The sequence below is a fragment of the Pseudomonas sp. W5-01 genome, from assembly GCF_046540435.1.
GTDB classification, from domain to species: Bacteria; Pseudomonadota; Gammaproteobacteria; order Pseudomonadales; family Pseudomonadaceae; genus Aquipseudomonas; species Aquipseudomonas graminis_B.
The window spans coordinates 110482-336965 of the sequence record NZ_JAXCIP010000005.1 but is presented as its reverse complement, the minus strand read 5'-3'; the positions used below and the strand labels follow the sequence as shown (position 1 = coordinate 336965).

216 protein-coding genes, 1 other RNA gene and 3 pseudogenes (2 of these 220 only partly in view) are annotated in these 226484 nt (G+C 60.8%); 113 read left to right on the top strand and 107 right to left on the bottom strand.

Annotated elements, in window-relative coordinates:
* Positions 1 to 1626, top strand: partial view of a cation:proton antiporter gene (locus SLW75_RS18320; protein ID WP_410935099.1) — the 3' portion only. It extends 129 nt beyond the left edge of the window; the window shows 1626 of its 1755 coding nt (coding positions 130-1755); the start codon falls outside the window, past its left edge; its stop codon occupies positions 1624 to 1626.
* 60 nt (positions 1627 to 1686) lie between these two features.
* Here SLW75_RS18320 and SLW75_RS18315 read toward each other — a convergent pair whose 3' ends face one another.
* From SLW75_RS18315 to uvrD, 3 genes are all read right to left on the bottom strand, one after another.
* A complete protein-coding gene (locus tag SLW75_RS18315) occupies positions 1687 to 2094 on the bottom strand; it encodes an SMI1/KNR4 family protein (protein ID WP_065988140.1) in 408 nt (135 codons plus the stop codon).
* Between the two features lie 127 nt (positions 2095 to 2221).
* A complete protein-coding gene (locus SLW75_RS18310; protein WP_192130620.1) occupies positions 2222 to 3076 on the bottom strand; it encodes a Tim44 domain-containing protein in 855 nt (284 codons plus the stop codon).
* A gap of 206 nt (positions 3077 to 3282) precedes the next feature.
* A complete protein-coding gene (gene uvrD, locus SLW75_RS18305) occupies positions 3283 to 5466 on the bottom strand; it encodes a DNA helicase II (RefSeq protein WP_065988144.1) in 2184 nt (727 codons plus the stop codon).
* Positions 5467 to 5906: 440 nt separating this feature from the next.
* On the opposite strand from uvrD, the gene SLW75_RS18300 reads away from it, so the two are divergent.
* The 3 genes from SLW75_RS18300 to SLW75_RS18290 all read left to right on the top strand — a co-directional run bounded on the left by SLW75_RS18300 (position 5907) and on the right by SLW75_RS18290 (position 9027).
* Positions 5907 to 7703, top strand: coding sequence for a putative bifunctional diguanylate cyclase/phosphodiesterase (locus SLW75_RS18300; protein WP_410928360.1), 1797 nt, complete (start codon positions 5907 to 5909; stop codon positions 7701 to 7703).
* Positions 7704 to 7820: 117 nt separating this feature from the next.
* Positions 7821 to 8687, top strand: coding sequence for a transcriptional regulator HexR (gene hexR, locus SLW75_RS18295; protein ID WP_065988147.1), 867 nt, complete (start codon positions 7821 to 7823; stop codon positions 8685 to 8687).
* A gap of 109 nt (positions 8688 to 8796) precedes the next feature.
* Complete coding sequence (locus tag SLW75_RS18290) at positions 8797 to 9027, top strand: PA3496 family putative envelope integrity protein (RefSeq protein WP_065988149.1); 231 nt, start codon at positions 8797 to 8799, stop codon at positions 9025 to 9027.
* Here SLW75_RS18290 and SLW75_RS18285 read toward each other — a convergent pair.
* Entirely contained in the window at positions 8981 to 9931 is a 951-nt protein-coding gene (locus tag SLW75_RS18285; protein ID WP_065988153.1) for a LysR family transcriptional regulator, read from the bottom strand. The two genes, SLW75_RS18290 and SLW75_RS18285, sit on opposite strands and share 47 nt — an antisense overlap.
* Positions 9932 to 10126: 195 nt before the next feature.
* Here SLW75_RS18285 and SLW75_RS18280 point away from each other — a divergent pair, with 195 nt between their 5' ends.
* Positions 10127 to 11542, top strand: a complete 1416-nt coding sequence (locus tag SLW75_RS18280) for an acetyl-CoA carboxylase biotin carboxylase subunit (RefSeq protein WP_410935098.1) — start codon at positions 10127 to 10129, stop codon at positions 11540 to 11542.
* A gap of 102 nt (positions 11543 to 11644) precedes the next feature.
* The gene (oadA, locus tag SLW75_RS18275; RefSeq protein ID WP_410935097.1) at positions 11645 to 13453 is read left to right on the top strand and encodes a sodium-extruding oxaloacetate decarboxylase subunit alpha; all 1809 of its coding nucleotides are present in this window, start codon (positions 11645 to 11647) and stop codon (positions 13451 to 13453) included.
* 133 nt (positions 13454 to 13586) lie between these two features.
* Here oadA and SLW75_RS18270 read toward each other — a convergent pair whose 3' ends face one another.
* Genes SLW75_RS18270 through SLW75_RS18260 form a run of 3 tightly spaced genes read right to left on the bottom strand, consistent with a single transcriptional unit; the run spans position 13587 to position 15356 of the window.
* A complete protein-coding gene (locus SLW75_RS18270; RefSeq protein WP_410935096.1) occupies positions 13587 to 14258 on the bottom strand; it encodes a GNAT family N-acetyltransferase in 672 nt (223 codons plus the stop codon).
* Between the two features lie 17 nt (positions 14259 to 14275).
* On the bottom strand, positions 14276 to 14722 hold the full coding sequence (locus tag SLW75_RS18265) for a GNAT family N-acetyltransferase (protein WP_410935095.1): 447 nt from the start codon (positions 14720 to 14722) through the stop codon (positions 14276 to 14278).
* Positions 14715 to 15356, bottom strand: coding sequence for an FMN-binding negative transcriptional regulator (locus SLW75_RS18260; protein WP_410935094.1), 642 nt, complete (start codon positions 15354 to 15356; stop codon positions 14715 to 14717). Before SLW75_RS18260 ends, SLW75_RS18265 begins: the two co-directional genes overlap by 8 nt.
* A gap of 89 nt (positions 15357 to 15445) precedes the next feature.
* Between SLW75_RS18260 and SLW75_RS18255 the strand changes: the two genes are divergently transcribed.
* Together SLW75_RS18255 and SLW75_RS18250 are read left to right on the top strand one after the other, a co-directional pair.
* On the top strand, positions 15446 to 16993 hold the full coding sequence (locus SLW75_RS18255; protein WP_410935093.1) for a PLP-dependent aminotransferase family protein: 1548 nt from the start codon (positions 15446 to 15448) through the stop codon (positions 16991 to 16993).
* Between the two features lie 91 nt (positions 16994 to 17084).
* A complete protein-coding gene (locus SLW75_RS18250) occupies positions 17085 to 18296 on the top strand; it encodes a YeeE/YedE family protein (protein WP_410935092.1) in 1212 nt (403 codons plus the stop codon).
* Positions 18297 to 18360: 64 nt separating this feature from the next.
* Here the strand turns inward: SLW75_RS18250 and tkt are convergent, their stop codons facing one another.
* The gene (tkt, locus tag SLW75_RS18245; protein WP_410935091.1) at positions 18361 to 20472 is read right to left on the bottom strand and encodes a transketolase; all 2112 of its coding nucleotides are present in this window, start codon (positions 20470 to 20472) and stop codon (positions 18361 to 18363) included.
* Positions 20473 to 20741: 269 nt separating this feature from the next.
* Here tkt and SLW75_RS18240 point away from each other — a divergent pair, with 269 nt between their 5' ends.
* The 3 genes from SLW75_RS18240 to SLW75_RS18230 all read left to right on the top strand — a co-directional run bounded on the left by SLW75_RS18240 (position 20742) and on the right by SLW75_RS18230 (position 22529).
* Entirely contained in the window at positions 20742 to 21608 is an 867-nt protein-coding gene (locus SLW75_RS18240) for a bestrophin family protein (protein WP_410928314.1), read from the top strand.
* 251 nt (positions 21609 to 21859) lie between these two features.
* Positions 21860 to 22234 (top strand): type II toxin-antitoxin system RelE/ParE family toxin, encoded by a 375-nt coding sequence (locus SLW75_RS18235; RefSeq protein WP_410935090.1) that lies wholly within the window; start codon positions 21860 to 21862, stop codon positions 22232 to 22234.
* Entirely contained in the window at positions 22224 to 22529 is a 306-nt protein-coding gene (locus SLW75_RS18230) for a helix-turn-helix domain-containing protein (protein ID WP_065988170.1), read from the top strand. Before SLW75_RS18235 ends, SLW75_RS18230 begins: the two co-directional genes overlap by 11 nt.
* 14 nt (positions 22530 to 22543) lie before the next feature.
* Here SLW75_RS18230 and SLW75_RS18225 read toward each other — a convergent pair whose 3' ends face one another.
* The 3 genes from SLW75_RS18225 to SLW75_RS18215 all read right to left on the bottom strand — a co-directional run bounded on the left by SLW75_RS18225 (position 22544) and on the right by SLW75_RS18215 (position 26657).
* Positions 22544 to 23548, bottom strand: a complete 1005-nt coding sequence (locus SLW75_RS18225) for an asparaginase (protein ID WP_410935089.1) — start codon at positions 23546 to 23548, stop codon at positions 22544 to 22546.
* A gap of 30 nt (positions 23549 to 23578) precedes the next feature.
* Entirely contained in the window at positions 23579 to 25033 is a 1455-nt protein-coding gene (locus SLW75_RS18220; RefSeq protein ID WP_065988174.1) for an alanine/glycine:cation symporter family protein, read from the bottom strand.
* 199 nt (positions 25034 to 25232) lie between these two features.
* Positions 25233 to 26657, bottom strand: a complete 1425-nt coding sequence (locus SLW75_RS18215) for an aspartate ammonia-lyase (protein WP_410935088.1) — start codon at positions 26655 to 26657, stop codon at positions 25233 to 25235.
* Positions 26658 to 26870: 213 nt separating this feature from the next.
* Here SLW75_RS18215 and SLW75_RS18210 point away from each other — a divergent pair, with 213 nt between their 5' ends.
* The 5 genes from SLW75_RS18210 (at position 26871) to SLW75_RS18190 (ending at position 30553) form a co-directional block, all read left to right on the top strand.
* Positions 26871 to 27782, top strand: a complete 912-nt coding sequence (locus tag SLW75_RS18210; RefSeq protein WP_133773913.1) for a LysR substrate-binding domain-containing protein — start codon at positions 26871 to 26873, stop codon at positions 27780 to 27782.
* A 211-nt stretch (positions 27783 to 27993) separates the two neighbouring features.
* A complete protein-coding gene (gene purE / locus SLW75_RS18205) occupies positions 27994 to 28485 on the top strand; it encodes a 5-(carboxyamino)imidazole ribonucleotide mutase (RefSeq protein ID WP_065988179.1) in 492 nt (163 codons plus the stop codon).
* Positions 28486 to 28492: 7 nt separating this feature from the next.
* Positions 28493 to 29575 (top strand): 5-(carboxyamino)imidazole ribonucleotide synthase, encoded by a 1083-nt coding sequence (locus SLW75_RS18200; RefSeq protein WP_065988180.1) that lies wholly within the window; start codon positions 28493 to 28495, stop codon positions 29573 to 29575.
* Between the two features lie 116 nt (positions 29576 to 29691).
* Complete coding sequence (locus tag SLW75_RS18195; protein WP_037016790.1) at positions 29692 to 29937, top strand: GlsB/YeaQ/YmgE family stress response membrane protein; 246 nt, start codon at positions 29692 to 29694, stop codon at positions 29935 to 29937.
* 79 nt (positions 29938 to 30016) lie between these two features.
* Positions 30017 to 30553 carry a DUF3299 domain-containing protein gene (locus SLW75_RS18190; protein WP_065988181.1) on the top strand — a complete coding sequence of 179 codons (537 nt, stop codon included), beginning with the start codon at positions 30017 to 30019 and terminating at the stop codon, positions 30551 to 30553.
* A 184-nt stretch (positions 30554 to 30737) separates the two neighbouring features.
* Here SLW75_RS18190 and SLW75_RS18185 read toward each other — a convergent pair whose 3' ends face one another.
* Together SLW75_RS18185 and SLW75_RS18180 are read right to left on the bottom strand one after the other, a co-directional pair.
* Entirely contained in the window at positions 30738 to 31649 is a 912-nt protein-coding gene (locus SLW75_RS18185; protein ID WP_192130639.1) for a D-hexose-6-phosphate mutarotase, read from the bottom strand.
* Between the two features lie 106 nt (positions 31650 to 31755).
* Entirely contained in the window at positions 31756 to 32157 is a 402-nt protein-coding gene (locus SLW75_RS18180) for an acyl-CoA thioesterase (RefSeq protein WP_037016781.1), read from the bottom strand.
* 380 nt (positions 32158 to 32537) lie between these two features.
* On the opposite strand from SLW75_RS18180, the gene SLW75_RS18175 reads away from it, so the two are divergent.
* The 8 genes from SLW75_RS18175 to SLW75_RS18140 all read left to right on the top strand — a co-directional run bounded on the left by SLW75_RS18175 (position 32538) and on the right by SLW75_RS18140 (position 43175).
* Positions 32538 to 33836, top strand: coding sequence for an MFS transporter (locus SLW75_RS18175; RefSeq protein ID WP_065988186.1), 1299 nt, complete (start codon positions 32538 to 32540; stop codon positions 33834 to 33836).
* A 151-nt stretch (positions 33837 to 33987) separates the two neighbouring features.
* Complete coding sequence (locus SLW75_RS18170; RefSeq protein WP_410935087.1) at positions 33988 to 34968, top strand: phosphate ABC transporter substrate-binding protein PstS family protein; 981 nt, start codon at positions 33988 to 33990, stop codon at positions 34966 to 34968.
* A gap of 185 nt (positions 34969 to 35153) precedes the next feature.
* Positions 35154 to 37439 (top strand): ABC transporter permease subunit, encoded by a 2286-nt coding sequence (locus SLW75_RS18165; protein WP_410935086.1) that lies wholly within the window; start codon positions 35154 to 35156, stop codon positions 37437 to 37439.
* A 15-nt stretch (positions 37440 to 37454) separates the two neighbouring features.
* The gene (gene pstA / locus SLW75_RS18160) at positions 37455 to 39125 is read left to right on the top strand and encodes a phosphate ABC transporter permease PstA (protein ID WP_410928306.1); all 1671 of its coding nucleotides are present in this window, start codon (positions 37455 to 37457) and stop codon (positions 39123 to 39125) included.
* A gap of 111 nt (positions 39126 to 39236) precedes the next feature.
* The gene (pstB, locus tag SLW75_RS18155) at positions 39237 to 40070 is read left to right on the top strand and encodes a phosphate ABC transporter ATP-binding protein PstB (RefSeq protein ID WP_065988194.1); all 834 of its coding nucleotides are present in this window, start codon (positions 39237 to 39239) and stop codon (positions 40068 to 40070) included.
* 51 nt (positions 40071 to 40121) lie between these two features.
* A complete protein-coding gene (gene phoU / locus SLW75_RS18150; protein WP_037016764.1) occupies positions 40122 to 40880 on the top strand; it encodes a phosphate signaling complex protein PhoU in 759 nt (252 codons plus the stop codon).
* 173 nt (positions 40881 to 41053) lie between these two features.
* Positions 41054 to 41959 carry a response regulator gene (locus SLW75_RS18145; protein WP_065988197.1) on the top strand — a complete coding sequence of 302 codons (906 nt, stop codon included), beginning with the start codon at positions 41054 to 41056 and terminating at the stop codon, positions 41957 to 41959.
* A 307-nt stretch (positions 41960 to 42266) separates the two neighbouring features.
* Positions 42267 to 43175 carry a peptidoglycan DD-metalloendopeptidase family protein gene (locus SLW75_RS18140; protein WP_410935085.1) on the top strand — a complete coding sequence of 303 codons (909 nt, stop codon included), beginning with the start codon at positions 42267 to 42269 and terminating at the stop codon, positions 43173 to 43175.
* Positions 43176 to 43196: 21 nt separating this feature from the next.
* On the opposite strand, the gene SLW75_RS18135 is transcribed toward SLW75_RS18140, so the two are convergent.
* The 3 genes from SLW75_RS18135 to phoB form a co-directional block, all read right to left on the bottom strand.
* Positions 43197 to 44537, bottom strand: a complete 1341-nt coding sequence (locus SLW75_RS18135; RefSeq protein WP_065988202.1) for a hemolysin family protein — start codon at positions 44535 to 44537, stop codon at positions 43197 to 43199.
* A 100-nt stretch (positions 44538 to 44637) separates the two neighbouring features.
* Positions 44638 to 45897 carry a phosphate regulon sensor histidine kinase PhoR gene (gene phoR, locus SLW75_RS18130; RefSeq protein ID WP_410935186.1) on the bottom strand — a complete coding sequence of 420 codons (1260 nt, stop codon included), beginning with the start codon at positions 45895 to 45897 and terminating at the stop codon, positions 44638 to 44640.
* A gap of 90 nt (positions 45898 to 45987) precedes the next feature.
* Positions 45988 to 46677, bottom strand: a complete 690-nt coding sequence (gene phoB, locus SLW75_RS18125) for a phosphate regulon transcriptional regulator PhoB (protein WP_065988205.1) — start codon at positions 46675 to 46677, stop codon at positions 45988 to 45990.
* Positions 46678 to 46847: 170 nt separating this feature from the next.
* Between phoB and SLW75_RS18120 the strand changes: the two genes are divergently transcribed.
* A complete protein-coding gene (locus SLW75_RS18120) occupies positions 46848 to 47228 on the top strand; it encodes a hypothetical protein (RefSeq protein WP_065988207.1) in 381 nt (126 codons plus the stop codon).
* A gap of 36 nt (positions 47229 to 47264) precedes the next feature.
* Here the strand turns inward: SLW75_RS18120 and ubiA are convergent, their stop codons facing one another.
* Complete coding sequence (gene ubiA, locus SLW75_RS18115; protein ID WP_410935084.1) at positions 47265 to 48155, bottom strand: 4-hydroxybenzoate octaprenyltransferase; 891 nt, start codon at positions 48153 to 48155, stop codon at positions 47265 to 47267.
* Positions 48155 to 48691 (bottom strand): chorismate--pyruvate lyase family protein, encoded by a 537-nt coding sequence (locus tag SLW75_RS18110; RefSeq protein WP_410928303.1) that lies wholly within the window; start codon positions 48689 to 48691, stop codon positions 48155 to 48157. Before SLW75_RS18110 ends, ubiA begins: the two co-directional genes overlap by 1 nt.
* Before the next feature lie 647 nt (positions 48692 to 49338).
* Here SLW75_RS18110 and SLW75_RS18105 point away from each other — a divergent pair.
* The 4 genes and pseudogenes from SLW75_RS18105 (at position 49339) to SLW75_RS18090 (ending at position 51851) form a co-directional block, all read left to right on the top strand.
* Positions 49339 to 49506 (top strand): rubredoxin, encoded by a 168-nt coding sequence (locus SLW75_RS18105; RefSeq protein ID WP_032856748.1) that lies wholly within the window; start codon positions 49339 to 49341, stop codon positions 49504 to 49506.
* Between the two features lie 34 nt (positions 49507 to 49540).
* Positions 49541 to 50689, top strand: a complete 1149-nt coding sequence (locus tag SLW75_RS18100) for an NAD(P)/FAD-dependent oxidoreductase (protein ID WP_410935083.1) — start codon at positions 49541 to 49543, stop codon at positions 50687 to 50689.
* A 188-nt stretch (positions 50690 to 50877) separates the two neighbouring features.
* Positions 50878 to 51147: pseudogene (locus tag SLW75_RS18095) on the top strand (HU family DNA-binding protein); the annotation flags it as partial.
* A 329-nt stretch (positions 51148 to 51476) separates the two neighbouring features.
* Positions 51477 to 51851, top strand: a complete 375-nt coding sequence (locus SLW75_RS18090) for an SCP2 sterol-binding domain-containing protein (protein ID WP_410935082.1) — start codon at positions 51477 to 51479, stop codon at positions 51849 to 51851.
* A 21-nt stretch (positions 51852 to 51872) separates the two neighbouring features.
* Here SLW75_RS18090 and SLW75_RS18085 read toward each other — a convergent pair whose 3' ends face one another.
* The 6 genes from SLW75_RS18085 to exbB all read right to left on the bottom strand — a co-directional run bounded on the left by SLW75_RS18085 (position 51873) and on the right by exbB (position 58606).
* Complete coding sequence (locus SLW75_RS18085) at positions 51873 to 53267, bottom strand: aminoacyl-tRNA deacylase and HDOD domain-containing protein (protein WP_065988214.1); 1395 nt, start codon at positions 53265 to 53267, stop codon at positions 51873 to 51875.
* Between the two features lie 87 nt (positions 53268 to 53354).
* Entirely contained in the window at positions 53355 to 55430 is a 2076-nt protein-coding gene (recG, locus tag SLW75_RS18080) for an ATP-dependent DNA helicase RecG (protein ID WP_410935081.1), read from the bottom strand.
* An 8-nt stretch (positions 55431 to 55438) separates the two neighbouring features.
* Complete coding sequence (locus SLW75_RS18075) at positions 55439 to 56368, bottom strand: hydrogen peroxide-inducible genes activator (RefSeq protein WP_065988216.1); 930 nt, start codon at positions 56366 to 56368, stop codon at positions 55439 to 55441.
* Between the two features lie 91 nt (positions 56369 to 56459).
* The gene (locus SLW75_RS18070; RefSeq protein WP_065988217.1) at positions 56460 to 57203 is read right to left on the bottom strand and encodes an energy transducer TonB; all 744 of its coding nucleotides are present in this window, start codon (positions 57201 to 57203) and stop codon (positions 56460 to 56462) included.
* A complete protein-coding gene (exbD, locus tag SLW75_RS18065) occupies positions 57200 to 57625 on the bottom strand; it encodes a TonB system transport protein ExbD (RefSeq protein ID WP_410935080.1) in 426 nt (141 codons plus the stop codon). Before exbD ends, SLW75_RS18070 begins: the two co-directional genes overlap by 4 nt.
* A gap of 3 nt (positions 57626 to 57628) precedes the next feature.
* Positions 57629 to 58606 carry a tonB-system energizer ExbB gene (gene exbB, locus SLW75_RS18060; RefSeq protein WP_410935079.1) on the bottom strand — a complete coding sequence of 326 codons (978 nt, stop codon included), beginning with the start codon at positions 58604 to 58606 and terminating at the stop codon, positions 57629 to 57631.
* A gap of 211 nt (positions 58607 to 58817) precedes the next feature.
* On the opposite strand from exbB, the gene SLW75_RS18055 reads away from it, so the two are divergent.
* Positions 58818 to 59678, top strand: coding sequence for an SDR family oxidoreductase (locus SLW75_RS18055; protein ID WP_410935078.1), 861 nt, complete (start codon positions 58818 to 58820; stop codon positions 59676 to 59678).
* A gap of 129 nt (positions 59679 to 59807) precedes the next feature.
* Here the strand turns inward: SLW75_RS18055 and SLW75_RS18050 are convergent, their stop codons facing one another.
* The 6 genes from SLW75_RS18050 to SLW75_RS18025 all read right to left on the bottom strand — a co-directional run bounded on the left by SLW75_RS18050 (position 59808) and on the right by SLW75_RS18025 (position 65068).
* Positions 59808 to 60545 carry a hypothetical protein gene (locus tag SLW75_RS18050; protein WP_192130654.1) on the bottom strand — a complete coding sequence of 246 codons (738 nt, stop codon included), beginning with the start codon at positions 60543 to 60545 and terminating at the stop codon, positions 59808 to 59810.
* A gap of 57 nt (positions 60546 to 60602) precedes the next feature.
* Positions 60603 to 60983, bottom strand: a complete 381-nt coding sequence (locus SLW75_RS18045; protein ID WP_065988223.1) for a RidA family protein — start codon at positions 60981 to 60983, stop codon at positions 60603 to 60605.
* Between the two features lie 24 nt (positions 60984 to 61007).
* A complete protein-coding gene (gene spoT / locus SLW75_RS18040; protein WP_065988224.1) occupies positions 61008 to 63116 on the bottom strand; it encodes a bifunctional GTP diphosphokinase/guanosine-3',5'-bis pyrophosphate 3'-pyrophosphohydrolase in 2109 nt (702 codons plus the stop codon).
* 60 nt (positions 63117 to 63176) lie between these two features.
* Positions 63177 to 63440 carry a DNA-directed RNA polymerase subunit omega gene (gene rpoZ, locus SLW75_RS18035; RefSeq protein ID WP_025257879.1) on the bottom strand — a complete coding sequence of 88 codons (264 nt, stop codon included), beginning with the start codon at positions 63438 to 63440 and terminating at the stop codon, positions 63177 to 63179.
* 130 nt (positions 63441 to 63570) lie between these two features.
* Positions 63571 to 64191 carry a guanylate kinase gene (gene gmk, locus SLW75_RS18030; RefSeq protein WP_065988225.1) on the bottom strand — a complete coding sequence of 207 codons (621 nt, stop codon included), beginning with the start codon at positions 64189 to 64191 and terminating at the stop codon, positions 63571 to 63573.
* A gap of 13 nt (positions 64192 to 64204) precedes the next feature.
* On the bottom strand, positions 64205 to 65068 hold the full coding sequence (locus SLW75_RS18025; protein WP_410928298.1) for a YicC family protein: 864 nt from the start codon (positions 65066 to 65068) through the stop codon (positions 64205 to 64207).
* Positions 65069 to 65357: 289 nt separating this feature from the next.
* On the opposite strand from SLW75_RS18025, the gene rph reads away from it, so the two are divergent.
* Positions 65358 to 66080 (top strand): ribonuclease PH, encoded by a 723-nt coding sequence (gene rph, locus SLW75_RS18020; protein ID WP_065988227.1) that lies wholly within the window; start codon positions 65358 to 65360, stop codon positions 66078 to 66080.
* A 47-nt stretch (positions 66081 to 66127) separates the two neighbouring features.
* Complete coding sequence (locus SLW75_RS18015; protein WP_074885839.1) at positions 66128 to 66496, top strand: DUF4870 domain-containing protein; 369 nt, start codon at positions 66128 to 66130, stop codon at positions 66494 to 66496.
* A gap of 83 nt (positions 66497 to 66579) precedes the next feature.
* On the opposite strand, the gene SLW75_RS18010 is transcribed toward SLW75_RS18015, so the two are convergent.
* Positions 66580 to 67359 carry an exodeoxyribonuclease III gene (locus SLW75_RS18010; RefSeq protein WP_065988229.1) on the bottom strand — a complete coding sequence of 260 codons (780 nt, stop codon included), beginning with the start codon at positions 67357 to 67359 and terminating at the stop codon, positions 66580 to 66582.
* A gap of 82 nt (positions 67360 to 67441) precedes the next feature.
* Between SLW75_RS18010 and pyrE the strand changes: the two genes are divergently transcribed.
* Positions 67442 to 68083: an orotate phosphoribosyltransferase gene (pyrE, locus tag SLW75_RS18005; RefSeq protein ID WP_192130656.1), complete on the top strand. Its 642-nt coding sequence runs from the start codon at positions 67442 to 67444 to the stop codon at positions 68081 to 68083.
* Between the two features lie 20 nt (positions 68084 to 68103).
* Positions 68104 to 68706 carry a DUF4124 domain-containing protein gene (locus SLW75_RS18000; protein WP_244656895.1) on the top strand — a complete coding sequence of 201 codons (603 nt, stop codon included), beginning with the start codon at positions 68104 to 68106 and terminating at the stop codon, positions 68704 to 68706.
* Between the two features lie 84 nt (positions 68707 to 68790).
* On the opposite strand, the gene argB is transcribed toward SLW75_RS18000, so the two are convergent.
* The 4 genes from argB to coaBC all read right to left on the bottom strand — a co-directional run bounded on the left by argB (position 68791) and on the right by coaBC (position 74088).
* On the bottom strand, positions 68791 to 69696 hold the full coding sequence (gene argB, locus SLW75_RS17995) for an acetylglutamate kinase (protein ID WP_065988232.1): 906 nt from the start codon (positions 69694 to 69696) through the stop codon (positions 68791 to 68793).
* A gap of 22 nt (positions 69697 to 69718) precedes the next feature.
* Positions 69719 to 72307 (bottom strand): phosphomannomutase/phosphoglucomutase, encoded by a 2589-nt coding sequence (locus SLW75_RS17990; RefSeq protein ID WP_410935077.1) that lies wholly within the window; start codon positions 72305 to 72307, stop codon positions 69719 to 69721.
* Between the two features lie 110 nt (positions 72308 to 72417).
* Positions 72418 to 72873 (bottom strand): dUTP diphosphatase, encoded by a 456-nt coding sequence (gene dut, locus SLW75_RS17985; RefSeq protein WP_192130657.1) that lies wholly within the window; start codon positions 72871 to 72873, stop codon positions 72418 to 72420.
* 6 nt (positions 72874 to 72879) lie between these two features.
* Positions 72880 to 74088 (bottom strand): bifunctional phosphopantothenoylcysteine decarboxylase/phosphopantothenate--cysteine ligase CoaBC, encoded by a 1209-nt coding sequence (coaBC, locus tag SLW75_RS17980; protein ID WP_065988235.1) that lies wholly within the window; start codon positions 74086 to 74088, stop codon positions 72880 to 72882.
* Between the two features lie 131 nt (positions 74089 to 74219).
* Here coaBC and radC point away from each other — a divergent pair, with 131 nt between their 5' ends.
* Positions 74220 to 74894 carry a RadC family protein gene (gene radC, locus SLW75_RS17975; RefSeq protein WP_065988236.1) on the top strand — a complete coding sequence of 225 codons (675 nt, stop codon included), beginning with the start codon at positions 74220 to 74222 and terminating at the stop codon, positions 74892 to 74894.
* A gap of 322 nt (positions 74895 to 75216) precedes the next feature.
* Here the strand turns inward: radC and SLW75_RS17970 are convergent, their stop codons facing one another.
* Positions 75217 to 76806 carry an ABC transporter substrate-binding protein gene (locus SLW75_RS17970; RefSeq protein WP_410935076.1) on the bottom strand — a complete coding sequence of 530 codons (1590 nt, stop codon included), beginning with the start codon at positions 76804 to 76806 and terminating at the stop codon, positions 75217 to 75219.
* Positions 76807 to 77168: 362 nt separating this feature from the next.
* On the opposite strand from SLW75_RS17970, the gene rpmB reads away from it, so the two are divergent.
* Together rpmB and rpmG are read left to right on the top strand one after the other, a co-directional pair.
* The gene (gene rpmB / locus SLW75_RS17965) at positions 77169 to 77405 is read left to right on the top strand and encodes a 50S ribosomal protein L28 (RefSeq protein ID WP_037016669.1); all 237 of its coding nucleotides are present in this window, start codon (positions 77169 to 77171) and stop codon (positions 77403 to 77405) included.
* Positions 77406 to 77416: 11 nt separating this feature from the next.
* Complete coding sequence (gene rpmG, locus SLW75_RS17960) at positions 77417 to 77572, top strand: 50S ribosomal protein L33 (protein WP_010225867.1); 156 nt, start codon at positions 77417 to 77419, stop codon at positions 77570 to 77572.
* A 78-nt stretch (positions 77573 to 77650) separates the two neighbouring features.
* On the opposite strand, the gene SLW75_RS17955 is transcribed toward rpmG, so the two are convergent.
* Positions 77651 to 78013, bottom strand: coding sequence for a cupin domain-containing protein (locus SLW75_RS17955; protein ID WP_065988238.1), 363 nt, complete (start codon positions 78011 to 78013; stop codon positions 77651 to 77653).
* Between the two features lie 259 nt (positions 78014 to 78272).
* On the opposite strand from SLW75_RS17955, the gene SLW75_RS17950 reads away from it, so the two are divergent.
* Together SLW75_RS17950 and SLW75_RS17945 are read left to right on the top strand one after the other, a co-directional pair.
* On the top strand, positions 78273 to 79766 hold the full coding sequence (locus SLW75_RS17950) for an aldehyde dehydrogenase (protein WP_410935075.1): 1494 nt from the start codon (positions 78273 to 78275) through the stop codon (positions 79764 to 79766).
* Between the two features lie 107 nt (positions 79767 to 79873).
* Complete coding sequence (locus SLW75_RS17945; RefSeq protein ID WP_410935074.1) at positions 79874 to 81019, top strand: MFS transporter; 1146 nt, start codon at positions 79874 to 79876, stop codon at positions 81017 to 81019.
* Here SLW75_RS17945 and SLW75_RS17940 read toward each other — a convergent pair.
* Together SLW75_RS17940 and SLW75_RS17935 are read right to left on the bottom strand one after the other, a co-directional pair.
* Complete coding sequence (locus SLW75_RS17940) at positions 81016 to 82620, bottom strand: phospholipase D family protein (protein ID WP_410935073.1); 1605 nt, start codon at positions 82618 to 82620, stop codon at positions 81016 to 81018. The genes SLW75_RS17945 and SLW75_RS17940 overlap by 4 nt on opposite strands.
* Positions 82621 to 82666: 46 nt before the next feature.
* Entirely contained in the window at positions 82667 to 84094 is a 1428-nt protein-coding gene (locus SLW75_RS17935) for a PLP-dependent aminotransferase family protein (protein WP_410935072.1), read from the bottom strand.
* 177 nt (positions 84095 to 84271) lie between these two features.
* Between SLW75_RS17935 and SLW75_RS17930 the strand changes: the two genes are divergently transcribed.
* Entirely contained in the window at positions 84272 to 84505 is a 234-nt protein-coding gene (locus SLW75_RS17930; RefSeq protein WP_410935071.1) for a DUF1127 domain-containing protein, read from the top strand.
* A gap of 38 nt (positions 84506 to 84543) precedes the next feature.
* On the opposite strand, the gene SLW75_RS17925 is transcribed toward SLW75_RS17930, so the two are convergent.
* Entirely contained in the window at positions 84544 to 85854 is a 1311-nt protein-coding gene (locus SLW75_RS17925) for an NAD(P)/FAD-dependent oxidoreductase (RefSeq protein ID WP_410935070.1), read from the bottom strand.
* Between the two features lie 153 nt (positions 85855 to 86007).
* Between SLW75_RS17925 and SLW75_RS17920 the strand changes: the two genes are divergently transcribed.
* The gene (locus SLW75_RS17920; protein ID WP_265387651.1) at positions 86008 to 86361 is read left to right on the top strand and encodes a YkgJ family cysteine cluster protein; all 354 of its coding nucleotides are present in this window, start codon (positions 86008 to 86010) and stop codon (positions 86359 to 86361) included.
* 34 nt (positions 86362 to 86395) lie between these two features.
* On the opposite strand, the gene dadR is transcribed toward SLW75_RS17920, so the two are convergent.
* A complete protein-coding gene (gene dadR, locus SLW75_RS17915; protein ID WP_065988245.1) occupies positions 86396 to 86884 on the bottom strand; it encodes a transcriptional regulator DadR in 489 nt (162 codons plus the stop codon).
* 153 nt (positions 86885 to 87037) lie between these two features.
* On the opposite strand from dadR, the gene dadA reads away from it, so the two are divergent.
* The 6 genes from dadA to SLW75_RS17885 all read left to right on the top strand — a co-directional run bounded on the left by dadA (position 87038) and on the right by SLW75_RS17885 (position 92831).
* A complete protein-coding gene (gene dadA, locus SLW75_RS17910) occupies positions 87038 to 88339 on the top strand; it encodes a D-amino acid dehydrogenase (RefSeq protein ID WP_410935069.1) in 1302 nt (433 codons plus the stop codon).
* The gene (locus SLW75_RS17905; protein ID WP_065988247.1) at positions 88311 to 88664 is read left to right on the top strand and encodes a RidA family protein; all 354 of its coding nucleotides are present in this window, start codon (positions 88311 to 88313) and stop codon (positions 88662 to 88664) included. Before dadA ends, SLW75_RS17905 begins: the two co-directional genes overlap by 29 nt.
* Before the next feature lie 44 nt (positions 88665 to 88708).
* A complete protein-coding gene (gene alr / locus SLW75_RS17900; protein ID WP_410935068.1) occupies positions 88709 to 89782 on the top strand; it encodes an alanine racemase in 1074 nt (357 codons plus the stop codon).
* Between the two features lie 160 nt (positions 89783 to 89942).
* Positions 89943 to 90491 carry a cupin domain-containing protein gene (locus SLW75_RS17895; protein ID WP_065988249.1) on the top strand — a complete coding sequence of 183 codons (549 nt, stop codon included), beginning with the start codon at positions 89943 to 89945 and terminating at the stop codon, positions 90489 to 90491.
* A 47-nt stretch (positions 90492 to 90538) separates the two neighbouring features.
* Positions 90539 to 90802, top strand: a complete 264-nt coding sequence (locus tag SLW75_RS17890; protein ID WP_410935067.1) for a DUF2845 domain-containing protein — start codon at positions 90539 to 90541, stop codon at positions 90800 to 90802.
* A 106-nt stretch (positions 90803 to 90908) separates the two neighbouring features.
* On the top strand, positions 90909 to 92831 hold the full coding sequence (locus SLW75_RS17885) for an acetyl-CoA hydrolase/transferase C-terminal domain-containing protein (protein WP_410935066.1): 1923 nt from the start codon (positions 90909 to 90911) through the stop codon (positions 92829 to 92831).
* Between the two features lie 34 nt (positions 92832 to 92865).
* On the opposite strand, the gene SLW75_RS17880 is transcribed toward SLW75_RS17885, so the two are convergent.
* The 4 genes from SLW75_RS17880 to rep all read right to left on the bottom strand — a co-directional run bounded on the left by SLW75_RS17880 (position 92866) and on the right by rep (position 97310).
* Complete coding sequence (locus tag SLW75_RS17880; protein WP_065988252.1) at positions 92866 to 93681, bottom strand: sulfite exporter TauE/SafE family protein; 816 nt, start codon at positions 93679 to 93681, stop codon at positions 92866 to 92868.
* 82 nt (positions 93682 to 93763) lie between these two features.
* Entirely contained in the window at positions 93764 to 94648 is an 885-nt protein-coding gene (locus SLW75_RS17875; RefSeq protein ID WP_410935065.1) for an MBL fold metallo-hydrolase, read from the bottom strand.
* 43 nt (positions 94649 to 94691) lie between these two features.
* Positions 94692 to 95261 (bottom strand): xanthine phosphoribosyltransferase, encoded by a 570-nt coding sequence (locus SLW75_RS17870; protein WP_410935064.1) that lies wholly within the window; start codon positions 95259 to 95261, stop codon positions 94692 to 94694.
* A gap of 39 nt (positions 95262 to 95300) precedes the next feature.
* On the bottom strand, positions 95301 to 97310 hold the full coding sequence (gene rep, locus SLW75_RS17865; RefSeq protein ID WP_074892658.1) for a DNA helicase Rep: 2010 nt from the start codon (positions 97308 to 97310) through the stop codon (positions 95301 to 95303).
* Positions 97311 to 97511: 201 nt separating this feature from the next.
* On the opposite strand from rep, the gene SLW75_RS17860 reads away from it, so the two are divergent.
* Entirely contained in the window at positions 97512 to 99182 is a 1671-nt protein-coding gene (locus tag SLW75_RS17860) for a putative bifunctional diguanylate cyclase/phosphodiesterase (protein WP_065988256.1), read from the top strand.
* 34 nt (positions 99183 to 99216) lie between these two features.
* Here SLW75_RS17860 and SLW75_RS17855 read toward each other — a convergent pair whose 3' ends face one another.
* Positions 99217 to 100599 carry a NorM family multidrug efflux MATE transporter gene (locus SLW75_RS17855; RefSeq protein ID WP_065988257.1) on the bottom strand — a complete coding sequence of 461 codons (1383 nt, stop codon included), beginning with the start codon at positions 100597 to 100599 and terminating at the stop codon, positions 99217 to 99219.
* A 164-nt stretch (positions 100600 to 100763) separates the two neighbouring features.
* Here SLW75_RS17855 and SLW75_RS17850 point away from each other — a divergent pair, with 164 nt between their 5' ends.
* From SLW75_RS17850 to SLW75_RS17840, 3 genes and pseudogenes are all read left to right on the top strand, one after another.
* Entirely contained in the window at positions 100764 to 101684 is a 921-nt protein-coding gene (locus SLW75_RS17850) for a LysR substrate-binding domain-containing protein (protein WP_410928282.1), read from the top strand.
* 219 nt (positions 101685 to 101903) lie between these two features.
* A pseudogene (locus tag SLW75_RS17845) lies at positions 101904 to 103025 on the top strand (Cache 3/Cache 2 fusion domain-containing protein); the annotation flags it as partial.
* On the top strand, positions 103020 to 103880 hold the full coding sequence (locus SLW75_RS17840; protein WP_410935185.1) for a methyl-accepting chemotaxis protein: 861 nt from the start codon (positions 103020 to 103022) through the stop codon (positions 103878 to 103880). The pseudogene SLW75_RS17845 and the gene SLW75_RS17840, both read left to right, overlap by 6 nt.
* A gap of 55 nt (positions 103881 to 103935) precedes the next feature.
* On the opposite strand, the gene SLW75_RS17835 is transcribed toward SLW75_RS17840, so the two are convergent.
* Positions 103936 to 104235: a type II toxin-antitoxin system RelB/DinJ family antitoxin gene (locus SLW75_RS17835; protein WP_410928281.1), complete on the bottom strand. Its 300-nt coding sequence runs from the start codon at positions 104233 to 104235 to the stop codon at positions 103936 to 103938.
* A 61-nt stretch (positions 104236 to 104296) separates the two neighbouring features.
* Positions 104297 to 105790 (bottom strand): YifB family Mg chelatase-like AAA ATPase, encoded by a 1494-nt coding sequence (locus tag SLW75_RS17830; RefSeq protein ID WP_192130675.1) that lies wholly within the window; start codon positions 105788 to 105790, stop codon positions 104297 to 104299.
* 257 nt (positions 105791 to 106047) lie between these two features.
* On the opposite strand from SLW75_RS17830, the gene SLW75_RS17825 reads away from it, so the two are divergent.
* Both SLW75_RS17825 and SLW75_RS17820 read left to right on the top strand, forming a co-directional pair.
* Complete coding sequence (locus tag SLW75_RS17825; protein WP_244160320.1) at positions 106048 to 106440, top strand: GNAT family N-acetyltransferase; 393 nt, start codon at positions 106048 to 106050, stop codon at positions 106438 to 106440.
* A gap of 17 nt (positions 106441 to 106457) precedes the next feature.
* Positions 106458 to 106610 (top strand): annotated as a pseudogene (locus tag SLW75_RS17820) (addiction module antidote protein, HigA family); the annotation flags it as partial.
* A 20-nt stretch (positions 106611 to 106630) separates the two neighbouring features.
* On the opposite strand, the gene SLW75_RS17815 reads toward SLW75_RS17820, so the two are convergent.
* Entirely contained in the window at positions 106631 to 106915 is a 285-nt protein-coding gene (locus SLW75_RS17815; RefSeq protein WP_410935063.1) for an accessory factor UbiK family protein, read from the bottom strand.
* Between the two features lie 414 nt (positions 106916 to 107329).
* On the opposite strand from SLW75_RS17815, the gene glnK reads away from it, so the two are divergent.
* The 4 genes from glnK to SLW75_RS17795 all read left to right on the top strand — a co-directional run bounded on the left by glnK (position 107330) and on the right by SLW75_RS17795 (position 110144).
* Positions 107330 to 107668, top strand: a complete 339-nt coding sequence (gene glnK / locus SLW75_RS17810; protein ID WP_002555808.1) for a P-II family nitrogen regulator — start codon at positions 107330 to 107332, stop codon at positions 107666 to 107668.
* 34 nt (positions 107669 to 107702) lie between these two features.
* A complete protein-coding gene (locus SLW75_RS17805) occupies positions 107703 to 109040 on the top strand; it encodes an ammonium transporter (protein ID WP_065987505.1) in 1338 nt (445 codons plus the stop codon).
* A gap of 249 nt (positions 109041 to 109289) precedes the next feature.
* Positions 109290 to 109721: a secondary thiamine-phosphate synthase enzyme YjbQ gene (locus SLW75_RS17800; protein WP_065987504.1), complete on the top strand. Its 432-nt coding sequence runs from the start codon at positions 109290 to 109292 to the stop codon at positions 109719 to 109721.
* Positions 109722 to 109814: 93 nt separating this feature from the next.
* Positions 109815 to 110144, top strand: a complete 330-nt coding sequence (locus SLW75_RS17795; RefSeq protein WP_065987503.1) for a hypothetical protein — start codon at positions 109815 to 109817, stop codon at positions 110142 to 110144.
* 111 nt (positions 110145 to 110255) lie between these two features.
* On the opposite strand, the gene SLW75_RS17790 is transcribed toward SLW75_RS17795, so the two are convergent.
* From SLW75_RS17790 to lptM, 6 genes are read right to left on the bottom strand one after another with little or no spacing between them, the layout of a single operon-like run.
* Entirely contained in the window at positions 110256 to 110951 is a 696-nt protein-coding gene (locus SLW75_RS17790; RefSeq protein ID WP_410935062.1) for an HAD family hydrolase, read from the bottom strand.
* The gene (xerC, locus tag SLW75_RS17785; protein ID WP_065987501.1) at positions 110941 to 111846 is read right to left on the bottom strand and encodes a tyrosine recombinase XerC; all 906 of its coding nucleotides are present in this window, start codon (positions 111844 to 111846) and stop codon (positions 110941 to 110943) included. The genes SLW75_RS17790 and xerC overlap by 11 nt, the downstream gene beginning before the upstream one ends.
* A 2-nt stretch (positions 111847 to 111848) precedes the next feature.
* Positions 111849 to 112586, bottom strand: a complete 738-nt coding sequence (locus tag SLW75_RS17780) for a DUF484 family protein (protein WP_192130681.1) — start codon at positions 112584 to 112586, stop codon at positions 111849 to 111851.
* 13 nt (positions 112587 to 112599) lie between these two features.
* Entirely contained in the window at positions 112600 to 113430 is an 831-nt protein-coding gene (dapF, locus tag SLW75_RS17775; protein WP_410935060.1) for a diaminopimelate epimerase, read from the bottom strand.
* 4 nt (positions 113431 to 113434) lie between these two features.
* Complete coding sequence (lysA, locus tag SLW75_RS17770; protein WP_410935059.1) at positions 113435 to 114682, bottom strand: diaminopimelate decarboxylase family protein; 1248 nt, start codon at positions 114680 to 114682, stop codon at positions 113435 to 113437.
* Positions 114683 to 114691: 9 nt separating this feature from the next.
* Positions 114692 to 114853, bottom strand: a complete 162-nt coding sequence (gene lptM / locus SLW75_RS17765) for an LPS translocon maturation chaperone LptM (protein ID WP_083233039.1) — start codon at positions 114851 to 114853, stop codon at positions 114692 to 114694.
* A gap of 288 nt (positions 114854 to 115141) precedes the next feature.
* Here lptM and cyaY point away from each other — a divergent pair, with 288 nt between their 5' ends.
* Positions 115142 to 115498, top strand: coding sequence for an iron donor protein CyaY (cyaY, locus tag SLW75_RS17760; RefSeq protein ID WP_065987497.1), 357 nt, complete (start codon positions 115142 to 115144; stop codon positions 115496 to 115498).
* A 2-nt stretch (positions 115499 to 115500) separates the two neighbouring features.
* Positions 115501 to 115728 (top strand): DUF1289 domain-containing protein, encoded by a 228-nt coding sequence (locus tag SLW75_RS17755; RefSeq protein WP_296309251.1) that lies wholly within the window; start codon positions 115501 to 115503, stop codon positions 115726 to 115728.
* Between the two features lie 25 nt (positions 115729 to 115753).
* Here SLW75_RS17755 and SLW75_RS17750 read toward each other — a convergent pair whose 3' ends face one another.
* The 4 genes from SLW75_RS17750 to argH all read right to left on the bottom strand — a co-directional run bounded on the left by SLW75_RS17750 (position 115754) and on the right by argH (position 120974).
* On the bottom strand, positions 115754 to 118603 hold the full coding sequence (locus tag SLW75_RS17750; protein ID WP_410935058.1) for a class I adenylate cyclase: 2850 nt from the start codon (positions 118601 to 118603) through the stop codon (positions 115754 to 115756).
* A gap of 197 nt (positions 118604 to 118800) precedes the next feature.
* On the bottom strand, positions 118801 to 119052 hold the full coding sequence (locus SLW75_RS17745; protein WP_065987495.1) for a TIGR02647 family protein: 252 nt from the start codon (positions 119050 to 119052) through the stop codon (positions 118801 to 118803).
* 170 nt (positions 119053 to 119222) lie between these two features.
* Positions 119223 to 119516 (bottom strand): hypothetical protein, encoded by a 294-nt coding sequence (locus SLW75_RS17740; protein WP_065987520.1) that lies wholly within the window; start codon positions 119514 to 119516, stop codon positions 119223 to 119225.
* Positions 119517 to 119579: 63 nt separating this feature from the next.
* Positions 119580 to 120974 (bottom strand): argininosuccinate lyase, encoded by a 1395-nt coding sequence (argH, locus tag SLW75_RS17735; protein WP_192130685.1) that lies wholly within the window; start codon positions 120972 to 120974, stop codon positions 119580 to 119582.
* Positions 120975 to 121120: 146 nt separating this feature from the next.
* Here argH and SLW75_RS17730 point away from each other — a divergent pair, with 146 nt between their 5' ends.
* The 8 genes from SLW75_RS17730 to rsd all read left to right on the top strand — a co-directional run bounded on the left by SLW75_RS17730 (position 121121) and on the right by rsd (position 128674).
* Positions 121121 to 122203, top strand: a complete 1083-nt coding sequence (locus tag SLW75_RS17730) for a sensor histidine kinase (RefSeq protein WP_065987493.1) — start codon at positions 121121 to 121123, stop codon at positions 122201 to 122203.
* Positions 122200 to 122946, top strand: a complete 747-nt coding sequence (locus SLW75_RS17725) for a LytR/AlgR family response regulator transcription factor (RefSeq protein WP_065987492.1) — start codon at positions 122200 to 122202, stop codon at positions 122944 to 122946. Before SLW75_RS17730 ends, SLW75_RS17725 begins: the two co-directional genes overlap by 4 nt.
* 160 nt (positions 122947 to 123106) lie before the next feature.
* Positions 123107 to 124048 (top strand): hydroxymethylbilane synthase, encoded by a 942-nt coding sequence (hemC, locus tag SLW75_RS17720; protein ID WP_065987491.1) that lies wholly within the window; start codon positions 123107 to 123109, stop codon positions 124046 to 124048.
* On the top strand, positions 124045 to 124818 hold the full coding sequence (locus tag SLW75_RS17715; RefSeq protein ID WP_065987490.1) for a uroporphyrinogen-III synthase: 774 nt from the start codon (positions 124045 to 124047) through the stop codon (positions 124816 to 124818). Before hemC ends, SLW75_RS17715 begins: the two co-directional genes overlap by 4 nt.
* A gap of 49 nt (positions 124819 to 124867) precedes the next feature.
* Positions 124868 to 126010: a uroporphyrinogen-III C-methyltransferase gene (locus SLW75_RS17710; RefSeq protein WP_192130686.1), complete on the top strand. Its 1143-nt coding sequence runs from the start codon at positions 124868 to 124870 to the stop codon at positions 126008 to 126010.
* The gene (locus tag SLW75_RS17705; protein ID WP_410928272.1) at positions 126007 to 127254 is read left to right on the top strand and encodes a heme biosynthesis protein HemY; all 1248 of its coding nucleotides are present in this window, start codon (positions 126007 to 126009) and stop codon (positions 127252 to 127254) included. The genes SLW75_RS17710 and SLW75_RS17705 overlap by 4 nt, the downstream gene beginning before the upstream one ends.
* Positions 127255 to 127505: 251 nt before the next feature.
* The gene (locus SLW75_RS17700; protein WP_410928271.1) at positions 127506 to 128033 is read left to right on the top strand and encodes a disulfide bond formation protein B; all 528 of its coding nucleotides are present in this window, start codon (positions 127506 to 127508) and stop codon (positions 128031 to 128033) included.
* Positions 128034 to 128215: 182 nt separating this feature from the next.
* Positions 128216 to 128674: a sigma D regulator gene (rsd, locus tag SLW75_RS17695; RefSeq protein WP_369318256.1), complete on the top strand. Its 459-nt coding sequence runs from the start codon at positions 128216 to 128218 to the stop codon at positions 128672 to 128674.
* A gap of 81 nt (positions 128675 to 128755) precedes the next feature.
* Here the strand turns inward: rsd and SLW75_RS17690 are convergent, their stop codons facing one another.
* Positions 128756 to 129433 carry an FKBP-type peptidyl-prolyl cis-trans isomerase gene (locus SLW75_RS17690; protein WP_065987485.1) on the bottom strand — a complete coding sequence of 226 codons (678 nt, stop codon included), beginning with the start codon at positions 129431 to 129433 and terminating at the stop codon, positions 128756 to 128758.
* 179 nt (positions 129434 to 129612) lie between these two features.
* On the opposite strand from SLW75_RS17690, the gene SLW75_RS17685 reads away from it, so the two are divergent.
* Positions 129613 to 130593: an AlgP family protein gene (locus SLW75_RS17685; RefSeq protein WP_410935057.1), complete on the top strand. Its 981-nt coding sequence runs from the start codon at positions 129613 to 129615 to the stop codon at positions 130591 to 130593.
* Here the strand turns inward: SLW75_RS17685 and SLW75_RS17680 are convergent.
* Positions 130590 to 131057, bottom strand: coding sequence for a TIGR02444 family protein (locus SLW75_RS17680; RefSeq protein WP_065987483.1), 468 nt, complete (start codon positions 131055 to 131057; stop codon positions 130590 to 130592). The two genes, SLW75_RS17685 and SLW75_RS17680, sit on opposite strands and share 4 nt — an antisense overlap.
* 46 nt (positions 131058 to 131103) lie before the next feature.
* Between SLW75_RS17680 and SLW75_RS17675 the strand changes: the two genes are divergently transcribed.
* From SLW75_RS17675 to SLW75_RS17660, 4 genes are all read left to right on the top strand, one after another.
* Positions 131104 to 133014, top strand: a complete 1911-nt coding sequence (locus SLW75_RS17675) for an ATP-binding cassette domain-containing protein (protein WP_410935056.1) — start codon at positions 131104 to 131106, stop codon at positions 133012 to 133014.
* A 139-nt stretch (positions 133015 to 133153) separates the two neighbouring features.
* Positions 133154 to 133780, top strand: a complete 627-nt coding sequence (locus SLW75_RS17670) for a LysE family transporter (protein WP_065987482.1) — start codon at positions 133154 to 133156, stop codon at positions 133778 to 133780.
* Positions 133781 to 134008: 228 nt separating this feature from the next.
* Positions 134009 to 135901, top strand: coding sequence for an FTR1 family protein (locus SLW75_RS17665; RefSeq protein WP_410935055.1), 1893 nt, complete (start codon positions 134009 to 134011; stop codon positions 135899 to 135901).
* A gap of 27 nt (positions 135902 to 135928) precedes the next feature.
* On the top strand, positions 135929 to 136411 hold the full coding sequence (locus tag SLW75_RS17660) for a YaiI/YqxD family protein (RefSeq protein ID WP_410935054.1): 483 nt from the start codon (positions 135929 to 135931) through the stop codon (positions 136409 to 136411).
* A 42-nt stretch (positions 136412 to 136453) separates the two neighbouring features.
* Here SLW75_RS17660 and elbB read toward each other — a convergent pair whose 3' ends face one another.
* Together elbB and SLW75_RS17650 are read right to left on the bottom strand one after the other, a co-directional pair.
* Positions 136454 to 137134: an isoprenoid biosynthesis glyoxalase ElbB gene (gene elbB, locus SLW75_RS17655; protein ID WP_065987479.1), complete on the bottom strand. Its 681-nt coding sequence runs from the start codon at positions 137132 to 137134 to the stop codon at positions 136454 to 136456.
* A 135-nt stretch (positions 137135 to 137269) separates the two neighbouring features.
* Positions 137270 to 137899: a DedA family protein gene (locus tag SLW75_RS17650; RefSeq protein ID WP_244160318.1), complete on the bottom strand. Its 630-nt coding sequence runs from the start codon at positions 137897 to 137899 to the stop codon at positions 137270 to 137272.
* 517 nt (positions 137900 to 138416) lie between these two features.
* Between SLW75_RS17650 and ppk1 the strand changes: the two genes are divergently transcribed.
* Positions 138417 to 140639, top strand: a complete 2223-nt coding sequence (gene ppk1, locus SLW75_RS17645; RefSeq protein WP_065987478.1) for a polyphosphate kinase 1 — start codon at positions 138417 to 138419, stop codon at positions 140637 to 140639.
* Here ppk1 and ppx read toward each other — a convergent pair.
* The 5 genes from ppx to SLW75_RS17620 all read right to left on the bottom strand — a co-directional run bounded on the left by ppx (position 140626) and on the right by SLW75_RS17620 (position 145203).
* The gene (ppx, locus tag SLW75_RS17640) at positions 140626 to 142128 is read right to left on the bottom strand and encodes an exopolyphosphatase (RefSeq protein WP_065987477.1); all 1503 of its coding nucleotides are present in this window, start codon (positions 142126 to 142128) and stop codon (positions 140626 to 140628) included. The two genes, ppk1 and ppx, sit on opposite strands and share 14 nt — an antisense overlap.
* A gap of 233 nt (positions 142129 to 142361) precedes the next feature.
* Positions 142362 to 143096, bottom strand: a complete 735-nt coding sequence (locus tag SLW75_RS17635; RefSeq protein WP_065987476.1) for an amino acid ABC transporter ATP-binding protein — start codon at positions 143094 to 143096, stop codon at positions 142362 to 142364.
* Positions 143083 to 143733 (bottom strand): amino acid ABC transporter permease, encoded by a 651-nt coding sequence (locus SLW75_RS17630; RefSeq protein WP_065987517.1) that lies wholly within the window; start codon positions 143731 to 143733, stop codon positions 143083 to 143085. Before SLW75_RS17630 ends, SLW75_RS17635 begins: the two co-directional genes overlap by 14 nt.
* Positions 143730 to 144395, bottom strand: coding sequence for an amino acid ABC transporter permease (locus SLW75_RS17625; RefSeq protein WP_065987475.1), 666 nt, complete (start codon positions 144393 to 144395; stop codon positions 143730 to 143732). The genes SLW75_RS17630 and SLW75_RS17625 overlap by 4 nt, the downstream gene beginning before the upstream one ends.
* A 22-nt stretch (positions 144396 to 144417) precedes the next feature.
* Complete coding sequence (locus tag SLW75_RS17620; protein ID WP_065987474.1) at positions 144418 to 145203, bottom strand: transporter substrate-binding domain-containing protein; 786 nt, start codon at positions 145201 to 145203, stop codon at positions 144418 to 144420.
* Between the two features lie 266 nt (positions 145204 to 145469).
* On the opposite strand from SLW75_RS17620, the gene SLW75_RS17615 reads away from it, so the two are divergent.
* The 7 genes from SLW75_RS17615 to SLW75_RS17585 all read left to right on the top strand — a co-directional run bounded on the left by SLW75_RS17615 (position 145470) and on the right by SLW75_RS17585 (position 153561).
* Positions 145470 to 146174 carry a FadR/GntR family transcriptional regulator gene (locus tag SLW75_RS17615; protein WP_410935184.1) on the top strand — a complete coding sequence of 235 codons (705 nt, stop codon included), beginning with the start codon at positions 145470 to 145472 and terminating at the stop codon, positions 146172 to 146174.
* 123 nt (positions 146175 to 146297) lie between these two features.
* Positions 146298 to 146627, top strand: coding sequence for a thioredoxin TrxA (gene trxA / locus SLW75_RS17610; RefSeq protein ID WP_296305960.1), 330 nt, complete (start codon positions 146298 to 146300; stop codon positions 146625 to 146627).
* A gap of 228 nt (positions 146628 to 146855) precedes the next feature.
* On the top strand, positions 146856 to 148115 hold the full coding sequence (rho, locus tag SLW75_RS17605) for a transcription termination factor Rho (RefSeq protein ID WP_037016529.1): 1260 nt from the start codon (positions 146856 to 146858) through the stop codon (positions 148113 to 148115).
* 96 nt (positions 148116 to 148211) lie between these two features.
* Positions 148212 to 150170, top strand: a complete 1959-nt coding sequence (locus tag SLW75_RS17600) for an acyltransferase family protein (protein ID WP_410935053.1) — start codon at positions 148212 to 148214, stop codon at positions 150168 to 150170.
* A 70-nt stretch (positions 150171 to 150240) separates the two neighbouring features.
* Positions 150241 to 151707 (top strand): 4-hydroxy-3-polyprenylbenzoate decarboxylase, encoded by a 1467-nt coding sequence (gene ubiD / locus SLW75_RS17595; RefSeq protein WP_410935052.1) that lies wholly within the window; start codon positions 150241 to 150243, stop codon positions 151705 to 151707.
* Positions 151707 to 152675: a CDP-6-deoxy-delta-3,4-glucoseen reductase gene (locus SLW75_RS17590; RefSeq protein WP_410935051.1), complete on the top strand. Its 969-nt coding sequence runs from the start codon at positions 151707 to 151709 to the stop codon at positions 152673 to 152675. The genes ubiD and SLW75_RS17590 overlap by 1 nt, the downstream gene beginning before the upstream one ends.
* Positions 152676 to 152886: 211 nt before the next feature.
* Positions 152887 to 153561, top strand: a complete 675-nt coding sequence (locus SLW75_RS17585) for a gamma-glutamylcyclotransferase (RefSeq protein WP_192131015.1) — start codon at positions 152887 to 152889, stop codon at positions 153559 to 153561.
* A gap of 57 nt (positions 153562 to 153618) precedes the next feature.
* Here the strand turns inward: SLW75_RS17585 and glpT are convergent, their stop codons facing one another.
* On the bottom strand, positions 153619 to 154968 hold the full coding sequence (gene glpT / locus SLW75_RS17580; RefSeq protein ID WP_192130697.1) for a glycerol-3-phosphate transporter: 1350 nt from the start codon (positions 154966 to 154968) through the stop codon (positions 153619 to 153621).
* A gap of 217 nt (positions 154969 to 155185) precedes the next feature.
* Between glpT and SLW75_RS17575 the strand changes: the two genes are divergently transcribed.
* The gene (locus SLW75_RS17575) at positions 155186 to 156175 is read left to right on the top strand and encodes a hypothetical protein (RefSeq protein ID WP_410935050.1); all 990 of its coding nucleotides are present in this window, start codon (positions 155186 to 155188) and stop codon (positions 156173 to 156175) included.
* Here SLW75_RS17575 and SLW75_RS17570 read toward each other — a convergent pair.
* A complete protein-coding gene (locus tag SLW75_RS17570; RefSeq protein ID WP_410935049.1) occupies positions 156172 to 157314 on the bottom strand; it encodes an acyltransferase family protein in 1143 nt (380 codons plus the stop codon). The two genes, SLW75_RS17575 and SLW75_RS17570, sit on opposite strands and share 4 nt — an antisense overlap.
* Positions 157315 to 157557: 243 nt before the next feature.
* Here SLW75_RS17570 and SLW75_RS17565 point away from each other — a divergent pair, with 243 nt between their 5' ends.
* The gene (locus tag SLW75_RS17565) at positions 157558 to 158205 is read left to right on the top strand and encodes an energy transducer TonB (protein ID WP_410935048.1); all 648 of its coding nucleotides are present in this window, start codon (positions 157558 to 157560) and stop codon (positions 158203 to 158205) included.
* 44 nt (positions 158206 to 158249) lie between these two features.
* Here the strand turns inward: SLW75_RS17565 and SLW75_RS17560 are convergent, their stop codons facing one another.
* Positions 158250 to 159227 carry an NADPH:quinone oxidoreductase family protein gene (locus SLW75_RS17560; protein ID WP_410935047.1) on the bottom strand — a complete coding sequence of 326 codons (978 nt, stop codon included), beginning with the start codon at positions 159225 to 159227 and terminating at the stop codon, positions 158250 to 158252.
* Positions 159228 to 159362: 135 nt separating this feature from the next.
* Here SLW75_RS17560 and SLW75_RS17555 point away from each other — a divergent pair, with 135 nt between their 5' ends.
* Positions 159363 to 159773, top strand: coding sequence for a flagellar basal body-associated protein FliL (locus tag SLW75_RS17555; protein WP_410935046.1), 411 nt, complete (start codon positions 159363 to 159365; stop codon positions 159771 to 159773).
* Between the two features lie 15 nt (positions 159774 to 159788).
* Here the strand turns inward: SLW75_RS17555 and SLW75_RS17550 are convergent, their stop codons facing one another.
* On the bottom strand, positions 159789 to 160238 hold the full coding sequence (locus SLW75_RS17550) for an EVE domain-containing protein (protein WP_410935045.1): 450 nt from the start codon (positions 160236 to 160238) through the stop codon (positions 159789 to 159791).
* 194 nt (positions 160239 to 160432) lie between these two features.
* On the opposite strand from SLW75_RS17550, the gene SLW75_RS17545 reads away from it, so the two are divergent.
* On the top strand, positions 160433 to 160582 hold the full coding sequence (locus tag SLW75_RS17545; RefSeq protein WP_122534092.1) for a hypothetical protein: 150 nt from the start codon (positions 160433 to 160435) through the stop codon (positions 160580 to 160582).
* A gap of 52 nt (positions 160583 to 160634) precedes the next feature.
* Here SLW75_RS17545 and SLW75_RS17540 read toward each other — a convergent pair whose 3' ends face one another.
* The 4 genes from SLW75_RS17540 to SLW75_RS17525 form a co-directional block, all read right to left on the bottom strand.
* Positions 160635 to 161264 carry a 5-formyltetrahydrofolate cyclo-ligase gene (locus tag SLW75_RS17540; RefSeq protein ID WP_192130703.1) on the bottom strand — a complete coding sequence of 210 codons (630 nt, stop codon included), beginning with the start codon at positions 161262 to 161264 and terminating at the stop codon, positions 160635 to 160637.
* Positions 161265 to 161365: 101 nt separating this feature from the next.
* A non-coding RNA gene (gene ssrS, locus SLW75_RS17535) (6S RNA) lies at positions 161366 to 161544 on the bottom strand.
* A 31-nt stretch (positions 161545 to 161575) separates the two neighbouring features.
* Positions 161576 to 161899 (bottom strand): cell division protein ZapA, encoded by a 324-nt coding sequence (locus SLW75_RS17530; protein WP_065987460.1) that lies wholly within the window; start codon positions 161897 to 161899, stop codon positions 161576 to 161578.
* Positions 161896 to 162105, bottom strand: coding sequence for a TIGR02449 family protein (locus SLW75_RS17525; RefSeq protein WP_037016503.1), 210 nt, complete (start codon positions 162103 to 162105; stop codon positions 161896 to 161898). Before SLW75_RS17525 ends, SLW75_RS17530 begins: the two co-directional genes overlap by 4 nt.
* Before the next feature lie 149 nt (positions 162106 to 162254).
* Between SLW75_RS17525 and SLW75_RS17520 the strand changes: the two genes are divergently transcribed.
* From SLW75_RS17520 to gcvH, 8 genes are all read left to right on the top strand, one after another.
* Positions 162255 to 162812, top strand: a complete 558-nt coding sequence (locus SLW75_RS17520) for a YecA family protein (protein WP_192130705.1) — start codon at positions 162255 to 162257, stop codon at positions 162810 to 162812.
* A gap of 81 nt (positions 162813 to 162893) precedes the next feature.
* A complete protein-coding gene (gene pepP / locus SLW75_RS17515) occupies positions 162894 to 164228 on the top strand; it encodes a Xaa-Pro aminopeptidase (protein ID WP_065987458.1) in 1335 nt (444 codons plus the stop codon).
* Positions 164225 to 165412, top strand: a complete 1188-nt coding sequence (gene ubiH / locus SLW75_RS17510; protein ID WP_410935044.1) for a 2-octaprenyl-6-methoxyphenyl hydroxylase — start codon at positions 164225 to 164227, stop codon at positions 165410 to 165412. The genes pepP and ubiH overlap by 4 nt, the downstream gene beginning before the upstream one ends.
* A gap of 49 nt (positions 165413 to 165461) precedes the next feature.
* A complete protein-coding gene (locus SLW75_RS17505; RefSeq protein ID WP_065987456.1) occupies positions 165462 to 166682 on the top strand; it encodes a 2-octaprenyl-3-methyl-6-methoxy-1,4-benzoquinol hydroxylase in 1221 nt (406 codons plus the stop codon).
* 280 nt (positions 166683 to 166962) lie between these two features.
* Positions 166963 to 167964: an extracellular solute-binding protein gene (locus SLW75_RS17500; protein ID WP_296308179.1), complete on the top strand. Its 1002-nt coding sequence runs from the start codon at positions 166963 to 166965 to the stop codon at positions 167962 to 167964.
* Positions 167965 to 168088: 124 nt separating this feature from the next.
* Positions 168089 to 169705: an ABC transporter permease gene (locus tag SLW75_RS17495; RefSeq protein ID WP_410935043.1), complete on the top strand. Its 1617-nt coding sequence runs from the start codon at positions 168089 to 168091 to the stop codon at positions 169703 to 169705.
* A gap of 154 nt (positions 169706 to 169859) precedes the next feature.
* Entirely contained in the window at positions 169860 to 170942 is a 1083-nt protein-coding gene (gene gcvT / locus SLW75_RS17490; protein WP_410928253.1) for a glycine cleavage system aminomethyltransferase GcvT, read from the top strand.
* 65 nt (positions 170943 to 171007) lie between these two features.
* Positions 171008 to 171391, top strand: coding sequence for a glycine cleavage system protein GcvH (gene gcvH, locus SLW75_RS17485; protein WP_296308176.1), 384 nt, complete (start codon positions 171008 to 171010; stop codon positions 171389 to 171391).
* Between the two features lie 96 nt (positions 171392 to 171487).
* Here the strand turns inward: gcvH and SLW75_RS17480 are convergent, their stop codons facing one another.
* A complete protein-coding gene (locus SLW75_RS17480) occupies positions 171488 to 171805 on the bottom strand; it encodes a DUF2388 domain-containing protein (RefSeq protein ID WP_065987516.1) in 318 nt (105 codons plus the stop codon).
* Between the two features lie 276 nt (positions 171806 to 172081).
* On the opposite strand from SLW75_RS17480, the gene SLW75_RS17475 reads away from it, so the two are divergent.
* Positions 172082 to 172852, top strand: a complete 771-nt coding sequence (locus SLW75_RS17475; protein ID WP_410928252.1) for a glucose 1-dehydrogenase — start codon at positions 172082 to 172084, stop codon at positions 172850 to 172852.
* Positions 172853 to 172866: 14 nt separating this feature from the next.
* Positions 172867 to 173916, top strand: a complete 1050-nt coding sequence (locus SLW75_RS17470; RefSeq protein WP_410935042.1) for an L-idonate 5-dehydrogenase — start codon at positions 172867 to 172869, stop codon at positions 173914 to 173916.
* Here SLW75_RS17470 and SLW75_RS17465 read toward each other — a convergent pair whose 3' ends face one another.
* Together SLW75_RS17465 and SLW75_RS17460 are read right to left on the bottom strand one after the other, a co-directional pair.
* Positions 173917 to 175701 (bottom strand): GspE/PulE family protein, encoded by a 1785-nt coding sequence (locus SLW75_RS17465; RefSeq protein WP_065987449.1) that lies wholly within the window; start codon positions 175699 to 175701, stop codon positions 173917 to 173919.
* Positions 175702 to 175813: 112 nt separating this feature from the next.
* Positions 175814 to 176161, bottom strand: coding sequence for a hypothetical protein (locus SLW75_RS17460; protein WP_192130714.1), 348 nt, complete (start codon positions 176159 to 176161; stop codon positions 175814 to 175816).
* A 147-nt stretch (positions 176162 to 176308) separates the two neighbouring features.
* Between SLW75_RS17460 and SLW75_RS17455 the strand changes: the two genes are divergently transcribed.
* The gene (locus SLW75_RS17455) at positions 176309 to 176779 is read left to right on the top strand and encodes an Lrp/AsnC family transcriptional regulator (RefSeq protein WP_410935041.1); all 471 of its coding nucleotides are present in this window, start codon (positions 176309 to 176311) and stop codon (positions 176777 to 176779) included.
* Positions 176780 to 176956: 177 nt separating this feature from the next.
* Here SLW75_RS17455 and SLW75_RS17450 read toward each other — a convergent pair whose 3' ends face one another.
* On the bottom strand, positions 176957 to 178324 hold the full coding sequence (locus tag SLW75_RS17450) for an inorganic triphosphatase (RefSeq protein WP_065987446.1): 1368 nt from the start codon (positions 178322 to 178324) through the stop codon (positions 176957 to 176959).
* A 165-nt stretch (positions 178325 to 178489) separates the two neighbouring features.
* On the opposite strand from SLW75_RS17450, the gene argE reads away from it, so the two are divergent.
* Complete coding sequence (argE, locus tag SLW75_RS17445; protein ID WP_410935040.1) at positions 178490 to 179638, top strand: acetylornithine deacetylase; 1149 nt, start codon at positions 178490 to 178492, stop codon at positions 179636 to 179638.
* Between the two features lie 160 nt (positions 179639 to 179798).
* A complete protein-coding gene (gene argA / locus SLW75_RS17440) occupies positions 179799 to 181097 on the top strand; it encodes an amino-acid N-acetyltransferase (RefSeq protein WP_410935039.1) in 1299 nt (432 codons plus the stop codon).
* 180 nt (positions 181098 to 181277) lie between these two features.
* Here argA and gshA read toward each other — a convergent pair whose 3' ends face one another.
* The 3 genes from gshA to SLW75_RS17425 all read right to left on the bottom strand — a co-directional run bounded on the left by gshA (position 181278) and on the right by SLW75_RS17425 (position 185769).
* A complete protein-coding gene (gene gshA / locus SLW75_RS17435) occupies positions 181278 to 182864 on the bottom strand; it encodes a glutamate--cysteine ligase (protein WP_410935038.1) in 1587 nt (528 codons plus the stop codon).
* Positions 182865 to 183061: 197 nt separating this feature from the next.
* On the bottom strand, positions 183062 to 183445 hold the full coding sequence (locus SLW75_RS17430; protein ID WP_065987442.1) for a PaaI family thioesterase: 384 nt from the start codon (positions 183443 to 183445) through the stop codon (positions 183062 to 183064).
* Entirely contained in the window at positions 183445 to 185769 is a 2325-nt protein-coding gene (locus SLW75_RS17425; RefSeq protein WP_410935037.1) for a Tex family protein, read from the bottom strand. Before SLW75_RS17425 ends, SLW75_RS17430 begins: the two co-directional genes overlap by 1 nt.
* Positions 185770 to 186049: 280 nt before the next feature.
* Here SLW75_RS17425 and ompR point away from each other — a divergent pair, with 280 nt between their 5' ends.
* Both ompR and SLW75_RS17415 read left to right on the top strand, forming a co-directional pair.
* Positions 186050 to 186790, top strand: coding sequence for a two-component system response regulator OmpR (gene ompR, locus SLW75_RS17420; protein WP_065987440.1), 741 nt, complete (start codon positions 186050 to 186052; stop codon positions 186788 to 186790).
* A gap of 166 nt (positions 186791 to 186956) precedes the next feature.
* Positions 186957 to 188270 (top strand): ATP-binding protein, encoded by a 1314-nt coding sequence (locus tag SLW75_RS17415; RefSeq protein WP_065987439.1) that lies wholly within the window; start codon positions 186957 to 186959, stop codon positions 188268 to 188270.
* A gap of 81 nt (positions 188271 to 188351) precedes the next feature.
* On the opposite strand, the gene rimK is transcribed toward SLW75_RS17415, so the two are convergent.
* The 3 genes from rimK to SLW75_RS17400 are packed head-to-tail and all read right to left on the bottom strand — an operon-like array spanning position 188352 to position 190525.
* Complete coding sequence (gene rimK / locus SLW75_RS17410) at positions 188352 to 189257, bottom strand: 30S ribosomal protein S6--L-glutamate ligase (RefSeq protein WP_065987438.1); 906 nt, start codon at positions 189255 to 189257, stop codon at positions 188352 to 188354.
* On the bottom strand, positions 189254 to 189703 hold the full coding sequence (locus SLW75_RS17405) for an ATP-dependent zinc protease (RefSeq protein WP_192131017.1): 450 nt from the start codon (positions 189701 to 189703) through the stop codon (positions 189254 to 189256). Before SLW75_RS17405 ends, rimK begins: the two co-directional genes overlap by 4 nt.
* Positions 189704 to 189751: 48 nt before the next feature.
* Positions 189752 to 190525 carry an EAL domain-containing protein gene (locus SLW75_RS17400; RefSeq protein WP_410935035.1) on the bottom strand — a complete coding sequence of 258 codons (774 nt, stop codon included), beginning with the start codon at positions 190523 to 190525 and terminating at the stop codon, positions 189752 to 189754.
* Between the two features lie 117 nt (positions 190526 to 190642).
* On the opposite strand from SLW75_RS17400, the gene SLW75_RS17395 reads away from it, so the two are divergent.
* Positions 190643 to 191044, top strand: coding sequence for an RNA-binding S4 domain-containing protein (locus tag SLW75_RS17395; protein WP_065987435.1), 402 nt, complete (start codon positions 190643 to 190645; stop codon positions 191042 to 191044).
* A 65-nt stretch (positions 191045 to 191109) separates the two neighbouring features.
* Here SLW75_RS17395 and SLW75_RS17390 read toward each other — a convergent pair whose 3' ends face one another.
* Positions 191110 to 191919 (bottom strand): phosphatase PAP2 family protein, encoded by an 810-nt coding sequence (locus SLW75_RS17390; protein WP_065987434.1) that lies wholly within the window; start codon positions 191917 to 191919, stop codon positions 191110 to 191112.
* Positions 191920 to 192017: 98 nt separating this feature from the next.
* Here SLW75_RS17390 and hslO point away from each other — a divergent pair, with 98 nt between their 5' ends.
* Complete coding sequence (gene hslO / locus SLW75_RS17385; RefSeq protein ID WP_065987433.1) at positions 192018 to 192920, top strand: Hsp33 family molecular chaperone HslO; 903 nt, start codon at positions 192018 to 192020, stop codon at positions 192918 to 192920.
* A gap of 191 nt (positions 192921 to 193111) precedes the next feature.
* The gene (locus SLW75_RS17380) at positions 193112 to 194653 is read left to right on the top strand and encodes a phosphoenolpyruvate carboxykinase (RefSeq protein ID WP_410935034.1); all 1542 of its coding nucleotides are present in this window, start codon (positions 193112 to 193114) and stop codon (positions 194651 to 194653) included.
* Between the two features lie 62 nt (positions 194654 to 194715).
* Here the strand turns inward: SLW75_RS17380 and SLW75_RS17375 are convergent, their stop codons facing one another.
* The 3 genes from SLW75_RS17375 to SLW75_RS17365 all read right to left on the bottom strand — a co-directional run bounded on the left by SLW75_RS17375 (position 194716) and on the right by SLW75_RS17365 (position 197748).
* The gene (locus SLW75_RS17375; RefSeq protein ID WP_410935033.1) at positions 194716 to 195450 is read right to left on the bottom strand and encodes a hypothetical protein; all 735 of its coding nucleotides are present in this window, start codon (positions 195448 to 195450) and stop codon (positions 194716 to 194718) included.
* A 238-nt stretch (positions 195451 to 195688) separates the two neighbouring features.
* The gene (locus SLW75_RS17370; RefSeq protein WP_410935032.1) at positions 195689 to 196816 is read right to left on the bottom strand and encodes a hypothetical protein; all 1128 of its coding nucleotides are present in this window, start codon (positions 196814 to 196816) and stop codon (positions 195689 to 195691) included.
* A gap of 128 nt (positions 196817 to 196944) precedes the next feature.
* Complete coding sequence (locus tag SLW75_RS17365) at positions 196945 to 197748, bottom strand: hypothetical protein (RefSeq protein WP_296307749.1); 804 nt, start codon at positions 197746 to 197748, stop codon at positions 196945 to 196947.
* 242 nt (positions 197749 to 197990) lie between these two features.
* Here SLW75_RS17365 and SLW75_RS17360 point away from each other — a divergent pair, with 242 nt between their 5' ends.
* Both SLW75_RS17360 and SLW75_RS17355 read left to right on the top strand, forming a co-directional pair.
* Positions 197991 to 199922, top strand: a complete 1932-nt coding sequence (locus SLW75_RS17360) for an ATP-dependent DNA helicase RecQ (protein ID WP_410935030.1) — start codon at positions 197991 to 197993, stop codon at positions 199920 to 199922.
* Between the two features lie 54 nt (positions 199923 to 199976).
* Positions 199977 to 200405, top strand: coding sequence for an acyl-CoA thioesterase (locus SLW75_RS17355; RefSeq protein WP_410935029.1), 429 nt, complete (start codon positions 199977 to 199979; stop codon positions 200403 to 200405).
* A gap of 70 nt (positions 200406 to 200475) precedes the next feature.
* On the opposite strand, the gene SLW75_RS17350 is transcribed toward SLW75_RS17355, so the two are convergent.
* From SLW75_RS17350 to SLW75_RS17335, 4 genes are all read right to left on the bottom strand, one after another.
* Positions 200476 to 200937 carry a glycine zipper domain-containing protein gene (locus SLW75_RS17350; RefSeq protein WP_410935028.1) on the bottom strand — a complete coding sequence of 154 codons (462 nt, stop codon included), beginning with the start codon at positions 200935 to 200937 and terminating at the stop codon, positions 200476 to 200478.
* A 336-nt stretch (positions 200938 to 201273) separates the two neighbouring features.
* Entirely contained in the window at positions 201274 to 203604 is a 2331-nt protein-coding gene (locus SLW75_RS17345) for an FdhF/YdeP family oxidoreductase (protein ID WP_410935183.1), read from the bottom strand.
* A 2-nt stretch (positions 203605 to 203606) separates the two neighbouring features.
* Positions 203607 to 204446, bottom strand: coding sequence for a formate dehydrogenase accessory sulfurtransferase FdhD (fdhD, locus tag SLW75_RS17340; RefSeq protein WP_410935027.1), 840 nt, complete (start codon positions 204444 to 204446; stop codon positions 203607 to 203609).
* Between the two features lie 94 nt (positions 204447 to 204540).
* Complete coding sequence (locus SLW75_RS17335) at positions 204541 to 205428, bottom strand: LysR family transcriptional regulator (protein ID WP_296313504.1); 888 nt, start codon at positions 205426 to 205428, stop codon at positions 204541 to 204543.
* A 171-nt stretch (positions 205429 to 205599) separates the two neighbouring features.
* Between SLW75_RS17335 and lysM the strand changes: the two genes are divergently transcribed.
* Positions 205600 to 206046 (top strand): peptidoglycan-binding protein LysM, encoded by a 447-nt coding sequence (gene lysM, locus SLW75_RS17330; protein ID WP_192130727.1) that lies wholly within the window; start codon positions 205600 to 205602, stop codon positions 206044 to 206046.
* A gap of 132 nt (positions 206047 to 206178) precedes the next feature.
* On the opposite strand, the gene yrfG is transcribed toward lysM, so the two are convergent.
* A complete protein-coding gene (gene yrfG / locus SLW75_RS17325; protein ID WP_065987421.1) occupies positions 206179 to 206841 on the bottom strand; it encodes a GMP/IMP nucleotidase in 663 nt (220 codons plus the stop codon).
* Positions 206842 to 206937: 96 nt separating this feature from the next.
* On the opposite strand from yrfG, the gene nudE reads away from it, so the two are divergent.
* Positions 206938 to 207504: an ADP compounds hydrolase NudE gene (gene nudE / locus SLW75_RS17320; protein ID WP_410935026.1), complete on the top strand. Its 567-nt coding sequence runs from the start codon at positions 206938 to 206940 to the stop codon at positions 207502 to 207504.
* Positions 207501 to 208343 carry a 3'(2'),5'-bisphosphate nucleotidase CysQ gene (gene cysQ / locus SLW75_RS17315; RefSeq protein WP_410935025.1) on the top strand — a complete coding sequence of 281 codons (843 nt, stop codon included), beginning with the start codon at positions 207501 to 207503 and terminating at the stop codon, positions 208341 to 208343. Before nudE ends, cysQ begins: the two co-directional genes overlap by 4 nt.
* A 164-nt stretch (positions 208344 to 208507) precedes the next feature.
* Here cysQ and SLW75_RS17310 read toward each other — a convergent pair whose 3' ends face one another.
* The 7 genes from SLW75_RS17310 to rfbB all read right to left on the bottom strand — a co-directional run bounded on the left by SLW75_RS17310 (position 208508) and on the right by rfbB (position 215616).
* Entirely contained in the window at positions 208508 to 208975 is a 468-nt protein-coding gene (locus SLW75_RS17310; protein WP_065987418.1) for a YiiD C-terminal domain-containing protein, read from the bottom strand.
* The gene (locus SLW75_RS17305) at positions 208968 to 210344 is read right to left on the bottom strand and encodes a sigma-54-dependent transcriptional regulator (RefSeq protein ID WP_065987417.1); all 1377 of its coding nucleotides are present in this window, start codon (positions 210342 to 210344) and stop codon (positions 208968 to 208970) included. Before SLW75_RS17305 ends, SLW75_RS17310 begins: the two co-directional genes overlap by 8 nt.
* On the bottom strand, positions 210341 to 212155 hold the full coding sequence (locus SLW75_RS17300; RefSeq protein WP_192130731.1) for an ATP-binding protein: 1815 nt from the start codon (positions 212153 to 212155) through the stop codon (positions 210341 to 210343). The genes SLW75_RS17305 and SLW75_RS17300 overlap by 4 nt, the downstream gene beginning before the upstream one ends.
* Positions 212156 to 212244: 89 nt before the next feature.
* Positions 212245 to 213126 carry a dTDP-4-dehydrorhamnose reductase gene (gene rfbD / locus SLW75_RS17295; RefSeq protein WP_065987416.1) on the bottom strand — a complete coding sequence of 294 codons (882 nt, stop codon included), beginning with the start codon at positions 213124 to 213126 and terminating at the stop codon, positions 212245 to 212247.
* A complete protein-coding gene (gene rfbC, locus SLW75_RS17290; protein WP_065987415.1) occupies positions 213123 to 213668 on the bottom strand; it encodes a dTDP-4-dehydrorhamnose 3,5-epimerase in 546 nt (181 codons plus the stop codon). The genes rfbD and rfbC overlap by 4 nt, the downstream gene beginning before the upstream one ends.
* Positions 213665 to 214540, bottom strand: a complete 876-nt coding sequence (gene rfbA, locus SLW75_RS17285; protein ID WP_065987414.1) for a glucose-1-phosphate thymidylyltransferase RfbA — start codon at positions 214538 to 214540, stop codon at positions 213665 to 213667. Before rfbA ends, rfbC begins: the two co-directional genes overlap by 4 nt.
* Entirely contained in the window at positions 214537 to 215616 is a 1080-nt protein-coding gene (gene rfbB, locus SLW75_RS17280; RefSeq protein WP_410935024.1) for a dTDP-glucose 4,6-dehydratase, read from the bottom strand. Before rfbB ends, rfbA begins: the two co-directional genes overlap by 4 nt.
* A 296-nt stretch (positions 215617 to 215912) precedes the next feature.
* On the opposite strand from rfbB, the gene SLW75_RS17275 reads away from it, so the two are divergent.
* The 6 genes from SLW75_RS17275 to SLW75_RS17250 all read left to right on the top strand — a co-directional run bounded on the left by SLW75_RS17275 (position 215913) and on the right by SLW75_RS17250 (position 224130).
* Positions 215913 to 218828: an aminotransferase gene (locus tag SLW75_RS17275; protein ID WP_410935023.1), complete on the top strand. Its 2916-nt coding sequence runs from the start codon at positions 215913 to 215915 to the stop codon at positions 218826 to 218828.
* Positions 218829 to 218998: 170 nt separating this feature from the next.
* Positions 218999 to 220105, top strand: coding sequence for an agmatine deiminase (aguA, locus tag SLW75_RS17270; RefSeq protein WP_410935022.1), 1107 nt, complete (start codon positions 218999 to 219001; stop codon positions 220103 to 220105).
* A gap of 180 nt (positions 220106 to 220285) precedes the next feature.
* Positions 220286 to 220516, top strand: a complete 231-nt coding sequence (locus tag SLW75_RS17265; RefSeq protein ID WP_083233037.1) for a hypothetical protein — start codon at positions 220286 to 220288, stop codon at positions 220514 to 220516.
* Between the two features lie 242 nt (positions 220517 to 220758).
* Positions 220759 to 222027 (top strand): OprD family porin, encoded by a 1269-nt coding sequence (locus SLW75_RS17260; protein WP_065987410.1) that lies wholly within the window; start codon positions 220759 to 220761, stop codon positions 222025 to 222027.
* A gap of 143 nt (positions 222028 to 222170) precedes the next feature.
* Positions 222171 to 222947 carry an AraC family transcriptional regulator gene (locus SLW75_RS17255; protein ID WP_410935021.1) on the top strand — a complete coding sequence of 259 codons (777 nt, stop codon included), beginning with the start codon at positions 222171 to 222173 and terminating at the stop codon, positions 222945 to 222947.
* A 223-nt stretch (positions 222948 to 223170) separates the two neighbouring features.
* Positions 223171 to 224130, top strand: coding sequence for a quinone oxidoreductase family protein (locus SLW75_RS17250; RefSeq protein ID WP_410935020.1), 960 nt, complete (start codon positions 223171 to 223173; stop codon positions 224128 to 224130).
* Positions 224131 to 224165: 35 nt separating this feature from the next.
* On the opposite strand, the gene SLW75_RS17245 is transcribed toward SLW75_RS17250, so the two are convergent.
* The 5 genes from SLW75_RS17245 to SLW75_RS17225 all read right to left on the bottom strand — a co-directional run.
* Positions 224166 to 224915 carry a substrate-binding periplasmic protein gene (locus SLW75_RS17245; RefSeq protein ID WP_410935019.1) on the bottom strand — a complete coding sequence of 250 codons (750 nt, stop codon included), beginning with the start codon at positions 224913 to 224915 and terminating at the stop codon, positions 224166 to 224168.
* A gap of 142 nt (positions 224916 to 225057) precedes the next feature.
* Positions 225058 to 225378: a hypothetical protein gene (locus SLW75_RS17240; RefSeq protein ID WP_065987406.1), complete on the bottom strand. Its 321-nt coding sequence runs from the start codon at positions 225376 to 225378 to the stop codon at positions 225058 to 225060.
* 213 nt (positions 225379 to 225591) lie between these two features.
* On the bottom strand, positions 225592 to 226056 hold the full coding sequence (locus SLW75_RS17235; RefSeq protein WP_410935182.1) for an AAA family ATPase: 465 nt from the start codon (positions 226054 to 226056) through the stop codon (positions 225592 to 225594).
* A complete protein-coding gene (locus SLW75_RS17230) occupies positions 226056 to 226370 on the bottom strand; it encodes a hypothetical protein (protein ID WP_410935181.1) in 315 nt (104 codons plus the stop codon). Before SLW75_RS17230 ends, SLW75_RS17235 begins: the two co-directional genes overlap by 1 nt.
* 90 nt (positions 226371 to 226460) lie before the next feature.
* Positions 226461 to 226484, bottom strand: the final stretch of a protein-coding gene (locus SLW75_RS17225) for a hypothetical protein (protein ID WP_410935018.1). It continues 2814 nt past the right edge of the window; the window shows 24 of its 2838 coding nt (coding positions 2815-2838); its start codon lies beyond the right edge, outside the window; it ends in the stop codon at positions 226461 to 226463.

The window sequence follows — 226484 nt, the reverse complement described above, 5'->3', positions numbered from 1 at the left end:
CCGCACACCCCGCCTTTTGGCCTCATCCACGACGAAGACACCATCAAGACCCTCGCCGAACTCGGCGTAATCTTTCTGATGTTTTGTCTTGGCCTGGAATTCAGCCTGCGCAAACTGTTCAAGGTGGGTGCGACGGCGTTTATCGCCGCGTTTCTCGAAATCATGCTGATGATCTGGATCGGTTACGAAATCGGCCAGTTCTTCGCCTGGAATACCATGGATTCTCTGTTCCTCGGTGCCATTCTGGCGATCTCGTCCACCACCATCATCGTCAAAGCGCTCAACGACCTAAAGATGAAAAACCGGCGCTTCGCCCAGCTGATCTTCGGCGTGCTCATCGTCGAAGACATCCTCGGCATTGGCATCATCGCGCTGTTATCGGGCATCGCCGTGAGCGGCACGGTAAGCTCCGGCGAGGTATTTTCAACGGTCGGCAAACTGTCGCTGTTCATGATAGTCGCGCTGGTCATCGGCATTCTGGTTGTGCCGCGATTGCTGGCTTATGTGGCGAAATTCGACAGCGACGAGATGCTGCTGATCACGGTGCTGGGCTTGTGCTTCGGGTTTTGCCTGCTGGTGGTCAAACTCGAATACAGCATGGTGCTGGGGGCGTTTCTCATCGGCGCGATCATGGCTGAATCCAGGCAACTGGCGAAAATCGAGCACCTGGTCGAGCCCATCCGTGACATGTTCAGCGCGATCTTTTTCGTCGCAATCGGCTTGATGATCGATCCGAAAATCCTGCTCGATTACGCCTGGCCCATCGCCGTGATCACCGTTGCCGTGGTGCTGGGCAAGATGATTTCCTGCGGGCTGGGTGCTTTTATCGCGGGCAATGATGGCAAGACCTCGCTGCGGGTGGGCATGGGGCTGTCACAGATTGGCGAATTTTCCTTCATCATCGCAGCGCTGGGGATGACGCTGCAGGTTACCAGCGATTTTCTCTACCCGGTCGCCGTGGCGGTGTCTGCCATAACGACGCTCTTGACGCCTTACCTCATCCGGGCAGCAGACCCGTTGTCCCACACACTGGGCGCTATTGTTCCTGCACGCATGGCGCGGGTGTTTGGCCTATACGGAGAGTGGTTGCGCAGCATTCAGCCGCAGGGGCAAGGCGCCGTGCTGGCAGCGATGATCCGCAAGATCCTCTTGCAAGTCGGGATCAATCTGGCTTTGGTGATCGCCATCTTCTTCACCGGCGCATTCTTCGCGGAGCGTATTGGCGTCTATTTCAGCGATTGGGTCAGCGATGTCGGGCAGCAAAAAGCCTGGATCTGGGGTGGGTGCTTGCTGCTTTCCCTGCCGTTCCTGATCGCGGCTTATCGCAAGCTCAAGGCGCTGTCCATGCTGCTGGCAGAGATGAGCGTGAAGCCGGAGATGGCGGGCAGGCACACCGCGCGTGTGCGTCGGGTGATCGCCGAAGTGATCCCGCTGCTGTCATTGATGGTGATTTTTCTGCTGATCGCATTGCTGTCATCCAGCATGCTGCCGACGCGCGAATGGCTGATGCTGATTGTGGTCGTGGCGGCCGTGGTGGCTGCCGTGCTGTGGCGCTGGTTCATCCGGGTGCATACGCGCATGCAGATCGCGTTGCTTGAAACCTTGGGCAATCACCCTGAGTCATGAGCGCTGAATCAGCCTTGAGGTTCGTGCCTCAAGGCTGATTGAGGAGGGCGGCTGTGCTTCTCAGCTTTCCAGCCAGACGTCGCGCGCCCAGTGCCAGACGGATTCCCAGCTTTCTTCGGTGACCAGTTCTTCTTCGCCAGACCACAGCACCACAGTGCCGTCTTCTTCAACGCAGTAGTAATCCTCGCCGTCCTGACAGATCGGGATCAGCTCGCGCGGCACGCCGATGTCCCACGCGGTCGCCGCCACTTCCGGCAGGTACGTGTGCGAGCCCGGGTCAGTGACGGTGACGGGCTCAAGGCTGCCGTAGACCACGTCGCTGACGGTCAGCAAGAACTCTTTGAAGACGAAGGGGATATTGATGAACAGTTGCTCCTCAACCTCGACCAGTTGATCTTCATCAGGCAGCTCAAGCGGGACAGGGACCGGTTCATTGGCTTCACGGAGTTGTTCAATGACTTCTTCCACGACGTGGATCCTCTAACGATTTGCGCGGGTTATACAGTAGCTCAAAGGCATCGCCAAATTAACTTGGCTTCTCTAAAAACAGAACCCCGGAACAAGTCCGGGGTTCATTTGAAGCAGCTCAGCGGTATTAGCCGTTCTGGCGGATACCTGCCACCAGCCAAGGCTGGTTGTCACCCTGAGCGCGTTCCATGTTCCAGCTTTCGCTGAAGACCTCGCCCTGGTCGAAGCGCGACGTTTTCGACACACCATTGAACGTCAGCGTGGCAATCGTCTTGTCGGCACGATCGTCCAGACCGTCAAGTTGCACGTTGAGGTTGTCGATGAACGTGGACTGGAAACCGTCGCCCAGATCGGCGCGTTCCTTCTTCAGGAACTGCAGCATCTGCGGGGTCACGAACTCGGAGATTTTGTCCATCTCGTTCGCGTCCCAGTGCTGTTGCAGCGACTGGAAGTGGCTGCGCGCAGCCTCGATGAAGCGTTCTTCGTTGAACCAGGCCGGTGCGTTGATCACCGGACGGGCTGCCGCTGCTGGAGCGGAACCGCCGAAGATCGAATTCTGGGCCGGTTGTGGCTGTTCGAAGGTTTCACGCTGGTAAGGAGCACCGGCGGGAGCCATCTGTGGCTGCTGTTTGCGTCGACGCGCCGCGATGAAGCGGAAGATCACGAAGGCGATGATCGCCATGATCAGAATGTCGAAGAACTGCATGCCCTGGAAGCCACCGCCCATGAACATGGAGGCCAGAAGACCACCGGCGGCGAGACCGGCCAATGGGCCCAGCCATTTGGAAGCACCGCCCGCAGCAGGCGCAGGACGGCCGGCGGCATTAGGTGCTGCGGCAGGAGTAGAAGGAGCTGTTTGACGCGCCTGGTGACTTGGCGCCGAGCCCATGCTCTTGCCACCACCGAAACGCGCAGCGTTGACATCGAGGCTCATGGTGAGCCCGATAATCATTGCCAGAGCGATGCTAAGAAAACGTTGCATAAGGGAATTCCCGTTTGTGGATTGCACGCGCGCCATGTTGCACAGGACACATGGGGATGACCAGCGGCCATATGTTTCCGGCTTTTGCGTGGATCCTCACCAGCCTGTCCCACTTGGGTTGTAGGCAGGTGAAGAAAGTTCTGTAGGAAAGATGGGGGGTGGATGTGGGAATGCAAGTGGAGCATCAACGCATCGGCAGTTGCCGATCACACCGGCTCGAGCTTCGCGTACCCCAGCATCAGCCACTTGCTGCCTTCCGAGAAATTCACCTGGACCCGTGCCTGAGCGCCTGAACCCTCGAAGTTGAGGATCACGCCTTCACCAAACACCGCGTGCTGGACGTGCTGACCCAGGGAGAACTGGCTCTGCGGAATGGCTTCGCCATCGAACAAGCGGCTCGGGGCCATGGTTTTGGAACCGCCGAACGGCCGGGTCACGCTGTTGGACAACCGCACTTCCTGAATCAGATTGGCCGGCACCTCCCGGACGAAGCGCGAGACCTTGTTGTAGGTTTCGCTTCCGTACAAGCGTCGGGTTTCTGCGTAGGTCATCACCAGATGCTGCATGGCGCGGGTGATGCCCACGTAAGCCAGGCGACGCTCTTCTTCCAGACGCCCCGGCTCTTCCAGGCTCATCTTGTGTGGAAACAGGCCTTCTTCCATTCCCACCAGGAACACGTACGGAAACTCCAGACCTTTGGCGCTGTGCAGCGTCATCAGCTGAATGCTGTCTTCGTGCTCGTCCGCCTGCGTATCGCCGGCCTCCAGCGAGGCATGGCCGAGGAAGGCAGCCAGTGGCGTCAGGTCTTCCTCTTCGTCGCTGTTCTCGAAGGCGCGCGCGGCGCTGACCAGTTCCTCAAGGTTTTCCACCCGGGCCTGGCCTTTCTCGCCTTTCTCTTCCTTGTGGTACGTGATCAGGCCGGACTGCTCGATCACCGTTTGGGTCATCAGATGCAGCGGCATGTCCGCAGCCTTGGCGGCGAGGTTTTCGATCAGTTCGATGAACGCGCCCAGCGCGCCCGCTGCACGACCGGTCAAGCCTTTGTTGGCGACCAGCAGGCGCATGGCTTCCCACATGGAAACGTCGGCATGGCGCGCATGCTCGCGAATCGCTTCGACGGTTTTCTCGCCAATACCGCGGGGCGGGACGTTGATGACCCGCTCCAGCGCCGAATCATTACCACGCCCGTCCAGCAGACGCATATACGCCATGGCGTTCTTGATTTCGGCGCGCTCGAAGAATCGCTGGCCGCCGTAGATACGGTACGGGATGCGCTCGCGCAGCAAGGCCTCTTCGAGGACCCGCGACTGGGCGTTGGAGCGATACAGAATGGCGATATCGCTGCGCGCCAGACCGGTCTTGATTGCGCTTTCGATGGTCTCGACCACGTAGCGCGCTTCGTCGTGTTCGTTGAACGCGGCATAGAGATTGATCAGCTCGCCATCACCGACGTCCGTCCACAGCTCTTTGCCCAGACGCCCTGTGTTGTTGACGATCAAGCCGTTGGCGGCCTTGAGGATGCTCGCGGTGGAGCGGTAGTTCTGCTCCAGGCGAATGGTCTCGGTGTCGGGGAAATCTTCGGAATACTGATGAATATTCTCGATCTTCGCCCCGCGCCAGCCATAGATGGACTGGTCGTCGTCGCCGACCACCATCAGGCTGTCGCCACCCTGGGCGAGCAGGCGCAACCAGGCGTATTGAACGGCGTTGGTGTCCTGGAATTCGTCCACCAGCACGTGACGGAAACGGCGCTGATAGTGCGCAAGCAGGCTCGGGTTATCGCGCCACAGGTCCAGCGCGCGAAGCAGCAGCTCGGAGAAGTCGATAACGCCGGCGCGCTGACAGGCCGCTTCATAGGCCTCGTAGACCGACTTCATGGTCGTCAGAAAGAGATCGCCCGAGGCTTGAATATGTTTGGGACGCAGCCCTTCGTCCTTCTGCCCGTTGATGAACCACTGCGCCTGCCGTGCCGGCCAGCGCTGCTCATCCAGATTCAGCTCGCGCATGACGCGCTTGACCAGTCGTTGCTGGTCATCGCTGTCGAGGATCTGGAAGCTCTGGTTCAGACCCGCTTCCTGCCAGTGCGCCCGCAGCAGACGGTGCGCCAGGCCGTGGAAGGTGCCCACCCACATGCCGGCCGGGTTGATACCCATCAGTTGCTCGATGCGATGGCGCATCTCGGCAGCGGCCTTGTTGGTGAACGTCACCGACAGGATCGAGTGCGGCGAGGCGTTCTCGACCTGGATCAACCAGGCGATACGGTGCACCAGCACACGGGTTTTGCCGGAACCAGCGCCGGCCAGGACCAACTGACGACCCACGGAGGCAGCTACGGCCTGGCGTTGGGCATCGTTGAGGGAGTTAAGCAGAAGGGAGAGGTCATCGCGCATCGGGGCATTCTAGGGTGCCGTGAGGGCATGGGCAAACCCTAACGCTGGCCGGTCGTGATGTTGTCGGTCGCATTTTGCCGTCTGTAGATTTTAATTGATGACTGTTTGGTCTCGACGGTCCCTTGTGTATCCTCCGCGAACGTTCAAGGCCACCAATTATAAGAAACGCCATGACCTTAAGCTCCGAAGCCCCGGCCGACTCCGTGGCGACACGCCGTGTCATCTGCAAGCAGTTCGCGACCCAGCTTGCCGCCGAGCGTACCCGCCTTCTCTATCAGGGATCGCTCCTGCCGACCCTGTTCATGTTCATCAATGGTTTGCTCTGCGCATGGCTGCTCTGGAGCCCCGAGCGTTACGTGCTGGTTGGCGTCTGGCTGGGATGGCTGTCAGCGCTGGTCAGTCTGCGCGTGCTGCAGGTCGCAGCGTTCAGGTCGGCATCAATGGATCGTCGTTCACAGCCAATCTGGAATCGCATGTTTCTGGCCGGCGCCTGTGTCAGCGGTTTCACGTTGTCCAGCGCCGCGCTGGTGCTGATGCCCGCGCAAAGCCTCTCGCAACAGGCCTGGGTGTTCGGCCTGATCGGCGCCGCGACGCTGTCTGCCAGTGTGGCCTATGCGGTGAGCATTCCGGCATTCCTCACCTTCACGCTGCCGTGCCTGCTGCCGCCCATCTTCTATCTGTTCTGGACCGGCGACCCACAATGCCATGGCTGGGGCTGGCTCGGCCTGATTCTGCTGCTGGCGCTGATCGTGGTGGCCGCGCAGGTCAACCGTTTGATCGAGCGGGGCCTAATCCGGCGGTTTCAGAACGTGGCGCTCATCGAGCACCTTCAACAGGCCCAAGCCAAAAGTGACGAGCTGAATCGCGAGCTGACGCGCCAGTACGAAGAGCGTACGCGCTATCTGACCCATTACGATGAGCTGACCGGCCTGGCCAATCGGGCGTTGTTCAACGAGCGGCTGCGCGAGGCCAATCAGCGTGCGCGTCATGGCGGGCGAACGCTGGCCCTGCTGCACATCAACCTTGATCGCTTCAAATTGCTCAATGACAGCTTGGGTCACGACATCGCTGACCAGTTGCTGCGCCTCGTCGCGCGCCGGCTGAACGCCCACGTAGCGGACGCCGATACCGTCGCGCGTTTGTCGGCGGACGAGTTTGCCGTGCTATTCGACAGCCACGGCAACCTGACCACAATGGCGCGGATCACGACGCGTCTGCTGGCCAAGCTGCGCTCGCCGATATCGGTGTCCGGCCATGAGCTGGTGGTCAGTGCCTCTATCGGCATCGCGTTGCTGCCGGGTTCCGCTCGAGACATCGCCGCGCTGGTCAGCCAGGCGAACATGGCCATGCAGCATGCCAAGCACCTGGGCGGCGACAATTTTCAGTTCTACACCGAAAGCCTTGAGGCGGGCACGCCCGGTCGTTTGCAGCTGGAAATCCAACTGCGTCGCGCGATCGCAGAAGGGCAGCTGGAAGTGTTTTATCAGCCGAAGCTGGAGCTGGAAAGCGGGCGCCTGAACTCGGCAGAAGCACTGGTGCGCTGGCGTCATCCCGAGCGCGGTCTGATTTCGCCCGGCGAGTTCATCGGACTGGCGGAGGAGACCGGTCTGATCGCCAACATCGGGGAGTTCGTGCTGCGCAAAGCCTGCCATCAGGCCTGTGAATGGCAGCGGGAGGGGCTCGCGCCGATCAGAGTGTCAGTCAATCTCTCGGTGCACCAGATGCGCCAGGGCAAGCTGGTCAGCCTCGTGCGGCAAGTGCTGGAAGAAACCGGGCTCAAGCCGGAATACCTGGAGCTTGAGCTCACCGAGAGTCAGTTGCTGGAGAGCGTCGAGCACATCATCACCACGTTCCAGCAACTGCGCGCACTCGGCGTGAAATTGGCCATCGACGATTTCGGCACCGGCTATTCATCGTTGAGCTATCTGAAGCGATTTCCAGTGCATTGCGTGAAGATCGACCAGGCCTTCATCCGCGGCTTGAACGAAGGGGCGGAAGACGCGGCGATTACACGGGCAATCATTGCGATGGCCCACAGTCTTGACCTCAGGGTTGTGGCCGAGGGCGTGGAAGATTGCGAGCAACTGGAGTTTCTCAGGGCTCATGGTTGCGACGAGGTTCAAGGCTACTTGATCAGTCGCCCGGTGGAGGCCAGCGTCATGGGCGGCATCCTGCGCAGTTGTCTGGCTGAAGCCTGGAGTCCTGTACGAAAAGCCCTACACTACAAAGCGACCTGACCCTCAACACCGATCGGTTGACCACGGGAAGATCGTTTAACTGTGCGGTTTGCAGGTCATGTAGTATAACTACAAGAAAGCTACAGCCCGGCCCATCCTTCACTTGAGTCCTGTCCTTTGAATCTGTTGCAGCACATCGCCCAGTCACGCCATCTCTTGCGCAAGTCGGAGCTGAAAGTAGCCGATCACGTGCTGCTCGATCCGGCGGCCGTGATGCACAGCTCCATGGCCGACCTGGCGCATGCGGTCGGGATCAGTGAGCCAACCATCGTGCGTTTCTGCCGCGCCATTGGCTGCACCGGGTTTCAGGATCTGAAACTCAAGCTGGCGCAAAGCCTCGCCGCCGGCGCGAGCTTTGGGCAGTTCGCTATCCACGAAGACGATTCCGTCGCCGATTACAGCCTGAAGATTTTCGACACCACGCTGCACACGCTGATAGAAGTGCGCGAAAAGCTCGACCCCCATGCCTTGCAGGCAGCGGTGACGGTCATGGCGGCGGCGCATCGGGTCGAGTTCTACGGCTTCGGCGCATCGGGTGCGGTTGCGGCTGACGCCCAGCACAAATTCTTCCGTCTGTTACTGACGGCAGCGTCGTACTCCGATCCGCACATGCAGGCGATGTCGGCTGTGACGCTCAAGCCCACTGACGTCGCGGTGTGTATCTCGCAGTCCGGTCGCTCCAAGGACCTGCTGATCACGGCCAACCTGGTGCGCGAAAGCGGCGCCAACCTGATCACCCTGTGCCCGAGTCAGACGCCATTGGCCGAGCTGTCCACGGTCAATCTCGCCATTGACGTGCACGAAGACACCGAAATCTACACGCCGTTGACCTCACGTATCGCGCACTTGGTGGTCATCGATGTCCTGGCGATGGGCGTCGCGATGGCGCGCGGTCCGAGCCTGGTCAATCACTTGAAGAGCGTGAAGCGCAGCTTGCGCAGCCTGCGTTTGTCGCCGAAGTCGATCAAATCGTCCGAAGATTGAGCTGAACCGCCGCAATGCTGAAACCTTCACCAAGCTGTAACGCTTCCGACGTCTGATCGTCACCGCATCCCGCCACTCTGTACTCCCGCACACGAATGGGAGACAGGATATGCCTCGGCACTACGATGACTCGCAGCAGCACAGCACCTCCAGCACCAAGACCCGCCGTCAGCAGGAAGACCAGCGCCGCATGGCGTTCCGGCGTGCGATCGAAAGCCATTCCGAAGAGCGTCGCCTGAACCAGGAACTCTCGAGCTACCTGGACAGCGCCAGCGCCCACTTCTGGCAGAGCGCTAGCGCTTCGGAAGGTGGCCATCAAAGCGCGCGACCAGCTCGCTGATCTGCGTACGCTCTGTCCGAATGAATGACAGGAACGCGTGAGCCACCGGCGACAGACGTTTGTCCCGTGCCTGTACGACGCACCAGCTTCGGTACAGCGGCAATTCGGCCACTGGCAGCTCAATCAGCGTGCCAGTGGCAAGTTCCAGGCTCAGTGCATGGCGCGTCAGCAGTGCGACGCCGAGCCCCGCCACCACGCATTCACGCTGCGCTTCCGCCGAGGACACCTCCAGCGTGTGCTCGAAGTGAACGCGTTTCTCCTTGAAATACTCCTCGCAGGCCTTGCGCGTCCCCGAGCCCTGTTCGCGGACCACCAGCGTTGCCGCCTCCAGGTCCTTCAGCGTCGGATTGGCGAGCAAGGTCAACGGATGATCCGGCGGCGCGACGGCCACAATCGGGTTATTCAGAAAGGGCAAGAACTCCAGCCCCATGTCCTGGGGGACCATCGACATCACCACCAGATCATCGCGGTTATCCGAGAGTCGCCGAATCACCTGCGCCCGATTGACGACCGTGAGGTTGAGCATCACCTCCGGGTATTTGCGCTTGAAGGCTGCGAACAGGTGGGGGACGAAATACTTGGCACTGGATTCGATCGCCAGTTTGAGCTGCCCCTGCAGCGAGCCCTGCATGTCGGACAGCTGCATGTCGAGGTTCTCCAGCCGACCGAAAATGTCGCGACTGGCGAGCTGCAGCGCCTCCGCGGCCTCCGTGAGATAGAGCTTTTTACCCACGTATTCGAACAGCGGCTGGCCGACCAACTCTTCCAGTTGACGAATCTGCAGGCTCACCGCCGGCTGGGTCAGTGACATTTCCTCAGCCGCTCGACTGTAAGAACGCAAATCACAGACCTCGTTGAAGATGCGTAATTGACGCAATGTCATGCGCATCAGTGACTTACGCATCCTTCTGCCCCTAATCGGCTAACTGATACTGGCAACTATAAGGTTTTACTTATGGTTCACCCAATATTTACTCATTTTTGTTAATTGCTGATTCGTCATAGGGTGGCTTCACCTGCGAGCAACATGCAGTTACGGAATGTCGCGCGGTATTGGCCAGTCATCTGGTCCGTCTGCTAATCGGTCGAGGAGATACCAGTGATAAGAAAAATCCTGATCGCCAACCGTGGGGAAATTGCTGTCCGAATCGTGCGCGCCTGCGCCGAAATGGGCATCCGCTCGGTGGCGATCTATTCCGATGCGGACCGTCACGCGCTGCACGTCAAGCGTGCCGACGAAGCCTACGGCATCGGCTCGGAGCCCCTCGAAGGCTATCTGAACCCGCGCAAGCTGGTGAATCTCGCCGTTGAAACCGGCTGCGACGCACTGCATCCCGGTTACGGGTTTCTGTCGGAAAACGCAGAGCTGGCGGATATCTCTGCCGAACGGGGTATCAAGTTCATCGGCCCGTCCGCTGAAGTGATCCGCCGCATGGGCGACAAAACCGAGGCCCGCCGCAGCATGATCAAGGCCGGCGTACCAGTAACGCCCGGCACGGAGGGCAATGTGGCCGACATCGCCGAGGCGCTGGTTGAAGGCGATCGCATCGGTTACCCCGTCATGCTCAAGGCCACTTCCGGCGGCGGCGGTCGCGGCATTCGTCGCTGCAACAGCCGGGATGAACTGGAGCAGGCGTTCCCCCGGGTCATTTCCGAGGCCACCAAGGCCTTCGGCAAGGCTGAAGTTTTTCTCGAAAAGTGCATCGTCAATCCCAAGCACATCGAAGCGCAGATACTCGGCGACAGCTTTGGCAACGTCGTTCACCTGTTCGAGCGTGATTGCTCGATCCAGCGCCGCAACCAGAAGCTCATCGAAATCGCCCCCAGCCCGCAACTGACGCCGGAGCAGCGCGCCTACATCGGCGACTTGTCCGTGCGGGCCGCCAAGGCCGTGGGCTACGAGAACGCCGGCACCGTGGAGTTCTTGCTCGCCGAGGGCGAGGTGTACTTCATGGAAATGAACACCCGCGTACAGGTCGAGCACACGATTACCGAGGAAATCACCGGGATCGACATCGTGCGCGAGCAGATCCGCATTGCGTCGGGGCTGCCACTGTCGGTCAAGCAGGAAGACATCATCCATCGCGGTTTCGCGTTGCAGTTCCGCATCAACGCGGAAGACCCGAAGAACAACTTTCTGCCGAGCTTCGGCAAAATCACCCGTTATTACGCGCCCGGCGGCCCCGGCGTGCGCACCGACACGGCGATCTACACCGGCTACACCATTCCGCCGTATTACGACTCCATGTGCCTGAAGCTGATCGTCTGGGCGCTGACCTGGGAAGAAGCAATGGACCGCGGCCTGCGTGCGCTGGATGACATGCGTCTGCAGGGGGTAAAGACCACGGCCGCGTATTACCAGGAAATCCTGCGCAACCCGGAATTCCGCAGCGGCCAGTTCAATACCAGCTTCGTTGAGAGCCACCCCGAGCTGACCAATTACTCGATCAAGCGCAAACCCGAAGAGCTGGCCCTGGCCATCGCCGCCGCCATCGCTGCCCATGCGGGCTTATGAACACGTTAGCTGCAAGCCACAAGCGGCAAGCTGCAAGAAAGAGCGCGATCGGCTTTTGCTTGAGGCTTGCAGCTTGGCGCTTGCAGCGCTGAGGAGATAAAAATGACCAAGAAGATCCATGTCACCGACACCATTTTGCGCGACGCCCACCAGTCCCTGCTGGCGACCCGCATGCGCACCGAGGACATGCTGCCGATCTGCGACAGGCTCGATAAAGTCGGCTACTGGTCGCTGGAAGTGTGGGGCGGTGCGACCTTCGACGCCTGCGTGCGTTTTCTGAAGGAAGACCCGTGGGAGCGCCTTCGCCAACTGCGCGCGGCGCTGCCCAACACGCGTCTGCAGATGCTGCTTCGCGGTCAGAACCTGCTGGGCTATCGACACTACAGCGATGACGTGGTCAAGGCATTCGTCGCCAAGGCAGCGGACAACGGTATCGACGTGTTCCGGATCTTCGATGCCATGAACGACGTGCGTAATCTGCGCGTCGCGGTCGAAGCGGTGAAGGCTGCCGGGAAGCATGCTCAAGGCACCATTGCGTACACCACCAGCCCGGTGCACACCATTGGCGCGTTTGTGGCGCAAGCCAAAGAAATGGAAGCGATGGGCTGTGATTCCGTCGCGATCAAGGACATGGCCGGTCTGCTGACCCCCTATGCCACGGGCGAGCTGGTCAAGGCGCTGAAGGCCGAGCAATCGCTGCCGGTGTTCATTCACTCCCACGACACCGCGGGCCTGGCCGCGATGTGCCAGCTCAAGGCCATCGAAAACGGTGCCGACCATATCGACACCGCGATCTCCAGCTTCGCCTGGGGCACCAGCCATCCGGGTACCGAATCGATGGTCGCGGCCCTGAAAGGCAGCGAATTCGACACCGGCCTGGACTTGGAGCTGCTGCAGGAAATCGGTCTGTATTTCTACGCGGTGCGTAAGAAGTATCACCAGTTTGAGAGCGAATTCACGGCGGTCGATACCCGTGTGCAGGTCAACCAGGTCCCGGGCGGCATGATCTCCAACCTCGCCAACCAGCTCAAAGAGCAGGGCGCGTTGAACCGCATGGGCGAAGTGCTGGCCGAGATTCCGCGGGTGCGCAAAGACTTGGGCTATCCGCCGTTGGTGACTCCCACTTCACAGATCGTCGGCACCCAGGCTTTTTTCAACGTGCTGGCCGGTGAGCGCTACAAAACCATCACCAACGAAGTGAAGCTTTACCTGACTGGCGGCTACGGCAAGGCGCCAGGGCAAGTGGACGAGACCTTGCGCCGTCAAGCCATCGGCAGTGAAGAGCTGATCGATGTGCGTCCGGCCGACCTGCTCAAGCCTGAAATGACCAAGCTGCGCGGCGAAATCGGCGCGTTGGCCACCACCGAAGAGGACGTGCTGACCTATGCCATGTTCCCGGACATCGGCCGCAAGTTTCTCGAAGAACGTGCGGCGGGCACGCTGGCGCCAGAGCCTTTGCTGCCGATTCCAGAGCCGGGCGCAGTCGCTAAAGCAGGCGGCGAGGGCGTTCCGACCGAATTCGTGATCGATGTTCACGGCGAAAGCTACCGCGTCGATATCACTGGCGTGGGCGTCAAGGCCGAGGGTAAGCGCCACTTCTATCTGTCCATCGACGGCATGCCGGAAGAAGTGGTGTTCGAGCCGCTCAATGAGTTCGTTGGCAGCGGCATCGGCAAGCGTGCGCAAGCCAGCAAGCCGGGCCATGTCAGTACTTCCATGCCGGGCAATATCGTCGATGTGCTGGTGAAGGAGGGCGATGACGTTCGCGCCGGTCAGGCGGTGCTGATCACCGAAGCGATGAAGATGGAGACCGAAGTTCAGGCGGCAGTGGCCGGCAAGGTCGCAGCCATCCATGTCGCGAAAGGCGATCGCGTCAACCCGGGCGAGATTTTGATCGAAATCGAGGGCTGACACAGCCGCTGCAAGATTGACGGCCTGCCGCGCACAGACGCGGCAGGCTGAACGATTACCTCTGGGGGAGCTCTCGTGGCTCCTCTTTTTTTGCCTGAAGCTGGGCGCTTTAGGCTGTTTCGTTTCAACGCGCTCACTTGCCGCGCAGTTGCTCCAGCGTCCTGATTTGCTGGCCATCCTTGAAGTTATCCACAGCCAGCCATGCTTCGAACGCCTCCCGTAGTGCCGGCCACTCGGTGTCGATGATCGAGTACCAGGCGGTGTCCCGGTTTTGCCCCTTGAACACCGCGTGTTGGCGGAATGTGCCTTCGAAGCTGAACCCGAAGCGTTCGGCCGCGCGCTTGGAGCGGGAATTGTTGGCGTTGCATTTCCATTCCAGGCGGCGATTGCCCAGCGAGAAAGATTCCTTCGCCAGGAGATAAACCGCCTCTGTTGCCTTGGGCGTGCGTTGCATCGACGCGCCGAAGGTCACATGGCCAATTTCGATGCGGCCCGCGCTCGGGAAGATGGACATCAAGCCCAGAAAGCCGTCGATGGCGCCGGTCTGTTGATCAATGACGGTGTAGAACCACGGATCGGTCGAGCCTTCCAGGCCTGCGAGATAGTCATCGAATGCGCCGCGCTCTGGAAACGGGCCGACAAACAGGTAATCCCACAATTTTCGGTCAGCGGCCGGGCCTTCCAGTGCCTCCCACAGACCATCGCCATGCTGGGCGGCGTTGAGTTTTTCCAGACGGATGAAGCGTCCTTGCAGTGTGCGCGTGTCCGGCAGCCTGGCCGGTTGCCACTGAGTGAGATCCGACATATCGAGAGTTCCTGGTCTTAGAGCGGTTTGCGAAATTGAATAAGGCCCGGGCGCTCAGCGATGCGCTCGTAGAGCTGAATGGCGGTTGCGTTGGTCTCGTGGGTGAGCCAATGGACTTTGTCGGCGCCGTCCCGTTTGGCGGTCGCGTAAACGTACTCGATCAGTTGGCGGCCAACGCCCGTGCCGCGCTGTTCCGGCACCACCAGCAAATCCTGCAGGTAGCAGGCATTGCCGATGCTCCAGTTGGATCGGTGATAAATGAAATGCACCATGCCCACCGCCTTGCCGTCCTGCCAGGCGAGGGCGGCGTTGGTGGGCTCGCTGCTGTCCAGAAACCGTTGCCAAGTGCTCTGTGTGACCGCGTCAGCCAGTGTGGTTTTGTAGAAGCTCAGATAGGCATGCCATAACGGCAACCAGGCTTCTTGGTCTTCGGCGGTGACGGGACGGATGTGGAGGTCAGACACGCGGTGCTCCCTGGTTCATCAATTGAGCGATTTTCTGATCGGATGGGTCCTGGCTGAGTGCCAGGCCTTTGCTTACCCCCGCGATGTCTGCGGCGCTGCGGTTCTGGTTAAGCTTGCGCTTGCCTTCCAGCCGCTCGACGGGGATCGCGAAGCCGACGATGCCGTTGAGCATCTTCTCGATGTAATCGGCGGGTGCGTCGCTGACCGCCCAGGGCTCGGCGCGGCTGGCTTCGTGCTTGTCGGTCAGGCCGTTGACAATCCGCAACAGTCGCGCGGGATCAGTGAACACATCGGCGCGGCCGTATGCGTGCACCGCCAGGTAATTCCACGTGGGCACCACTTTGCCGTGCTCGGCCTTGGCGGCATAAAAAGAAGGGCTGATGTAGGCGTCCGCACCTTGGAAAATCAGCAGTGCTTCGGCGCCCGTATCGAGGGCTTTCCACTGCGGATTGGCCTTGGCCAAATGCCCGTACATCGTGCCTTGCGGGCCCTGAGTCGGTTCCAGCAGCAATGGGATATGACTCGCCTGCAAACCGGTCTCGTCAAACGTGACCAGTGTTGCCAGGCGTGTGGCGTCAATCTGCCCATGCAAACTGGCAAGGTCTTCATCTTTGAAATAGCTGGGCGTGTACATGAGATTTTCCTTGGCGGCTGAGCCAATCCTAGGCAGCCTATTGGTTCGTTGTAAGAGCCATTTATGGTCAATCTCATAGGGCCAATCCCATGCACGTACCCACGCCGGCGCTGACCTTCGATTTCGCCGGCATCGCGCTGAACCGCCGCCATGGCCTCAGCCGCCAGCTCTATCAGACCCTGCGCGAGCGCATCCTCGACGGTCGCGTACCGGGAGGCACGCGCTTGCCGGCGAGCCGGGATCTGGCCTTGTCCCTTGGCATTTCTCGCAACAGCGTCATGCGTGCCTATGACCAGCTCTACGCGGAAGGCTTTACCGAAAGCCGTGTTGGCGATGGCACGTACGTCGCCTTGTTGAGGGAGCAACCGTCCGCTGCGAAAAAACTATCCACACAGCTGTCCACAGGGTTATCACCAAGCTTATCAACAGGTTTATCCACAAAGTGGCCGACAGTAGCGGCCGAATTGCCAAGCAATCTTATCCACAGCACGGCGATGAACACCCTGGAACAGCATCATTTACGACCCCCGAAAAGCGGCCTGCCTAAGGCGTTTCGAACAGGGGTTCCGGCATTCGATCTGTTCCCTTTTGACACGTGGGGCAAGCTGCACGCGGCTTTCTGGCGTAAGCCGGGCTTGCAACATCTGGGCTATGGCGACCCGGCCGGCGAATGGCGTTTGCGGGAGCTGATCGCGGCTTATTTGAGGACGTCCCGCGATCTTCGCTGCGCACCTGAGCAAATTGTGATCACCAATGGCGCGCAGCAGGCGATAACCCTTTGTGCACAGCTGCTGCTGGAGCCGGGCGACGTGGTGGCCATCGAAAATCCGGGGTACCGCGCGGCCGGTCATGCCTTCGGAGTGGCTGGCGCCCAGTTGCAGGGCATGGCGGTTGACGCCGAGGGCATGCGCAGTCCGGGGCGCGATGACTCAGGCTGCAAGTTGGCGTACGTGACGCCCTCTCATCAATACCCGATGGGCGTGACCATGAGTCTGGCGCGGCGGCTGGAACTGCTTGCGTGGGCCGAGCGCAATCAGGGCTGGATCGTCGAAGACGACTACGACGGCGAATACCGCTACAGCGGTGCCCCGCTGGCGCCGTTGGCAGCGCTGGATCGTAGCGGTCGCGTGCTGTATGTCGGGACCTTCGGCAAGGTCGCGTTTCCGGCCCTGCGTCTGGGTTATCTGGTGTTGCCGCGCAACCTGGTAGAGCCGTTCAGTCGGCGACGGGCCGTGGACATGCGTCATTCCGAGATCGGCACGCAAATGGTCATGGCCGAGTTCATCGCGGCGGGTCACTTTCAGCGGCACATCCGTCGCATGCGCCGGGCTGCCTTGAGTCGACGTGACGCATTACTGGCCGACTGGCCCCATGAACTTGCGGGTTGCAGCCCGATGATCAAGCCGGTTGCAGGGCTGCGTGTCACGGTCGCGGTGGACACGTTAGAGCGTGAGACGGAGCTGGTGACCAAAGCGGAAAGTGTCGGGGTCGAGGTCGCGCCGTTGAGTGAGTACTGGCTGCCGGAGTCAGAGACGCCGATGGATGATCGGGCCGGGCTGGTGTTGGGATTTGCGGCGGTGCCTGAGGCCGACATCGCCTCGGCGCTGGCGCGGTTGCGAAGCGTCTGGCGGGTTTGAGGGGGCTGAAGCCGGTGGCGGCGTCGGCGCGTCATCCAGCAGACACCGGCGTATACTCGCGCCCATCGCAATCCTTCTCCGAGATACGCCCATGAGTCTTCTTCTCTCTGCGGCGCCGCAGCGCAAGCTTGGCGCGCCGCTGACCGCCTTCCTCTTGTTGGTGGTCGGCGCTCTTTTCCTGCAATCGGCCGTTGGCGGCAGGCAAGTGCTATTACTGATCGTTGGCGCCGCGCTGGGCCTGACGCTCTATCACGCTGCGTTCGGCTTCACCTCGGCCTGGCGGGTATTTATCAACGAGCGACGCGGTGCCGGTTTACGCGCGCAAATGGTGATGCTGGCCGTCGCGGTGGTGCTGTTTTTCCCCGCGCTGGGTGCCGGTACGCTGTTCGGCACGCCGGTCACCGGCCTCGTGGCCCCGGCCGGTGTGTCCGTAGTCTTCGGCGCCTTCATCTTCGGCATCGGCATGCAAATGGGCGGCGGCTGTGCGTCTGGCACGCTGTTCACCGTCGGCGGCGGCAATGCGAGGATGCTCGTGACCCTGCTGTTCTTCATCATTGGCTCGCTGATCGCCACCCATCACGTCGATTGGTGGTTCTCGCTGCCGTCGTTTCCTGCCACCTCCATCGTCAAAAGCTTCGGTGTGATGCCCGCGCTGCTCACGAGCCTGGCCCTGTTCGCGGTCATCGCCCTTGTGACCGTCAAGCTGGAAAAGCGTCGGCATGGGGAGCTGGAAGCGGCCGTCACCAGTGAGCACGTTGGCTTGCGCCGTTTCCTCCGTGGCCCTTGGCCGCTGGTGTGGGGCGCGGTAGGGTTGGCGCTGCTCAATTACGCCACGCTGGCATTGGCAGGTCGTCCCTGGGGTATCACCTCGGCTTTCGCGCTGTGGGGCGCAAAGGTCGCCGGTGGTTTGGGCGTGGATGTGGGCAGCTGGCCGTTCTGGCAGATGCCAGCAAACGCCAAGGCGTTGGCCGCACCGGTGTGGGAGGACATCACCACCGTCATGGACATCGGCATCATGCTGGGTGCGGCAGTGGCGGCGGGTCTTGCAGGACGATTCGCCCCGAGTCTGAAAATCCCGACGCGCTCGTTGATCGCGGCAGTGATTGGTGGGCTCTTGCTGGGGTACGGTTCGCGCCTGGCGTACGGCTGCAACATCGGCGCTTACTTCAGCGGCATCGCTTCAGGCAGCGTGCACGGCTGGCTTTGGCTGGTCGCTGCCTTTGCAGGCAACGCAGTGGGCGTGAGGATTCGGCCGTTCTTCTTTGCGGGTGAGCGTCGGTCCGCTGTATTGACCGGATGCTGATCGAGTGATCTAAAGGAAGGAGGGCGCTTGCCCGCGATTGCGGGCAAGCGCTCTTAAGCAGGATTTAACCGGCGATTTGCTCTTTCGCCCGCTTGGCGATGTTTTCCGCCGTGAATCCGTATTTGGCCTGCAGTTTGTCAATGGGAGCCGACGCACCGAAGGTGTTCATCACGATCTTCGCGCCGGTCTGACCGACATACCGATCCCAGCCCACGGGCCCTGCCTGCTCTACCACCACCCGGGCTTTAACGTCCGGCGGCAGCACGCCGTCGCGATAGGCCTTGTCCTGATCCTCGAACAGTTCCCAGCTCGGCATCGACACCACTCGCGCCGCGACCCCCTCGGCTTTGAGCTTCTCGAACGCCTCGACGGTCATGCCGACCTCGCTGCCGGTGGCGATCAGGATGAGGTCCACTTTGCCTTCCACCGCATCGGCCAGCACATAAGCGCCTTTGGTTAAGCCCTCGGCGCTCGCGTATTTCGAGCGATCAAGGGTTGGCAGCGGCTGACGCGACAGCACCAGGCACGACGGCCTGCTGGTTTGCGCCAGTGCAATTTTCCAGGCTTGGGCCGTTTCGTTGGCATCGCCCGGACGAATCGTCAGCACACCCGGTGTCGCACGCAGCTGAGTCAGTTGCTCGATAGGCTGGTGGGTCGGGCCGTCCTCGCCGACGCCAATGGAGTCATGGGTAAATACGAAGATAACCGGCAATTCCATGATCGACGCCAGACGGATCGGTGGCTTCATGTAATCGCTGAACACCAGAAAGGTCGAGGTATACGGGCGGATGTATGACAGAGCCAGACCGTTGGCAATGGAACCCATGGCATGTTCGCGGATACCGAAGTGTAGGTTTCGACCGCCGTAATTGCCTGCTTCGAAGCTGCCTGCCCCATCAAACGTCAGGTTGGTTTTGGTCGACGGCGAAAGGTCGGCCGAGCCACCGATCAGCCAAGGGATTTGCTCGGCAAATGCATTCAGCACCTTGCCACCGGAAGCGCGCGAGGCGATGCCTTTGGCGTCCGCTTCAAAACGCATCTCCTTGTCCTGCCAGCCTTCGGGCATTTCACCGGCACGCATGCGCTTGAGCTGATCAGCGAGGTCGGGCTGGTCCTTTTCAAACTGGTTGAAGGTCGCCAGCCAGGCGTCGTAATCGCTGCCGCCGCGCTCCAGCAATGCATCACGCAGGCAATGGCGGGCATCTTCCGGCACCAGGAAGCTGCTGTTTTCATCCCAGCCGTAGGCTTTTTTCGTCAGCTTGATTTCGTCATCGCCCAGCGGTTCGCCGTGGGCGGCAGACGTGTTGTGCTTATTGGGAGAACCGAAGCCAATGATGCTGTCGACCACGATCAAGGTCGGTGCATCGCTGGTTTGCTGAAAGGTCTGCAGCGCTTTTGCCAGGGCGTTGGCGTCGTTGGCGTCTTTGACGTGCAGGGTTTTCCAGCCGTAGCCCTCGAAACGCTTCTGCACATCGTCGCTGTAAGCCAGCTCGGTGTGGCCTTCGATGCTGATGGTGTTGTTGTCGTAGATCCAGCACAGGTTCGACAGCTTCAAATGTCCGGCAAGTGAAGCCGCTTCTGCGGTGACGCCTTCCATCATGTCGCCATCGCCGCACAACACGTAAACGCTGTAATCGAACAGCGTAGCGCCGGGCTTGTTGAAGTGCTCGCCCAGCCAGCGCTCGCCCATCGCCATGCCGACGCTGTTGGCGCAACCTTGGCCCAGCGGGCCAGTGGTTGTCTCTACGCCGGTGGTCATGCGGTATTCAGGATGGCCCGGAGTTTTGGAGTCCATCTGACGAAACTGCTTGATGTCCTCGAGGCTCACCGCAGGCTTGCCCGATGGTTTGCCGTGCTCGTCGATCTCGATCACACCTGCCAGGTGCAGCAGCGAATAAAGCAGCATCGAAGCGTGGCCGACCGATAGCACGAAGCGGTCCCGGTTTGGCCAGTCAGGGTGTTCCGGGTGATAACGCAGGAAATCTTTCCACAGCGTGTAGCCGACAGGTGCCAGCGCCATAGGCGTGCCGGGGTGGCCGGAATTGGCTTTCTGCACGGCGTCCATGGCCAGGGTGCGAATGGTATTGATGGTCAGTTGGTCGCGGTCGGTGTGCGGCGTGAACGTGCGCGCAGCGCCTGATCGTTCGGTGGAGGGAGTATTGGCAGACGAGCTCATTAACGTTCTCCTCGTGACGGGTAGCTGAAACATCCAGATAGGTGTTGAGCACAGGGAGGGCGTTATCGTTCCATGAACAATCTGTCAGCCGGCTCGGGGGAGAACCGATTCAGCTTTCCTAGAGTATTTGGTTACATTTAGCCTGTGGTCGTAACGAACGAACTTGCCTGCAGGTATTCGAAGCTGTGGGTCGAGCCTTTGCCGACTGATTCAACGTATTGCGACGGGGGTGGCTTTTGCAGGAATTTATCGTCAAGAAGTACCGGACAATGATCCGGACGTTTACCTACATCGGTTGGTCCTTGTTCTGGCTGCTGATCTGGGACGTTGTCGTCACCGCCGACTTCATGCTGTTTCTGGATCGCAAGATCACCCTGCCATCGATGCCCCTGACTCTGCTGGGTTCTGCGCTGGTGGTGCTGACCAGCTTCCGCAACACGAGCGCATACAACCGCTGGTGGGAAGCGCGCACGTTATGGGGCGCGCTGGTGAATAACTCCCGCAGTTTCGCCCGGCAGGTGCTGACGTTCATTGATGACGAGGACGGCCTGAACCCGGTCAAGGCCACACTGCTGCGCCGTCACGTGGCTTACGTCGAATGCCTCTCGGCCCATCTGAAGGGCAGCGATTGCGCCGAGCAGGTGACCGCGATGATTTCCCGGGAAGAGTACGAGCGCCGTACCCGCACCAACAACTTCCCCAACGCGATTCTCAATGAGTCTGCCGCGATCATCGCGCAGGAATACAAGGCCGGCCGCCTGGACAGCATCCGTCTGGAGCGCCTCGAAGCGACGCTGGTGGAAATTTCCAATAATCAGGGCGGAATGGAGCGCATCGCCAATACGCCGTTGCCTTACCCCTACGTGACGTTTCCGCGCCTGTTCATCACGCTGTTCTGCATCATTGTGCCGATCGGCCTGGTAGACACGCTGGGATGGTTCACGCCGCTGGCGTCCACCGTGGTGGGCTTCATGCTGCTGGCAATCGAGAAAATCGGCACCGACCTGCAAAGCCCGTTCAAAGCCTCCGAGCACGAGATCCAGATGAAAGCGCTGTGCGAAAACATCTCCGGCAATCTGAATTCGATGCTGCAGGACGCGATGGATAAGCGGCCGGTTGAAGTGGCTTATTCGTAGATCTAGATATTCCCTGCGTCCCGGCTCTGCGAGGTCAGCATTAAATGCTACATAGCGTGGGACGTTTTGAATTAGCGAGCCGCTACCGGATGTGAAATGGCGTAAGACGTCGGCGAGCTGTATCACCTGGTGACGTTTATCCCCGTGCTGCTGATCTATGTTGGCTATGGTTAAAGCCGTTGGGCGGAGTCATGGCCCTATCGACATAAATCATACCCGTAACGGGTATACACTCAGAATCAGGTGATCGGATGATGGTGCTGAAGCGAAGGGATTTCGCAAAGTGGCAAGCTGGCGAAAATCTTTCCGACAACGCGCTCTGCGATGCAGTTGCAGAGATGGAAGACGGTTTGGTCGACGCGGATTTGGGAGGAAGCTTGTACAAGAAGCGAGTCGCCCGGTCCGGCGGAGGGAAGAGCAGCGGTTATCGTACCCTGCTATCCGCGAGGTCGGGAGACAGCTACGTGTTTCTGATCGGTTTTGCGAAAAGCGCCCGAGCAAATATTACGGCTGAGGAAAAGAAGGCTCTGCGCTATGCGGGCAAAGTTTTTCTCGGCCTGCCCGAGGATGCAATGGTGTTGGCTTTGCGGGCTGGAACGTTAGAGGAGGTTCACTGTGACCAGTAAAATCATTGAGGCGCTACGGGCAGATATCGCCGAGCTTTATGCGGAAGGCGCTGTGGGCAAGATCACCCTGCGCGAGTTTGAGTCGATATGCCCAGCACCCGTCCGGGAGCTTAGCCCTGGGGATATACGGAACTTGAGGCTGGCGTTGAATTTCAGCCAGCCTGTATTCGCGCTGCACCTTAACACTACAGCTTCAACGGTACGCAAATGGGAACAGGGCGATAGCCGTCCTGCAGGACCTGCGTTGAAATTGCTGAATGTCATCGCCGACAAAGGCCTGCAGACCATCATCTGAGCGGCGCTAGTCGCTCAGCGCAATTCCCCACACATATCCAGCTCCACCAACCGCCGCACGTCATCCCCATTCAGTCCAGCCCCCAACAGTGCATGCAGCTTGCCGAATGCGGCTTCGCGGGTCATGCCGCCGCCGGACAGCACGCCGACACCGCGCAGACGACTGCCGGCCTCATACACATCCAGTTCGACGCCGCCTTCGTGGCATTGGGTAATCGCCACGACGACGACGCCTTGCCGGTGCGCACGCTGCAGGCTGCCAAGAAAGTTGGCGTTATCGCTGGGCCCCGTGCCGCTGCCGAAGCATTCCAGCACAAGACCCTGAATACCGCTGTCGATCAGACCGTCGAGCTGAGCGGCGCCAATGCCGGGAAACAGGGGCAGCACGGCGACGTTCGCCAGTTGCCTGGGCTGACGATAATCCAGTGCCGCTGGCAACGCCGATGCGGCCTCACCACCCCGAGCGCGATTAAGTGCCGCGAACGGATTACGGCCGAAGCTGCGGATCTTCGCGCAACGAGTGGGCTCGAGCAGCTCGCCGTGGAAGTACAGATGCACCCCCGAGGCGAGCCCGTGACCCAACGCCTGCAAGGCGCCGTTGACGTTTTCCCAGGCATCGCTGTCGGGAACCCCCGCTGGCAGCATGGAGCCGGTGAACACCACAGGGGCATTCAGGCCCAACAGTTGAAAGCTCATGGCCGCTGCGCTGTAGGCCAGGGTGTCGGTGCCGTGCAGGATCAGCACGGCATCGCAACCTTGCGCTTCAATTGCCTCGACCACCGCCTCACGCAAGCGCTGCCAGTAGGCGGGCGTCATGTTGGCGCTGTCGATCAGGGGAGACATTTCGCGGAACGTCCACTGCGGCACGACCATTTCGGGCAGTGCAGCCAGTTGCTCAGCCATGCGCGCTTCAAAGCCGGAAGCGGGCGCCAGCCCGTTTTCGCTGGCCTGCATGCCGATGGTTCCACCGGTATACAGCACCATCACCTGGCGGGCTGGTGCGTGGTTTTCGCGGTTCATGCCTGTCTCCCTCAGTAGACGTTCAAATGATCAACGCGGGTCCGCGACGGGTTTGCCGCTGATCGCTTGCGCGTGGGCCGCAGGCTGAGCGGCATCAGGCTTTGGCCAGGCTTTCAGGTCCAGGTCCAGATCGGGGAACTGGCTGGAGTCGAAGACTGGCGTCTTGATGCCGGCTTTACGCTGGGCATCGTAGTCGTTCAACACCCGCAGCGCGATTTTGAACAGCATCGCCAACGCGATCAGGTTGACGAAGGCCAGCAGCGTCATGGTGATGTCGGCGAAGGCGAACACCGTGCCCAGATCTTCAACGGCGCCCCACAGAATCAGCGCAAGGACCAATACGCGATAGAAGAAGATCGCCTTGCGGTTCTCGCCCAGCAGGAAGCGCAGGCTGTTTTCGCCCAGGTAGTAGTTGTAGAGGATGGAGGTGAACACGAACAGCGCCAGCGCCACGCTGATGAACAGTCTGCCCCAGTCACCGACGACGGCGGCGAGGGAGTTCTGCGTCAGGGCAATACCATCGCCTTCGAAGCCAGGCGTGTAGAAACCCGACAGCAGGATCAGCAGCGCGGTGCAGGTGCAGATGACGAAAGTGTCGAGGAATACGCTGAACGCCTGAACCACACCCTGTGCAACCGGGTGCTCGACCTGAGCGACCGCTGCAACGTTGGGCGCACTGCCCAGCCCGGCTTCGTTGGCGAAGACGCCACGTTTGACGCCCATGACAATGGCGCTGCCGATTAGGCCACCGAACACTTCATCCATGCCGAACGCGCTTTTGACGATGGTCATCAGCATGTGCGGAACGTGTTCGAACTGCACGCCGATGACATACAGCGTGACGGCGATATAGACCAGCGTCTTGATCGGCACCAGCAGGTCGGCGACCTTGGCGATGCGCTTGATCCCGCCGACGAACACCAGACCCAGCAGAATCGCCAGACCGACGCCGGCGTAGCTCGGCGAGATCTTGAACGCGTCGTTGAGCGAGTGGGTCACGGCGTGGGATTGCAGGCCGTTGAAGGCAAAACCGAAGGTCACCAGCAACAACACCGCCATGATCATGCCCAGCCAGCGTTTGCCCAGCCCGTGCTGAATGTAATACGACGGACCGCCGCGGAACTGGCCTTCGGCGTCGCAGCGTTTGTACAGTTGGCCGAGGGAGCATTCGAAAAAGCTGCTCGCCATGCCGACAAGGGCAGTGACCCACATCCAGAACACTGCGCCGGGGCCACCCAGGGTCACGGCAATGCCGACGCCTGCGATGTTGCCGGCGCCAACACGGCCGGCAAGGCTCAGCATCAAGGCCTGAAATGAACTCAACTGGCCCGCGCTGCTGCGCAGACTGTCGCGAAACACGGCGAACATGTGAAAGAAGTGACGGAACTGAACGAAACGCGAGCGAATCGTGAAATATCCACCGAGCCCTACAATGAGCACGATCAGTACTTTTCCCGAGAGGAAGTCGTTGATGACTTCAAGCATTGGTGTTTCCTCGCTTTCTTAGAGGGTGCGCACTATACCGGCGCGCGTTATTGGAGTCTTTATCCGGTTTGTTTCAAGCCCGAATGATGCTGGGCAAAAAAAAGGGCCTGGAAGCGTGTGCTCCCGGCCCTCAAAAGGGTGAGGGGTGTCTAGACCCTCAGCCTGGTGATCATGTTGCAAGTGCTGCAGAGCCGGACGATCAAGCCTTCAAGGGCACGAGTCGCGGCGCAATCATGTTCTCGGGGCGCAGGATGTCCGCCAGCATGACGTCATCGAGCAAGCCCTCTTCACGCACCAGTTCCAGCACGCCGCGACCTGTTTCGAGCGCGACACGGGCAATGCGAGTGGCATTTTCGTAGCCGATGTACGGGTTCAGCGCAGTGACGAGGCCGATCGAGTGCTCGACCAGCTCACGGCAGCGCACTTCGTTGGCGGTAATGCCGACGATGCAGTGCTCGCGCAGCATGTCCATGGCGCGCTGCAGCAGGCGGATCGAGTCGAAGATCTTGTAGGCGATCAACGGCTCCATCACGTTCAGCTGCAACTGGCCTCCTTCGGCCGCAATGGTCAGTGCCAGGTCGTTGCCCATGATTTCGAAGGCGCACATGTTCACCGCCTCCGGAATCACCGGATTCACCTTGCCCGGCATGATCGAGCTGCCTGGCTGACGGGCAGGGAGGTTGATTTCGTTTATGCCGGTACGCGGGCCGCTGGAGAGCAGGCGCAGGTCGTTGCAGATCTTCGACAGCTTGACCGCGGTGCGCTTGAGCATCCCGGAGAACAGCACGAAAGCACCCATGTCGGAAGTTGCTTCGATCAGGTCCGCAGCTGGCACCAGCGGCTGGCCGCTGATGGTCGCCAGACGCTGAACGGCCAGGTGCTGATAACCAGGGTCGGCGTTGATGCCGGTACCGATGGCAGTGCCGCCGAGGTTAACTTCGGTCAGCAGCTCAGGCGCCAGGCTGCGCAGGCGGTTGAGGTCTTCTGTCAAGGTGGTGGCGAAGGCGCGGAATTCCTGACCCAGGGTCATTGGCACCGCGTCTTGCAGTTGGGTACGACCCATTTTCAACACGTGGTTGAACTCGTGGCCTTTGGCCGCGAACGCCTGAATCAGGCTGTCGAGGCTGGCGAGCAGCGCGTCGTGGCCCAACAGCAGACCCAGGCGAATGGCCGTCGGGTAGGCGTCGTTGGTGGACTGCGCCATGTTCACGTCGTTGTTCGGGTGCAGGAATGTGTATTCGCCTTTGGCATGGCCCATCGCTTCGAGCGCGATGTTGGCGATGACTTCGTTGGCGTTCATGTTGGTGGAGGTGCCGGCACCGCCTTGAATCATGTCGACGACGAACTGATCGTGGAAATCACCGCGGATCAGCCGTGCGCAGGCTTCGCTGATGCCCGCATGTTTCTCGTTGCTCAAATGGCCCAGCTGATGGTTTGCGTCCGTTGCTGCCTGCTTGACCATCGCCAGGGCTACGACCAGCTTTGGGTAGTGCGAAAGCGGAACGCCAGAGAGGCGGAAGTTGTGCACTGCGCGCAGGGTCTGGATGCCGTAATACGCTTCAGCGGGTACTTCGAGAACGCCAAGCAAGTCTTTTTCGATGCGAAATGATGCAGCGGAGGACATGATAGAGAAAGTCTCAAGATGGGCACGGACTAAGCCGGAACGCCCTTGATACTAGGCCTGTAGGCTATTCTGGACCAATGCTGTAAAACGCTGCCCTATGCGCAATCGGCATAATGCCGTGGTGACGTGGGGATTGTTGCAAGCGTGTGAATCAGTGTATGACGCTCCCGTTTGCGCCTGCGTATGCGTAACTTCTTTTAGGTTGGAGAAACGATGAACCTGGAAAGCAAATGGCTGGAAGACTTCAGTGCGCTGGCCGCGACCCGCAGTTTTTCCCAGGCAGCGGAGCGTCGGTTCGTCACGCAACCGGCTTTCAGCCGGCGCATTCGCAGCCTCGAAGCAGCCTTGGGGCTGACGCTCGTCAATCGCTCTCGCACGCCGATCGAACTGACAGCGGCGGGGCAGTTATTCCTCGTCACCGCGCGCACGGTGGTCGACCAGCTCGGCGAAGTGCTGCGTCATTTGCACCATCTGGAAAGCGGGCAGGGCGAGGTCATGCAGATCGCTGCGGCGCACTCGCTGGCACTGAGTTTTTTTCCCCGCTGGATCGCGCAATTGCGCAACGAAGGGCTGAACATTGCCACACGCCTGGTCGCCACCAACGTCGGTGACGCGGTGCACGCGCTGCGTGAAGGCGGCTGCGATCTGATGCTGGCGTTCTACGACCCCGACGCGGCGCTGCAAATGGACGCCGAGATCTTCCCGTCGTTGCATCTGGGCGTGACCGAAATGCTGCCGGTCTGCTCGACGGACGAAGAGGGACGGCCGCTGTTCGACCTGGAAGGGGAGCAGAGCGTGCCGCTGCTGGCGTACAGCGCAGGTGCGTTTCTGGGTCGCTCGGTGAACCTGCTGTTGCGCCAGCGTAGCGTGCGCTTCACGACGATTTACGAAACGGCAATGGCCGACAGCCTCAAGGGCATGGCGTTGCAGGGGTTGGGGATCGCATGGGTGCCAAGGCTGAGCGTGACGGCGGAGCTCGAACGGGGAGAGCTGGTGATCTGCGGCGGCACTCAGTGGCACGTCCCGCTGGAGATTCGGCTGTACCGCTGCGCCTTGGTTCGCAAGGCCAATGTCCGGCTGCTGTGGCGCAAACTTGAAGCCGGCGGCACCTCGCCTGCCGCTTGACCTCGAAGTCAGCAAATCCGGGCTTGTACGGGCCGGTCTGGTTGGCTGACGGGAGGTCGCCGGCAGTCTGTCAAACGAGGATCTTTGCGGTATACTCCGCGGCCTTCGGCCGGTTCGACTGGTCATCATTTGTACAACAAGCCACGCCGGTCCTCCCGCGTGGCTTGTTGTTTTTAGCCGCGCCTGCGGGCGCCCGATGAGAGGCACGACGATGAGCGCACTGGTTGGCGTGATCATGGGCTCCAAGTCCGATTGGTCCACCCTTAGCCACACCGCCGACATGCTTGAAAAGCTCGGCATTCCGTACGAAGTCAAAGTGGTTTCGGCGCACCGCACGCCCGATCTGCTGTTCAAGTACGCCGAAGAAGCCGAAGGCCGTGGCATCGAGGTGATCATCGCCGGCGCCGGTGGCGCCGCTCACCTGCCAGGCATGTGCGCTGCCAAGACTCATCTGCCCGTTCTGGGTGTCCCGGTTCAGTCTTCCATGCTGTCGGGCGTCGATTCATTGCTCTCCATCGTGCAGATGCCTGCCGGCATTCCGGTCGCGACCCTGGCCATCGGCAAAGCAGGCGCGATCAACGCTGCGCTGTTGTCGGCCAGTATTCTGGGCGCCAAGCACCCACACTTCCACGCAGTGCTGAAGACATTCCGCGCTGAGCAGACAGACAGCGTTCTGGACAATCCAGACCCACGCGAGGCCTGAGGTTTTCATGAAGATCGGCGTAATCGGTGGCGGCCAGTTGGGTCGCATGTTGGCACTGGCGGGCACTCCGCTGGGGATGAACTTCGCCTTCCTTGACCCTGCACCGGACGCCTGCGCCGCTGCCCTTGGCGAACACCTGCTCGCTGATTACGGCGATCAGGAACACCTGCGGCTGCTGGCGAATGATGTTGATCTGGTCACCTTCGAATTTGAAAGCGTGCCGGCTGAAACCGTCGCTTTCCTGTCGCAGTTCGTGCCGGTTTACCCGAGTGCCGAAGCACTGCGCATCGCCCGCGATCGCTGGTTTGAAAAAAGCATGTTCAAGGACCTCGGCATCCCGACGCCGGCGTTCGCTGACATCCAGTCCCAGGCGGATCTGGACGCTGCGGTAGCCAGCATCGGTCTGCCGGCCGTGTTGAAAACCCGCACGCTGGGTTATGACGGCAAGGGCCAGAAAGTACTGCGCACCCCTGAAGACGTGAGCGACACCTTCGCCGAACTGGGCAGCGTGCCGTGCCTGCTGGAGGGCTTTGTGCCGTTCACCGGCGAAGTCTCGCTGATCACCGTACGCGCCCGTGATGGCGAAACCCGCTTCTATCCGCTGGTTCACAACACCCATGACAGCGGCATCCTGCGCCTGTCCATCGCCAGCACCGACCACCCGTTGCAGGCATTGGCCGAAGACTACGCCGGTCGTGTGCTCAAGCAGCTGGATTATGTAGGGGTGCTGGCCTTTGAGTTCTTCGAAGTCGATGGCGGCCTGAAAGCCAACGAGATCGCCCCGCGCGTCCACAACTCGGGCCACTGGACCACCGAAGGCGCCGAGTGCAGCCAGTTCGAGAACCATCTGCGCGCTGTTGCCGGTCTGCCGTTGGGTTCGACGGCCAAGGTCGGCGAAAGCGCGATGCTCAATTTCATCGGTGAAGTGCCGGCAGTGGATCAGGTCATCGCCGTCGAAGATTGCCATCTGCACCACTACGGCAAAGCCTTCAAGGCCGGGCGCAAGGTCGGCCACGCCACCGTGCGCAGCAAAGATCGCGCAACGCTGGATCGTCAGGTGAAACGGGTCGAAGCCTTGATCAAAAACTGATCACAGCGGTGTCCTGCACATCCTGTTGAACCATTCGCCACCGCTGCCCCTCTCATAGCGTGTTGCCGATAGCTAGCTAGGCTATTGGCATATTCATTCAAACAGAGGGACATGGCATGGGAATCATCGGAACCATCTTCATCGGCTTGATCGTAGGTCTGCTGGCGCGCTTCCTGAAGCCAGGCGACGACAGCATGGGCTGGATCATGACCATCCTGCTCGGCATCTGTGGCTCGCTGGCCGCCACTTATGGTGGTCAGGCGCTGGGTATCTATCGCGCAGGTGAGGGTGCAGGTTTCCTCGGTGCGCTCGTCGGCGCGATCATCCTGCTGGTGATCTACGGCATGATTAAAAAGCGTTAAGCACCGCTGGCCCTCTGCGCTATTGCTGCGCGGAGGGCTAGAATGCCCGGCACTCAACTCCTCCCGCCGAGCATCTCCAATGCGTCATCTCCTCTTCGTTTCACTGCTGCTGGTCTGCGGACTGGTACGCGCCGCTGAATTACCCGAAACCGACTGGCTCGAACTGATGCCGAAGTCGGATCAGAAAGCCCTCGAATCCATGCCCGAAATCGACCACAACTCGCCGGAAGGTCAGGGAACGTTCGACAGCAAGGGCGGTTTGAAGCAGAGCAAGGGCTTGCCTGCCGTCATGTACTCCACCAAAACCGTTGCGTCGATGAACGACAAAACCATCCGCCTGGGTGGCTATCCGGTGCCGCTGGAGACTGATGCGAAAGGCCACAGCACGCTGTTCTTCCTCGTCCCGTACCCGGGCGCCTGCATCCACGTGCCGCCACCGCCGCCGAATCAGCTGGTGCTGGTGCGCTATCCGAAAGGCCTGAAGATCTCCGACATTTACACACCGTTGTGGGTCATCGGCACCTTAAAGGTCGAGAAGGTCAGCAATGATCTCGCCGACGCCGCCTACGCGCTGGACGCGTCGAAAGTGCGTGTGGTGGTTGAGGCGGATTTGTAAGGACTGGCGCCGCGCACAGATCCCGATGGGACCGGCTCGACGCACTGTAGGACTGGCTTTAGCCGGGAAGACGTCGGGTGTTGCACCACAAAATTGATGGTGCTCAAACCGGCCCCTTCCCGGCTAATGCCGGTCCTACTAGTAGACTGCGTGCCTTCAGTGAGACTGGCTGTAGCGCTTACCGTCAGGCTTCTGCCAACGGCTCGGCCCAGATGCTGACGCTCAGCGCGTGCATATCACCCGGTTTGAGCGTCACGACGTCAGTCATGACGTTGGCTGTCTCAACGCATACCATGCTCTTCCAGCCATCAGCCTGCATATCGTCGAAGGTCAGGGTCTTGTCGATCCACGGATTCCAGACGATGGCCGATTGCGAACCCGCCGTCTGAATCTGAATACGGCGTTCCCATGTCGGGTCGACCACTGAGATCAGGTTAGGCGTGTCCTGATAAATCCGGTCCGTCTCGCCGGTGAACGTAATGTCACCCACCTGGACGTTCTGGGTGTCCCAGCTTTCCAGTGTGTTCAGGTACTCGACGCCATCCAGCCCTTCGATGCTGATCTGGGCCACGTCGCTCACCGCGAAATAACTGTGCAGCGCCTGGCTGAGCGTGACGTCTTCAGCACCAGCGTTGAAGCTCACCAGGCTGACATTCAGCGCGGCATCCAGGCGGATGTGCAGCTTCAGGCCAACGGCGTGCGGCCAGCCCGGCAAATGCCCTTCGGCCTGGGGCTGGATGAATTCGACGATCAATGCGTCGCCGTCCTCACCCACGCCCATCAACTCCCAGCCGATCGCCCGGACTTCACCGTGGGCCTTTGCCTGTTCGTCGCTCTCGCGCATGGCCTGCACGCTTTGTGGATTGCGCTGCAAATTGCCAAACCACGGCCAGCAGATGGGCATCCCGCCGCGAATAGGCTTACCCGATTTGAACAACGCCCCCGGGTTGGACCAGATCAGCGGCTTATCGCCGTCCACCTGGTAACTGATGATATGAGCGCCTTGCTGGGCGATCACCAGCTCGGCCTGGCCGTGGCGGATGCGCCAGCAGTTAAGCTCACCGAGCTGGAAGGATTCGACGTTTGACGTAGGCATAGGGGTTCTCACTCGAAGGACAGTGACTGAATCAGACTGCGCCAAGCTTGATGAGTTTGTTGCGCAAAGCCAAGGGCGGGCACATCGGCCCGCCCGGGCTTAAGGATCAGCGTCGGGCAGGCACCGAGCGGGTACGGCCGCTGCCGTCGATGGCGACAAAAACGAACACCGCTTCGGTCACCTTGCGCCATTCGCTGGACAGTGGATCATCGCTCCACACCTCGACCATCATCTGAATCGAGCTGCGGCCGATTTCCAGGGTCTGGGTATAGAACGACAACTGCGCCCCCACCGCGACGGGCACCAGGAACGCCATGCGGTCGATGGCTACAGTCGCCACACGTCCTCCGGCCACCTTGCTCGCCATGGCAGTACCGGCGAGGTCCATCTGGGAAACCAGCCAGCCGCCGAAAATATCGCCGAAGCCGTTGGTTTCGCGGGGCAGGGCGGTAATCTGCAGGGCAAGATCGCCCTGCGGTATCGGATCTTCTTGTTCGAGCTCAATCATTATTGGGTCCCTCTGACCCATGACTCTACTAAGTCTTCATTTTGTTTAAAGGGAAACTCTGCGAAAACGACTTGGGCAAATGGCTTCGCACAACTTCCCTGAAGAGCCCGGTTGAGTCGCGGCCGGCAAGTATATCGAGCGCGCCGTCTTGACACGACCGCCGCTTTTTCATGATGCCTTCGCGTCATTGCAATCCATGTGCATTTGTACGCAATTTGCTATCGTGCCGGACCGACCTGGCGCACTACGCCATTTTTGGCACGCAATTTTGATGCCCGATTAACTTTTCGAGTCGAGAAATCGCGTGTGAAGCCGTTACCCACGGTTGAGTCACCGTTGATTTTTCGCCCAAAGAGAGCCTCAAAAGAGAAGCCATTGTCATGTCCTCTGTGCCTTTAAGCGCCACACAGCCTTCGCGCCCGCTGAACCGTAACGATTACAAAACCCTTTCACTGTCTGCCCTGGGCGGAGCGTTGGAGTTCTACGACTTCATCATTTTCGTGTTCTTCGCAGCAGTAGTAGGCAAGCTGTTTTTCCCCGTAGATATGCCCGAATGGCTACGTTTGATGCAAACGTTTGGCATTTTTGCCGCCGGTTATCTGGCTCGGCCGCTGGGCGGCATCGTCATGGCGCACTTTGGTGACCTGCTGGGCCGCAAGAAAATGTTCACCCTGAGCATTTTCCTGATGGCCGTGCCGACGCTGATCATGGGCTTGCTGCCAACGTACGCGCAGATCGGCATCTGGGCGCCGATGTTGCTGCTGCTGATGCGCGTGATTCAAGGCGCCGCGATTGGTGGCGAAGTGCCTGGCGCGTGGGTATTCGTTTCCGAACACGTTCCCGCCCGTAACGTCGGTTACGCCTGCGGTACCCTCACGTCCGGCCTGACGGCCGGGATTTTGCTCGGCTCGCTGGTCGCTACCTGGATCAACAGCGTGTACTCGCCCGTTGAAGTATCGGACTACGCCTGGCGGATTCCTTTCCTGCTCGGTGGTGTCTTCGGTCTGATGTCGGTTTACCTGCGCCGCTGGCTGCACGAAACCCCGGTATTTGCCGAGCTTCAGCTGCGCAAGCAGCTGGCTGACGAAGTGCCGCTCAAGGCAGTCCTGCGCGATCACCGTGGCGCCGTTGTGCTGTCGATGCTGCTGACCTGGCTGCTCTCTGCCGGTGTGGTGGTGGTTATCCTGATGACCCCGACCCTGCTGCAAAAGGCCTATGGTTTCGCACCTGCCGATACCCTGAAAGCCAACAGCCTCGCCATTGTCTTGCTGAGTCTGGGGTGTATCGGGGCTGGCGCGCTGGCGGATCGAGTTGGCGCGGGCCTGGTGTTCCTGTTCGGCTCGCTCGGTCTGCTGGTGAGTTCGTGGACCTTCTACCACATGATCGGCACGCACCCGGATCTGCTGTATCCGCTCTATGCCATCACTGGTTTGTTTGTCGGCACTATCGGTGCCGTGCCCTTCGTGATGGTTAAGGCCTTCCCGCCGGTGGTTCGCTTCTCCGGGCTCTCATTTTCCTACAACCTGGCGTACGCCATCTTTGGAGGTTTAACGCCAATGGTCGTCAGCCTGATGTTCGCTGCCAACCCGATGGGGCCGGCGTGGTACGTGGCGATTCTTTGCGCCATGGGCATGGGGATCGGTATTTTCCTGATGAGAAGAAAGCCGGTCGAATCCTGATCGAACCATAGATAACCCCCCCCCCCCCGCTGAAACCGAAGCCGCCAGTCGTTATGACTGGCGCCTTTCATTTGATTGTCATATTCCGGTCATAGAGTGGTCACATGGCCATCAGCGATGGCGGCACTCTTCACCTCGCCAGGAGCAATGCATGACCTTCAAACGTTTGATGACGGCGCTGACTTTCGTGGCGGCTGGCGTGACTGTCGGCAATGCGTGTGCCGCCGTCGACCCGGCAATCAAGCCCTATGTCAAAACCAGTGGGGTCTCCGGGAATCTGTCCAGCGTGGGCTCCGACACACTGGCCAACCTGATGACGATGTGGGCCGAGGCCTACAAGAAAGAATACCCAAGCGTGAACATCCAGATTCAGGCCGCCGGCTCTTCGACAGCGCCGCCCGCACTGACTGAGGGCACTGCGACCCTGGGCCCCATGAGCCGCAAGATGAAAGACGGCGAATTGTCGGCCTTCGAGCAGAAGCACGGCTACAAACCGACGGCGATTCCCGTAGCGGTGGATGCGTTGGCAGTGTTCGTTCACAAGGACAACCCGATCAAGGGCCTGACGCTGCAGCAGGTCGACGCGATCTTTTCCGCCACCCGGCTGTGCGGCGCCAGAACCGATGCAAAAACCTGGGGCGATGTGGGCGTGACGGGGGATCTGGCCGGCAAGGCCATCCAGTTGTTCGGGCGTAATTCGGTTTCCGGCACCTACGGTTATTTCAAGGAAGTGGCGCTGTGCAAGGGCGACTTCAAACCCAACGTCAACGAACAGCCCGGCTCAGCGTCAGTGGTCAGCTCCATCAGCAATTCGCTGAACGGCATTGGCTACTCGGGCATTGGTTATAAAACGTCCAGCGTGCGAACCGTACCCCTGGCGAAAAAAGAAGGCGGCGAGTTCGTCGAAGACAACGAAGCCAACGCGCTGAATGGCACCTACCCACTGGCGCGCTTCCTTTATGTCTACGTCAACAAAGCGCCGAACAAACCGTTGAATCCGCTTGAAGCCGAGTTCGTCAAATTGATCCTGTCAAAACAAGGTCAGGAAGTTGTCATGAAAGACGGGTACATTCCGTTACCAGCCAAGGTCGCTAGCAAAGCCTTGGCTGATCTGGGGCTACAAGAACGGTAGCGAGCACGCTGCCCAGACAACCCTGAAGCGGGGTGACAGGTTCGTCCCGCCACAAACGACAAAGGCCTTATGGAACGAGGCTCGCAGAACACTGAACAGTCCGTTGCCCCGATTCAGGGGCGGCGGGCTTTTTTGCGTCACCTCGCTGTCATGTATTTGTCATACACAGCGGCTACGGTGTGCGCATGAATGATTTGGCCAATTCATCAATGACCGAAAACCCCCGTCCCGAGCGCATCGATTTCAATGCGCCCGAGCTGCAACGCAAGCGCAGGATCCGTGCGCTCAAAGACCGTCTGACGCGTTGGTACGTCTTAGTCGGTGGTCTTGCCGTGTTGGCCGCCATCACGTTGATTTTCTTCTATCTGGCTTACGTCGTTGCGCCGTTGTTCCAAGGGGCGAAACTGACGCGCAGCGATGCTCAAACGCCTGCCTGGCTGCAGGATGCCGGCAAGCCGATGGTGTTGGCCATCGAAGAGCAGAATCAGGTCGCCATGCGCGTGTCCGACAAGGGCGAAGCGCTGTTTTTCCACCTCAAGGACGGCGGCGAGATTTCCCGAGTGGCTTTGCCGATCCCTGCTGGCGCGAAAGTGACGTCGGTGGCGCAGGATCAGCCCGGCAAGCCTTTGATCGCGGTTGGCCTGTCCAACGGCCAGGTGCTGGTGTTCAAGCACGCTTACCCGATCAGCTATCCCGACAGCAAAAAAACCATCACCCCCACGATTACCTATCCCTACGGCGAGACGCCGCTGGTGCTGGACGAAGGGAGGCGGGCGATCGAGCACGTCAGTCTGAATGCGAGCGACACCACCCTGATTCTGGCCGGCGCAACCGGTCCCCAGCTGCACGTGTTGTCGCTGACCCAGTCTGAAAACCTGATGACGGGCGAAACGACTCGCGAGCAGAACCGAATCGAGCTGCCGCAGCTGTCGGCGGCCGTTAAAGCCATCTACGTCGACCCTCGCCAGCAGTGGCTTTACGTGATCAATGGTCGCGCGCTGGTGGATGTGTTCGACCTGCGGGATCGCACGTTGAACGGCCGCTACAAACTGCTTGAAGACGCCGATGCCGAAACTACCGCGAGCACGCAACTGGTCGGTGGCGTCTCTCTGGTGATCGGCAGTTCCCGAGGCAATATCGCGCAGTGGTTCATGGCGCGGGATGTCGATGGCGAGATGCATCTGCAGCACATTCGGGATTTCAAAATGAGTGGCGCACCGATCTCCCTGATCACCGCCGAGCAACGCCGCAAGGGCTTCATCGCCATGGACACCTCCGGCAAGCTCGGTGTGTTCCACAGCACCGCTCACCGCACGCTGCTGATCGACCCGATTGCCAGCGGCCCGGCCCTGATGGGCTTGTCGCCGCGGGCGGATCGCATCGTCGTTGAGGACAGCGGCAAGCTGCTGCCCTTGAGCCTGAAAAACCCGCACCCGGAGATTTCCTGGAGCGCCCTGTGGGACAAGGTCTGGTACGAAAACTACGACGAACCCAAATACGTTTGGCAATCCACCGCATCCAACAGTGATTTCGAGCCCAAGCTCAGCCTCGCACCCCTCACTTACGGCACGCTCAAAGCCGCGTTCTACGCCATGCTGCTGGCCGCACCGATTGCCGTCGCTGCGGCGATTTACACCGCTTACTTCATGGCGCCGCGCATGCGCCGCAAGGTCAAGCCGATCATCGAGCTGATGGAAGCGATGCCGACGGTGATTCTCGGGTTCTTCGCCGGGCTGTTTCTGGCACCGTATCTGGAAGGGCATCTGCCGGGCATCTTTAGCCTGCTGATCTTTACCCCCATCGGCATCTTGTTGGCAGGGTTCGGCTGGACGCGCTTGCCTGACTCGATTCGTCTGCGGGTGCCCGACGGTTGGGAAAGCGCGATTCTGATTCCGGTCATTCTGCTGATTGGCTGGGTCTCACTGAGCATGAGCCCGCACTTGGAGAACTGGTGGTTCGGCGGCGACATGCGCTCGTGGATCACTAACGACCTGGGCATCACCTACGATCAGCGCAACGCACTGGTGGTCGGGATCGCCATGGGCTTTGCGGTCATCCCCAACATTTACTCGATCGCCGAGGACGCCGTGTTCAGCGTACCGCGCGGTCTGACGCTCGGCTCACTGGCCCTCGGCGCCACGCCGTGGCAGACGCTGGTTCGGGTGGTGATCCTCACGGCCAGCCCGGGGATTTTTTCTGCGCTGATGATCGGCATGGGGCGCGCCGTCGGCGAAACCATGATCGTGCTCATGGCCACCGGCAACACGCCGATCATGGACATGAACCTGTTCGAAGGCATGCGCACGCTCGCGGCCAACGTAGCGGTGGAGATGCCCGAGTCGGAAGTGGGCGGCAGTCATTATCGCGTGCTGTTCCTCGCCGCCCTGGTGCTGCTGATGTTCACATTTGTCATGAATACCTTGGCGGAGCTGATTCGTCAGCGCCTGCGCAAGCAGTATTCGTCTCTTTAGGGCAGGTTGAAACCGATGAAGCAGACCTCCCTCAAGCGATGGTTCAACAGTGGCGCCCCCGGCGTCTGGCTGAGCGCGGGCGCGGTGTCTGTCGCGGTGATCATGACCATCGGCCTGCTGGCGGTGATCGCCGTGCGCGGGCTGGGACACTTCTGGCCCGCCGATGTGATTTCCGCCCAATACGACGTTCCCGGACAGGAAAGCCACGTGTTGGTGGGCGAGCTGGTTCAGTCTGAACAAGTGCCACGCGCAAGGCTCAAGGCCGCCGGGTTGCCAGTCCTTGATCGGGGGCCGGAGTTCATGACCCGCGATCTGTTCAAGGTCGGCAACCGGGACATCAGCCCCAGCGATTTTAACTGGGTCATTGGCGAGTGGCTCAAGGACCCGCGCAAGCCAGCAGAATTGATGACCCTGGAGCGCCGCGAGTGGGGCAACTTTTACGGCTATCTGGTCAACGTCAAGGAAGACGGCAAAGTCGTCGCGCAAGGCGAAGCCGCATGGCCGCAACTGCAGGCGCGTATCGAGCGCGTGCAGGGGATTTCCGATCAACTGGATGACCTGGAAAAGGGCGAGATCGGCGCGATCAACCACGGGATCGAGCGGCTGCGTCTGCGAGCGCGCAAGCTTGAGCTGAACGGCGAACTCGACGCAGCGGCCCAGGCAGACATGGCCACTGAGCGTGCCGAATACGACGCCCGCTACAAAGACGTCGAGTCGCGGCTTGGCGCGTTACACGCCGAATACAATCGTGACAGCCTGACGGCCCGTGACGCCAACGGCAAAGAAATCGAGATCAGCATCGGCAAGGTGGTTCACGCGTATCAACCCAACGCCATGGGCACGATGACCAAGCTGGGGTTCTACTTCCAGAAGCTTTGGGAGTTTCTCAGCGACGACCCGCGCGAGGCCAACACGGAGGGCGGGATTTTCCCGGCGATCTTCGGCACCGTGATGATGACGCTGATCATGGCCGTCATCGTGACGCCCTTTGGCGTGCTCGCGGCCGTGTATCTGCGTGAGTACGCACGTCAGGGCGTGATGACACGCTTGATCCGCATCGCCGTGAACAACCTCGCGGGCGTCCCGGCGATCGTCTACGGCGTGTTCGGGCTGGGCTTTTTCGTTTACGTGCTGGGCGGTTCTCTGGATCAACTGTTCTTCCCCGAAGCCCTGCCGGCGCCGACGTTCGGCACACCCGGCCTGCTCTGGGCGTCGTTGACTCTGGCGCTGCTCGCCGTGCCGGTGGTGATCGTCGCCACCGAAGAAGGCCTGGCGCGCATCCCGCTGACGCTGCGCGAGGGCTCGCTGGCCCTGGGCGCGACCAAGGCCGAAACCTTGTGGAAGATCGTTCTGCCGATGGCCAGCCCGGCCATGATGACCGGCCTGATTCTGGCCGTGGCGCGAGCGGCCGGTGAAGTGGCGCCGCTCATGCTGGTGGGTGTGGTCAAGATGGCGCCGTCGTTGCCGCTGGACGGCAATTACCCGTACCTGCACCTTGATCAGAAGATCATGCACCTGGGTTTCCATATTTACGACGTCGGTTTTCAAAGCCCCAACGTCGAGGCCGCGCGCCCGTTGGTGTACGCCACGGCCCTGCTGCTGGTGCTGGTGATTGCGCTGCTGAACCTCTCGGCGGTGACGATTCGCAACCGCCTGCGCGACAAGTACAAGGCGTTTGAAGACTGAGTCAGCGACAAGCGTCAAGCTTCAAGCGGCGAGCTAAAAAGCCGCATACCGTATCAGCACCACATTTGCAGCTTGCGGCTAAAGGCTTGCAGCTACGAACGGAGAGAGACCATGCAACACGAACCCCACGCCCACGGCATCAACATGTCTGCCCTGGGTCGCAAGCGCCAGGTGCTGGATCTGGCGAACGAAGCCGTTGCGCTGGAAGTGCCGGGGCTGGATCTCTTCTATGGCGAGAAGCAGGCGCTGTTCGACATCCGGATGAACATCCCGAAACAACGCGTCACCTCGTTCATCGGGCCGTCCGGCTGCGGCAAGTCCACGTTGCTGCGCACCTTCAACCGCATGAACGATCTGGTGGACGGCTGTCGCGTTCAGGGCGAGATCAAGCTCTATGGCCACGACATCTACACTAAAGGCGAGGACGTCGCCGAGTTGCGTCGCCGGGTCGGCATGGTCTTCCAGAAGCCCAATCCGTTCCCCAAGACCGTTTATGAAAACGTGGTTTACGGGCTGCGTATTCAAGGCGTGAACAAGAAGCGCGTGCTCGACGAAGCCGTCGAATGGGCGTTGCGCGGCGCCGCACTGTGGGACGAGGTCAAGGACCGCCTGCATGAGTCGGCGCTCGGACTTTCCGGTGGTCAGCAGCAACGTCTGGTGATCGCCCGCACCATCGCCGTCGAACCTGAAGTGCTGCTGCTCGATGAGCCGTGCTCCGCGCTCGACCCGATTTCGACCCTGAAAGTCGAAGAGCTGATCTACGAACTGAAATCCAAATACACCATTGTGATCGTTACCCACAACATGCAGCAGGCCGCGCGCGTGTCGGATTACACCGCGTTTCTGCACATGGGCAAGGTGGTCGAATACGGGGACACCGATACGTTGTTCACCAATCCGACCAAAAAGCAGACTGAAGACTACATAACCGGTCGTTACGGCTAGCACGTGTTTCGTCAGCCTTGAACCACCGCGCAATCAATCGGACGGACACTCATGATCAAAGACAGCCATACACATCACATCTCCCAGCAGTTCAACGCTGAACTGGAAGAAGTTCGCAGCCACCTGCTGGAAATGGGTGGTCTGGTCGAGAAGCAGGTCAACGACGCCGTTACCGCGTTGATCGAAGCCGACTCGGGCCTGGCCCAGCGGGTGCGCGAGGTGGACGACCGCATCAACCAGATGGAGCGCAACATCGATGAAGAGTGCCTGCGCATTCTGGCCCGTCGTCAGCCTGCTGCCTCCGACCTGCGTCTGATCATCAGCATCTCCAAGTCGGTCATCGACCTTGAGCGCATCGGCGATGAGTCCACCAAGATCGCCCGCCGTGCGATTCAGCTGTGCGAGGAGGGTGAGTCGCCGCGCGGTTACGTCGAAGTGCGCCATATCAGCGATCAGGTGAGCAAGATGGTGCGCGATGCACTGGACTCGTTCGCTCGTTTCGATGCCGATCTGGCGTTGTCCGTTGCGCAGTACGACAAAAATATCGACCGCGAGTACAAGACGGCGCTGCGTGAGCTGGTCACCTACATGATGGAAGATCCGCGTTCGATCTCCCGCGTGCTCAATGTGATCTGGGTGCTGCGTTCGCTGGAGCGCATCGGTGACCACGCGCGGAATATCTCCGAACTGGTCATCTACCTCGTGCGCGGTACCGACGTTCGCCACCTGGGCCTCAAGCGCATGCAGGAAGAAGTCAAAGGTCTGACCGCCGAAAGGATTAATGTTCTGGACGCGCCTGACGATAAATAAGATTGCCTGAGAAAAAACGCCTGGCGACCGCCGGGCGTTTTTGTTTCTCCGGTCTGCCCGTATTTTTTCAAGTCACCCGCGAATAAAAGTCCCGGTGTCGTCAAACAGTTTGGCAGCTGGCCGCCCGCCAGCGAATGCTCGCCTTCGCGGTGAACACGCCATCAGGAGCGTCGATGAGTAAAGTCAGTGTATTGGTGGTGGATGACGCACCGTTCATCCGTGATCTGGTCAAGAAAGGACTGCGCAACGCGTTTCCAGGCGTCGCGCTGGAAGACGCCGTCAATGGCCGCAAGGCGCAAGTGCTGTTGAGCCGTGAAGTGTTCGATCTGGTGTTGTGCGATTGGGAAATGCCCGAAATGTCCGGGCTGGAATTGTTGACCTGGTGCCGCCAGCAGGAAAACCTGAAGACCATGCCGTTCATCATGGTCACCAGCCGTGGTGACAAGGAAAACGTCATCCAGGCGATCCAGGCCGGCGTATCGGACTTCATCGGCAAGCCGTTCACCAACGAACAACTGCTGACCAAGGTCAAAAAAGCGCTGCACAAGGTCGGCAAGCTCGATGCCTTGATGTCCAGTGGTCCGGCCCGCGCCAATGCGGCGTTTGCCAATGACTCGCTCAGCGCTTTGACCGGTAATCGCCCTGAGGTCGTCAATACGGCACCCGCTGCTTCGGCGGCATCGCAGGCGGCTCAGCCTGCGGTCCAGCCAATGGCCAAGGCTGCTCCAGCCGCTGCACCGACGGGTCGTGGTCAGGGTCAGTTGCGTCTTCCGAGCGGGAACCAGCCCTGTGTGATCAAGGCGCTGACGCTCAAGGAAGCGTCGCTGCTGGTCCGCCGTGGCGAGGTGCTGCCGCAGATCCTGGAGAGCGCCGTGCTCGATCTGGAACAGGGTGAAAACGCCGAGGTCGCGCGTCTCAACGGCTATCTGCACGCGATTGCCGCCTTCGAGCAGAAGCCCGACAGCGACTGGCTGCAGGTCACTTTCCGCTTCGTCGACAAGGACACCCAGAAGCTCGATTACCTCTCGCGCCTGATTGCCCGTGGCACTGCGCAGAAGCATTTCGTGCCGGGTGCCTGATCCGCTGCCACGTCAGGGGTGCTGATTTTCCGGCGAGTGCTCACTATGTGGGAGCAACCGGGGTGGTGCTCCACCTTGCTCGCGAAGAGACCGGTAAATCCGCTAAATTTGCAGCGGCCGGGAGTCCATCTTCGCGAGCAAGCTCGCTGCCACGCTACCTAGCATAGAATTTGCAATTCCGATCGCGCCCCATGCTGACGCGATTTCCTTGACGCTTCGTCTATTACCGATTGATTCGGATGAGTCCAATTGCGTCGGGATCGCTGTTAGGCTGGGCGCCAATCGTCCACTCACCAGGTCTATCCCGATGTTAGAGCGCGTGCTGGTTGTCTGTGCCTTACTGCTGGCCACGCAGACCGCCGGGGCAGTCACGATCTATCGGTTCACCGATGCCAATGGCGTGGTGTCGTTCACCGACCAGCCCGTGCGTGGCGCGCAAGTGATGAAGCTTCGCGAGCGCATGGTCGAGCGCATCGACAGCCAGGTGCGCCTGAGCGTCAAGAAAGCCAATGGCAGCGACAGCCTGTACGTGCGAAACGACCTTTACGCACCCGTGGAAGTCGAGCTGCGTCTGGCCGGGGTGAAGAACGTGGTGGGGGTGTCCGACCAAGTCATTCGCCGCACCATCGCGGCACGCAGCAACGAACGCCTCATCGCCCTCAGCCCGCAAGTCGCCAGCAAGGCCATGACTTACAAGCCAAGCCTGCGATCCATCGTGGGCGACCCGCAGCGCGGTGTTTCAGCGAATGGATTTGCCTATCGCTATCCATTGCCGTGGGTGGGCGGGCCGTTTCGCATCAGTCAGGGTGCCAACGGATCCTACAGCCACATAGGGGCCAAGAGCCGCTACGCCATCGACATTGCCATGCCCGAAGGCACGCAGATCATCGCCGCGCGGGGCGGTACCGTGATCAAGACCGAGAACACGCAATCCGGCCGAGGCGCCAATCCGTCGGGCAACTTCGTGCGCATCCTGCACGACGACGGCACGATGGGCGTTTATCTGCATCTGCAGCAAGGGTCTGTGAGCGTCAAGGAGGGTCAGCATGTGGCAGTGGGCGCAGCGCTCGGGCGGTCTGGCAACACCGGCAACAGCACCGGCCCGCATTTGCACTTCGTGGTGCAGCGCAATGTCGGGCTGGCGCTGGAGTCGATCCCGTACGAGTTCTCGCAACCGGTCCAGAACCTGCCCAACTTCGCGATTGGCGGGAATTGATCATCTGCTCTGACGGGCAGTTCAATCCAGCTTGAGCACCTTTGCCAGCACGATCTTCGGGCCTTTCATCTTTTTGATGATGATGCGCAGGCCTTCGACTTCCATGACTTCCTCTTCCTCAGGCACGCGCTTGAGGCTGTCGTAGATCAGGCCTGCCAAGGTTTCGGCTTCCACGTGGTCCAGATCGATGCCCAGCAGGCGCTCGACCTTGAACAGCGGCGTGTCCCCGCGTACCAGCAGCTTGCCCGGCTGATAAGCCAGGATCCCGCGCTCGGCCTTACGGTGTTCGTCCTGGATATCGCCCACCAGCACTTCCAGCACGTCTTCCATCGTCAGATAGCCGATGATCTTGCCGTCGGCTTCTTCAACCAGCGCAAAGTGCGCGCCGCCCTGACGGAACTGCTCCAGCAGACGCGACAACGGCATGTGCTTGGAGACGCGCTCCAGCGGCCGCGTGAGCTCGGCGAGGTTGAAGGACTCGGGAAGGTGATCCAGTGCCGCCAGCTCCAGCAGCAGGTCCTTGATGTGCAACAGACCCACGAATTCGTTGCGGTCTGAGTCGTACACCGGGTACCGGCTGAACTTGTGCCGGCGGAACATCGCGAGGATTTCCTTGAGCGGGGCGTTGAACTCCAGCGAGACCATGTCTTCGCGGGAGTTGGCCCAGTCCACCACTTCCAGTTCGCCCATTTCCACAGCGGAGGCCAGCACGCGCATGCCCTGATCGCTGGGGTCCTGACCGCGGCTTGAGTGCAGGATCAGCTTGAGTTCTTCACGGCTGTAATGATGCTCGTGATGAGGGCCGGGCTCGCCTTGGCCAGCGATGCGCAGAATGCCGTTGGCACTGGCGTTGAGCAGGTAAATGGCCGGGTACATCGCCCAGTAGAAGAGGTACAGCGGCACCGCGGTCCACAGCGACAACAGCTCGGGCTTGCGAATGGCCCAGGATTTCGGCGCCAGTTCACCCACCACGATGTGCAGGTACGAAATCATGAAAAAGGCGCTGAAGAACGAGACGCCTTTGACGACTTCAGGCGACTCCACGCCTACCGTCTCGAGCAAAGGGGCCAGCAAGTGCGCGAACGCCGGCTCACCGACCCAGCCCAGACCCAGCGACGCCAGCGTAATACCCAGCTGGCAAGCCGACAGGTAAGCATCGAGCTGACTGTGAACGGTGCGCAGAATGCGTCCGCGCCAGCCGTTGTTGTCGGCGATGGACTCAACACGAGTCGAGCGCAGTTTGACCATGGCGAACTCGGCCGCAACGAAGAATCCGTTGAGCAGAACCAACACCATTGCGAAAAGAATCATGCCGAAATCGGCGAAGAGTGAAGCCAGGCTGATACCAGGGGAAGGGTCCATGATGGGGTTTTGCAGGTTCCGTTTTGAGGTGTGGAATGAAACAAGCCCTCACAATTGGAGGGCACAAGGGACGCAATTTAGCGGCTATCTACAGGCTTGCCTAGGCTTTGGTCATCTGCGCCGGGGCAAAGTTGCAGATAAACACACTGCCCTTGCCGGGGACGCTGTTGATTTCCAGTGCCGCACGGTGGCGCAGCAGCACGTGCTTGACGATCGCCAGGCCCAGGCCTGTGCCGCCGGTGTTTGACGCGCGGCTGGAGTCGACGCGGTAGAAGCGCTCGGTCAGGCGCGGAATGTGTTTGCTGTCGATACCGATGCCGGAGTCCTGCACGCTCAGGTGGGCGCCACGCCCGTCACTCCACCAGCGGACGCGGATCTTGCCTTCCGCCGGCGTGTATTTGACCGCATTGAAGATCAGGTTGGAGAACGCGCTGCGCAACTCCGCCTCGCTGCCCTTGAGGCTGACGTCGCTTTCCAGCTCCAGGGTAATCTGCTGGTTCTTGTCTCCTGACAGGGCCTGAGCATCATTGGTGATGCTTTGCAGCAGCGACGACACGGCCACGGGCTGGTTGTCGGACGGGTAATCGGTGGCTTCCAGCTTGGCCAGCAGCAGGAGGTCGTTGAGCAACGTCTGCATGCGTCCGCCTTGCTGATGCATTTGCTGCAACGCACGGACCCAGCGCGGGTTCACGTCCTCGACGTTATCCAGCAGCGTCTCCAGATAGCCGCAGATCACCGTCAATGGTGTGCGCAGCTCGTGGGACACGTTGGCGACGAAGTCTTTGCGCATCTGCTCCAGCTGGTGCATGCGCGTCACGTCGCGCACCAGCATCAGATGCTCGTTGTTGCCGTAGCGGGTGATCAGCATCTGAATGCGCAGGCGGTCATTGACCGGCGAAGGAATCTCCAGCGGTTCGGCGTAGTTGGCGTGGGCGAAGTACTCCTTGAAGCGCGGATGGCGGACCAGATTGGTTACGGGTTGCCCGCTGTCCTGGGGCGTCTTCAGGCCCAGCAAGGTTTCTGCCGCGCGGTTCCACCATTCCAGGTTGCCGTCGCTGTCGAGCATGATCACGGCATCTTTCAGCGCGGCAGTGGATTCCTGAACACGGTCGATAACCGCTTGCAGGCGGCCACGCACGCGCTGGTCGCGTCGTTGCAGATGGTAAATGCTGTCGAAGACTTCCCCCCACAAGCCATAGCCATCGGGTGGCGGCTCGTCGGGTTTGTGATGGCGAAGCCAGTCATGCAGGCGCAGCAGCTGTTTGAGGGTCCAGGCCAGATACAGCCCCAGACCGATTGCCATACACCCGCCGTAATGCCCGCTGATCAAACCGGCCAACAGCGAGGCTGTGACCAACATCAGCAAGTGCCGGATCAGGGTGCCATGCCAGTTGTGATTCAATTAACGCGTCCTTGTCTTCAGCGGTCTGAATCGCTGCCAAAAGCGTTTTCAGCTTTTGGTGGAGAAGCGGTAGCCAGTACCGCGGACGGTTTGTACCAGATTTTCGTAAGCCTCGCCGAGGGCTTTGCGCAGACGCCGGATGTGGACATCCACGGTGCGCTCTTCCACGTAGACGTTTCCGCCCCAGACCTGATCGAGCAACTGCCCGCGGGTGTAGGCGCGTTCCTGATGGGTCATGAAGAATTGCAGCAGGCGGTATTCGGTCGGGCCCATCTCGGCAGGTGTGCCGTCGATGGTCACGCGGTGGCTGATCGGGTCCAGCAGCAGACCGCCCACTTCGATCGGCGATTCGCCATCGTTCGGGGCAGCTCGCCGCAGCACGGCCTTGAGCCGGGCGACCAGTTCGCGGGGAGAAAAGGGTTTGGTGATGTAATCATCGGCGCCGACTTCAAGACCCTGGATCTTGTTGTCCTCTTCGCCTTTGGCCGTGAGCATGATGATCGGGATGTCACCGGTCAGCTCGTCACGCTTCAAACGACGGGCCAGCTCAATGCCGGATGTACCGGGCAGCATCCAGTCCAACAGGATGAGGTCCGGCTTGCGGTCGACAATCACGGCATGGGCCTGTTGCGAATTCTCAGCCTCAATGCAGTCATAGCCAGCCATTTCCAGCGCGACGGCAATCATTTCGCGTATGGGTGCTTCGTCGTCGACGATCAGAATGCTCCTGCCAGCCATGCCTCGAACCTCATGTCATTTAACTGTCTTGGGGCGCATTAGATAACGGAATTATTGCAGTCGTGTGACAGGTTAGTTCGCGCTAGGCGTATTCGCCGGTCTAGGGCTAAGCTGGGGACTTGTCCTACAAGAAATGTCCATACAACGACAAACAAGAAGAGGATTCATCCATGGCTAAAATTTCTTCTGCTCTGATGCGCCTTTTGGCGGCAGCAGCGTTGGCATCTTCCGGGATGGCATTCGCTGCCGCGCCCGCGATGACCAGTGACGGCATGCTCACCGACCACAAAGGCATGACCCTTTACACCTTTGATAAAGACACCTCGGCAGGCAAGTCCGTTTGCAACGATCAGTGCGCAACCAACTGGCCGCCGCTGACTGCCATGGCCAGCGACAAGCCTGAGGGCGACTGGACCATTATCAAGCGCGATGACGGTGCTTCGCAGTGGGTTTACAAGGGCAAGCCGCTGTACTTCTTCAAAAGCGATAAGGCCGCTGGCGACAAAACCGGCGACGGCAAGGGCGACGTCTGGCACATCGCCAAGCCATAATCTGATCGCTTAAAGCGCTGCGTGCGTCCGAATTGGTCAGCGCAGCGCGTAGTCCGCCACGATACCGACAAAAATCGCCAGCCCCGCCCAATGGTTGTGCAGAAAGGCCTTAAAACAGGCTTGCGGGTCTTTGTCCCGCGTCGACCAGAACTCCCTGGCGAAGCATCCCGCCGCTACCAGCAGACCGATGAAGAAATACAGGCCCAGCTCGAAGCGCGCACCCGCCAGCATCAGGCAAAACAACGCCAAGCATTGCAGCGTGAGGATGATCACCCGATCCGCATCGCCGAACAGCACGGCGGTGGATTTCACGCCGATCTTCAAGTCGTCCTCGCGATCCGTCATCGCGTAATACGTGTCGTATCCCACCGTCCACAGCAGATTGGCGATGTACAGCAGCCAGGCGGCAGCGGGCAGCTCGCCGGTCTCGGCGGTGAACGCCATCGGCATGCCCCACGAGAACGCGGCACCCAGCACCACCTGCGGGTAATAGGTGTAGCGCTTCATGAAGGGGTAAGTGGCTGCAAGAGCAAGCCCGCCGAACGACAGCCAGATCGTCGTCGCGTTGGTGAACAAGACCAGCACAAAGCTCGCTCCCACCAGTACCGCGAACAGGATCAGCGCTTCTTTTGACGTCACCCTGCCGCTGACCAAAGGCCGCTGCTCGGTGCGTTTGACGTGGCCGTCCACCTTGCGGTCGGCGAAGTCGTTGATCACGCAGCCCGCCGCGCGCATCAGGAACACGCCGACGACGAAAATCAGCAGCGTGCTCAGGGACGGCGAGCCTTTGCCGGCAATCCAGACGGCCCACAAGGTGGGCCATAGCAACAGATAAATGCCGATGGGCTTGTCGATGCGCGTGAGCTGGATGAAGTCCCAGGCGCGCGGGTGCAGACGGTTCAGGGATTTGAGCAACGACAGGTACATCAGCGGCCCTCTTGAGCATGCAGTGGAGCGTTGGGTTCGATGGCACGCCATGCAGTGGGCAGAAACACTTCCGCTACCAGAATGCTCAAGTTCCCTCGGCTGAAACAGGAGCGGCGTCCCCACAAGCCCTGCTGTGCGTCCGTCTCGGGCAGCCATTGCGCAGGATAGCGGCAGACCTGCAGCGGGCCGCGGGCGAAGGCTTCATCGCTGAACAGTAACTCGCCCAGTGACCGGGTGCCGAGTTCGTCCATGTGCAGGCCATCCTGCTCCAGCGCGCGGCGAGCGGCGACACTGCGGGCAAACACCCATCTTTCATTGCGGCCCAGCAGGTAGACCTCACGCACCCAGCCTTCGCTGCCCTCAGGCAATTGCAGCGCGGCGCATTCATCGTCACGCAGGGACTGCCAGCCTTCGAACTGCGGTTCGACGCAAAAGTGGTCGTCAGAGAGCCGGGTCAGGCGTCGGGTCAAGGAATCTTCGTGGAAAAGCCACTCAAGAACGGCGGGCGAGGGTGCTCCGATCAGCTGATCGCGCAAAAGCCACTCGGGCGCTGGAAATGCAGGGGTTTGCTGGATCACGGGAGACAAACACAGGCGGCAATCGAGGCGGCGAGCTTAGCATGATTGCGATTTTTGACCGACGACCGGAGCACCCACCCGTTTGCGCCGACGCCCCCGACGCCTTCCCGGCTAAAGCCAGTCCACCTGGCGATACGCGGAGTATTCGTGGGACCTGCTTCAGCCGGGAAGGGGCCGGTTTGAACGCCATCAATTTCGCGGTGCGCCCACTGACGCCTTCCCGGCTAAAGCCAGTCCTACTGGCGATACGCGGCGTATTAGTGGGACCGGCTTCAGCCGGGAAGGGGCCGGTGTGAGCGCCCTCAATTTCGCGGTGCGGCTACTGACGCCTTCCCGGCTAAAGCCAGTCCTACTGGCGATATGCGGAGTATCCGTGGGACCGGCTTCAGCCGGGAAGAGGCCGGTGTGAGCACCCTCAATTTCGCGGTGCGGCCACTGACGCCTTCCCGGCTAAAGCCAGCTCCCACTGGAAAGTACACGCGTTGTACATCAATGAAACTTGCGTCATGGCGCTGTGATCAGTAAAAGGCCTGACCCATTCGATAAACTTCGCGACGACAGCGGAGCGTCTGGGACGTCTAGCCTGAAACCAAGAGAGCCGAGCGATGAAAAAGTGGCAATGCGTAGTCTGTGGCCTGATTTACAACGAAGCCGACGGTTGGCCGGATGACGGCATCGCGCCGGGCACGCTCTGGCAGGATGTGCCGGAAGACTGGCTGTGCCCTGACTGCGGCGTCGGCAAAATGGATTTTGAAATGATCGAAATCGGCTGATCCGCCGACTTCCAAGACCCCGCTGGAGAAGTGAATGAACGCACCTGTCGTGATCATTGGTACCGGGCTGGCCGGCTACAACCTCGCTCGCGAATTTCGCAAGCTGGATGGCGAGACGCCGCTGTTGCTGATCACCGCCGATGACGGCCGTTCGTACTCCAAACCCATGCTTTCCACCGGCTTTGGCAAAAACAAGGAAGCCGACGGACTGAGCATGGCCGAGCCGGGCGCCATGGCTGAGCAGCTCAGGGCCGAGGTACGCACGCACACCCGCGTCAGCGGCATCGATCCGGGTCATAAGCGTGTGTGGATCGGCGAGGAAGCGGTGGCCTACCGCGACCTGATTCTGGCCTGGGGGGCGGAAACCGTCCGCGTGCCGGTGGCGGGTGATGCTTGCGAAGCAGTATTCCCGATCAACGATCTTGAGGATTACGCGCGTTTCCGCGCCGCAGCAGCCGGCAAGAAGCGGGTGTTGATCCTCGGCGCAGGCCTGATCGGCTGTGAGTTTGCCAACGATCTGATTTTGGGCGGCCACGAAATCGACCTCGTTGCGCCATGCGAGCAGGTGATGCCGACATTGCTGCCTCCTGCGGCCGCCGCCGCATTACAGGCCGGGCTGGAAAGCCTGGGCGCGCGTTTTCACCTCGGGCCTTTGATGACTCGGCTTGATCGTGCCGACACCGGGCTCGAAGCGCACCTGTCCGATGGCGAGGTGCTGCATTGCGATCTGGTGGTGTCGGCCATAGGCCTGCGTCCTCGCACTGATCTCGCCGCAGCGGCGGGCCTGGAAGTCGGGCGTGGCATTGTGGTCGACCGGCATTTGCAGACGTCCCACGCAAACATCTACGCGCTGGGCGACTGCGCTGAAGTGGATGGGCTGAACCTGCTTTACGTCATGCCGCTGATGAACTGCGCCCGAGCCTTGGCGCAGACCCTCGCTGGTACACCCACAGCCGTCAAATATGGCCCAATGCCGGTCACGGTGAAAACGCCGGTTTGCCCGCTGGTAGTGTCCCCGCCGCCCAAGGGCTCGGAAGGTGTCTGGACCGTGGAAGGTGAGGGCGCCGATATCAAGGCGTTGTGCTGCGACAGCGACGGCAACCTGCTGGGTTACGCGCTGACAGGCGCTGCGGTGATGGACAAGCTCGCCCTGAACAAGGCTTTGCCCCCGCTGCTGGCATGATTAACAGTCGTTCTGTCGGATAAGCCATCTTTTAGTTGAAACAAACGTGGTTCACGTACTGGCGCGGGCCCCGGTGGCGTGCCATTCTCAATCCGGTCTGCCGCAACGTAGAGCTGTTGCGGCACCTGCTCGCTGTCCGCAAGGGCTGCACGGGACATAAAAACAAAAAACCGTAAAAGAGGCTTCATATGCGTAAACCAGAACTCGCAGCGGCTATTGCCGAGAAAGCAGATCTCACCAAAGAACAAGCCAATCGCGTCCTCAACGCCGTGCTCGACGAAATCACCAACGCGCTGCACAAGAAGGACAGTGTCACACTGGTTGGCTTCGGCACTTTCTTGCAGCGCCATCGTGGCGCCCGCACCGGTAAGAACCCTCAGACCGGTGAGCCCGTCAAGATCAAGGCCAGCAACACGGTGGCGTTCAAGCCGGGCAAGTTTCTCAAAGACAGCGTTAATCCGGACGCGGCAAAGCCAGCGAAACCAGCCAAGCCGGCAGCAGCCGCCAAAGATGCCAAGCCAGCCAAGGCCGCAGCGGCCAAGGCACCCGCAGCAAAGAAAAAGTAATTCGCTGAGCGCTCTGCGGGGGGCGAGCAGCGCGGAAATGGGCATGCCGATCAGTCGGCATGTCCATTTTTTTATGCCCGATGAATCAACCGTGCTGGACCTGTGCGCTTCGTCCAGTCCGCCACTTTGCGACTGACCGGTTCTGCTTGTTCACCGGTCAATCAAGCTCGCTACACTGCGCCTGGTCACCCAAACTGCCGCTGACCCCATGAGGCCCACGCATGAAGTTTCGTTTTCTACTCTGGATATTGGGCCTGTTGATGGCCCGCGCCAGTCGCAATAATCCCGCGTTTCAACAGCAACTTGCGGGGAAGGATCTGGCGTTCCAGTTGCAGACGGCTGACGGCAAGATCGCCAGGCATTTCATCGTGCGCGATCAACGCGTGAAGAGCCGCGCCGGCACCTTCGCGGCGCCTGCTTTCGTGATTTCTTTCAAGGATGCCGACTACGGCTTCGCCACCCTGCAGGCTCGGAACAAGCAGCTCGCGTTCATGCAGGGCATTCAGGACAAGAATATCGTGGTGACCGGCAACGCTGGCCTGGTGATGTGGTTTCAGGGGCTGACGAAGTATCTGAAGCCGAGGAAGAAGAAGTAGTCCTCCCCGGACACTTCCGGATTAACTGAACTGCGAGGCCAGTTCGCGCAACAGCACTTCGGCTTCCAGTACTTTCTTCACCACGTCCTGAGCTTTCTCGCGGGACAGCTTCAGGCGTTCGAGCAGCTCGTCCGGAATACTTTCCAGCGGGCCTGAGCCAATGCCTTCCTTGCGCAGCAGCCTCACCGCCAGGCACACCAGGTTTGCATACTTGTAATGCTCGCCTGCGTAGTGCGGGTCGTGCTGGAAGCGCAGGGCGATGACCAGTTCCTCCGGCATGTCCCAGTTGCGCATCAGCCAGGAGCCGATCTGCTCGCGGCTGATGCCCAGCAGGTGCTGCTCGACATAGCTGTGATGCAGGTGCGGGTTGACTTCGATCTGGCGGCAGATCAGCGAAAAATGCGGCGGAAACACGTGCGCCAGCAGCAGATAGCCGAAGTTGTGCAGCAAGCCGGCGAGGTACGTCAGGCCACTTTCCGGGCGCTCGGCACGTGGCATGGCGCGGGTCAGGCCTTCGATGATCGCGGCTGTGTAGATCGACTGCTGCCAGTAAGGGGTTGCCTGCTGCGGATGATCCTTGGGCAGCGCCAGGGTTTTGCCCAGCGCCAGACCGAGCGCCAGATTGATCACCAGATCAAAACCCAACACGCGAACAATGGCATCTTCCACCGAGCGGATTTTGCCGGCTGAGCCGTAATACGGGGACGCCGCCCAGCTCACGACTTGTGCCGCCAATGCCGGATCGGTTTCCACCACGCCGGTGATGTCGTCGATGGTCGCGTCGGGATCGACACGCAGCTTGATGATCTTCTGCGCCGTGTCGGCCAACGGCGGGATTTCCACCGTGGACTCAAGACGCTGCTGGATGCGCCGGGCAGTGAAATTCTGAACGGCTTTGGTGATTTCCTCGCGGTCGTCATCGGGACGCGTGAGGTTGGGTGTGACGGAGGTCACCGGCTCGCCAAAGCGGGCAGCGCTGGCCTTGGTCAACAGCGTCTTAAATTCCTCGCTGCTGATCTCCAGCAAGAGGCCTGGTTCACCAGAATCGATCAGCACGGTATTGCCGGACAGAATCCGCTCTTCATACAGGCAAGGCGAGCTGGTCAGCGAAGGCAGGCCGGGCAACGTGCCCAGTTTATGTTTTTGCAGCATGAGTTCGAGCGACTCTTTCGGAACCGCTTTCAACTTGCGGCCGGTCAACTCGGTAACACGATTGAGGTCGAGCAATTGGTTTTGTGGAAACAGGATGAACAGCGCGCCAACGGAGTCGTCGACCAGAATGGCCTGCACTTTTTGATCAAGCGGAAGAGACTCGTCATCAGTCACTTCACGGAAGTTGATGGCAGCTTTGCCCAGCAACTGCCGAATGATAGAAGGGCAGTGTGGGGTTGCGTCGATGTGGGCAACTTCTGTCATGGCCTGTATCCAGATTCCTACAATCGCTGAAGTATAACCAGCTTAGTTGTTATAGAGGTGAGACACCCTGTTATTGCGTTGACTGCTTCACACTTGGCCGTATTGCTGGCCATGGCGCAGCCAGCGCTCCAGCAGGGGACTGACATGTTGGGGCCAGCGCTCAAGCAGCGCCTGCGCCGCGTCCCTGACCGCTGGCAGCAAATCTGCATCGCGCATCAGGTCAGCAACCTTGAATTGCAGCAGTCCTGTCTGGCGCGTTCCGAGCATCTCGCCCGGCCCACGCAGCTCCAGATCCTTTTCTGCAATCACGAAGCCGTCGTTGGTTTCACGCATGATGCCCAGCCGCTGGCGACCGATCTGCGAAAGCGGGGGGTGATACAGCAGCACGCAATGGCTGGCCGCGCTGCCCCGGCCGACCCGACCGCGTAATTGATGAAGCTGCGCCAGGCCCAGGCGTTCCGGGTTTTCGATGATCATCAGGCTGGCATTGGGGACGTCCACGCCGACCTCGATCACTGTCGTGGCGATCAGCAGATTCAGGTTGCCCTGCTTGAACTCGCCCATGACGGCGGCTTTTTCGGCGGGCTTCATGCGCCCGTGAATCAAGCCGACCTTGAGCTCGCCCAGCGCGCTGGTCAGTTCCTCGAACGTCGTTTCAGCGGCCTGACACGTCAGCTCCTCGGACTCCTCGATCAGCGTGCACACCCAATACGCCTGCCGGCCTTCGGCGCATGCATTGCGTACGCGCTCGACCACTTCGATGCGCCGGCTGTCGACCACCAGAACGGTATTCACCGGCGTACGCCCGGGGGGCAGTTCGTCGAGAATCGACGTGTCGAGGTCGGCGTAGGCGCTCATCGCCAGGGTGCGCGGGATGGGGGTGGCGGTCATGATCAGCTGATGCGGACACATCAAGCCGCCGACGCCCTTCTTGCGCAGGGCCAGGCGTTGCTGAACGCCGAAACGGTGTTGCTCGTCGATGATGACCAGCGCGAGGTTCTTGAACTGCACCTCGTCCTGGAACAACGCGTGGGTGCCGACGACCATGGGCGTACCGCCGGCGATCTGCGCCAGTGACGCCGCGCGGGCCTTGCCCTTGAGCTTACCTGCAAGCCAGGCCGTCTCGATGCCGAGTGGCTCCAGCCAGCGGGTGAAATTGATGAAGTGCTGTTCGGCGAGGATCTCGGTGGGCGCCATCAGTGCGACCTGATAGCCCGCTTCGAGGGCCTGCAAGGCCGCGAGTGCTGCCACGACCGTCTTGCCTGCGCCTACGTCGCCCTGAATCAAACGCAGCATCGGCTCGTGCAGACTGAGGTCGTAGGCGATCTCGTTGCCGACGCGCTGCTGCGCACCCGTGGGCGGGAATCCGAGGTTCGCGAGGAATTTCTTCGGCAGGCGTTTCGCCGGTGGCAGTGCAGGTGCGCGTTGCGAGCGCAGGCTTTCACGCAGGCGTTGCTGGGAAAGCTGGTGTGTCAGCAGCTCTTCGAATGCCAGTCGGTGCTGCGCCCAGTGATGGCCCAAGGCGAGCTCTTCGACGTCAGCATCGGCAGGCGGGTTATGCAGGTAATGAATGGCGTCAGCCAGGGGCGCGAGTTGATAGTCGCGCGCCAGCTCATCCGGCAGCCAGTCAGGCAGGCTCTTCGGGCCAAGCATTGACAGGCTCTGATGGCACAACTGCCGCAGGCGCTGCTGGGTGAGGCCTTCGGTCGTGGGGTAGATCGGCGTCAGTGTCTGCTCGACGGCCACCGGCTCGTCGCCGGTGATCGCGCGGTATTCCGGGTGGTAGATCTCAAGGCCTGAGGCACCGGGCCGGGCTTCGCCGTAACAGCGCACGTGGGTACCGCGCTTGAGGCCGTCCTTTTGCGCGTTGCTGAAGTGGTAAAAGCGCAGGCTCAACACGCCGGTGCCGTCGCCCATCCTGACCAGCAAGCTGCGGCGCTTGCCCATGACCACGTCAGCGCCGCTGACCACACCTTCGATCACGGCGTCCTGGCCCGGACGCAATTCGCCGATGGGCACAACACGAGTCCGGTCCTGGTAACGCAACGGCAGGTGAAACAGCATGTCCTGAATGTTCTCAAGACCGACTTTCGCCAGCTTTTCAGCCATTGCCTCACCGACGCCTTTTAGCGCCGTGACCGAGACATGAGACAGCTCCGTCATACCGTCCCTTAACTCGCTTCAGCCTGAGCTTTAGGACGAGCGACGGAACACAGACGGATCGAGTCAGCGAGGATTTCGATGGCTTTCGGACGCGGGAAGCTGGCACGCCACGCGATTGCCACGGTGCGGAATGGCACCGGCGGCGACAGCGGACGGACCTCGATCACGCCGGGCGCGTAGTGATGGCTGTCGACGGCGGACATCGGCAGGATGGAAATACCCAGCCCCGACGCGACCATGTGCCGAATGGTTTCCAGCGAGCTGGACTCCACGGTGGTGTGCTTGGCAGCGTCGCCGCCCTTGACCAGCGTCGGGCAGGCTTCGAGCACCTGATCGCGGAAGCAGTGACCTTCGCCGAGCAGCAGCAGGCTCTTGTCGTTCAGCGCCGAGGCATCGATGGTCTTTTTCTGGGTCCAGGGATGATCGGCCGGCATCAGCACGTAAAACGGCTCGTCGTACAGCGACAGCGTCAGGACATCGGCCTCGTTGAACGGCAGGGCGATGATGATCGCGTCGAGCTCGCCATTGCGCAGCTTGTCGCGCAGCACGTGGGTGAAGTTTTCCTCGATGTACAACGGCATCTGCGGGGCGACCCGGTGCAGTTGCGGAATCAGGTGAGGAAACAGGTACGGGCCAACGGTGTAGATCGCGCCGACTTTAAGCGGCGCGGTCAGTTGATTCTTGCCGGTCTGGGCCAGTTCGCGAATGCCCTGAGCCTGTTCGAGAACCTTCTGCGCCTGGGCCACGATGCCCTCGCCAACCGGGGTCAGACGTACGGCACTCTTGCTGCGCTCGAAAATCAGCACGCCGAGTTCATCTTCCAGCTTTTTTACGCCCACTGACAAGGTCGGCTGGCTGACGTGACAGCGTTCAGCGGCATGGCCGAAGTGCTGCTCTTGGGCGAGGGTAACGATGTAGCGCAATTCTGTGAGGGTCATAACGTGCGTCCATGAAGTTGCGGCCCCAGCATAGCGGGTGCAATCGATAGACGCACGTTATCAACCCGTCGCGGCTGACAAAATTCTGGTTTCAGCGTTTATCCAGGGAATAAACGAAGGGAGCGACCACTTCCAGCGACCCGTTCTTCAGCAATTCCGGCGGCGGCTTGGGCAATGGCTGCGCGCGGCGGATCATCTCCAGAGTCGCTCGATCCAGTGAAGCGCTTCCTGAACCGCCGGCCAGTTCATAGGACAGCACGCGGCCTTCGCCATCGACCACAAAGCGCAGCTTGCTGGTGCCCTGCATGCCCCGGCGTCGGGCGTCTTCCGGATAACGCTTGAACTTGCTCAGGTGACTCAGCAATTCACCCTGCCACGTCGGTAATGCATTGCTCGGTGGCGTGGGCGGAGCGGGTTGCGGCGACGCCGACTTCTCCGGTTTGGCGTTGGACGGCGGTGCGTCCAGCGGCTTGTCGTCGGCTGGCTTTTCTTCCTTCGGCGGCTCGACCTTCTTCACAGGTTTTGGCGGCTGTGGTTTGGGTTTGGGCTTGACCGGCTTGGGCACAGCGATTTCGGCCTTGGGCGCCTCGGCGACTGGCGGAATTGGCAGCTGTTCTTCAGGCGCGGGCGGCTGCGGCGGTTGCACGACTTTTGGCGGTGGCGGCGGTGCAGGCTCTGGAACGGGCGCCAGCTCGACCATCATCGCCGCCGGGGGCAGCTCAATGGCCTGCGAGGAGGGCCAGCGCAATGCGACGACAATCGCCACGGCATGGACCGCCAGCACCAACAACAGACTACCGCTATAGCGCGTCAGCTTTTGGCGCGTATTGATCATTTCTTGCCGACCGTCTCGAGACCCACCAGGCCCACCTTCAGGTAGCCGGCGCCGCGCAGGGCATTCATGACGTCCATCAGGTCGCCATAGTCGACGCCTTTGTCAGCCTGGAAGAAGATCGTGGTGTCTTTCTTGCCCTTGGTCCTGGCATCCAGCACCTGACCGATCCGCTCGCGGGCCACTTTTTCATCGCCCAGGTACAGGCTCTGATCAGCTTTCACGCTCAGGAAAATCGGTTTTTCGGGCCGAGGCGCCGGTTTGGCGGTAGAGGCGGGCAGGTCGACCTTGATGTCCACGGTTGCCAGCGGTGCGGCAACCATGAAGATGATCAGCAGGACCAGCATGACGTCGATGAACGGCGTCACGTTGATTTCGTGGTTCTCGGCGAGATCGTCATCGCCTTCCTTCAAATGCAGGCCCATGGTTTACCCCATCTTTACCATGTGCGGCGGTTGGTTGCGCTCGGCCGCAGGCTGGTGATCCAGATCGCGGCTAACCAGCAACAGAACCTGCGCCGAAGCGTCGGACACTTGCGCCTTGTAACCGGCAATGGAGCGGGCGAAGACGTTGTAGATGACCACGGCAGGAATCGCGGCAACCAGGCCCAGCGCGGTGGCCAGCAAGGCCTCGGCGATGCCCGGCGCTACAACGGCCAGGTTGGTGGTCTGGGTTTTGGCGATGCCGATAAAGCTGTTCATGATCCCCCAGACGGTACCGAACAGGCCCACGAACGGCGCAGTCGAACCGATGGTCGCCAATACACCGGTGCCCATGCTCATGTTGCGGCCGCAGGCGGCGACCAGGCGTTCAAGGCGGAAAGCAACGCGCTCCTTGATGCCTTCGCGCTCGCGGGTGTTGACCGACAGACGCATCTCTTCGAGTGCGTCATGCACCAGCAAGTGGGAAAGGGTGCCTTCTTTTTTGGCCCCTGCGCTGGCTTCGTCCAGATTACGCGCGCGTTTCAGCGCAGCGATTTCGCTTCGCAGACGACGTTTGGCGCCGAGCAGTTCGAAGCCCTTGGCGATCCAGATGGTCCAGGTGATGACCGATGCAATGGCCAGACCGATCATCACGGCTTTGACGATGATGTCCGCGTTCTTGTACATGCCCCATGGCGAGAGATCGTGGGACATGCCCAGGCTGTTATCTTCCGCCGCGGGGTCGAGCGACTCAGCTGGAGCAGAAGCCGGGGTCAGTTCTTGAACGCCTGGCGCTGTAGCGGGGTCAACCGGTGTAGCGGCTGGCGCCTCGGCTTGTACGGCGGGTTTTTGTGCAGGAGCGTTGGCGTCAGCGAGCGCTACAGGCGTCAACATCAGGCTGAACAGCAGCGCGGCAATGGCGCGTCCAGCACGTGGCAGACCTCGAGTGGCAATTGACGAAGCGGGGATTTGAATAGATGTCATGCTGGCCCGACCTGATATGAAATAGGTGTTCGTTCTGAGAGCGTCACGCTGGCGCTAGGCGAGCGGAGGAGAACAAAGGGCCGTTATTATTGCAAGTAATTCTTGTTAACAAAAGTAAGAGCGTCTCTTTTTTCCTGAGAATGCTTCCCAATGGTCGGTTTCATAGCCCGTTTTACGGGCTGAAATTCAATAAGTGATGTGGAGATTGGACATGTCAGCGCCATCCGTTTTGATTGCTGGATGTGGCGACATCGGGAGCCGATTGGCGTCCCAGCTGTTGCCTGATGACTGGACGGTGTACGGCCTGCGCCGCTCCGTTGAGAAACTGCCTGCAGGCGTGCTCGGCGTCAGCGGCGACCTGTTCGACGCCCGCATTCCCGCGCACTGGCCGGAAGGCCGGCTCGATTACCTGGTCTACTGCGCCACACCGACTGACCGGGATGAAGCGGGTTACCGCGCGGCTTATGTTGAAGGCCTCCGGCACGTACTGGGCTGGAGCGAGCGCAGCGGCCAGAGACCCAAGCGGATATTTTTCGTCTCCAGCAGCAGCGTTTATGGTCAACAGCAAGGCGAGTGGGTCGATGAAACGTCACCCGTTGAAGCCACCGGTTACTCGGGCCAGGTTATGCGCGAGGCAGAGCAAGTGGCCTTGGACAGTGGGGTGCCAGCGACCATTGTCAGGTTGACCGGAATTTACGGTCCGGGCCGCAGTGACCTGATGAACCGGGTACGTCAGGGCTACACCGTTGCAACCAACCCGCCGCTGTATGGCAACCGCATTCATGCCGATGACGCCGCCGGGCTGCTGGCGTTTTTGCTGCGAGCAGCATCGGACGAGGTGGCACTCAAAGACTGCTATATCGGCGTCGACGATGCACCCGCGCCGCTGGCCGAAGTGGTCGACTGGATGCGTCAGCGTCTGGGTGTCACGGAGTGGTCGGATGAAAACAGCGTGCGCCGCACCGGGAGCAAGCGCTGCAGCAACGCCCGCGCCAAGGCGCTGGGCTGGACGCCGCGTTATGCGACTTATAAGGAAGGGTATGAGGCGATGCTGGTAGATCAGCCGAACTAGTTCGCGTTGGCGTCGATTCGTAGGACCGGCCTTAGCCGGGAAGGCGTCAGTCTTACAACCGGGACATTGAGGTTGTAGGTACTGGCCTCTTCCCCGGCTGAAGCCGGTCCTACCATGCGTACGCGATAGTCAGTTCTTCTCGAGCACCCAGCGCTGCTCACCCGGGCGAAGATCCGGCATTTCAGTTGCCTGGGCGTTATTTACCGCCTGGAACAACTCCAGCTGTTTGCCGTTGCGCACGAAGATCCACGGATTGCCGCGCTCGTTCTTCTCCAGCCACATGCTGTCGTACTCACCGCTCATGGCTGCGCAGTCGCCGGCGAGGCACAGCGCATAGCGATCATTGCCCGGCAGGCCGCTGACGCTGCCGTCTGGCAGGAACTCAACCGTGCTGCCCTGGCCTTCGCCATTGACGATGGTCCACTTGCCGCCGAGGTAGGCGGTGTAAAGAGCGCGCTCGAAACTGGTGCCGGGTTGGGCGCCGGCCGGCGGTGCTTCCTTGGGCGTGCGGAAATGTTGCTCGGGGCCCGTGTCGCTGGCGCGCTGCACCAGGTCATCACCCTTGATGGTCAACTCATCGGACGCATTGCCGTAAAAGTCGACACGCAACTTGCCGTCGGCATTGCTGGCGATCTTGCCTTCACTCAGCTCGAAGCCGTTGGAAGCAGTGGCCTGTCCGGCCTTGGTGTTGATGTTCCATTCAAGATTCGGGCCGTGAGCCAGCAGGGCCTGCCGAAGGTTACCGCCTTGGGCTGCGGCGTCGATGGCGGCCTGATTGATCCAGGTACCGTCCGGGCTTTTGTCGGAGTGGCTGGCGCAGCCGCTGAGCAGTGCGACCAGCAGCGGGAGGGCAAACGCAACACGCATGGGTGGAGTCCTTCCTTTTCTGAGGAGGCGGAACGGGCTTGCGCTCCGCACCGGGATTTACTCGATGACCAGAATGGCGTCCATTTCGACCTGCGCGCCACGCGGCAGCGCCGCAACGCCAATGGCGGCGCGCGCCGGGTACGGCTGCTCAAAATACTTGCCCATGATCTCGTTGACCTTGGCGAAGTGGCTCAGGTCGGTGAGGAAGATATTCAGTTTGACGATGTCCTTGAACGAACCGCCTGCAGCTTCGGCCACAGCCTTCAGGTTTTCGAAGACCTGAACGGTCTGAGCTTCAAAGCCTTCGACCAGCTCCATGGTCTTGGGGTCCAGCGGAATCTGTCCCGACATGTAGACGGTGTTGCCCGCCTTGATTGCCTGGGAATAGGTGCCGATGGCGGCAGGGGCTTTGTCGCTGGAGATGACGGTCTTGCTCATGAAAAACTCCTGTTTGCGGTTTGACTACGCGCGCATGCGGGTGATGCGGATCACGCCGGCCAGGGCGCGCAGTTTCTTGATCACGCGGGCCAGGTGCACTCGGTCGTGAACGCTGACCACCAGTTGGACCACGCTGATGCGACCATCGCGTTCATCCATACTGATTTTTTCGATATTGCCGTCCGCAGCATTCACGCTGCTGGCGAGCAGGGCGATCAGGCCGCGCTGGTGTTCCAGTTCGACGCGCAGCTCGACATTGAATTCGCCGGTGACGTCTTTGGCCCAGGACAGCTGAATGCACTTCTCGGGGTTGTGGCGGACTTCCGTGATGTTCCGGCAGTTGTCCAAGTGCACGACCATGCCTTTGCCCGCAGACAAATGCCCGACAATCGGGTCCCCTGGAATCGGCGTGCAGCACTTGGCGTAGCTGAGGACGAGGCCTTCGGTGCCACGAATAGCCAGAGGACCTTCTGCGTTCGGCAGTTGGTCGCCTTCACTGGCCAGCAATCGGCGAGCGACCACATAAGCCATGCGGTTGCCCAGGCCAATGTCCTCAAGCAGGTCTTCGATGACCTCGACCCGATACTCGGCAAGAATCAGGCGCACGCGCTCGGCCGGAATCTTTTCCAGCGTGCTGTCGAAGCCGTTGAGCACTTTGTTCAGCAGACGCTCGCCGAGATTGATCGATTCCGACCGGCGCTGCAGTTTGAGCGCATGGCGGATGTGCGTACGGGCCTTGCCGGTCACGACGAAGTTGAGCCAGGCCGGATTCGGACGCGCCCCGGGAGCACTGACGATCTCGACGGTCGAGCCGCTTTGCAGCGGTTCGGAAAGCGGGGCCAGCCGACGATTGATCCGACAGGCAATGCAGCTGTTGCCGACGTCAGTGTGCACGGCATAAGCAAAATCGACCGCCGTGGAGCCTTTCGGCAGCTCCATGATCCGGCCCTTCGGCGTGAACACGTAGACCTCGTCCGGGAACAGGTCGATCTTTACGCTCTCGATGAATTCCAGCGAATTGCCCGCACGCTGCTGCATTTCCAGCACGCCCTTGACCCACTGACGGGCCCGCGCATGGGTGCTCTTCGGCTGTTCATCGCCAGACGACTTGTACAGCCAGTGCGCGGCGATACCGTTGTTGGCCATCTCTTCCATTTCGCGGGTACGAATCTGGATCTCGATGGGCACGCCATGCATACCGAACAGGGTGGTGTGCAGCGATTGATAGCCGTTGGCTTTCGGAATCGCGATGTAATCCTTGAAGCGCCCCGGCAGCGGTTTGTACAAATTGTGCACAGCGCCGAGCACGCGATAGCAGGTGTCGACCTTGTCGACGATGATCCTGAACGCGTAGACGTCCATGATCTCGTTGAAGGCGCGACGCTTGCCGCGCATCTTCTTGTAGATGCCATACAGGTGCTTCTGACGGCCGCTGACTTCGCCTTCAATACCGTCAACCGCAAGGCAGTGGCTCAGCGACTCTTCGATCTTGTTGACCAGTTCCTTGCGGTTGCCGCGCGCGCGCTTGACCGCCTGGCCGATGCGCGAGGAGCGCATCGGGTACATCGCCTTGAAGCCCAGGTCCTCAAATTCGATACGCACGCTGTGCATGCCAAGGCGATTGGCGATAGGGGCGTAGATTTCGAGGGTTTCTTTGGCGATGCGACGGCGCTTCTCTCCGGAGAGGACTTCCAGCGTGCGCATGTTATGCAGGCGGTCGGCAAGCTTGACCAGAATGACGCGAATGTCCCGCGCCATGGCCATCGCCATTTTCTGGAAGTTCTCGGCCTGAGCTTCGGCTTTGGTCTCGAAGTTCATCTGGGTCAGTTTGCTGACCCCGTCGACCAGTTCGGCCACCGTTTCGCCAAACTGTGCACAAAGCGCTTCTTTGGCGATGCCGGTGTCTTCGATCACGTCATGCAGCATGGCGGCCATCAGGCTCTGATGGTCCATGTGCATGTCGGCAAGAATATTGGCCACCGCCAGCGGATGCGTGACGTAGGCTTCGCCGCTGCGACGGCGTTGGCCGTCGTGGGCTTGTTCGGCGTAGAAGTACGCCCGGCGGACCAGATTGACCTGGTCTGCGCCGAGGTAGGTCGAGAGGCGATCGGCGAGGGCGTCTATGCTCGGCAAGATAAATCTCCTTGCCGAAGGCTGTGACCCTGCGCCTTGCTACGTCGACCAGGCATAGGCTTAGACGGCCTCGCTGGACTCGTCCTCGAATGCGGCGAACAGTGGTTCATCTTCAACGATTTCGGCTTCTGCGATAACAGCGTAATCCATCAGGCCTGCAGCGATTTCACGCAGGGCCACTACGGTAGGCTTGTCGTTTTCCCATGCCAGCTTTGGCTCTTTGCCACCGGTCGCCAGTTGACGCGAGCGCTTGGTGGCGAGCATGACCAGCTCAAAACGGTTATCTACATGTTCCAGGCAGTCTTCAACGGTCACGCGGGCCATGGGTATTCCTCGTAGCAAATGCGATATGCGCGGTGCCCGAATGGGCGAGCGGACTCGACAGTCTAAAAAATCACCAGCGTTTAGGGAAGCGCTGATTTTGAATGGATCGGTTTTGCTGCCTAAGAACCGGTCAGGCCAGCAGTTGAGCCAACAGCTCGGTGTGGCGCTGCTGTTGGTGTTCCTGGCTCAGCAAGTTGGCGCGGAAGATCGCTTTCAGGTCTTCGAGCGCCGTGGCGAAATCGTCGTTGATCACAATGTAATCGTATTCGGCGTAGTGACTCATCTCGCTGACGGCTTCGCGCATGCGGCCTTCGATAATCTCGTCGCTGTCCTGACCCCGATTGGTCAGGCGCTGGCGCAGCGCTTGCTGCGTTGGCGGCAGAATGAAGATCGAGCGCGCGCGGGGCATCAGTTTGCGAACCTGCTCGGCGCCTTGCCAGTCGATCTCCAGAATCAGGTCATGACCTTCGTCCAGCGTCTGCTGCAAACGGCTCTGCGAGGTCCCGTACATATTGCCGAAGACTTCAGCCTGTTCGAGAAAATCGCCGTGCTCGATCATGCGCACGAATTCGGCGCGATCGACGAAGTGGTAGTTCACGCCGTCCACTTCGCCCGGACGCATGGCCCGGGTGGTGTGGGACACCGACACGCGGATCTGCGGCTGAGCGTTGATCAGGGCGTTGACCAGACTGGTCTTGCCCGCGCCCGATGGGGCGGAAATGATGTACAGGGTGCCGGTGCTGTGGGTCATGTCGGAGGTGGCCTTACTCAATGTTCTGCACTTGTTCGCGCATCTGCTCGATCAACACTTTGAGGTTGACGGCGGCTTGCGTGCTTCGAGGGTCAAAGGCTTTGGAGCCCAGTGTGTTGGCTTCGCGGTTGAGCTCCTGCATCAGGAAATCCAGCCGGCGCCCGGCTTGCCCGCCGGCCTTGAGTACGCGGCGCACTTCAGTGACGTGCGTGCTCAGGCGGTCGAGTTCTTCGGCGACGTCACTTTTTTGCGCCAGCAGGACCATTTCCTGTTCCAGGCGCTGCGGATCGAGCTCGGCCTTCATGTCGGCAAAGCGATCGAGCACCTTTTGGCGCTGGGCGGCGAGCATTTGCGGCACGAGCGTACGCAAGGTCGCGACTTCAGTCTTGATCGCGGTGAGCCGTTCGTCGAGAAGCCTGGCCAGATCGGCGCCTTCGCGGGCGCGACCAGCCTTGAGCTCATCGAGCGCCTCGTTAAACAGGGCCAGGGCGTCGTTGTTCAGCGCTTGAGGGTCGGCAGCATCGGCCACCAGAACACCGGGCCAGGCCAGCACTTCGAGCGGATTCAGCGCGGCGGGCTGACTGATCAGGCTGGCGACAATCTCCGCTGCCGCGACCAGTTGCCCGGCGCGTTCGCGGTCAACCTGCAGCGGTTTGCCTGCGTTCTCTTCGGTGAAGCGCAGGGTGCATTCGACCTTGCCTCGGGAAAGGCCCTGGCGCAGCGCCTCGCGCACGGCGCCTTCGAGGTCACGAAATGATTCCGGCAGGCGCAGGTGAGGTTCGAGGTAACGGTGATTGACCGAGCGCATTTCCCAGCTCAGCGTGCCTTGTGGGCCGGCTCGTTCAGCGCGGGCAAAAGCCGTCATGCTGTGCACCATGGGAAGTACCTCTATAAATTCAGGCGTTTGCGGACAGCCGGTCCGGGATGAATCCCCGGCAAAGTATCGTCGGGAAACGACTGGCTATAAAGGCGCAGGATTGTAGCTCAGTGCAGGGTGTGCGCCCAAATGTGGCATTGTCGCAAGCGATGCGCGGCGTTGTGATCGTGCTGCCTGGCAGCGCAAACCTGCAGCGCCCGTCGTGAGCAATACGTCATTAGATGTCCCAAGCCGTGCCTGCACCTCTATAATGCAGACCGTTTTCCGTCTCCCAGTACAGGTATCCCAGATGAAACGTCCAAGTGGTCGCGCTGCCGATCAGCTTCGCCCGATTCGCATCACCCGCAACTACACCAAGCACGCCGAGGGTTCTGTGCTGGTCGAGTTCGGTGATACCAAGGTGATCTGCACCGTCAGCGTTGAAAACGGCGTTCCGCGCTTTCTCAAGGGGCAGGGCCAGGGCTGGTTGACAGCTGAATACGGCATGCTGCCTCGCGCCACCGGCGAGCGTAACCAGCGCGAAGCCAGTCGTGGCAAGCAAGGCGGCCGTACCCTCGAGATCCAGCGCCTGATCGGTCGCTCGCTGCGCGCGGCACTGGACATGTCCAAGCTGGGTGAAATCACCTTGTACGTCGACTGCGATGTCATCCAGGCGGACGGCGGGACGCGCACTGCGTCGATCACCGGCTCCATGGTCGCGCTGATCGACGCGCTGAAGTCCATCAAAAAGCGTGGCGGCCTCAAGGGCGGCGATCCGCTGAAACAGATGATCGCGGCAGTGTCAGTGGGCATGTATCAGGGCGAGCCGGTGCTGGACCTGGATTACCTTGAAGACTCCGCGGCCGAGACTGACCTCAACGTGGTCATGACCAGCGCGGGCGGTTTCATCGAAGTGCAAGGCACAGCCGAGGGGGCGCCGTTTCAGCCTGAAGACCTGAACGCGATGCTGGCACTGGCTCAAAAAGGCATGAACGAAATCTTCGAACTGCAGCAGTCGGCACTGGCCGACTGATCGGTTTCCATTGCGTCAGAGCACTACATCAAAACAGGGAAAGCATGATGATCGAGAGTCAGTCGCCGTTGCCAACGCCGAGTAAAGAAGTCCGTCAGTGGGCAATGCTGTGCCACTTCGCGGCGTTTTTCGGCCTGATCTTTCCGTTCGGCAATTTGCTGGGGCCGCTGATCGTCTGGCAGCTCAAGAAAGAAGTTGATCCGTACATCGATGCTCAAGGCAAGGAAGCCCTCAATTTTCAGATCACCGTCGCCATTGCCGCGATGATCTGTTTTTTGCTGATGGTGGTGATCATCGGCTTTCCGCTGTTGATGCTGGTGGGCGTCGGCGCGCTGGTGCTGACGATCATCGCGGGCGTGAAGGTCAATGACGGCGTCGCCTACCGCTATCCGTTCACCTGGCGGTTGCTGAAGTAAGCGCTTCCAGAGATATGGCGATGGCCTGATCTGCGGACAAACAAAAGCCGACTTCACGTCGGCTTTTTTTGAGCAACTGAACGTCAGATAGTGAGCGTCCAGTCGTAGTCCACGATCAGTGGCGCATGTTGCGAGAAGCGCGGCTGGCGTGGAAGGCGTGCACTGCGTACGAAACGGCGCAGGCCCGGGGTCAGCAACTGATAATCGAAGCGCCAGCCCAGATTGAGCATCTCGGCCTGTTCGTTATCGGGCCACCAGCTGTACTGATCGCCTTCGCGGCTGACTTCGCGCAGGGCATCGACATAACCCATGTTGCCAACGATCTCGTCCATCCACGCACGCTCTGGTGCCAGGAAGCCTGGAGATTGCTGACTGTCGCGCCAGTTTTTGATGTCCAGCTTCTGTTGCGCCACGTACAGCGAGCCACAGTAAATGTACTCGCGACGTTTGCGTCGCTGCTTGTCGAGGTACTTGCCGAAATCGTCCATGAGCTTGAATTTCTGATTCAAGTCTTCATCGCCGTTCATCCCGGAAGGGAGCAGCAAGGTCGCGATACTGACTTTGTCGAAATCTGCCTGCAGGTAACGCCCGTAACGGTCAGCCGTCTCGAAACCAAGACCGTTGATGACCGCCTTCGGTTGCAGCCGCGAGTAAAGCGCCACGCCACCCTGGGCTGGCACTTCGGCTTCGCAGGCATATAGGAAGTAGCCGTCCAGTTGGAAGGCTGGGTCGTCCAGTTCAAAGGCGGAGGCGCGGGTGTCCTGAAGGCAGATGACGTCGGCATTCTGGGCTTGCAGCCAACTGAGCAAACCACGCTCGACTGCAGCCTGAATACCATTAACGTTCACACTGATGATCCGCATAAATGGCCCCAAAAATCACGTGCGTGTATGATACCCGAGCTCTACCTAATTAGCTAAATCCGTGGTATTCGGGGCTTTTTTCATGCAGGCGTATCAACGCGATTTCATTCGTTTTGCCATCGATCGCGGAGTTTTGCGCTTCGGTGAGTTCACTTTGAAGTCTGGACGCACCAGTCCTTACTTCTTCAATGCCGGTCTTTTCAACAGTGGTTCCGCTCTTGCTCAGCTGGGCAAGTTCTACGCCGCCGCTGTCGTTGAAAGCGGTATCTCCTTCGATGTTCTGTTCGGCCCGGCCTATAAGGGTATTCCCCTTGCAGCGGCGACGGCCGTGGCCCTTGCCGAGCATCACAGCCTCGATCTCCCTTGGTGCTTCAACCGCAAAGAGGCCAAGGCCCATGGCGAAGGCGGCAGCCTGGTAGGTGCGCCGTTGACCGGCAATGTGCTGATCATCGACGACGTGATCACCGCAGGCACCGCCATTCGCGAAGTCATGCAGATCATTCAGGCCCAGAGCGCGAACGCTGCCGGCGTGCTGATCGCGTTGAACCGCCAGGAGCGCGGCAATGGCGAACTGTCTGCCATTCAGGAAGTCGAGCGTGATTTCGGCATTCCGGTGGTGAGCATCGTGTCGTTGAATCAAGTGCTGGAGTTTCTGGCCGACGATCCGCAGCTCAAGCAGCATTTGCCTGCCGTCGAAGCGTACCGGGCTCAATACGGAATCTGAGCCTCCAAAAGGATGCGGTTATGCTCAAGCTGGGCACGTTGGGTTTTTGTCTGTCGCTGGGTTTGGGTTGCATCGCGAGCGTTCATGCGGACGACGCGCCGGGCATCGTGCTGTATCGCTACGTCGACAGTCGCGGCGTAACCGTGCTCGATCGTCAAGGCGTGCCGCCGGAGTACGTCGGCAAGGGTTATGAAGTGCTCAATCAGCGCGGCCGCGTGGTGCAGACCATACCGCCTGCACCGTCCGCCGATGAGTTGCGTGATGCCCAGGCCGCCAAGCTGCAATCCGATGCCGATGCGCATCTGCTGCGGCTGTACAGCAGCGTTGAGGACGTCGACCGGGCGAAGAGTCGTCGACTCGCCGAACTCGATGGCCTGATCGTTGTGGCGCAAGGCAATATCCAGAATCTCGTTACCCAGCAAGGCACGCTGCAGACACAGGCAGCTGATCAAGAGCGGGCAGGGCACCCGGTGCCGAAGACGCTGCTGGATCAGATGGATGATCTGCGTGATCAGCAGCAGAACCTGAAAGTCGACATCCTGCGCTACCAGACGGCGCGAACCCAGGCCGAGGCCGAGTTTGCGCAAGATCGAGCGCGGCTGCAGAAGTTGCTCGGTCGGTGATCACCGCTCTTGGACGCCGCTAAAACGCGGCTGTAAAAAAGCCCCACCTGGCAGTGAGCCGCGTGGGGCTTTTTGCAGCCGCAATCAGTGACGCTTGCGATTGCTGATCAGCGTGCCGACGCCGGTATCGGTGAAGATCTCCAGCAGCACGGCATTCGGCACACGGCCGTCGATGATGTGCGAAGTGTTGACCCCGCCCTGAACCGCTTCCAGTGCGCAGCGAATCTTCGGCAGCATCCCGCCGTAGATGGTGCCGTCGGCAATCAAGCTATTCACCTGCTCGGTGGTCAGGCCGGTCAGCACTTTGCCTTCCTTGTCCATCAAGCCAGCAATGTTGGTCAGCAGCATCAGCTTTTCAGCCTTCAAGGCTTCAGCGACCTTGCCTGCCACCAGATCGGCGTTGATGTTGTACGACTCGCCATCCGCGCCCACGCCAATCGGCGCAATCACCGGAATGAAATCGCCTTTCACCAGCATGTTCAGCAGGTCGGTGTTGATGCCGACGACTTCACCCACATGGCCGATGTCGATGATTTCCGGCTTGAGCATGTCCGGGGTTTGGCGCGTGACGTTCATTTTTTTCGCGCGAATCAGCTGCGCGTCTTTACCGGTCAGGCCGATCGCGCTGCCGCCGTGGCGGTTGATCAGGTTGACGATGTCCTTGTTGACCTGGCCGCCGAGCACCATTTCCACCACGTCCATGGTTTCTGCATCGGTCACGCGCATGCCGTCGACGAAGTGGCTTTCGATCGACAGACGCTTGAGCAGGTCGCCGATCTGAGGGCCGCCGCCGTGAACCACGACCGGGTTTATGCCCACCGCCTTCATCAGCACGATGTCGCGGGCGAAGCCGGTTTTCAGCTCGTCACTCTCCATGGCGTTGCCGCCGTATTTGATAACAAGCGTCTTGCCGACAAAGCGTCGGATGTAGGGCAACGCTTCGGAGAGGACCTTGGCGGCATTGGCTGCGGCATCACGTTCGAGGGTCATTTGGGCTCCACTCAAAATAGGGTCAAAAAGGAAGTTCTAGATCCGGTGCTACGTGTTTCAACTGGGTGTGGAAAACATCCTTGATCCGTTGCAGCTCGAGCTCGGTTTCGGCCTCGAAGCGCAATACCAGCACCGGGGTGGTGTTGGACGCGCGAACCAGGCCCCAGCCTTTCGGATAATCAACCCGCACACCATCGATGCTGGTGAGGTTGGCATTGCCCCACTGGGCGTCGCGCTCCAGCGCTTCCATGATGCTGAACTTGCGGGTCTCGGTGACTTTGATGTTGATCTCGGGCGTTGAAAGATCGTTTGGAAAGGTCTGGAAAAGCTCCTCGGCGCTTAGTTTTTCCTGACTGAGGATCTCCAGCAGACGCGCCGCGCTGTAGATGCCGTCGTCGAAACCGAACCAACGTTCCTTGAAGAAGATGTGTCCGCTCATCTCGCCTGCCAGCAGCGCGCCGTTTTCTTTCATCTTCTTCTTGATCAACGAATGCCCAGTCTTCCACATAACCGGGCGGCCTCCGTATTCGTGGATCAACGGTATCAGGCGGCGTGTGCATTTGACGTCGAAAATCACGTCGGCCCCGGGGTTGCGCTTGACCACATCGCGGGCAAACAGCATCAGCAGGCGGTCAGGATAGATGATGGTACCGGTGTTGGTGACGACACCGACACGATCGGCATCACCGTCGAACGCCAGGCCCAGATCGGCACCGGTTTCCCGAACCTTGGCGATCAGGTCCTGAAGGTTCTCCGGCTTGCCAGGATCAGGGTGATGATTGGGGAAATTGCCGTCGACCTCGCAGTACAGCGGGATGACTTCGCAATTCAGCACTTCGATCAATTGCGGGGCGATGACGCCTCCGATACCGTTGCCGCAGTCCACCACCACTTTCATGCGCCGCGCGAGCACGACATCGCCAATGATCTGGCTGGCATAACGGTCGAGGATATTGACCTTGATGATGCTGCCTTTGGCGGACGGCAGGTCATTGGCCTTGATGCGTTCGTGCAATGCCTGAATCTGCTCGTCTGCCAGGGTGTCGCCGGCAATGACGATCTTGAAGCCGTTGTAATCCTTCGGGTTGTGACTGCCCGTCAGCATGACGCCTGTTTTGCCCGCCAACACGTGGGTGGCGTAGTACAGCGCCGGCGTGGGCACCAGGCCGATGTCGCTGACGTGGCAGCCGCTGTCGTGCAGGCCCTTGATCAGGTTCGCGACCAGCTCAGGGCCTGAAAGTCGCCCGTCGCGGCCCACCGAAACATGCGGCTCGCCCTGCGCCAGGCTTTCTGCGCCGACGGCTCGGCCGATCCAGTAGGCGGTTTCGGCGTTCAGCGTATCGCCAACAATGCCGCGGATGTCATAGGCGCGAAATATCGTCTCGGGAAATGGCGGGGCGCTGGAGACGCTGCTGCTCATGGCGCGGGAGGGCTCCGGCTGCGTGAGATCCTGGGGGTCATCGATCAAGTCGAGGTCAAGAATATCGGTGTCCTGGAACAGCGGGTCGGTCAACTGGTCTTCCTCCGACGCCACTGGCAGGCCCGGTGCAGGACCCTGCAGCGGTGCGCCGGATTTCGATGCTTGATCCGACGCAGCGCCCGTCGGACTATTGCGCAGCGAGAATCGCGCGAGGCTCTGGGCGAGCCCGTTCAACGCGGGCAGACTCATGCTGAAGGCTTTGACGGCCTTGCCCCCAGAGAGCTCTTGCAGCAGTTGCTCAAGCTGCCGCGCGTCAGCCGCGACCCGGCGCTTGAGCGCACTCTCGTTCAGATAGAGCGCTAGCAGCATTGCACCGGCGGCAACCAGCAAGGCGAGCAGCAGCATCAGCCAGGGCGTGGAGCCTTGTAGTGCTGTGCCGGCGGCAAAGGTCAGTTTCCAGTTGGGGTAGCCGGTAGAAAATTCTTGGGGACGGCTGCCATCGTCCTCGCCACGGGTGAGAAAAGTCTGCGCAGTGGCGGTACCGAACTGTTGCACGAGTACCACCTGACCCACATCGGTGGGGGTCTCGGGGAGTGCGGCGATCAGGCGCTGCGGATTGAACGCCAGCAGCAATGTGCCGGTGATCGGCGCGTCTGGTGACGTGCGCAGGGCGGCGGCGCTGTAGATCAGCCATGTGTCGCCAACCTTGCGCGCTTCGGGCGCCGGCATTTCACCCTTGCCGGCCTTGGCCAGCATGTCCAGCGTGGCGAAGCTGATCGGCAGAGCGCTTTGGGTGTCTACGCTGTTGAACCCCATAGGGTTGAGCCGTGCGCCCACCACGCCGTCGCGGTACCGCAGTTGGTTTTGCGCGCTTTCGATGAGCGACGGATTGCTGCTCGACAAGGCCTGGTTCAGCGCGGGGTCCATTGCAGCGGCCTGGGTGTCAGCGTTGATCTGACGCAGTGCCTTGTTGACGGCCCCGGCTTGCGCGCTGCCCCAGGCCTGAACCAGCTGCTCCTGTTGCTGCGGCTGGCTTTGAATGGCAAGCCACACCAGCACCATTGCCGCGATCAGGCCGATGAGTGCAGGAATGAGGCCGGGACTCGCCAAACTCAGATTGGCGTCTTTACTGAGCGCGTCGGTTGTTTCCGGAGCGGGGGTCACTTTGGCTGTGCGTTTGATGCCTTTCAAACTAACTCTCCCTGCTGGGTCGTCCTGACGCGTTCTTGTTGTGTGCGCACCGCTTAAAGCACGTCAGGCCACAAGCGATGCGTTAGCCAAAGTGGGTGTTTTTTGCGGGATCAGTGGCTGCCGGAGTGACCGAAGCCGCCAGCGCCGCGCTGACTTTCATCGAACTCTTCGACGATTTCAAACTGCGCCTGCACCACCGGCACCAGTACAAGCTGAGCCAGACGCTCGCCGATGGAGATATTGAAAGCGGTCTGGCCGCGGTTCCAGCAGGAAACCATCAGCTCGCCTTGATAATCGGAGTCGATCAGGCCCACCAGGTTGCCCAGCACGATGCCGTGTTTATGCCCCAGGCCCGAGCGCGGCAGGATCAGTGCAGCCAGGCCAGGGTCTGCGATGTATATCGACAGCCCGGTAGGAATCAGGAGGGTTTGGCCGGGTTCGAGCAGCGTGTCTTCTTTCAGCATGGCGCGCAGGTCCAGGCCGGCCGAGCCTGAAGTGGCGTAAGCGGGAAGCGGAAATTCGCTGCCAATGCGAGGGTCGAGGATCTTGGCTTGTAGAGCGTGCATTCGTGATTAAACCTGGTTCATGCGATCGGCGATAAAAGTCACCAGCTGCCGCGCGATCTTGGCTTTGCTGGTCTGGGCGAAGAGCGTCGCTTGCAACGCTCGGTCGATCACGCTGCAGGCGTTTTCTTCGCTGTTGAAGCCAATGCTGGGATTGGCAACGTCATTGGCGACGATCAGATCAAGGTTCTTGTCCTTGAGCTTGCGTGCGGCGTAATCGAGCAGGTGTTCGGTTTCGGCCGCGAAGCCGACGCTGAACGGGCGATCCGGGCGCTGGGCGAGGGTGGCGAGAATGTCCGGGTTGCGGACCATCTGCAACAGAAGACCATCCCCGGTCGTGGGATCTTTCTTCAATTTCTGCGTGGCGACGACTTCCGGCCGGTAGTCCGCGACGGCTGCGGAGGCGATGAAGAGATCGCAAGGCATGGCGTCTTCGCAGGCGGCGAGCATGTCGCGGGCGCTGACGACGTCGACACGCGACACCCGGTCAGGTGTTTGCAGGTTCACCGGGCCAGTGATCAGGGTGACCCGCGCGCCCGCTTCGGCAGCGGCTTCGGCCAGGGCGAAGCCCATTTTTCCGGAGCTGTGGTTGGTGATGTAGCGAACCGGATCGATGTTTTCCTGAGTCGGGCCGGCGGTGATCAACACGTGCTTGCCGGTCAGCGTCAGGCGCTGAAAGCAATCGGCGGCCGATTGCGCCAGGTCATTGGGTTCGAGCATGCGCCCGTAGCCCACGTCGCCACAGGCCTGGCTGCCGCTGGCCGGGCCGAACATGCGCAGACCGCGCTGTTCGAGCAGTTGCAGATTGGCCTGCACGGAGGGGTCGCGCCACATCGCCTGATTCATCGCGGGTGCGACGGCGACGATGGCATCGGTCGCCAGCACCACGGTGGTCAGCAGATCGTTGGCAATGCCTTGGGCCAGGCGGGCCATGAGGTCGGCGGTGCCCGGTGCGATGAGGATCATGTCGGCCCACTTGGCCAGCTCGATATGGCCCATGGCGGCTTCGGCTGCGGGGTCGAGCAAATCAAGGTGAACCGGATGGCCGGACAAGGCCTGCATGGTCAGCGGGGTAATAAACTCGGCGCCGCCTTTGGTCATGACGACACGGACTTCTGCACCGTGGTCGCGCAAACGGCGGACCAGTTCGGCGCTTTTGTAGGCCGCGATGCCACCGCCGACGCCGAGAACGATGCGTTTTCGATACAGCCGCTGCATAGGCCTGCCTTAAGGTCGGTTAACACGCGGCAATCATTAGCCTCCCCAGGCCTGACTGTCGCGCAAAAAAGAGCGGCTAAGATAGCACAGCGACCGCACGGGAACAGCGGCGCCACAGACAGGGAGCTGCTATGAGTATTCGCGATTGGCCGGCGGCAGAGCGTCCGCGGGAGAAGCTGCTGGAACGGGGGGCGTCGAGTCTGTCGGACGCTGAATTGCTGGCGATTTTCTTGCGCACGGGCGTCTCGGGCAGAAGTGCCGTCGACCTGGCCCGGCACCTTTTGAATCAGTTCGGCAGCCTGCGTGCATTGCTCGAAGCCAACCTGACGGCGTTCAGCAGCGAGCTGGGTCTGGGACCCGCCAAGTTCGCGCAATTGCAGGCGGTCATGGAAATGGCCCGGCGCAACATGGGCGAGGATTTGAAGCGCGATTCTGTGCTGGAAAACCCGACGCAGGTGCGTCGCTACCTCAAGGCGCTGTTAAGGCACGAGCCCCATGAAGTCTTTGGTTGCCTGTTTCTGGACAGCAAGAACCGGGTTCAGACCTTCGAAGTGTTGTTTCACGGCTCGATCAACACGGCGCATGTTCACGCGCGGCAGGTGGTCAAGCGGGCATTGGCCCACAACTCGGCGGGATTGATCCTTTGTCACAATCACCCCTCCGGCGTAAAAGACGCCAGCGAAGCCGATATCGATCTGACGCGGCACCTGAAACAGGCGCTGGCGCTGGTGGACGTGGTGGTGCTGGATCATTTGATCATCGGCGACGGCGATCCGTTGTCGATGGTTGAGTATGGGTTGATGTAGCGGCTGTAAAGCTGGCCGACAAGCTGTTCGTGGGACCGGCTTTAGCCGGGAAGGGGGCGGGCCATACCGCATTGTTGAAAGGGGACTGATTTATTTACAAAGCTTCACCGTAAATGAATCTGTCCCCGAGAGCGGAGTGTGCCCACGCCGAAGTCGAGTTCAGCGGGGTGAGGAATCTGCGTATCAAGATCAAAGGCTAAGGCGGCATGTCGTTGATGCTTAAAGCGGGGACAGATTAATTTACGGTGAAGCGCTGTAAATAAATCAGTCCCCTCCAATACACCAGTCCCCTTCAATACACCCTTCAATAGTTTCTCGCGAATTACTTCACGGTCACCTTGGAGAAATCCTGACGACCAAACGGGCTCACGCTGTAACCCTCGACGTTCTTGCGCAGCAGCGCATAGGCCGTTGGATGCGCAAGCGGCAGCCACAATGCCTGCTTCTGGATCTGCTCTTGAGCCTGGTGATACAACTTGCTGCGCTGCGCCTGATCGGTCACCGCCTTGCCCCGGCTGATCAGCTTGTCCAGCCCTTCATCGCAGTAGCGGGCGAAGTTGGTGCCGGATTTCACCGCGGCGCAGGAGAACTGCGGCGTCAGGAAGTTATCCGGATCGCCGTTATCCCCCGACCAACCCATGAACAGCAGGTCGTGCTCGCCGGTCTTGGCGCGGCGAATCAGCTCGCCCCATTCGATAACTTTGATTTCCGCCTTGATCCCTACCGCGGCCAAGTCGTTCTGCAGCAACTGCGCACCTGCGTTCGGGTTGGGGTTGAGCAAGCTACCCGACGGCCGAGTCCAGATCGTCGTCTTGAAGCCGTCTTTCAGACCGGCCTTGGCCAGCAGATCCCTGGCTTTCGCCACGTCGTGCTTGTAGCCAGGCAGGTCACTGGCGTAGCCCCAGGTATTAGGCGGATACGGACCGTTGGCCGGGCGCGCCGAGCCCTCGAATACCGCTTTCAGGTACGTGTCTTTGTCGAATGCCAGGTTAATTGCCTGACGCACTTCCGGCTTATCGAGCGGGGGATGCTGACTGTTGATCGCCAGGAAAGCGGTCATGAAGGCGTCTGTCTTTTCGACCTTCAGGTTCGAATCCTTGCCAGCTTCAGCAACATCCATCGGCTTCGGCGAGAGGGCAACCTGGCACTCATTGCGGCGAATACGTTGCAGACGAACGTTGGCGTCCGGCGTAATCGCGTAGATCAGCGCATCAACGGCTGGCTTGCCGGCGAAATAATCCGGATTGGCCTCGTAACGTACTACCGAGTCTTTCTGGAATCGCTTGAAGACAAAGGGCCCTGTGCCGATCGGCTGACTGTTGAGCTTCTCCGGGGTGCCGGCCTTCAATAGCTGCGCGGTGTACTCGGCAGAATAGATAGAAGCGAAACCCATGCTGAGCGTCGCCAGAAAGGTCGCATCCGGGTGGTCCAGGGTGATGCGCACTGTAGTGGCATCGGTCGCCTCGACTTTCTTGATGAGCGATGGCCATTGCATCGACTGCGCGTGGGGGAAGCCCTGCGCAGCGACCTTATTCCATGGATTGGCCGGATCGAGCATGCGCTTGAAGCTGAACACCACGTCGTCGGCGTTAAGCTCGCGCGTCGGGCTGAAGTAGTCGGTGTGATGGAATTTCACGCCGGCGCGCAGTTTGAAGTCATAGGTCAGCCCGTCAGGCGACACGCTCCAGCTCTGCGCCAGGCTCGGAACCAGCTTGGCGTCCTTGGCGTCGTAATCCACCAGGCGATTCATCAGCACGTCGGCCGAAGCATTGGTGGTGGTCAGCGAGTTGTACTGCACCACGTCAAAGCCTTCAGGGCTGGCTTCCGTGCAGACGCTCAGCGTCGTCGCCGCCTGGGCCAGCAATGGCGCAGACAGGGACGCGAGCAACAGGGGTAGAACGGCTAGGCGCATGGCGATTTTCCTTTCAGAGAGAGCCCATCTGCCGGCGCAGTCTGGAGAGTCAGTAACCCTAGACCATCGATTGGCGCAGAACAATCGCCACGGCGCGACGAGTGGTATATTTCCCGCCGCGCCTAACGCCGCTGGTCTTGCCGGGTATAAGGTCGGGTTATCTGGCAGGCAATTCGTGGTTTGTGTTGTTGCACCGGGGGCTTTCTGGTATAAAGCAGCGCTCTTTTCTAGGGGCCCGCTGCCTTCACCGCAGGTGTGGCCGGTAAGACCCCTGAAGAAACGCGGCGCCTGGCGCCAAATGACTGAGAGATTAAGCGGCCAACCCATGCCGGGTTGGGCATGTGGTTTTAGAGGGCTGAGGCATGTCGAGAGTATGTCAAGTTACCGGTAAGGGTCCGGTAACCGGGAATAACATTTCCCACGCAAACAACAAAACCCGTCGTCGTTTCCTGCCAAACCTGCAGCATCACCGCTTCTGGGTTGAAGAAGAGAAACGCTTCGTACGTCTGCGCGTATCTGCCAAAGGCATGCGCATCATCGACAAGCGTGGTATCACGGTTGTTCTGGCCGAAATCCGCCGTGCTGGCGCTAAGGTTTAAGGGAGAAAATCATGCGTGAATTGATCCGTTTGGTGTCGACCGCTAACACCGGCCACTTCTACACCACCGACAAGAACAAGCGCACGACTCCGGACAAAATCGAAATTAAAAAATTCGATCCGGTTGTTCGTAAGCACGTGATCTACAAAGAAGCCAAAATCAAGTAATTGATTTTTGCGTCTTACGAAAAAGCCCGCAGCGATGCGGGCTTTTTTGTGGGTGAAATAAAGTCGGTCACCTGAGGCTCAGGCCTTCTGTTCGAACACCACATAGATCTTGCGGCATGCTTCCAGCACTTCCCACGTACCCTTGAACCCGGCAGGAATCACAAAACGGTCACCCGCGCGCAGGGTTTTTGACTTGCCTGCTTCGTCACGAAGGACCGAGACGCCCTGCACGATTTCACAGTACTCGTGCTCGGTGTAATTCACTTTCCACTGACCGACTTCCCCTTCCCAGACGCCTGCATTCAGCTGCCCGCACGGGCTGTTGTAATGGTTGTAAACCGTCTGGTTCGGCTCGCCCTTGAGGATCTTTTCAGCCGCAGGCGTGAAACGCTCCGCTGCAGTAGTGGCTTCGCTGAAGTCGACAATGCTTTCGATGCTCATATCTGATTCCTGAAAGTGGGCGCTGCGTGATTGTTGCTTGCCGAGGGCCGGATGGAAAGCGCAAGCGAGTGCGGGGACTGTTGAATAAAATGCACGATCCGGCCAGATTTCGCCCGCTTATGTCCAATATATTGGAAATCCGCCCAATGCTGGTTTAGGGTGGCGAATGCCTTCGGCCGATCCGATGACGCGTCAGGCACTGTCCTGAAGCCCGATTCGAGTGCGAAGACGCGCCTATTTCATAAGAGGAGGACGTTTCATGACCACCCTGACTCATGCTGACTGGGAACAACGCGCCCAGGATTTGAAAATCGAAGGCCGTGCTTTCATCAACGGTGAATACACAGACGCCGCATCCGGCTCGACGTTCGACTGCATCAGTCCGGTCGATGGCCGCTTCCTCGCCCATGTCGCCAGTTGTGACGCCGCCGATGCGCAACGCGCCGTCGAAAACGCCCGGGCTACGTTCAATTCCGGCGTCTGGTCGCGATTGGCGCCGGCCAAGCGCAAGGCAGCCATGCTTCGTCTGGCAGAGCTGATCAACGAAAACGTTGAAGAACTCGCGCTGCTTGAAACCCTCGACATGGGCAAGCCCATCAGCGATTCCTACGGTATCGACATTCCCGGCTCCGCCCAGGCATTGAGCTGGAGCGGCGAGGCCATCGACAAGCTGTACGACGAAGTGGCGCCGACCCCGCACGATCAACTGGGGCTGGTGACTCGCGAACCGATTGGCGTAGTGGCGGCTATTGTGCCGTGGAATTTCCCGCTGCTGATGGCGTCCTGGAAGCTCGGCCCTGCGCTGTCGAGCGGCAATTCGGTGATCCTCAAGCCATCGGAAAAATCCCCGCTGACCGCCATCCGCGTCGCTCAACTCGCCATTGAGGCCGGTATTCCGGCCGGCGTGCTGAACGTGCTGCCGGGTTACGGCCACACGGTGGGTAAAGCGCTGGCGTTGCACATGGGCGTCGACACCGCTGTATTCACCGGTTCGACGAAGATCGCCAAGCAGTTGCTGATCTACTCGGGCGAATCGAACATGAAGCGCGTCTGGCTGGAAGCCGGCGGCAAAAGCCCGAACATCGTCTTCGCCGATGCGCCGGATCTGCAGGCTGCGGCCGAATCTGCGGCCAGCGCCATTGCTTTCAACCAGGGCGAGGTCTGCACGGCCGGCTCACGTCTGTTGGTCGAGCGCTCGATCAAGGAGAAATTCCTGCCGATGGTGATCGACGCGTTGAAAGCCTGGAAGCCGGGCAATCCCCTCGATCCGTCGACAACCGTTGGCGCGCTGGTCGATACCCAGCAGATGAATACAGTGTTGTCGTACATCGAAGCTGGCCACACAGACGGCGCCAAGTTGGTCGTCGGTGGCAAGCGCATCCTTCAGGAAACCGGCGGCACCTACGTCGAGCCGACGATTTTCGACGGTGTGACCAACGCGATGAAGATCGCTCAGGAAGAGATCTTTGGACCGGTGCTTTCTGTGCTGACCTTCGATACCGCTGAAGAAGCCATTCAGATTGCTAACGACACACCTTATGGCCTGGCTGCGGCGGTGTGGACGGCTGACTTGTCCAAGGCGCACTTGACCGCGAAGGCGTTGCGCGCGGGCAGCGTGTGGGTCAATCAGTACGATGGCGGCGACATGACCGCGCCGTTCGGTGGCTTCAAACAGTCTGGTAACGGCCGCGACAAGTCACTGCATGCGTTCGACAAATACACCGAGCTGAAGGCGACCTGGATCAAGCTGTAGAGAGTCGCGCGCGATCAACCCTCAGTCGCTGTAAAAAACCAACGCAGCCGGGCTTACTCAAAGCCCGGCTGTTTTGTTTCGTCCTTTTGAGCCACAGGAGCGTGGTGATGCGTTGGGGTACTTATTTCGCCGTGCTGGCGTCGGTATTGAGCGTCGGCCTGGCGCTGGGCGTGAGCATGCCGCTGGTATCGCTGCGTCTGGAAGCCTGGGGTTACGGCGCGTTTGCCATCGGCGTCATGGCTGCGATGCCGGCCATTGGTGTGCTACTGGGTGCCAGCCTTGCCAGCCGACTCGCTTCAAGACTCGGCACCGCCAACCTCATGCGGCTATGCCTGTGGGCCGGGTCGGTTTCAGTGGGTTTGCTGGCGTTACTGCCTGACTACTGGATCTGGTTGGTCCTGCGCCTGATGCTCGGGACAATCCTCACCATTGTGTTCGTGCTCGGCGAAAGCTGGATCAACCAGTTGGTCATCGAAAGGCTGCGCGGCAAGCTGGTGGCGCTGTACGGCAGTTCCTACGCACTGAGTCAGCTGGGCGGGCCGGTGCTGCTGGGCTTCATTGGCACGGGAGCAGACTACGGGTTCTGGGTCGGGACCCTGTTGCTGGCGGTATCGCCGTTTCTGTTGCTGGGCAGAACAGGCGCGCCGAGCGCGGAATCCAGCCATGTCACGCTGCGCGATCTCGGCGGTTTCTGTCGGAGTTTGCCGGCGATTGCATGGGCCATCGCGTTATTCGCCGGGTTTGAAGCGATGATTCTGACCTTGCTGCCGGTATATTGCCTGCAGCAGGGTTTCACGCCTGAAATCGCCTTGGCGATGGTCAGTACCGTGGTGGTGGGTGATGCGCTTCTGCAGCTGCCGATTGGCGCGCTGGCCGACAGGGTGTCCCGTCGGCGGCTGTTCTCCGGGTGTGCGCTGGTGCTGACGGTGTCGAGCCTGGCGATTCCGCTGCTGGTCGACACAATCGCCATCTGGCCGCTGTGGGTGCTGTTCGGCGCAAGCGCGGGCGGACTGTTCACGCTGTCGCTGATTCTGATTGGCGAGCGTTACCGCGACGACGCTCTGGTGCGCGCCAATGCCCATGTCGCTCAGCTGTGGGGGATCGGTTGCCTGCTCGGCCCCTTGGCGGCAGGCGCTGGCAGCCAATGGGTCAGCGGTCAGGCGCTGCCGTTATTGATGGCGGCGGGCGCGCTGGGGTTGGTCATCCTGTCCCAGCGTCCCAAGGCATTTGGCGCGCATGCGGTGGCGGCTTAGAGCATCTTTTCCAGGCCGACCGCCGTGCTGAACCAGGCGTTCATCCGGCGCCACCAGTCGCCAGGCTCTTTGGACAGGGTATGGATTTTGCCGTTGTCCTCGGTTACCCACACCAGTCGGTCGTTCTCCAGCTTGACCTGATAACTGATGGCCGGCGCCATGCCCTGAAGCGCCAGCTCGCGCAGGTATTCGGTCAGCTCGGGGCTGTCGACCAGCACGCCGACTTCGGTGTTCCACAGCACCGACCGTGGGTCGAAATTGAACGAACCCACGAACATTTTCTGCCGATCAAAGATCATCGCCTTGCTGTGCAGGCTTGATTCCGAGCCGCCCTTGATCAGGTTTGTGTGCAGAAATGCAGGACCGCTGCCCTTGGCGTTGCTCGGGTCGCCAGGCTGGCGGCGCAGTTCGAACAGCTTCACGCCGTGCTCCAGCAGCGCTCGGCGGTACGGCGCATAGCCGCCATGCACCGCCGGCACGTCGGTGGCCTCCAGCGAGTTCGTCAACAGGTTCACCGACACGCCCTTGTCAGAGAGCCCGGTCAGGTAAACCAGGCCTTCCTGCCCGGGCACGAAGTAGGCCGAGATCAGCATCAGTTCCTTATGCACGTTGCCGAGGTCAGGGCTCAGTTGGGTCGCCAGCAGCAGGTGCGGGTCAGGCTCGCCGCGTGACAGCACCTTGGTCGGCGCGTCCCACAAGGCCTGGTTGTGCGCCCATATCAGCTCATTGAGCCAGGTCTTCATGCGTGGGTGAGGCCGATAGTCCATCAGCCGTTCATACAAGGCCTTTTTGTCCACGTGTGCCTGATCCAGCGACTCGGCCAGACGCACGCGCGCGGTGGCCAGATCCTTGCGGTCGGGCGGCCAGTAGAGGAAGTCATCGATCGGCTTGCTGAGCGTGCTGTTCCAGTACTGATCGAAACTGTGACCCAGCTGTTCGGCGACCGGGCCCACGCTGAGCATGTCGATGTCGGTGAAATTCAGATTGGGTTCGGCGTCGAAATACTCGTCGCCCAGATTGCGCCCGCCGACGATGGCCACGGCGCCGTCGGCCAGCCACAGCTTGTTGTGCATGCGTCGATGCTGCTGGGACAGATTGAAGAGCCGACCCAGATTACGGGTGGCGCCCATGCTGCGGCCCAGATTGAGCGGATTGAACAGGCGGATCTGAATGTTCGGGTGCGCAGCGAGTGTGGCAATGACTTCATCCAGCCCGTCGCTGGTGGTGTCGTCCAGCAGGATGCGCACGCGGACGCCGCGATCGGCAGCCTTGAGCAATTCGTCCACCAGCGCCCGGGTGCTCAGGCCGTCGTGAACGATGTAGTACTGCAAGTCCAGGCTGGTCTTGGCGTTGCGAATCAGCTCGGCGCGGGCCATGAAGGCTTCAGTGCTGTTGGGCAGCAGGCGGAAGCCCGAGCGGCCCTCGTGAGGCGCCGCCTGGGCCATGATCGAGCGCCCGAAGGAAGACTGCGCCGCCGGGAGTGCCTGACTCGGACCGTCGGGGGCGGGCGCGTGTGCGCAACCGCTGAGGCCGAGGGCGAGAGCCAGGAGGAGGGGCACCGCCCGTAAGTTCATCAACGCGGTCATCCGAAAATCAGTCATGGCGATATGACCGCGCTTTCTCCAAAAGGTTAAAAGCTGCACAACGTTATGCAGGGTCAGCGCGCTGCATGAGCAACGCCGTGGCAGCGCCGACCTTGCGCACCGCGTCCTCGATTTGCGCGGTCGGCTTGGCAGCAAAGTTCATGCGCAGGCAATTTCTGTATTTGCCGGACGCCGAAAATATGCTGCCAACGGCAATCTGTACGCCTTGTCCCTTCAACGCGCGGTTCAGGCGCAAGGAGTCGAAATCTTCCGGCAGTTCTATCCACAGCATGAAGCCGCCTTGAGGGCGACTCACGCGGGTGCCTTCCGGGAAGTAGCGCGTGACCCAGCCTGTCATCAGGTCGCGACTGCGCTGGTACTGGCCGCGCATCCGGCGCATGTGCGGCTCGTAGTGCCCGGCCTTGAGAAAATCGGAAATCGCCAGTTGTGGCTGGGTCGCAGTGGAACCGGTGCTGATGTATTTCATGTGCAGCGCGCGATCAAGGTATCGACCGGGCGCGACCCAACCGACGCGCAAACCCGGCGCCAGCGTCTTGGAAAACGAGCTGCAGAGCAGAACGCGGCCGTCTTCGTCGAAGGATTTGATCGTGCGCGGGCGCGGGTAGGTGTAGGCCAGATCGCCATACACATCGTCTTCGATGATCGCCACATCGAAGCGTTGCGCCAGGGTCAACAGCGCACGTTTGCGGTCCTCCGGCATGATGTAGCCCAGCGGGTTGTTGCAGCTCGGGGTTAGCTGTATGGCTTTGATCGGCCACTGTTCCAGCGCCAGCTCCAGCGCGTCGAGGCTGATGCCGGTGAGCGGGTCGGTGGGGATTTCCAGGGCTTTCATGCCCAGCCCCTTGAGCGCCTGCATGGCGCCGTGAAAGCTGGGCGAGTCGACTGCGACGATGTCGCCCGGCTGGCACACCGACCGGATGCAGATAGCCAGTGCCTCCTGAGCGCCGGTGGTGATTACCAGATCATCCGGATCGATGTTGGTGCCGGAATCCAGCAACAGCCGGGCGACTTGTTCCCGCAGGCAGCGCCGACCGTGGATGTTGTCGTAATACAGCCCGGGCATGTCCAAACGACGGCTGATCCTGCCCAGCGCCTGGGTCAGTGGGCGCAAGGTGGGGCTGGTGACGTCGGGCATGCCGCGCCCCAGCTGAACGACGTCAGGGCTGGGTGCGGCTCGCGCCAGTTCCAGCACTTGATCCCACTGAGAGATTTCCACCGGGCGCTGCGCGGGGCGGCCAATCGCAGGCAGGGCGGGCGTCTTGCGGCCGGCCGGTACGAAATACCCGGACTTGGGGCGCGGAAGTGCGAGGCCGTTGTCTTCCAGCAATCGATACGCCTGCTGCACCGTACTCAGGCTGACGCCATGCTCAAGACTCAACGCACGCACCGAGGGGAGCCGGTCGCCGGGGCGATAAAAGCCGTTTTCGATGCGCGTGCCGAGCAGTTCGGCGAGGTTGACGTACAGGGTCATGGCGTACTCCCACAGGCGATGCGATCGGCAGACCGATACAGATGTGGGGAAAATACAGCATTCAGCGCGGTATTAAACCGATCTGTATGCAAAGAATAATAATTCTTTGGATCTGTAATGGTTTTCCATACAGACACATCATGAATTCACTCGAAACCCACCATGAGGTGTCTGGAAATGAGCGGAATAAGTGATGTTCGGTTAATGCTGTATGGCGGTGAGCTGGTTCGTGACCATGAAGCAAGCTCGCGCATCAACGCGCCGGACGGGCTGGGAGTGTTTGGGCTGTTTCAGCATCGTCGGGCCACCCGGCGCGCGTTGTTGAAACTGACTGACGAGCAGCTGAAGGATATTGGCTTGAGCTGCGAGCAGGCGAGGGATGAAGGACTCAAGCCGTTCTGGCGCGAATGAGGCCTGTGATGCGGTCGGCCTCGCAGCGGCGAGTTCGGTTAGACCAGCTCTTTGAACCGGTGCCACAACATCCCCAGTGCCAGTAACGGCGAGCGCAAATGTTTGCCGCCCGGGAAGGTGATATGTGGCACTTTGGCAAAGAGCTCGAACCCGCCACTGTGTTGGCCGCTAATGGCTTCAGCCAATAGTTTGCCGGCCAGATGCGTTGCGTTCAGCCCGTGCCCCGCATACGCCTGGGCATAGAACACATTTGGATGCGTGTGCAGTCGTCCGATCTGCGGCAAGCGGTTGGCGCCGATGCCAATCATTCCGCCCCACTGAAAATCGATCTTCACGTCTTTGAGCTGAGGGAACACCTTGAGCATCTTCGGCTGCATGTACGCGGCGATGTCGCTCGGGTCCCGGCCTGAGTAGTGGCAAGCGCCGCCGAACAGCAGGCGCCGATCCGCCGACAGCCGAAAATAATCCACCGCCACGCGCTGATCGCACATCGCGGTATTGCGTGGAATCAGTTGGCTGGCGAGTGCTTCGCTCAGTGGCTCTGTGGCAATGACATAACTGCCAGCGGGCAAAACCTTGCCACTCAACTCCCCGTCGAGCCCATTGAGATAGGCGTTACAGCCCAGCACCAGCGTACTGGCGCGCACCCGTCCGTGGGCTGTATGAATGCTGACTTCTGCCCCGTATTCCAGCCGCGTCGCTGCCGAGTGTTCGAATACCTGCACGCCCAGCGACTGGGCGATGGCGGATTCTCCCAGTGCGAGATTCAGCGGGTGCAGATGGCCCGAGCCCATGTCCAGCAGGGCGCCGGCATAGTTGGGAGAGCCGATGATGCTGCTGAGGTTGCGCGCTTCAATCAATTCAAGCGGATGTCGGTAACCCAGGCTGCGCAGCTCTTCGGCGTCTTTGGCAAAACCTTCGAATTCCCTGGGCTTGTTCGCCAGGTCGCAATAGCCCCAGGTCAGATCGCAGTCGATCTGGTATTTGTTGACACGCTCGCGGACGATTTCCACCGCTTCCAGGCCCATCAGCTTAAGCTGACGAACGCCGTCCTCGCCGATGACATTGCTGAACTGATCCACATCATGGCCGACGCCGCGGATCAGTTGCCCGCCGTTGCGCCCGCTCGCGCCCCAACCGATCTTGTGCGCCTCCAGCAGCACCACCTTCAAGCCGCGTTCAGCCAGCTCGATCGCCGTGTTCAGCCCGGAAAACCCGCCGCCGATGATGCAGACGTCGGTTTTGACCTCGCCGTGCAGGGCAGGGGAGGCAGGCTGGGTATGGCGAGTGGCGGCGTAGTAAGACGCCGCGTGATCAGACAATCCGGGCTGGGGAGGCCGAGCATTCATGTTGAATATCCCGAGAGCACTGTTTGGAAAATTTTACGGAGGGTAGCGGGGTCAGGGTGCCCGGGCAAGAAAATGCCGGTGGATGATCATCCGGGTGTCAGTCGCAGAGGCGCTGGGGCACAATCAGTACCTTTCACAGGAGAAACTGCCGCGATGGCCTGCAACAGCGAGAAAATCCGCGATCTGCGGCGGCAGATTCCGTCGTTCGAATGCGTCCCGGGATGCCACGATTGCTGCGGGCCGGTGACCACGTCGTCCGAAGAAATGTCGCGTTTACCGCGCAAGACGCCGGCCGAGCAGGAAGCGGCCCTCAACGAGCTGAACTGCGTACACCTGGGACCCAATGGCTGCACCGTCTACGACGAGCGTCCGCTGATTTGTCGCCTGTTCGGCACCACCAAGACCCTGCCATGCCCCAATGGCCGCCGCCCTGATGTGTTGATTCACCCCCGCGCCGAGAAGCAGGTGCATGAGTTCATCGCCTCGACGCGGCAGGTGCTGGTTTAGCCGAAGCCATTTGCGGTGCGCCGGTTTTGGATGCCTATTCCGGAATCGGCAGGCACAAGCTCTCCTTCACCTCTTCCATCACGATGTAGCTCTTGGACTCCCGCACATGGGGCAGCTTGAGGAGGATGTCGCCCAGCAGCTTGCGGTACGACGCCATCTCGGAAATCCGCGCTTTTACCAGATAGTCGAAATCCCCCGACACCAGATGGCATTCCAGCACATGGGGCAGTTTGAGCACCGCGCGGCGAAATTCTTCAAAGGTGTCGCCAGACTTATAGTCCAGGCTGATCTCGACAAACACCAACAAGCTGGCCTTGAGGTTCTGCGGATTAAGGCGGGCGTTGTAGCCCATGATGATGCCTTCACGCTCCAGGCGCCGAACCCGTTCTGTGCATGGCGTGGTAGACAGCCCGACCCGTTCGCCCAGTTCAGTGAAGGAGATCCGGCCATCGTTTTGCAGGATGCGCAGGATGTTGCGGTCGATCTTGTCCAGCTCGCGTTTGGACTGGTGCTGGGTGCGCATCGATAAGCCCTCTGCCAAAGCGTCGGTTGCCGAGAAGAAACGCCGAATATAGGCGTTTATATAGTCAAAAGCACTGCTCGGGCCTTTTTATACTGCGCACATCCTTGCTTAAACTTGAAAACGTCAGCGGATATCCGCGATGAGGGAATCAACATGCGCGTTCTGGTCCTTGGAAGTGGCGTAATCGGTACCACCAGTGCGTATTACCTGGCGCGTGCGGGCTTCGAGGTGACTGTCGTTGACCGTCAACCGGCCGCTGCCATGGAAACCAGTTTCGCCAACGCCGGGCAGGTCTCGCCGGGCTACGCTTCGCCATGGGCCGCGCCGGGTGTGCCGCTCAAGGCCCTCAAGTGGTTGCTGCAGCGCCACGCGCCGCTGGCCATCAAGGCAACAGCCGATATCGATCAGTACCTGTGGATGGCGCAGATGCTGCGCAACTGCACCCAGAACCGCTACGCCGTGAACAAAGAGCGCATGGTTCGCCTCTCCGAATACAGCCGCGACTGCCTCGATGAGTTGCGTGCCGAGACCGGCATTGCCTACGAAGGCCGCAGCCTGGGCACGACTCAGCTGTTCCGCACTCAGGAGCAACTGGATAACGCCGCCAAGGACATCGCCGTGCTCAAGCAGGCCGGCGTGCCTTATGAAGTGCTCGACCGTGAAGGCATCGCCCGGGTCGAGCCGGCGTTGGCCAGCGTCAGCAACATCCTCAGCGGCGCACTGCGCCTTCCGAACGACCAGACCGGCGACTGCCAGCTGTTCACCACGCGTCTGGCCGAGATGTGTGTGAAGCTGGGCGTTGAGTTCCGCTTCGGCCAGTCCATCGAATCCATTGATTTCGCGGGCGACACCATCAACGGCGTGCGCATCAACGGAAAACTCGAAACGGCTGACCGCTACGTACTGGCGCTCGGCAGCTACTCGCCGCAACTGCTCAAGCCCCTTGGCATCAAGGCGCCGGTTTATCCGCTCAAGGGCTACTCGCTGACGGTGCCGATCACCAACCCGGCGATGGCGCCGACGTCGACCATCCTTGACGAGACCTACAAGGTGGCGATTACCCGCTTCGACAACCGTATTCGTGTGGGCGGCATGGCCGAGATCGCTGGCTTCGACCTGTCGCTCAATCCCCGTCGCCGCCAGACGCTGGAGATGATCGTCAACGACCTCTATCCTCACGGCGGCGACCTGCAGCAGGCCAGCTTCTGGACCGGTCTGCGCCCGACGACGCCGGACGGCACGCCGATCGTCGGCGCAACGCCGTACCGCAATCTGTTCCTCAACACTGGCCATGGCACATTGGGTTGGACGATGGCCTGCGGTTCAGGCAGATTGCTGGCTGACCTTATCACTCGCAAGACGCCACAAATCAGTGCTGAAGGCCTCGATATTTCTCGTTATGGCAGTTCCAGGGAGATCGCAAAACATGTCCATTCAGCGCCAGCTCACCAATGAGCGCATGAGCCAGTTGGTCGTCCATAACGGCACCGTTTACCTTGCCGGGCAAGTGGCCGACGATATGGCGGCGGGGATCGAGCAACAGACCCGCGAAACGCTTCACAACATTGAGCGACTGCTGGACCTGGCCGGTACCGACAAGACCCGCATTCTGTCAGTGACGATCTACCTGAAAGACATCGACGCGCACTTTGCCGGCATGAACAGCGTCTGGGACACCTGGCTGCCGAAAGGCCTGGCCCCTGCGCGTGCAACGGTTGAAGCCAAGCTGTGCGAGCCGGAGATTCTGGTTGAACTGTCGGTGATTGCGGCGCTGCCGTAGCTCATCCACCTATATCCATCTATTGACCCACAAGAAGCCCCACCATGCGTCCAGCCCGCGCCCTTATCGACCTTCAGGCCTTGCGCCACAACTACCAGCTGGCGCGCGACACCGCTGGCGCCAAGGCGCTCGCTGTCATCAAAGCGGATGCCTACGGTCACGGCGCGGTGCGGGTTGCGCAGGCGCTGGAATCCGAAGCCGATGGTTTTGCCGTGGCGTGCATTGAAGAAGCGCTGGAGCTTCGTCAGGCCGGGATCAAGGCTCCGATTCTGCTGCTGGAAGGCTTTTTCGAGGCCGACGAACTGGCGCTGATCGTCGAGCATGATTTCTGGTGCGTGGTGCATTCCCTCTGGCAACTCGATGCCATCGAGCAAACCGCCCTCGGCAAGCCGCTGAATGTGTGGCTGAAGATGGATTCGGGCATGCACCGCGTTGGCATCCATCCCGCGGATTTTCAGGCGGCGCACCAACGGCTGCTGAACAGCGGCAAGGCCGCCAAGATTGTCCTGATGACCCACTTCGCTCGCGCCGACGAACTCGACAGCGTCCGTACCGACGAGCAAGTGGCGATTTTTCAATCGGCGCGTGCCGGGTTGGCCGCTGAAGTCAGCCTGCGCAATTCCCCCGCCGTCATGGGCTGGCCCAGCGTGCCAAGTGACTGGGTGCGTCCGGGGATCATGCTCTACGGCGCGACGCCGTTTGATCAGTCGCAATCGGTCGCCGATCGGTTGCGGCCGGTCATGACCCTGGAGTCCCGGGTGATCTGCGTGCGTGACCTGCCCGTCGGTGAGCCAGTGGGCTACGGCGGTACATTCGTCGCCGAGCGCAATATGCGCATCGGTGTGGTCGCGATGGGCTATGCCGACGGCTATCCGCGGCAGGCGCCCACCGGTACCCCCGTGATGGTCGACGGTCATCGCAGTCAGTTGCTCGGGCGTGTGTCGATGGACATGCTCTGCGTCGACCTCACCGACGTGCCGGGCGCAGGGGTGGGCAGCCGCGTCGAGCTGTGGGGCAAGCACATCCTGATCAGTGATGTTGCGTCGAGCGCGGACATGATTCCCTATCAGATTCTCTGCAATCTCAAGCGCGTGCCAAGGCTCTATTCCGAGGCCTGATCGCCGCTCGCCGATCCCCTGCAAATCACCCCTTCGCGGCCCGTTATGGCCGCCAGTCCCTTTGCTGATTCGGCCTTGGGCTCAAGTGTTGTAAATACTGAACGCTGTTGCCATGATGGCGACCACTTGACCTAACTTGATCATCAGGAGGACTCCCGCATTGGACGTCGGTGAACGACTGCAATCCATTCGTAAACTCAAAGGCCTGTCCCAGCGTGAACTCGCCAAACGAGCGGGCGTGACCAACAGCACCATCTCCATGATCGAGAAGAACAGCGTCAGCCCCTCGATCAGCTCGCTGCGGAAGGTGCTGGGCGGCATACCGATGTCCATGGTGGAGTTCTTTTCCGAAGAGCTCGAACCCGAAAACCCGACCCAAGTGGTCTACAAAGCCAGCGAACTGATCGATATCTCGGACGGTGCCGTGACCATGAAACTGGTCGGCAAATCCCATCCGAGTCGCGCCATTGCGTTCCTTTCCGAGGTCTACCCGCCGGGTGCCGACACGGGCATCGAGATGCTCGTGCACGAGGGCGAGGAGACCGGGATTCTGGTTGAGGGCCGTCTTGAACTGGTGGTCGGTCTTGATACCTACGTGCTGGAAGAGGGCGACAGTTACTACTTCGAGAGCTCCCGACCCCATCGCTTTCGCAACCCCTACGACGTTCCTGCGCGGCTCATCAGCGCTGCCACGCCGGCGAATTTCTGATCAGCGCCATGATTAACCGAACACTGATCTTCCTAGGGCTGGCCGGCTTGCTGTTCGCCGATGCGGCTGACGCGACCATGCGCTGCGGCACGGCGCTTATCAGTCTGGGTGACACCGCCGATGTGGTCCGCCAGAAGTGCGGCGCGCCAGACAGCAGTGTTGATCAAATGCCTGCGTTGCGAAGCAACGGCGTACCCAGGCTCGGTTTTGCGAAGGTTAGTTTGTGGGTGTACGGTCCTCGTAATGGTGCAAAACAACACCTGCGGTTTATCGAGGACAAGCTGGTAGAGATCGAGACGAAGCGGGATTGAGTCGCCGACTGGCAGTCGTTTTATGAGGGCGCAAGCGGCGCAATGCAGCAAATTCCCTGAAGGCCCGGTCCAACCGCTATCCAATAACAAAATCAGGAGAGGCCGGATGCCGCATTCCTGCTCGATCGAGCAAGCTGTCGATCACGTACTGGCCGAGTTGCCGGCCCATGTTCATATGGGTATGCCGCTGGGGTTGGGTAAGCCCAATCGTTTTGCCAACGCGTTGTATGCCCGGATCAAATCGCTGCCCGATCGGCACCTGACCATCTACACCGCCCTGTGCCTCGGGCGACCGGATGGTGGCGACGGTTTGCAGGGACGGTTTCTGGAGCCCTTTCTGGAGCGCGTCTTCGACGATTACCCTGAACTGGATTTTCTCACCGACCTGCGCCGGGACGACCTCCCGCCCAATGTTCACGTCCAGCAGTTTTTCATGCAGCCCGGCAGCCTGCTCGGCAGCGTCGAAGCGCAGCAGGATTACGTCAGCAGCAACTACAGCCACGCGGCGCGGGACATTGATGCCAACGGCCTGAACCTGATCGCGCAACTGATCGCCCGTGACCCGCAACGGCCCGATCAGCTCAGCCTGAGCTGCAACCCCGACATCACCCTCGACCTGCTGCCCTTGGTGGAAAAACGCCGTGGGGTGGGCGAGCGCATTCTGATGCTGGGCCACGTCCACTCGGACCTGCCCTACATGCAGGGCGATGCCGAGGTAAGCGCCGACACCTTCGACTTGCTGATCGAGCACGAAGAGCGCAGCACGCTGTTCTCGACACCGAACATGCCGGTCGGTATCCAGGATCATTTCATCGGCTTGTATGCGAGCACGTTGGTGCGCGACGGCGGCACATTGCAGATCGGCATCGGTTCGATGGGTGACGCCCTGACCGCCGCCTTGCTTGCGCGCCAGGCCGATAACGAAACCTACCGCGCGTGCCTGGCCGAGCTGGACGGCATCTCCAACTGGAAGCCGTTGATCGAGGCCCAAGGCGGGGTGATGCCCTTCGCCACCGGGCTTTATGGCTGCAGCGAAATGCTGGTCAACGGCCTGCTGGTGCTGCTGGACGCGGGGATCATCCGGCGCAAGGTTTACGCCGACATCGAGCTGCAGCAAATGGCCAACGACGGGGTTCTGGACGAGTCGGTTTATGGCGACGGCGTGTTGATTCACGGCGGCTTCTTTCTCGGCCCGCGCAGTTTCTACGAGCGGCTATGGGAATTCACGCCGGCGCAGATCGCGCAGATCAACATGACCGCGATCAGCTACATCAACGAGCTCTACGGCAACGAAACGCTCAAGCGTCTGCAGCGGCGCGATGCGCGGTTCATCAACAGTTGTTTCACTGTCACGTTGCTGGGCGCAGCGGTTTCAGATCAGTTGGCCGATGGCCGCGTGGTCAGCGGTGTGGGTGGGCAGTACAACTTCGTCGCTCAGGGCCATGCGCTGGAAGGCGCGCGTTCCGTGCTGATTCTGCGCAGCTGGCGTGAGTCGGGCGGGGAGGTGAATTCCAATATCGTCTGGGACTATGCGCACACGACAATCCCGAGGCATCTGCGTGACATCGTCGTCACGGAGTACGGCATTGCCGATCTACGCGGCAAGACCGATTCAGCGGTGATCGAGGCATTGCTTAATATCAGCGACTCACGCTTCCAGCCGGGCCTGATCGATCAGGCGCAGAAGGCCGGCAAGCTGCCGAAGGATTTCCGCCTTGATCCGTTGTTCAGCCAGAACACGCCCGAGCGGTTGAAGGACATCCGCCATCAGTTCCCGTCGCTCTTCGTCGAATACCCGCTGGGTAGCGACTTCACGGCTGAAGAGCGCGATCTGCTGCGCGCGCTGAACTGGCTGAAAAGCAAGTTCAAGCTCACGGAAATCATCGAGCTGGGCAAGGCCACGCTGGAAGCGCCTGACGCGAGCGCGTATCCGGAGCACTTGCAGCGCATGGGCCTCGATCATCCACAGGGGTTGCGGGACGAGCTGTATCAGCGGTTGGTGTTGGCGGGGTTGCAGGCGACGGCTTAGGCCTGATGTTTCCCACGTTCACTGTGGCATCCGTTCAGCCGAGGGTTTTGATCACCAGCAGCACGGCGGCGAAGAAGCCGCTAACAGCGAACAGCTGCTGCAACCTCGGGCCGGCGAGGTAACGGCTGACCTGCCTGCCGGCCATCAGTCCCGCGACAGCCCCGGCGGCGAACGGCAGGCCCACTGACCAGTGCATCGCGCCGCTGACGCTGGCCGTGATCACGCTGCCGGTCGAGACCAGTGCGATCACCGCCAGCGACGTGGCGACGATGCTTTTCATCTCAAGGTCGGTGTAGCGTGTTAAGGCCGGCACGATGACAAAGCCGCCGCCCACGCCGAGCAATCCTGACAATAGGCCGGCCAGCGCGCCGGTTGCCGCCAGTGACCGGGCGCACGGCAGCGTCCAGCGCAAGCGACCCACCAGCGGATTGACCACGCAGGGTCTGAACGCGCCCCGATCCGGCGGCTTGCCGTGGCGCAGTTCGTGAGCGGCTTTGCGGTAGATCCGCCCGCACACATAAAACAGAATCAGTGCAAACCCCAACGCCAGCGGCGCATTGGGCAATTGATGCGCCAGCCACAGGCCTACCGGCGACAGCGCGATGCCAATGATTGCGATGAAAATGGCGGCGCGGTAACGGACGATGCCTTGGCGCAATCCGAGCGCTGCACCGACCGCCGAGGCCAGCCCGACGGCCAGGAGGCCCACCGGCGCAGCTTCGATCATTGTCAGGCCCAGCCCGAAAACCAGCAGCGGCACCGCAAGGATCCCGCCACCCGCGCCTGTCAGCCCCAACACCGCGCCAATGATCGTACCGAGGCCGGCTCCGATCAGTTCGTGTTCATTCATGTTAAGTCAGCAAGTCCCGTGGGTCTGTCCGGAGGTGGGTGTTCAGTCGGTGAGCGCGCGGGATCAGCGCGCCTGGCAGCACTTACACCGCATTGATCGGGACTTTCAGGTAGCGCACGCCGTTGTCCTCCGCTTCCGGCAGATTGCCGCCGCGCATGTTGATCTGCACCGAAGGCAGGATCAGCACGGGCATGTCGAGGGTGGCATCGCGCTTCTCGCGCATCTCCACAAAGGCGTCCTCGTCGATGCCTTCACGCACGTGGATATTGCTGGCGCGTTGCTCGGCAACGGTGGTCATGAACATCAACTCTCGGCCGTTGGGCAGGTAGTCGTGACACATGAACAGACGCGTCTGCGGCGGCAGGCCGAGGATCCGGCCAACCGAGCGATACAGCGTGCGCGCATCGGCACCGGGGAAGTCGCAACGAGCGGTGCCGTAGTCGGGCATGAACAGGGTATCGCCGACAAACGCCACCGGTTCATTGCCAGCTTCAATCACGTACGTCATGCACGCCGGTGTGTGGCCAGGGGTGTGCATGGCTCTGGCCTGCAGCGTGCCAATCTGAAAATGCGCGTCATCTTCCAGCAGCCGGTCGAACTGGCTGCCATCACGGGCGAAGTCGCCTTTGGCGTTGAACAGCGTGCCGAAGACTTTCTGCACGCGGGTGATGTGGCTGCCAATGGCGACCGTGCCGCCGAGCTGTTCTTTCAGGTAGGCCGCCGCCGAGACGTGATCGGCGTGGACGTGGGTTTCCAGAATCCACTGCACCGACACGCCCAGCTCGCGGACCCTGCCGATCAGCTTGTCCGCAGATTGCGTGCTGGTGCGCCCGGATTTAGGGTCGTAATCCAGCACGCTGTCGATCAGCGCGGCCTGAAGCGTAGAGCGGTCAATGACCAGGTAACTGATGGTCGAGGTCTGCGGATCGAAGAACGCCTCTACGCTCAGTTTTTCGCCAATGATCATGATGCTCTCCTTTATTGCCGGTACAGGAATGCTGAAGCAGGTATCAAACGAACGTTACAACGCCATCTTTCAACGACTGCACGCGCGCCAGTGACTCTACACGATAGCCCTGGCCATCCAGTTCGGCGCGGCCGCCCTGAAATGACTTCTCGATCACGATACCCAGGCCGGCGACCGTCGCGCCCGCTTGCTTGATGATCGAGATCAGCGCCTGTGACGCCTTACCGTTGGCCAGGAAGTCGTCGATGATCAGCACACGATCGCTGCTGTTCAGGTGACGGGTAGAAATGGCGATGGTGCTTTCGGTCTGCTTGGTGAACGAGTACACCGCCGCGGAAAACATGTTTTCAGTGAGGGTCAGCGACTGATGCTTGCGCGCGAAAATCACCGGAACGCCCATCTTCAAACCGGTCATGACCGCAGGGGCGATGCCCGACGCCTCGATGGTGACGATTTTGGTGATGCCCGAGTCGGCGAACAGCGCGGCGAATTCGTCGCCGATCTGCTGCATCAGCACCGGGTCGATCTGATGGTTGAGAAACGCGTCGACCTTCAATACCTGGTCGGAAAGCACGATGCCTTCGTCGCGAATTTTCTTGTGCAGTGCTTCCACGTGGGTGGTCCTCAGAGCGCAATGTGCGCGAAATAAACGTTATCTTTTCAGCATGGCGCGTATGTCCGCCAAGGCTGTGTTGCCGCGTACGGCTTTGACTTCGACGGGCGTGTCATCGTTGCCTTCCCAGGCGAGATCGTCCGGCGGCAGTTCGTCGAGGAACCGGCTCGGCAGGCAATCGATGATTTCGCCGTACTGCTTGCGCTTGGCCGCAAAGGTGAACGCCAGCGTCTGCCGCGCGCGGGTGATGCCCACGTAGGCCAGACGGCGCTCTTCTTCGATGGTGTCGGCCTCGATACTGGAGCGGTGCGGGAGGATTTCCTCTTCCATGCCCATGATGAACACGTACGGAAATTCCAGACCCTTGGAGGCGTGCAGGGTCATCATCTGCACGCCTTCGGCGCCGTCTTCCTCTTCCTGCTGACGTTCGAGCATGTCGCGCAGGACCAGCTTGCCGATGGCCTCCTCGATGGTCATGCCGCCTTCTTCGTCCTTCTCCAGCGTGTTTTTCAGCGCCTCGATCAGGAACCACACGTTGCCCATGCGGTAGTCGGCGGCCTTGTCGCTGGAGCTGTTCTGACGAATCCAGTTTTCGTAATCAATGTCCATGACCATGCTGCGCAAAGCGGCAATCGGGTCCTGCGTCGCGCATTGCTGGCGCACGCCGTCCATCCAGTGTTTGAAGCGTCTGAGGCGGTCGGTGAAGCGGGCGTCCAGATGCTCGCCCAGGCCGATCTCGTCGGTCGCGGCATACATCGACACCTTGCGCTCGGTGGAGTAGTTGCCCAGCTTCTCAAGGGTTGTCGAGCCGATTTCCCGGCGCGGGACGTTGATCACGCGCAGGAAGGCGTTGTCGTCATCCGGGTTCACCAGCAGGCGGAAATAGGCCATCAGGTCTTTCACTTCCTGACGTCCGAAGAAGCTGTTGCCCCCGGACAGCCGATACGGAATCTGATGGTGCTGCAGCTTCAGCTCGATCAGCTTGGCCTGATAGTTACCGCGATAGAGGATCGCGAAGTCGCTGTACGGCCGGTCGGTGCGCAGGTGCAGGCTGAGAATTTCGATGGCCACGCGCTCGGCTTCGGCGTCTTCGTTCTTGCAACGAATCACACGGATTTCATCGCCGTGGCCCATCTCGCTCCAGAGCTGTTTCTCGAACGCGTGGGGGTTGTTGGCGATCAGCACGTTGGCGCAGCGCAGAATACGGCTGGTAGAGCGGTAGTTTTGCTCCAGCATTACCACTTTCAACGACGGGTAATCGTCCTTGAGCAGCATCAGGTTTTCCGGCCGCGCGCCGCGCCAGGCGTAGATCGACTGGTCGTCGTCACCCACAACGGTGAACTGGCAGCGCGTGCCGATGAGCATCTTCACCAGCAGGTACTGGCTGGCGTTGGTGTCCTGGTATTCGTCGACGAGGAGGTAGCGCACCTTGTGCTGCCACTTTTCCAGAATGTCGGCGTGCTCTTCGAACAGCTTCACCGGCAGCAGAATCAGGTCGTCGAAATCCACCGCGTTGTACGCCTTGAGCGTGCGCTGGTAGTGGCTGTAGACGATGGCGGCGGTCTGTTCCTTGGGGTTGCGCGAATTGGCGAGGGCTTCGGGCGGCAGAATCAGTTCGTTTTTCCAGGCGCCGATCATGTTCTTGATCTCGTCGACGCCGTCGTCGCCCGAGTATTCCTTCTGCATGATGTCCGTCATCAGCGCCTTGACGTCGGTCTCGTCGAAGATCGAGAACCCGGGCTTGTACCCCAGACGGGCGTGTTCCTTGCGGATGATGTTCAGGCCCAGGTTGTGAAACGTCGAAACGGTCAGGCCGCGCCCTTCGCCGCTGCGCAGAAGGGTCCCGACGCGCTCCTTCATCTCCCGCGCCGCCTTGTTGGTAAAGGTCATGGCGACGATGTACTGGGCACGGATGCCGCAGTTCTGGATGAGGTGGGCAATCTTGCGTGTGATCACGCTGGTCTTGCCGGAGCCAGCGCCGGCGAGCACCAAAAGAGGGCCGCCGACGTAGTTCACGGCTTCCTGTTGCCGGGGATTGAGTCGGGACATGGGGACAAGTGGGGTCGCTTTGAAAAGGGCGGGCATTTTAACAGGGTCAGCGGATTTCGCAGCCACCGTCCGACACTGTGATGCGCCGCGCTATCTATATTTCGCCGTTTTGTTACATTTGCCTACTGCGGATGATTATCGCGTTTGACGACCCTCATTCGGGGGTGCGCCAAGGTCTTTACGTTTGTGTGGGGAGTTAGCTTGTCTACGCCTGTCGAACCCTTGCGCTTGCTGCTTCTGGCGGACACGCCCGAATGGCCGGCATCGTTGCGCGAGTGCCTGGCGCCGCTCGTAGACGCCGCCGTCCTGGACTGCGCGTCGAGCTGGGACGCCGTTGGCGATCAAACAGACCTCGCAGCCCCTGGAATCCTTTTCACCACTGAAGCCCTTCAGCCCGCCGCCGGCCAATGCAACTGGCCCACCGTATTGCTTTTTGACACGGAGCCGGACGAAGAGCCCGTCGGCGTCAGCGACTGGCTGGTGCGCGATGCGCTCACTCCGCAGGCCTTGCGCCGTTGTCTGCGTCATGTGCGCGAACGGGGCGTGCTGGAAACCACGCTCAATCGCCTCGCCGAGCAAGACCCTCTTACCGGTATCGCCAACCGCCAGGGCTTTCAGACCCTGTTGGCCGCCCGGCTGGCCGAGTTCGACGGTCGAGGTCTGGCCCTTGGGCATCTGGACCTGGACAACTTCCGCCGCGCCAATGACGCGTTGGGTCATCAGGCAGGCGATCGACTGATCCTGCAAGTCGTGGCGCGGCTGAAAGGCCAACTGGAAGCGTGCGATCAACTGGCACGACTGGGCAGCGATGAATTCGCCCTTCTGATCGACACTCGACGTGCCCCTGAGCGGGCGGAGTCCATTGCCGAGCGCATCACCGAAGCCTTGTCCGAACCGTATTGGGTCGATGGCGAAAGCCTGTTGATCGGGTGCAGCCTGGGCATCGCCTATGCGCGCATCAATGGCGGCGCCGATCCCTTGATGTGGCATGCGCATATCGCCATGCAGCAGGCCAAAGGCACGCAGGGCTGCACGTTTCACGTCTTCAACGAACGCATCAACCGCAATGCCCGAAGCCTCGCCGACCTGGAAAGCGAGCTGCGCCGCGCCTTGCGTCGCGACGAGCTGGAGCTGCATTACCAACCGCGCCTGTGCCTGAACACCGGGCACATTCTGGGGCTTGAGGCACTGGTGCGCTGGCGCCACGCTGAACGTGGGCTGTTGCCGCCGAGTGAATTCGTGCCATTGGCCGAGCAGAGCGGGCTGATCGTGCCGCTGGGATACTGGGTCATCGCCCGTGCGCTCCGAGACATGCAGGCGTTGCGCGAGAAAGGCGTACCGCCGCTGCACATGGCGATCAACCTTTCATTCCGTCAATTCCAGGACAACCAGTTGCTCGCAACGCTCAGCCGATTGATTGCCGATCGCGGCATTGACGCGCAATGGCTGGAATTTGAACTGACCGAAACGGCGGTCATGCGCCGCAGTGACCTGGTCAGGCAGACCATGGACGCGCTGGGTCGCCTGGGGGTGCGCTTCTCGCTGGACGATTTCGGCACCGGGTTTTCATCCTTCGTGCACCTCAATAGCCTGCCGATCACGCTGCTGAAGATCGACAAGAGCTTTGTCGGTGAAATGGAGCAGCGCGAGGAAAACCGCAAGCTGGTCCACGCCATGATCAACCTGGCCCACAACCTCAGCCTCGAAGTGGTGGCCGAAGGTGTTGAAACCCCTGAGCAACTGGCCTTGCTGCGCAGCTTCAACTGCGATCAGGTCCAAGGGTTTCTCATCAGCCACCCGCTTGCGTTGCCAGAGCTGACGGAGTATCTGGCGATGCATCAGGTGCAGAGAAAGGGACTGCAGGGGACTTGAGGAGCCACGCACGGCCCTACAGGTCTGAGTTCGCCTACCCCATCACCACAACGCCCGTCGCCTCTTTACGCAGCAGTCGCGCCGTCTTGCGCTCGAATGCCCAGGTCAGTGCGACCGCAGAGCAGAGCAGGCCGATCGCCAGTCCCCACCACACGCCCACCGCGCCCTGGTTCGCCAAAAACCCAAGGCCCCACGCCAACGGCGCGCCGACCACCCAGTAGCTCGCCAGCCCGATCAGAAACGTGGTTTTTGCGTCCTTGAAACCTCGAATGGCACCCATGGCAATGGTCTGCGTGCCGTCGAGAATCTCGAACCAGGCGGCGATGGCCAGCAACTTCACCGCCAGCTCGACCACTCCCTGGTATTTCGGATCGTTGACGTCCACGAACAACCCGATGACGGCGTGGGGCGCGACCCAGAACAGAATGCCGAACGACAGCATCAGCAGCCCGCCAAAACCAATCCCCATGCGTCCGGCAGTGCGCGCCAGCAGCAGATTTCCCGCCCCGTAGTGCAAGCCGATGCGCATGGTCACCGCATAGGAAATCCCGACTGGAACCATGAACGCCATCGACACCGATTGAAGGGCGATCTGGTGCGCGGCCATCTGTGTGCTGCCCATGGCCCCCATGCAGAACGCCGCAAAGGTGAACAGCCCGACTTCCACCGCGTACGTGCCGCCAATGGGCAGGCCCAGGCGCCACAGCTCTTTCAGGCAGCTGCGCGAGAGTTTCATCAGTTCTTTGTGAAGGGGGTACGCCGCGTAGGCGCTGTGATAACGAATGTGAAGTGCGAGGGCCAGGGCCATGGCGTTGGTGACAATGGCCGTGACCAGGCCAATGCCCATCAGGCCCCAGTGCGGCAGGCCGAACAGTCCGTGGATAAAGGCGTAATTGAGCCCGAAGTTGAGCGCCACGCCCACCAGGCTGATCACCATCACGGGTGTGGCGCGCCCCAGCGCACTGGTGAATCCGCGCAGGGCCATGAAGCTCAGAAGGCCGGGCAGCGCCAATGGCAGCGTGATCAGGAATTCACTGGCCATGTGCACGTTGGCTTCATCTTGACCAAACTGCAGCAAAATCGGCTCGAGGTTCCACAGGATCAGCGCGGCAATCAGCGCCATGCCCCATGCCAGCCACAAACCGGCCTGGGTCAAGCGTGTAACGCCTGCGTGATCGTTCGCGCCCTTGCGGATGGCAACCAACGTGCCGACTGCGGCCATGACACCCACGCAGAAGAACGACACGAAGTTATAGCTCGCCGCACCCAGCCCGCCACCGGCCAGGGATTCCGGGCCCAGTTTGCCCATCATTACGGTGTCGGTGAACACCATCAGCATGTGCGCCATCTGCGAAGCAATCAGCGGCCCGGCCAGACGCAGGATGATCCACAGTTCTTTGAAGGCGTGCTGGTGCATGGTCTTTGCGCTCGGGTTACGGGTGTTGGCAGGCCGGTCATTGTGGGGATTCAGGCGGGGATGCACAAAGGGATAAATGCGATCTCTCGCATGAGTAAAACTCATCCTGATATTTCTTTAGTAGAGTGATCTCACCTGCCCGACTGCCTGAGGGATACCCGTCGATGTCACGCACCCTTCCGCCACTGTATGCCCTGCGCGCGTTTGAAGCCGCTGCGCGACACAGTTCGTTCACGCGTGCCGCTGAAGAGCTGTCGATCACCCAAAGCGCGGTCAGTCGGCATATCCGCACGCTCGAAGAGCATTTCGCCTGCCGTCTGTTTCGCCGCAACGGTCGCAATCTGCAGCTTACCGAGGCCGCGCGTGAGTTGCTGCCGGGCGTACGGGAAGGTTTTTTGGCCTTGGAGCGAGCCTGCAGCGCGTTGATGGCGGAGGAGGGCATCTTGCGCATGAAGGCTCCATCGACCCTGACCATGCGCTGGTTGCTGGCGCGGCTGAGTCGTTTCCGCCATCTGCAGGTGGGCAACGAAGTCCAGCTGACCAGCGCCTGGATGGACATCGACAGCGTCGACTTCACCCAGGAGCCATTCGATTGCGCGGTGTTGCTCAGCCATGGGCACTTCCCGCCGGAGTGGGAGGCGACCTACCTGTTCCCTGAGCTGCTGATTCCCGTGGGCGCGCCGACGCTGCTGGATGATGCGCCTTGGGATGCCGAGCGACTGGCTGGCGCCGAACTGTTGCATCCCACGCCCGACCGTCGCGACTGGCGCCGATGGCTGGAGCGCATGGATTTGTCTGACCGGGTCTCGCTCAAGGGAGGGCAGGTCTTCGACACGCTGGAGCTGGGCATGATTGCGGCGGCCCGGGGTTACGGCGTTTCCATGGGCGATCTGCTGATGGTGGCGGAGGATGTCGCCCAGGGCCGACTGAGCCTGCCGTGGCGCACAGCGGTGGTCAGCGGGGAAAACTACTACCTTGTCTGGCCAAAGACTCGGCCGGGCGGCGAGCGTATGCGGCGGTTGAGTGACTTTTTGCAGGGCGAGGTGCAGGCGATGGAATTGCCGGACGTGACGATTCTGGAGTGAGCCGTAAAGCGCTCGGCCATCGAAAGCGGACGCAGGACAGCCAAAGAGGGGATTAATTCCGTCCTGAAACGATGTAGGACTCAAGTATTTCGTTTGTCCGCCGAAGGTGTATTGCAGAGCCGGTTCACCTCAATCGGCTCATCGATTCCCTCTATTAGAATTCGTCCGAATGGTGTTCCTGAGATCCAGGACGGCCCAGTCGTTCGGCAAGGAGCACCCATGCCTCAGCCTCGCGCCCGAATTGCCTCGCAACTCGGCATTGCCCTGGCCGTTATTCTGGCCGTCGTCATCAGCGGCAGCACGCTGTTTGCCCTGCGCTCACTGGACTCGGCAAACCTGGTCATCCGTGAGGAGCACATGAGCAGCGAAGCCCGGTTGCTCGCCGACCAGTTGAACACCTTCCACAGCACGTTGCGCGACAGCACCCTGCGTCTGAGCGGTCTGTTCGAGAAGCGTTTTTCGGCCGGCCTGAGCCTGCAGGGTGATCAGCAGATTGCGGTCGCGGGCGTGCAGACCCCTGCATTACTGCTCAACGGCAACGCGCTGAACAACGACTTCACTGAAGTCGACGACTTTAAAAACATGACGGCCGGCGTGGCGACGGTCTTCGTTCGCAGCGGCGACGACTTCGTGCGCGTCAGCACGTCCCTGAGCAAGCAGGACGGCTCGCGGGCCCTCGGCACCTCGCTGGATCACAAGCATCCGGCCTACGAAAAGCTGCTGGCCGGGCAGGGATACGTCGGTCGCGCGCTGTTGTTCGACCGTTTGTACATGACGCAGTACAGCCCGGTGCGTGACGCCAGCGGCAAGGTCATCGCCGTGTTGTTCGTCGGCTTCGATTACACCGACGCGCAGAAGGCGCAGTTCGACAACCTGAAAAACTTCCGCATCGGTTCCACCGGTTCGCTGGCGTTGCTTGATGAGCAGAACAAATGGCTGGTGCCGCCTGCGGGCGTGAAGGACCTGGATCAGGCAAGCACCACGCTGGCCGAGTTCGCCAAGACGCCGAGCGTTGGGCATTTCTGGCAGGACGCCGGTGAAGATTTCTACACCGTCGGCGAGAAGTTTGCCGGCGGCCCGTGGACGGTTCTGGCGACGATGCCCAAGGATGAAATCAGCGCAGTGACCTGGAGCGTCGGCACGCAATTGGCCATTGGCAGCCTGCTGGCGATGTTGATCGCTGTCGGCGCCGCGATCTGGCTGTTGCGCAGCAAGCTACGGCCGCTGTCGGCGCTGGTCAGTCAGGCAGAAGCCCTCGGCGCAGGTGATCTGAGTGCACGTCTGAACATTTCCAGCCATGACGAAATTGGTCAGTTGGCAGGCAGCTTCAACACGATGGGCCAGGCGCTGGAAACCATGGTGTCCCACATCCGCACGGCCGCGCTGGAAGTCAGCACCCGCGCCAACGCACTGTCCGGCTTGTCGGGCGGCGCTTATGACGGAATGGAACAGCAATCCGGCGAAATCACCAGTATGGCCGGTGCAGTGGAGGAGTTCAGCGCCACGGCCCTGACCATCGCCGACAACATGGGCACCACCGAACGCATGGCCCAGGGCAATGCCCAGCAGACGCGCATCGGTCGTACGTCCATGGAGGAGGCATCGGCCTCGCTGGAGCAAATTGCAGGCTCGCTGAGCAGCACCGCGACGGTGATCGATACCTTGGGCCAGCGCTCCCAGGAGATCGGCGGGATTGTCAGCGTCATCACCTCGATCGCCGAGCAGACCAACCTTCTGGCCCTCAACGCCGCGATTGAAGCCGCACGCGCAGGCGAGCAAGGCCGGGGTTTTGCGGTAGTGGCGGATGAAGTTCGCAGCCTGGCATCACGTACGCGCCAGGCCACCGATGAAATCTCCGGAATGATCAGCAGCATCCAGCAAGAGACCAGCAATGCCATCAGCACTATGCAGCAAGGCAACGCGCTGATGCAGGAAGGTCTCGCGCGCAACGCCAAAGTCGCAGCAGCGCTGGCCCAGATCGACGAACAAAGCCGCTCGGCCGGTGAGCAATTCACGTCCATCACCACGGCGACCCAGGAGCAGAGCAACACCGCAACGCTGCTCAGCGCCAACCTGCAAAGCATCGCCCTGGCGAACAGCGAGCAACGCGAAGTCGTGTCGAACCTCGCGATCACCGCTCAAGAGCTGAACGCGGTCGCGTCTGACTTGCAGAAAGAAGTGGATCGGTTTCGGTGAGGCGGGAGAGATGCCTAGGCGCTTGAGCAAACCCGCCTTGGCATACTTGCTCCATTCAATTGTCAGCACCGCGCTTCCTTTGGAGTAATTCGGTAGCGGCAGCCATGACATCCTCGTGCGAGTGCGTCGGCCCCGAGTCGTCCATGGCTTCACGCACCTTGGCCCTGAACCACTGATCGTAAGCGTCCGGGTGTGCACCGAGGCCAGCGGGTAGACCGCCTTCGCGGACTACCCGAGTGAGCAAAATACGCACTGCATCGGAAATAGTGAGGCCAAAGTTGGCCAAGGTCTCCGATGCCTGGTTTTTAAGTGCCTGATCAATCCTCACATGCAGCATTGAAGTCTGGGTTGTCATGAGGGCTACTCCTGAAAAAGATCACTATGTATCTCATTTGAGATACGCACAAAGAAGATCTTTAGTTCGAGGAAGGCCGATACTGCAAAGCCTCAGCAATGTGGCATCGGGCGATAGCGTCCACCTTCTCCAGATCGGCCAGCGTGCGCGCCACTTTCAGCAATCGGTGTGCAGCGCGCAGAGAGAGGTTCAGACGTTCACAAGCATTCTCGAGCCAGGCTTCGTCTTCCGGCAACAGCGCGCAGTGCTGACGCAGTGCGGGCAGATCAAGGAATGCATTGGCGCAGCCCTGGCGTCGTTGTTGGCGCTGTCGGGCTTCGGATACCACCTCCGCTGCGCTGGCGCTTTCACCCTTGCAATCGGGCGTTGCCGCTAAAGACGTGGTTTCACGGGCAACCGTCAGATGCAGGTCAATCCGGTCGAGCAGCGGCCCGGACAGCTTGTTGCGGTAACGCTGAATCTGATCAGTTGAGCAGCGACAGCGCCCGGTCGGCTCGCCGTGATAACCGCACGGGCAGGGGTTCATCGCCGCCACCAGCTGAAAGCGCGCCGGAAAGCGCACCCGATCCCGCGCGCGGGAAATCACGATGTGGCCCGATTCGAGCGGTTCGCGAAGCACCTCCAGCACGCGCCGATCAAATTCCGGAAGCTCGTCCAGAAACAGCACGCCGTGATGCGCGAGGGTGATTTCGCCGGGCTGCGGACGACTGCCACCCCCGACCAGCGCAGGACCTGATGCCGAGTGATGGGGCTGGCGGAAAGGGCGCTGAGGCCAACTGGTCAGCGGCGCGTGACTGGCGACCGATTGAATCGCCGCCACTTCCAACGCTTCGAGCTCATCCAGCGGCGGCAATAGCCCGGGCAAACGGCTCGCGAGCAGCGTTTTACCGGTGCCGGGAGGGCCGCTGAAAAGCAGGTTATGCGCGCCAGCCGCGGCCACCAGCAACGCGCGTTTGGCAGCGATCTGGCCTTGCACCTCACTCAAGTCGGGATAAGGCTGCGTCTGCAGGATCAGGCCATTGGATTTATAGGGCGAGATAACCGTGTGTCCATTCAGGTGCGACACCAGCTCCAGCAGATGACTGACCGCGATTACCTTCAGGCCTGACGCCAGACAAGCCTCCTCGGCATTCACCGCAGGCACGATCAGCGTATGGCCCGCTTCCCGCGCAGCAAGCGCCGCCGGGAGCACGCCTTGGACGGGCCGAATCGCCCCCGACAACGCCAGCTCCCCCAGGCACTCAATGCCCTCCAGTGCAAGGGTCGGCACCTGCGCGCTGGCGGCCAGCAAGCCAAGCGCGATGGCAAGATCGAAGCGTCCGCCGTCCTTGGGCAAATCGGCAGGCGCCAGATTCAAGGTGATACGTCGCGCAGGAAATTCCAGCCGACAGTTAAGGATCGCACTGCGCACCCGATCCTTGCTCTCCTTGACTGCGCCCTCCGGCAGACCCACCAGCGTCAGGCTGGGCAACCCGTTGGCGAGATGGGTTTCGACGGTCACGGCAGGCGCTTCAACGCCAACTTGGGCACGGCTCAGAACAATGGCGAGGGACATGTCTTTCCTTGAAGGCAGCACCGCTTCCTGCGGCGAGCTGAAGGATAGTCATTGCCCTGAAGCTTGGCCCCGTGCATGTTCTACGGCATGTGTATGAATGGAAGGAGGGAGGAGTGATGACCCGTAATGGAGAGGGGCCCGTGCATCCAGGGGAAATTCCAAGCGAAGAGTTTCTCGAACCGTTGGCCACTACGGTCACCTTCGCCGGGGCACGAGCCGGTGACTTCGAAGCGCTTGTTGCCATCCGGATCGACGCCATGCGTGAGAGTCTTGAGCGCATTGGTCGATTTGATCCCGTGCGCGCCCGAGAGCGTTTTCGTGAAGGCTTTTCCCCCGAGTTTACTCGTCACGTTGTGGTTGCCGGAAAGCGAGTAGGGTTTGTCGTGGTCAAACCGCGTTTGGACGGGCTGTTACTCGATCACCTGTACATCACGCCAGGCGCACAAGGGTCAGGAATAGGCTCGATTGTCCTTCGTCAGATCTTCATGGAAGCGGATGCGGTGGCGCTGGACTTGTATGTTGGGGCGCTGAGAGAAAGCGCTTCAAACCGCTTTTATACTCGTCATGGTTTTCAGTTCGTCGAAGCGGGCGAATTTGATAACTACTATGTTCGGCACGCTGCTCAAGGCTGCCCGCCAGTGGGTGGCTGAACAAAGCCTTCATAGACAGCGCCGACATGGCGCTGCGGCTGGCGGCGTGTTTTGAGACCACCCCGGAGTTCTGGCTGAACTTGCAGCTCACCTACGACCTGCGCAAAGCAGAGATCGAGCGAGGGCAGGCTATCAAGGCCCAGGTTCAGCGCATTGCGCACTGCGCCTGAGCACATTCAGGTTCTGAAGCTCAACCCTGCGGCTCAGCCTCTGATGCTTTCGGCTGAGGCGCCAACTGCGCTTCCATCTCCGCCATCTTCGCTTCCAGTGCCTCAAGTCGGGCGCGGGTGCGGGCGAGGACGATCATCTGGCTATCAAATTCTTCCCGGCTGACCAGGTCCAGCTTGCTGAAGCCGCTCTGCAGAAGCGCCTTGAACTGGGTTTCGAATTCGCTGCGTGGAACCGGGGTTTCGCCGTTGAACAGGCGGGAAGCGTGGCCGCTCAGGGCGTCGAGAAAAGCTTTGGGGGCGAGCATGATGAAATTCCAGAATCAGATGGCGCGAGTGTAGCACGCAGCTTTTGGCCCCTTGAGGAGAGGATGCGCTGCACGCTTTTCGCGCATCGCCTCGGGCACGTGCGCACCGTTGTTGTGCGGTGATGGCAATCGACGACTACCCTGAAGCCTGAATTAACGGTGGAAGGGCCGAAATTCAAGACCATCGATGAGATGGCAAGCTTTCTGCTTAGTGGCTTGTAACCCATGCACTGATGCAGTTGCTGTGACGAATGCAGTGCGGCAGGCGGAGCGGGGAATGTTTCGTCAGAAGCGGTTTTCTGGAGCTGGTCAGGTCTCTTGCGGACACGACGCGTTACAAAGCCAGACACTGCGCTTAGACTTGAGTCGGGTTTGTTTTCCTGGGGCAAGTCCACCAATTCGGGAGAAAGTTTCATGAAGCTAGTCACTGCCATCATCAAGCCGTTCAAGCTGGACGACGTACGCGAGTCGCTGTCCGAAATCGGCGTGCAGGGCATCACAGTCACTGAAGTCAAAGGCTTCGGACGTCAGAAAGGCCACACCGAGCTGTATCGCGGTGCGGAGTATGTAGTCGACTTCCTCCCCAAGGTGAAGATCGATGTTGCGATCGACGACAAGGATCTGGACCGCGTTATCGAAGCGATAACCAAAGCGGCCAACACCGGCAAGATCGGTGACGGAAAGATCTTCGTGGTCAATCTGGAACAGGCCATCCGCATCCGTACCGGCGAAACCGATACCGACGCAATCTAAGCCGCCAAACCCCAACGCCCCAGGAGAAAACAATATGACTCTGCGTCAATTCGCAGGGCTAGGAGCCCTGTTGTCCCTCGTAACCCCTGGCTTGGCCATGGCGGCAGACGAAGTGGCAGCCCCCGTACTCAATTCCGGCGACACCGCCTGGATGCTGACCTCCACCGCGCTGGTGCTGTTCATGACCATCCCGGGTCTGGCGCTGTTCTACGGCGGCATGGTCCGCTCCAAAAACATTCTTTCCGTGATGATGCAGTGCTTCGCCATTACCGGCCTGATCAGCATCCTGTGGGTCGTCTACGGCTACAGCATGGCGTTCGACACCACCGGTATGGAAGCCAACGTCGTCAACTTCAACTCCTTCGTTGGCGGTCTGTCGAAGGCGTTCCTGGCAGGCATCACCCCAGCGAGCATTACAGGCCCTGCGGCACTGTTCCCGGAAGCCGTCTTCGTGACCTTCCAGATGACCTTCGCCATCATCACCCCGGCCCTGATCGTCGGCGCTTTCGCAGAACGCATGAAGTTCTCCGCGATGCTGATCTTCATGGCGATCTGGTTCACCCTGGTTTACGCGCCGATTGCGCACATGGTCTGGAGCGGCGTCGGTGGTCTGTTGTGGGACTGGGGCGTTCTCGACTTCGCGGGCGGCACCGTCGTTCACATCAACGCCGGTGTGGCTGGCCTGGTAGCGTGCCTGGTGCTCGGCAAGCGTAAAGGTTTCCCGACCACCCCGATGGCTCCGCACAATCTGGGTTACACCCTGATAGGCGCGGCCATGCTCTGGGTCGGCTGGTTCGGCTTCAACGCAGGTTCGGCGGCTGCGGCCAACGGCACCGCCGGTATGGCCATGCTGGTCACCCAGATCGCTACCGCTGCTGCAGCGCTGGGCTGGATGTTCGCCGAATGGTTGACCCACGGTAAGCCAAGCGCTCTGGGCATCGCCTCGGGTGTGGTTGCCGGTCTGGTTGCTGTGACTCCAGCTGCCGGCACTGTCGGCCCGATGGGCGGCCTGATCATCGGTCTGGCGGCAGGCGTGGTCTGCTTCTTCTGCGCCACCAGCCTGAAACGCAAACTGGGCTACGACGACTCCCTGGATGCCTTCGGCGTTCACGGCATCGGCGGTATCCTCGGCGCGATCTTGACCGGCGTGTTTGCAGCCCCTTCGCTGGGCGGCTTCGGCACCGTGACCGACATCGCGGCACAAGTCTGGATTCAATGCAAAGGCGTCGGCTTCACGGTCATCTATACCGCGATCGTGACCTTCATCATCCTCAAGGTGCTCGACATGGTCATGGGCCTGCGTGTCACCGAAGAAGAAGAAGCGGTCGGCCTGGATCTGGCGCAACACAACGAACGTGGCTACAACTTGTAATCCACCCATGAAAAAATGCCCGGGTCTCCGGGCATTTTTTTGTCTGGCGTTTGTCGATAGGGGTGTCCGCACAAGGGGCAGGTGTTCCAGGCAGGAACATCCGCTGCAATGTGCGGCCAATCCTGACGTTTCTGGACGCTTCCGAGGGCATAAATGCCCTTGTTCAGCGCTCGTGAAAATCGTCGCTCATTACGCACTTTGTTTTTTTTTCCAGCGCGTTAGAATGCGCGCCGAAGGGCGGAGAACGGTATGTGGCAACAGACCTTGATCACGCTGCGGGCAAGGCCTCGTGGTTTCCATCTGGTGACGGACGAGATCGTCGCGGGGCTTCGCGAATTACGCGAATGCCGCATCGGCCTGCTGCATGTCTGGTTGCAACACACCTCGGCCTCGTTGACCGTCAACGAGAACGCCGATCCGGCGGTACGTCGCGATTTCGAGCGTTTTTTCAGCCGTCTGGTGCCTCAGGGGCGCGACGGCTACGAGCATGACGACGAAGGGCCCGACGATCTGCCTGCGCACTTCAAAGCCAGTCTGCTTGGCTGCCAGCTGACCTTACCGGTTACAAATGGACGGCTGGCGCTGGGCACATGGCAAGGTATTTATCTGGGCGAGCACCGTGATGCAGGCGGTGCGCGTAAAGTCCTCGTCACGCTTCAGGGTGAGGGGCACGACCGCTGAAAATACGCGGTAGTTGAATTTTTTCCGGCTGTCCAAGAAATCAAGCCCGGCTGGGCTATAACTAATCTGCTTTCGCAAGTCATGAGGTAGAACATGAGCGACGACGACATCGAAGAAGGTCTGGAAGACGAGCTGGAAGAAGGGGAGGACGGTGAGGGGCTTGCAGCGGCTTCCGATGAAGATGTAGTGGAGGTCGACGACAGCGCTGAAGTCTCTGCGACTCCGGCCAAAGGCAAGGCCAAGGCCGCCGTCTCCGTTGACGAACTGCCCAGCGTGGAAGCCAAGAACAAAGAGCGTGATGCTCTGGCTCGCGCGATGGAGGAGTTCCTGGCTCGTGGTGGCAAGGTCGTGGAAGTGGAGGCCAACGTGGTCGCCGATCCGCCCAAGAAGCCCGACAACAAGTACGGCAGCCGCCCTATTTAAGGGGCTGGTTGTGCGCTTGATGAAAAACCCGCTGTCGCTGCGGGTTTTTTATTGCCTGCGATTCAGGCCGCTAAGGCCACAAGGGCCGGTTTGACGCGCTGGAAGCGCGAATCAACCCCAGCGCGCCAGCACCTCTGGCAACTGCGTCAGGCTACTGATCTCGCCATCCGGCGCTTTTTCAGCTTCCCAGACTTTGCCGCCGGGGTTGTACCAGATCGCCCGCATGCCGGCCTGCTGAGCACCGGCGATGTCGTCGCCCGGATGATCGCCGACGTGCACGGCCTGGCGGGCTTCGGCATTGCCGCGTTTCAGCGCTTCGACGAAGGGCGCAGGGTCGGGTTTGCCGATGCCCAGATCTTCGGCGCACAGCGCGAAGGCGAAATAATCAGCCAGGCCGAGGCGGCGGACGTCGGCATTGCCGTTGGTCACCACACCCAGCGTGTAAGACTTGGTCAGGATCTCCAGCGTCGGCACCACTTCAGGGAAGATGTCCAACTGATGCCGCCCCTGAAGGAACACTTCAAAGCTCTGGTCCGCCAGCTCGTGGGCTTCTGCACGGCCATACCCGGCATCTTCAAGGGCGTGAAACAGCACCGTACGGCGTAACGTACTGATCCGGTGTTTGAACGTCGGATCCTCTTCGATGAGTCGCGAGCGGATTTCCCACAGATGCTCGACCGGAACCGGCCCGAGTTTTGGCGCGTTGGCAGCCAGCCAGTCACGCAGCTTGGCTTCGGCACTGACAATCGCCGGTGCGGTTTCCCACAGCGTGTCGTCCAGATCGAAGGTGATCAGCTTAATGCTCATTGTCGGCGTTACCTTTGCGCTTGGCCCGTGGATGGGCGCTGTCGTACACCGTGGCCAGATGCTGGAAATCCAGATGGGTGTAGATCTGAGTGGTGGCGATGTCGGCGTGGCCCAGCAGTTCCTGCACGGCGCGCAGGTCCTGGGACGACTCCAACAAGTGACTGGCGAATGAATGGCGAAGCATGTGCGGGTGCAGGTTCTGGCCCAGCTCGCGCTCGCCAGCCGCCTTGACCCGCAGTTGGATCGAACGCGGCCCCAGACGGCGGCCTTGTTGGCTGACGAACACCGCATCGTCCTGCGGATTGGCGAGCGCACGCTGCTTGAGCCACTCCTCCAGCGCTTCCCGGGCTTTTCTGCCGACTGGCAAAACCCGGGTTTTGCTACCTTTGCCGAGGACCTGCACAAGACCGTCCGCCAGATCCAGGTCTGCACAGTTCAGCCCGGTCAACTCGGACAGGCGCAGGCCTGACGAATAGAACAGCTCAAGGATGGCCTGATCGCGCCGGGCCAGAAAATCGTCTTCGACCCCGCCTTCAAGCAGTTGCAGGGCGCGGTCGGCGTCGAGGGTTTTCGGCAAGCGCCGCTCGCCCTTGGGCGGTGACAGGCCATTGGCCGGATCGTGATCGCAAAGGCCTTCGCGGTTGAGAAAGTGATAAAAGCCGCGAACGGCTGACAGCAATCTGGCCAGGCTGCGCGAGGACTGACCCTGCTGGTGAAGGCGAGCGACAAGGCCGCGCATGGCCTGAATATCCAGCGCTTTCCAGCTGTCGATGTGCTGCTTTTCGCAGAACGCCAGGACCTTGTTCAGGTCGCGGCGATAGGCTTCAAGCGTATGGCTCGACACTTGGCGCTCACTGCGCAGGTGCGTGCAGTAAGCGTCCAGTTGCCGCTCCATGACTAGCGAACCGACCGCAGCGAATTGGTGAAGCGTGGCAGCAGGCGGCTGAGCACGTCGGCGATGTAACCGAGAAACAGCGTGCCGACCGAGCTTTTGTAGTGCTGCGGGTCGCGGCTGCCGATGGCCAGAACGCCGTGCAGGCCCTGGTGGTTGAGGGCGGCCAGGGCGGTTGAGCCCACTTCCTTGCTTTGCTCGCTGCCGAACAGAAACTCGAGTTCATGCTCACGCAGCGCGCCACACAGGGTCTTGCCGCCGGACATCAGCCCACCGATGGCTTTCTGCGCGTCGGCGGCGCTGACCCAGCGGCCGACGGTCATCGGGTTGTCGCTGAACAGGATAAGGCTGACGAAGGGCACCTGAAACTCTTGGCGCAGGCTGTCTTCCACGCAAATGACGATCTCTTCCAGACTGGTGGCGTCCATCAGATCGAGAATCAGCCGGCGGGTTTTTTCAAACAGCCGGTCGTTGTCCCGGGCCACGTCCATCAGTTGCGAAAGCCGGTGACGCATCTCGATATTGCGCTCGCGCAGCAGTTTGAGCTGGCGTTCGACCAGCGAGACGGTATCGCCCCGTTGATGCGGAACGCGCATCATCGCCAGCAGCTCGTCGTGCTCGGCGAAGAAATCAGGGTGTTGTTGCAGCCAGGCCGCGACCGCCTCGGCTTCAAGGGCGGGCACCGCGTTCTCGGCAGGGGGCTGGCCGGGCGTGTCGTTTGAAGTCTGAGGCTGGTCGGTCATTGGATACTCTCACTCATAGACGTACTTGGCCTTCGTAAACCCGGACAGCCGGGCCAGTCATCATCACCGGATGGCCGGGGCCTGCCCACTCGATGGACAGGCGTCCGCCCGGCAGGTCGATCAGCATCGGCGAATCCATCCAGCCCTGAGTAATGGCTGCGACCGCTGCCGCGCAGGCCCCGGTGCCGCAGGCCTGGGTTTCCCCGGCGCCACGCTCCCACACCCGCAGTTGCGCGCGCTGACGGTCGACGACGTGGAGAAAGCCCACGTTCACCCGGGCCGGAAAGCGCGGATGGTTCTCGATCTTCGGACCCAGCACATGCACAGGTGCGTTGTTGATGTCGTAGACGCGCAGCACCGCGTGGGGGTTGCCCATGGACACGGCCGCCAGCTCGACGGTCTCGCCATCGACATCAAGCGAATAGGAGGCGGCCTGCTCCGGCGCATCGAACGGGATATCCGCCGGCACCAGACGCGGCGCGCCCATATCCACGCTGATCTGGCCGTCGTTGCGGATGTCCAGCTCGATGATGCCGCTCTTGGTTTCGACGCGGATCTGCTTTTTGGCCGTCAGCCGCTTGTCCAGCACGAACCGGGCGAAGCAGCGCGCACCGTTGCCGCATTGCTCCACTTCGGAGCCGTCGGAATTGAAAATCCGGTAGCGGAAGTCCACGTCCGGGTTATTCGGCGCCTCGACCAGCAGCAGCTGATCGAAACCGATACCGGTGTGGCGATCGCCCCATTGCTTGGCGTGCTTGGGCAAGATGTGGGCGTGTTGGCTTACAAGGTCCAGCACCATGAAATCATTGCCCAGGCCATGCATCTTGGTAAAACGCAGCAGCATGGGATTACTCCGGCAGCAGGCTTTCGCCGGCAAACAGCTCAGTCACGGTTTCACGGCGACGCACTTCGAAGGCTTGCTCGCCATCCACAAGCACCTCGGCCGTACGCCCTCGGGTGTTGTAGTTGGAGCTCATCACGAAGCCATAGGCGCCGGCAGAGTGCACCGCCAGCAGATCGCCTTCAGCCAGTGCGAGTTCGCGCTCCTTGGCCAGGAAATCCCCGGTTTCACAGATAGGCCCAACGATGTCGTAGGTGCGTTTGGCGCCGTCACGGGGCTTGACCGCCGTTACGTCCATCCACGCCTGGTACAGCGCCGGACGGATCAGGTCGTTCATGGCGGCGTCGACGATGGCGAAGTCTTTGTGCTCGGTGTGCTTGAGGTACTCGACGCGGGTCACCAGCACGCCGGCATTGGCGACGATGAAGCGCCCGGGCTCGAACATCAGCGCCAGATCGCGGCCATCGAGGCGTTCACGCACGGCCTTGATGTAATCGCTCGCAAGGGGCGGCTCTTCGTCGCGATAACGCACACCCAGGCCGCCGCCCAGGTCGATATGCTTCAGCAGAATGCCGCAATCGCCCAGCCGGTCGACCAGGTCGAGCAAGCGATCCAGGGCATCAACGAAAGGCGAGAGCGTGGTCAGCTGTGAGCCAATGTGGCAGTCAACGCCGATAACGTCGAGATTCGGCAGCTGCGCGGCGCGGATGTAAACGTCTTCAGCGTCCGCGATGGCGATGCCGAACTTGTTTTCCTTGAGGCCGGTGGAGATGTAGGGGTGGGTGCCGGCGTCGACGTCCGGGTTGACGCGCAACGAAACCGGAGCGCGCACGCCCATTTCGGCGGCGACGACTTGCAGGCGTTCGAGCTCGTCGGTGGATTCGACGTTGAAGCAGTGCACGCCGACTTCCAGCGCTCGGCGCATGTCATCACGGGTCTTGCCGACGCCAGAGAAGACAATCTTGTCGGCCTGACCGCCTGCCGCCAGTACACGTTCCAGTTCTCCACGGGAAACGATGTCGAAACCGGCGCCCAAGCGTGCCAGGACGTTGAGAACGCCCAGGTTGGAGTTCGCTTTGACCGCAAAGCAGACCAGATGCGGCATGCCGCTCAGGGCATCAGCGTAGGCGCGGTACTGCGCCTCGATGTGCGCGCGGGAATAGACGTATGTCGGCGTGCCGAAGCGTTCGGCGATGGCAGACAACGCCACTCCCTCCGCGAACAGCTCACCGTCGCGGTAGTTGAAGGCGTCCATGACTGATTCCTAGTAGGTCGAAGTCTGATGCTTGTGCGAGTGCGACTTGGTCTGGCTGGTGCCGTCGGACGAGTCGTCGTCGGGCAGATACAGTGGACCTTTCTGGCCGCAGGCAGAGACCAGACACGCAACTGCAAGCAGTGCGGCCAGGGAGGAAATCAGGCGCTTCATGGCGAAATCCTTTGTATAAGCATTAATTGCGCCCGAGTATACCGACCACCCGACAGATTGCCTATGCGCTGGAGTTCCCGTCCGGCGGGGGTTTGACGCCGCTGCGCAATTAATCTGCGCAGCGCGCACGGATTTCTGACGCAGCCTGCGGTAAAGCGACCCGTTCGGTGCGTTGCCGGCCAAAGCGGCTCCCGCAATGGCACTTGGGCGGGTAGGCTTTGCATTTGCCGGGGAGCGACCGTATCGTGCGTCGCTGCGCCATCCGCTGACACTTTTGAGGTTCATGCAATGAGTTTGACCGAAGCCCGTTTTCACGACCTGGTCGATGCCACCCAAGAAAAGCTCCAGGACATTTTCGACGAGAGCGGTCTGGATCTGGACCTTGAGAGTTCCGCCGGTGTGCTGACCGTTAAGTTCGAAAACGGCTCGCAGTTCATTTTCAGCCGTCAGGAGCCGTTGCGTCAGCTGTGGCTGGCGGCGGCGTCGGGTGGTTTTCACTTTGACTACGACGAAGAAGCGAAGCACTGGATCTGCGACAAGAGCGAAGAGCTGTTGAGCGAGATGCTCTATCGACTGGCGAAGCAGCAGGCCGGCGAAGAGATCGACTTCGACGCCCTCGACGGCAACGATGGCAACCGCCAGTGACCATTAACGCAACGCCGGTCAAACCGCCAAAACCGCTGTTCAGCAACGTCAGCCCGGCTGTGCCGTCGCCGTGCATCAGCATCTGCCGGCTCGACGAAGACAAAGTCTGCACGGGGTGTCAGCGCCACGTCGAAGACATTCGCGAGTGGCGGGCGGCGACCGACGAGCGCCGGCGCGAGATCGTGCGGCAGGCAGATCAGCGGCGGAGTACCCATTGCGTCGCACGCTGAGCCCTCTGTAGCGAGCCAGCAGCCATCACAGCTCATCCAGCGCGGCATTCAGTGACCGTTCCAGTTCGGCCTTGTAGCGCAGGAACAGGATGGTCTGCCCGCGCGTGTCTCTCAGTATCCCGGACAGGTCCAGGTCGGTGATGTAGCAGCGGTAACGTTGCGGCTCGCGGCGCTGCTCGAGAATCCGCCGCGCCACGACGCTGAACAACTGGTCCCCATGCTCCAGCTCGGAGAACTCCGTCCCGTCGCAATACAGCGTGACGCTGACCTGACCGGGGGATGCCTCCTCGATGATCGCCTGCACATCAAAAAACGATGGGTCGCTGAGCATCGTTGGCGTCGGGCGATGCTCAACGCGGCGGGCTCGGCCTGATCCATCGGGGGTCAGGCGGTAATACAAAGCCTCCAGCGGCGTTGACTCCAGGGGGTTGTCCAGTGGCAGCAACGCCACGCGCCGGTACACCAGCGATTGAAAAAAGCGCTGCAGCGGCACCAGCAGGCTGGACTCAGTGTGATAAGGCACCTGCTGATGCCAGAATGCATTGCGCTCATCGAGCACGTACAGGTCGGCATTCGGCTCGTTGATCCGGTAGAACACCTGAATGCACTCAGGCTGGCCGTACGGGATGAACAGCGACAGGTCCGAGTCGTCCAGTGCCTGGGGATCCAGATGAATCGGGCTGTAGGCGGAAAGCTCTTCTCCCAGATAACTGAACAGCGCCGGCAGGTGTTCCAGCGTGACATGACTGACTCGGCCGGGGATCATTTCCAGGACGTGATACCGCTGCTCGACCTGGATGAGATAGCGGTGATTCAGGCGCCGGTCCAGCAGCAGTTGCGCGGTGCCGATGAGCTCCTCCACGCGCTGGGCGATGGCCTGCGCGCGGTTGTGGCAAAAGCAGCGCACGCGAATGACAGGTCTGGCGGACTTTTCCGGCAGGCCGTTGAACAATTCTGTCAGGCAGTCCAGCAGCGCATAGGGGCCGTCGAAGCGGTTGACCAGCACCTCGTTCCAGCTGTTGAGCGTGATCTGGTCAAACGTCAGCACCAGATTTTCGCGCACACCGGCATAGCTCAGCGAGTCCGTTCGCTCTGTGGTCATCAGGATGTTCAGGTCCTTGTGGTGCCTGAGCGGATCGACGCCCACGTTGATCAACAGCAAAATCTCACGGGGCACGCTTGGGCTCAGCAGCACCTCTTCCTCGACCATGCCCGGCGGCGGCGCGATGCTCTGCTGTAGCGCGCCTTGCAGATTGAACAGCTCGAACTCGGTCAGATCACTGATCCCGGGGTGTAGCGCCAGGCGTGTGCTGCTGTCGATGACGTTGTTGCGGTGGCACCACGTGAGCAATTCCAGCAACTCGCGACTGCGCTTGATCGGCGCAAACGTCTCCAGCTCGTGGGCACTCAGACTGCCGTTATAGAGACACCACTGGTGCCTGCCGGGCTCGCGCTTGTTCGGCAGCTGCGCCAGCGTCAAGGTGTCTTCCGCCAGATCCGGCGCAATGCCCGGATTGAGAAATTCCACTTTGCCGGCTTTGCGTTCAAAGGCTGCGTACAGGCGTCGCCCGAGCACATTCAAGTCGCGCTTGTTGATCGAATTGACGGCCTTTTGCGTCCGCGCGAACTGGGTCAGGAAGCGGTAACTGAAGTTGAGCTCGCCGACCAGTGCGCGGCGCTCGCTGGCGACCTGACGCACTTTCCACTGACTGCGGCTGTCGAGCAGCGCCAACTGGCGCTCGTCCCACTTCCACTCATTGACCAGCCGCTCCAGCAGCAGGCGCTGCCAACTGTTGCTGCGGTGGCGAGTGGACCCGGTGAGTTTCTTGTTCACCTTCAGGTACAAACTGCGGCGTACCAGCTCCAGCCGCTCGGGTTCGCCCCTCCCGAGCAGGTATTCCTCGATGCGCCGGTACACCATCACGTAGGGGTCCAGCTCGTCGAGATCGACGCAGTTGGCAAATACGGCTTTTTTGAAACGCATGCTCAGGCACTGCACCTGCGGGTGTTCGCTGGCGTAAACCTCGGTGAGCAGCAGCTTGAGCACGGATTTGTAGGGTGATTCGATGCCTTTGAACAACTGCCACAGCCCTGCGCCGATGAATTCGCCCGGCGGGATGCGCGACATATTACCGAGGTCCAACACCTCGTCAGCGCGAATAAAGCGTTTCGACAGCAGGGTATGGGTGTATTCGGCGTAGCGTGTTTCCTCATAGACCGGCACCAGCCACCACATCGGGGTGCGCCCGGCCATCCAGATGGCGGTGCGATAAAACTCGTCGAGCAGCAAGTAATGCTGCGTCGTGCCGCAGTCTTCGCCACTCAGCTGTGCGTCGCGCTCGCCGACGACAAAACGCTCCGGATCGACGAGAAAGAAATGCGCCTCGGCACCCATGCTCGCCGCCCAGCTTTCCAGGGACTGGCACTTCTTGCGCAGTTCCTGCATGTCGTCTGCCGACAGCAGCGGGTCGTGGCAGATCCACACGTCCATGTCGCTCTGGTCGGCCTGGGCGAGGGTGCCAAGGCTACCCATCAGGAAGATGCCGTGAATCGGCTGCGGTGGATTCACCCGGCGTGGTTTGTAGGAGAACGACCGCGTCAGGCGTTGCGCTTCAGCGAGGGCCTGTGCGTCGGGCTCGTAATGGGAAACGCCGGCGGGGGTCGAGCCCGACACATAGCCTGGCAACAGAGGATGATTGACGTGGAAAAACAGCGGCAGCAGCGAAAGCACGCTTTGCTGGCGCGTCGACAAGCCTTCGTAGGCGCGCGCCAGTCGACTCTCGCTCAGGGCCAGGAAGCGGCTGCGTAACTGAGCGAGGACCTTGCGATCAATGCCCTCATCCAGATCCGGGCGAATTTCGGAACTACGCGTCATCGCGACTCGAAGCCGGCGGGCGGCACTGCATGGAGTGAAGGTGTAGCGATAATCAAGACCGCAGGCGTCGGGCCTGCGTGGCTCGACTGAACGTCTTTTTTATGGCGCCATTATTTTATCGGCGCAGCATCGTTGAAATGGAGGATTCGCGAAACCTTTATTTGATGCGTCCAGGCAAAGGTCTCGCGAGGACGACGTCAGGCAGCTTCCTGGCTGGTGGCAAGAATGAGCAGCAGCGATTGAGCGTGGTCGGCGGCATCAAGACCCAGGCTGGTCAAATAGCCTCCGTCGTGTTGCGTGGTGAGGCCTTTGTCGAAGAGTCGTTGGGCGGCAGCGATGGCTGTGGGAGCCGCGGAATGGTGGTGGACCTTCAGTCCCTCTTTAGTGTTGCTCAGATTGAACAGCGACAGGATTTCCAGCTCGGCAACCAATTCAGGGGTAAACGACATAGGTGCTCCAGACTTTTTCCAGTGGATACACCGCGATCGGAATCGCAGGCGTGACGGCCCCATCGCCATGCGGCAGCGAGGCTTTTGGAGTGTAGTCAGGTCTGGGGATTTTGCAGAAAGTATCTGGCCGGTCGTCAGGTCGGTTGAGCGACCGGCATGTTGGGCGGGTTTTACTCGTCTTCCGCCAGTCGCACGCCCGGCGGCATGTCGGGCAGTGCGCGCAGAGCCGCTTCGTACCAGACGGTATTGAACGGACGATCTTCGGCCAGGATCCCGTCGATCTCCAGCGCCAGAATGTGGGCCATCATCTGCAGAATTTCTTCGCGCTCGATGCCCACCAGAGTCAGCTTGTTGTAGGTGGCTTTGGCCGCTGGGGGGTTGTCGCTCTCGATCTGATTTTCGATGGCTTCAATCAGCGTCGCTTCAGCGAACTCTTCGTCGTCGATTTCAATGTTGTCGCTCATGTCGTTCTCGATGTCCTGCCAATTGAATGGCATCGCCGGCACCGGGCGACGCCGTTTATGGGTTTAGCGGGTGGCGAGCAAATGCCGGCCGCGCGCAACCGCGGCCTTGACCTGCTCCGGCGCCGTGCCGCCGATGTGGTTGCGGGCATTGACCGAACCTTCGAGCGTCAGCACTGCGAAGACATCCTGTTCGATCTGGTCGCTGAACTGACGCAGCTCGTCCAGGGTCATCTCGGCCAGATCCTTGCCGGTCTCAACGCCATGCTTTACCGCGTGACCCACGATCTCGTGGCAATCACGGAACGGCAGGCCACGGCGGACCAGATAGTCGGCCAGGTCGGTTGCCGTGGAGAAGCCACGCAGCGCGGCCTCGCGCATGATGGCGTGCTTCGGCTTGATCGCCGGGATCATGTCAGCGAAGGCACGCAGCGAGTCGCGCAAGGTGTCGGCAGCGTCGAACAGCGGCTCCTTGTCTTCCTGATTGTCCTTGTTGTAGGCCAGCGGCTGGCCCTTCATCAAGGTCAGCAGGCCCATCAGAGCGCCGAATACGCGGCCGCTTTTGCCACGGACCAGCTCGGGCACATCCGGGTTTTTCTTTTGCGGCATGATCGAGCTGCCGGTGCAGAAGCGATCAGGCAGGTCGATGAACTGGAATTGCGCGCTGGTCCACAGCACCAGCTCTTCGGAGAAGCGCGACAGGTGCATCATCGCGATACTCGCGGCGGAGCAGAATTCGATGGCGAAGTCGCGATCGGAGACGCTGTCCAGCGAGTTGCCGCCGACGGCTTCGAAACCCAGCAGCTGGCAGGTCAGCTCGCGGTCGATCGGGTACGTGGTGCCGGCCAGCGCGGCGCTGCCCAGGGGCATGCGGTTGGTGCGTTTGCGGCAATCCACCAGACGCTCGAAATCACGGCTGAGCATTTCGAACCACGCCAGCATGTGGTGACCGAAGGTCACCGGTTGGGCGGTCTGCAGGTGAGTGAAGCCCGGCATGATGGTCTCGGCTTCGCGCTCGGCCAGGCCCAGCAGGCCTTCTTGCAAGCGGGTGATCTCAGCCAGAATCAGGTCGATTTCATCGCGCAACCACAGGCGGATGTCAGTGGCCACCTGATCGTTGCGGCTGCGCCCGGTGTGCAGTTTTTTACCGGTGACGCCGATGCGGTCGGTCAAGCGCGCTTCGATATTCATGTGCACGTCTTCGAGGTCAACGCGCCAGTCGAACGTGCCGGCTTCGATCTCGCCCTGAATGCTCTTCAGCCCGTCGATGATGGTGTCGCGCTCGGCGTCGGTGAGCACGCCGACCTTGGCCAGCATCGTGGCGTGGGCAACCGAGCCCATGATGTCGTGGCGATAAAGGCGCTGATCGAAGGTGACGGAGGCGGTGAAGCGTGCGACGAAGGCGTCGACGGGTTCACTGAAACGGCCGCCCCAGGACTGGTTGGTCTTGTCGGTGCTCATGATTCGCTCGCTGCTGTACTGGTGGCTGAAACTGATGAAAAACCGGCGCCGGCCGATTCTAAAGACGCGGGCGATGATAACAGCATTGCCGTTTATTTATCCCCGGCCGCTTGCCCGCAACGGTATGAGCGAAGAGACTGGCGGCCATGCAGAACGAGCGCAAACAACCGGGGCAGAGCAGTGCGCCCGGCAAAGAGTTTTTCCTCCCGGAACTGTGTCTGCCCCAGGCGTTGCTGATGCTGGTCGTGCTGGCGGAGTTGCTGGTCTTCGTACTTGTGCTCATCGAACCCATGCAGCCGGATTTCGACTGGGTACGGCTGGCGCTGATTTCTCTTTTCGTGCAGTGGATCGTGCTGTTGTCCGCCGCGCTGCTGTGTGGCTTGCGGCCCTGGCTGGCGCGCCTGCGTGCCGGCGTGGCCGGCTGCATCGGTTGTCTGCTGGTGGTGGCCGTGACGCTGATGTGCACCGCCGTGACTGACTACTACCAAGTGAATCCGCCGACCTCGTTCGATGGCGTCGTCGAGCGGTACCTGCGTTACGCCTTGATCGCCTTGATCATGTCTGCGCTGATGCTGCGGTACTTTTACCTGCAGAGTCAGTGGCGCAAACAGCAGCAGGCCGAGCTTCAGGCCAGGATCGAGTCCTTGCAGGCGCGTATCCGTCCGCACTTTCTGTTTAATACGCTCAACAGCATTGCCAGCCTGGTCACCAGCGATCCGGTCAAGGCAGAGCAGGCGGTGCTTGATCTGTCCGACCTGTTTCGGGCCAGTCTGGGCAAGCCCGGCAGCCTCACGACATGGCGCGAAGAGCTTGAATTGGCGAAACGCTATTTATCGATTGAGCAATATCGACTTGGCGAGCGTCTACAGTTGGACTGGGCCGTTAGTGCAATTCCCGACGACTTGCCAATTCCCCAGCTAACCTTGCAGCCATTATTGGAAAACGCGTTGATTTACGGCATCGCGCCCCGTGTTGAAGGCGGCGTGGTCAGAGTTGAGGCGGACTACGAACGGGGAGTATTTATATTGCGCGTCAGTAATCCTTACGATGAGGTCGTCTTACGACAAAATCCAGGCGGCACTCAGCAGGCCCTGGCAAACATCGGCGCTCGACTCACGGCACTTTTCGGCCCCCTCGCCAGTCTGAGCGTGGAGCGCCGAGACGGTCGTCACTTCACCTGTCTACGCTATCCTTGTGCGAGACTCACGCAGGAAGCCAGAGCTATATGAATGTCCTGATCGTTGATGACGAACCCCTAGCCCGAGACCGCCTGAGCCGTATGGTAAGTGAGCTCGAGGGTTACAAGGTTCTGGAACCCAGCGCCACAAATGGCGAAGAAGCATTGCAGCTGATTGAAAATTTGAAACCCGACGTGGTGTTGCTGGATATCCGCATGCCTGGCCTGGATGGACTTCAGGTGGCGGCAAAATTGTGCGAGCGCGACACCCCGCCTGCCGTCGTGTTCTGCACGGCCCACGATGAATTTGCGCTGGAGGCCTTCCAGGTCAGCGCCGTGGGGTATCTGGTCAAACCGGTTCGCCCCGAGCACTTGCTGGAGGCGCTGCGCAAAGCCGAGCGGCCAAACCGTGTGCAACTGGCAGCGATGACGCGGCCTGCTGCGGAAAGCGGCACTGGTCCGCGGAGCCACATCAGTGCACGTACCCGAAAGGGCATTGAGCTGATCCCGTTGTCCGAGGTGATCTATTTCATCGCTGATCACAAGTACGTGACCCTGCGCCACGAGGGCGGCGAAGTGCTGCTGGATGAACCGCTTAAAGCCCTGGAAGATGAATTCGGCGACCGTTTCGTACGCATCCACCGCAACGCGCTGGTTGCCCGGGAACGCATCGAACGCCTGCAGCGCACGCCGCTGGGCCATTTCCAGTTGTTCCTGAAAGGGCTCAATGGCGATGCGTTGATCGTCAGCCGCCGGCACGTTGCCGGTGTGCGCAAGATGATGCAGCAGTTGTAAGCGTGTGCCGCGAGGAGCATGCCGGGATGCGGGCGACACGCCGTCGCATGGCGTCCGCAGGTTGATTGAGATCATGATGCGCGCAGATTGAATACAGTCAGTCGGCCCGATCTGGCCGAGCTGTTATTATTCGCCGCATTCACTCAGTACGGACCGGTTCATGTCTTCTCGCGAAATCCGCATCGCCACCCGCAAAAGCGCCCTGGCCCTCTGGCAAGCCGAGTACGTCAAGGCGCGTCTGGAGCAGGCGCATCCCGGCCTGATCGTGACACTGGTGCCGATGGTCAGCCGCGGCGACAAGCTACTGGATTCGCCGCTGTCGAAGATCGGCGGCAAGGGTCTGTTCGTCAAGGAGCTGGAAACAGCCCTGATGGAGCACAGAGCCGACATCGCCGTTCACTCGATGAAAGACGTCCCGATGGACTTCCCCCAAGGGCTCGGGCTGTTCTGTATCTGCGAACGCGAAGACCCGCGCGACGCCTTCGTTTCCAATACCTACGCCAGTCTCGATGAGTTGCCCGCCGGCGCCGTTGTCGGGACGTCGAGCCTGCGTCGGCAGGCTCAGTTGCTGGCGCGTCGGCCTGACTTGCAAATCCGGTTTCTGCGCGGCAACGTCAATACGCGTCTCGCCAAGCTGGATGCAGGTGAGTACGACGCGATCATCCTTGCCGCTGCTGGCCTGATCCGCCTGGGTTTCGAAGAGCGCATTACGGCCCCCATCAGCATCGACCACAGCTTGCCAGCTGGCGGGCAGGGCGCGGTGGGCATTGAATGCCGCAGCGTCGATATCGAAGTGCATGCCTTGCTTGCCCCGTTGCACCATGATGATACCGCCGTGCGGGTCACCGCCGAGCGCGCGCTCAACAAGCACCTCAACGGTGGTTGCCAGGTGCCGATCGCCTGTTATGCCGTGCTGGAAGGCGAGCAACTGTGGTTGCGCGGTCTGGTAGGCGATCCCTCCGGCACAGTGCTGCTCCACGCCGAAGCGCGCGCGCCACAAGTCGATGCCCAGACGCTGGGCGTACAAGTCGCCGAAGCGCTGCTGGACCAAGGCGCGGCGAAGATTCTCAAAGCTGTGTATGGCGAGGCAGACGACGAGTGAAGGCCTGGCGTTTGCTGCTCACGCGTCCTGCTGAAGAGTCGCAGGCCCTCGCGCAGACGCTGGCTGAGGTCGGCGTGTACGGCGCCAGCCTGCCGTTGCTTGAGATCGAGCCTCTGCCAGTTTCAGAAGCCAACCGTTCAATCATCTACGACCTGGCTGCGTATTGCGCCGTTATCGTCGTCAGCAAGCCGGCCGCGCGCCTTGGGCTGGCGATGCTTGACGAAGTCTGGCCGCAGCCGCCGATGCAGAAGTGGTTCACCGTCGGCGCTGCAACCGCGCAAATCCTCGATGACTATGGTCTGCACGTGTTCTTCCCCGAGCACGGCGACGACAGCGAAGCGCTACTCGACCTGCCGCAGTTTCAACAAGCTGTCTCGGGCTACGACCCCAAAGTGCTGATCATGCGCGGCGAAGAAGGGCGCGAGCTGTTGGCCGAGCGGTTGCGGGAGCGTGGTGTGATGGTTGATTACCTGCCGCTGTATCGTCGCCACCTGCCGCAATACCCGGCTTTCGTGCTGCCCGACACGGTTAGAGCGGAACGCTTGAATGGGCTGGTGGTCAGCAGTGGACAGGGTTTCGAGCATCTGCGTGAGCTGGCGGGCGATGCCTGGCCTACGCTTGCGCAGATGCCTTTGTTTGTACCGAGCCCCCGGGTCGCTGAAATGGCGCGTGCTGCCGGGGCTCTTGACGTAGTGGACTGCCGTGGCGCCAGCGCCCCGGCCTTGCTGGCAGCATTGCGCGGGTACACCGCGCCTGCCTCACAGGCGTAATGGTCGATCAGTCGGATTACGCGACGCCCAAAATGCAAAGGATGGACACGTGAGCGAAACAGTCTTGCCAAAAGATGACGTTGAACCGGTACTGGCCAAACCTGAGCCGCTGCCGGATCCAGCGTACAAAGAACCGTCGAATCGCCGAAGCAGCAACGGGCTCGCCATACTGGCGCTGTTGCTGGGCGCAGCGGGTGTTGCCGTTGGCGGCTGGAGCGTTTGGCAACTGCGCGCCATGCAGGCCGGTCACCAGGAGCAGTTGGGGCAGTTGCAGGACATCGGCTCTCAGACTCAAGCCCTCAAGCAGAGCGAACAGCAAATCGCCGTACGCCTGGCACAACTGCCACCGGCTGAAGAGCTGGAAGATCGCCGTCGCCTCGTCACGCAGTTGCAGGGTGATCAGCAGCGCCTGAGCCAGCGTGTAGAAACTGTACTCGGTGCCAGCCGCAAGGACTGGCGTCTTGCCGAGGCGGAGCATTTGCTGCGCCTGGCGAGCCTGAGGCTCTCTGCGCTGCAAGACGTCAACAGTGCTGCGGCGCTGGTGCAGGGCGCTGACGAGATCCTGCGCGAGCAGGATGATCCCGGCGCATTCGCCGCCCGCGAGCAATTGGCCAAAAGCCTGACTGCGCTGCGCAGCGTCGATCAACCGGATCGCACGGGTTTGTTCCTGCAACTAGCGGCAGTGCGTGAGCAAGTCGCGCAGCTGAATGAGCTGGCGCCGGAATACAAGGACAAGGGCGACTCGCTGTTCGGTCTGACCGATGGCAGCGAGGACAGCTACTGGGCCAAGTGGTGGGACAAGATCTCCCAGTTCGTGCGCATCGATTTTCATGCGGACAAAAATATCCGGCCGTTGCTGGCAGGTCAGAGCCTGACCCAAGTCCGTCTGGCATTGAGCCTGGCGATCGAGCAGGCGCAATGGGCGGCGCTCAACGGTCAGGGCCCGGTCTACGAAAAAGCCATGGCCGAGGCGCGCAGCGTCCTGGACGACAATTTCAATCGCGACAACCAGCAGAGCAAAGCCCTCGGCCAGCGTCTGGATGAGTTGGGCAAACAGCCGGTTTCAGTCGCCACCCCTGATCTGACACAAAGTCTGGCTGCGGTTCAGGCCTACCTCGAGCAGCGCCATACGCCTGTTGGCGGTGCGCTGGAGAAACGCACTGATGAGGCGCAGCCTGGGAAGCAGCCATGAAGCGCGCTTACGTCATCCTCTTCGTGTTGGTTGTGGCGGCGGCGCTGATAGGCGTCGCGATCTCCCGCCATGCGGGCTACGTGCTTATTTCCTACGACACTTTCCGCTACGAGTCGAGCATCTGGGCAGCGCTGGCGTTGCTCGTCGCCGTCCTGTTCATTCTGTGGCTGGTGCGAGTCGTCATTACGTTGCTGACGACCTCCGGCGGGGTGGTCAATCCCTGGTCGCGTCGCAACCGCAGCCGTCGCGTTCAGAACGCGATCGAGCAAGGCCAGATGGACCTCGCCGAAGGGCGCTGGGCCAGCGCGCAACGCAACTTGCATCGTGCCGCCGAGGCGGAGCGTCAGCCACTGCTGTATTACCTCGGCGCCGCTCGGGCAGCGAACGAGCAGGGTCGTTACGAGGAAAGCGACAATTTGCTTGAGCGCGCGCTTGAGCGTCAGCCGCCTGCCGAGCTCGCCATTGCCTTGAGCCACGCGCAACTGCAGGTGGACCGCGGTGATCTCGACGGAGCGTTGGTGACCCTGCAGGCCATGCAAGAACGCCATCCGCATAACCCGCAGGTATTGCGTCAGTTGCAGCGTCTGTACCGCGAACGCGGTGAGTGGGCAGAGTTGATTCGGCTGATGCCGGAGCTGCGAAAAGACAAGGTGCTTCCGGCGCAAGAACTGGCTGAACTGGAGCGACGCGCCTGGGGTGAAAATCTCTCGCTGGCGGCCCATCGTGAATCCGACGGTGATAACGTCGCCACGGGTCTGCCGTCGCTGGAAAACGCCTGGCAGCAACTGACTTCGGCTCAGCGCCAAGAGCCCGCGCTGGTATTGGCGTACGCCGAACAACTGCGTCGTCTGGGCGCCGATGTGCAGGCTGAGGAAGTCTTGCGCACGGCCATGAAACGCGACTACAACACCCACCTCGCGCGGTTGTATGGACTGGTGCGTGGCGCCGATCCTGGAAAGCAACTGCAGGCCGCTGAGGGCTGGCTGAAAAGCCATACTGATGATCCAGGCTTGCTGTTGACCCTGGGCCGTCTGTGCCTTCAAAGCAGTTTGTGGGGTAAAGCCCGCGACTATCTCGAGTCGAGTCTGAGGTTGCAGCGAAACCCTGAAGCCTGTGCCGAACTGGCCCGTCTGCTTGCGCAGCTGGGCGAGACCGATCGCAGCAATCAGCTGTTTCAGGAAGGCCTGGGTCTGCTGGACGAGCGTTTGCTTGCACGTCCTTTGCCAGCACTGACACGCGTTTAGGCTGAAGTCAGACGTTAACGTGAAGAGGCCCGATAGCGGGCCTCTTCTGCGTCTGATTCGCAGATTTGTGTAGGACGTTTCTGTGCTTGGTGTGGCTTGTTGGGAGGATCTCCGGGCTACCGGTATAACGTCTTAAACACGGCGTCGGGATTTACCTACATCAACAAAGAAATATCCTCCGTTGGGTGCCTTGAAAGCGACTCGCGCTTTCCTCTACCGTAGCCGCCTTCGTCTTTTGTTACGGATTTTCCATGCAGCTGGCTCGTACGCGCTCCCTGTTCTCTCTGGCGTTTCTGGCCTGCGCATCGATTGTAGGAGCGACGGTTTATCTCGGCCCTGTCGTTGATGCGGCGCCGTGCCCGATGTGTCTGCTTCAGCGTGTGCTCATGGCGATATCGGCAGGTGTGTGCCTGCTCGCCGCGCTGCACGCGCCGGGCAAATCTGGCTGGCGTGTCTACGCCGGCTTTCTTTTACTGTCTTCCGCTTTGGGGGCGAGCGTCGCGGCACGTCAGGTCTGGTTGCAGGCTTCGCCACCCGAGAACATGGCCGCATGCATTGAAAACCTTCACTACCTGACGGAAACACAGCCCTACCTGAAGGTCATGGCGATGGTGCTGGCGGGAAGTGCAGGGTGCTCCGAGATCAACTGGTCGCTGTTCGGCATCAGCTTGCCTGAATGGAGCCTGCTGGCATTCTCTGGCTTGTGCCTGTTCGCCCTGTACTACCTTTTTATCGAGTTTCGCCGATTCAGATCAATGGATCTGGGAACTCCTGATTAAACACTTGTATGAACTTTGTGTCCTGCGTACCTTGCTGGGCTAGTCATGCGGGCATAATCTGGGCCGCACGCATCATCGGATCAATGTTGCTGTCGACACTTTTGCGGGCCGGTTCCGACAATCCCGGAACGTACCCCAAAAGCGCCTGAAGCAGCATGCCCCTGAAGGGAAGAGAGAACATCATGCTGGAAAGTTGTCAGAACGCTCAGGAACGCTGGGGTGGGGTTCACAAGCTGATTGACCGCTGGTTGCTGGAGCGCAACGAGCTGATCACGGCTTATTACGCCTTGAGTGCAGAGCCGGGAGCGTTTTCGGAAAAACGCGCGCCCCTGCAAGAATTTTGCGGCACCCTGGTCGATTACGTGTCGGCCGGTCATTTCGAAATCTACGAGCAGCTGACCAACGAAGCCAAGGCGTTCAATAATCAGCGAGGCCTCGACCTGGCTGACACGATTTATCCTCGGCTCGACGTCATCACCGAGAAGCTGCTGGCGTTCAACGATCTCTGTGACGAAGGCAAATGCGTCGCCGAGAAACTCAAGGAGTTGGGCAGCTTGCTGCACGAGCGCTTTGAGCTGGAAGACTGCCTGATCGAAGTGCTGCACAACGCGCACAAGGAACAGGTTGAGGAAGAGGTCTGAGAGGGCCGCTGATGTAAAAAAGGGTGCCATGGGCACCCTTTTTTTATGGTCTGTCGCGGCGAGCCTCGGCCACTGCCGGTGTTACTGCGACACCCCCAGCAGCTCTATTTCGAACACCAGCGGCGTGTAAGGATCGATCAGATCGCCAGCGCCTTCTGCGCCATACGCTTGGGCCGAAGGGATGACCAGGCGCCATTTGGCACCCACTGGCATGTCGGCGAGGGCGGTGGTCCACCCGGCGATGACGCTGTCCAGACGAAACCATTGTGGCTGCTGGCTCTGATCGAAGATCGTGCCGTCGGGCAGACGGCCCACGTACTTCACTTGCACCCGGCCATTGATGTCGGGTTTGGGGCCATTGCCCGGGGTCAGCTCGGTCATCAGGATGCCGTCCGCGAGCTGGCGAACCCCCGGCTTGGCCTTCTCGGCGTCCATGAACTTGCGCTCGTCCTTCAATGCCGCTTCAGTCTGCGGTTCGGTCTGGCCGGAGTTTTCAGCCTGTGCGAGGGCGGCATCGTGGTCGCTGAGAATCTGCTCCATGCGTTCCTGCTTGATCGCCAACGGCTTGCCCTGATACGCCGACTGCAGGCCTTCAAGCAGCGCGGGCAACTGCAGATCGGGTGCTTCCTGGCGCAGGCGCTCACCCAGGCTGGCGCCGAGGCTGTAGGAAAGATCGTGGGTGTTGTCGGACGCCGGAGCATCGGTCGCGTGAGCAAGGGGTACCAAGAGGAACAACGACATAAACAGGTAGCGCGACATGAATGCTCTCCGGCCTGGGAAGTGAGCGATTATGCCAGCGCTGAGGCCCGAGCGTGACGGGTATTGCCGGGTTTTTGGGCGTCCTGCAACAGAGCGGGGATTGTAGTGTCAAGATGCCCTAGCGGCGGTGCGGGCGGAGGTCTAGTATGGCCGCACTCAAATCAGCCAGGAGGTAAGTCATGTCGGCCACCAAGAAGCCAGTAAACACTCCGTTGCATTTGCTTCAACAGCTGTCGGGCAGCCTGCTCGAACATCTCGAAACCGCCTGCTCTCAAGCATTGGCTGACGCTGAAAAACTGCTTGCCAAACTCGAGAAGCAACGTGGCAAGGCGCAGGAAAAACTGCACAAGTCGCGCACCAAACTGCAGGACGCTGCCGCCGCCGGTAAAGCCAAGGCCCAAGGCAAGGCCAAAGACAGCGTGGCCGAGCTCGAGTCGTTGCTCGACGCTTTGAAAGATCGTCAGACTGAAACCCGCAGCTACATCCTCAACCTCAAGCGTGATGCTCAGGAAAGCTTGAAGCTGGCCCAAGGCATTGGCCGCGTGAAGGAAGCCGTTGGCAAAGCGCTGAACGATCGCGCTGCAAAAGACCCGGCTCGACCTGATGCCAAGCCTGTCGCGCCAAAACCGCCTGTGAAAATGCCTCCAAAGCCAGCAAAACCTGCACCCAAAGCGGCCCCGGCAAAGCCTGCTGCTAAAACCGCCGTCAAAGCCGTCGCCGAAAAAACCGTTGCCAAGGTGACTGCGAAAACTGTCGCCGCCAAGCCTGCTGCGACCAAGGCACCCGCTGCCAAACCAGCTGCCAGCGCTGCGAGCAAGCCAGCCGCTAAAACCGCTGTGGCCGCCAAGACCACCGCGGCCAAGCCGGCTGCCGTGAAAGCCGCTGCCAAACCTGCTCCGGCTAAAGCGTCTGCTGCGAAACCAGCCGCCAGTGCCGCCGCCAAGCCTGCCGCCAGCAAAGCAGCTGCCAAACCGGCCGGCACAGCATCATCCAAGCCTGCGGGCGCCAAGCCAGTCGCTGCGAAGACTGCTGCAAAACCGTCCGCCAAGCCTGCTGTCTCTGCAACGGCCAAACCAGCGGCCGCGGCGCCTGCTGCTCCGGCAGTGTCCCCTGCACCAGGCGCTCCAGCCGCTGATTCGACCTCGAACAGCGCGTCCTAAGCGATATCGGTCCCGGCGCGAAGCAGAATCTGCAACGCGTCGGGACTGGCTTGAGCGGCACCTCCCGCCAGCGCTTCCAGCCACACACCCGTAGGTTGAGCATCTCGCTCAGGCCAGTCTTTGGTCAGCCGTTGCAGCCGCACCAGTAGCTCACGCTCGGCGTCAAGCTCAAGGGTTTTAAGTCTGTCGCGTAACGCCGTCAGCTCTTCGTCTTCTTTCGCGTCGGCCTTCCAGCGGGTCCGAACATCCCTCAATGGCCCCACCACCTTCTCGTGCCACGGGTCGGCCAATTGTCCGATTTGTCCTGCCCGCTCCGGGTGGAACTGCACACCACGCCGGTCCATCCAGACGCCGCACAGCAGCGCGCAGACATTGGCGCCATCGGCTTGCAGCTTCAGGCACGCCTGCTCGACGCCTGGGCGAGCATAGAAATCGAGGGTGAAACTCCATAGGTCCGAGAGCATCGTCATCTACCTGTTTTGGGCGAAGCTGGTAGACTCCGCCGCCATTATGATCAGACTTCAAAGCCTTACCTTACAGCGTGGTCCGCAACGTCTGCTAGAAGACGCCGAGCTGACCCTGCACGCCGGCCAGAAAGCCGGTCTGATCGGCGCCAACGGCGCCGGTAAATCCAGCCTGTTCGCGCTGCTTCGGGGTGAACTGACCCCCGACAATGGCGATTGCCTGCTGCCTGCCGATTGGCGCATCGCCCACATGCGTCAGGAGGTCGATACCCTCGATCGTCTGGCGGTGGACTACGTCCTCGACGGCGATCTGCGACTGCGTCAGGTTCAGCATGACCTCGCGGCTGCCGAGGCCGCTCAGGACGGCGCCGCGCAAGCACGTCTGCATTCGGAGCTCGACAGCGCCGATGGCTACACGGCCGATGCGCGGGCGCGCAAGCTGCTGGCAGGTCTGGGCTTTACCAACGAGCAGATGGAGCGCCAGGTCAGCGATTTCTCCGGTGGCTGGCGGATGCGTCTCAACCTGGCGCAGGCGTTGATGTGTCCTTCGGACCTGCTGCTGCTCGATGAGCCGACCAACCACTTGGATCTCGATGCCATTCTCTGGCTTGAAGACTGGCTCAAAAGCTACCAAGGCACCCTGCTGCTGATCTCCCACGACCGCGATTTTCTGGACGCGGTGGTCGATCACGTTGCCCACGTCGAGCAGAAAAAGATCACGCTCTATCGCGGCGGTTACAGCGCTTTCGAACGCGCCCGTGCCGAGCGCCTGGCCCAGCAACAGCAGGCCTACGACAAGCAACAGGCCCAGCGCGCGCACATGGAGAAATTCATCACGCGCTTCAAGGCCCAGGCCACCAAGGCCAAACAGGCCCAGAGCCGGATCAAAGCCCTTGAGCGAATGGAAGAGCTGTCGGCGGCCCACGTCGATTCTCCGTTCGACTTCACCTTCCGCGAATCGACCAAGATCTCCAGCCCGCTGATGGATCTGTCTGACGCGCGACTGGGCTATGGCGACAAAGCCATCCTGCAAAAGGTGAAGCTGCAACTGACGCCGGGCGCACGCATCGGTTTGCTGGGCCCGAACGGCGCCGGTAAATCCACGCTGATCAAAAACCTTGCGGGCGAACTCGAGCCGTTGAGCGGGCGCATGGTGCGTGGCGAAAACACGGTGGTCGGCTACTTTGCCCAGCATCAGCTCGACTCCCTGGACGCCAAGGCCAGTCCGCTGCTGCACCTGCAGCGTATCGCGCCCACTGAGCGCGAACAGGCCTTGCGGGATTTCCTCGGCGGTTTCGACTTCCGCGGTGCGCGCCTCGACGAGCCGGTGCTGAATTTCTCCGGTGGCGAGAAAGCGCGGCTGGCGCTGGCCCTGATTGCATGGGACAAACCCAACCTGCTGCTGCTCGACGAACCGACTAACCACCTGGATCTGGAAATGCGCCTGGCCCTGACCATGGCGCTTCAGGAGTTCAGTGGCGCGGTGCTGGTGGTCTCACACGATCGGCATTTGCTCAAGAGCACGACGGATAATTTCCTCCTCGTCGCCGATGGCCTTGTTCAGGAGTTCGATGGCGATCTGGACGACTACGCGCGGTGGCTGGTGGACTATCGCCTGCGCAATGCGCCGACCAGTAACACGCCGGTGAACGTCGACAAGACCGACAAGAAAGCGCAGCGACAGCAGGCCGCCGCATTACGCCAGCAACTCGCGCCGCACAAGCGCGAGGCCGACAAGCTTGAAAAAGAGCTCGGCACGCTGCATGAGCAACTGGCGAAGATCGAAGTGGCCCTGGGAGACAGCGGCATTTACGAGGCGGCCAACAAAGACAAGCTGCGCGACCTGTTGGCCGATCAGGCCAAGCTCAAGTCACGTGAATCCGAGCTGGAAGAAGCGTGGATGGAAGCATTGGAATTGCTGGAGTCGATGCAGGCCGAGCTGGAAGCGTTGTCCTGATGGTGTGGCCTGCGTTAGTCGTATAACGCAGGCGACCGGAACAGCTGTCGGCCAAGTCGCCACAACAGTCAGAAATAACTGGCCTTTGCAGGTCCGGAAACACTAGGTTAGGCGAAGATTTCTCTGCCTGAGGTGCGTGATGTCGCTCGAAACATGGTTGGCGTTTTTCGCCGCTTGCTGGGTTATCAGCCTGTCTCCGGGCGCGGGCGCCATCGCGTCGATGTCCAGCGGTCTGCAATACGGGTTCTGGCGCGGCTACTGGAATGCTCTGGGCCTGCAGATCGCGCTCGTCGTGCAGATCGCCGTGGTTGCTGCCGGGCTTGGCGCGGTGCTGGCCACTTCAGCCTTGGCGTTCACGCTGATCAAATGGTTTGGCGTCGCCTACCTGGTCTATCTGGGCATCAGGCAATGGCGTGCGTTGCCAAGCAATCTGGCGGATGAGTCGGCTGTGCGCCCGGTGGGCAAGCCCCTTGTGCTCATGGGCCGAGGCTTTCTTGTGAACATCAGCAACCCCAAGGCGCTGGTGTTTATTCTGGCGATCCTGCCGCAGTTCATCGACACGCATCTGCCGCTGCTGCCGCAATACCTGATCATTGCCGCGACCATGGTGTGCGTGGACCTGATCGTCATGGCGGGCTACACCGGCCTGGCTTCGAAAGTGCTCCGCGCCCTCAAAACCCCCAAACAGCAACGCCGGATGAACCGCACCTTTGCCGGGTTGTTCGTCAGCGCCGCGGCATTTCTCGCCACATTGCATCGGGCCTGATTTGGCAAAAGCCCGCCCCACTGGATGCACACGATGTATCGGTTGGACCGGCTTCAGCCGGGAAGAGGCCATTGGCAGCACCCTCAATTTTGCGGTGTGACACCTGACCTCTTCCCGGCTAAAAGCCAGTCCTGCGGTTGAGTCACTGCCATCAATGCAGCGCTTGAGTCCTCGGCGCCTAACATGAACAATGGCAACCCTTCGCATTCCTATTTGAGATCCACCCCCATGTTCCGCTCCCGCTTATTGCCCTGCCTGAGCCTCGTGCTGTTGAGCCTGTTCAGCGTCGGTGCCTGCGCAGCGCCTGCCGAGGACGCGGCTCAGGCTTTGCATTTGCTCGATTACGTCGGAGCGGACTACCCGGCGACGGTTGCGGACGGCAAGGTCGTGGATGACGCCGAATACCGCGAGCAGGTGGAGTTTCTCGCGGCGCTGCAGGGCACGATCGCCGGGTTGCCGGCAAGGCCGGAGCGCGCTGCGCTGGAGCAGGGTGTCTCAGCGCTGTTGAATGCGGTCAACCAGAAGCAGGATGGCGTTCAAGTGGCCCGTCAGGCACGTCAGCTCGGCGCGAAGCTCGCAGTGGCCTACGAAGTCAGCCAGGCGCCGGTGATTACCCCGGATCCTGCACGTGGCGCGCCCTTGTATGCGCAGTATTGTTCGGTGTGCCACGGCGATGCGGGCGCCGGCGACGGTCCGGCCGGGATTGGTCTTTCGCCGCCACCCGCCAACCTACGGGACCCGGCGCGGCTCGACCGCCTGAGCCTCTACGACCTCTACAACACCCTCGGGCTGGGCATTGAAGGCACTGAAATGCCAGCGTTCGCGGACCAGCTGGATGATCGGCAGCGTTGGGACGTTGCCACTTACCTTGCAGGCTTCAGCGCGGATTCCTCTGCGAAGCAGGAAAAACCCTACAACCTCGCTGATCTCGCGCGGCAAACGCCCGCTGAGGTCAGTGCCGCCGAAGGGCCGCAGGCCGCTGCCAGCTTCCGTGCCCAGCGCGCGCAGCCGCCTCAGATTCAACGCGGCCCGGCTCAGCTCCTCGATTACACCAGCGCAACCCTCGACAAGAGTCTTGCCGCGTATCAGGCCGGTGATCGCGAGCAAGCGTATGACCTGTCGGTCGCGGCGTATCTGGAGGGTTTCGAGCTGGTCGAAAGCTCGCTCGACAACGTCGATGCCACCGTGCGCAAGGACACCGAAAAAGCACTCATGGCCTATCGGCAGTCGCTTCAGGACGGCTTGCCCGCAGCGCAAGCGGCGCAGAAACTCGCGGATGCCAAGGTCAAGCTCAAGGAGTCCGCCGATCTGCTCGGCAGCGATGGCCTGAGCACCTCATTGAGCTTCATCTCCGGTCTGCTGATCCTGCTGCGCGAAGGGCTGGAAGCGATTCTCGTGCTCGCCGCCATTCTCGCGTTCCTGCGCAACACCGGGCAGCAATCGGCGGTGCGCAGCGTCAACGTCGGCTGGGGGCTGGCGTTGCTGGCGGGTCTGGGTACGTGGGCGCTGGCAGCGTACGTCATTGACGTCAGTGGCTCGCAGCGCGAGCTGCTGGAGGGCGCGACGGCGCTGTTCGCCAGCGTCATGGTGCTGTGGCTGGGTGTGTGGATGCACGACCGACGTCATGCCGCCGCCTGGCAGGACTACATCAAGAGCAGCCTGGTCGGCGGCGGTGGGCGTTTTGGTTTTGCGGTGCTGGCGTTCTTCTCGGTCTACCGCGAGCTGTTCGAAGTCATTCTGTTCTACGAAACCCTGTGGCTGCAGGCAGGCCCCGCTGGCCACAATGCCGTATTGGCCGGGGGCGCCACGGCGCTGGTGTTGCTGGTCGGCTTGGCGTGGGTGATTCTGCGGGGTTCTGCGAAGCTGCCGCTGACGCTGTTCTTCGGTATCAATGCCGCGCTGCTGTGCGCGCTGTCGGTGGTATTCGCCGGCCATGGCGTCAAGGCGTTGCAGGAAGCCGGGATTTTCGGAACGCGTCCGGTGCCGTTCTTCGAGTTCGACTGGCTGGGCATTCACGCCGATGCCTATTCCCTTGGCGCACAAGCCATCGCGCTGTTGGCGATTGGGGTGCTGTATGGCCGCAGCCGGATAGCCGAGAAGCGCCGCGCGGCCGCTGCCTAAATTCACTTTCTGAAATCGGAGTCGCGTATGCGCGTCTGGATCGATGCTGACGCCTGCCCCAAGGCTGCCAAGGACCTCGTCGTCAAGTTTGCCCTCAAGCGCAAGTTCGAGGTCGTGCTGGTGGCGGGGCAGAGCCAGATCAAACCGAGCCTGACCTTGGTGAAGCTGATCGTTGTGCCCAGTGGCCCGGATGCCGCCGATGATTATCTGGTCGAGCACGCCGTACCGGGCGAGCTGGTGATCTGCAGCGATGTGCCATTGGCGGACCGGCTGGTGAAGAAGGGTGTTGCGGCGCTCGACCCACGGGGCAAGGAGTTCGATGCGCAGAACATGGGGCAACGCCTGGCGATGCGCAACCTCTTCACGGATCTGCGGGAGCAAGGCCAGGCCAGTGGCGGGCAGGGCGCTTACGGTGAGCGGGAGAAACAGGCGTTTGCCAACTGCCTCGACCGTATCCTGACGCGGCTGGCTCGCGAGTATCCCTCGCCGCCCACAGGCGATAGCCAGTAGGGCTGGCGCGCAGTCACTCCGCCTCCGGCCCCTTTTTAAACATCAGTCTGGAAGGCGGTCCTCGTTTTCCTGTACCAGCTCCAGCACCCGGTCCACCAGCTTGTTGATCCCGGATGCCGCGTCACCAATGGACTTGGCAACCATGTAAGCGGGTGTACTCACCAGTTTGCGGTCCTTGTCTTCGACGATCTCCGTCACCTCACACTCCTGGTGGGTGCCGCCCATGCGGGTAATCGCTGCAGCAGTGTCGGCGTCGTTGCCAATCGTGCAGGTAACGCCCGGCCCGTAGATTTTGGCGGCCAGCGCCGGCGATACGCAGATGAGTCCGATGGGTTTGCCGGCGGCGGCGAACGCTTCGGCCATCGCCAGCACTTCAGCCTGGACTTTGCATCCAGCGCCCTGGGTAGAGAAGTCCGACAGGTTTTTCGCGGCACCGAAGCCGCCGGGGATGATCAAGGCATCAAATTCAGTGACGTCGGCTTCGCGGATGTCTTCGATGGCACCCCGGGCAATGCGGGCTGATTCAACCAGCACGTTGCGCGACTCGGGCATCTCTTCGCCGGTCAGATGATTGATGACGTGGTGCTGAGGGATATTGGGTGCAAAGCACTTCACTGCGGCGCCGCGCTGATCAAGGCGCAGCAACGTCAGCACGCTTTCGTGGATTTCCGCGCCGTCGTAAACGCCACAGCCAGAAAGAATAACGGCCACTTTTTTGGTCATTCGCGTGTTCCTCTCTCGGGCGCTCCGGCCCATAGCCGGTTACGCAGGTCAGCATTGCGCTGATTGTCGCAAGCCATGAGCCTAGGACAACGCCGTCAGCGAATGTCTCCAGCTCCGTAGGCATGCGCCGAGGATTTACTCGTCAGGGGTATTCCGGGCGTCCACATGGACTTGGGCGTTGGCCGCGACGGCCAGCTTTTCTTCGCGAGCGATACGTGCGTTTTTGATGCGCCGGCGGATCCACAGCAGCACACCGATCACCAGCAATGCGCCCAACACCCACAGCTCGTACTTCTTGACGTTGCCCAGCAGGCCTTCGAGCACGGAGCCGAACTTGTACGCCGCTGCGCCCAGCGCGGCTGCCCATACCGCTGCGCCGATGCCGTTGAGCAACAGGTAGCGCCCCGGTGGATAGCCGGACAGCCCGATAGCGACCGGCATGACCGTACGCAAGCCATACACAAAGCGGAAGCTCAGCACCCAGATGTCGGGGTGGCGCCGGATATGCTCCAGCGCACGATCGCCCATTAACTGCCAGCGAGGCTTGCGCGCCAGAAGCTTGCGGCCATGCTTGCGTCCCATGAAATACCAGAGCTGGTCGCCTGCGTAGCTGCCGAAGAAGGCAACCACCACGACCAGATTGATATCCATGTATCCGCGGAACGCAAGAAAGCCGGCAAGCACCAGAATGGTCTCGCCTTCAAAAAAGGTCCCGAGGAAAAGGGCGAAGTAGCCAAATTCTTGTAAAAAATGCTGGAGCATCATTTGGGTGCTGGCGAAATGAACGCGCAGCCTAACGCGCCCAAGGCATTCAGGAAAGTATGCAAATGTGTCACCGCGTTAAAGTTTCCTACGTTCGGAAGCGATTGTTCGCGCGAAGAGCGGGTTTGAGTCGTACACGTTACGTCGCAATTACGCCTGTCACGTGAGTGTCATAATCGCCGCTTATAAATGTCACGCTTGCCCGCCTGGATGGGCGCGGATCCCTTCCTTGCACGTTGCCCTCTCCCTGGCGCCACGCGAATGTTTGCAGTTCAGGGCTTGCACCGTACGGAGAAATCCGTAGCGTGGAGAGTCAAACCGCTCACAGCATTGAGCCTGACGCTGGTCGCCACGCCCCGCGATATCGATCAGGCTGCAACTATCGTCAGAACCGCTGCCCCCTGGGCGTGACCGTTGTTCCACGCTGTACGTCACCACTGTTGTGGCGCAAGCGGCATTCCGACATCGGCCGTATGCGCGGCCCAACTGTTACAAGGCCATTTGCCTTACAGGATTATTCATGAGCACCGAAGGATCTACCGAAGCCGCAGTCGGGCTTGACCCTCAGCCCGTCAATCAGGAAGTCACTCCGGTGGTCGAGCCGACCATTGAAGTGGTCCCCGCGCTGGAACCGCCTCATCCGGCCCCGCATGCCATCGCGGTGCCCAATCTGGATGACAGCAGTCTTTATATCCATCGCGAGCTGTCGCAGCTGCAGTTCAACATTCGCGTGTTGGAACAGGCGCTGGACGAGTCCTATCCGTTGCTTGAGCGGCTCAAGTTCCTGCTGATCTTCTCCAGCAACCTCGACGAATTCTTCGAAATCCGCGTCGCCGGGCTCAAGAAGCAAATCACCTTCGCTCGCGAACAGGCCGGCGCTGACGGCCTGCAGCCTCATCAGGCGCTGGCCCGTATCAGCGAACTGGTGCACGGCCACGTGGATCGCCAGTACGCCATTCTCAACGACATCCTGTTGCCGGAGCTGGAAAAGCATCAGGTGCGCTTCATCCGCCGTCGCAACTGGAACGCCAAGATCAAAGCCTGGGTGCGCCGTTATTTCCGTGACGAGATCGCGCCGATCATCACGCCGATCGGTCTGGACCCGACGCACCCGTTCCCGCTGCTGGTGAACAAGTCGCTGAACTTCATCGTCGAGCTGGAAGGCATCGACGCCTTCGGCCGCGACTCGGGTCTGGCGATCATCCCGGCACCGCGCCTGTTGCCGCGTATCATCAAGGTGCCGGAAGACGTGGGTGGCCCGGGGGACAACTATGTCTTCCTGTCGTCGATGATCCATGCCCACGCCGATGACCTGTTCCAGGGCATGAAGGTCAAGGGCTGCTACCAGTTCCGTCTGACCCGTAACGCCGACCTGGCCCTCGATTCAGAGGACGTGGAAGACCTTGCCCGCGCGCTGCGTGGCGAGCTGTTCTCCCGTCGTTACGGCGATGCCGTGCGTCTGGAAGTGGCAGATACCTGCCCGAAACTGCTCTCGGACTACCTGCTCAAGCAGTTCAACCTGAGCGAGACCGAGCTGTATCAGGTCAATGGCCCGGTGAACCTGACGCGGCTGTTCAGCATCACTGGCCTGGACAGTCATCCCGAGCTTCAGTACATGCCGTTCACCCCGGCGATTCCGAAGCTGCTGCAGAACAGCGAAAACATTTTCAACGTGATCAGCAAGCAGGACATCCTGCTGTTGCACCCGTTCGAATCCTTCACGCCGGTCGTCGATCTGCTGCGCCAGGCGGCGAAAGACCCTCACGTGCTAGCCGTGCGTCAGACGCTCTACCGCAGCGGTGCCAACTCGGAAATCGTCGATGCACTGGTCGATGCCGCGCGCAACGGCAAGGAAGTCACCGCCGTTATCGAGCTGCGTGCGCGTTTTGACGAAGAGTCGAACCTTCAACTGGCGAGCCGCCTGCAAGCGGCCGGTGCCGTAGTGATCTACGGCGTGGTCGGTTACAAGACCCACGCCAAGATGATGCTCATCCTGCGCCGTGAAGCCGGCGAGATCGTCCGTTACGCGCATTTGGGTACGGGCAACTACCACGCTGGTAACGCGCGTCTGTATACCGATTACAGCCTGCTCACCTCGGACGATGCCTTGTGTGAAGACGTCGGCAAGCTGTTCAGCCAGTTGATCGGGATGGGTAAGACGCTGCGCATGAAGAAACTGCTGCACGCGCCGTTCACCCTGAAGAAAGGCATGCTGGACATGATTGCCCGGGAGACGCAGTTCGCGTCCGAGGGCAAGCCTGCGCACATTATCGCCAAGTTCAACTCGCTGACCGACCCGAAGATCATTCGCGCGCTGTACAAGGCGAGTCAGACCGGGGTCAAGATCGACCTCGTCGTGCGCGGCATGTGCTGCCTGCGTCCTGGCGTGCCGGGGGTGTCCCACAACATTCAGGTGCGCTCGATCATCGGTCGCTTCCTTGAGCACACGCGGGTGTTCTACTTCCTGAATGGCGGTGACGAGCAGATGTTCCTGTCCAGTGCCGACTGGATGGAGCGCAACCTCGACAAGCGCGTCGAGACCTGCTTCCCGGTGGAAGGCAAGAAGCTGATCTTGCGCGTGAAGAAAGAGCTGGAAGGGTACCTGACCGACAACACCCATAGCTGGCTGCTGCAGCCGGACGGGCGCTACATTCGCAGCACCCCGACCGGCAACCAGAACGCCCGCAATGTGCAGGCGAGTCTGTTGGAAAAACTCAGCAACCCGGTCCTCAGCGTACGTTGAGGATGATGCCGACTCGGGTCAGCCATTCCGCTTCGAGCGCGAAGTCGGCCTGAGTCAGCTGGTTGTTTTCCAGCCAGCCATCCGGGAACACGATGTCCAGATGGTTATCGTTGGCGGTCAGCACGGGTTGCGGCATTTCCTGAGTACCGCGAATGTGGTGAAACAGGATCGCAAAACGCAGCAGCGCGCACAGACGAATCAGCTTCACGCCTTCGTTGCCGAACTCGGCAAACTTGTCCTTGGGGATATTGCGACGATGACCGCGCACCAGCAGCGCGAGCATTTGCTGGTCTTCGCGTGAGAAACCGGCGAGGTCCGAGTGCTCGATCAGGTATGCGCCATGCTTGTGGTAGTGGTAGTGGGCGATGTCCAGACCCACTTCATGCACCTTGGCGGCCCAGCTCAGTAACTCGCGATACGCATTGTCCTCAAGCTCCCACGCCTTCGCCACTTGCTCCAGTGCCGACAGGGCCTTGCGCTCGACACGGGCGGCTTGTTCGAGATCGACGTGGTAGCGCTCCATCAGCGAGCTGAGGGTGCGTTCGCGCACGTCTTCGTGGTGATGACGGCCAAGCAGGTCGTAAAGCACGCCTTCACGCAGCGCGCCTTCGCAGTGATCCATGCGTTTGAGGTCGAGGGCGTCGAAAATCGCTTCGAGAATCGCCAGCCCTGCGGGGAAGATCGCACGACGGTCAGGCTTGAGGCCTTCGAAATCGATTTTGTCCACTTCGCCCAGCTTCATCAGCTTGCGCTTGAGCCAGGCCAGGCCTTCGGCGTTGACCTCGCCATTGCCGTGGCCGCCGGCCTTCAGAGCCAGGCCGATGGCGCGGATGGTGCCGGAAGAACCGATGGCCTCATCCCACGTCAGGCGATGCAGCGCGTGCTCGATGCTCATGATTTCCAGCCGCGCTGCAGTGTAAGCCTGGGCGTAGCGCGCCGGGGTGATCTTGCCGTCCTTGAAATAACGCTGAGTGAAGCTGACGCAGCCCATCTGCAGGCTTTCGCGCAACAGTGGCTCGAAGCGCTGGCCGATGATGAACTCGGTGCTGCCGCCGCCGATGTCGGCGACCAGGCGTTTGCCGGGCGTGTCGGCCAGGGTATGGGACACGCCCAGGTAGATCAGGCGCGCTTCTTCACGGCCGGAGATCACCTCGACCGGATGGCCGAGGATTTCTTCGGCGCGGTGAATGAATTCGTTGCGATTGCGGGCTTCGCGCAGGGCGTTGGTGCCGACGATGCGCACGGCGCCGGGCGGCATACCGTTGATCAGTTGGGAGAAGCGCTTGAGGCAGTCGAGCCCTCGCTGCATGGATTCTTCGCTGAGGCGGCGGTCGTCATCGATCCCCGCGGCCAGCTGCACTTTCTCACCGAGCCGCTCAAGGATGCGAATTTCGCCCTGATTGGCTTTGGCGACAACCATATGGAAGCTGTTGGAGCCCAGGTCGATCGCGGCGATCAGCGAGAGGTTTTTGGCTGTGGATAGCGGCATGGTCAAAAGGTCTCGGTCGATAACCCCGCCATCGTGCCACGATCCATCACCGTCGCCAAACCGGCAACGTATTTGCGCCGTATTAGTAGGACCGGCTTCAGCCGGGAAGGGGCCAGTGTGTGCGCCGTCAATGTTGCGGTGTGACCGCTGACGTCTTCCCGGCTAAAGCCGGTCCCACAATTTGAGCCGAAGCCAGCCCCCACGGGATGCACGAGCCGGTTCTGCACTCGGGCTCAAGCCTGCTCAACTGACCCAATGAAATTCGCCAGTTCGGGCGTTTTCGGGTTGGCCATCAGTATTTTAGGATCGCCTACCTCATGCACCTTGCCCTGATGCATGAACACCAGCTTGTCGCCCACCTCGCGGGCGAAGCGCATTTCGTGGGTCACCATGATCAGCGTCATGCCGTCTTTGGCCAGCTCGCGAACGACTGCGAGTACTTCGTTGACCAGCTCCGGGTCGAGCGCCGAGGTGATTTCGTCGCACAGCAGCACTTTGGGCGACATCGCCAGCGCACGCGCGATCGCCACGCGCTGCTGCTGACCACCGGACAGCCGGTCAGGGAAGGCGTCGAATTTCTCGCCCAGGCCCACCCGGTCGAGCATCTCCTTCGCCAGCTTTTTCGCTTCGGCTTTGGAAACCTTCTTCACCACCTGCGGCGCGAGCATTACATTCTCGCCCACCGTCAGGTGCGGAAACAGGTTGAACTGCTGGAAGACCATGCCGACTTTCTGTCTCAGGCTGCGCAGGTCAGCCCGCGCGGCATCGAGGTATTCGCCGTCGACCTCGATCACCCCGTCATTGATCGACTCAAGGCCGTTCAGAGTGCGCAGCAGCGTGCTTTTGCCCGAACCGCTGCGCCCGATGATCGCCACGACCTGACCTTCCTCGACGCTGAGGTCGATGCCCTTGAGCACATGGTGGTCGCCGTAATACTTGTGCAGGGCGGAAATTCTAAGCAGAGGCATGAAGTCTCCTTTCCAGGTAGCGCGCGCTGAGCGACAACGGATAGCAAAGCATGAAGTAGCCCAGGGCAACGAAGCCGTAGACCATGAAAGGCTGGAACGTGGCGTTGGCGAGCATGCCGCCGGTTTTGGTCAGCTCGGTGAAGCCGATGATCGACGTGACTGCCGTGCCTTTGACCACCTGCACAGAGAACCCCACCGTTGGCGCCACCGCGATGCGCAACGCCTGAGGCAGAATCACGTAACGCAGTTGCTCGAACGGGGTCAGCGCCAGACTTGCGGAAGCTTCCCACTGGCCGTTGGAAATCGACTCCACGCAGCCACGCCAGATTTCAGCCAGGTACGCACTGGTGAACAACGTCAACGCCAGCGCCGCCGCAAACCAGGGCGAAATGTCGATGCCCATCAGCGCCACGCCGAAGAACACCAGAAACAGCTGCATCAATAGTGGGGTGCCTTGAAACAGCTCGATGTAGCAGCGCGCGAGCCTGCGTGGCATTGCCTTCTCGGAGATGCGCAGGGTCATCACCAGCAAACCGATCACGCCGCCGCCGATGAACGCCACCAGCGACAGCGCCAGTGTCCACTGCAGGCCGGTCAGCAAGTTGCGCACGACGTCCCAAAGGGTGAAATCCATCAGCGGCTCCTCGCGATATAGCGTCTGCCGATCCACGCCAGCAACTGACGCACCAGCAGCGCCATGCACAGGTAGATCAGCGTGGTAATGATGTACGTCTCAAACGAGCGGAAGTTGCGCGACTGAATGAAGTTCGCGGCGAAACTCAGCTCCTCGGTGGCGATCTGCGAACAGACCGCCGAACCGAGCATGACGATGATGATCTGGCTGCTCAGCGCCGGCCACACCTTGCCCAGCGCCGGGACCAGCACGACATGGCGAAACGTCTCGAAGCGAGTCATCGCCAGCGCGGCCGACGCCTCGATCTGGCCGCGCGGAATCGCCTGCACGCCCGCACGGATGATCTCCGTCGAATAGGCGCCAAGGTTGATGACCATCGCCAGCACGGCGGCCTGCCACTCCGATATCTGCAGGCCCAGTGACGGCAGCCCGAAGAAGATGAAAAACAACTGCACCAGAAACGGCGTGTTGCGGATCAGCTCTACATAGACACCGAAAATGGCCGAGAACGGCTGGATTTTCCACGCCCTGACAATCGCCCCGACAATGCCGACGCTGACACCGAGCAGCGTGCCGATGGCGGTCAGCTCCAGCGTGAACAGTGCGCCGCGCAGGAGCAGGTCAGTGTTTTGCAGGACCGGGATAAAGTCGAACTGATAAGCCATTAAGCGCCTCGGCAGTCGATGATCAGAGGTCGGCAGGCAATGGCTGCTTGAGCCAGGTCTGCGCGTTCTTTTCCAGCGTGCCGTCTTTCTTCGCCGCTTCGAGAATCTCGTTCACTTTGGCGAGCAACTCGGGCTGACCTTTGTTCACACCCACGTAGACCGGCGAGTCCTTGAGCTTCACTTTCAGCTCCGGAATGCGCTTGGGGTTCTTCTCGCTGATGGCGACCATCACCACGTTGCCGCTGGCGATCAGGTCGGTCTGCTTGGCCAGGTAAGCCGCGATGGTCGAGTTGTTGTCTTCGAAGCGTTTGATCGTGGCTTCCTTCGGCGCAACGGCGGTCAGCTCGATGTCCTCGATGGCGCCACGGGTCACGCTGATGGTTTTGCCTTTCAGGTCGTCCACGGTTTTGATCGCGTCTTCAGGCGGGCCGAACACGGCGAGGTAGAAGGGAGCGTAGGCGCGGGAGAAGTCGATGACCTTTTCGCGGTCCGGGTTTTTGCCGAGGCTGGAGATAACCAAGTCAACCTTGCCGGTGGTCAGGTACGGCACGCGGTTGGTGCTGTTGACCGGCGTCAGCTCAAGCTTGACCTTCAACTGATTGGCGATGAGCTGTGCGGTGTCGATGTCCAGGCCGCGCGGCTTCATGTCGGGGCCGACCGAACCGAAGGGCGGGAAGTCTTGCGGAACCGCGACTTTCAACGTGCCGCGAGCGGTTACATCATCCAGACCATTAGCGTGGGCGGGGGCCTGGCCGAGCATGAGGCTGGCAAACAGGGCGGCGAGCAGGGCGCTGTAACGCTGGGTCATGTGGTGTCTCCGAATCGATCAATGTGCAGGCGAAGCCCGGGTCGTGGCCAAGCACCAGTGCACAGCCCATGCCAGCCGATGGTTTGCAACCATGGAATGCGGGCCGCAGGCTTGATCCGGTCTAACTGGTCTGAACAGTGAGTGAGGGAGCCGCCCCGCTTTGGCGCGCTCGAAAGGCCCGGCGCCCCTCGCTTGGGCGTCACTTGCCGGATGCCTCCGATGGGGATACAAGGGATTTTTCCTACGGTTTCCACACCTTGATCGCCATGCATCCGAGCCCTGTAGCTGTGCCTGAAGCCGCCTTCCAGGCGATCCGCAAACTGATCGCCGAGCAGGGCTATGTGCCCGGCGACAGCCTGCCGTCTCAGCGGGATCTGGCGATTCGGCTGGGCGTCAGTCGGGCTTCGTTGCGTGAGGCACTGTCATCATTGAGCGCCTTGGGGTTGGTCAGTGTGCAGCCCGGCAAAGGCGTATTCGTACAGGCGGTTTCTGAACCACAACGGAGCACGGACGGATTTTCCTGGCCGTATGCAGCGCACGCATCACCTGCTGAGACTTTTCAGCTGCGCTATGCGCTGGAAGGGTTTGCCGCCGGGCTTGCAGCGGTCACGCTGACGGCCGATGAGCGCGATGTACTGGAGGACAACGTCGAAGCCATGCGCCTTGAACTCAAGGCAGGGGATTTTAACTGCGCGGCGCGGCTGGACTTCGATTTCCACCGGCGCATCCTCATCGCCAGTGGCAATCAGGCGATTCTGGGGATTATCACCACCAGCGCCGATATTTTTCTGGAGAGCCAAAAGCTGCCTTTTATTCGCGCGGGCAGGGCCATGGAAACCTGGCAGGAGCATCGCAAGATCCTGCGGGCGCTGGCGCGAAACGCGTCTGGCCCGGCGCAGAAAGCCATGCAGGAGCACATCCGCGGCGCTGCGTTGCGCACCGGCATCGTGTTCGTCGCACCTTCCGGCTAAACATCTGCAATTAAGGCAACCGCGCCGGGTCATAGCTAGAGACAATGAACCTCGACTTCCTGTCACCGCGTGACACAGTTATGATGGCCCACGTTTTTTTGCCTATGACCTCGGAGAAATCTCATGAGTAACGACCTGATCAAACACGTCAGCGACGCGAGCTTCGACGCCGATGTCCTGAAGGCTGCCGGCCCTGTACTGGTGGATTACTGGGCTGAATGGTGTGGCCCATGCAAGATGATTGCCCCGGTTCTGGATGAGATCGCCGGCACTTACGAAGGCAAGCTGACCATCGCCAAGCTGAACATCGACGACAACCAGGAAACACCGGCCAAGCACGGCGTTCGTGGTATCCCGACCCTGATGCTGTTCAAGAACGGCGAAGTCGCGGCAACCAAGGTCGGCGCACTGTCCAAGTCGCAGTTGCAGGCGTTCCTCGACGCCAACATCTGATGACGATATAGCCCCGCAAATCGCGGGGTTTTTTTCGGGCGTCGTACTAGACGCTCAGAAAATCAAGTGGTACATTCGGCCCCGCAACGGCTTCTCCGTTGCCCCCTGCTAGCCGTCGCCGACCGTCTCCTTTCGATTTGCACGCGATCCTGTCGCCTTCTCTGCGGCGCGGCCTCATTAAGCCAAAAGCTTAATTTCCCCCTCCATACATGATTACGTCATTCCTATATGAACCTGACTGAACTCAAGCAAAAGCCTATTACCGATCTGCTCGAAATGGCCGAACAGATGGGCATTGAAAATATGGCCCGTTCGCGCAAGCAGGACGTGATTTTTTCCCTGCTGAAGAAGCATGCGAAAAGCGGCGAGGAAATCTCGGGTGACGGCGTGCTGGAGATCCTCCAGGATGGCTTCGGCTTCCTCCGTTCTGCAGACGCCTCCTACCTTGCCGGCCCAGACGACATTTACGTCTCGCCGAGCCAGATCCGCCGCTTCAACCTGCGCACGGGCGACACCATTGTCGGCAAAATCCGTCCGCCGAAGGAAGGCGAGCGTTACTTCGCACTGCTCAAGGTCGACACCATCAACTTCGACCGTCCAGAAAACGCGAAGAACAAGATTCTGTTTGAAAACCTGACGCCGCTGTTCCCGACCATTCGCATGAAGATGGAAGCCGGTAACGGTTCCACCGAAGACCTCACCGGTCGCGTTATCGATCTGTGTGCCCCGATCGGTAAAGGTCAGCGCGGTCTGATCGTTGCTCCGCCAAAAGCGGGCAAGACCATCATGCTGCAGAACATCGCGTCGAACATCACGCGCAACAACCCTGAAGTCCATCTGATCGTTCTGCTGATCGATGAGCGTCCGGAAGAAGTCACCGAGATGCAGCGCACCGTGCGCGGCGAAGTGGTTGCTTCTACCTTCGACGAGCCACCTACCCGTCACGTGCAGGTCGCCGAAATGGTGATCGAAAAGGCCAAGCGCCTGGTCGAGCACAAGAAGGACGTGGTCATCCTGCTGGACTCCATCACCCGTCTGGCTCGCGCCTACAACACCGTCATTCCGAGCTCCGGCAAGGTCCTGACCGGTGGTGTCGATGCGCACGCCCTCGAGAAGCCAAAGCGTTTCTTCGGTGCGGCACGTAACATCGAAGAAGGCGGCTCGCTGACCATCATCGCCACCGCGCTGGTTGAAACCGGCTCGAAGATGGACGAAGTGATCTACGAAGAATTCAAAGGCACCGGCAACATGGAGCTGCCTCTGGATCGCAAGATCGCAGAGAAGCGCGTCTTCCCGGCCATCAACATCAACCGCTCCGGCACACGCCGCGAAGAGTTGCTGACGGCCGACGACGAGTTGCAGCGCATGTGGATCCTGCGCAAGCTGCTGCATCCTATGGATGAGGTCGCGGCCATCGAGTTCTTGATCGACAAGCTGAAACAGACCAAGACCAACGATGAGTTCTTCCTGTCGATGAAGCGCAAGTAACACCCTGCGCTGAACCGACCGTAGAAAAATGGTGTCCTTCTGGACACCATTTTTTTTGACCTTTTCTGTAGATCTCTCCCGTAGACAAGGAGCGTCATGCACACGTTTGGCAATCGCCGTGATATCGATGGGCTGCGGGCCCTGGCCGTGGTCCCGGTGCTGTTGTTTCACTTCGGTCTGGGCCTGAGCGGCGGCTTCGTCGGCGTCGACGTGTTTTTCGTCATCTCCGGCTACCTGATCACGTCCATCATCTTCCGCGAGATCAGCGCGGGGCGATTCAGCTTCGTCGATTTCTGGGCCCGTCGCGCGCGACGTATCGTCCCTGCCGTGACCGTTGTCGTGCTGGCCACGTTGGCGTTTGGCTGGATATTGCTGACGCCCAAGGACTACGCCGAGCTGGGCCGGGAAGTGCGGTATCAGTCGATGTTCATGTCCAACCTGCTGTTCATGCGGCAGGACGGCTACTTCGATTCCGCGTCAGATTTCAAACCGCTTCTTCACACCTGGTCGCTGGCGGTGGAGGAGCAGTACTACATTTTCTTCCCGCTGCTGATGGTGCTGGCGACGCGGTACGTGCGGCACTGGCGCTGGTTGCTGCTCGGCCTGCTGGTGCTGTCGTTCGGGCTGAACATCTGGGCGATCAAGCACAAACCCGAGGCAGCATTCTTTCTGCTGCCGATGCGTGCATGGGAACTGCTGTGCGGGGCGATGCTGGCCGTCGCCCCTGCGCCTAGACGCCCGCTGCCGAGCTGGATCTATCAAACGGTCAGTCTGAGCGGTTTTGCGGCGGTCGTGCTGGCGATGCTGAGTTTTGACAAAACCACGCAATTCCCCGGCTGGGCGGCGCTGCTGCCTGTGATGGGCACCACAGCGATGATCTGGGCCAACGGTCATCCCGCGTCATGGGTCGGGCGTTTTCTGAGCATCAAACCGCTGGTGGCAATCGGGCTTATCTCCTACTCGCTGTACCTGTGGCATTGGCCTATTCATGTCTATGCCAATGCAATTTCAGCTGACGGGATTTCTGACCTTGAAGCGATTGGCTGGATCCTTCTGGCCGGCGCGCTTGCCTGGATCAGCTGGCGCTTTGTCGAGCTGCCATTCCGTGAACGCCGCGTGCTGGCCGGCCGCAAGCCGGTACTGATGGGTGGAATGCTGACGCTGGCCGTATTGGCGCTGATGGGGCAGGCGGTGCGCTCCAGTGACGGCGTACCGCAACGCCTGTCCGGCCAGGCCCTGCAATATGCGCAGTCGCGGGAGTGGAGCGCCGGGCAGATGGACTGTTTCCTGCTCGGATCAAAGCACAGCAAAGGTCTGGACAAGCTCTGTCGGGCGGGTGGCAATGCCGATGCCGCGCCGTCCCATCTCATCTGGGGCGACAGTCATGCGGCAGCCCTGTGGCCAGGCGTCAGAAGCGCGGCCGAGCAAGCCCATGTGCCTGTCTGGCTGGCAAGCATGAGCGGATGTCCGCCGCTGGTCAGCACCGCAACAAGCAAGCGCTGTCAGGACTTCAACGCCCTGAACGTCGAGCGCGTTCGAGCACAGAAAATCCCTGACGTCACGCTGGCCGCGCGCTGGAGTTTGTACATCTACGGCCTGGAAGACGGCAACAAAAGCAACGTGCTGCTGAAACACGAATCCATTCCCCGAAACGAAGCGTATTTCGCCGATGCTTTGAAAGCTCAGATCGCTGAATTGCGAGCAGCGGGGGCGCAGGTCTGGTTGTTCAAGGAAGTGCCGCAGCAGCGCAAGGGCACCATCGAACGATTGAGCAGCCTGGCGAGGGTTGGACGTTCGGCTGCAGAGGTCGGGCGTCCGGCTGCGGAGCTTGATGGGCGGCAGGCGTTTATCAACCACCTGTTCGACACCCTCAGCCGTGCGGATGCAGGCATTCACCTGGTCGACCCTAAACCGCTGCTGTGTGAGGGCGGTCTGTGCCGTGCCGAAGTTGACGGGCGTTCGCTGTACAAGGACGAAGATCACCTGTCGGACCTGGGCGGCGAGAAGATGCAACTGCTGTTCGCGCCGCTGTTGCGCGAAACACCGCGCATTTGAGTTGGACACAAGCTGCCCTCTGCGGTCAGAGCAGGTAGGATGTGCATCTATTTGGTGAGTGGCCGGGTTAATGAAATTCAAGGATCTACGGGATTTCGTGCAGCAGCTTGAGCAGCGCGGAGAGTTGAAACGCATTCAGGTGCCCATTTCCCCTGTACTGGAAATGACCGAGATCTGCGACCGGACCCTGCGCAACAAGGGGCCGGCGCTGCTCTTCGAAAAGCCGACGGGTTTCGACATCCCGGTGCTTGGCAACCTGTTCGGCACTCCCGAGCGCGTCGCTATGGGCATGGGCGCCGAGTCGGTGTCCGAACTGCGGGAAATCGGCAAGCTGCTGGCTTTCCTTAAAGAGCCCGAGCCGCCCAAGGGCTTGAAGGACGCCTGGTCCAAGCTGCCCATCTTCAGAAAAGTGATCGCCATGGCGCCGAAAGTCGTCAAGGACGCGCCGTGTCAGGAGATCGTGATCGAGGGCGACGACGTCGACCTTGGCCTGCTGCCCGTGCAGACCTGCTGGCCCGGCGATGTCGGCCCGCTGATTACGTGGGGGCTGACGGTTACTCGCGGGCCCAACAAAGAACGGCAGAATCTGGGTATCTATCGCCAGCAGGTGATCGGCCGCAACAAGGTGATCATGCGCTGGCTCAGCCACCGCGGCGGCGCGCTGGATTTCAGGGATTGGTGCAACAAGCACCCGGGTCAGCCATTTCCGGTGTCCGTGGCCTTGGGCGCTGACCCCGCCACCATTCTGGGCGCCGTCACGCCGGTGCCCGACAGCTTGTCCGAATACGCATTCGCTGGCCTGCTGCGTGGCAACCGTACCGAACTGATCAAGTGCCGTGGCAACGACCTCCAGGTCCCCGCCAGCGCCGAAATCGTCCTTGAAGGGGTGATTCATCCCGGCGAAATGGCCGACGAGGGTCCGTACGGCGACCACACCGGCTACTACAACGAGGTCGACAGCTTCCCGGTCTTCACGGTCGAGCGCATCACCCACCGCATCAAGCCGATTTACCACAGCACCTACACGGGCCGGCCGCCTGACGAGCCGGCCATCCTGGGCGTTGCGCTAAACGAAGTCTTCGTGCCGATTCTGCAGAAGCAGTTCCCGGAAATCGTCGACTTCTACCTGCCGCCCGAGGGTTGCTCGTACCGCATGGCGGTCGTGACGATCAAGAAGCAGTACCCCGGCCATGCCAAGCGCGTGATGCTGGGGGTCTGGTCGTTTTTGCGACAGTTCATGTACACCAAGTTCGTTATCGTCACCGACGACGACATCAATGCCCGTGACTGGAATGACGTCATCTGGGCGATCACCACGCGCATGGACCCCAAGCGCGACACGGTGATGATCGACAACACGCCAATCGACTACCTCGACTTCGCCTCACCGGTGTCCGGTCTGGGCTCGAAAATGGGGCTCGATGCCACCCATAAGTGGCCGGGCGAAACCACCCGTGAATGGGGTCGCGCTATCGTCAAGGACGAAGCGGTGACCCGCCGGATCGATGAAATCTGGACTCAGCTGGGAATTGATTGATGCGTGTAAATTTGCAGCCCTCGGGCGCGGTCATCGAGACATTGCCAGGCGAACGGATCCTCGACGCCGCCCAGCGTCTGGGCTATGAATGCCCTCAGAGCTGTCGCAACGGCAATTGCCACATCTGTTCCGCGCTGCTGGTTGAAGGCAGCGTCGAGCAGGCCGGAGAGATCCGCAACCACGGCGAAATCTACACGTGCCTGGCGGTGCCGCAGGAAGACTGCGTTGTGCTGTGGGACAGCGTGCTGGCGCTCGGCGAGCTGCCGGTGCGTACGTTCGCCTGCCAGGTCAGCGAGTGTGTTGAAGTCGGCGGCGATGTCTGGCGCGTGATGCTCCGTGCGCCTGCCGGCAAGCCGCCGCGTTATCACGCCGGTCAGTACCTGATGATCCATCGGGACGACGGCGAAAAATCGGCGTTTTCCATGGCGTCAGCGCCGGAGAGCGGGCGTGATCTCGAAATTCACGTCCTCGCCCGCGAGGCCAGTGCGCAAAACCTGATCAAGCAGCTGCAGCGCGAGGGCATGGCGCGGGTTGACTTGCCCTTCGGCGATACTCATCTGGGCGAATTGCCCGATGGCCCGCTGGTATTGATTGCGGCAGGCACCGGTATGGGGCAGATGCACAGCCTGATCGAGCATTGCCGCGCCAAAGGTTTCCCCTATCCGGTGCATGTGTATTGGGGAATGCGCCGTCCGGAAGATTTCTACCAGCTCACGCATTGGGAGGAGTGGCAGACGCTGCCTAATCTGTTCCTGCACAGGATCGTCAGTGATCTGTGCGGTTGGGAAGGGCGCTGCGGCATGCTGCATGAGGCGGTTTGCGAGGACTTCAGCGATCTGAAGCCGCTTTATGTGTATGCCAGCGGCTCCCCGGCCATGGTCTATTCGACCCTCGATGCGCTGGTGCTGGCGGGCATGGATGCGCATCAGATGCGTGCCGATGTGTTCGCGTATGCGCCGAGGCCCTGAAGCGCAGCCACTCGCCGGGCTGGATGTGGACAGCGTATTGCATGGCTGTTTGTCAGATATCGGCTTTTCCGGCGTGACCCGTGCGCCGGTGGCCGAGTCACAACGTCACACTGCCTGCGATGCCGTCTGATTGTTCATTCGTTGTTGCCAGACCCGTTTCATGAGTGTTCAGCGTTGCACCGGCGTCAGCCTTGCCGGTGGGGGGAACCAGATGGGGAATCAAATCAATATCCTGGCGGAAGCTGTCCATGATGGCTTGGGGTTGTCCTACCCGCCGGTCATCGATCTTGGGCCGAAACTGAGCCGCGAGCAGCTTCTTGCCTCCATCCACGCCACGATGAGCCGTCACCAGGGCGGCCCGATCTGGTTGTTCGCATACGGATCATTGATCTGGCGACCCGAGTGCAGCGCCGTCGAGCGTCAGCGCGGACGGGTCCACGGCTATCATCGCGGTCTCTATCTCTGGTCCCACGAACACCGTGGCACGCCCGAGCAGCCAGGGCTGGTATTCGGTCTGGACCGCGGCGGCTCCTGCAGCGGATTCGCCTACCGGTTGCCCGAAGACAATATCGACGAGTCCCTGCTGGCGTTGTGGCAGAGAGAAATGCCGTTCCCGTCCTACCGCCCGCACTGGCTCAACTGCCGACTTGAAGACGGCACCAAGGTGCAGGCGCTGGGATTTGTGCTGGAGCGGCATCTGCCCAGTTATGCTGGCAACCTGCCCGACAGCGTGCTCACCCAGGTCCTGGCCAATGCCAGCGGCCGTTACGGGACCACGTGGGAATACGTCGAGCAAACCATCCGCGCACTGCGCACCCACGCCATGCCGGACCTGAGCCTGGAAGCGCGGTTCAAGCGGTGCAGGCCGGTGTTGTTAGCGATATAGCTTCTGGTCCGAATAAGGCTTGATCATCGCACTGACCAAGCCCTTTTCGTTTGAGACTTAAGCCATCTCCTCTCGCGACTGGCTCGCCACCCGCGTATGCCGCAGCGTCGGTATCAGGAACGCTATTGCGAGGATGCAAGCGGACACCAGCAGCACGAAGCCGCCGTCCCAGCCAAAGTGGTCGACCGTGTAACCCATCAGTGCGCTGGCGGCGACCGAGCCACCGAGATAGCCGAACAGGCCGGTGAATCCCGCTGCGGTGCCGGCGGCTTTCTTCGGTGCCAGCTCAAGGGCCTGCAAGCCGACCAGCATGACCGGGCCGTAAATCAGGAAGCCGATCGAGACCAGCGCAATCATGTCGACGGTGGGGTTGCCGGGCGGGTTGAGCCAGTAGACCAACGTCGCAACGGTCACCATTGCCATGAACACGATGCCGGTCAGGCCACGGTTGCCACGAAAGATCTTGTCGGACATCCAGCCGCACAGCAGCGTGCCCGGAATGCCTGCCCACTCATAAAAAAAGTAGGCCCACGAGGTCTTGTCGACGTCGAAGTGCTTGGCTTCTTTCAAGTACGTTGGCGCCCAGTCCAGCACGCCGTAACGCAGCAGGTAAACGAAGACGTTGGCCAGCGCGATGTACCAGAGCATTTTGTTACGCAGGACGTATTTGACGAAGATCTCTTTGGCGGTGAATTCCTCTTCGTGGCTCGCGTCGTAGCCTTCCGGGTAGTCGTTCTTGTAGTCCTCGACCGGCGGCAAGCCCACGGACTGTGGGGTGTCGCGCATGGTGACGAAGGCGAACAGGGCGACGAACAGGGCAACCGCCGCAGGCACGTAGAACGCGGCGTGCCAGTCGTTGGTCCAACCCAGCCCGAGCAGGAACAGCGGGCCGATCAAGCCACCACCGACGTTGTGCGCCACATTCCATACCGAGACCACGCCGCCACGCTCCTTCTGCGACCACCAGTGCACCATCGTGCGTCCGCTCGGCGGCCAGCCCATGCCTTGGGCCCAGCCATTGATGAACAGCAGAATGAACATGATGGTTACGCTGGACGTCGCCCAGGGTGCGAATCCGAACACGAACATCACCAGCGCGGAAATCACCAGTCCGAATGGCAGGAAGTAGCGCGGGTTGGAGCGATCCGACACCAGCCCCATCAGGAATTTCGACAGCCCGTACGCAATGGCAATCGCTGAGATCGCGAGGCCCAGTTGGCCACGGGTATATCCCTCGTCGATCAGGTAGGGCATGGCCAGCGAGAAATTCTTGCGCAGCAAATAGTAGCCGGCGTAGCCGAAGAAGATGCCGGCGAAAATCTGCCAGCGAAGGCGGCGGTAGGTAGAGTCGACACGCTCCTCAGGCAGCGGAGCCTGATGTGCGGCAGGACGGAAAAAGGCAAACATCGGGACACTCCATTTATTTTATTGTTATGCGAATCCGAATATTACATTTTCGTTACAGAAAATAGGAAGGCTTCTCATCGGATAAAAAGGACGTAAACACGGGCCGAGAGGGAATTCCTTTGCGAACATCCCGTTTGTGCAGTGCTGTCCATAGGTGGGTTTCGGTGCCTGGGACAGGTAAAGTGCGCGCTCACGCGCTCACGATTGGCAAACCCTCATGCAGTCACCCCCGCTTGGGATTCGGAATAAAAAAATCATCATCCTGTGCCGCGATGTTGGCGGATACCTTGGCCGGCTCAGCACCTTTCTCGGCAAGTCGAACGACGTTGTATTCCTTGACCTGACCCATGGCGCGAAAGAACTGCCATGGCTTCCGGGGAAGCTGCGCCGATGGCTGAAAAAGTACCTGATCGTTAAGCGTGCTCGTGCGGCGATTCGGGCGGCGGGCCATGTCGATGCGCTGCTGGTTGTGAATCCAAGCCAGCTGGATGAGGGTTTGGTCACACTGGCCCAGGCTGCGGCGGCGCTCAGCGTCGCCTATCTGTCTGACGGGATTGCGCGATTGTCGATGCCGATTGATCAACTGGCGACCTTTGACAAGGTCTACACCTTCGATGGCGCTGATGCCCGCGAGTATCAACTGCGCAAGCTCTACAACTACATCTACGAAGAACACGCCGATTTCAGAACGACGTCCGACTTCAAGGCTTTTGTCGTGATGGGCGGCAAGCACCGTGTGGATGTACTCGGGAGGGTCGCTCGGGCGTTTGAACAACTGGGCTACACCAACACCTGCAAGTTCCTGGTGCAGAGCAAGCCAGTGTTGGGGGCCAGTCCATTACTGACCTTCTTTCGGCAGCGCATGGGCATCGATGAAACGGCCGAATACGTCAAGCGTTCGGAAATACTGATAGACATCGTCCGGCCGGGGCACGCGGGTTTGAGCTTCCGGTTCTTCGAAGCACTGCTCTATCGCAAGAAAATGATCACAAACAATGCATCGGTGGCGGATTACGACTTCTACGATCCGCGCAACATTCTGATCATCGACAGCGATAACCCCGTGATCCCTGAAGCCTTCATCGCCGGTGAATACGTGGATCCGCCCGAACAGGTCGTGCAGCGCTACAGCATGGCGAGCTGGGCGAACGAGGTTTTCAGTTCGTTGTCGGCCAGCCCGCCTCGGTTACCCGTTAACGAATCTTAAGCCCTCGGCAAGCCGGCGTCGGCGCTTGGCGTTGCCTTGCGCAGGAACGGATGTTCGATGCACCAGTACGTCGCGACGCTGATGCTGCTGGTCAGCAGGATGATCAGCGGTAAATACAGCGCGTAACTGAGTGGATCCGGTGTGGTGAAGTCATACATGCCCAGCAAGCTGAACGCGCTGTAGATGACGATGCCGTGCAGCAGGTAAATGCTGAAGCTGGCCTCGCCCAAAATCTTCAATCCTCGAATCTCCAGCACCCCGTGCAAGCTGTTGCCGAGCACAAACAGCGCAAACGGAATGCCGAGGATCAGCATCTGCAGCGTCGAATACGATTTGAGCTTCATGCAGATCAGCAGTATCACGACCGCAACCAACGTGCAGCGCACGCCTGTGAAGTCGACACGCCACTGGCGCATCCGGTCTTCAAACACCGCCACTGCGATGCCGACAGCGAACAGTTTGATGAACCGGTTGTGAAAGTGATGGTGGTATTCGCCCCACAGGCACGCCAGCACCATCAGCGAGACGACGACTGACATGCCGGGGAGCTTGCGCCGAAGCAGGCAGTACAGCACTGGCAGCGACAGGTAGAAGACCGCTTCATAGAGCAGCGTCCACTGCACCGAGGCGTTGATGCGGACAGTGTCCGGGAAACCGTTGATGGGGCTGCCGATGAAAATCACCCATCGGCCAAGTGCTTTGAGGGTGTCCATCACCGGGGCGCTGATGCCTGCGGATTGATACAGGGCGATGGCCGCGATCACGGCGACGCTGAAGAGGTACATCGGGAAGATTCGCCGTACCCGTGACGACAGGATCTGACGCCATTTCGGCTCGCTGCGGTAGATCTTCGCGGTAAACAGGTAACCCGTGATCATGAAAAACAGCGACACCGGCACCGTGCCCATGTTGTTCAGCACGCGGCTGTCCGTGGTTTCCCAGACCCCGCTGACGTGCCAGTAATAACTGACGATGAAGTGATGAACGATGACCGCAGTGGCGAGCACGCCGCGCAGCCCGTCCAGCGACGAAACGCGGTGGAGCGCGTCTTGGGAGAGGATCGGTAAACGCTGGGTGGCGAGGCAAAATATCGCGATCGACAGCGCGTACAGCGATATCAAAATCAGAGTGACGGTCATCAATACTGGGTCCGCAATTCGTATTGGAGTCGATACCGAATGAGGGCCCGTTCGGTATGTATCGGGCGTGAAATATACGGAACACATCGGGCGCCGTCGCGGGTTGTTTAGCGAGGTGTTGATTTTGGGATCGATCCTACGCAGCTCTGGGAAGTCATGAGCTATTGCCGCCGCAGCCCAACATACAAACTGCGCGCCGGCCTTTTGCACTCAAGCAGGGGGCACACAGGAAGAAGCGCGCAGGTGACGGCAGTGATGAGCAGGTGGGTTTTATGGGTGATGCTTGCGGTGTGTATCAAGGTTCATGCAGACGAGCGCAGTGTTGAGTTTGATTACCGCAGGGCGCCCGCCTGGCCGTATTCGCTTTCAAAATCGGGAGTATCCGGGTGGGTCGTCTACAACCTGAAGGCGCACCACGATGGAAAGGTTTCCGCGCCTGAGGTGCTGGACAGCTCGCACCCTCTGTTTTCCCTCTCCGTAGTAAACATTGCGCCGACATGGCGCGTAAAACCCTGGGTGGTCAGTGATCAGCGTCCGGCAGTTATCTCGCTGCGGCAGGAGCATTACTTCGTCCACCCGCGTGAAGGAAATGCCCCCGTGCCCTGGCTTCATCGCAGCCTGCGACACATGACCTGCGCCCGATTCAACAAGCGACTGGACGACTTCCAGCAAAACTCATCCGGTCTTGAAGAGATCGACATGAGCGTGTTCCGGCACACCTTCAAAGTGCTGGCGAGGGTCGCCACTTACCGCAGGCTGTCCGACGAGCGACGGTTCGCGCTGGGGGATGCGCTGGCAGATGCAGCTCCGGAGATCATTCAGCGATGCCGGGCGAATCCGGAACTGCGTTACAAGGACGTGTTACCTGATCAAGTGAGGATGATGCTGTGAGCGCGTGGTCAGCCCTTTCAGATTGGAAGCGACCCTGATACACGCTACCTGACCCTCACCACCACCTTGCCCACCGCCTTGCGCTGCGCCAACGATTCAATCGCTTCTGCCGCCTGCTCCAGCGGGTAAACCTTCGACACCAGCGGCTTCAGCTTGCCCTCGCTGAACCAGGTGAACAGTTGCTGGAAATTCGCCGCGTTGTCCTGGGGCTGGCGTTGGGCAAATGAGCCCCAGAACACACCTACAACCGAGGCCCCTTTCAACAGCGCGAGATTGACCGGCAGCTCAGGAATGCGGCCACTGGCGAAACCGACGACCAGCAGTCGCCCGTTCCAGGCGATGCCCCTAACGGCCTGATCAAAAAGGTCGCCGCCCACCGGGTCATAGATCACATCGACGCCGTTGCCGTTGGTGAGGCGTTTGATTTCATCCTTCAGATTGCTTTCGCTGTAGTTGATCAAATCGTCGGCGCCTGCGTTTTTGGCGACCTCGAGCTTTTCTGCGCTGCTGGCGGCGGCAATCACGCGAGCGCCCATGGCTTTGCCGATCTCGACGGCAGCGAGGCCGACGCCCCCGGAGGCGCCGAGCACGAGGAGCGTCTCGCCCGCCTGCAGATTGGCGCGCTGTGTGAGGGCGTGCATCGACGTGCCGTAGGTCATGCTGAAGGCGGCGGCGGTGGTGAAGTCCATCGTTTCGGGGATGGGCAGGACGTTGTAACCGGCCACGGCGATCTGTTCAGCGAAGCTGCCCCAGCCTGTCAGCGCCATTACCCGGTCACCGACACGCACATGTCTGACCTTTTCACCGACAGCGGTCACGATACCCGACGCTTCACCTCCAGGCGAAAACGGAAAAGGCGGCTTGAACTGGTATTTGCCTTCGATGATCAGCGTGTCCGGGAAGTTGACCCCGGCAGCGTGCACGTCCAGAAGAATCTCGTTTTTCTTCGGCTCCGGGCTGGGGATTTCCTCCAGCACCAGATCTGCAGCGGGACCGAAGGCTTTACAAAGCACGGCTTTCATCGAGGGCTATTCCTTTTTCGGGGATGGCCGATAAGTACAGGTAGCGAGGTTGTGGGGTCAATGAGCATGGCCCGGCCTGATAGGCGTGCATAAGCTGAAGTAAGCTATGCGGCAAAACGGATTGAGGAGCGGACTGTGAAAGCGTGGATTCTGATGTTGATGGCATTGTCGATGCCGGTTGCGGCGCTGGCCGAAGAGGGCGGGGAGAAGGAAGATCCGAACAAGGTTTCCTACGTGGCGTTGACGCCACCCTTCGTAGGCAACTACTCACTGGATGGCGGCCCGAAACTGCACGTCTATAAGGCCGACGTCGCCTTGCGCGTGACCGGCGCCGAAGCGCAGAAGCTGGTGAAGCAGAACGAGCCGCTGATTCGCAATCAGCTGGTGGCGCTGTTCACTCAGCAAACGGTCGACAGCATGGGCAACGTCGATGCCAAGGAGAAACTGCGTCAGGAAGCCCTGAAGCAGACCCAGCAAGTGCTGACCCAGGAAACCGGCAAGCCCGTGGTTGATGACCTGCTGTTCAACAACTTCATTGCCCAATAACGCCGCGTTCTGAACTCAGCGCAGGCCCAGCACGACGGCCCATTGTTCGTCCGTCACCGGCATGACGGACAAGCGGCTGCCTTTCTGCACCAATGGCATCTGCTCCAGTGCGGCTTGTTGCTTCAGAAAACTCAGGCCCAGCACGTTCGGAAACGCCTCGACGAATGCCACATCAAGGGCGCTCCAGGGGTTTTTCTGCTCGGTGGCCTTGGCGTCGAAGTAGTGGCTTTTTTCGTCCAGCGCAGTGGGATCGGGATACGCGGCCTTGACGATTTCTCCGATGCCGGCGATCCCGGGCTCGGGGCAGCTGGAATGGTAGAAAAAGAACTGATCGCCCTCGGCCATCGCGCGCATAAAGTTGCGGGCCTGGTAGTTGCGTACACCGTCCCAGCGCGTCTGCCGGAGCTTTTTCAGCCCGCTGATCGAGAGCTCGTCGGGCTCGGATTTCATCAGCCAATAGGCCATTTATAAGGCTCCTGAACAGGTCTTGGGAAATTTGTCCTACGATTTGATGACAAACCGACAGTCGGCTGGCGCCAGTATTTGCGTGTTGCGTCACGTTGCCGCAGAATGCCGGCATTTTAAGGGCTGCACTATCTGGCGGCCTTGTTTAAACGTTATCGATTTCAGATTCTGATTCGTTACAAAGGGGACGATGAATGCGACGCAAGCCGGATGTACTGTGGATTTTGGCAATTTTGTTCGGCTTGGGAATCGTTACCACCGGTTATGCGCAAAGTCTGTGGGCTGCCAAGGCAGACGCGCCGGTTGAAATCACTCAGCAACAGCAGCCACAGCTCCGCCGCTAAACCGCTTTTTCGCAGCGCGCTTTTTTTCACCCAAGCGCGCATTGCTGACGATTCACCCCGCCATATACCAACGCGTACCCGTCACCGTTCCTGCCAACGGAACATCCCAACTGGCGACCGCCAGCTTCCCGACTTTCTGACACTCGTGGGCCAGTCCCAGCAGCACCGGCTTGCGCCAGGTTTTACGACGCGCGAGATAAGCCAGGCTGCGGTCGTAAAAGCCGCCACCCATGCCAAGACGTCCCCCGTCCGGATCGAACCCCACGAGCGGCATCAGCACCAGGTCGAGCGTCCAGATCTTGCGCTGTCGCCTGGCATTGGTACGTGGCTCCGGGATGCGGAACCGGTTCGGCTTGAACGTCTCCCCGGGGCGCACGCGCTGAAACACCATTTTGGTTCGAGGCCAGGCACTGAGCACCGGCAGGTACGTGGTCTTGCCGCGTTTTTGAGCGGCACGGAGGAGCAGGCGCGGGTCGATTTCACCGTCCATCGGAAGGTAGAGCGAAACATGACGGGCGCGGCGAAACAGCGGGTTTTGCGCCAGTTGACGGTACAGGCCCTGCGCCGCCTGTCGCTGTTCTGCCGGGCTGAGCGCGCGACGATTATGGCGAAGAAGCCGACGCAACTGTGGTCGAGAGAGGCTTGAAGGATCTGGAAGGGGAGCGGCGCCGGATGAGGTCATGCTGGCGGGTCCGTGAGGCGTTGGATAGTGATGTCGTGGAATCAGGCAGATTCACGATGCCCACCGCCAGACGGGGCGCCTGGCGATGGGTAGAAGGTTCGAGACTCCCCGACGAACCGCTGTCGGTGTAGCCCTTGAACCCGAAAGTTCAAGGTGGAGATTGCAGGAGGTTTTAAGGCTTTCCGTCGAGCGGACATGCACACCAACCCCAACGTGCAACCCCCGTGGTTGTGCGTATCGGCTCAGGGACATGACCGACTGGCAAGCACTCCAGGGAGCGGTCGCAAGTATACCCAATCATGTCCGAACAATCAGCCTTGTGCTTTATCCGAATCCGTGGCAAGGACCAGGTCTACACGGTCCAGCAAATCGCGAACCTGCTCACTGTTGGCACCATTGGCCTGGGCCTTTGCGGGTGGCAGTTCCTGTTTGTGCAGAAGGTCATGGGTAATATTCAGTGCGGCCATCACCGCAATACGGTCGGCGCCGATGACTTTGCCGCTGCTGCGGATCTCGCGCATTTTGCCGTCCAGATAACGCGCGGCGCTGACCAGATTGGTGCGCTCCTCTTGCGGGCAGATGATCGAATATTCTTTGTCGAGGATTTGCACGGTGATGCTGTTGCCATTACTCATGAGTCTTGCTCCAGGGCCTTGAGGCGCGAAATCATGGACTCGACCTTTTGCCGGGCGATTTCGTTTTTTTCAATGAGTTGAGCGCGTTCCTCGCGCCAGGATTTTTCCTGAGCTAATAGGAGTCCGTTTTGACTTTTTAGTTGCTCGACACGATTGATCAATAACTCCAGTCGAGCCATCAGCGCTTGCAGGTCGTTGTCTTCCATTGTTTTCCACTGATTACTTTCAGATGAGTGGTGCAGGCGCTGGCGTCTGGATTCGCCCCGGACATCGCCTGATAGCTTGGGCGCGTCTGCCGGTGCTACGATACAAGGCCTTCATTCTAGACATTGCGCCGCTTGGCGCCTAGTTGCCCATGCCTATTCAGAATTCCCCGTACAACGGCTTCGCCGCCCTGCTTGCCAGCAGTGGTCATCATGTATCTCCTGCCGAATTGCACGGCCTCTTGCTGGGCCGCAGTTGCGCCGGCGCAGGCTTCGATGCAGAAGAGTGGCTGTCCGACGCTCATCTGCTGCTCGAAACAGAGCCAGACGACAAAGTGCGTCAGGCCCTGATCGGCCTGCAGGCAATGGTCAAAAGCGAACTGACCGGTGACGACATGACCGTCGTGTTGCTGTTGCCCGGTGATGATGAGCCCCTGGCTGCACGCACCGCCGCCATGGCCCAGTGGTGCCAGGGTTTCCTCAGTGGCTTTGCCCGGGTGGGTGGCCAGTCACTGAGCGATGATGCCAGGGACGTGCTGCAAGACCTGGCTGCCATTGCTCAGGTTCATGACGCGCTGGACGAGTCCGAAGATGGCGAGAGCGACTACATGGAAGTCATGGAGTACCTGCGCGTTGCGCCGTTGCTGCTGTTCACCGAGTTCAACCAGAAAACCGATGCTGACGACGAAGCCAAGCCTTCTTTGCACTGACAGCGCGTCATCGCGGCTTCCGCCATGCCGCCCTTGCGCGGCGGTGGCCGAAGCGCATCTCCCGGAGAACCGCACTTGCCCATGATTCATATCCCGAAAGCCGAATATGCCCGCCGCCGCAAGGCGTTGATGGAGCAGATGGAGCCCAACAGCATCGCCATCCTGCCAGCGGCGGCTGTGGCGATTCGAAATCGGGACGTCGAGCATGTGTACCGCCAGGACAGCGACTTTCAGTACCTGAGTGGCTTCCCCGAACCGGAGGCGGTGATCGTGCTGATCCCTGGCCGCGAGTACGGTGAGTACGTCCTGTTCTGTCGCGAACGCAATCCCGAGCGCGAGTTGTGGGACGGCCTGCGCGCGGGCCAGGACGGCGCGATGCGCGAGTACGGCGCCGATGATGCCTTCCCTATCACCGACATCGACGACATCCTGCCCGGCCTCATCGAGGGTCGCGATCGGGTGTATTCGTCCATGGGCAGCAATCCTGAATTCGACCGCCATGTGATGGAGTGGATCAACGTCATCCGTTCCAAGGCGCACCTGGGTGCGCAGCCGCCCAAAGAATTCGTTGCGCTGGATCACTTGCTTCACGACATGCGCCTGTATAAATCGGCGGCCGAAGTGAAGGTGATGCGTGAGGCCGCGCAGATCTCGGCCCGTGCCCATGTGCGAGCCATGCAGGCCAGTCGCGCCGGGCTGTACGAGTTCAGCCTGGAAGCGGAGCTTGATTACGAATTCCGCAAGGGCGGCGCGAAGATGCCGGCCTATGGCTCTATCGTCGCCTCGGGGCGCAACGCCTGCATCCTGCATTACCAGGAGAACGACGCGCCGCTCAAAGACGGTGACCTGGTACTGATCGATGCCGGTTGCGAGATCGACTGCTACGCCAGTGACATCACCCGTACCTTCCCGGTAAGCGGCAAATTCTCCGCCGAACAGAAAGCGATTTACGAGGTGGTGCTCAAATCCCAGGAAGCGGCGTTTGCAGCAATCAAACCCGGAAATCACTGGAATCAGGCCCACGAGGCTACGGTTCGAGTCATCACCGAAGGGCTGGTTGAGCTGGGGCTGCTGCGAGGCGCGGTGGATGAACTGATTGCTGCCGAAGCGTACAAAGCTTTTTACATGCATCGCGCCGGACACTGGCTGGGCATGGACGTGCACGACGTCGGCGAATACAAGGTTGGCGGAGAGTGGCGTGTTCTGGAGGCCGGGATGGCGCTGACGGTCGAGCCCGGCATTTATGTGTCCCCGGACAATCAGACCGTCGCCAAAAAGTGGCGCGGGATTGGCGTGCGAATCGAGGATGACGTCGTGGTAACCAAAAAAGGCTGTGAAATCCTGACGGGCGATGTGCCAAAAACCGTTGCCGAGATCGAGGCCCTGATGGCCGCAGCACGAACCCAAGCCGCATGAGCCGCTTTAATCTGGCCATCGTGGGTGGCGGACTGGTCGGCGCAAGCCTGGCCCTGGCCCTGCAAGCCGGGGCGAAGGCGCGAGGCTGGAAAATTGTCCTGATCGAGCCGTTTGCGCCCGGCGACACGTACCAACCCAGCTACGACGCGCGCTCTTCAGCGCTGTCTTTCGGCGCGCGGCAGATCTACGAGCGCCTGGGCCTGTGGCAGCAGATCAGCCGCCGCGCCGAGCCGATCCTCAACATTCACGTTTCCGACAAAGGCCGGTTTGGCGCCGCGCACCTGTCTTCGATGGAAGAAGGCGTTCCGGCCCTGGGCTACGTGGTTGAAAACGCCTGGCTGGGCCAATGCCTGTGGCAGGCGCTGGACAAGGACGTGATCAGTTGGCGGGTCCCGGCCGAAGTCACGCACATGCAGGCGCTGCCCGATGGCTACCAACTCACGCTCAATGACGAAACTCAGCTCACCTGCGACCTGGCGGTGCTGGCCGATGGCGGCCGTTCCAGCCTGCGCGAGCAGTTGGGCATTGCCGTGCGACACACGCCATACGATCAAAGCGCGCTGATCGCCAACATCACGCCGGGAGACCCACACGGTGGTGAGGCCTTCGAGCGGTTTACCGAAAATGGCCCCATGGCGTTGCTGCCGCTTCCGGATAATCGTTGCGCGCTGGTCTGGACGCGCACCGGCGATGACGTTCAACGGCTGATGGCGCTGGACGACCGAAGCTTCCTGGAAGAACTGCAGGGCGTCTTCGGCTTCCGGCTGGGCGCACTGAAGCAAGTGGGGGTGCGCCACAGCTATCCGCTGGCGCTGATCGAGGCCGAAGAGCAGATCCGCTCCCATCTGGTGGTGCTCGGCAATGCCGCCCACAGTCTTCATCCGATTGCGGGGCAGGGCTTCAACCTGTCGCTGCGTGATGCCGCCTCCCTGGCCGAGGCGCTGCTGGCCAGTAATGCACCGCTGGGCGAGCTGTCGACGTTGCAGGTGTATCGCGAGCGCCAGCGGGTTGATCAAAAACTGACCGTCGGCTTTTCCGATCAGGTCACCCGGTTGTTCAGCAGTCAGCAGTCGGTCGTGACTGCAGGCCGCAATCTGGGCCTCCTGGGCCTGGATCTGTTGCCTTCGGCCAAGAGCTGGTTCGCCCGTCAGGCCATGGGCCTGGGAACGCGAAGCGATGTCTGAACACTCCATTCATTCGTGGCCTTCGCCACAGTCGAGAACGATTTAAAGCATGGAAACGCGCGCAGATCTGCTGATTGTCGGGGCCGGAATGGTGGGGAGTGCGCTCGCGCTGGCGCTGCGAGACAGTGGGCTGAACATCCTTGTGGTGGATGGCGGTCCCCTGACGGTCAAACCGTTCGTGGCTGATGCCCCCTTCGAAGCCCGGGTCAGTGCGTTGTCCATCGCCAGTCAGCGCATTCTTGAGCGGCTTGGCGTCTGGGATGGCATCGTTGCGCGTCGCGTCAGCCCCTACAGCGACATGCACGTGTGGGATGGCAGCGGCACGGGCAAGGTGCATTTTTCTGCTTCCAGCGTTCACGCTCAGGTGCTTGGGCACATCGTCGAAAACCGCGTGGTGCAGGATGCGTTGGTCGAACGTCTGCATGCCAGCGACATCGGCTTGTTGGCAGACGTGCGTCTGGAGCAGATGCGTCACTCCGGCGATGACTGGCTCCTGACGCTCTCCGACGGCCGCACATTGCGTGCGCCGCTGGTGGTCGCCGCCGATGGCGCCAACTCGACCGTACGACGCATGACCGGCACCGCGACGCGGGAGTGGGACTACCTGCACCACGCCATCGTGACGAGCGTGCAAACGGCGGACTCCCACCGTAAAACCGCCTGGCAGCGCTTCACTGACAGTGGCCCGCTGGCCTTTTTACCGCTCGACCGAGAGGGTGAGCATTGGTGCTCCATCGTCTGGTCGGTGACGCCGGAGCAATCCGAGCGTTTGATGAAGCTCGACGACGAACGCTTCTGCCGTGAGCTGGAGAATGCGTTCGAAGGCCGTCTCGGACCGGTGATTTCTGTTGATCCGCGGCTTTGCGTGCCGCTGCGTCAACGCCACGCCAAGCGCTACATAGCGCCCGGCCTTGCGCTGATCGGCGATGCCGCGCACACCATCCATCCGTTGGCGGGGCAGGGCGTCAACCTGGGCTTTCTCGACGCAGCGGTGCTGGCCGAAGTGCTGCGCGGTGCGGTGGAGCGCGGCGAACGTCTGGCCGATGAGCGCGTGTTGAGCCGTTACGAGCGTCGGCGCATGCCGCATAACCTGACCTTGATGGCGGCGATGGAAGGCTTCGAGCGACTGTTCCAGGCTGACGCGCTGCCGGTTCGTCTGTTACGCAACGCCGGGCTGAAGATGGTCGATCGTTCGGCAGAGGCCAAAGCGTTGTTCGTGCGCCAGGCCTTGGGCCTGACCGGGGACCTCCCGACGCTGGCACGGCTCTGACAACACGGCACTTTCTGTCCGCGCGCTTCACCGTGGGACCGGCTTTAGCCGGAAACGCGCCATTCGTTACGCCGCGAATCTGATGGCGTTCAAGCTGGCCTCTTCCCGGCTGAAGCCGGTCCCACTGTAACTGCGCGTGCGTTCAGTGGTTCCGGGTGTGGCACCGCCGGCACCTCGCAACATCCGGTAACGCCTCAATCCTGACTTCGGTTGAGATGGCAGATGCGATTCACTACCATTTCGCCTCGTTTTTCCCCTCTCTCGAATCAGGAGAACCTGCATGCAGGCTAGCAAGCGTCTTTTGGCTGCCCTGGCATTAACCGTGCTCGGCAGCACCGCCCAGGCCGCAGATGAAGTGGTGGTGTATTCCTCCAGAATCGATGAGCTGATCAAACCGGTGTTCGATGCCTATACCGCCAAGACCGGCGTGAAGGTCAAGTTCATCACCGACAAGGAAGCGCCGCTGATGCAGCGCATCAAGGCCGAGGGCCAGAACGCAACGGCTGACCTGCTGCTCACCGTCGACGCGGGCAACCTCTGGCAAGCTGAGCAAATGGGCATCCTGCAGCCGTTCACTTCGCCGGTCATCGACGCCAACATTCCGTCCCAGTACCGCTCTTCCACCCACAGCTGGACCGGCCTGAGCCTGCGCGCGCGGACCATTGCCTACTCCACCGATCGCGTCAAACCTGCAGAACTCACCACCTACGAAGCCCTGGCCGACAAACAGTGGGAAGGGCGTCTTTGCCTGCGTACTGCCAAAAAGGTTTACAACCAGTCGCTGACCGCCACGCTGATCGAAACCCACGGCGCCGAGGCGTCGGAGAAGATTCTCAAGGGCTGGGTGAACAACCTCTCGACCGACGTTTTCTCCGATGACATCGCGGTGCTTGAAGCCATCAATGCCGGCCAATGCGACGTCGGCATCGTCAACACCTACTACTACGGCCGTTTGCACAAGGACAATCCGGATCTCGCCGTGCGCCTGTTCTGGCCCAATCAGTCGGATCGCGGCGTGCACGTTAATCTTTCCGGCATTGGCCTCACCAAGCACGCGCCCCACCCAGACGCCGCCAAAGCGTTGGTGGAATGGATGACGGGCCCTGAAGCCCAGACCATATTCGCCGGCACCAATCAGGAATTCCCGGCCAACCCGAAAGTGGCGCCCTCTGAAGAAGTGGCGAGCTGGGGCGCATTCAAAGCGGATACGATCCCGGTTGAAGTGGCCGGTCGGCGGCAGGCCGAGGCGATTCGCATGATGGACCGCGCTGGCTGGAACTGATCTTTCGCGAAAGAAGGCCGGGTTAACGCCGGCTTTGCATCCTGACAAAGACCCTGTGGGAGCGCCACCCCGGTCACTCCCACCGAGGGCTTCGGCAACCCGCAACTCTCCGTGAGTAACCCCCTTGGCCCACTCCCCCCAGCGTCGCTGGTACCCCCTGGTTTTCAGCATTGCCGCGCTGGTGCTGCTGCCGTTAAGCGTTCTGCTGTTTTCCTGGCAAACCATCGATCAGCAGATCTGGTCCCACCTCTGGGAAACCCAGATGCCGCGGTTGCTGGGCAACACCCTGACGTTGGTGATTGGCGTGGGGCTGGGCGTCACGCTGCTGGGCGTGAGTCTGGCGTGGCTGACGGCGCTTTGTGAGTTTCCAGGGCGCCGCTGGCTGGACTGGGCACTGATGCTGCCGTTTGCCATCCCGGCATATGTGCTGGCGTTTGTCTTTGTGGGTTTGCTGGATTTCGCAGGCCCGGTGCAGACGCTGCTGCGCGAGTGGTTCGGTTCCGGCCTGCGTCTGCCGCGAGTGCGCTCCACCGGCGGCGTGATTATCGTGCTGGTGCTGGTGTTCTATCCCTACGTGTATCTGTTGGCGCGCACGGCATTTCTGGCCCAGGGCAAAGGCCTGATGGAGGCCGCGCGCATTTTGGGGCAGTCGCCGTGGCAAGCGTTCTGGCGCGTGGCATTGCCCATGGCGCGGCCGGCGATCGGTGCCGGCGTCGCGTTGGCGTTGATGGAAACCCTGGCGGATTTCGGCGCGGTGTCGGTGTTCAATTTCGACACCTTCACTACAGCGATCTACAAAACCTGGTACGGCTTCTTCAGCCTGTCGAGCGCCGCGCAGCTGGCGAGCCTGTTGCTGCTGGCGGTCATGGTCCTGCTGTACGGCGAGCATCGCGCACGGGGCGCGAGCCGGCCGAGTAACGAGCGTCCGCGGGTCAAGGCCCTCTATCACCTGCATGGATTAAAAGCTGCCGCCGCCAGCACGTGGTGTGGACTGGTGTTCGCCTGCGCGTTTGTGGTGCCGCTGTTGCAGTTGATTGTCTGGGTCTGGCAGCGCGGGCGTTTCGACCTCGACGAGCGCTACGCCGGGTTGATTCTGCACACGCTTTATCTGGGCAGCATCGCTGCGCTGGTCACGGTCTGCGTGGCGATGATCCTTGTGTTTGCCCGGCGTCTCGCCCCCACCCGCGCCATCCGCTCGGGCGTCAGCGTCGCCAACATTGGCTATGCGCTGCCCGGCTCGGTGCTGGCGGTGTCGATCATGTTGGCGTTCAGTTATCTGGACCGGGAACTGGTCGTGCCCTTATCCAGCTGGCTGGGCGGCGCTGGCCGACCGTTGCTGCTGGGCAGTCTGGGGGCGCTCGTGCTTGCGTATCTGGTGCGTTTTATCGCGGTCGCGTACGGGCCGCTCGAGAACAGCCTGTCGCGGATTCGCCCGTCACTGCCCGAAGCCGCGCGCAGTCTGGGGGTCAGCGGGTCGCGATTGTTTTTCAGGATTTATCTGCCGCTGCTCATACCCGGCACGTTGAGCGCTGCGCTGTTGGTCTTCGTCGACGTCCTCAAGGAAATGCCCGCCACGCTGCTCATGCGCCCGTTTGGCTGGGACACGCTGGCCGTGCGCGTCTTCGAAATGACCAGCGAAGGTGAGTGGGCGCGTGCGGCTTTGCCTGCGCTGACCCTGGTGCTGGTCGGGCTGCTCCCGGTCATCGGTTTGATCAGACGTTCGGCCAAGCCGATTGGTTAGGTGCGGGGTCCCAACCTTGCGGCTACAATGCGCCGCAATCGACTCGGTCTGTCAGACAATTCCTCAGATTAGCAAAGGTTTCAGACCCCAATTCACGGGGGATTTGCGGGATTGCCATTGACCGCGTCTTCGCCACGCCCGGAAGGAGAAACCCATGGGACAGCGTACGCCCCTCTTTGACCTGCACCTCGCGCTTGGCGCGAAGCTCGTCGATTTTGGTGGTTGGGACATGCCCTTGCACTACGGCTCCCAAGTTGAGGAGCACCATCAGGTGCGCCGGGACTGCGGGATTTTCGACGTGTCGCACATGCATGTGCTCGACGTATCCGGCAGTCAGGCCAAGCCTTGGCTGCAGCATCTGCTGGCCAACGACGTCGGTAGATTGCAACAGACCGGGCAGGCGCTTTACAGCGCAATGCTCGACACCCACGGCGGTATCGTCGACGACATGATCGTCTACCTGACCGACGAGGGTTATCGACTGGTGGTCAACGCAGCCACCGGCGACAAGGACCTGGACTGGATGAACGCCAACCTTGCCGGCTACGACGTGCGCGTCAAGCACCGCTCGGAGCTTGCGATGCTCGCCATTCAGGGACCGAACGCCCGGCAGAAGATCGGCGAACTGGTCAATCAGGAACGCACCGCGCTTATCCACACCCTCAGACCCTTCGAAGGTCAGCAGGAAGGCGACTGGTTCATCGCCCGCACGGGTTACACCGGTGAAGACGGCCTGGAGATCATCCTGCCAGCCACCGAAGCCTGCAGTTTCTTCAACGACATGGTCGGCGCCGGTATTTCCCCGATCGGACTGGGCGCACGCGATACGCTGCGTCTGGAAGCGGGCATGAACCTGTATGGTCAGGAAATCGACGAGCAGGTCTCGCCGCTGGTCTCCAACATGGCCTGGACGGTGGCGTGGATGCCTGAAGAACGCGAGTTCATCGGGCGCTCTGCACTCGAAGCGGAGCGAAAGCGAGGCATCTCATCAAGGCTTGTAGGACTGGTCCTCGAAGAGCGGGGCGTTTTGCGCGCTCATCAGGTCGTCCGGATAGCGGAAGTTGGCGAAGGAGAGATCACCAGTGGTAGTTTCTCTCCTACGCTAAGCAAGTCGATCGCGCTGGCGCGAGTGCCGATGGCCACCGCTGACCGTGCCGAGGTGGAAATCCGGGGCAAGTGGTACCCGGTCCGAGTGGTTCGACCCGCATTCGTGCGTCACGGCAAGGCCCTGATATAACCTGATTTGAAAGCCATCCCTGGCGGGTTTTTCCGCTGACCTGATGAAGTAGAGAGGATAAGAACATGAGCACTATTCCCGCCGAACTGCGTTTTGCCGAGAGCCACGAGTGGGCCAAGCAAGAGGGTGATCTGATCGTTGTCGGTATTTCCGATCATGCGCAGGAAGCGCTGGGTGACGTCGTGTTCGTCGAGCTGCCTGAAGTGGGTAAAGTTTTCTCGGCACCAGGTGATCAGGCCGGTGTCGTTGAGTCGGTAAAGGCTGCATCTGACATCTACTCGCCAGTGGCGGGCGAAGTCGTTGAAGTCAACGAGGCGCTGTCGGGTGAGCCAGAGGCACTGAACAACTCGCCTTACGATTCGTGGATCTTCAAGGTCAAGCCAGCCAATGCCGCCGACTTGGACAAGCTGCTCGACGCAGCCGGCTACAAGGCGCTGATCGCCGAATAAGCCCATCGGTCAGGCACAAAAAAGCCGCTCACATGAGCGGCTTTTTTTGCAAGCGAGATCGGCGTCAGAACGCCAATTCATCCCGATGTGTCTGACTTATTGCTCGGCAACCAGATTCTTCGCCAGGATGGCGTTTGCCAGGTCCATGTCCGATGCCTTCAGGGCCGGGTTATCTTTGCGCACTTGATCCATAGCCGCTTCAAGGTACGGGCCACGGATTTCGCCGTTGCTGGCCACGAAGCTGCCAGCGTCGTCTTGCGCCGCGACGATCAGCTTGTGGTGACGAAAGGTGAGGTAGGTAGAGCCGGTTGTGGCACCAGACGAAAGCACATCCCGCAGAAAACCGTCGGCCATTGCTGAACCGACCGGCAGGGAAAGCAAGGCTAACGTGGCTACAGCAAGTTTAAGACGCATGACGGGTACTCCGATGTTGGTTTGTTCTGAAACGATTTGATACGCCATCTCCCGTTCTAGTTCCCCACCCACAGAGGGGCATAGCGCCCCGTTCTGCAAAATTGCCCCGTTCCTGGAGTTCATCAACGTTCATGGAGTCACCGTTGATGACGGTGATAAGTTGATCGGGCAGAGTAAGGTGACTGCACTCTGCGCAGCGAACCTTCCGTATCTGACAGGAAGAACAGCTGGCGCAGCCAATCGAGCTTCACGCCACAAAAACAATAGGAGAGCGTCATGGCTGTTCTGGAAAGTTTTCGTCTCGACGGCAGGGTGGCCCTGATCACCGGCTCCAGCGCAGGCATCGGACTGGCGATCGCGCGAGGCCTGGCCGAAGCGGGCGCCACCGTCGTGCTCAACGGCCGCAGCGCCGAGACATTGCATTCGGCCGCCCAAGCGTTGACGGCCGAGGGGCATGCGGTCCACACCCAGCGTTTTGATGTGACGGACAGCGCGGCGGTCGCCGCTGCGGTTCAGGACATCGAGGCGCGCGTCGGGCCGCTGGAAATCCTGGTCAACAACGCTGGCATCCAGCGGCGCGGGCCGCTGGCGGAGTTTGCCGAAGCGGACTGGCACGAGCTGATGCGCACCAACCTCGACAGTGCCTTCTTCGTCGGTCAAGCGGTCGCGCGCTGCATGATCCCCCGTGGGCGCGGGCGCATCATCAACATCTGTTCGGTGCAGAGCGAGCTGGGCCGCCCGGGTATTGCGCCGTACACGGCAAGCAAGGGCGCGCTGAAAATGCTGACCAAGGGCATGGCGATCGATTGGGGCCCGTTCGGCCTCAACGTCAACGGAATCGGGCCGGGCTACTTCAAAACCGAACTGAACGCTGCGCTGGTGGCCAACGCCGAATTCAGCGACTGGCTGGTGCAGCGGACCCCGAGCCGCCGTTGGGGCGAAGTGTCTGAACTGGCAGGCGCGGCGGTGTTTCTGGCTTCTGACGCGGCCAGCTTCGTCAACGGCCACATCCTTTACGTCGACGGTGCCATCACGGCATCGCTGTAATCCGGAGAATGACCATGCAAGCGATTGTCTGCCATGCCGCGAAAGACCTGCGTGTCGAGCCCGGCAACGAAGCATTGCCGCTTTCTGCCGGCCAGTTGCGGGTTCGCGTTGCTCGCGGCGGTATCTGCGGCTCGGACCTTCACTACTACCAGCACGGCGGTTTCGGCGCGGTTCGGCTGAAAGAGCCGATGGTCCTCGGCCATGAAATCTCGGCGGTTATCGAGGAGGTCGGCGACGCGCAGAGCGCTTTCAGCGTCGGGCAACGGATCTCCGTGTCACCGTCACGGCCGTGCGGAGACTGTAAATACTGTCACGAAGGCTTGCCTAACCATTGCCTGAACATGCGCTTTTACGGCAGCGCGATGCCATTTCCGCACATTCAGGGCGCGTTTCGCGAGCACTTGGTGATCGAGTCAAGCCAGGCTCATGTACTGGCGCCGACCACTACGCTGGCTGAGGGCGCACTGGCCGAGCCTTTGTCGGTCGGGCTTCACGCGATCCAGCGCGCCGGCGGCGTGTTCGGCAAGCGCGTGCTGGTGACCGGCTGCGGCCCGATCGGCAACTTGCTGATCGGCAGCCTGCGCGCGGCGGGTGCGTTGCAGGTCATTGCCGCAGACCTGAGCGACAGCGCGCTGGCGTGCGCGCGGCGCATGGGCGCCAGCGAAACCCACAACCTGCGCGACGAGCCCGAAGCACTGGCGCGCTATACCGCCGACAAGGGTTATTTCGACGTGATGTTCGAGGCCTCCGGCAGCGCCCACGCCTTGCGCGATGGCCTGACCTGCATGCGCCCGCGCGGGATTGTGGTGACGGTCGGGCTCGGTGGCGATGTGGCGATTCCGCTGAATCTGGTGGTGGGCAAGGAAATCGACCTGCGCGGCACCTTTCGCTTCCACCCCGAATTCGCCCAGGCGGTGGACTTGCTCAATCGCAAAGTCATCGACGTCACGCCGGTGATCTCCCACACCTTCGCGTTTCACGACGCGGTCCAGGCGTTCGAGCTTGCCGGGGACAAGCAGCAGGCCATGAAAGTCGTGCTGGATTTCGGGGTTCCGGACCAGTAACTAACGCTGCTCGCTCTGCGGTGTCACACGCAGTACCTCTTCGACCGTCGTCAGCCCTGCCGCGACCTTTTGCGCGCCGGACAACCGCAGGCTGCGCATGCCGTCCTTGAAGCCCTGGCGACGCAACGCCGTCAGGTCCAGGTCCGCCGTGATCAGCGACTTCACGGCGTCGGACATCAGCATGATCTCGTACACCCCCGCACGCCCGCGATAACCCGTGTCGCGGCACTCCGCGCAACCCACTGCCCGGTGCGCGCCGCTTGGCACGGGCGCCTGCCAAGGCCGCGTCAGGGTTTGCCAGTCGACCTCATCCATTTCGATCGGCGCCTTGCAGTGCGGGCACAGCGTCCGCACCAGACGTTGCGCCATCACGCCGAGGATCGTCGCCTTGAGCAGGTAATGCGGGACGCCCAGCTCCAGCAGACGGCTGATGGCGCTGGGCGCGTCGTTGGTGTGCAGCGTCGACAGCACCAAGTGACCGGTCAGCGCCGCCTGGATCGCCATTTCTGCGGTCTCCAAGTCGCGAATCTCGCCGATCATGATGATGTCCGGGTCTTGCCGCATCAGCGCGCGGACACCGCTGGCAAAGGTCAGGTCGATGTTGTGCTGCACCTGCATCTGATTGAACGCCGGCTCCACCATCTCGATCGGGTCCTCGATGGTGCAGAGGTTCACCTCCGAAGTCGCCAGCATCTTCAGCGTTGTGTACAGCGTGGTGGTCTTGCCGGAACCGGTCGGGCCGGTCACTAGAATGATGCCGTTGGGCTGTCGGGTCATGCCCTCCCAGCGACGCAGGTCATCGCCGGAGAATCCGAGCTGGTCGAAGTCCTTGAGCAGCACTTCCGGGTCAAAAATCCGCATGACCATCTTTTCGCCGAAAGCCGTGGGCAGCGTCGACAGCCGCAGCTCCACCTCGCCACCGTCAGGCGTCTTGGTCTTCACCCGGCCGTCCTGCGGCTTGCGCTTCTCGGCCACGTTCATGCGGCCCAGGCTTTTCAGGCGGCTGGTGACGGCCATCGCCACTTGCGGCGGGAATTGATACACGTTGTGCAGCACGCCGTCGATGCGGAAGCGGACAGTACCGGCGTCGCGGCGGGGCTCGATGTGAATATCGCTCGCCCGCTGCTGGTAGGCGTACTGGAACAACCAGTCGACGATATTGACGATGTGCGCGTCGTTGGCGTCCGGCTCCTGATCGCTGGCGCCGAGCTTGAGCAGCTGTTCGAAGTTACCCATGTTGCTGATTTTCTGATCGCTGGCACTCGCGCCGCTGACCGATTTCGCCAGCCGGTAAAACTCCACGGCCAGTTTCTGCACGTCGACGGGATTGGCGACGACGCGCTTGATCGGCATCTTCAGTACGTGGGTCAGATCGGCTTCCCACGCACTCACGTACGGTTGGGCGCTGGCGATGGTCACCGCGTCGCGATCGACGTCCACCGCGAGAATCTTGTGGCGCTGGGCGAAGGCGTAGGACATCAACGGCGTGACGGCGGCGACGTTGATCTTCAGCGGATCGATGCGCAGATACGGCTGGCCGGCTTGCTCAGCCAGCCAGGCAGTGAGGGTCTCGAGGTCGAGTTTCTTGCCGGGCCGCTTGTGGTTATCGAACTGCTGGGTGGCGATGAGTTCGAGCGGGTGGGCGTGGAGATTCTGCGCGGCTCGGCGCAGCGTGAGCGCATATTCGGCGTTGTCCTGGTCGAGGTATCCCTGCGCGACGAGGTCACGCAATACTTCGTTCAGATCCAGCCAGCGGTCCTGAGATGATGAGGCGAGGACGGACATGCGGGCTCCTTCGGACGAGACGGCTTACTTCGGTGATGAGCAAGAGTAGTCCCAAGCGTGCCAGTTGTGACGCCCTGCCGGTAGCGAAGCGTTGCCAATATTTTCGGTGCGCTCAACTGGCGGCGAGTGAGACAACCTCGGTTACGACGTGCAAATCACCCATGGGTTCAAGTTCGACCGAGCAAACACTGATGAGGTTGCGCATTTTTTCGCCAATCACCTGAGCGCGGTGCCACGTCATGCCGCCCACCTCGACATTCACCATCAGCATGCCGTCCTGCTGCAGCACGCTGACCTGTTGGGGGATCAGGTACTGCATCGCGAACAGGTTGAGCAGCCGGCAGAGTACGTCAGCTTCTGCCTCGGCAAGGATTTGATAGCGCGACAGGCAATGAGCGTTGCCGACAGACCAGGCATCGTGGCGAAAGGGGGCGGGGCTGGCGGGTTCGAAATGCGGCATGGGAATCTCCTGACGACCTCGTCGTTGCAATGACGTTGATTGGCAGAAAGTTTTACACGCGGGAAAAGAAATTTCTGATCGAAGATGCGCTGTATTAGGCTATATGGGACTTGTTTATGTGCAGTGGACTGCTTTCAGGAATTGACTATGCAAATCGAGCTGGATGCCTACGACCGGAAGATTCTGGCGCTGCTGCAAGAGGATGCGTCGCTGTCCAGCGCGCAGATTGCCGAGCAGGTCGGCCTGTCGCAGTCTCCTTGTTGGCGGCGGATCCAGCGGCTCAAGGAGGAGGGGGTGATCCGGCGGCAGGTGACGCTGCTGGATCGCAAGAACATTGGCCTGAATACGCAGATTTTTGCAGAGGTAAAACTCAACGCCCACGGTCGGTCCAATTTCACTGAATTCACCGAGGCGATCCGTGGCTTTCCCGAAGTGCTGGAGTGTTATGTGCTGATGGGGTCAGTGGACTTTTTGCTGCGCATCGTCACGCCGGACATCGAGGCGTACGAGCGATTCTTCTTCGAAAAGCTCTCGCTGGTACCGGGCATTCAGGAAGTGAACTCGACAGTGGCGCTGTCTGAGATCAAATCGACGACGAGCTTGCCGATTGGCCGATAGGGTGCCTCTTCCCGGCTGGAGCCGGTCCTACTGACACACCGCGTGCCTTTAGTGGGACCGGCTTTAGCCGGGAAGGCGTCGGTGGACACACCACAAAATCAAGGTGCGGCTACTGGCCTCTTCCCGGCTAAAGCCGGTCCTACCAAAACAGCGTCAGCCGGTCCTACTGCCAGCGCCTTACAACTTCAACAATGTCTTCCACGCCCGGCTTTGCAGCACGGTGATGGTTTGCTGGACGCGGGCATCGAGGATTTCGTCGGTGATGTCCAGATGCGCCAGTTGCTCTAGCTTGTTCAACTCGCCGTACAAGCGATCCAGCTCAGGCAGGTCGAGGGCCTGGCGGGCGTAATGCAGCCAGACCTGAAGGCGTTCGATGCGTGGCAGTTGCTCGGCCAGATCTTCCGGCTGCTGCTGGTAGCGCGGCAGGTTCAGCGCGGTGGCTTCATCACCCAGGAAACGCGGTACCCAGCTGCTGAGCATCGCGTGGCCCTGACGATTGCCACGGTTGTTGCGCTCCACCGTCCAGCTGTGCGCCATCAACCAGCGCGAGGTGGTCAGCGAGAACACGCCCCAACGAGTGTCCTGCAACTCTTCGATGAACTGCTCATGGGCGGCGGCGCGTACGTCGCCGTCTTCCTGGCCGGCGAGCACCAGCGTGCGCCAGTCTTCCAGCAAAGCGTCCAGCGCGGCGCGCAGGTCATGGGTCGTGGCGCGAGGAGCGGCCTGACCGAGGCTGCCGGCCAGGGCGCGCAATTCAGCGAGCACTTCGACCCATTCCTGCAACAGGCTCCAGTGACCGTTGAAACGGTACTGCTCGGCCAGACGCTGGCTGCTGCCGAGCAGGAACCAGGCGATGGCGCTGAACGCGTCGTCTACGGAGAGTTCGCCATGCAGCTCGGGTGACGGCAACTTGATCGAGTAGCTGCTGGCGTCAAACAGGCGATAGCCACGTTCGGCCTTGCTGATATCGCAGGGCATCAGCGGCAGCTTCTCGGCCAGCTCTGCGGCCAGTTCCAGCAGCGCGGCAGGGTCGCCTTCGCGCAGCTCAAGCTCCAGCTCGCAGATTTCTTCCTGCTGCTTGCCGGCGACGACCTTGCCCAGGTCCAGCGCCGCTTCGATCACCACCTTGGTCTTGCCACGGCCCCAGGCGATTTCCGCTTTCTCGCGGACGAAATCAGTGGTGAACACCGGCTTGATGGTTTTCTTGTCCAGATCTGCCAGTTGCTCGGGCCAGCATTCGCCGTCGAGCTTCTTCAGGTCCAGCTTGGCTTTGGGTACATCCCAGTTGTATTCGTTACGCTCGGACAGGCCCGCCACGCTCTGGCCGCGGGTCTTGAGGGTCTGAATGATTGCGTCGCCGTCGCGGCGCAGGCGCAGCGCAACCTTGGCATGGGCCAGCTCGCGCTCTGGGGTGTCGAAGTACTGATTGAACAGCTCCAACCGCTCCCAGCCGCTCTTGTTGCGCTTCTTCAGCAACGGGTGCTCGCGCAGGGCTATGAGGGTTTCGCGGCTGACGCGGAGTTTGATTTCGGTTTCTTTCTGCATGGCCGGAGAATCCAAACGCTCTATCGCTGATAACGGGGTCGCAGCCGGAATCGACACAGCTGCGTGGGCCGTGCAGTGTACAGGACATCAACCGTGACAGTTTATTGATGCGGGCCAATCAACCTATGATGGCTCGCGTGTCGCACCCCATTACCGGAGTCGCCTATGCCGTTGCCGTCCATGAAAGACCAGTTCGCCGCCCTGATCGCCGCGCCGTCTGTGAGCTGTACGCAGCCCGGGCTCGACCAGTCCAATCGCGCCGTCATTGATCTGCTGGCAGGTTGGCTGGGCGATCTGGGTTTTGCCTGCGACATCCAGCACGTGAGCCCTGGCAAATTCAATCTGCTGGCAACGTATGGCACAGGCCCCGGCGGGTTGGTGCTCGCGGGCCACAGCGATACGGTTCCTTACGACGATGCGTTGTGGAAGACCGATCCGCTGAAACTGACCGAAGTCGACGGCAATTGGGTAGGACTGGGCAGTTGCGACATGAAGGGCTTCTTCGCGTTGGCCATTGAGGCGCTTCAGCCGCTGCTCGATCAGCCGTTCAAACAGCCGCTGATCATCCTCGCGACCTGCGATGAAGAAAGCTCCATGGCTGGTGCCAAGGCATTGGCTGCGGCGGGCGGCGTGCTCGGCCGCGCGGCGGTTATTGGCGAGCCGACTCGCCTCAAGCCGGTCCGCCTGCACAAGGGCGTGATGATGGAGCGCATCGAGATTCTCGGCCGCAGCGGTCACTCCTCTGACCCGAGCCTGGGGCGTAGCGCCCTGGAAGCCATGTACGACGCCATTGGCGAACTGAAAGGCCTACGCCGACAGTGGCAGGAGCAATACCGCAATCCGCAGTTCAGCGTGCCTCAACCCACCCTGAACTTCGGTTGCATCCATGGCGGCGACAACCCGAACCGCATCTGCGGGCAATGCTCGCTGGAGTTCGACCTGCGCCCGCTGCCGGGGATGGACCCCGAGGTGCTGCGCGCCGCGATCCGGCAGAAACTGCAGCCCGTCGCCGAACTGCACCAAGTACAGATCGACTACGCGCCGCTGTTTTCGGAAGTGTCTCCCTTTGAAGAAAGGGCCGATGCGGAACTGGTGCGAATCGCGGAGCGTCTGACCGGTCATGCGGCCGAAGCAGTGGCATTTGGCACCGAAGCGCCTTATCTTCAGCGCCTTGGTTGTGAAACCATCGTGATGGGGCCCGGGGATATTGCCTGTGCGCACCAGCCCGGTGAGTATCTTGAAATGTCACGTTTGCAGCCTACAGTGCGTCTGTTACGTCAATTGATCGAACATTACTGCCTGGCTACGACTTGAGTGCCCTTGAATGCGCCCACGTGCTGGTTGAGTCAGGGCCTGTCTGAGAATTACCCGAAAAGGAGAGTACGCGTGTTGCGATGCCTGTTCCGACGATAACGCTCATGCCGTGTTGAGTGCTTCCACCCCTTCGTCCATCCACTACAGGCTCCTTTCGGATATGCCCGATTACGTCAATTGGCTCCGCCACGCGTCTCCCTACATCAATGCCCACCGGGATTGCACCTTCGTCGTCATGCTTCCGGGCGATGGCGTCGAGCACCCGAACTTCGGCAATATCGTCCACGACCTCGTGTTGCTGCACAGCCTCGGCGTTCGCCTCGTGCTGGTTTACGGCTCCCGCCCGCAGATCGAAAGCCGCTTGCAGGCCCGTGGCCTGACGCCGCATTTCCATCACGACATGCGCGTGACTGATTTCGCCACGCTCGAATGCGTGATCGACGCCGTCGGCGCCCTGCGAATTGCCATCGAGGCGCGTTTGTCGATGGACATGGCCGCCTCGCCGATGCAGGGCTCGCGGTTGCGCGTCACGGGCGGAAACTTCGTCACGGCGCGCCCGATCGGCGTCCTCGAGGGCGTCGATTTCCAGCACACCGGCGAAGTGCGCCGTATCGACCGCAAGGGTATTAGCCGGCTGCTCGACGAACGCTCCATCGTGTTGCTTTCACCGCTGGGTTACTCGCCCACCGGCGAGATCTTCAACCTGGCCTGCGAAGACGTCGCGACGCGCGCGGCCATTGATCTGGGGGCGGAAAAGCTGCTGCTGTTTGGCGCCGAATCAGGCTTGCTGGACGAGCAGGGCCGATTGGTCCGTGAGCTGCGTCCACAACAGGTCCCCGCGCACCTACAGCGCTTGGGCAGCAACTACCAGGCGGAGCTGCTGGATGCGGCGGCCCAGGCCTGTCGCGGAGGTGTGGCGCGCAGCCATATCGTCAGCTATGCCGAAGACGGCGCACTGCTCTCCGAGCTGTTCACCCGAGCCGGCGGCGGCACACTGGTGGCCCAGGAGCAGTTCGAGCTGGTGCGCGAAGCGTCGATCGGCGATGTCGGTGGGCTCATCGACCTCATCACGCCGTTGGAAGAGCAGGGCATCCTGGTGCGTCGGTCGCGGGAAGTGCTGGAGCGGGAAATCGAGCAGTTCAGCGTGGTTGAGCGCGAAGGCCTGATCATCGCCTGCGCGGCGCTGTACCCGATTGCCGATTCCGACGCGGGTGAGTTGGCATGTCTGGCAGTGAATCCCGAGTATCGCCACGGCGGGCGCGGCGACGAGCTGCTTGAACGCATCGAAGAACGCGCCCGGGCGCTGGGTCTGAAAACCCTGTTCGTCCTCACCACGCGTACGGCGCACTGGTTCCAGGAGCGCGGTTTCGAGGCCAGCAGCGTCGATCGCCTGCCCAGCGCACGTGCGTCACTGTACAACTACCAGCGTAATTCGAAGATTTTCGAGAAGGCGATCTAAGCGAAGCGCGTCAGGGCCTGAAGCCTGACGCGCATTTTCGGTTCGATACAACCCTTGTGGGAGCGAGCTTGCTCGCGAAGGGACAGGTCAGACGATACATCTCCCTCGCCTGAGACACCGCTTTCGCGAGTAAGGTGGAGCGCCACCCCGGTCGTCCCACCGTTTGCAACGGGTCTGGCGTCAGTTGCTGATCGCCAGAATGCTCGCCTGATACGCACCCACGAACGTGTCGAAATCCACTTTCTCTTCGGTCTGTTCCAGCTCCGCTTGCTGAGCCAGGGACTCACGCGCCTTGCTCTCAAAATGCGTTTGGTCCTCTGCGCTCAGTGGATTGCTGCGGAAATGATCAGCGTGAACCTGTGACTGGCGCAGCGAGAAAGCCGTGAAGCCTTCCTTGTGCTCGGTCATGGCCGCCAGCACTTGTGCCGAAGGCGTCAGAGAGGCGTCCGCCACTTTCGCGCGCTGAACCTCCAGCGATTTGACGTGCTGATCCGTGCCCTGGCTGGCATCGAGCAGTTCACAGATCGGCCTGATCGTGTCCAGCATCTCGTTGGCCCAGACTTTCAAGTCGATCGTCGTATCGTTGCGGTTCAGTTGCAGGCCGGGACGGCGACCTTCCTTGACCACGGTCAGGAAGTTCGTGCTGGCGTTGCCGCACTCGTTGCTCGCCAGCTGCGGGCTGTCGTGCAGCGCGCAATACAGAATGAACGCATCGATGAAGCGCGATTGCTCAAGGTCGATGCCCACCGGCAGGAACGGGTTGATGTCCAGGCAACGGACTTCCACGTACTGCACCCCGCGCGCGACGAGCGCCTGAATAGGGCGCTCGCCGGAATAGGTGACGCGTTTCGGGCGGATCGTCGAGTAGTACTCGTTCTCGATCTGCAGCACGTTGGTGTTCAGCTGAATCCACTCGCCATCTTTGTGCGTGCCGATTTCGACGTAAGGCGCGTAGGGCGTTGCCACCGCGCGGCGCAGGCTATCGGTGTACGTCAGCAGGTCGTTGTAGCAGGGCGTCAGGTCCGCCTGGGCGTTGCTTTGGTAACCCAGATCGCTCATCCGCAGGCTGGTCGCGTACGGCAGATACAGCGTTTCGGCGTCGAATTGCTCAAGCTGATGCGAGCGGCCGCGCAGGAAACTGGCATCCAGCGCCGGCGACGCGCCGAACAGGTACATCAGCAGCCAGCTGTAACGACGGAAGTTGCGAATCAGGCCGATGTAGCTCTCGGACTGGAAGTCGCGGTCATCGCCTTCGAATTTCGCGTCTTGCTTGAGCACGGGCCAGATGGCTTCGGGCAGCGAGAAGTTGTAGTGAATGCCGGCAATGCACTGCATGGTTTTGCCGTAACGCAAGGCAAGGCCCTGACGGTAGACGTACTTGAGCTTGCCGATGTTGGAGGTGCCGTAATAGGCGATCGGAATATCTGCTTCGGCCGGCAGCGGGCACGGCATCGAAGGGCTCCAGATGTATTCGCCGCCCAGTTTGCTGTACGCGAAGCGATGGATTTTATCCAGGCTTTCCAGCGTTTGAGCAGGGTCGGCCAGGGCGGGAGTGATGAACTCCAGCAGCGACTCGGAGTAATCGGTGGTGATTTGCTCGTTGGTCAGCGCCGCGCCGAGTGCTTCAGGGTGCGGGGTTTGTGCCAGACGGCCTTCGCCCGTAACGCGCAGGCATTCACGCTCGATGCCGTGCAAGCACTTCTCCAGAAGGGAGAGGTTGGAGTGCTCGCCAAGCAGAGTCAGGCGGCGGTTGAGAAGTTCGCTCAAGTTGGAATCCTTCACGCGTCAGTCGGCCCTATATGGGGGCGATATGGCGGTCTACAAGGGTGAAGAAAGGAACTGGCGTTTTCGCCTCGTCGATGGCCCTAACGCCGATGCCCGTCGCTGATCGTTCCTACAAGGAAATCAGATAATTTCGACACTGCTGAACAGTGCCGAAATTAACTCATAACGCTATCGGACAGCTAGACGATCGCAAACGTGCCCTGCGCTTTGGCAACCAGCTTGTCGTTCTGGCGAACGTCGGCTTCGACCACCAGGGTTCGGCGTCCGGCATGCAGCACGGTGCTGGTGCAGATGACTTCACCCTCGGCCACGGCACGCATGTAATTGATTTTGCATTCCACGGTGACACTTTGCTTGTCGAAGCCGTGGGTGCTGGAGCAGGCCAGCCCCATGGTGATGTCTACCAGACTGAACAGCGCGCCGCCGTGCATGACATTGCCGCGATTGCGCAGGTGCGGCTCCAGCGGCAAGGCCACGACGGCGACACCTTCATTCAACTGCACCACCCGGCAGCCGAGCGTCTTGAAGTAGGCGCTCTGAGTCAATTCATCAGGGATATCCATCAGCGCTTCTTCAATTGCTTGGCGTTGGCGAACAGCGACGCCATCGGATTGTTGCTCGGCGCCGGGGTGGGGGCTTCCTTACGGGGGGCATTGCTGTGCTGCTGGCGCGGCGCCGCACCAGGACGGGCACCGCGAGCGCCGTCGACTTTCTCGCCCGGCGTGTCGCTCATGCGCATCGACAGACCGACGCGCTTACGCGGAATGTCCACTTCCATCACCTTGACCTTCACCACATCGCCGGCTTTGACCGCTTCGCGAGGGTCCTTGACGAATTTCTCCGAAAGCGCAGAGATGTGCACCAAACCGTCCTGATGCACGCCGATATCAACGAACGCACCAAAGTTGGTAACGTTGGTGACTACGCCTTCGAGGATCATGCCCGGCTGAAGGTCCTTCAAGTCTTCAACGCCGTCCTGAAACTCAGCGGTCTTGAATCCCGGACGCGGATCGCGGCCCGGTTTTTCCAGTTCTTGAAGGATGTCGGTGACGGTCGGCAGGCCGAAGGTTTCGTCTGTGAATTTCTTCGGGTCGAGACGCTTCAGAAACCCTGCATCGCCGATCAGCGAGCGGATGTCGCGATCGGTCTGGGCGGCAATGCGCTGCACCAGGGGATACGCCTCAGGGTGAACGGCGGACGAGTCCAGCGGGTTGTCACCGTTCATGACGCGCAGAAAGCCTGCGGCCTGTTCGAAGGTTTTCTCGCCCAGACGCGGGACTTTCTTCAGCGCCGCACGGGTCTTGAACGCGCCATTCTGGTCGCGGTGGGCAACGATATTCTGCGCCAGCGTGGTGTTCAGGCCGGAAATCCGCGCCAGCAGGGCCACGGAGGCGGTGTTCACATCCACACCCACGGCGTTCACGCAGTCTTCCACCACCGCGTCGAGGCCGCGGGCGAGTTTGAGTTGTGAGACGTCATGCTGGTACTGGCCAACACCAATGGATTTCGGGTCGATTTTCACCAGTTCGGCAAGCGGGTCCTGCAAGCGGCGCGCGATGGACACCGCGCCACGGATCGAAACGTCGAGGTCCGGGAATTCCTTGGCAGCGAGTTCCGACGCCGAGTACACCGAAGCGCCGGCTTCAGAGACCATGACTTTGGTCATCTTCAGACCTGGATACTTTTTGATCAGATCGCCGGCCAGCTTGTCGGTTTCGCGGCTGGCGGTGCCGTTGCCGATGGCGATCAGGTCAACGGAATGCTTGGCGCACAGGGCTGCCAGCACGGCGATCGTCTGATCCCACTGGTTTTTTGGCACATGGGGGTAAACCGTGGCGTAGTCCAGCAGTTTGCCGGTGCTGTCGACCACGGCGACCTTGCAGCCGGTGCGCAGGCCCGGGTCGAGGCCCAGCGTTGCGCGGGGTCCCGCTGGGGCGGCCAACAACAGGTCGTGCAGGTTGTGAGCGAATACGTTGATCGCTTCGGTCTCGGCACCTTCGCGCAGCTCGCCGAGCAGGTCGGTTTCGAGGCTGGAGTACAGCTTGACCTTCCAGGTCCAGCGCACGACTTCGGCCAACCACTTGTCTGCAGGGCGGTTCTGGTTCTGCAGGCCGAAGCGCTCGCTGATCATCATTTCGCAGGGGTGCAGGGTGCCGGGCAATTCTTCCCCGACTTTCAGGGCCGAGCTCAGCACGCCCTCGTTGCGACCCCGAAAGATCGCCAGCGCGCGGTGGGACGGCATGCTCTTGAGCGGCTCGTCGTGTTCGAAGTAATCGCGGAATTTGGCGCCTTCTTCCTCTTTACCCGGGACCACCCGGGCACTGATCACGGCTTCGTGCTTGAGGAAGCTGCGCAGCTTCTCCAGCAGCGTCGCGTCTTCGGCAAAGCGCTCCATCAGAATGTATTTGGCGCCTTCGAGCACGGCCTTGACGTCGGCGAAGCCTTTCTCGGCATCGACGAATCGCGCGGCTTCGGCTTCGGGAGTAAGCGTCGGGTCGTTGAAGATCCCGTCGGCCAGCTCGCCCAGGCCGGCTTCCAGCGCGATCTGGCCTTTGGTGCGGCGCTTCTGCTTGTACGGCAGATACAAGTCTTCAAGGCGGGTCTTGGTGTCGGCGAGCTTGATGTCGCGCGCCAGTTCAGGGGTCAGCTTGCCTTGCTCTTCGATGCTGGCAAGGATGCTGATGCGGCGCTCGTCGAGTTCGCGCAGGTAGCGCAGGCGCTCTTCCAGATGACGCAGCTGCGTGTCATCGAGGCTGCCAGTGACTTCCTTGCGGTAACGAGCGATGAAAGGCACCGTTGAGCCTTCATCCAGTAGCGCGACGGCCGCTTCGACCTGTTGCGGGCGGACGCCGAGTTCCTCGGCGATGCGGCTGTTGATACTGTCCATAAAACCACCTGGCAAATGTGTGTGCATAAAATCAGCGGCTGGCGAACCGCCTTGAACGAGCGTTGCCTGACCTTGAGGGCGGCGCATTATACCCAGTGAGCCTTGAATAGGGGATTGCCCGGTCGATACGCCGGTTTCAGCCCGCGTAGCCGCCGTGAATCAGCCTTAAGTGACTCAACGAGAGCACCCATGTGGATTCAGGAAAAATCTGCTAACAATGCACACGGTGCGCATCACTGCAGCTACGCCATAATGCGCGCCGAGATCAAAGGAGCTTCCAATGAGCAGCACTGCACAAACGGCTGAAGGCGAGAAAATCCTCATCGTTGACGATGACCCGGGCTTGAGCAGCCTGCTAGAACGCTTTTTCAACAGCAAGGGCTACCGCGCCCGGGCTGTGCCCAACGTGGAGCAAATGGATCGGCTGCTGGCGCGCGAAGTGTTTCACCTCGTGGTGCTGGACCTGATGCTGCCGGGCGAAGACGGGCTGTCCGCCTGCCGCCGCCTGCGCGCCGCGAACAATCAAGTCCCTATCATCATGCTCACCGCCAAGGGCGACGAGCTCAGTCGCATCAAGGGCCTCGAGCTCGGCGCTGATGACTACCTCGCAAAACCTTTCAACCCTGACGAACTGATGGCCCGCGTTCGCGCTGTGCTGCGTCGTCAATCCGCACCCGTACCTGGCGCGCCTGCCACGGAAGACGAAACCGTCACCTTTGGCGACTACGCTCTGTCCCTCGCCACCCGCGAGCTCAAGCGTGGCGACGAAGTGCACATGCTCACGACCGGTGAATTCGCCGTGTTGAAGGCATTGGTCATGCACGCCCGTGAGCCGCTGACGCGAGACAAGCTGATGAACCTGGCTCGGGGCCGTGAGTGGGACGCTCTGGAGCGCTCCATCGATGTCCAGATCTCCCGTCTGCGCCGTCTGATTGAAGTGGACGCTGCCAAGCCGCGTTACATTCAGACGGTCTGGGGAGTGGGTTATGTTTTCGTGCCAGACGGTGCCAACAAGCAGTAACAGCAAGTTCGACGGTAACCTGCCGGGCCTGTCTCACGCCCGCCTACGTTAGCCAGTCACCTCGATGTTCGCGAAAGCGGCCATTGGCGTGACTGGTTTTTGCTGTGTCATGTGTTCCGCAAATTCGCGAGCCCGGCTCGCTTCCGCAAAGTGTGTAGCTGCTGTTATGAAGACACCGCTCTGGTTCCCGCAAAGCTTTTTCTCCCGCACCCTGTGGCTGGTGCTCATTGTCGTGCTGTTTTCGAAGGCGCTGACCCTCGTCTATCTGCTGATGAACGAGGATGTTCTGGTCGATCGTCAATACAGCCACGGCGTTGCACTCACTTTGCGGGCTTACTGGGCGGCCGATGAGAGTGACCGGCAGACCATCGCTGACGCCGCCGGACTGATCCGCGTGGTGGGCGGTGGTGTACCGGAAGGCGAGCAGCACTGGCCGTACTCCGAAATCTACCAACGGCAGATGCAGGATGAGCTGGGCGCGGACACCGAGGTGCGACTGCGTGTCCACGCGCCCCCCGCGCTATGGGTGAGGGCGCCGAGTCTTGGCGATGGCTGGCTGAAAGTGCCGCTGTACCCGCATCCGTTGCGCGGGCAGAAAATCTGGAGCGTGCTGGGCTGGTTCCTGGCGATCGGATTACTCTCGACGGCCTCGGCCTGGATCTTCGTCAGCCAGCTCAATCAGCCGCTCAAGCGCCTGGTGTTTGCGGCCCGCCAGTTGGGCCAGGGCCGCAGCGTGCGTTTGCCGGTGGGTGACACGCCCAGCGAGATAACCGAGGTCTACCGCGCGTTCAACCAGATGGCCGAAGACGTGGAGCAGGCCGGGCAGGAGCGCGAACTGATGCTGGCCGGGGTGTCTCACGATTTGCGGACGCCGCTGACCCGGCTGCGTCTGTCCCTTGAGCTGATGCCGACCAATAACGAGTTCATGGAAGGCATGGTTCGCGACATCGAAGACATGGACGCGATCCTCGATCAATTCCTGGCATTCATCCGGGACGGGCGTGATGAAGAGGTCGAAGAAGTCGATCTGGTCGAGCTGGTCCATGAAGTCGTCGCGCCGTACAACAACCCGGTGGAGCAAGTACGGCTGTGCCTGGAGTCCATTCCGCCTTTCCCGTTGCGACGGGTTTCCATGAAACGCTTACTCAACAACCTCATTGGCAATGCGATGCACCATGCCGGTGACGGGGTTGAAGTCGCGGCCTATGTTTCCGGCGACAGCGGCGCGCCCTACGTGGTGCTGAGTGTGCTGGACCGGGGCATGGGGATCGATCCGTCGGAGCTGGAAGGTATTTTCAATCCCTTCATCCGTGGTGACCGCGCCAGAAGCGGCAAGGGGACAGGGCTTGGCCTGGCGATCGTCAAGCGCATTGCCGCAATGCACGGCGGCAATGTCGAGCTGCGTAATCGTTCGGGAGGCGGGCTGGAGGCCAGAGTTCGGCTGCCGTTGGGGTTGCTGCTGCCGCGGGATGCCGATTGATTCGTTCGTGATTCTGCCTGGAGGCCGTGGGCGTGTGGCGCGCTCGCAACCAAAGCCTCCGTGCAAAAACAGGCTTGGGCGTTAGCCTTTGCCCTTGGTGCGGGTCATGTGCGGCCCGCCGTTTTTCTCGATGTACTCGATGATTATCCCCGCGACATCCTTCCCGGTGGTGGTTTCAATGCCTTCAAGACCTGGCGATGAGTTCACCTCCATCACCAGTGGCCCGTGGTTGGAACGCAGGATATCGACGCCCGCCACACTCAGGCCCATGACCTTGGCCGCGCGAATGGCTGTCATGCGCTCTTCCGGGGTGATCTTGATGAGGCTGGCGGTGCCGCCGCGATGCAGGTTGGAGCGGAACTCCCCCGGTTTCGCCTGGCGCTTCATCGACGCAATGACCTTGTCACCCACCACGAAGCAGCGGATATCGGCGCCACCGGCTTCTTTGATGTACTCCTGCACCATGATGTCCTGTTTCAGCCCCATGAAGGCCTCAATCACGGATTCGGCCGCGGTCGCGGTTTCGCACAGCACCACGCCAATACCTTGCGTCCCCTCGAGCACCTTGATTACCAGAGGCGCGCCGTTGACCATCTGGATCAGGTCAGGGATGTCATCCGGTGAGTGGGCGAAGCCGGTGACGGGCAAGCCAATGCCTCGACGTGACAACAGCTGCAGCGAGCGCAGCTTGTCGCGGGAGCGCGCGATGGCGACGGATTCGTTGAGCGGGAACACGCCCATCATTTCAAACTGACGCAGCACGGCGCAGCCGTAGAAGGTCACGGAGGCGCCGATGCGGGGTATCACCGCATCAAAGCCTTCCAGGGGTTTTCCTCGGTAGTGGATCTGCGGCTTATGACTGGCAATGTTCATATAGGCGCGCAGGGTATCGACCACCACGACCTCATGGCCGCGCTGGATTCCAGCTTCGACCAGACGACGAGTTGAATACAGACGCGGGTTTCGCGAAAGCACAGCGATCTTCATGCAGCACCTGTGGCAGAGAGATTTGAAGCCGGGAACACCGGCTTGTCCTGAATATATGTCACACCCGGATTGACCACCAACTGGCCGTCAATCAGGGCTTTGGAACCCAGCAGCAGCCGGTAGCGCATGGCCTTGCGGCAGGCCAGCGTGAATTCCACCGGCCAGACCCTGTCCCCCAGCGCCAGCGTCGTACGAATAACGTAGCGAACCTGGGCGTGGCCGTTGGAGCTTTTGATGGTTTTCATCGCCACCAGTTGAGCCTCACAGCGACGGTGACGCAGCTGCACCACCGTCCCCAGATGAGCGTTGAAGCGCACCCATTTCTCACCGTCCCGTTCGAACGGCTCTATTTCTGTCGCGTGCAGGCTGGAAGTGCTGGCACCGGTGTCGATTTTTGCGCGCAGCCCGGCGACGCCCAGATGGGGCAAAGCCACCCATTCGCGCAGGCCGATGACTGTCAGATGGTCAAATGTTTTCAAATCGGTTCCGTTCGTTTACACGTTCTGCCAGGCGCCGGCATCGATGTGCGCCAGCGCCTGGAATGCAGGCTTGGCGAACCAGTAGCCCTGCATGAGGTAAATTTTGCAGTCGGCGAGGAAGTCCCGTTCGCCCGCATCTTCGATGCCTTCGGCGATCACTGTAACGTTCAGGTCCGTACACATTGTGACAATGCCGCGCACGATGGCCTGCCGTGCAGGGTCCAGATGGACGTTGCGCACCAGGGCCATGTCGAGCTTGATCAGATCAGGCTGAAAGTCGGCGAGGAGGGTGAGTCCGGAGTGCCCGGCGCCAAAGTCGTCGATGGCGGTCTTGAAGCCGAACTGGCGGTACTCCCGAAGAATGTTGGTCAGGTGGCTGTTGCTGCAGATGTGCTCGGTTTCGACGGTCTCGAAGATCAACCGGTCCAGCGGAAAGTTGTGGGCGCGGGCCGCTTCAAGGGTGCTGCGAATGCACAGGTCGGGGCGATACACCGCGTTGGGCAGGAAGTTGATCGACAGGTATTCGTCCATTCCCAGCAGGGCGGCAGTTGAAATCGCGCGGGTTCGGCACAATTGATCGAAACGGTAACGGTTGGTGTCGTCGATCTGGTTCAGGACAGACAGGGCACCCTCGCCGTTGACGCCTCGTACCAACGCCTCGTGAGCGAATACCGAGCGGTCGCGGACGTCCACGATGGGCTGATAGGCGAATTCAAATTCGAAATCCAGTGCGGAGCTTTCTCTGCAGCCCTGGCACCCACCAGTCAATGACGTTGGGAAGTCTGTCACGTCGTTCTCCTGAAGCCGGCGCTTTAGTCTGGTGGGCAGTGTAAACGAGGGTAGCGGTTACTGCGTCCCCGGCGTGACGTAGTACGATTCTGACCATTACAAGATTGAGGAATTCAGATGACACAGAAGTCAGACGAGGACGACAAAGTCCGTCTGGACAAATGGCTTTGGGCGGCGCGTTTCTTCAAGACGCGTGCGCTGGCAAAAGCCGCCATTGAAAGCGGTAAGGTTCATTGCCGCGGCGAGCGTTGCAAGCCGGGAAAAGAGCCGCGGGTAGGGGACGAGTTCCAGATCAGAGCGGGTTTCGATGAGCGGACCGTGGTGGTCCAGGCGTTGTCGATTGTCCGCCGTGGCGCCCCTGAGGCTCAGTTGCTGTACAGCGAAACCCCGGAGAGCCTCGCCAAACGCGAGCAAGCCGCCGAGATGCGCAAGGCCGGAAGCCTGGGCGTTACCACTGACGGCAGGCCGACCAAAAAGCAGCGTCGGCAATTGTTTCATTTTCGTTCGGGTGACGACTGACGATCTCGCCGCTTTCCGGGATCGCGCATTGATCGACCCCGGACTGCTCTGTAGCAACAGGCAGCTTACAAATGAGAGCCCTGCTTCATGATGCTCAGGCATTTGAGCAGCGGCAGGCGGCCCATCACGTTGAAGACTGGTGCCGTCAGTCGAAACAGAACCCCGGTAGCGGTGGCCACGAACGGGGTGTAGCAGCTCCAGCCCAGCGCGAGCAATGCGATCATTACACCGCCAATGTAGTCGTCCTGACCCCAATGGGCCCCGGCGACCAGGCGCGGCATCATGAACAGAAACGCCAGGGCCCAGATGACCACGCGCTGGCCGACTGTGCGGCTGTAGACGCTCATGAACATCGCCCAGATCAGCAGCACCGAAGCGTGGTCGCCCGGGAAGCTCTGGCTGGAACGATCCTTGAGCTGCCACTTGTCCTCCAGCTCCGGGAATATGTCGCTGAGCTTGATGGCATCGGGGATCATCACTGACGCGCTGTCATGTTGCAGCGCGCTGTGGTCGATGATTTTGGAAAACACCGTGCGGATGATCAGCAGCAGGATCAGCGTGAGCACAAAGCCGATCAGCGCGGCACGCGTTTGCAAGGATTTGAACACCCAGTCGCCCTTTATGAGCAGCGTGAGCAGAATCAGGCCGACGACGATGTCGAAGGGTCGCATGCTGGCAATCGTCCAGACCCACAGCCACGCCTTGTTTTGCTCAAGCGGGCGGTTCAGCAAGTGAAACAGGCCTTCGTCGAAGTGCGTGAAAGCCGCGTGTCCCGTGGGCCACACCCACAGCAGTAGCAGGCCCAGCGCCACCAGATTACACAGCAGGAATTTTTTGGCGTTCCACTTGGGTTGGAACAATGCGGGATAGTCCATAAAATGCCCCCATCGGCATGGCAGTGCACCAAGCGGTGCGAAACCGCGCTTTATAAGCGCTTGTCATCATTTTGTCATCCATTCAGATACCTTCTCCTATGTCAGACTTTGCGGATACCGATTACACCCAGCGTTTCATCTTTGACGAGAGCGACGTGCGCGGCGAGCTCGTGGCCCTTGAGCGCAGCTACGCCGAGGTCCTTGCCAAGCACCCGTATCCCGAGCCAGTGGCTCAGTTGCTCGGCGAAATGCTCGCCGCCGCCGCGCTGCTGGTGGGCACCCTTAAGTTCGACGGCCTGCTGGTTCTGCAGGCGCGGTCCCTTGGACCGGTGTCGTTGCTGATGGTCGAGTGCTCCAGCGAGCGTGAACTGCGCGGGATTGCGCGTTACGACGAGGCCTTGGTGAAGCCGGACGCCACGCTGCTCGACCTGATGCCCGATGGCGACCTGACCATGACCATCGATCCGCGTCAGGGCAAACGCTATCAGGGCATCGTGGGCCTGGACGGCGTCGACCTGTCGGCCTGCCTGTCCGAATACTTTGTGATGTCGGAGCAATTGCCGACGCGTTTCTGGATCAAGGCCGACGGCAAACGCGCACGTGGGCTGCTGCTGCAACAACTGCCGGCTGAGAAGCTGAAAGATCAGGATGAGCGTGAAGCCAGCTGGCAGCATGTCAATGTGCTGGTTGACACCCTGACCGCCGAAGAACTGCTCAGCCTGACCAACGAAACCGTGTTGAAACGCCTGTTCCACGAAGACGTCGTGCGGATGTTCGACGTCCAGCCACTGGTGTTCCGTTGCAGCTGCTCGCGCGAACGTTCTGGCAATGCGTTGGTCAGTCTTGGTCTGGAAGATGCACAGCAGTTGGTGATCGAGCATCACGGTGCGGTGGAGATCGACTGTCAGTTCTGCAATCAGCGCTATCTGTTCGATGCAACGGATGTAGCGCAGCTGTTTGCAGGGGGCGGGGTAGATACCCCTTCCGATACCCGCCATTAATGTAGTGCGGGTCCTGCGCTGAAAGCTTTCCGCCCGGCCCGCTTGACTCTTCTTCATGTAGTTCTGACAGGAGGGCCCTACCTTTTTTGGGCTTTTCTGGCATAATCCGGCCACTTTTTAGCTGTAGTAGTGTTGGTTTTTCTACTACAAAACGTTTGGAGCACTCGGCCATCGAGCCGACGGGGAATCTCATGACGCAAGCCAATAACGCCGTTCACACCGATCTCAGTGTCGACGATCTGGTTAAAGAAGCCCTCAAACGCGAAGAAGGCGTGCTGTCCGATACTGGCGCACTCGTCGTGGAAACAGGCCACCGCACAGGCCGCTCGCCTGTCGACCGCTTCATCGTAGACGAACCCTCCACCCAGGCTGCGATCGCCTGGGGTCCGATCAACCGCAAGTTCCCGGCCGACAAGTTCGATGCCCTGTGGGCGCGTGTCGAGGCGTTCAACAACGCTCAGGAACACTTCGTTTCCCACGTGCACGTAGGCGCCGCCGAAGATCACTACCTTGCGGTCAAGATGACCACGCAGACAGCCTGGCAGAACCTGTTCGGTCGCTGCCTGTTCATCAATCCGGCCCAGTACAACCCGGCCGGCCGTGAAGAATGGCAAGTGCTCAACGTGGCTAACTTCGAGTGCGTGCCTGAGCGTGATGGCACCAACTCCGACGGTTGCGTCATCATTAACTTCGCCCAGAAGAAGGTCCTCATTGCCGGTATGCGTTACGCCGGTGAAATGAAGAAAGCCATGTTCTCGGTGCAGAACTTCCTGCTGCCGGCTTCCGACGTGCTGCCAATGCACTGCGCGGCCAACATGGGTGAAGACGGCGACGTGACGCTGTTCTTCGGTCTGTCCGGCACCGGTAAAACCACGCTGTCTGCCGACGAGACCCGTTACCTGATCGGTGACGACGAACACGGCTGGGGTGAAGGGGTTGTCTTCAACATCGAAGGCGGTTGCTATGCCAAGTGCATCGACCTCTCCGAGAAGAACGAGCCGGTTATCTGGAAGGCCATCAAGCACGGCGCCGTGCTGGAAAACGTGGTGCTGGACGCAGCCGGTCATGCCGACTACGCCGACGGCAGCCTGACTCAGAACAGCCGCGCCGCTTACCCGCTCGAGCACGTTGAAAAGCGTTCCGAGAAGAACCTGGGCGGCGAGCCAAACGCGGTGATCTTCCTGACCTGCGACCTGACGGGCGTGCTGCCACCGGTGTCGATCCTCAGCGAAGAACAAGCGGCCTACCACTTCCTGTCGGGTTACACCGCACTGGTCGGTTCCACTGAAATGGGGTCGGGCGCCGGCATCAAGTCGACGTTCTCTACCTGCTTCGGCGCACCGTTCTTCCCGCGTCCGGCGGGCGAATACGCAGAGCTGCTGATCAAGCGCATCCGCGGTTTCGGCTCCAAGGTCTACCTGGTCAACACCGGCTGGACCGGCGGCGGCTACGGTGTCGGCAAACGCTTCAACATTCCGACTACCCGCGGCGTTATCGCGGCCATTCAGAGCGGCGCGTTGATCGGTGCAGAAACCGAGCACCTCGACACCGTCAACCTGGACGTCCCGACCTCCGTGCCAGGCGTCGAAACCGGACTGCTCAACCCGCGCAACACCTGGGCTGACAAAGCGGCGTACGACGAAGCCGCCAAAGCACTGGCCGGCCTGTTCATCGAGAACTTCAAGAAGTTCGAAGTGAGCGACGCGATCAAGGCAGCGGGCCCGAAGCTGTAAGATCGGTACCTGCTAAAAAGAAACCGCCCTTCGGGGCGGTTTTTTTTATACCTGCGCGATAGCTAGCCGTCAGCCTTCGTCGTCACCGGAAAGTCCTGGGTGATGTCGAAGCTGCCCTTCGCCACAACGCTCTTCGCATTACACAGCTTGGCATCGAACCCCGGGTGGCGTTCGCCGTGCTGGGCCGCGTACGCAGCGGCTTCCCGAGTACATTCGTCGGTGGGCTGTTCAGGGGAAAGCGCCGCGTTGAACTGGAACGTGCCGATCAACCGATAGCGGTCGAGCAGTTTGTTGGGGGAGGTGAGTTTCTCGATTTTGCTGAAGACGAGCTGGACGTTGCTGTTGCCCCCACCCTTGTCCGTGTCGAAATACTGATAGTACGAACCGGTGTCGTAGGACGCGCTGTTTTCATCGTGGGCGACTTCGACGCGGCCACCCTGAAACATGATCGCCTTCTTCTCTTGATCGGGGTTGTCGAAAGAGAACCCGAGGATGGGACCGATGCTCACCTCATTGCGGTCGCCTTCGGCTTCCTGATCCGCGCTGAGTGTCAGCCAGTTGGAGCCGGGCAGTTTGCCGGGCAGGAAGCCAACGGCTACTTGATCGCCTTTTGCCTCGTAGTGCAGGTTGAGCGCGCCACTGACGTCGACAATCATGCTCTTCTGAAGGGGCGGGGCACTTGCGGTCGCCGTCCCGGCTGTCTTGGCTTCATCGCCGCAGCCCGAAAGAAGAGCGGCGGTGACTGCGAGTAACAGCGGTAGCAGGCGTGTATGGGTTCGCGGGGCTGCTTGAGGCATGTTGTTCCGTCCGTAATCGCTGCGGTTGTCTCTGACTCTAGCCTCCTATGACCGCAGAATGCGCCGGCGGGTCAATGAGGCGATGACAAAAAACGGAACGAAGAAACCGCCCTCAGTGGGCGCGGTTTCTTCGGGAATTCTTTTTCGCCAGCGCAGCGCTCAGCCAGGAGGGCGTTGGCGTTGATCCGTGCAGTCAGAAACCTGAACGGCGGGATGCTTCACGGGCGTGGATCGAACCTCAAGAGATATCTTTGTACGCGCTGGCTCCTTTTGCGAGGTTCGCCGCCAACCCTTCCGCAGGTTTAAACGGCGTTCCCGCTACCATGCTGAAACCGATTCCCTTGTCGGCATAACTGACATACCGCTCTGTTTTGTGGTCTTCAACCAAAACAGTGTATGAGTGGCTTCGCATCTTGATGAACTTGGCTTCATGCATAACGATACTTTGGTGCAGTTTGCCAATGTCGATGGCCGACAAGTTGAGTTTTCTTTGTAACTTCGTTCCCCATCGGGTCAGACACACTTCGGCGTAATGCCGCACCAGCTTGCCAGGCTCTGTCAGGTCACCTGGCCCACTCGCTCCCGAGAGCGACGCGTTACCCACCAGCGTCGCGTGACGTCCGGCCATGGGATAGATGCTGACTTTGGTCTTGGGAGCTGTTTTAGGAATGATGCAGGAAAATCCTTTAGAGCGTTCGTCGCGGGCATAGAACGCCACATATTCTTTGACGTTGCTGCCTAGAGAAACTTTTTCGAGCTGGTAATTCAAGGGGCCGGGCACCGGGTCCACCGCAAATATGTTGACCGGTATATGACGCGTGGCCGGATTAGCCAGCAGCGCATTGGCGAGCATGTGACAACTGACGCCGCCACGACTCCAGCCCACCAGATTGATTTGCTTTGGGATCAAGCCGCCTTTTCTCAGGTTCTTGATCAGCTGTTGCTGGAGTTCCTGCGGGCTGATGCGATTGCCGTAGTCGTACTGCCGCCAGAACCACGAGCCGTGCGCCTGGGCGTCGGGAATAGGCACATCGGCTCGCTTGAGGCGCTGGTAATCGGCTTCCGACAGCTTGGTTCTTTGCCAGTCAAATTTGCCCTGAATGATGTTGACGGCATGCTGCACATTCTCGTGCCAGCCTTTGCCGAAAGCGGGGCCAGTCCACCCGAATGCTTTGGGTTCGGTGAACAGCTCATCGGCCTGCATATTGCCGCTACCCGGACCGTCAATGACGATCCACTCGGCGAACTCGTGACCGTCAATGTTATTGGCCAGCGTCGCAACCAGCTCACCGTTCCAGTAGTTCTTGTGCAGGTGGTCGTATTTAGTCGAGCCCGTGCCGCAAAAGAAAATTGTAAATGTTGTCATGTTTATAACCTCGTTGGTGGATAGGAATCACGAGGTTAGAAGACTGATTGTGGACGCGTCCGCTGTTGTTGTTACTTCATGTTCAGTGGAGCGCTAATGACTGTCTGGTGACGTGAATTGTTTTTCCATCACGCTGAGTAATCCCGGGCCGCAGTGCAGTACTGCTCTTGCGCCAGTTTGTTCTTGTCGCTCTTATCTTTGGCGACGCGTTTGCTCCAATCGCTGCACATGTCTTTGAAGTAGGGTACGGCGGCGCGACGGCATTCACGGTGTTCGACACTGTCGGCCAGGAAGTTCATGCAGACACTGCTGGTTTCAATATGGTTGTTGGAAATGCGATAGCGGGCTTCATAGCGATTTCGCCCGTCTATTTCACGGATGAACACACCTGCTACTTCATAGCGCCGCGCGGGCTCGGTTTTGGGTTTGGCGGCGGCGGCCTTGTAGGTCGCCATGTAACGATCTGAAACCATGCCTTGGGGTCGAGTGGCTTGGGAGTCGTTGGCCTGAGCTTCACCGAAGCGGCAATTGATGACATCCCGGTCGATCACGTTGCCGTCTTTCAGGCAGGCGTCGAGCGGCCGCGCCGTGGCGGGTTGGGAGACTTCAACTTTGGGGGCGATATAAACCACTTGTTCGACGTTGCGCACCTGAGCGACGGGCTCTGGGTCAGTCTCACTGACCACCTCTGCGATGGGCGGCGCAGGAATGACCGTTGCTGCAGGCTTGGGCGTGCGAAACATTTGCGTGATCAGAAAGATAATCGCGATCAGCAGCGCGAGGCAGATCAGAACGCTACTCAGCGGCCAGTTGCCGTTGCCGGATGCGGCAGCTCGCCGGGCAGGATGCGAGCCGAGCACAACGTCGAATTGGCCGGGGGCCAGCCGTTGCATGGTAAGCCCGTCATCCTCGGGCTGTGGCGTGGATTGCATTGCCTCTCCTTGGCGAATCGTGTGTTGTCGACCGGTTTGCAGTCAATCGGGGTGGCTGACGTACAGCGCTTGAATACGCGTCGCGCGAGATTAATCCTCGGCATGACGTTTTGCCAGCATGGCGCGCGGTATTTGTCCGCGCTGTATCCTGTCCGATATTTCTGTAATGGTTTAGGTGTATTGCGCCCGGACCCACCGCGCTATGGTTCACGCCCTTGCGACGGTCAAAGGAGTGGCAGCACATGCATCAAACCCTTGAGCAGGTTTTCGGTTATCGGCAGTTTCGCGCCGGACAAGAGGCCGCCATCAGTGCCGTTTTGGCAGGGCGCTCCGCCGCAGCGATCTTTCCCACGGGGTCCGGTAAATCCCTCTGCTATCAGCTGCCGGCATTGCTGCTGCCGCATTTGACGCTGGTGGTATCACCGCTGTTGGCGCTGATTCAGGACCAACTGGCTTTCCTTCAGCGACACGGCATTGCGGCGGCGAGCATCGACTCCGCGCAAAGTCGTGATGACGTCGCCGACGTCATGGCCAGGGCGCGCTCCGGCGAGTTGAAAATCCTGATGATCTCCGTCGAGCGCCTGAAGAACGAGCGCTTCCGGCATTTCATCACTCAGGTGCCGATTTCGCTGCTTGTAGTGGACGAGGCCCACTGCATTTCCGAGTGGGGCCACAACTTCCGGCCCGACTACCTCAAACTCCCTGACTACCAGCGCGAGTTCAATATCCCCCAGGCGCTGCTCCTGACAGCGACAGCGACACCCCAAGTCATCAGTGACATGCAGAGCAAGTTCGGCATCGCGCTGGACGACGTTGTGACGACGGGCTTCTACCGGCCCAACCTCACGCTGCGGGTCGAGCCGGTTGCAGGCCGGGACAAGCGCCGGCGTCTGGTGGAGTGGCTTGGCGAACGGGCCGGTCAGCCGAGCATTGTCTACGTTACGCTGCAGAAGACCGCCGAGTTCGTGGCGGCTCACCTGTCGCAGAACGGCATCCCGGCGTACGCCTACCATGCAGGCCTCCCTCACGATAAGCGCGAGTCGATCCAGCGGCAGTTCATGGACGGGCGTCTGAACTGCATCGTCGCCACCATCGCTTTCGGGATGGGCATCGACAAGAGTGACATCCGCAACGTCGTGCATTTCGATTTGCCCAAATCCATCGAGAACTACAGCCAGGAGATCGGTCGTGCGGGCCGGGACGGGGCGACGTCGGAGTGTCTGGTGCTGGCCAATCGCGACAGCCTGAACGTGCTGGAGAACTTCGTGTACGGCGACACACCGGAGCAGGAAGGCATCCGGTTGGTGCTGGAAGATCTGCAAGGCGCGCGTAACGACAGTCAGTGGGAGTTTCTGCTGGCGCCCTTGTCGGACCTCAGCAATATCCGTCAACTGCCGCTCAAAACGCTGTTGGTGCAACTGGAGCTGCGCGGGATCATTGCGCCGCGTTATTCGTACTTCGCGGAATACCGCTTCAAATACCTGATCGAACCGCAGGTGCTGGTGCAGCGCTTTCAAGGCGAACGACGTGAATTCGTGCAGGCGCTGACCGAGACGTCAAGCCGGGCGCGGACATGGGCAACCGTCAACTTCGACGCCATGTACCAGCAGTATCAGGCCGAGCGCGGGCGCGTGGTGACGGCGCTTGATTTCTTTCAGGAGAAGGGCTGGATCGAACTCGAAAGCAAGCAGATGACCGAGGTCTACAGCCTGATCGCCGCCGACTTCGACGCCCAGGCCCTGAGCGAAGAGTTGCATGACTACTTCGTCCACCACGAAAAGACCGAAGTCGCGCGCATCCACGCCATGCTCGAGCTGTTTGCCAGCCAGCAGTGCCTCAGTCATCGTCTGGCTCAATACTTTGGCGACGACCGTGCGCCCGCGCATTGCGGCCACTGCTCGGTGTGTGAGGGGCATGTCGCCGTGCTCCCCGAGCCGCCAGCCTTGACGCCGTTGAGCGAGAAGGACTTCGCGGAGCTATGCAGCGAGTTCGTCGGCAAGCACCTCGAGGCCCGAGGGCATGAGCCGGGCGCGGAGTGCCTGACGCGGTTTCTGTGCGGGATCAGCGTGCCGATGTTTACCCGGCTCAAGGCCCGGAACATCGGCGGTTTCGCGGCGCTGGAGGCTTACCCGTATGCGGACGTGCGGGAATGGATTCAGCGCCAGATTCAATAGCGGTCACGGATTTCATCAACCAGGAAGCACAGCAGACAAACCGGAGGGAACCCCATGAACGACACCCCGCAGCGCGCCGATTATCGCCACTTCCAGCCGATCGTGACGCGCTGGCATGACAACGATGTGTACGGTCACATCAACAACGTCACGTACTACAGCTTCTTTGACAGCGCGGTGAATACCTACCTGATCGAACAGGGCGGACTGGATATCCACGACGGTGAAGCGGTGGGATTTGTGGTGAGTTCGTCGTGCGATTACTTTGCGTCGATTGCCTATCCGGAGCTGATCGAGGTCGGGCTACGGGTTGGCAAGCTGGGCAACAGCTCGGTGCAATATGAGCTGGCGGTCTTCAAGGCGGGGGAAGACGAGGCGCGGGCGGCAGGACGCTTCGTGCATGTATTCGTGGATCGGGCATCCAATCAGCCGGTGCCGATCCCTGCGGCGTTGCGGCAGGCGCTTGAGCGTTTGGTGGTCTGAAAATGATACCGGCCGCTTTATGGGCGGCCGGTATTCATCGGGTCAGGTGCGCGAGTCGGGCTCGACGGCATCAGTCACGATGGTGTTTGCGATGACCATGCGCGTGACCGCGACCGTGTTTGTAGTCGCGGCGATCGCCACGGTAGCCACGGCCTCGGTCATCGCCACGGCGGCTCTCGTCGCCCATGTAGTTGCCGAGTGCGCCGCCCGCGCCGCCGCCTGCTGCTGCGCCAATCAGACTGCCGGTGCTGCCACCGACGCTGCGACCGACTACGTTGCCGCCAGCAGCACCCAGGCCGCCGCCGATGGCGGCTTCGGTACGGTTCCGGCGGTTTGCGCCCACTGCGCCACCAGCCGCGCCGCCAAGGCCGGCTCCGATTGCCGAACCTGTGCTGCCGCCGACCTGTTGGCCGACGACGGAGCCGAGTACCCCACCCAATGCGCCGCCCACGCCGGCCGTCACGTTATCGCCTGCTGAGGCAAAACCGCTGACCAGTGAGAACGATAACAACAGAATCGAGGAATACTTCATGTATGGATGCTCATAGGGATGACGCCGCGATCCTGCGATCATGAAGAAAATGTCACAATCTAAATCCGACGAATAACACGACCTGTATACAAAACGCTAACTTATTGTTTTGGCTTGGGAACCGAAGTCGTATTGGTGAGTCATACGCTACTTGATAAAGGCCCGAATCTCGCGATTCGGGCCTTTTTTTGTGGCGCTATATCCTGCTATCGCCGCAAGGAACCTGTGGGAGTGAGCTTGCTCACGAAGGGGCCGGGACCTTCAGCCTTTTTCTCCGGAGGCTGAAAGCAGGTCTTCGCGGGCAAGCGTGCTCCTACAAGGTTCTTCAGCTCAGGATCAAATAATCCGCGCTGTCTCCACATGCCGTTCCAGCTTGATCGCCACGAACTTGGACGTCGGCGTGCTGCTGCCGTCGCCCACGCTTTCCAGCGGTACCAGCGGGTTCACTTCCGGGTAATACGCCGCGGCCTGGCCGGCCGGAATGTCGAACGGCAGCAGGGTGAAGCCCTTCACGCGACGTTCGATGGCATCGCCCCAGATCGACACGATGTCGACTCTCTGACCGGGTACGAAGCCCAGACGAATGATGTCGGCCTCGTTCACGAACATCACGTCACGCTGACCTTTCACGCCGCGGTAACGGTCGTCCAGGCCATAGATGGTGGTGTTGTACTGATCGTGAGAACGCATCGATTGCATGATCAGGTCCGGCACGATGCCTGTCCCACGAATGCTTTCATGCACAAGGTCGCTCGGCAATACGTTCGCCTTGAAGTTGGCCCGCGCACTCGGCGTGTTCCAGCGACGGGAGCCTGCGGCGTTGCCCAGGTAGAAGCCGCCCGGGTTTTTGATCTTCTCGTTGAAGTTCTGGAATGACGGAATGGTGTCGGCGATCAGGTCGCGAATGCGGCTGTAGTCCGCCACCAGCCACAGCCAGTCCACCGGCTGCTTGCCCAGTGTTGCGTTGGCAATGCCCGCCAGGATCGCAGGCTCGGAACGCATCTGCGGCGACAGCGGCTTCAGCTGACCGTTGGACGCGTGGACCATGCTGAACGAATCTTCAACCGTTACCGCTTGCGGGCCTTCGGCCTGGATGTCGATGTCGGTACGGCCGAAGCACGGCAGAATCAGCGCTTCCTTGCCGTGGGCCAGGTGGCTGCGGTTGAGCTTGGTGCTGATCTGGACGGTCAGGTCGCAGTTGCTCAGGGCTTCGAAAGTGCGCGGGCTGTCCGGGGTGGCTTGAGCGAAGTTGCCGCCCAGACCGATAAAGACTTTTGCGCGGCCTTCCAGCATCGCGTGAATCGCTTCGACGACGTTATGGCCGTTTTCACGCGGCACCTTGAACTGGAAACGTTTCTCCAGCGCATCAAGGAAAAACGCCGGCGGACGTTCGTTGATGCCCATCGTGCGGTCGCCCTGCACGTTACTGTGACCGCGCACCGGGCACAGGCCTGCGCCTGGCCGACCGATGTTGCCGCGCAGCAGCATCAGGTTGGAGACTTCCTGGATGGTCGGCACCGAATGGCGATGCTGAGTGATGCCCATCGCCCAGCACATGATCACGTTCTTGCCTTTGGCGTACATCCGCGCGGCGAGTTCGATGTCGGTCAATGGCAGACCCGATTGCTCGACGATGAATTCCCACGAGGTGTCGTCAATGGCAGCGAGGTATTCCAGTACGCCATTGGTGTGTTCGTTGAGGAAGGTGTGATCGAACACCGATGGCTCGTTGTTCGCCTGGGCTTCGCGTTCCCACTGCAGCAGGAACTTGGCCATGCCGCGCAGCAGGGCCATGTCGCCGCCCAGTGCCGGACGGAAATACGCCGTGTTGGTCGGCTCGGAGCCGTTGCTGAGCATTTCCAGCGGGTGCTGAGGGTGCTGGAAACGTTCCAGACCGCGCTCTTTCAGCGGGTTGACGCACACCACTTGCGCGCCGCGTTTGACCGCTTCACGCAGCGGTTCCAGCATGCGCGGGTGGTTGGTGCCCGGGTTCTGACCGAGGACGAAAATCGCGTCCGCGTGCTCGAAGTCATCAAACGTTACGGTGCCTTTGCCGACGCCCACGCTTTGCGACAAAGCAACGCCGCTCGCTTCATGGCACATGTTCGAGCAGTCGGGGAAGTTGTTGGTGCCGAAGGCACGCACGAACAGCTGATACAGATACGCCGCTTCATTGCTGGCACGGCCCGAGGTGTAGAACTCGGCCATGTTCGGGTTCGGCAGATTGTTCAGGTGCTTGGCAATCAGCGCAAAGGCGTCGTCCCAGGCAATCGGCTTGTAGCGATCGGTCTGGGCGTCGTAGACCATTGGCTCGGTCAGACGGCCCTGATATTCCAGCCAGTAATCACTTTGCTCAAGCAGCGAGCTGACGCTGTAGCGGGCGAAGAAGGACGCATCGACGCGGCGCTTGGTCGCTTCCCAGTTCACTGCCTTGGCGCCGTTCTCGCAGAACTTGACCATGCCGCTTTCCGGCGAATCACCCCACGCGCAACCCGGGCAGTCGAAGCCGCCGTTCTGGTTAGTCTTGAGCATCGTGCGGATGTTCTTCAGGGCGTTGTCGCTGGTCAGCCAGAAGTGGGCGACGCTGATCAATGCGCCCCATCCGCCGGCCGGGCCTTTGTAGGGCTTGTAGCGGGGGGTCGATACCTTGTCGGCTTCTTTATGCATGCTCACGCTTGATTCTCCAACGCAGGACTGTAAACCCGCGGCGCACTGTGTTTAGGCAGATGAATGAGGTTGAGGTTGTGGCGTCGGGCCCATTGCAGCGCCAGGCCGGTGGGCGATGACAGGCTGACGAGGGTCTGAATGCCGGCACGTAATACTTTTTGAATGAGCTCCAGACTGCAGCGGCTGGTGACGATGGCCAGACCGCCCGTGGTCGGGATGTCCTGACGAATCAGCGCGCCGATCAGCTTGTCCAGAGCGTTATGTCGGCCGATGTCTTCACGACCTAAAAGAATTTCGCCTCGAGCGTCCATAAACATCGCCGCATGGACCGCGCCGCAGTGTTCGCCCAACGGCTGAAATTGGCCCATACGCTCGCGCAGACCTTTCAGCCATTCGGCGGGGGGAAGGGGCGCGCCGGGCAGCACGTTGAGCTCGGGCAATGCCTGCTCGACGGCTTCGACGCCACAGAGGCCGCAACCGCTTGTGCCGGCCAGTTGCCGACGTTGGGTCTTGAGGTTCCAGAAGGCGCGGCTGGCGATTTCGACGTCTGCGGTCTGCGCAGAGCCGCAGCCACCGAGCTTGATGTCGTAGATCTCATCCGGTGATTCGATGAGGCCGCTGCCCACGCTGAAGCCGACGATGAAATCTTCCAGGTCAGTGGGCGTGACCAGCATGACCGCCTGGCTGATGCCGTTATAGGCAATCGCCAACGCGACTTCCTCGGCAAGCACATTGGGCTCGCTGACATCGTGTTCGAGGTTCGTATAGCTGTAGGACTGGCTTGCGGCGGGCGCGGGCAATTGTTGTGCGGGCGCCGTGATATCCATGTGCTTGGCGTGCATCGGGGGTGACCGGCAGATTGATTAGGCTTAAGCCTAGGCCTCCGGTCGGATTACGTCTAATCGCTAGTACTGATGCACCGATAGATGATGTCGATCAAGACGCCTCCATCATCGTGTGGTAAAGCGCCAGGCAGGCTTCAGCCAGTGCCGACCGCGGTGCCGAGCGACGCATGATCAAGCCGAGACGGGCAAGGGTCTGTGCCTCTTCAATCGGCTGCAGCCGAAGGTGCTCGGTCAGTGATTCAAGGCCGCCGTCCAGCGGCATGATCGCGCAGCAGAACCCGCCATGCACCGCTTGCAGCAGCTGATGGACCGCATCGGTCTGGATGATCGGCTGCGGATGAAGGCCGCGACTGTGAAAGTTGTGATCGATGGATTGCCGAAAATGCATGCCACTGGTGAGCAGCCCAAGGGGCAGTTCGGTCAGGCTTTCCCAGCTCGATGTCGCTTCGGCAAAACTGAAATAACGCTGGTCGTACATCACCCCCATGCGGGTTTCGGCCAGTTCCAATGAGTCGAAGCGCTCGGAGTCGAGTCGGTCGAGGTACGAAACCCCGAGGTCCAGGCGGTTGCTGGCGAGTTGATCGAGGATCTGCTCGGAGCTCAGCGATGAAAGCTCAAAGCGCATGCTCGGGTGCAGAGAATGCAGACGTTGCAGCAAGGGCAATGGATCGAAATTCGACAGCGGCACCACGCCCAGCCGTAATGTGCCCACCAGATTCCCGCGACAGGCGGCCGCTTCAGCCTGCAAACCGTCGTAGGCCGCCAGCACCGTGCGCGCCCATGCCAGGACGCGTTCGCCCGGGGCGGTGAATCCTTCGAAACGTTGGCCACGATTGACCAGCGGCAGGTCCAGCTCTTCTTCGAGGCTGCGCAGACGCATCGACAGTGTCGGTTGCGTGATATGGCAACGCGCAGCCGCTTGCCCGAAGTGACGGGTTTCGTCGAGGGCGATCAGAAATTTCAGCTGTTTAATGTCCATCTTCATTCCTTGAGGCACAGGCTGGCCCGGCGAAGTCTATCGCGACCGAACGTCCAATGGCTTGAAACCTTGAGACCCGGCCACGGGTCGGAGGTTTGTCGGGCAATGTCAGCGGAACAGATGTTGCGCGGGAAACCACAACGACACTACGACGTCACCAAGGAGAAACCCATGAGTCTGTTCAGTTTTGTGAAGGAAGCCGGTGAGAAGCTTATCGACCTGCTCACCCCAGGAAACGCCAACGCCAGCGAAGAGCTGAAAAAGCACATCGAGTCTGTCGGGCTGGGCAATCCCAACGTTCATGCGACGGTCGACGGCGACAAGATCACCTTGACGGGCGAAGTCGCCAGTCAGGAAGAGAAAGAGAAGATCGTGCTGGCTGCCGGTAACATCGCCGGTGTTGGCAGTGTTGATGATCAACTGACCATCGCGGCTGGGGCGCCTGCCGTGGTTGCTGCGACGTTGGTCACTGTGCAGAAGGGCGATACCCTCAGCGCCATCTCGTTGCGCGTGTATGGCGATGCCAACAAGTATCAGAAGATCTTCGACGCCAACAAGCCGATGCTGAAGGACGTAAACAAGATCTACCCAGGTCAGTCTCTGCGTATTCCTGAGTAACGCGGCGGTCTTACTGACCGTACGCCGACTCTTGCAGGAGCGCCCTTACCGGCGACATTCGGACATCCCGACCCATGTTTGGGTGGGGTGTGCGAGTTAAGCGGGCAAGCGTGCTCCTGATTCGTTTTGCGCTTATAACCCCTTCATCAACGCCCGATAATCCTCAACGGCTTCGAATTCTTCGGTGTCTTTGGGTCCTTTGCGGCTGTCCGGTTCGCGCACTGCCAGCAAGTGGCCGATACCGTATCGCCCAGCGCTGCGCAAGATCGGCAAGGTGTCGTCGATGAACAGGCTGCGCGCCGGGTCAAACTTGATGTCGTCCTGCAGCGCATCCCAGAACTGCGGGTGTTCCTTGGGATAGCCATAGTCGTGGGAGCTGATTAAGCGCTCGAAGTAGGGCGCCAGTTCCAGTCTTTCCATCTTCAGCGACAGCGAGTCACGGTGAGCGTTGGTGATCATGATCACCCGTTTGCCGGCCTGCTTGATGGCGGCCAAAAACGTCTCGGCGTCGGGGCGCAAGGCGATGAGGTGGGCAATCTCGACTTTCAGGTCTTTCACCGGCAGGTTCAACTCCGAACTCCAGAAGTCGGTGCAGTACCAGTTGAGGGTGCCGGCGTTTTTTTCGAAGAGCGGCATCAGCTCCAGCTGCGCCATTGCCAGGCTGACCCCGTGCACCTCGGCGTAGCGCCTGGGCAGATGCTCCAGCCAGAAGTGATTGTCGAAATGCAGGTCGAGCAGGGTGCCGTCCATATCCAGCAGAACGGTGTCGATATCGCGCCAGGGCAAAGAAGGCATGCAGGTCTCTCGGCGTTGGAGGGGTCGCGTGGGTTTGCGGCGAAGACATCCGCAAAAGCCACGGTATAGTAACCCGACTACGCCAAGGAGCTCGTCATGCAGCAGAAACCTACCGTCCTCTCTCGCGAAATCGTCGCGAGCAGCCGCCTGTTCCGCGTTGAAGAAGTGCAGCTGCGCTTTTCCAACGGCGTCGAGCGCACCTACGAGCGGCTGGTCGGCAGCGGCAGCGGTTATGGCGCGGTGATGATCGTGGCCATGCTCGATGCCGATCACGCCGTGCTGATCGAGGAATACTGCGGCGGCACTGATCAGTACGAGCTGTCGCTGCCAAAGGGCTTGATCGAGCCGGGCGAGGACGTGCTGGCCGCCGCCAATCGCGAGCTCAAGGAAGAAGCCGGTTATGGCGCGCGGACCTTGGTGCACCTGACCGAACTGTCGCTTTCGCCGGGCTACATGAGCCAGAAAATCCAGGTCGTGCTGGCCACCGATTTGTATGAAGAAACGCTGCCCGGCGACGAGCCTGAGCCGATGCGTGTGGACAAGGTCAATCTGCGCGAGCTTGCCGCTCTGGTTCAGAAAGCGCAGTTCACTGAGGGGCGCGCGCTGGCTGCGTTATACCTTGCCCGCGACCTGCTGGCTGAGCGTGGGGATTTCCTGCCATGAACCCGACATTCACGCCATTGCCGCACCCGCTGCTTGCCCCCGTCATCGAGCTTTGCCGCCAAGCTGGGGAAGTCATTCTGCCGTTCTGGCGCTCCGGCGTGGAGGTCGCGGTCAAGTCGGACGACTCGCCGGTAACGGCTGCTGATCTGGCCGCCCATGAGCTGTTGGTGGCGGGGCTCAAGGCGCTGGATCCGAGCATTCCTATTCTGTCCGAAGAGGACGCGAATATTCCGTTGAGCGAGCGCAGTCAGTGGCAGCGCTGTTGGCTGGTGGACCCGCTGGATGGCACCAAGGAATTCATTGCCGGCAGTGAAGAGTTCACGGTCAACGTGGCGCTGATCGAGAACGGTCGCGTGGTGTTTGGCGTGGTGTCGATGCCGACCAACAACCGCTGCTATTTCGGTGGCGCCGGGCTGGGCGCGTGGCGCAGTGACGATTCGCAGCACCTGGCGCCGATCAGCGTGCGCAATGAGCCGGGCGCGGGAGAAGCGTTCACCGTGGTCGCCAGCCGGCGTCACTCAAGCCCCGAGCAACAGAAGTTGCTGGCCGGTTTGTCGGAAGTGGTGGGTGAATTGGAGCTGGCCAATATCGGCAGCTCGCTGAAGTTTTGCCTGTTGGCCGAAGGGGCTGCCGATTGCTACCCGCGTCTGGCGCCCACCTCTCAGTGGGACACGGCTGCGGCCCAAGGTGTCGTGGAAGGCGCGGGCGGTGTGGTGTTGAACCTGGACGGCACGACGTTCGAATATCCAGCGCGGGAGACACTGCTGAATTCGTACTTCCTGGCGCTACCGGGGGAAGCCACGTGGCGCGACGCGTTGCTGGCGCTGGCGCTGACCTGAAGCTTTCGGTTCCCTCGTAGGAGCGTGGCTTGTCCCGCGATCGGCGACGCAGTCGTCGCAGATGCAGCGCTGGGTTTTCCAGAGCGAATTGCACCGATCGGATTTGCGACCGCTTCGCGATCGATCGCGGGACAAGCCACGCTCCTACAGGTGGAAGGATGTGTTCAGCGATGCAGCACGAACTGCCCGACGAATTCTACTGCCGTTTCTTCTGAATCTTCCGCCACGATCCGGGTGTGCAGCGCCAGTCGTGCGCGGCCGCGGCGTTGGTAGAGCTTCAGAAATTTCTCCCAGCTCGCTTCATCCGTTCCGTCGCAAATGGCGACGCCATCGCGGGTGACCGGCAGGGGATAACTGATCTGGCCGTCCTGGATCACGATGTGCCCGTCGTCGATCCCGGCTTCTTTGAGCCGCAAATACAACCAGCCCCATCCTGCCAGCACCGCGCCGCAATACAGGCTGCCGCCGAACAAGGTGTTCTTGTGATTGACGTTGGGCGCCAACGGCAGGTGTAGACGAAGTTGGTGCTCTCGCCAGCCCAGCACCTTGATGCCCATCTCCCGGGTGAGGGGGATGTCCCGGTGCAGCACCGCTTCCAGGTCTTCAGCAGACGAGCAACCCCGATCAGTCATTGTCGTCGGACCCCGCGCCGTTGAAGGTCAGCCCGTGCTTGCGCAGTTTGTCGTGCAGGGTTTTGCGTGGCAGGCCCAACGCTTCGGCGAGGCTACGGACCGAGGTGTGCGGGCGGGTCAATTCGGCGGCGATCAATGCTCGCTCGAACGCCTCGACCTGCTCGCTCAGCCCGCCATTGGACGCCACCAGATCTGGCTGCGCCTCGCCTTCCAGTTCCAGCTCAAGGCCCAAGGCGAAACGCTCGGCGGCGTTCTGCAGTTCACGCACGTTGCCCGGCCAGGTGTGGCGCAGCAGCAGCGCACGATGCCCAGGCTGCAGTTCATGGCGTGGCAGGCCGTGGCGCAAACTGGCGGTGTCGGCGAAATGCTGGAACAGCACCAGTGCATCTTCGCCACGCTCGCGCAGCGGCGGAATGCGCAATGGGGCGACGTTGAGGCGGTAATACAAGTCGGGCCGGAAACGCCCTTGATCCGCGGCCTGGCGCAGGTCCTCCTTCGTCGCCGCGATCACCCGGATGTCCAACGGGATCTGCTGATTCCCACCCAGGCGCTCGACCACGCGCTCTTGCAGCAAGCGCAGCAGCTTGACCTGAACGTCCATGCTCATGCTTTCGATTTCATCCAGAAACAGCGTGCCGCCGTTGGCGAATTCGAACTTGCCGATGCGCCGCTTTTGCGCGCCGGTAAAAGCCCCCGACTCGTGGCCGAACAGCTCGCTTTCCACCACCGACTCGGCCAGGGCCCCTGCGTTGATCGCCACGAACGGACCGTTTCTGCGATTGGACAAATCGTGAAGGGCGCGGGCGACCACTTCTTTGCCGGCACCGGTTTCACCGAGAATCAACACGTCGGCCTTGGTCGCGGCCAGCGCACCGATCTGATCGCGCAGGCGCTGAATGGGGGCAGACAACCCCACCAGTCGCGTGCTCAGTTGCTGACGATCGCTGAGCTCAAGGCGCAGGCTGCGGTTGTCCAGCACCAGCCGGCGCAGCGCCAGAGCCCGCCGCACGCTGTCGAGCAGTGCGTCGCTGGCGAAGGGTTTTTCCAGAAAATCGTAAGCACCCGCGCGCATGGCCTGCACTGCCAGCGGTACGTCGCCGTGGCCGGTGATCAGTAGCACCGGCAGCTCAGGATCCTGGGCGTGCAGCTGGTGGAGCAGTTCGAGGCCGTCAATCCCCGGCATGCGAATGTCGCTGACAATGACGCCCGGCCAGTCGCGTTCGATGCGCGCTTGCAGGCCTTTGGCGTCGCTCAGCGGCAGGATTTTCAGGCCGGCGAGGTCCAGCGTCTGGCTCAGCGCTTGGCGCAGGTGCGGGTCGTCGTCGATCAGCACCACCTGAATGCGGCTGTCGATGGCGTCGGTGCTCATGCAGATAAGTCCTCAGACGGTTGAAGGTTGACGCCCGAGGCGCCGGTGCGCATCCGCAACGTCAGCAGCGCGCCGCCTTCCGGGTGATTGGCGAACAGCAGCTCGCCACCCAGGGCGCGCATCAGCGTATCGCAGATCGCCAGGCCCAGGCCGAGTCCCTGTGTGCGTGTCTTGGTGGTGAAGAACGGCTCGCGGGCGTGCTCCAGTGCCTCTTGTGAAAAGCCCGGGCCGTTGTCACGGATGAACAGATTGACACCCTCGGCGTTGTACTCGGCGCTGATCCACAACTTGCGCGGCGGGCCTTTCTCGGTCAGTGCGTCCAGCGCGTTCGCCAGCAGATTGCCCAGCACCTGACGCAGGCGCGTCTCGCCGGCCTGCACCCACAAGGTGGCGGCGGGCAGGTCACGAATCAGTTCCACTTCCATCGCTCGCCGTCGCTTGGCAAGCAGGGCCAGTGCATCGTCCAGCGCCGGTTGCAACGCCACGCTTTCGGGCGCATGCCGGTCGCGGCGGGCGAAGGCGCGCAGGTGCGCAATGATCGACGCCATGCGCCCGGTGAGTTCGCTGATCAGCTTGAGGTTTCCGCGCGCGTCTTCGGTGCGCTGGTGATCGAGCAGCACTTCAGCGTTTTCGGCGTAGCTGCGAATGGCCGCCAGCGGCTGGTTGAGTTCATGGCTGATGCTCGCCGACATCGTGCCCAGCGCCGACAGCTTGCCGGCCTGAACCAGTTCGTCCTGGGCGCGAAACAGTTCTTGCTGCGCCTGCTCGCGTTCCAGAACTTCCTGGCGCAGTCGCTGGTTGACGCCTTCCAGGTCACAGGTCCGCTCGGCGACTCGCACTTCCAGTTCACGGCGCGCCTTGGCCTCGAAGTTGATGCGATCCAGATAATGCCTGCGCCTCTGCATCATTAGCCCCAGCAGCAACATCAAGACCAGCAACGCCGCGCCGCCAATCGCCACGACGGTTCGAACAGGCCTCGACAGGAGCACCTTGGGCGCGAGGATGTTAACGCTCCAGCCGGTTTCGTCGATCTGCTGGGTTTGCGTCAGCCAGCCGTTTTCATCCAGCTGCAGCGGGCGCGGATCGCGGGTCGGGTAGGGCTGAATGGCGACGATGGCCTGCTTTTCTTCCTCGCTGAGCGGGCGCGTGGCGCGGAAACGCCAGTTGGGGTTGGAGGTGAGGATCACCACGCCGTTGTGGTCGGTGACGAGCAACTGCTCTGGCGTCTTGCCCCACAACGTTTCAGTGAGGTCCAGATCGACCTTGACCACCAGCACGCCAATCACGGTATCGCCGTCGCGCACGGCGGCGGCGAAGAAGTAGCCGCGTTTGGCCGACGTCGTGCCCAAACCGAAAAAGCGGCCGAGGTTGCCGGCCATGGCGTTGCTGAAATACGGGCGGAAGGCGAAGTTGCGGCCGACGAAGCTGTCGCGTTTGTCCCAGTTCGACGCAGCGAGGGTCTCGCCATTGGGCGCCATCAGGTAGATCACCTCGGCGCCGGTCTGGCTGGCGGTGTTCATCAGCAGCACGTTCGCCTGGGCCTGGGCCTGTTTGTCCTGCGGGTTCGCCAGCATGGCGCGCAGGCCAGGCAGGTCGCCGAGAATCTGCGGCAGCACTTCGTAGCGGTGCAACGTGCCCAGCAGGTTGGCAACGTACAGGTCGAGGGTCTGGCGATTCTGGCTCAGCAGCTCATTGCGGTAATAGTGTTCGGCCAGGCGTTCGAGCGGCCACAACAGCGGGGCAAGGATCAGCGCCAGCAAGGCAAGGCTGCGCCAGCGAGGACGGCGGGGAAGGGCGTTAGTGCTGATCATGGAATCGCCGGTGGGTGCGTTGCGATGCAGGGCGGTTGCGGATGAATCAGTATTCCGCAGCCGCTCAACATCGAGTCGGCCCATTATGCCTACCGCTGCTGCGCTAAGCACTCCAGCAACGCATCGTGCCAGTCGGGCTGGCTGACACCCCACTCGCGCTGCAACAGGCTGCAATCCAGGCGTGAATTGAGCGGACGTGCGGCCGGCGTCGGGTACGCGCTTGAAGCAATCGGCTCAAGTACTGCGCAGGGTTTGCCGCTGTTGATCAATTGCTGACCGATCGCTTCAGCGAACCCGAACCAGGACGTCTCGCCGCTGGCGGTCAGGTGATAAACACCCCAGGCGCCCGGCGCCCCATCGCGCCAGCGTTCAATCAGCGCGCCGGTGCTGGCGGCGATGGTGCCGGCCCAGGTGGGTGCGCCGATCTGGTCGGCAACAATCGACAGCTTCTCGCGGTCTTGGAGCAAGCGCTGCATGGTCAGCAGAAAGTTGCGCCCGGTCAGGGAATACACCCAGCTCGTGCGCAAAATCAGGTGCTGCCCGCCCGCTGCGGCGATGGCCCGCTCGCCCGCCAGCTTGCTGCTGCCGTAGACGCCCAGCGGGTTAGGCGCGTCCGATTCAACCCACGCGCCGGCCTTGCTGCCGTCGAACACATAGTCGGTGGAATAGTGAATCAGCGGAATGCCCAGCGCGGCGGCTTCTTCAGCAAACACACCGGGAGACGTCGCGTTAATGGCGAAGGCCAGGTCCGGCTCGCTTTCGGCCTGATCCACCGCCGTGTGTGCGGCAGCGTTGATGATCAGGTCAGGCTTGATGTCGCGAACCACCGGGCGGATGGATTCCGGCTGACTCAAATCCAGCTGATCGCGACCCAGCACGATCAGCTCGCCCATGTTCTGCAGGCGTTGCTGCAGCGCCTGGGACACCTGGCCCTGTTGCCCGCTGATCAGAATCCGCAGCGGCGCGCTCACGGAAACAGGTCCGCGTCTTTCAAGAGCTTGCCGACCTGATCCTTGGCCGACAGTTGAGGCGCTTCGCTCAAGCCCCAGTCGATGCCCAGCTCGGGATCGTCCCAGCGAATGCAGCGCTCGGCCGACGGCGTGTAGTAGTCGGTGGTCTTGTAGAGGAACTCGGCGTAGTCGCTCAACACCACGAAGCCGTGGGCGAAACCCTTGGGAATCCACAGCTGACGAGCGTTCTCGGCAGACAGCTCCAGACCGAACCACTGGCCGAACTGCGGGGAGCTGCGACGGATGTCGACGGCGATGTCCAGCACGCGGCCAGCGGTCACGCGCACCAGTTTGCCCTGCGGGTTTTCGATCTGGTAATGCAGCCCGCGCAGGACGCCTTTTTGCGAGCGCGAGTGATTGTCCTGCACGAACTGATCGGCGACGCCGGTGGCCTCGGCGAAGGCCCGGGCGTTGAAACTTTCGTAGAAGAAGCCACGCTCATCGCCGAACACCTTGGGTTCGATGATGAGGACTTCAGGCAACTTGCTGGCAACCACTTTCACTGACTTTCCCCTGCGATCTTGAACAGGTACTGACCGTAGCCGGTCTTGCCGAAATAGTCAGCCCTGTTCAACAGGTGAGCGCGGTCAATCCAGCCGTTCTGGAAAGCGATTTCTTCCAGGCACGCGACTTTCAGGCCCTGACGATGCTCGATGGTTTGCACGTACTGCGATGCGTCCAGCAGGCTGTCATGGGTACCCGTGTCGAGCCAGGCGAAGCCGCGGCCAAAGCGCTCGACGCGCAGGTCGCCGCGCTTGAGGTAGGCGTTGTTGACGTCGGTGATCTCCAGCTCGCCGCGCGGGGACGGCTTGACGTCCTTGGCGATCTGAATGACTTCGTTGTCGTAGAAGTACAAGCCCGTCACGGCGTAGCTGGATTTAGGCGCCTTGGGCTTCTCTTCGATGGACAGCGCGTGACCGTGCTCATCGAAATCGATCACGCCAAAACGCTCCGGATCCTTGACCCAGTAGCCGAACACAGTCGCGCCGGAGGTGTTGTCCGCCGCACGCTTGAGCTGTTCGCTGAAGTGCTGACCGTGGAAGATGTTGTCGCCCAGAATCAGGCACACCGAGTCATCGCCGATGAATTCTTCGCCAATCAGGAATGCCTGCGCGAGGCCGTCCGGCTTCGGTTGCTCCTTGTAATGAAAGTGCACGCCGAACTGACTGCCGTCACCCAGCAGCGCCTTGTATTGCGGCAGGTCCAGCGGCGTCGAGATGACCAGAATGTCTTTGATCCCGGCCAGCATCAGCACCGAGATCGGGTAATAGATCATCGGCTTGTCGTAGATCGGCAACAGCTGTTTGGAGACCCCGAGGGTGATCGGGTGCAGGCGCGTGCCAGAGCCGCCGGCCAGAACAATTCCTTTAGTCATGCAATCAGTTCCTTCACGTTGGTGCCCAGGCGTTCGCCCTGATAACTGCCGTCTTGCACGTTGCGGCACCATTCAAGGTTGTCGAGATACCACTGCACGGTTTTGCGCAGGCCGGATTCGAATGTCTCTTCCGGTGTCCAGCCCAGTTCGCGTTCGATTTTGCTGGCGTCGATGGCGTAGCGCATGTCATGGCCGGGGCGGTCGGTCACGTAGGTGATCAGGTCCGCATAGCTCGCCACGCCTTTGCGCTGTTCCGGCGCCAGCTCTTCAAGCAGCGCGCAGATGCCGCGCACGACGTCGATGTTCTTTTGTTCGTTGTGGCCGCCAATGTTGTAGGTCTCGCCGACCTTGCCTTCGGTCACCACTTTGAGCAGTGCGCGGGCGTGATCTTCGACGAACAGCCAGTCACGCACTTGCAGGCCGTTGCCGTACACCGGCAGCGGCTTCCCGGCCAGGGCGTTGAGAATCACCAGCGGGATGAGCTTCTCGGGGAAATGGAACGGGCCGTAGTTGTTCGAACAGTTGGTGACAACCACCGGCAGCCCGTAGGTGCGTTGCCAGGCGCGAACCAGATGGTCCGACGCCGCTTTGCTGGCCGAGTACGGCGAGCTTGGCGCGTAGGGCGTGGTTTCGGTGAACAGGTCGTCCACGCCGTGCAGGTCGCCATACACTTCGTCAGTGGAGATGTGGTGAAAGCGGAAGGCGGCGCGCTCGGCGTCGGGCAAGGTCAGCCAATAGCTGCGAGTCGCTTCCAGCAGGCTGTAGGTGCCGACGATGTTGGTCTGGATGAACTCCGACGGGCCGTCAATCGAGCGGTCGACGTGGGATTCAGCCGCCAGGTGCATGATGGCGTCCGGCTTGAAGCGCGCGAGGACTTTACTCACGGCGGCCTGATCAACGATGTCCTGTTGCACGAACTCATACCGAGTGTTCGTGGCGATGCCCTGCAGCGACTCAAGATTGCCGGCGTAGGTCAGCTTGTCGAAATTGAGAACGTCGTGATCGGTGTTGTTGATCAGATGACGGATCAGCGCAGAGCCGATGAAGCCGGCGCCACCGGTAACAAGTATTCGCATGGATAAACCTTCTTCCCTGGAAAGACGTAAGACGATAAAGGCGTAGGACGATGGAGCATAGCTTGTGGGGCCTTGCTGACTGGCGCAAGAAGCAATCCACCGACGAGCGATGATATTAATTGATGGCCCATCGTAATTAGCGCCATTAAACCGCCGCAGGTGTTGCACGAGTTTAACGTCTGGCCTATGTATCGGTCTCTCAAGGCATTTCTTGACTGGCGCAGGTCGCGGGGTTGATTAACGGTCGCGCAACTGGCGATATTGTCGGCGTGCCTCTATCTCTCAGGACTTCCTCCATGTCGCTCGACACTTTGATTCGTCGCTCCAGCCTGCCATGCCCGGACGTCGACGCCGCGCAGGCCGCCGAATGGCTGACGACGTATTACGGGCTGTCGGGGACGTTGAAGGCGTTGGGCAGCCATCAGGACCGAAACTTCCTGCTCGACTGCGGTGACGGGCGACGTTTCGTCCTGAAGATCTGCCACGGTGCTTACTCAGCCACCGAACTTGCCGCGCAACATGCAGCGTTGCGGCATCTGGGCGCTGCGCCGCAAATGCGCGTTCCGGCAGTGATGCCGGCGCTGAAGGGTGAGGACTTGCTGTCCGTCGAGCACAACGGCAATGCCGTGCACCTGCGCGTTCTGGAGTTTATCGACGGGCAGTCACTGGCTCACGTCGCGCATCTGAACCGGCACATCGTGACCGGATTGACGCAGCTCTGTGCCCGTGTCGACGTGGCGCTGGCCGGGTTCGAGCACCCAGGCCTGGACCGTGTGTTGCAGTGGGACCCGCGTCATGCCTTCGCGTTGATCGAGCACCTGCTCCCGGTCATCGCCGATGCCGACAAGCGCGCCTGTATCGCCGAGGCCGCCGAGCAGGCCCAGGCCTATTTGCTGCCGCTGGTGGCGTCGCTGCCGGTGCAGGCCATTCACATGGACATCACCGAGTACAACGTGGTCTGGGCGAGAGATGCCCATCGCCAGTGGCAGCTTCAAGGGCTGATCGACTTTGGTGATCTGGTGCGCACGTGGCGCATCGCTGACCTCTCGGTGACCTGCGCCGCGCTGCTGCACCATGCCGAGGGCGATCCGTTTTTCATCCTCCCCGCCATTCAGGCCTATCACCAGATCAACCCGCTTCAAAGCGAGGAACTGCTGGCGCTGTGGCCATTGATCGTTGCGCGCTCGGCCGTACTGGTCTTGAGCAGCGAGCAACAGGCGAGCATTGAACCGGACAATGCTTACATCCAGGCCAATCTGGCCAGCGAGTGGAACATCTTCGACGTCGCCACCTCCGTGCCGATTGCGTTAATGGAAGCGGCGATTCTCGACGCGGTGGGTGAATGGGAAGCGGACAAAAAGGCCGAGCCGTTCTCGCCGCTGTTGCCGAGCTTGAGCGGGCAGGGTTTTGCTTTGGTCGATCTGGGTGTGCTCAGCGAGCATTTCGTCGCGGGCAACTGGGAACAAAGCGGCATCGACGAGCAACTGCTGAAAGAGGCGGCCGAACATGGTCTGGCCGCCAGTCGCTATGGCGAATACCGGCTGTCCCGCACCCTGCCAGACAGTGCAAAAGAGCCGGACACCTTCGCGCTGCATACCGAATTGCAGATCCCCCACGGCACCGCTGTTCATGCGCCATTTGCCGGCAGCCTGCGTCACACTGCCGACGGCGCGTTGCAGTTGGTGGGCGCCGAAGTGAACCTGCGTCTGTGGGGCGTGCGCTCTGATTTTGACGCCGGTGTCGAGTTCGGCGCGGGCGACGTGATCGGGCAGGGCGGCGGCGCGTTGATCGTGCAGCTGTGTTCGGAGCCGGACGTGAGCCCGCCGCTGTTCACTGCGCCTTCGCGAGCCGCAGCCTGGCGTGCGTTGTGTCCGTCACCCAAAGGGCTGCTGGGTTTCGATTGCGATGCGCCGACGTTGGCAGATTCTGCTGCGCTGCTTGCCCGTCGCGATGCCAGTTTTGCTCGGTCCCAAAAGCATTATTACCAGGCCCCGCCGCAGATCGAGCGCGGCTGGCGCAACCACCTGATCGACATGCAAGGCCGTTCTTACCTGGACATGCTCAACAACGTCGCGGTGCTCGGTCATGGTCATCCATGCATGGCCCAAGTCGCCGCGCGGCAGTGGTCGCTGCTCAATACCAACTCACGCTTTCATTACGCGGCGATCGCCGAGTTTTCAGAGCGCCTGCTGAAGCTGGCGCCCGCCGGGATGGATCGGGTGTTTCTGGTGAACAGCGGCACCGAGGCGAATGACCTGGCGATTCGTCTGGCCTGGGCCTACAGCGGCGGGCGCGATGTCTTGAGCGTGCTGGAGGCTTATCACGGCTGGTCGGTGGCGACCGATGCCATTTCGACGTCCATCGCCGACAACCCGCAAGCGCTGAGCACGCGCCCGGATTGGGTGCATCCCGTGGTTGCGCCCAACACGTATCGCGGTGAGTTTCGTGGCGCGGACAGCACACCGTTCTACCTGCGCAGCGTGGACGCGCATCTGACTGCGATGGCCGAGCAGGGGCGGCAAGTGGCGGGTTTCATCTGTGAACCGGTGTACGGCAACGCCGGCGGAATCTCGCTGCCGCCGGGCTATTTGCAGCAGGTCTACGACAAAGTCCGCGCCCAGGGCGGCGTGTGCATCGCCGATGAAGTGCAGGTGGGGTATGGCCGTCTCGGTCACTCCTTCTGGGGCTTCGAAGAGCAGGGCGTAGTGCCGGATATCATTACGATGGCCAAAGGCATGGGCAACGGTCATCCCCTGGGCGCCGTTATCACCCGTCGCGAAATCGCTGAAGCGCTGGAGGCTGAGGGCTATTTCTTTTCGTCGTCCGGTGGCAGCCCGGTGAGTTGCCGCATCGGCATGGCGGTACTCGACGTCATGGAAGAAGAAAAGCTGTGGGAAAACGCCCAAGTGGTTGGCGGCTATTTCAAGGAACGCCTGCTGGCGCTGATCGACAAACATCCGCTGGCCGGGGCCGTCCATGGTTCGGGGTTCTATCTGGGGCTTGAACTGGTCCGCAATCGAGAGACGCTGGAGCCTGCAACCGAGGAAACGACTTACCTGTGTGATCGTCTCCGTGAGCTGGGGATCTTCATGCAACCTACGGGGGATTATCTGAATGTTCTCAAGATCAAGCCGCCCATGGTCACCACCCGGCGAAGCGTGGACTTCTTTGTCGACAGCGTGTCGAAGGTGCTGAGCGAACTGGAGAGCTGAGCGGGCTCTTATCCGTCACGATTGGACTTTACTCCGATATATATCGGCGTTAGATGCCCGGATATGCCCCGATTGCTTGATTAGTGTTTTTAAATCCGATTTTTATCGTCTATAACGTCTGTCTTCTTTTGCCGCAGACGCCCTCGTCGTTTCATGGAGTTCTGATTACTGTGACCACTCTCAACAGCACCCCCCGCGCCGATGGTTTCTATATGCCTGCCGAGTGGGCGCCGCAGACGCAAACCTGGATGATCTGGCCCGAGCGCCCTGACAACTGGCGTCTGGGCGGCAAGCCGGTGCAGAACGATCATGTTGCTGTGGCCAAGGCCATCGCCCGGTTTGAGCCTGTCACCGTCGGCGTCTCGGCTGCACAGTACGACAACGCCCGCGCCCGCCTGAATGTGCCCAACATTCGCGTCGTCGAGATCAGCAGCAACGACGCCTGGGTGCGTGACAGCGGGCCGACCTTCGTCATCAACGACGCGGGCGAGGTCCGGGGTGTCAATTGGGGCTTCAATGCCTGGGGCGGTTTCGACGGCGGGCTGTACGCGCCGTGGAACCTGGATGAACAGGTCGCCAGCAAAGTGTTGGAAATCGAGCGCTGCCCCCGCTACGTCACTGAAGGTTTCGTGCTGGAAGGCGGCTCGATCCACGTCGATGGCGAGGGCACGCTGATCACCACCGAAGAATGCCTGCTCAATCGCAATCGCAACCCGCATCTGTCGCGCGAAGACATCGAAGCCGTGCTGCGCGATCACCTGTCGGTCGAGAAGATCATCTGGCTGCCGGACGGTCTGTACAACGACGAGACCGACGGGCATGTGGATAACTTCTGCTGCTACGTGCGTCCCGGTGAAGTGTTACTCGCCTGGACAGATGATCCGAAAGACCCCAATTTCCCGCGTTGCCAGGCGGCCATGGCGGTGCTGGAAAACGCCCGCGACGCCAAGGGACGCCCGTTCGTCGTGCACAAGATGCCGATCCCGGGCCCGCTGTTTGCCACCGAAGAAGAGTGCGCGGGGGTGGATCAGGTGCACGGCAGTCAGGAGCGCAACCCATCGATGCGTCTGGCCGGTTCGTACGTGAATTTCCTGATCGTCAATGGCGGCATCATTGCCCCGTGTTTCGACGATCCGATGGATGACACGGCCCGCCAGATTCTCCAGCAGCTGTTCCCTGAACACGAGGTGGTCATGGTCCCGGGCCGCGAAATGTTGCTGGGTGGAGGCAACATTCACTGCCTGACGCAGCAGCAGCCGGCGCCCCACCGCAGCTGAGTTGGTTCGCTTCTTGCTGTTATCAAGCCCATCAGACGATGGGCTTTTTTATGGCTGGACGGTTTCAAGCCGGTCGTAGGAAGACGGGATCCCAGCAGCGCGTAAATGCCCTTGCGGGGTCGTCCGTCTGTAACAAAAGCTCCGTAGATTTCGCAGTCCACGACATAAGAGGTTGTCCTTATGAACGCAGGTCATGAGTTGCGAGTGGCTCGAGGTTTTTCTGCGAGCAGTGAAGCACGGCAGATGATGGCGGACTGGTTACGGACGACCCGGATCCCGCTGGTGCGCATGCAAGAGCTGCAGGCGCTGAAACAACGCGGTGATTTTCGCAAGATGCTGTCCAGGCGATACCCCAGCGGGTTGATCAATGACGCGGAAATCGAAGCGCTGCTGGGCGTGCTCCACAGCTGACGAAGGGCGGCATCAGGCACTGCAGAGGCTCCGTTTGACTCCCATCAAATTGACACCTTCCGCAGACGGGGGATAGCATTCGCGCCCCCACCGCCTGTGGCCTAGCGCCATGTACGTGCATCAGTCCTCCACTGTGATGATTTCGTGCGGGCTTCCGGGACTGTTTCAGAGCCGGAAGACGCAATTGCCCACACCGGGCATTTGCCACAGCGCGCGATTAATCCGCTCACAAGGACAACAAGATGAAACAGCGTATCGGCCTGCTCGCCCTGAGCATTCTCGCCGCCACTCACGCCATGGCGGACGGTCAGGCAGATTCCAAAGGATTTGTTGAAGACAGCAGCCTGAAGATCAACCTGCGTAACGCCTACATCAATCGCGATTACAAAAACGGACCGCAGGACCGCTCGGAATGGGGGCAGGCGTTCATGGCCGGCTACACATCCGGTTTCACCCAAGGCGTGGTGGGCGTCGGCGTTGATGCTTTCGGCCTGTACGCAGCGCGTCTGGACGGTGGCAAGGGCAAGAGCGGCGCAGGCGGTATCGACTTCTTCAAGCAGGGCGACAGCGGCAATGCGGCGGACGACCTGTCGCGTTTCGGCGGTGCGGTCAAATTCCGGGTGTCCAATACCGAACTGAAGTACGGCGACATGATGCCCGAGCTGCCAGTGCTGACGTACGACGGCTCGCGCCTGCTGCCTGAGTCCTACACCGGCACCATGATCACCTCCAAAGAGATCAAGGGCCTCACGCTGGTGGCCGGCCGCTTCACCGCCGAAGCCCGCAAGAGCGCCGAAGGCCGCGACAGCGGTGATCTGAAGAGCATCAACGTGTACGGCGGCAGCTATAAATTCACCGAGGCCCTCAGCGCCGCGTTTTACGCCTCCGACGACGAAGACGTGCTGAAAAAGCAGTACGTGAACCTGAACTACGTCTGGGCGATGCCGAAAGATCAGTCGCTGACCTTCGACTTCAACGGCTACAAGACCAAGCTGGACAAAGACTTCGCCGTCGACGACGCCCGCGACAACAAGATCTGGAGCCTGGCGGCGACCTGGGCGGTGGGCATCCACTCATTCACCCTCGCGCATCAGCGCAGCACCGGCGAAACCGGCTACACCTACGGGGGCTATCGCAACGCAGGCGGCACCGGCGATGGCGGCAACACCATCTACCTGGCGAACTCCTACTGGTCAGACTTCAACGGCAAGGACGAGCGTTCGTGGCAGGTGGGCTATGGCGTGAACCTGGGCACCGTCGTGACGCCAGGCCTCAGCTACCGCGTGGCCTACGTGCGCGGCGACAACATCGACGACGGCAGCGACCGTGGGCGTGGCGAAGAGCGTGAACTGTTCAGCCAGTTGACCTACGTGGTCCAGAGCGGCCCGGTCAAAGACCTGTCGGTACGCCTGCGAAACTCGTTCCTGCGCGTCTCCAACGATGTGGACCAGTACAACGTCGGCGGTAACGAAACGCGGATCTTCGTCGATTACCCGATCAACGTGTTTTGATGTCGAACGGCTGAAGAGCTGACGGCTTCACCCAGACGCCCCGGTCGCAAGATCAGGGCGTTCGGGTATGAGGGTTGACTGAACTGGTGATCCTGCCCGCTCTCCCGCTACCATCGCCGCATCCCACTCCAGCCGGTTTCACCATGGCAATCGCCGCGCCGCCCGACCTCTCCAACACCGCCGTCCCTGTGCAGCCTCTGTCACGGACGTATCCCCGCGGGTTGTACATCGAGCCCCATGAACATGAGTGGGGGCAGGTGCTGTATGCGATGTCGGGCGTGATGTGGGTGGAGACGCCCAACGAAGCGCTGGTCGTGCCGCCGCAGCGGGCGGTCTGGTTGCCGCCCGGCGTGCCCCATGGCATCCGCGTGGTCTCGGATTTGGAAATGCGCAACATCTACCTGCGGCCGGCGCTCGCCCGAACCCTCGACGCTACCGTTCAGGTACTGGAAGTCGGCCGATTGCTGCGCGAGTTGATCGTCGGTCTGGTCGCCGAGCAGGACAAGGAGTCGGACTACTACGACGCCGTGGTGAAACTGGCGTTGCTCGAACTCAAACGCGCCCGGCGTTCGCTGCTGAGAGTGCCGATGCCCGATGACAGCGACCGCAGGCTGATGAGCGTTTGTCAGGCGGTGATGATCGAGCCGTCCATCGACGTGTCATTCGAGCAGCACGCGGAAAACGCCGGGGCCAGTGTGCGAACGTTGTCCCGGCTGTTTCAGGCGGTGCTCGGCATGGGCTTTGCTGAGTGGCGGCGGCAGGTGCAACTGGCGACCTCGGTGGCGGAGATCATCCAGGGCGTGCCGGTCAACGCCATCGCTCGTTCAATGGGGTATTCGCCGAGCAGCTTCAGCGACATGTTTCGCCGCGAACTGGGCATGGCGCCTTCTCAGTACCCGGTGGTTGATCCATCTCACTAACGCCTGCGCCGATACTGTCCGAAATTCAGAAGCTCTTGGCCGGCAGCCCTTGCCGGCCCCCCTTACACTCTGGTCATCGCTTAACGCCGTCGCGCCTCTGCTCGCAATGGTTGGCCTGCTTGGCATGCAGGCCGGTGAATGGCTCTGGCGTGGGCAAGCAGTTCTTCTCCCATCTGGCCTCCTGAACCGACGACCCCCTTTCCCCACTCTGGACGAACCCATCATGAAAGCACTGCAATTCTCCCGCACCGGCGACCTGGCTGCGCTGGAAGTCGTCGATCTGCCTACGCCCGTCCCGGCGGCCGGCGAAGTTCTGGTGCAGATAAAAGCAGCGGGCCTGAACCCCAGCGACGTCAAAAACGTCCTGGGCCGCTTCCCCTACACCACGATGCCACGCATTCCGGGGCGTGACTTCGCGGGCGTAGTCGTCGAAGGCCCGCAGGCACTGATCGGCAAGGAAGTATGGGGTACCGGCAAGGAAATCGGCTTTGTCCGCGACGGCTCCCATGCCGGCTACATCACGCTGCCGGCCAAAGGCGTGGCGATCAAGCCTGCCTCGCTGAGCTTTACTCAGGCCGCCAGTCTGGGCGTGCCGTACACCACGGCGTGGGACGCGCTTGAGCGCAGCCTCGTGCAGGCCAGCACCCGGTTGCTGGTCATCGGCGCCAATGGCGCAGTGGGAAGCGCCGCTATCGCACTGGCGAAAGTGCGCGGCGCTCAGGTGCTGGCAGCGGTGCGTAAGCCGGATCAGCTGAAAGCGCTGCAAGAGCAAGGCTTCAACGCGATCCAGCTCGACAAACCGGAAGACCTGGGTGCTCAAGTGAACGCTGTTTTTCCAGGCGGCGCCGACGTGATCTTCGACACCACGGGCTTCTGGCTGCCGGCTTCTGTGCCTGCGCTGGCCCAGTTCGGTCGCATCGCAATCATCGCCGCGCCGGTGGACGGCCACGTGCAACTGCCTGCGCTGGCGCTGTACCGCAAGGGCGGTTCGGTGGTGGGGATCAACTCGCTGCTGTATGGCGTCGAAGCCTGCGCACGGATGCTGGAGCAGTTTGGCAAACAGTTCGACGACGGCACCTTGCCGCTGCCAACCGGTCTGATTGAGTCGCCGCTGGAAGAAGGCCTGGCGCGTTATGCGGAAGTGAATCAGGGCGGCGTCGACAAAGTCATTCTGCTGCCGTGACAGGCAAGCACGAATGTTGGGGCAGGGCCGCAGGATTACTGGACGGGTAGCCCTTTGAGGTAGTCATGCTGGACGCGTTTGATCGAGCCGTTTGACCGCAGCGTCTCGATCGCGGTTTTCAGCTTCTCGACCATCTGGGGGTCGCAGTCTTTGGAGCACGCCAGATACAAATCGGCGGTCATCAATGCCCGGCTCATCATCAGCGGGCGATCACTGATCTGCTTCCAGATATAAAGCGTTTCCGGCACGCCGTTGAACCACGCGTCCACCCGGCCCTTGAGCAACATCAGCGCCGGGTTCTCGCCAATCTTCAGCGGATAAATCTGAGCGGCGGAAAAACCTTCCTCACGTAGCCGCGTCTCCTGCGCCGAGCCACTGCCCACGGCAATCATCTTGAAGGCCTTGCGCGCCTCCTCAAACGTCTCGACGTGACGATCAAGGCTGAAAAATGCCCGGTCCATTGTCATCACCGGCGCGATCCAGATGAAGTTGTCTTCGCGACTTTGCGTGCGGGTCAGCGGCGCGATGAGCTTGTTGGTGCCAAGCTCCACATCCCGCTGCGCCCGTGGCCACGGCGGCGACAGCAGGTGGGCGGAATACCCGGCCATTGCCATGGCCTGCAGGGTGATGTCGCCCGCGATCCCGTGATGGTCGCCTTGACTGACCATGGTCAGCGGCGGCGCTTCGGCCACGTACACGTCAACGACCGGCAGCGCAGATGCCGCTGACGAGCACGCCAACAGCGCGCTGGCCGCGTAACGGGTACAACAGGAAATCCATTTCATGGCAGTTATGCTCAGGGGAAATAAGGCGCCAGGACAGCCCTTGTGCCAGGTTTGTTATCCAGTCTGGCATCGATCTTCATTTCTGCCGGTCGCAGTGCGCGTCCTGCGTCTACTGCAGAGAACATACTCAGGTGGCGGCGACTCAGGTCTTGTTGTGCTCATTGGTGTAGCGACCGCTCATCTCCCAGCCACACTCCACCAACATCTCGATCCAGTCTTCGTACGAGTCATCCACATCCAGCAAGTTCATGAATTGATCTTCGATGTGGCACCGAAAGGTCTGCTCCTCTACGTTCCACTCAACATCCCGAATCCGCCAGACGCGCTGCATCGGCAACTGAATGTTCAAGCCATGGAAAGGGACGAACGGCAGCTCCACTTCGTAGAGCAGCTTGGACCATTCAGACGAAATCTCCGGGGTCTGGTGGGTCCAGACGTACTTGATCAATCGGACTTTGTGCACGGTTGGGCCTTCTGTCGTGTTTCTAATGACGGGTCGCTGTCCTGACGCAGACGCGAGGGCCCGTTGGATGGGTATACGTTACTCGATGGGGGCGGGATGGGGGAGGGGGCGCTCTGAATCTTAGGGCGCCGTTTGAACCTGATGGCTGGGTTCTCTCCGGGTGGCAGCCGTTTAGGAGCGATCCTGGTGAATGACTACGTTGAGCCCTTCTTCCTAGTCTGGGGCTTGGAAGTAGCTGGTGATCAAATCGAATTCAGCGTCGGTTGCTGCGAAGTCGTGTTCACCGCGCTCGTTTCTGAGGTGCAGCCGGGCTCGGCAAGTGTCGTCGTCGACGTCGAGGAAGTGCAGGCTGTGCGAGGCCTGGGCGGTATCTGCCAGACTGCGTAGCCAGTGGCGGTCTGCGGGAGTGTTTGCGGGGAAATCAAGCACCACATTGATCCCGGCCTTTAGCATGTCGATGACTAAAGGGCCTACGACATCTCGGAGTCTTCTTGAAAGTGTTACGTAGTCTGCGACCGAGTGGATCTGGTCTGGGTATAGCCTTGAGAGCCAATGGTCTTCGGTTAGCAGGATCGCTGCTTGTTCGGCTTTTAGGGCGTTCGCTAGGGTGGATTTCCCGGATGCGATCTTGCCGCATAGGAGGTGGAGTGTGAGCTTCGCCGTCTCATTTTCGGGAATCACGATATTTTGCCTATGTTGCTGAGCCGCGGCTCGATTTTGGCTGCTTCGGACAACGCGCGTGCCCGCTCTGCAATCGTAAATGTGTCCTGAGGAAGCTGATCCTCCAGTGATGTACCGAACCTATGGGCCGCCAATACCAAAGGCAGTACGGATGGAGTCGTCGACCACACTTGGTACTTCTCCCATCGCATGCCCAGATATTCGTGCAACGCCAGGTCCGCACCTTGACGGCCGTCGTGCCACGCCTCGACAAACTGGTCGATTTCTTCCTCCAGCGCGTCACCTTTGAGGCAAAGCTCTACAAACGTCATATGCACCTCTCAGTTTCCTTGGAGAGATAGGGGGCAGACGACAAATATCCCCCTACCATAAATGATCATTAGATAGGCCGAACCTCCGGACTACTCATTTAGCTCGCTTATCCT

Coding starts and splice junctions, on each gene's coding strand:
- SLW75_RS18210 (WP_133773913.1), top strand. CDS start 26,871: ATGAACCTGGAAAGCAAATGGCTGGAAGACTTCAGTGCGCTGGCCGCG.
- SLW75_RS17530 (WP_065987460.1), bottom strand. CDS start 161,899: ATGAGTAATGGCAACAGCATCACCGTGCAAATCCTCGACAAAGAATAT.
- SLW75_RS17575 (WP_410935050.1), top strand. CDS start 155,186: ATGCAGTCACCCCCGCTTGGGATTCGGAATAAAAAAATCATCATCCTG.
- SLW75_RS17350 (WP_410935028.1), bottom strand. CDS start 200,937: ATGAAGTATTCCTCGATTCTGTTGTTATCGTTCTCACTGGTCAGCGGT.
- SLW75_RS18055 (WP_410935078.1), top strand. CDS start 58,818: ATGTCAGCGCCATCCGTTTTGATTGCTGGATGTGGCGACATCGGGAGC.
- SLW75_RS17705 (WP_410928272.1), top strand. CDS start 126,007: ATGAAGCGCGCTTACGTCATCCTCTTCGTGTTGGTTGTGGCGGCGGCG.
- SLW75_RS17455 (WP_410935041.1), top strand. CDS start 176,309: ATGCAAATCGAGCTGGATGCCTACGACCGGAAGATTCTGGCGCTGCTG.
- SLW75_RS17380 (WP_410935034.1), top strand. CDS start 193,112: ATGACGCAAGCCAATAACGCCGTTCACACCGATCTCAGTGTCGACGAT.
- phoR (WP_410935186.1), bottom strand. CDS start 45,897: ATGTTGGTCACAGCCTCGCTGTTGGCCGGTTTGATCAGCGGGCATTAC.
- SLW75_RS17375 (WP_410935033.1), bottom strand. CDS start 195,450: ATGCCTCAAGCAGCCCCGCGAACCCATACACGCCTGCTACCGCTGTTA.
- SLW75_RS18050 (WP_192130654.1), bottom strand. CDS start 60,545: ATGCGTGTTGCGTTTGCCCTCCCGCTGCTGGTCGCACTGCTCAGCGGC.
- argH (WP_192130685.1), bottom strand. CDS start 120,974: ATGAGCACCGACAAGACCAACCAGTCCTGGGGCGGCCGTTTCAGTGAA.
- SLW75_RS17700 (WP_410928271.1), top strand. CDS start 127,506: ATGCAGCTGGCTCGTACGCGCTCCCTGTTCTCTCTGGCGTTTCTGGCC.
- recG (WP_410935081.1), bottom strand. CDS start 55,430: ATGACGGAGCTGTCTCATGTCTCGGTCACGGCGCTAAAAGGCGTCGGT.
- yrfG (WP_065987421.1), bottom strand. CDS start 206,841: ATGCCTTCTTTGCCCTGGCGCGATATCGACACCGTTCTGCTGGATATG.
- xerC (WP_065987501.1), bottom strand. CDS start 111,846: ATGGAGCGGCAACTGGACGCTTACTGCACGCACCTGCGCAGTGAGCGC.
- rph (WP_065988227.1), top strand. CDS start 65,358: ATGAAACGTCCAAGTGGTCGCGCTGCCGATCAGCTTCGCCCGATTCGC.
- SLW75_RS17570 (WP_410935049.1), bottom strand. CDS start 157,314: ATGACCGTCACTCTGATTTTGATATCGCTGTACGCGCTGTCGATCGCG.
- SLW75_RS18075 (WP_065988216.1), bottom strand. CDS start 56,368: ATGACCCTCACAGAATTGCGCTACATCGTTACCCTCGCCCAAGAGCAG.
- SLW75_RS18195 (WP_037016790.1), top strand. CDS start 29,692: ATGGGAATCATCGGAACCATCTTCATCGGCTTGATCGTAGGTCTGCTG.
- nudE (WP_410935026.1), top strand. CDS start 206,938: ATGCAGCAGAAACCTACCGTCCTCTCTCGCGAAATCGTCGCGAGCAGC.
- lysM (WP_192130727.1), top strand. CDS start 205,600: ATGAGTCTGTTCAGTTTTGTGAAGGAAGCCGGTGAGAAGCTTATCGAC.
- SLW75_RS17425 (WP_410935037.1), bottom strand. CDS start 185,769: ATGGACAGTATCAACAGCCGCATCGCCGAGGAACTCGGCGTCCGCCCG.
- SLW75_RS18090 (WP_410935082.1), top strand. CDS start 51,477: ATGAAGTTTCGTTTTCTACTCTGGATATTGGGCCTGTTGATGGCCCGC.
- SLW75_RS17275 (WP_410935023.1), top strand. CDS start 215,913: ATGTCGCTCGACACTTTGATTCGTCGCTCCAGCCTGCCATGCCCGGAC.
- SLW75_RS17805 (WP_065987505.1), top strand. CDS start 107,703: ATGACTCTGCGTCAATTCGCAGGGCTAGGAGCCCTGTTGTCCCTCGTA.
- SLW75_RS17855 (WP_065988257.1), bottom strand. CDS start 100,599: ATGCACCAGCACGCCTTCAAAGAACTGTGGATCATCCTGCGTCTGGCC.
- SLW75_RS17625 (WP_065987475.1), bottom strand. CDS start 144,395: ATGGCTTATCAGTTCGACTTTATCCCGGTCCTGCAAAACACTGACCTG.
- SLW75_RS17545 (WP_122534092.1), top strand. CDS start 160,433: ATGCGACGCAAGCCGGATGTACTGTGGATTTTGGCAATTTTGTTCGGC.
- SLW75_RS17255 (WP_410935021.1), top strand. CDS start 222,171: ATGGCAATCGCCGCGCCGCCCGACCTCTCCAACACCGCCGTCCCTGTG.
- SLW75_RS17335 (WP_296313504.1), bottom strand. CDS start 205,428: ATGGACATTAAACAGCTGAAATTTCTGATCGCCCTCGACGAAACCCGT.
- tkt (WP_410935091.1), bottom strand. CDS start 20,472: ATGAGCTCGTCTGCCAATACTCCCTCCACCGAACGATCAGGCGCTGCG.
- rep (WP_074892658.1), bottom strand. CDS start 97,310: ATGTCCCGACTCAATCCCCGGCAACAGGAAGCCGTGAACTACGTCGGC.
- alr (WP_410935068.1), top strand. CDS start 88,709: ATGCGTCCAGCCCGCGCCCTTATCGACCTTCAGGCCTTGCGCCACAAC.
- SLW75_RS18220 (WP_065988174.1), bottom strand. CDS start 25,033: ATGCTTGAAGTCATCAACGACTTCCTCTCGGGAAAAGTACTGATCGTG.
- gcvH (WP_296308176.1), top strand. CDS start 171,008: ATGAGCACTATTCCCGCCGAACTGCGTTTTGCCGAGAGCCACGAGTGG.
- SLW75_RS17920 (WP_265387651.1), top strand. CDS start 86,008: ATGGCCTGCAACAGCGAGAAAATCCGCGATCTGCGGCGGCAGATTCCG.
- SLW75_RS18015 (WP_074885839.1), top strand. CDS start 66,128: ATGATCGAGAGTCAGTCGCCGTTGCCAACGCCGAGTAAAGAAGTCCGT.
- SLW75_RS17670 (WP_065987482.1), top strand. CDS start 133,154: ATGTCGCTCGAAACATGGTTGGCGTTTTTCGCCGCTTGCTGGGTTATC.
- cysQ (WP_410935025.1), top strand. CDS start 207,501: ATGAACCCGACATTCACGCCATTGCCGCACCCGCTGCTTGCCCCCGTC.
- lysA (WP_410935059.1), bottom strand. CDS start 114,682: ATGGACGCCTTCAACTACCGCGACGGTGAGCTGTTCGCGGAGGGAGTG.
- SLW75_RS17925 (WP_410935070.1), bottom strand. CDS start 85,854: ATGAATGCTCGGCCTCCCCAGCCCGGATTGTCTGATCACGCGGCGTCT.
- rsd (WP_369318256.1), top strand. CDS start 128,216: ATGCTGGAAAGTTGTCAGAACGCTCAGGAACGCTGGGGTGGGGTTCAC.
- SLW75_RS18025 (WP_410928298.1), bottom strand. CDS start 65,068: ATGGTGCACAGCATGACGGCTTTTGCCCGCGCTGAACGAGCCGGCCCA.
- SLW75_RS18185 (WP_192130639.1), bottom strand. CDS start 31,649: ATGCCTACGTCAAACGTCGAATCCTTCCAGCTCGGTGAGCTTAACTGC.
- SLW75_RS18255 (WP_410935093.1), top strand. CDS start 15,446: ATGCACGTACCCACGCCGGCGCTGACCTTCGATTTCGCCGGCATCGCG.
- SLW75_RS17300 (WP_192130731.1), bottom strand. CDS start 212,155: ATGATCAGCACTAACGCCCTTCCCCGCCGTCCTCGCTGGCGCAGCCTT.
- SLW75_RS18000 (WP_244656895.1), top strand. CDS start 68,104: ATGCTCAAGCTGGGCACGTTGGGTTTTTGTCTGTCGCTGGGTTTGGGT.
- ppx (WP_065987477.1), bottom strand. CDS start 142,128: ATGCCGCTATCCACAGCCAAAAACCTCTCGCTGATCGCCGCGATCGAC.
- phoU (WP_037016764.1), top strand. CDS start 40,122: ATGATCAAAGACAGCCATACACATCACATCTCCCAGCAGTTCAACGCT.
- SLW75_RS17540 (WP_192130703.1), bottom strand. CDS start 161,264: ATGACCTCATCCGGCGCCGCTCCCCTTCCAGATCCTTCAAGCCTCTCT.
- gcvT (WP_410928253.1), top strand. CDS start 169,860: ATGGGACAGCGTACGCCCCTCTTTGACCTGCACCTCGCGCTTGGCGCG.
- SLW75_RS17460 (WP_192130714.1), bottom strand. CDS start 176,161: ATGCCGCATTTCGAACCCGCCAGCCCCGCCCCCTTTCGCCACGATGCC.
- SLW75_RS17360 (WP_410935030.1), top strand. CDS start 197,991: ATGCATCAAACCCTTGAGCAGGTTTTCGGTTATCGGCAGTTTCGCGCC.
- SLW75_RS18010 (WP_065988229.1), bottom strand. CDS start 67,359: ATGCGGATCATCAGTGTGAACGTTAATGGTATTCAGGCTGCAGTCGAG.
- SLW75_RS17970 (WP_410935076.1), bottom strand. CDS start 76,806: ATGCGCCTAGCCGTTCTACCCCTGTTGCTCGCGTCCCTGTCTGCGCCA.
- SLW75_RS17620 (WP_065987474.1), bottom strand. CDS start 145,203: ATGACCCAGCGTTACAGCGCCCTGCTCGCCGCCCTGTTTGCCAGCCTC.
- oadA (WP_410935097.1), top strand. CDS start 11,645: ATGACCAAGAAGATCCATGTCACCGACACCATTTTGCGCGACGCCCAC.
- exbB (WP_410935079.1), bottom strand. CDS start 58,606: ATGACATCTATTCAAATCCCCGCTTCGTCAATTGCCACTCGAGGTCTG.
- SLW75_RS17685 (WP_410935057.1), top strand. CDS start 129,613: ATGTCGGCCACCAAGAAGCCAGTAAACACTCCGTTGCATTTGCTTCAA.
- argA (WP_410935039.1), top strand. CDS start 179,799: ATGCCCGATTACGTCAATTGGCTCCGCCACGCGTCTCCCTACATCAAT.
- SLW75_RS17905 (WP_065988247.1), top strand. CDS start 88,311: ATGTCCATTCAGCGCCAGCTCACCAATGAGCGCATGAGCCAGTTGGTC.
- argB (WP_065988232.1), bottom strand. CDS start 69,696: ATGACCCTCGAACGTGATGCCGCAGCCAATGCCGCCAAGGTCCTCTCC.
- SLW75_RS17505 (WP_065987456.1), top strand. CDS start 165,462: ATGGAAACGCGCGCAGATCTGCTGATTGTCGGGGCCGGAATGGTGGGG.
- SLW75_RS17690 (WP_065987485.1), bottom strand. CDS start 129,433: ATGTCGCGCTACCTGTTTATGTCGTTGTTCCTCTTGGTACCCCTTGCT.
- SLW75_RS17955 (WP_065988238.1), bottom strand. CDS start 78,013: ATGAGCATCGAAAGCATTGTCGACTTCAGCGAAGCCACTACTGCAGCG.
- SLW75_RS18190 (WP_065988181.1), top strand. CDS start 30,017: ATGCGTCATCTCCTCTTCGTTTCACTGCTGCTGGTCTGCGGACTGGTA.
- SLW75_RS17480 (WP_065987516.1), bottom strand. CDS start 171,805: ATGCGTCTTAAACTTGCTGTAGCCACGTTAGCCTTGCTTTCCCTGCCG.
- SLW75_RS18200 (WP_065988180.1), top strand. CDS start 28,493: ATGAAGATCGGCGTAATCGGTGGCGGCCAGTTGGGTCGCATGTTGGCA.
- SLW75_RS17355 (WP_410935029.1), top strand. CDS start 199,977: ATGAACGACACCCCGCAGCGCGCCGATTATCGCCACTTCCAGCCGATC.
- SLW75_RS18145 (WP_065988197.1), top strand. CDS start 41,054: ATGAGTAAAGTCAGTGTATTGGTGGTGGATGACGCACCGTTCATCCGT.
- SLW75_RS17260 (WP_065987410.1), top strand. CDS start 220,759: ATGAAACAGCGTATCGGCCTGCTCGCCCTGAGCATTCTCGCCGCCACT.
- SLW75_RS17370 (WP_410935032.1), bottom strand. CDS start 196,816: ATGACAACATTTACAATTTTCTTTTGCGGCACGGGCTCGACTAAATAC.
- pstB (WP_065988194.1), top strand. CDS start 39,237: ATGCAACACGAACCCCACGCCCACGGCATCAACATGTCTGCCCTGGGT.
- SLW75_RS17940 (WP_410935073.1), bottom strand. CDS start 82,620: ATGACTGATTTTCGGATGACCGCGTTGATGAACTTACGGGCGGTGCCC.
- gmk (WP_065988225.1), bottom strand. CDS start 64,191: ATGACCCACAGCACCGGCACCCTGTACATCATTTCCGCCCCATCGGGC.
- SLW75_RS18045 (WP_065988223.1), bottom strand. CDS start 60,983: ATGAGCAAGACCGTCATCTCCAGCGACAAAGCCCCTGCCGCCATCGGC.
- SLW75_RS17830 (WP_192130675.1), bottom strand. CDS start 105,790: ATGTCCCTCGCCATTGTTCTGAGCCGTGCCCAAGTTGGCGTTGAAGCG.
- SLW75_RS18250 (WP_410935092.1), top strand. CDS start 17,085: ATGAGTCTTCTTCTCTCTGCGGCGCCGCAGCGCAAGCTTGGCGCGCCG.
- hslO (WP_065987433.1), top strand. CDS start 192,018: ATGTCAGACTTTGCGGATACCGATTACACCCAGCGTTTCATCTTTGAC.
- uvrD (WP_065988144.1), bottom strand. CDS start 5,466: ATGCGCGATGACCTCTCCCTTCTGCTTAACTCCCTCAACGATGCCCAA.
- SLW75_RS17365 (WP_296307749.1), bottom strand. CDS start 197,748: ATGCAATCCACGCCACAGCCCGAGGATGACGGGCTTACCATGCAACGG.
- SLW75_RS17305 (WP_065987417.1), bottom strand. CDS start 210,344: ATGAGCACCGACGCCATCGACAGCCGCATTCAGGTGGTGCTGATCGAC.
- SLW75_RS18085 (WP_065988214.1), bottom strand. CDS start 53,267: ATGACAGAAGTTGCCCACATCGACGCAACCCCACACTGCCCTTCTATC.
- glpT (WP_192130697.1), bottom strand. CDS start 154,968: ATGTTTGCCTTTTTCCGTCCTGCCGCACATCAGGCTCCGCTGCCTGAG.
- SLW75_RS17450 (WP_065987446.1), bottom strand. CDS start 178,324: ATGCAGAAAGAAACCGAAATCAAACTCCGCGTCAGCCGCGAAACCCTC.
- rpmG (WP_010225867.1), top strand. CDS start 77,417: ATGCGTGAATTGATCCGTTTGGTGTCGACCGCTAACACCGGCCACTTC.
- SLW75_RS18260 (WP_410935094.1), bottom strand. CDS start 15,356: ATGTACACGCCCAGCTATTTCAAAGATGAAGACCTTGCCAGTTTGCAT.
- SLW75_RS17875 (WP_410935065.1), bottom strand. CDS start 94,648: ATGATCATTGGCGAAAAACTGAGCGTAGAGGCGTTCTTCGATCCGCAG.
- rfbA (WP_065987414.1), bottom strand. CDS start 214,540: ATGACTAAAGGAATTGTTCTGGCCGGCGGCTCTGGCACGCGCCTGCAC.
- SLW75_RS17585 (WP_192131015.1), top strand. CDS start 152,887: ATGGGGAATCAAATCAATATCCTGGCGGAAGCTGTCCATGATGGCTTG.
- SLW75_RS18215 (WP_410935088.1), bottom strand. CDS start 26,657: ATGTCCTCCGCTGCATCATTTCGCATCGAAAAAGACTTGCTTGGCGTT.
- SLW75_RS18310 (WP_192130620.1), bottom strand. CDS start 3,076: ATGCAACGTTTTCTTAGCATCGCTCTGGCAATGATTATCGGGCTCACC.
- SLW75_RS17665 (WP_410935055.1), top strand. CDS start 134,009: ATGTTCCGCTCCCGCTTATTGCCCTGCCTGAGCCTCGTGCTGTTGAGC.
- SLW75_RS17945 (WP_410935074.1), top strand. CDS start 79,874: ATGCGTTGGGGTACTTATTTCGCCGTGCTGGCGTCGGTATTGAGCGTC.
- rimK (WP_065987438.1), bottom strand. CDS start 189,257: ATGAAGATCGCTGTGCTTTCGCGAAACCCGCGTCTGTATTCAACTCGT.
- pyrE (WP_192130656.1), top strand. CDS start 67,442: ATGCAGGCGTATCAACGCGATTTCATTCGTTTTGCCATCGATCGCGGA.
- rpoZ (WP_025257879.1), bottom strand. CDS start 63,440: ATGGCCCGCGTGACCGTTGAAGACTGCCTGGAACATGTAGATAACCGT.
- SLW75_RS17550 (WP_410935045.1), bottom strand. CDS start 160,238: ATGGCCTATTGGCTGATGAAATCCGAGCCCGACGAGCTCTCGATCAGC.
- SLW75_RS17835 (WP_410928281.1), bottom strand. CDS start 104,235: ATGACAACCCAGACTTCAATGCTGCATGTGAGGATTGATCAGGCACTT.
- SLW75_RS17885 (WP_410935066.1), top strand. CDS start 90,909: ATGCCGCATTCCTGCTCGATCGAGCAAGCTGTCGATCACGTACTGGCC.
- ubiD (WP_410935052.1), top strand. CDS start 150,241: ATGAAATTCAAGGATCTACGGGATTTCGTGCAGCAGCTTGAGCAGCGC.
- SLW75_RS17395 (WP_065987435.1), top strand. CDS start 190,643: ATGACACAGAAGTCAGACGAGGACGACAAAGTCCGTCTGGACAAATGG.
- SLW75_RS17525 (WP_037016503.1), bottom strand. CDS start 162,105: ATGGAAGACAACGACCTGCAAGCGCTGATGGCTCGACTGGAGTTATTG.
- SLW75_RS18290 (WP_065988149.1), top strand. CDS start 8,797: ATGCCTCGGCACTACGATGACTCGCAGCAGCACAGCACCTCCAGCACC.
- SLW75_RS17800 (WP_065987504.1), top strand. CDS start 109,290: ATGTGGCAACAGACCTTGATCACGCTGCGGGCAAGGCCTCGTGGTTTC.
- SLW75_RS17560 (WP_410935047.1), bottom strand. CDS start 159,227: ATGAAAGCCGTGCTTTGTAAAGCCTTCGGTCCCGCTGCAGATCTGGTG.
- SLW75_RS17265 (WP_083233037.1), top strand. CDS start 220,286: ATGAACGCAGGTCATGAGTTGCGAGTGGCTCGAGGTTTTTCTGCGAGC.
- SLW75_RS17725 (WP_065987492.1), top strand. CDS start 122,200: ATGAATGTCCTGATCGTTGATGACGAACCCCTAGCCCGAGACCGCCTG.
- SLW75_RS18240 (WP_410928314.1), top strand. CDS start 20,742: ATGATCCGGACGTTTACCTACATCGGTTGGTCCTTGTTCTGGCTGCTG.
- SLW75_RS17935 (WP_410935072.1), bottom strand. CDS start 84,094: ATGACCCTGTACGTCAACCTCGCCGAACTGCTCGGCACGCGCATCGAA.
- SLW75_RS17740 (WP_065987520.1), bottom strand. CDS start 119,516: ATGAGCGACAACATTGAAATCGACGACGAAGAGTTCGCTGAAGCGACG.
- phoB (WP_065988205.1), bottom strand. CDS start 46,677: ATGGCTGGCAGGAGCATTCTGATCGTCGACGACGAAGCACCCATACGC.
- SLW75_RS17930 (WP_410935071.1), top strand. CDS start 84,272: ATGAGCGGAATAAGTGATGTTCGGTTAATGCTGTATGGCGGTGAGCTG.
- SLW75_RS17430 (WP_065987442.1), bottom strand. CDS start 183,445: ATGGATATCCCTGATGAATTGACTCAGAGCGCCTACTTCAAGACGCTC.
- rfbB (WP_410935024.1), bottom strand. CDS start 215,616: ATGCGAATACTTGTTACCGGTGGCGCCGGCTTCATCGGCTCTGCGCTG.
- SLW75_RS17230 (WP_410935181.1), bottom strand. CDS start 226,370: ATGACGTTTGTAGAGCTTTGCCTCAAAGGTGACGCGCTGGAGGAAGAA.
- SLW75_RS18120 (WP_065988207.1), top strand. CDS start 46,848: ATGGCTAAAATTTCTTCTGCTCTGATGCGCCTTTTGGCGGCAGCAGCG.
- SLW75_RS17790 (WP_410935062.1), bottom strand. CDS start 110,951: ATGAGCATTAAGCTGATCACCTTCGATCTGGACGACACGCTGTGGGAA.
- radC (WP_065988236.1), top strand. CDS start 74,220: ATGAGTATTCGCGATTGGCCGGCGGCAGAGCGTCCGCGGGAGAAGCTG.
- dapF (WP_410935060.1), bottom strand. CDS start 113,430: ATGCTGCTGCGTTTTACCAAGATGCATGGCCTGGGCAATGATTTCATG.
- coaBC (WP_065988235.1), bottom strand. CDS start 74,088: ATGCAGCGGCTGTATCGAAAACGCATCGTTCTCGGCGTCGGCGGTGGC.
- SLW75_RS17780 (WP_192130681.1), bottom strand. CDS start 112,586: ATGACCGACCAGCCTCAGACTTCAAACGACACGCCCGGCCAGCCCCCT.
- dut (WP_192130657.1), bottom strand. CDS start 72,873: ATGCACGCTCTACAAGCCAAGATCCTCGACCCTCGCATTGGCAGCGAA.
- SLW75_RS17815 (WP_410935063.1), bottom strand. CDS start 106,915: ATGCTCGCCCCCAAAGCTTTTCTCGACGCCCTGAGCGGCCACGCTTCC.
- SLW75_RS17600 (WP_410935053.1), top strand. CDS start 148,212: ATGCACACGTTTGGCAATCGCCGTGATATCGATGGGCTGCGGGCCCTG.
- SLW75_RS17520 (WP_192130705.1), top strand. CDS start 162,255: ATGCCTATTCAGAATTCCCCGTACAACGGCTTCGCCGCCCTGCTTGCC.
- trxA (WP_296305960.1), top strand. CDS start 146,298: ATGAGTAACGACCTGATCAAACACGTCAGCGACGCGAGCTTCGACGCC.
- elbB (WP_065987479.1), bottom strand. CDS start 137,134: ATGACCAAAAAAGTGGCCGTTATTCTTTCTGGCTGTGGCGTTTACGAC.
- SLW75_RS17745 (WP_065987495.1), bottom strand. CDS start 119,052: ATGTCGTTTACCCCTGAATTGGTTGCCGAGCTGGAAATCCTGTCGCTG.
- SLW75_RS18175 (WP_065988186.1), top strand. CDS start 32,538: ATGTCCTCTGTGCCTTTAAGCGCCACACAGCCTTCGCGCCCGCTGAAC.
- SLW75_RS18070 (WP_065988217.1), bottom strand. CDS start 57,203: ATGATCAATACGCGCCAAAAGCTGACGCGCTATAGCGGTAGTCTGTTG.
- SLW75_RS17390 (WP_065987434.1), bottom strand. CDS start 191,919: ATGGACTATCCCGCATTGTTCCAACCCAAGTGGAACGCCAAAAAATTC.
- dadA (WP_410935069.1), top strand. CDS start 87,038: ATGCGCGTTCTGGTCCTTGGAAGTGGCGTAATCGGTACCACCAGTGCG.
- SLW75_RS18170 (WP_410935087.1), top strand. CDS start 33,988: ATGACCTTCAAACGTTTGATGACGGCGCTGACTTTCGTGGCGGCTGGC.
- lptM (WP_083233039.1), bottom strand. CDS start 114,853: ATGAAGCGCCTGATTTCCTCCCTGGCCGCACTGCTTGCAGTTGCGTGT.
- SLW75_RS17730 (WP_065987493.1), top strand. CDS start 121,121: ATGCAGAACGAGCGCAAACAACCGGGGCAGAGCAGTGCGCCCGGCAAA.
- SLW75_RS18235 (WP_410935090.1), top strand. CDS start 21,860: ATGATGGTGCTGAAGCGAAGGGATTTCGCAAAGTGGCAAGCTGGCGAA.
- SLW75_RS17650 (WP_244160318.1), bottom strand. CDS start 137,899: ATGATGCTCCAGCATTTTTTACAAGAATTTGGCTACTTCGCCCTTTTC.
- SLW75_RS18165 (WP_410935086.1), top strand. CDS start 35,154: ATGAATGATTTGGCCAATTCATCAATGACCGAAAACCCCCGTCCCGAG.
- SLW75_RS18135 (WP_065988202.1), bottom strand. CDS start 44,537: ATGGACCCTTCCCCTGGTATCAGCCTGGCTTCACTCTTCGCCGATTTC.
- SLW75_RS18225 (WP_410935089.1), bottom strand. CDS start 23,548: ATGAACCGCGAAAACCACGCACCAGCCCGCCAGGTGATGGTGCTGTAT.
- SLW75_RS18105 (WP_032856748.1), top strand. CDS start 49,339: ATGAAAAAGTGGCAATGCGTAGTCTGTGGCCTGATTTACAACGAAGCC.
- SLW75_RS17880 (WP_065988252.1), bottom strand. CDS start 93,681: ATGAATGAACACGAACTGATCGGAGCCGGCCTCGGTACGATCATTGGC.
- dadR (WP_065988245.1), bottom strand. CDS start 86,884: ATGCGCACCCAGCACCAGTCCAAACGCGAGCTGGACAAGATCGACCGC.
- rpmB (WP_037016669.1), top strand. CDS start 77,169: ATGTCGAGAGTATGTCAAGTTACCGGTAAGGGTCCGGTAACCGGGAAT.
- SLW75_RS17795 (WP_065987503.1), top strand. CDS start 109,815: ATGAGCGACGACGACATCGAAGAAGGTCTGGAAGACGAGCTGGAAGAA.
- ubiH (WP_410935044.1), top strand. CDS start 164,225: ATGAGCCGCTTTAATCTGGCCATCGTGGGTGGCGGACTGGTCGGCGCA.
- SLW75_RS17500 (WP_296308179.1), top strand. CDS start 166,963: ATGCAGGCTAGCAAGCGTCTTTTGGCTGCCCTGGCATTAACCGTGCTC.
- SLW75_RS17615 (WP_410935184.1), top strand. CDS start 145,470: ATGCATCCGAGCCCTGTAGCTGTGCCTGAAGCCGCCTTCCAGGCGATC.
- exbD (WP_410935080.1), bottom strand. CDS start 57,625: ATGGGCCTGCATTTGAAGGAAGGCGATGACGATCTCGCCGAGAACCAC.
- cyaY (WP_065987497.1), top strand. CDS start 115,142: ATGAGTTTGACCGAAGCCCGTTTTCACGACCTGGTCGATGCCACCCAA.
- SLW75_RS17950 (WP_410935075.1), top strand. CDS start 78,273: ATGACCACCCTGACTCATGCTGACTGGGAACAACGCGCCCAGGATTTG.
- argE (WP_410935040.1), top strand. CDS start 178,490: ATGCCGTTGCCGTCCATGAAAGACCAGTTCGCCGCCCTGATCGCCGCG.
- purE (WP_065988179.1), top strand. CDS start 27,994: ATGAGCGCACTGGTTGGCGTGATCATGGGCTCCAAGTCCGATTGGTCC.
- SLW75_RS17465 (WP_065987449.1), bottom strand. CDS start 175,701: ATGTCCGTCCTCGCCTCATCATCTCAGGACCGCTGGCTGGATCTGAAC.
- hemC (WP_065987491.1), top strand. CDS start 123,107: ATGTCTTCTCGCGAAATCCGCATCGCCACCCGCAAAAGCGCCCTGGCC.
- SLW75_RS17675 (WP_410935056.1), top strand. CDS start 131,104: ATGATCAGACTTCAAAGCCTTACCTTACAGCGTGGTCCGCAACGTCTG.
- SLW75_RS18300 (WP_410928360.1), top strand. CDS start 5,907: ATGGATCGTCGTTCACAGCCAATCTGGAATCGCATGTTTCTGGCCGGC.
- SLW75_RS17590 (WP_410935051.1), top strand. CDS start 151,707: ATGCGTGTAAATTTGCAGCCCTCGGGCGCGGTCATCGAGACATTGCCA.
- SLW75_RS17840 (WP_410935185.1), top strand. CDS start 103,020: ATGGGCCAGGCGCTGGAAACCATGGTGTCCCACATCCGCACGGCCGCG.
- SLW75_RS18285 (WP_065988153.1), bottom strand. CDS start 9,931: ATGCGTAAGTCACTGATGCGCATGACATTGCGTCAATTACGCATCTTC.
- SLW75_RS18180 (WP_037016781.1), bottom strand. CDS start 32,157: ATGATTGAGCTCGAACAAGAAGATCCGATACCGCAGGGCGATCTTGCC.
- SLW75_RS18100 (WP_410935083.1), top strand. CDS start 49,541: ATGAACGCACCTGTCGTGATCATTGGTACCGGGCTGGCCGGCTACAAC.
- pstA (WP_410928306.1), top strand. CDS start 37,455: ATGAAGCAGACCTCCCTCAAGCGATGGTTCAACAGTGGCGCCCCCGGC.
- ubiA (WP_410935084.1), bottom strand. CDS start 48,155: ATGTACCTGTCGTTGCTCAAATCCCTGAACCGTCTGCACCCGCGCGCC.
- fdhD (WP_410935027.1), bottom strand. CDS start 204,446: ATGCACGCCAAGCACATGGATATCACGGCGCCCGCACAACAATTGCCC.
- SLW75_RS17635 (WP_065987476.1), bottom strand. CDS start 143,096: ATGCCTCTGCTTAGAATTTCCGCCCTGCACAAGTATTACGGCGACCAC.
- SLW75_RS17345 (WP_410935183.1), bottom strand. CDS start 203,604: ATGCATAAAGAAGCCGACAAGGTATCGACCCCCCGCTACAAGCCCTAC.
- ppk1 (WP_065987478.1), top strand. CDS start 138,417: ATGAGCACCGAAGGATCTACCGAAGCCGCAGTCGGGCTTGACCCTCAG.
- SLW75_RS17660 (WP_410935054.1), top strand. CDS start 135,929: ATGCGCGTCTGGATCGATGCTGACGCCTGCCCCAAGGCTGCCAAGGAC.
- pepP (WP_065987458.1), top strand. CDS start 162,894: ATGATTCATATCCCGAAAGCCGAATATGCCCGCCGCCGCAAGGCGTTG.
- SLW75_RS17245 (WP_410935019.1), bottom strand. CDS start 224,915: ATGAAATGGATTTCCTGTTGTACCCGTTACGCGGCCAGCGCGCTGTTG.
- SLW75_RS17750 (WP_410935058.1), bottom strand. CDS start 118,603: ATGACGCGTAGTTCCGAAATTCGCCCGGATCTGGATGAGGGCATTGAT.
- SLW75_RS17415 (WP_065987439.1), top strand. CDS start 186,957: ATGAAGACACCGCTCTGGTTCCCGCAAAGCTTTTTCTCCCGCACCCTG.
- SLW75_RS17310 (WP_065987418.1), bottom strand. CDS start 208,975: ATGACTGATCGGGGTTGCTCGTCTGCTGAAGACCTGGAAGCGGTGCTG.
- SLW75_RS18140 (WP_410935085.1), top strand. CDS start 42,267: ATGTTAGAGCGCGTGCTGGTTGTCTGTGCCTTACTGCTGGCCACGCAG.
- glnK (WP_002555808.1), top strand. CDS start 107,330: ATGAAGCTAGTCACTGCCATCATCAAGCCGTTCAAGCTGGACGACGTA.
- ompR (WP_065987440.1), top strand. CDS start 186,050: ATGAGCAGCACTGCACAAACGGCTGAAGGCGAGAAAATCCTCATCGTT.
- SLW75_RS17250 (WP_410935020.1), top strand. CDS start 223,171: ATGAAAGCACTGCAATTCTCCCGCACCGGCGACCTGGCTGCGCTGGAA.
- SLW75_RS17470 (WP_410935042.1), top strand. CDS start 172,867: ATGCAAGCGATTGTCTGCCATGCCGCGAAAGACCTGCGTGTCGAGCCC.
- rho (WP_037016529.1), top strand. CDS start 146,856: ATGAACCTGACTGAACTCAAGCAAAAGCCTATTACCGATCTGCTCGAA.
- SLW75_RS17680 (WP_065987483.1), bottom strand. CDS start 131,057: ATGCTCTCGGACCTATGGAGTTTCACCCTCGATTTCTATGCTCGCCCA.
- SLW75_RS18270 (WP_410935096.1), bottom strand. CDS start 14,258: ATGTCGGATCTCACTCAGTGGCAACCGGCCAGGCTGCCGGACACGCGC.
- SLW75_RS17825 (WP_244160320.1), top strand. CDS start 106,048: ATGCGTGAGAGTCTTGAGCGCATTGGTCGATTTGATCCCGTGCGCGCC.
- SLW75_RS17850 (WP_410928282.1), top strand. CDS start 100,764: ATGTCACGCACCCTTCCGCCACTGTATGCCCTGCGCGCGTTTGAAGCC.
- SLW75_RS17475 (WP_410928252.1), top strand. CDS start 172,082: ATGGCTGTTCTGGAAAGTTTTCGTCTCGACGGCAGGGTGGCCCTGATC.